At 42.7% G+C, this 230,686-nt stretch carries 242 protein-coding genes and 4 pseudogenes (2 of these 246 running past the window's edge); 57 read left to right on the top strand and 189 right to left on the bottom strand.

Translation table 11 applies throughout. The annotated features are described in order from the left end of the window. The 9 genes from AC0VXY_RS04390 to AC0VXY_RS04350 form a co-directional block, all read right to left on the bottom strand. On the bottom strand, positions 1-2,004 hold the 5' portion of the coding sequence (locus tag AC0VXY_RS04390; protein ID WP_475527036.1) for a DEAD/DEAH box helicase family protein. 147 nt of this gene lie to the left of the window's left edge; 2,004 of the gene's 2,151 nt are visible here — the first part of the coding sequence; its start codon is at positions 2,002-2,004; its stop codon lies beyond the left edge, outside the window. Positions 2,005-2,132: 128 nt separating this feature from the next. Next, complete coding sequence (locus AC0VXY_RS04385; RefSeq protein WP_475527035.1) at positions 2,133-2,933, bottom strand: hypothetical protein; 801 nt, start codon at positions 2,931-2,933, stop codon at positions 2,133-2,135. Positions 2,934-2,945: 12 nt separating this feature from the next. Further along, entirely contained in the window at positions 2,946-6,374 is a 3,429-nt protein-coding gene (locus AC0VXY_RS04380) for a hypothetical protein (RefSeq protein WP_475527034.1), read from the bottom strand. Continuing rightward, the gene (locus tag AC0VXY_RS04375) at positions 6,371-7,249 is read right to left on the bottom strand and encodes a DUF4007 family protein (protein WP_475527033.1); all 879 of its coding nucleotides are present in this window, start codon (positions 7,247-7,249) and stop codon (positions 6,371-6,373) included. Before AC0VXY_RS04375 ends, AC0VXY_RS04380 begins: the two co-directional genes overlap by 4 nt. Positions 7,250-7,360: 111 nt before the next feature. Then, positions 7,361-12,469: an FtsK/SpoIIIE domain-containing protein gene (locus AC0VXY_RS04370; protein ID WP_475527032.1), complete on the bottom strand. Its 5,109-nt coding sequence runs from the start codon at positions 12,467-12,469 to the stop codon at positions 7,361-7,363. Further along, positions 12,466-14,052 (bottom strand): hypothetical protein, encoded by a 1,587-nt coding sequence (locus tag AC0VXY_RS04365; protein ID WP_475527031.1) that lies wholly within the window; start codon positions 14,050-14,052, stop codon positions 12,466-12,468. The genes AC0VXY_RS04370 and AC0VXY_RS04365 overlap by 4 nt, the downstream gene beginning before the upstream one ends. Before the next feature lie 13 nt (positions 14,053-14,065). Further along, positions 14,066-15,757: a hypothetical protein gene (locus tag AC0VXY_RS04360; RefSeq protein WP_475527030.1), complete on the bottom strand. Its 1,692-nt coding sequence runs from the start codon at positions 15,755-15,757 to the stop codon at positions 14,066-14,068. A 288-nt stretch (positions 15,758-16,045) separates the two neighbouring features. Then, on the bottom strand, positions 16,046-16,375 hold the full coding sequence (locus AC0VXY_RS04355) for a nucleoside triphosphate pyrophosphohydrolase (RefSeq protein WP_475527029.1): 330 nt from the start codon (positions 16,373-16,375) through the stop codon (positions 16,046-16,048). Between the two features lie 37 nt (positions 16,376-16,412). Then, positions 16,413-18,353, bottom strand: coding sequence for a DNA/RNA helicase domain-containing protein (locus AC0VXY_RS04350; protein WP_475527028.1), 1,941 nt, complete (start codon positions 18,351-18,353; stop codon positions 16,413-16,415). Between the two features lie 205 nt (positions 18,354-18,558). Here AC0VXY_RS04350 and AC0VXY_RS04345 point away from each other — a divergent pair, with 205 nt between their 5' ends. Together AC0VXY_RS04345 and AC0VXY_RS04340 are read left to right on the top strand one after the other, a co-directional pair. Further along, a complete protein-coding gene (locus AC0VXY_RS04345; protein ID WP_475527027.1) occupies positions 18,559-18,873 on the top strand; it encodes a helix-turn-helix domain-containing protein in 315 nt (104 codons plus the stop codon). Between the two features lies 1 nt (position 18,874). Further along, a complete protein-coding gene (locus AC0VXY_RS04340) occupies positions 18,875-19,072 on the top strand; it encodes a hypothetical protein (protein WP_475527026.1) in 198 nt (65 codons plus the stop codon). A 178-nt stretch (positions 19,073-19,250) separates the two neighbouring features. Here AC0VXY_RS04340 and tatC read toward each other — a convergent pair whose 3' ends face one another. From tatC to AC0VXY_RS04270, 14 genes are all read right to left on the bottom strand, one after another. Further along, a complete protein-coding gene (tatC, locus tag AC0VXY_RS04335; protein ID WP_475527025.1) occupies positions 19,251-19,970 on the bottom strand; it encodes a twin-arginine translocase subunit TatC in 720 nt (239 codons plus the stop codon). Between the two features lie 69 nt (positions 19,971-20,039). Beyond that, positions 20,040-20,246 carry a twin-arginine translocase TatA/TatE family subunit gene (tatA, locus tag AC0VXY_RS04330; protein ID WP_475527024.1) on the bottom strand — a complete coding sequence of 69 codons (207 nt, stop codon included), beginning with the start codon at positions 20,244-20,246 and terminating at the stop codon, positions 20,040-20,042. A gap of 41 nt (positions 20,247-20,287) precedes the next feature. After that, positions 20,288-21,265 carry a Gfo/Idh/MocA family protein gene (locus AC0VXY_RS04325; protein WP_475527023.1) on the bottom strand — a complete coding sequence of 326 codons (978 nt, stop codon included), beginning with the start codon at positions 21,263-21,265 and terminating at the stop codon, positions 20,288-20,290. Beyond that, positions 21,262-21,960: a hypothetical protein gene (locus AC0VXY_RS04320; RefSeq protein ID WP_475527022.1), complete on the bottom strand. Its 699-nt coding sequence runs from the start codon at positions 21,958-21,960 to the stop codon at positions 21,262-21,264. Before AC0VXY_RS04320 ends, AC0VXY_RS04325 begins: the two co-directional genes overlap by 4 nt. Further along, entirely contained in the window at positions 21,957-22,784 is an 828-nt protein-coding gene (locus tag AC0VXY_RS04315; protein ID WP_475527021.1) for a sugar phosphate isomerase/epimerase family protein, read from the bottom strand. Before AC0VXY_RS04315 ends, AC0VXY_RS04320 begins: the two co-directional genes overlap by 4 nt. Before the next feature lie 128 nt (positions 22,785-22,912). Further along, a complete protein-coding gene (locus AC0VXY_RS04310; RefSeq protein ID WP_475527020.1) occupies positions 22,913-24,001 on the bottom strand; it encodes a Gfo/Idh/MocA family protein in 1,089 nt (362 codons plus the stop codon). 106 nt (positions 24,002-24,107) lie between these two features. Further along, on the bottom strand, positions 24,108-24,893 hold the full coding sequence (locus AC0VXY_RS04305) for a Cof-type HAD-IIB family hydrolase (RefSeq protein WP_475527019.1): 786 nt from the start codon (positions 24,891-24,893) through the stop codon (positions 24,108-24,110). Between the two features lie 50 nt (positions 24,894-24,943). Then, the gene (locus AC0VXY_RS04300) at positions 24,944-25,576 is read right to left on the bottom strand and encodes a YesL family protein (RefSeq protein WP_475527018.1); all 633 of its coding nucleotides are present in this window, start codon (positions 25,574-25,576) and stop codon (positions 24,944-24,946) included. 34 nt (positions 25,577-25,610) lie between these two features. Continuing rightward, entirely contained in the window at positions 25,611-26,501 is an 891-nt protein-coding gene (locus AC0VXY_RS04295; protein ID WP_475527017.1) for a carbohydrate ABC transporter permease, read from the bottom strand. A 13-nt stretch (positions 26,502-26,514) separates the two neighbouring features. Next, positions 26,515-27,426, bottom strand: a complete 912-nt coding sequence (locus AC0VXY_RS04290; RefSeq protein WP_475527807.1) for an ABC transporter permease — start codon at positions 27,424-27,426, stop codon at positions 26,515-26,517. Between the two features lie 132 nt (positions 27,427-27,558). Beyond that, positions 27,559-29,178: an extracellular solute-binding protein gene (locus AC0VXY_RS04285; protein ID WP_475527016.1), complete on the bottom strand. Its 1,620-nt coding sequence runs from the start codon at positions 29,176-29,178 to the stop codon at positions 27,559-27,561. A gap of 108 nt (positions 29,179-29,286) precedes the next feature. Then, positions 29,287-30,279: a Gfo/Idh/MocA family protein gene (locus AC0VXY_RS04280; RefSeq protein ID WP_475527015.1), complete on the bottom strand. Its 993-nt coding sequence runs from the start codon at positions 30,277-30,279 to the stop codon at positions 29,287-29,289. Positions 30,280-30,451: 172 nt separating this feature from the next. Then, a complete protein-coding gene (locus AC0VXY_RS04275; RefSeq protein ID WP_475527014.1) occupies positions 30,452-31,219 on the bottom strand; it encodes an alpha/beta hydrolase in 768 nt (255 codons plus the stop codon). 154 nt (positions 31,220-31,373) lie between these two features. Beyond that, a complete protein-coding gene (locus AC0VXY_RS04270; RefSeq protein ID WP_475527013.1) occupies positions 31,374-33,656 on the bottom strand; it encodes a helix-turn-helix domain-containing protein in 2,283 nt (760 codons plus the stop codon). A 335-nt stretch (positions 33,657-33,991) separates the two neighbouring features. On the opposite strand from AC0VXY_RS04270, the gene AC0VXY_RS04265 reads away from it, so the two are divergent. From AC0VXY_RS04265 to AC0VXY_RS04255, 3 genes are all read left to right on the top strand, one after another. Beyond that, positions 33,992-35,683 carry a right-handed parallel beta-helix repeat-containing protein gene (locus tag AC0VXY_RS04265; RefSeq protein WP_475527012.1) on the top strand — a complete coding sequence of 564 codons (1,692 nt, stop codon included), beginning with the start codon at positions 33,992-33,994 and terminating at the stop codon, positions 35,681-35,683. Between the two features lie 212 nt (positions 35,684-35,895). Further along, positions 35,896-36,048: a hypothetical protein gene (locus AC0VXY_RS04260; protein WP_475527011.1), complete on the top strand. Its 153-nt coding sequence runs from the start codon at positions 35,896-35,898 to the stop codon at positions 36,046-36,048. Between the two features lie 190 nt (positions 36,049-36,238). Beyond that, positions 36,239-37,066, top strand: a complete 828-nt coding sequence (locus AC0VXY_RS04255) for a nuclease-related domain-containing protein (RefSeq protein WP_475527010.1) — start codon at positions 36,239-36,241, stop codon at positions 37,064-37,066. Between the two features lie 74 nt (positions 37,067-37,140). Here AC0VXY_RS04255 and AC0VXY_RS04250 read toward each other — a convergent pair whose 3' ends face one another. The 23 genes and pseudogenes from AC0VXY_RS04250 to AC0VXY_RS04140 form a co-directional block, all read right to left on the bottom strand. Next, on the bottom strand, positions 37,141-37,932 hold the full coding sequence (locus AC0VXY_RS04250; protein ID WP_475527009.1) for an STAS domain-containing protein: 792 nt from the start codon (positions 37,930-37,932) through the stop codon (positions 37,141-37,143). Positions 37,933-38,444: 512 nt separating this feature from the next. After that, a complete protein-coding gene (locus AC0VXY_RS04245) occupies positions 38,445-39,341 on the bottom strand; it encodes a glycerol kinase (protein ID WP_475527008.1) in 897 nt (298 codons plus the stop codon). 764 nt (positions 39,342-40,105) lie between these two features. Then, on the bottom strand, positions 40,106-40,537 hold the full coding sequence (locus AC0VXY_RS04240; protein WP_435993023.1) for a type II toxin-antitoxin system death-on-curing family toxin: 432 nt from the start codon (positions 40,535-40,537) through the stop codon (positions 40,106-40,108). Next, complete coding sequence (locus AC0VXY_RS04235) at positions 40,538-40,738, bottom strand: hypothetical protein (RefSeq protein ID WP_435993025.1); 201 nt, start codon at positions 40,736-40,738, stop codon at positions 40,538-40,540. A 146-nt stretch (positions 40,739-40,884) separates the two neighbouring features. Next, a pseudogene (locus AC0VXY_RS04230) lies at positions 40,885-41,136 on the bottom strand (immunity protein YezG family protein); the annotation flags it as partial. Positions 41,137-41,286: 150 nt separating this feature from the next. Then, entirely contained in the window at positions 41,287-41,724 is a 438-nt protein-coding gene (locus AC0VXY_RS04225) for an SMI1/KNR4 family protein (protein WP_435993027.1), read from the bottom strand. Positions 41,725-41,820: 96 nt separating this feature from the next. Continuing rightward, positions 41,821-42,276: an immunity protein YezG family protein gene (locus AC0VXY_RS04220; RefSeq protein WP_475527007.1), complete on the bottom strand. Its 456-nt coding sequence runs from the start codon at positions 42,274-42,276 to the stop codon at positions 41,821-41,823. A gap of 19 nt (positions 42,277-42,295) precedes the next feature. After that, entirely contained in the window at positions 42,296-44,173 is a 1,878-nt protein-coding gene (locus AC0VXY_RS04215; protein WP_475527006.1) for a T7SS effector LXG polymorphic toxin, read from the bottom strand. A gap of 12 nt (positions 44,174-44,185) precedes the next feature. Continuing rightward, positions 44,186-44,467: a YwqI/YxiC family protein gene (locus AC0VXY_RS04210; protein WP_435993035.1), complete on the bottom strand. Its 282-nt coding sequence runs from the start codon at positions 44,465-44,467 to the stop codon at positions 44,186-44,188. Positions 44,468-44,685: 218 nt separating this feature from the next. Continuing rightward, positions 44,686-45,567, bottom strand: a complete 882-nt coding sequence (locus tag AC0VXY_RS04205; RefSeq protein ID WP_435993037.1) for an aminoglycoside phosphotransferase family protein — start codon at positions 45,565-45,567, stop codon at positions 44,686-44,688. Between the two features lie 23 nt (positions 45,568-45,590). After that, positions 45,591-47,486, bottom strand: a complete 1,896-nt coding sequence (abc-f, locus tag AC0VXY_RS04200; RefSeq protein WP_435993039.1) for a ribosomal protection-like ABC-F family protein — start codon at positions 47,484-47,486, stop codon at positions 45,591-45,593. A 216-nt stretch (positions 47,487-47,702) separates the two neighbouring features. Next, a complete protein-coding gene (locus AC0VXY_RS04195) occupies positions 47,703-48,896 on the bottom strand; it encodes an aminotransferase-like domain-containing protein (protein ID WP_435993041.1) in 1,194 nt (397 codons plus the stop codon). A gap of 62 nt (positions 48,897-48,958) precedes the next feature. Next, on the bottom strand, positions 48,959-49,396 hold the full coding sequence (locus tag AC0VXY_RS04190; RefSeq protein WP_475527005.1) for a 4'-phosphopantetheinyl transferase family protein: 438 nt from the start codon (positions 49,394-49,396) through the stop codon (positions 48,959-48,961). A 163-nt stretch (positions 49,397-49,559) separates the two neighbouring features. Further along, positions 49,560-50,435: a hypothetical protein gene (locus AC0VXY_RS04185; protein ID WP_475527004.1), complete on the bottom strand. Its 876-nt coding sequence runs from the start codon at positions 50,433-50,435 to the stop codon at positions 49,560-49,562. Continuing rightward, positions 50,436-51,077, bottom strand: a complete 642-nt coding sequence (locus tag AC0VXY_RS04180) for a hypothetical protein (protein ID WP_435993047.1) — start codon at positions 51,075-51,077, stop codon at positions 50,436-50,438. Further along, positions 51,064-51,504, bottom strand: a complete 441-nt coding sequence (locus AC0VXY_RS04175) for an acyl carrier protein (RefSeq protein WP_435993049.1) — start codon at positions 51,502-51,504, stop codon at positions 51,064-51,066. The genes AC0VXY_RS04180 and AC0VXY_RS04175 overlap by 14 nt, the downstream gene beginning before the upstream one ends. Before the next feature lie 94 nt (positions 51,505-51,598). After that, positions 51,599-52,813: a DegT/DnrJ/EryC1/StrS family aminotransferase gene (locus tag AC0VXY_RS04170; protein ID WP_435993051.1), complete on the bottom strand. Its 1,215-nt coding sequence runs from the start codon at positions 52,811-52,813 to the stop codon at positions 51,599-51,601. Then, complete coding sequence (locus tag AC0VXY_RS04165; RefSeq protein WP_435993053.1) at positions 52,797-54,014, bottom strand: MFS transporter; 1,218 nt, start codon at positions 54,012-54,014, stop codon at positions 52,797-52,799. The genes AC0VXY_RS04170 and AC0VXY_RS04165 overlap by 17 nt, the downstream gene beginning before the upstream one ends. Next, a complete protein-coding gene (locus AC0VXY_RS04160) occupies positions 54,011-55,864 on the bottom strand; it encodes a hypothetical protein (RefSeq protein ID WP_435993055.1) in 1,854 nt (617 codons plus the stop codon). The genes AC0VXY_RS04165 and AC0VXY_RS04160 overlap by 4 nt, the downstream gene beginning before the upstream one ends. 84 nt (positions 55,865-55,948) lie before the next feature. Then, complete coding sequence (locus AC0VXY_RS04155) at positions 55,949-56,929, bottom strand: radical SAM protein (protein ID WP_435993057.1); 981 nt, start codon at positions 56,927-56,929, stop codon at positions 55,949-55,951. Beyond that, on the bottom strand, positions 56,919-58,019 hold the full coding sequence (locus AC0VXY_RS04150; protein ID WP_475527003.1) for a hypothetical protein: 1,101 nt from the start codon (positions 58,017-58,019) through the stop codon (positions 56,919-56,921). Before AC0VXY_RS04150 ends, AC0VXY_RS04155 begins: the two co-directional genes overlap by 11 nt. Beyond that, positions 58,016-58,504, bottom strand: coding sequence for a hypothetical protein (locus AC0VXY_RS04145; protein ID WP_034761703.1), 489 nt, complete (start codon positions 58,502-58,504; stop codon positions 58,016-58,018). The genes AC0VXY_RS04150 and AC0VXY_RS04145 overlap by 4 nt, the downstream gene beginning before the upstream one ends. A gap of 77 nt (positions 58,505-58,581) precedes the next feature. Beyond that, on the bottom strand, positions 58,582-58,719 hold the full coding sequence (locus tag AC0VXY_RS04140; protein WP_435993062.1) for a hypothetical protein: 138 nt from the start codon (positions 58,717-58,719) through the stop codon (positions 58,582-58,584). Between the two features lie 169 nt (positions 58,720-58,888). Between AC0VXY_RS04140 and AC0VXY_RS04135 the strand changes: the two genes are divergently transcribed. Further along, a complete protein-coding gene (locus tag AC0VXY_RS04135; RefSeq protein WP_475527002.1) occupies positions 58,889-59,776 on the top strand; it encodes a helix-turn-helix domain-containing protein in 888 nt (295 codons plus the stop codon). A 103-nt stretch (positions 59,777-59,879) separates the two neighbouring features. On the opposite strand, the gene AC0VXY_RS04130 is transcribed toward AC0VXY_RS04135, so the two are convergent. The 18 genes and pseudogenes from AC0VXY_RS04130 to AC0VXY_RS04045 all read right to left on the bottom strand — a co-directional run bounded on the left by AC0VXY_RS04130 (position 59,880) and on the right by AC0VXY_RS04045 (position 79,308). Then, on the bottom strand, positions 59,880-60,596 hold the full coding sequence (locus tag AC0VXY_RS04130) for a ThuA domain-containing protein (protein WP_475527001.1): 717 nt from the start codon (positions 60,594-60,596) through the stop codon (positions 59,880-59,882). Positions 60,597-60,598: 2 nt separating this feature from the next. Beyond that, a complete protein-coding gene (locus AC0VXY_RS04125; RefSeq protein WP_475527000.1) occupies positions 60,599-61,723 on the bottom strand; it encodes a Gfo/Idh/MocA family protein in 1,125 nt (374 codons plus the stop codon). 13 nt (positions 61,724-61,736) lie between these two features. Next, positions 61,737-62,804 carry a Gfo/Idh/MocA family protein gene (locus tag AC0VXY_RS04120; RefSeq protein WP_475526999.1) on the bottom strand — a complete coding sequence of 356 codons (1,068 nt, stop codon included), beginning with the start codon at positions 62,802-62,804 and terminating at the stop codon, positions 61,737-61,739. Between the two features lie 155 nt (positions 62,805-62,959). Continuing rightward, positions 62,960-64,636, bottom strand: coding sequence for a glycoside hydrolase family 13 protein (locus AC0VXY_RS04115; protein WP_475526998.1), 1,677 nt, complete (start codon positions 64,634-64,636; stop codon positions 62,960-62,962). Between the two features lie 14 nt (positions 64,637-64,650). After that, positions 64,651-65,913 carry an extracellular solute-binding protein gene (locus AC0VXY_RS04110; protein WP_435993073.1) on the bottom strand — a complete coding sequence of 421 codons (1,263 nt, stop codon included), beginning with the start codon at positions 65,911-65,913 and terminating at the stop codon, positions 64,651-64,653. A gap of 21 nt (positions 65,914-65,934) precedes the next feature. Next, entirely contained in the window at positions 65,935-67,467 is a 1,533-nt protein-coding gene (locus tag AC0VXY_RS04105; RefSeq protein WP_475526997.1) for a response regulator transcription factor, read from the bottom strand. Further along, complete coding sequence (locus AC0VXY_RS04100; protein ID WP_475526996.1) at positions 67,460-69,238, bottom strand: cache domain-containing sensor histidine kinase; 1,779 nt, start codon at positions 69,236-69,238, stop codon at positions 67,460-67,462. The genes AC0VXY_RS04105 and AC0VXY_RS04100 overlap by 8 nt, the downstream gene beginning before the upstream one ends. 69 nt (positions 69,239-69,307) lie before the next feature. Beyond that, positions 69,308-71,095: a glycoside hydrolase family 66 protein gene (locus AC0VXY_RS04095; RefSeq protein ID WP_475526995.1), complete on the bottom strand. Its 1,788-nt coding sequence runs from the start codon at positions 71,093-71,095 to the stop codon at positions 69,308-69,310. 28 nt (positions 71,096-71,123) lie between these two features. After that, complete coding sequence (locus tag AC0VXY_RS04090; RefSeq protein ID WP_034761677.1) at positions 71,124-71,957, bottom strand: carbohydrate ABC transporter permease; 834 nt, start codon at positions 71,955-71,957, stop codon at positions 71,124-71,126. A 21-nt stretch (positions 71,958-71,978) separates the two neighbouring features. Next, complete coding sequence (locus tag AC0VXY_RS04085; protein WP_435993081.1) at positions 71,979-72,938, bottom strand: carbohydrate ABC transporter permease; 960 nt, start codon at positions 72,936-72,938, stop codon at positions 71,979-71,981. Between the two features lie 75 nt (positions 72,939-73,013). Further along, positions 73,014-74,291, bottom strand: coding sequence for an extracellular solute-binding protein (locus AC0VXY_RS04080; RefSeq protein WP_475526994.1), 1,278 nt, complete (start codon positions 74,289-74,291; stop codon positions 73,014-73,016). Between the two features lie 318 nt (positions 74,292-74,609). Continuing rightward, a pseudogene (locus AC0VXY_RS04075) lies at positions 74,610-75,156 on the bottom strand (T6SS immunity protein Tdi1 domain-containing protein). A 277-nt stretch (positions 75,157-75,433) separates the two neighbouring features. Beyond that, positions 75,434-75,793 carry an SMI1/KNR4 family protein gene (locus tag AC0VXY_RS04070; protein WP_475527806.1) on the bottom strand — a complete coding sequence of 120 codons (360 nt, stop codon included), beginning with the start codon at positions 75,791-75,793 and terminating at the stop codon, positions 75,434-75,436. A 104-nt stretch (positions 75,794-75,897) separates the two neighbouring features. Further along, the gene (locus tag AC0VXY_RS04065) at positions 75,898-76,017 is read right to left on the bottom strand and encodes an HNH/ENDO VII family nuclease (RefSeq protein WP_475527805.1); all 120 of its coding nucleotides are present in this window, start codon (positions 76,015-76,017) and stop codon (positions 75,898-75,900) included. Between the two features lie 228 nt (positions 76,018-76,245). After that, a complete protein-coding gene (locus tag AC0VXY_RS04060; RefSeq protein ID WP_324746981.1) occupies positions 76,246-76,719 on the bottom strand; it encodes an SMI1/KNR4 family protein in 474 nt (157 codons plus the stop codon). Between the two features lie 23 nt (positions 76,720-76,742). Next, entirely contained in the window at positions 76,743-78,644 is a 1,902-nt protein-coding gene (locus AC0VXY_RS04055; RefSeq protein WP_475526993.1) for a T7SS effector LXG polymorphic toxin, read from the bottom strand. A 12-nt stretch (positions 78,645-78,656) separates the two neighbouring features. Next, complete coding sequence (locus tag AC0VXY_RS04050; protein ID WP_475526992.1) at positions 78,657-78,938, bottom strand: YwqI/YxiC family protein; 282 nt, start codon at positions 78,936-78,938, stop codon at positions 78,657-78,659. Between the two features lie 199 nt (positions 78,939-79,137). Then, positions 79,138-79,308 (bottom strand): hypothetical protein, encoded by a 171-nt coding sequence (locus AC0VXY_RS04045; RefSeq protein ID WP_475526991.1) that lies wholly within the window; start codon positions 79,306-79,308, stop codon positions 79,138-79,140. 167 nt (positions 79,309-79,475) lie between these two features. On the opposite strand from AC0VXY_RS04045, the gene AC0VXY_RS04040 reads away from it, so the two are divergent. Next, entirely contained in the window at positions 79,476-80,345 is an 870-nt protein-coding gene (locus tag AC0VXY_RS04040) for a helix-turn-helix domain-containing protein (RefSeq protein ID WP_475526990.1), read from the top strand. 36 nt (positions 80,346-80,381) lie between these two features. On the opposite strand, the gene AC0VXY_RS04035 is transcribed toward AC0VXY_RS04040, so the two are convergent. From AC0VXY_RS04035 to AC0VXY_RS03960, 16 genes are all read right to left on the bottom strand, one after another. Then, positions 80,382-80,825: a hypothetical protein gene (locus AC0VXY_RS04035; protein WP_475526989.1), complete on the bottom strand. Its 444-nt coding sequence runs from the start codon at positions 80,823-80,825 to the stop codon at positions 80,382-80,384. A gap of 16 nt (positions 80,826-80,841) precedes the next feature. Next, positions 80,842-81,402 (bottom strand): thioredoxin domain-containing protein, encoded by a 561-nt coding sequence (locus AC0VXY_RS04030; protein WP_475526988.1) that lies wholly within the window; start codon positions 81,400-81,402, stop codon positions 80,842-80,844. 13 nt (positions 81,403-81,415) lie between these two features. Beyond that, on the bottom strand, positions 81,416-81,922 hold the full coding sequence (locus AC0VXY_RS04025; protein ID WP_475526987.1) for a MauE/DoxX family redox-associated membrane protein: 507 nt from the start codon (positions 81,920-81,922) through the stop codon (positions 81,416-81,418). A gap of 11 nt (positions 81,923-81,933) precedes the next feature. Beyond that, entirely contained in the window at positions 81,934-83,655 is a 1,722-nt protein-coding gene (locus tag AC0VXY_RS04020; RefSeq protein WP_475526986.1) for an ABC transporter ATP-binding protein, read from the bottom strand. A gap of 493 nt (positions 83,656-84,148) precedes the next feature. Continuing rightward, positions 84,149-84,643, bottom strand: coding sequence for an LURP-one-related/scramblase family protein (locus AC0VXY_RS04015; protein WP_475526985.1), 495 nt, complete (start codon positions 84,641-84,643; stop codon positions 84,149-84,151). A gap of 125 nt (positions 84,644-84,768) precedes the next feature. Then, positions 84,769-85,809 carry a thermonuclease family protein gene (locus tag AC0VXY_RS04010; RefSeq protein WP_475526984.1) on the bottom strand — a complete coding sequence of 347 codons (1,041 nt, stop codon included), beginning with the start codon at positions 85,807-85,809 and terminating at the stop codon, positions 84,769-84,771. Between the two features lie 253 nt (positions 85,810-86,062). Next, positions 86,063-86,671, bottom strand: coding sequence for a hypothetical protein (locus tag AC0VXY_RS04005; RefSeq protein WP_475526983.1), 609 nt, complete (start codon positions 86,669-86,671; stop codon positions 86,063-86,065). Positions 86,672-86,771: 100 nt separating this feature from the next. Beyond that, positions 86,772-87,059 (bottom strand): hypothetical protein, encoded by a 288-nt coding sequence (locus AC0VXY_RS04000; protein ID WP_475526982.1) that lies wholly within the window; start codon positions 87,057-87,059, stop codon positions 86,772-86,774. A gap of 207 nt (positions 87,060-87,266) precedes the next feature. Next, the gene (locus tag AC0VXY_RS03995; RefSeq protein WP_475526981.1) at positions 87,267-87,521 is read right to left on the bottom strand and encodes a hypothetical protein; all 255 of its coding nucleotides are present in this window, start codon (positions 87,519-87,521) and stop codon (positions 87,267-87,269) included. 74 nt (positions 87,522-87,595) lie between these two features. Then, complete coding sequence (locus AC0VXY_RS03990) at positions 87,596-87,826, bottom strand: hypothetical protein (RefSeq protein WP_475526980.1); 231 nt, start codon at positions 87,824-87,826, stop codon at positions 87,596-87,598. 78 nt (positions 87,827-87,904) lie between these two features. After that, on the bottom strand, positions 87,905-88,243 hold the full coding sequence (locus tag AC0VXY_RS03985) for a hypothetical protein (protein ID WP_475526979.1): 339 nt from the start codon (positions 88,241-88,243) through the stop codon (positions 87,905-87,907). Positions 88,244-88,555: 312 nt separating this feature from the next. Continuing rightward, the gene (locus AC0VXY_RS03980) at positions 88,556-88,813 is read right to left on the bottom strand and encodes an Imm59 family immunity protein (protein ID WP_475526978.1); all 258 of its coding nucleotides are present in this window, start codon (positions 88,811-88,813) and stop codon (positions 88,556-88,558) included. Positions 88,814-88,829: 16 nt separating this feature from the next. Continuing rightward, entirely contained in the window at positions 88,830-90,746 is a 1,917-nt protein-coding gene (locus tag AC0VXY_RS03975; protein WP_475526977.1) for a T7SS effector LXG polymorphic toxin, read from the bottom strand. 20 nt (positions 90,747-90,766) lie between these two features. Further along, on the bottom strand, positions 90,767-91,066 hold the full coding sequence (locus AC0VXY_RS03970; RefSeq protein WP_475526976.1) for a DUF5344 family protein: 300 nt from the start codon (positions 91,064-91,066) through the stop codon (positions 90,767-90,769). Further along, a complete protein-coding gene (locus AC0VXY_RS03965) occupies positions 91,067-91,495 on the bottom strand; it encodes a YwqH-like family protein (RefSeq protein ID WP_475526975.1) in 429 nt (142 codons plus the stop codon). It lies immediately after the preceding gene. A 202-nt stretch (positions 91,496-91,697) separates the two neighbouring features. Continuing rightward, complete coding sequence (locus AC0VXY_RS03960; RefSeq protein ID WP_475526974.1) at positions 91,698-91,967, bottom strand: DUF3949 domain-containing protein; 270 nt, start codon at positions 91,965-91,967, stop codon at positions 91,698-91,700. 149 nt (positions 91,968-92,116) lie between these two features. Between AC0VXY_RS03960 and AC0VXY_RS03955 the strand changes: the two genes are divergently transcribed. From AC0VXY_RS03955 to AC0VXY_RS03945, 3 genes are all read left to right on the top strand, one after another. Then, a complete protein-coding gene (locus tag AC0VXY_RS03955; RefSeq protein ID WP_475526973.1) occupies positions 92,117-92,470 on the top strand; it encodes a hypothetical protein in 354 nt (117 codons plus the stop codon). Positions 92,471-92,556: 86 nt separating this feature from the next. Further along, on the top strand, positions 92,557-92,901 hold the full coding sequence (locus AC0VXY_RS03950) for a hypothetical protein (protein ID WP_475526972.1): 345 nt from the start codon (positions 92,557-92,559) through the stop codon (positions 92,899-92,901). 71 nt (positions 92,902-92,972) lie between these two features. Next, on the top strand, positions 92,973-93,275 hold the full coding sequence (locus AC0VXY_RS03945; protein ID WP_475526971.1) for a hypothetical protein: 303 nt from the start codon (positions 92,973-92,975) through the stop codon (positions 93,273-93,275). Positions 93,276-93,354: 79 nt separating this feature from the next. Here the strand turns inward: AC0VXY_RS03945 and dhaK are convergent, their stop codons facing one another. Further along, positions 93,355-95,112, bottom strand: a complete 1,758-nt coding sequence (gene dhaK, locus AC0VXY_RS03940; protein WP_475526970.1) for a dihydroxyacetone kinase subunit DhaK — start codon at positions 95,110-95,112, stop codon at positions 93,355-93,357. A 244-nt stretch (positions 95,113-95,356) separates the two neighbouring features. Here dhaK and AC0VXY_RS03935 point away from each other — a divergent pair, with 244 nt between their 5' ends. From AC0VXY_RS03935 to AC0VXY_RS03920, 4 genes are all read left to right on the top strand, one after another. Continuing rightward, positions 95,357-96,610, top strand: a complete 1,254-nt coding sequence (locus AC0VXY_RS03935) for an RNA polymerase sigma factor (RefSeq protein WP_475526969.1) — start codon at positions 95,357-95,359, stop codon at positions 96,608-96,610. Positions 96,611-96,700: 90 nt separating this feature from the next. Further along, positions 96,701-97,075 (top strand): YciI family protein, encoded by a 375-nt coding sequence (locus tag AC0VXY_RS03930; protein WP_435993112.1) that lies wholly within the window; start codon positions 96,701-96,703, stop codon positions 97,073-97,075. Between the two features lie 44 nt (positions 97,076-97,119). Beyond that, a complete protein-coding gene (locus AC0VXY_RS03925) occupies positions 97,120-97,560 on the top strand; it encodes a YybH family protein (protein WP_475526968.1) in 441 nt (146 codons plus the stop codon). 84 nt (positions 97,561-97,644) lie between these two features. Continuing rightward, positions 97,645-98,148, top strand: coding sequence for a DinB family protein (locus tag AC0VXY_RS03920; RefSeq protein WP_475526967.1), 504 nt, complete (start codon positions 97,645-97,647; stop codon positions 98,146-98,148). Positions 98,149-98,209: 61 nt separating this feature from the next. Here the strand turns inward: AC0VXY_RS03920 and AC0VXY_RS03915 are convergent, their stop codons facing one another. The 17 genes from AC0VXY_RS03915 to AC0VXY_RS03835 all read right to left on the bottom strand — a co-directional run bounded on the left by AC0VXY_RS03915 (position 98,210) and on the right by AC0VXY_RS03835 (position 115,424). Further along, positions 98,210-99,016: a lysostaphin resistance A-like protein gene (locus AC0VXY_RS03915; RefSeq protein WP_475526966.1), complete on the bottom strand. Its 807-nt coding sequence runs from the start codon at positions 99,014-99,016 to the stop codon at positions 98,210-98,212. Between the two features lie 11 nt (positions 99,017-99,027). After that, the gene (locus AC0VXY_RS03910) at positions 99,028-100,527 is read right to left on the bottom strand and encodes a class I adenylate-forming enzyme family protein (protein WP_475526965.1); all 1,500 of its coding nucleotides are present in this window, start codon (positions 100,525-100,527) and stop codon (positions 99,028-99,030) included. 3 nt (positions 100,528-100,530) lie between these two features. Beyond that, positions 100,531-101,757 (bottom strand): amino acid racemase, encoded by a 1,227-nt coding sequence (locus AC0VXY_RS03905; RefSeq protein ID WP_475527804.1) that lies wholly within the window; start codon positions 101,755-101,757, stop codon positions 100,531-100,533. An 81-nt stretch (positions 101,758-101,838) separates the two neighbouring features. Further along, on the bottom strand, positions 101,839-102,405 hold the full coding sequence (locus AC0VXY_RS03900; RefSeq protein ID WP_475526964.1) for a hypothetical protein: 567 nt from the start codon (positions 102,403-102,405) through the stop codon (positions 101,839-101,841). Positions 102,406-102,430: 25 nt separating this feature from the next. Next, complete coding sequence (locus AC0VXY_RS03895; RefSeq protein WP_435993124.1) at positions 102,431-103,789, bottom strand: ABC transporter permease; 1,359 nt, start codon at positions 103,787-103,789, stop codon at positions 102,431-102,433. A gap of 31 nt (positions 103,790-103,820) precedes the next feature. Continuing rightward, positions 103,821-104,759: an ABC transporter ATP-binding protein gene (locus AC0VXY_RS03890; RefSeq protein ID WP_435993126.1), complete on the bottom strand. Its 939-nt coding sequence runs from the start codon at positions 104,757-104,759 to the stop codon at positions 103,821-103,823. Next, positions 104,746-105,264, bottom strand: coding sequence for a tetratricopeptide repeat protein (locus tag AC0VXY_RS03885; RefSeq protein WP_475526963.1), 519 nt, complete (start codon positions 105,262-105,264; stop codon positions 104,746-104,748). Before AC0VXY_RS03885 ends, AC0VXY_RS03890 begins: the two co-directional genes overlap by 14 nt. Positions 105,265-105,289: 25 nt before the next feature. Next, a complete protein-coding gene (locus AC0VXY_RS03880; protein WP_435993130.1) occupies positions 105,290-106,645 on the bottom strand; it encodes a phenylacetate--CoA ligase family protein in 1,356 nt (451 codons plus the stop codon). Continuing rightward, positions 106,626-107,480: a class I fructose-bisphosphate aldolase gene (locus AC0VXY_RS03875; RefSeq protein ID WP_435993132.1), complete on the bottom strand. Its 855-nt coding sequence runs from the start codon at positions 107,478-107,480 to the stop codon at positions 106,626-106,628. The genes AC0VXY_RS03880 and AC0VXY_RS03875 overlap by 20 nt, the downstream gene beginning before the upstream one ends. A 21-nt stretch (positions 107,481-107,501) precedes the next feature. Beyond that, positions 107,502-108,623 carry a 3-dehydroquinate synthase II domain-containing protein gene (locus AC0VXY_RS03870; RefSeq protein ID WP_475526962.1) on the bottom strand — a complete coding sequence of 374 codons (1,122 nt, stop codon included), beginning with the start codon at positions 108,621-108,623 and terminating at the stop codon, positions 107,502-107,504. Between the two features lie 10 nt (positions 108,624-108,633). After that, positions 108,634-109,980: a phenylacetate--CoA ligase family protein gene (locus AC0VXY_RS03865; protein ID WP_475526961.1), complete on the bottom strand. Its 1,347-nt coding sequence runs from the start codon at positions 109,978-109,980 to the stop codon at positions 108,634-108,636. Then, a complete protein-coding gene (locus AC0VXY_RS03860; protein WP_475526960.1) occupies positions 109,977-110,753 on the bottom strand; it encodes an amidohydrolase family protein in 777 nt (258 codons plus the stop codon). The genes AC0VXY_RS03865 and AC0VXY_RS03860 overlap by 4 nt, the downstream gene beginning before the upstream one ends. After that, positions 110,750-113,176, bottom strand: a complete 2,427-nt coding sequence (locus AC0VXY_RS03855; protein WP_475526959.1) for a phenylacetate--CoA ligase family protein — start codon at positions 113,174-113,176, stop codon at positions 110,750-110,752. Before AC0VXY_RS03855 ends, AC0VXY_RS03860 begins: the two co-directional genes overlap by 4 nt. A 424-nt stretch (positions 113,177-113,600) precedes the next feature. Continuing rightward, entirely contained in the window at positions 113,601-114,086 is a 486-nt protein-coding gene (locus tag AC0VXY_RS03850; protein ID WP_475526958.1) for a hypothetical protein, read from the bottom strand. Positions 114,087-114,104: 18 nt separating this feature from the next. Continuing rightward, positions 114,105-114,611, bottom strand: a complete 507-nt coding sequence (locus AC0VXY_RS03845) for a permease (protein ID WP_435993145.1) — start codon at positions 114,609-114,611, stop codon at positions 114,105-114,107. Beyond that, positions 114,608-115,090, bottom strand: a complete 483-nt coding sequence (locus AC0VXY_RS03840) for a hypothetical protein (protein WP_475526957.1) — start codon at positions 115,088-115,090, stop codon at positions 114,608-114,610. Before AC0VXY_RS03840 ends, AC0VXY_RS03845 begins: the two co-directional genes overlap by 4 nt. Continuing rightward, positions 115,083-115,424, bottom strand: a complete 342-nt coding sequence (locus AC0VXY_RS03835; RefSeq protein ID WP_435993149.1) for a PadR family transcriptional regulator — start codon at positions 115,422-115,424, stop codon at positions 115,083-115,085. The genes AC0VXY_RS03840 and AC0VXY_RS03835 overlap by 8 nt, the downstream gene beginning before the upstream one ends. A gap of 157 nt (positions 115,425-115,581) precedes the next feature. On the opposite strand from AC0VXY_RS03835, the gene AC0VXY_RS03830 reads away from it, so the two are divergent. Next, on the top strand, positions 115,582-116,070 hold the full coding sequence (locus AC0VXY_RS03830) for a DinB family protein (RefSeq protein WP_435993151.1): 489 nt from the start codon (positions 115,582-115,584) through the stop codon (positions 116,068-116,070). 51 nt (positions 116,071-116,121) lie between these two features. Here the strand turns inward: AC0VXY_RS03830 and AC0VXY_RS03825 are convergent, their stop codons facing one another. Next, positions 116,122-116,883 carry a hypothetical protein gene (locus AC0VXY_RS03825; protein ID WP_475526956.1) on the bottom strand — a complete coding sequence of 254 codons (762 nt, stop codon included), beginning with the start codon at positions 116,881-116,883 and terminating at the stop codon, positions 116,122-116,124. 423 nt (positions 116,884-117,306) lie between these two features. Further along, positions 117,307-117,915 (bottom strand): FMN-binding negative transcriptional regulator, encoded by a 609-nt coding sequence (locus tag AC0VXY_RS03820; RefSeq protein WP_475526955.1) that lies wholly within the window; start codon positions 117,913-117,915, stop codon positions 117,307-117,309. A 179-nt stretch (positions 117,916-118,094) separates the two neighbouring features. On the opposite strand from AC0VXY_RS03820, the gene AC0VXY_RS03815 reads away from it, so the two are divergent. Beyond that, the gene (locus tag AC0VXY_RS03815; RefSeq protein ID WP_435993157.1) at positions 118,095-118,928 is read left to right on the top strand and encodes a YitT family protein; all 834 of its coding nucleotides are present in this window, start codon (positions 118,095-118,097) and stop codon (positions 118,926-118,928) included. A gap of 123 nt (positions 118,929-119,051) precedes the next feature. On the opposite strand, the gene AC0VXY_RS03810 is transcribed toward AC0VXY_RS03815, so the two are convergent. From AC0VXY_RS03810 to AC0VXY_RS03785, 6 genes are all read right to left on the bottom strand, one after another. Then, the gene (locus AC0VXY_RS03810) at positions 119,052-120,080 is read right to left on the bottom strand and encodes a phosphotransferase (protein ID WP_475526954.1); all 1,029 of its coding nucleotides are present in this window, start codon (positions 120,078-120,080) and stop codon (positions 119,052-119,054) included. Between the two features lie 88 nt (positions 120,081-120,168). After that, complete coding sequence (locus AC0VXY_RS03805; RefSeq protein WP_475526953.1) at positions 120,169-120,576, bottom strand: RidA family protein; 408 nt, start codon at positions 120,574-120,576, stop codon at positions 120,169-120,171. 163 nt (positions 120,577-120,739) lie between these two features. Further along, positions 120,740-121,447 (bottom strand): DNA alkylation repair protein, encoded by a 708-nt coding sequence (locus AC0VXY_RS03800; protein WP_475526952.1) that lies wholly within the window; start codon positions 121,445-121,447, stop codon positions 120,740-120,742. Between the two features lie 42 nt (positions 121,448-121,489). Further along, positions 121,490-122,599, bottom strand: coding sequence for a GerAB/ArcD/ProY family transporter (locus tag AC0VXY_RS03795; RefSeq protein ID WP_475526951.1), 1,110 nt, complete (start codon positions 122,597-122,599; stop codon positions 121,490-121,492). 20 nt (positions 122,600-122,619) lie between these two features. After that, positions 122,620-123,843, bottom strand: coding sequence for a Ger(x)C family spore germination protein (locus tag AC0VXY_RS03790; protein ID WP_475526950.1), 1,224 nt, complete (start codon positions 123,841-123,843; stop codon positions 122,620-122,622). After that, entirely contained in the window at positions 123,833-125,449 is a 1,617-nt protein-coding gene (locus AC0VXY_RS03785) for a spore germination protein (RefSeq protein ID WP_475526949.1), read from the bottom strand. The genes AC0VXY_RS03790 and AC0VXY_RS03785 overlap by 11 nt, the downstream gene beginning before the upstream one ends. 132 nt (positions 125,450-125,581) lie before the next feature. Between AC0VXY_RS03785 and AC0VXY_RS03780 the strand changes: the two genes are divergently transcribed. From AC0VXY_RS03780 to AC0VXY_RS03765, 4 genes are all read left to right on the top strand, one after another. Continuing rightward, positions 125,582-125,815: a YczF family membrane protein gene (locus AC0VXY_RS03780; protein ID WP_435994649.1), complete on the top strand. Its 234-nt coding sequence runs from the start codon at positions 125,582-125,584 to the stop codon at positions 125,813-125,815. A 206-nt stretch (positions 125,816-126,021) separates the two neighbouring features. Further along, positions 126,022-128,238, top strand: coding sequence for a catalase/peroxidase HPI (gene katG / locus AC0VXY_RS03775; protein WP_475526948.1), 2,217 nt, complete (start codon positions 126,022-126,024; stop codon positions 128,236-128,238). 136 nt (positions 128,239-128,374) lie between these two features. After that, positions 128,375-128,917 carry a helix-turn-helix domain-containing protein gene (locus AC0VXY_RS03770; protein WP_475526947.1) on the top strand — a complete coding sequence of 181 codons (543 nt, stop codon included), beginning with the start codon at positions 128,375-128,377 and terminating at the stop codon, positions 128,915-128,917. After that, positions 128,914-129,690 (top strand): phosphatidylserine decarboxylase, encoded by a 777-nt coding sequence (locus AC0VXY_RS03765; protein ID WP_475526946.1) that lies wholly within the window; start codon positions 128,914-128,916, stop codon positions 129,688-129,690. Before AC0VXY_RS03770 ends, AC0VXY_RS03765 begins: the two co-directional genes overlap by 4 nt. A gap of 883 nt (positions 129,691-130,573) precedes the next feature. Here the strand turns inward: AC0VXY_RS03765 and AC0VXY_RS03760 are convergent. From AC0VXY_RS03760 to AC0VXY_RS03735, 6 genes are all read right to left on the bottom strand, one after another. After that, positions 130,574-131,050, bottom strand: coding sequence for a DMT family transporter (locus tag AC0VXY_RS03760; protein WP_475526945.1), 477 nt, complete (start codon positions 131,048-131,050; stop codon positions 130,574-130,576). A gap of 12 nt (positions 131,051-131,062) precedes the next feature. Then, positions 131,063-131,761, bottom strand: a complete 699-nt coding sequence (locus AC0VXY_RS03755) for a Crp/Fnr family transcriptional regulator (RefSeq protein ID WP_475526944.1) — start codon at positions 131,759-131,761, stop codon at positions 131,063-131,065. A 12-nt stretch (positions 131,762-131,773) separates the two neighbouring features. Continuing rightward, a complete protein-coding gene (locus AC0VXY_RS03750; protein WP_435993189.1) occupies positions 131,774-132,199 on the bottom strand; it encodes a DMT family transporter in 426 nt (141 codons plus the stop codon). A 297-nt stretch (positions 132,200-132,496) separates the two neighbouring features. Next, positions 132,497-133,042, bottom strand: a complete 546-nt coding sequence (locus AC0VXY_RS03745; RefSeq protein WP_435993191.1) for a DUF3231 family protein — start codon at positions 133,040-133,042, stop codon at positions 132,497-132,499. A gap of 178 nt (positions 133,043-133,220) precedes the next feature. Then, complete coding sequence (locus AC0VXY_RS03740) at positions 133,221-133,838, bottom strand: TetR/AcrR family transcriptional regulator (RefSeq protein ID WP_435993193.1); 618 nt, start codon at positions 133,836-133,838, stop codon at positions 133,221-133,223. Next, positions 133,792-135,057, bottom strand: coding sequence for an MFS transporter (locus AC0VXY_RS03735; protein WP_475526943.1), 1,266 nt, complete (start codon positions 135,055-135,057; stop codon positions 133,792-133,794). The genes AC0VXY_RS03740 and AC0VXY_RS03735 overlap by 47 nt, the downstream gene beginning before the upstream one ends. Positions 135,058-135,199: 142 nt before the next feature. Here AC0VXY_RS03735 and AC0VXY_RS03730 point away from each other — a divergent pair, with 142 nt between their 5' ends. From AC0VXY_RS03730 to ahpF, 3 genes are all read left to right on the top strand, one after another. Then, positions 135,200-135,664 carry a UPF0158 family protein gene (locus tag AC0VXY_RS03730; RefSeq protein ID WP_475526942.1) on the top strand — a complete coding sequence of 155 codons (465 nt, stop codon included), beginning with the start codon at positions 135,200-135,202 and terminating at the stop codon, positions 135,662-135,664. 313 nt (positions 135,665-135,977) lie between these two features. Next, positions 135,978-136,541, top strand: coding sequence for an alkyl hydroperoxide reductase subunit C (gene ahpC / locus AC0VXY_RS03725; protein WP_034761584.1), 564 nt, complete (start codon positions 135,978-135,980; stop codon positions 136,539-136,541). 13 nt (positions 136,542-136,554) lie between these two features. After that, positions 136,555-138,081 carry an alkyl hydroperoxide reductase subunit F gene (gene ahpF, locus AC0VXY_RS03720; protein ID WP_475526941.1) on the top strand — a complete coding sequence of 509 codons (1,527 nt, stop codon included), beginning with the start codon at positions 136,555-136,557 and terminating at the stop codon, positions 138,079-138,081. A gap of 198 nt (positions 138,082-138,279) precedes the next feature. Here the strand turns inward: ahpF and AC0VXY_RS03715 are convergent, their stop codons facing one another. From AC0VXY_RS03715 to AC0VXY_RS03695, 5 genes are all read right to left on the bottom strand, one after another. Beyond that, on the bottom strand, positions 138,280-138,960 hold the full coding sequence (locus AC0VXY_RS03715) for a Dph6-related ATP pyrophosphatase (RefSeq protein WP_475526940.1): 681 nt from the start codon (positions 138,958-138,960) through the stop codon (positions 138,280-138,282). 287 nt (positions 138,961-139,247) lie between these two features. Beyond that, positions 139,248-139,640, bottom strand: coding sequence for a DUF5412 domain-containing protein (locus AC0VXY_RS03710; protein WP_475526939.1), 393 nt, complete (start codon positions 139,638-139,640; stop codon positions 139,248-139,250). 85 nt (positions 139,641-139,725) lie between these two features. Next, positions 139,726-140,124: a nuclear transport factor 2 family protein gene (locus tag AC0VXY_RS03705; RefSeq protein WP_475526938.1), complete on the bottom strand. Its 399-nt coding sequence runs from the start codon at positions 140,122-140,124 to the stop codon at positions 139,726-139,728. 80 nt (positions 140,125-140,204) lie between these two features. After that, positions 140,205-141,098, bottom strand: a complete 894-nt coding sequence (locus AC0VXY_RS03700; RefSeq protein ID WP_475526937.1) for a DUF6843 domain-containing protein — start codon at positions 141,096-141,098, stop codon at positions 140,205-140,207. An 80-nt stretch (positions 141,099-141,178) separates the two neighbouring features. Further along, on the bottom strand, positions 141,179-141,556 hold the full coding sequence (locus AC0VXY_RS03695; protein ID WP_475526936.1) for a hypothetical protein: 378 nt from the start codon (positions 141,554-141,556) through the stop codon (positions 141,179-141,181). A gap of 195 nt (positions 141,557-141,751) precedes the next feature. Between AC0VXY_RS03695 and AC0VXY_RS03690 the strand changes: the two genes are divergently transcribed. Then, entirely contained in the window at positions 141,752-142,021 is a 270-nt protein-coding gene (locus AC0VXY_RS03690) for a DUF3243 domain-containing protein (protein WP_061809084.1), read from the top strand. Positions 142,022-142,075: 54 nt separating this feature from the next. On the opposite strand, the gene AC0VXY_RS03685 is transcribed toward AC0VXY_RS03690, so the two are convergent. Together AC0VXY_RS03685 and AC0VXY_RS03680 are read right to left on the bottom strand one after the other, a co-directional pair. Then, complete coding sequence (locus tag AC0VXY_RS03685) at positions 142,076-142,843, bottom strand: STAS domain-containing protein (RefSeq protein WP_475526935.1); 768 nt, start codon at positions 142,841-142,843, stop codon at positions 142,076-142,078. Positions 142,844-142,972: 129 nt separating this feature from the next. Beyond that, on the bottom strand, positions 142,973-143,524 hold the full coding sequence (locus AC0VXY_RS03680; protein WP_475526934.1) for a CBO0543 family protein: 552 nt from the start codon (positions 143,522-143,524) through the stop codon (positions 142,973-142,975). Between the two features lie 254 nt (positions 143,525-143,778). Between AC0VXY_RS03680 and coxB the strand changes: the two genes are divergently transcribed. The 5 genes from coxB (at position 143,779) to AC0VXY_RS03655 (ending at position 148,003) form a co-directional block, all read left to right on the top strand. Beyond that, positions 143,779-144,768, top strand: coding sequence for a cytochrome c oxidase subunit II (gene coxB, locus AC0VXY_RS03675; protein WP_475526933.1), 990 nt, complete (start codon positions 143,779-143,781; stop codon positions 144,766-144,768). A gap of 12 nt (positions 144,769-144,780) precedes the next feature. Next, positions 144,781-146,739 (top strand): cytochrome c oxidase subunit I, encoded by a 1,959-nt coding sequence (locus tag AC0VXY_RS03670; protein WP_475526932.1) that lies wholly within the window; start codon positions 144,781-144,783, stop codon positions 146,737-146,739. Then, complete coding sequence (locus AC0VXY_RS03665) at positions 146,736-147,320, top strand: cytochrome c oxidase subunit 3 (RefSeq protein ID WP_475526931.1); 585 nt, start codon at positions 146,736-146,738, stop codon at positions 147,318-147,320. Before AC0VXY_RS03670 ends, AC0VXY_RS03665 begins: the two co-directional genes overlap by 4 nt. A gap of 2 nt (positions 147,321-147,322) precedes the next feature. Then, positions 147,323-147,589 carry a hypothetical protein gene (locus tag AC0VXY_RS03660; protein WP_435993221.1) on the top strand — a complete coding sequence of 89 codons (267 nt, stop codon included), beginning with the start codon at positions 147,323-147,325 and terminating at the stop codon, positions 147,587-147,589. A gap of 177 nt (positions 147,590-147,766) precedes the next feature. After that, positions 147,767-148,003, top strand: coding sequence for a hypothetical protein (locus AC0VXY_RS03655; RefSeq protein WP_435993223.1), 237 nt, complete (start codon positions 147,767-147,769; stop codon positions 148,001-148,003). A 169-nt stretch (positions 148,004-148,172) separates the two neighbouring features. Here AC0VXY_RS03655 and AC0VXY_RS03650 read toward each other — a convergent pair. Further along, positions 148,173-148,343 (bottom strand): annotated as a pseudogene (locus tag AC0VXY_RS03650) (KGG domain-containing protein); the annotation flags it as partial. On the opposite strand from AC0VXY_RS03650, the gene AC0VXY_RS03645 reads away from it, so the two are divergent. Both AC0VXY_RS03645 and AC0VXY_RS03640 read left to right on the top strand, forming a co-directional pair. Next, positions 148,305-148,676, top strand: a complete 372-nt coding sequence (locus tag AC0VXY_RS03645) for a hypothetical protein (protein ID WP_475526930.1) — start codon at positions 148,305-148,307, stop codon at positions 148,674-148,676. The pseudogene AC0VXY_RS03650 and the gene AC0VXY_RS03645 sit on opposite strands and share 39 nt — an antisense overlap. 213 nt (positions 148,677-148,889) lie before the next feature. Next, complete coding sequence (locus AC0VXY_RS03640) at positions 148,890-150,083, top strand: MFS transporter (protein WP_475526929.1); 1,194 nt, start codon at positions 148,890-148,892, stop codon at positions 150,081-150,083. A gap of 119 nt (positions 150,084-150,202) precedes the next feature. Here AC0VXY_RS03640 and AC0VXY_RS03635 read toward each other — a convergent pair whose 3' ends face one another. Together AC0VXY_RS03635 and blaOXA are read right to left on the bottom strand one after the other, a co-directional pair. After that, positions 150,203-150,649, bottom strand: coding sequence for an N-acetyltransferase family protein (locus AC0VXY_RS03635; protein ID WP_475526928.1), 447 nt, complete (start codon positions 150,647-150,649; stop codon positions 150,203-150,205). A 166-nt stretch (positions 150,650-150,815) separates the two neighbouring features. Beyond that, complete coding sequence (gene blaOXA / locus AC0VXY_RS03630; RefSeq protein WP_435993233.1) at positions 150,816-151,598, bottom strand: class D beta-lactamase; 783 nt, start codon at positions 151,596-151,598, stop codon at positions 150,816-150,818. 131 nt (positions 151,599-151,729) lie between these two features. On the opposite strand from blaOXA, the gene AC0VXY_RS03625 reads away from it, so the two are divergent. After that, positions 151,730-153,100: an aminotransferase-like domain-containing protein gene (locus tag AC0VXY_RS03625; protein ID WP_475526927.1), complete on the top strand. Its 1,371-nt coding sequence runs from the start codon at positions 151,730-151,732 to the stop codon at positions 153,098-153,100. Positions 153,101-153,208: 108 nt separating this feature from the next. Here AC0VXY_RS03625 and AC0VXY_RS03620 read toward each other — a convergent pair whose 3' ends face one another. From AC0VXY_RS03620 to AC0VXY_RS03595, 6 genes are all read right to left on the bottom strand, one after another. After that, positions 153,209-153,583 carry a hypothetical protein gene (locus AC0VXY_RS03620; protein ID WP_475526926.1) on the bottom strand — a complete coding sequence of 125 codons (375 nt, stop codon included), beginning with the start codon at positions 153,581-153,583 and terminating at the stop codon, positions 153,209-153,211. Continuing rightward, positions 153,580-154,116 carry an acyl-CoA thioesterase gene (locus tag AC0VXY_RS03615; RefSeq protein WP_034761531.1) on the bottom strand — a complete coding sequence of 179 codons (537 nt, stop codon included), beginning with the start codon at positions 154,114-154,116 and terminating at the stop codon, positions 153,580-153,582. The genes AC0VXY_RS03620 and AC0VXY_RS03615 overlap by 4 nt, the downstream gene beginning before the upstream one ends. Before the next feature lie 191 nt (positions 154,117-154,307). After that, the gene (cidR, locus tag AC0VXY_RS03610) at positions 154,308-155,201 is read right to left on the bottom strand and encodes a cidABC operon transcriptional activator CidR (protein ID WP_475526925.1); all 894 of its coding nucleotides are present in this window, start codon (positions 155,199-155,201) and stop codon (positions 154,308-154,310) included. Positions 155,202-155,638: 437 nt separating this feature from the next. Next, the gene (locus AC0VXY_RS03605; RefSeq protein WP_475526924.1) at positions 155,639-156,526 is read right to left on the bottom strand and encodes a GNAT family N-acetyltransferase; all 888 of its coding nucleotides are present in this window, start codon (positions 156,524-156,526) and stop codon (positions 155,639-155,641) included. A 6-nt stretch (positions 156,527-156,532) separates the two neighbouring features. Beyond that, positions 156,533-156,829 (bottom strand): RNA polymerase alpha subunit C-terminal domain-containing protein, encoded by a 297-nt coding sequence (locus tag AC0VXY_RS03600; RefSeq protein WP_435993241.1) that lies wholly within the window; start codon positions 156,827-156,829, stop codon positions 156,533-156,535. Continuing rightward, complete coding sequence (locus tag AC0VXY_RS03595; protein WP_475526923.1) at positions 156,826-157,023, bottom strand: hypothetical protein; 198 nt, start codon at positions 157,021-157,023, stop codon at positions 156,826-156,828. The genes AC0VXY_RS03600 and AC0VXY_RS03595 overlap by 4 nt, the downstream gene beginning before the upstream one ends. 98 nt (positions 157,024-157,121) lie before the next feature. On the opposite strand from AC0VXY_RS03595, the gene AC0VXY_RS03590 reads away from it, so the two are divergent. Together AC0VXY_RS03590 and AC0VXY_RS03585 are read left to right on the top strand one after the other, a co-directional pair. Next, on the top strand, positions 157,122-158,030 hold the full coding sequence (locus AC0VXY_RS03590; RefSeq protein WP_435993245.1) for a WD40/YVTN/BNR-like repeat-containing protein: 909 nt from the start codon (positions 157,122-157,124) through the stop codon (positions 158,028-158,030). Continuing rightward, on the top strand, positions 158,017-158,862 hold the full coding sequence (locus AC0VXY_RS03585) for a hypothetical protein (protein WP_475526922.1): 846 nt from the start codon (positions 158,017-158,019) through the stop codon (positions 158,860-158,862). Before AC0VXY_RS03590 ends, AC0VXY_RS03585 begins: the two co-directional genes overlap by 14 nt. Before the next feature lie 89 nt (positions 158,863-158,951). On the opposite strand, the gene AC0VXY_RS03580 is transcribed toward AC0VXY_RS03585, so the two are convergent. Beyond that, positions 158,952-159,926 carry a class F sortase gene (locus AC0VXY_RS03580; protein ID WP_475526921.1) on the bottom strand — a complete coding sequence of 325 codons (975 nt, stop codon included), beginning with the start codon at positions 159,924-159,926 and terminating at the stop codon, positions 158,952-158,954. Between the two features lie 63 nt (positions 159,927-159,989). Then, positions 159,990-161,333: a copper amine oxidase gene (locus AC0VXY_RS03575; RefSeq protein ID WP_475526920.1), complete on the bottom strand. Its 1,344-nt coding sequence runs from the start codon at positions 161,331-161,333 to the stop codon at positions 159,990-159,992. 379 nt (positions 161,334-161,712) lie between these two features. Here AC0VXY_RS03575 and AC0VXY_RS03570 point away from each other — a divergent pair, with 379 nt between their 5' ends. Together AC0VXY_RS03570 and AC0VXY_RS03565 are read left to right on the top strand one after the other, a co-directional pair. After that, entirely contained in the window at positions 161,713-162,849 is a 1,137-nt protein-coding gene (locus tag AC0VXY_RS03570) for an ATP-grasp domain-containing protein (RefSeq protein ID WP_475526919.1), read from the top strand. Further along, positions 162,846-164,549, top strand: coding sequence for a methyl-accepting chemotaxis protein (locus AC0VXY_RS03565; protein ID WP_475526918.1), 1,704 nt, complete (start codon positions 162,846-162,848; stop codon positions 164,547-164,549). Before AC0VXY_RS03570 ends, AC0VXY_RS03565 begins: the two co-directional genes overlap by 4 nt. Here AC0VXY_RS03565 and AC0VXY_RS03560 read toward each other — a convergent pair. The 9 genes and pseudogenes from AC0VXY_RS03560 to AC0VXY_RS03520 all read right to left on the bottom strand — a co-directional run bounded on the left by AC0VXY_RS03560 (position 164,544) and on the right by AC0VXY_RS03520 (position 170,300). Next, positions 164,544-164,702, bottom strand: coding sequence for a hypothetical protein (locus AC0VXY_RS03560; protein ID WP_475526917.1), 159 nt, complete (start codon positions 164,700-164,702; stop codon positions 164,544-164,546). The genes AC0VXY_RS03565 and AC0VXY_RS03560 overlap by 6 nt on opposite strands. After that, a complete protein-coding gene (locus AC0VXY_RS03555) occupies positions 164,699-165,010 on the bottom strand; it encodes a hypothetical protein (RefSeq protein WP_475526916.1) in 312 nt (103 codons plus the stop codon). Before AC0VXY_RS03555 ends, AC0VXY_RS03560 begins: the two co-directional genes overlap by 4 nt. 31 nt (positions 165,011-165,041) lie before the next feature. Continuing rightward, a complete protein-coding gene (locus tag AC0VXY_RS03550; protein ID WP_475526915.1) occupies positions 165,042-166,979 on the bottom strand; it encodes a DUF2207 domain-containing protein in 1,938 nt (645 codons plus the stop codon). Positions 166,980-167,041: 62 nt separating this feature from the next. Continuing rightward, positions 167,042-167,356, bottom strand: coding sequence for a hypothetical protein (locus AC0VXY_RS03545; protein WP_430338804.1), 315 nt, complete (start codon positions 167,354-167,356; stop codon positions 167,042-167,044). An 89-nt stretch (positions 167,357-167,445) separates the two neighbouring features. Continuing rightward, positions 167,446-168,363, bottom strand: a complete 918-nt coding sequence (locus AC0VXY_RS03540; RefSeq protein ID WP_475526914.1) for an aminoglycoside phosphotransferase family protein — start codon at positions 168,361-168,363, stop codon at positions 167,446-167,448. A gap of 84 nt (positions 168,364-168,447) precedes the next feature. Further along, on the bottom strand, positions 168,448-168,870 hold the full coding sequence (locus AC0VXY_RS03535) for an NUDIX hydrolase (RefSeq protein ID WP_475526913.1): 423 nt from the start codon (positions 168,868-168,870) through the stop codon (positions 168,448-168,450). Between the two features lie 71 nt (positions 168,871-168,941). Next, entirely contained in the window at positions 168,942-169,337 is a 396-nt protein-coding gene (locus AC0VXY_RS03530; RefSeq protein ID WP_475526912.1) for a hypothetical protein, read from the bottom strand. 77 nt (positions 169,338-169,414) lie between these two features. After that, positions 169,415-170,058, bottom strand: a pseudogene (locus tag AC0VXY_RS03525) (uridine kinase family protein). A 23-nt stretch (positions 170,059-170,081) separates the two neighbouring features. Then, entirely contained in the window at positions 170,082-170,300 is a 219-nt protein-coding gene (locus AC0VXY_RS03520; protein ID WP_475526911.1) for a hypothetical protein, read from the bottom strand. A 232-nt stretch (positions 170,301-170,532) separates the two neighbouring features. On the opposite strand from AC0VXY_RS03520, the gene AC0VXY_RS03515 reads away from it, so the two are divergent. Beyond that, positions 170,533-171,009 (top strand): GNAT family N-acetyltransferase, encoded by a 477-nt coding sequence (locus tag AC0VXY_RS03515; protein ID WP_475526910.1) that lies wholly within the window; start codon positions 170,533-170,535, stop codon positions 171,007-171,009. 38 nt (positions 171,010-171,047) lie between these two features. Here the strand turns inward: AC0VXY_RS03515 and AC0VXY_RS03510 are convergent, their stop codons facing one another. Genes AC0VXY_RS03510 through AC0VXY_RS03500 form a run of 3 tightly spaced genes read right to left on the bottom strand, consistent with a single transcriptional unit; the run spans position 171,048 to position 172,373 of the window. Further along, positions 171,048-171,422, bottom strand: a complete 375-nt coding sequence (locus tag AC0VXY_RS03510; protein ID WP_475526909.1) for a VOC family protein — start codon at positions 171,420-171,422, stop codon at positions 171,048-171,050. Between the two features lie 32 nt (positions 171,423-171,454). Then, positions 171,455-171,703 (bottom strand): hypothetical protein, encoded by a 249-nt coding sequence (locus AC0VXY_RS03505; RefSeq protein ID WP_475526908.1) that lies wholly within the window; start codon positions 171,701-171,703, stop codon positions 171,455-171,457. Continuing rightward, a complete protein-coding gene (locus tag AC0VXY_RS03500) occupies positions 171,642-172,373 on the bottom strand; it encodes an ABC transporter permease subunit (protein WP_475526907.1) in 732 nt (243 codons plus the stop codon). The genes AC0VXY_RS03505 and AC0VXY_RS03500 overlap by 62 nt, the downstream gene beginning before the upstream one ends. Positions 172,374-172,528: 155 nt before the next feature. Here AC0VXY_RS03500 and AC0VXY_RS03495 point away from each other — a divergent pair, with 155 nt between their 5' ends. Further along, positions 172,529-172,954 carry a YybH family protein gene (locus AC0VXY_RS03495; protein ID WP_475526906.1) on the top strand — a complete coding sequence of 142 codons (426 nt, stop codon included), beginning with the start codon at positions 172,529-172,531 and terminating at the stop codon, positions 172,952-172,954. 28 nt (positions 172,955-172,982) lie between these two features. After that, complete coding sequence (locus AC0VXY_RS03490; RefSeq protein WP_475526905.1) at positions 172,983-173,540, top strand: GNAT family N-acetyltransferase; 558 nt, start codon at positions 172,983-172,985, stop codon at positions 173,538-173,540. A gap of 262 nt (positions 173,541-173,802) precedes the next feature. On the opposite strand, the gene AC0VXY_RS03485 is transcribed toward AC0VXY_RS03490, so the two are convergent. From AC0VXY_RS03485 to AC0VXY_RS03420, 14 genes are all read right to left on the bottom strand, one after another. After that, positions 173,803-174,339: a GNAT family N-acetyltransferase gene (locus tag AC0VXY_RS03485; protein WP_475526904.1), complete on the bottom strand. Its 537-nt coding sequence runs from the start codon at positions 174,337-174,339 to the stop codon at positions 173,803-173,805. Between the two features lie 15 nt (positions 174,340-174,354). Then, positions 174,355-174,960 (bottom strand): hypothetical protein, encoded by a 606-nt coding sequence (locus tag AC0VXY_RS03480; protein WP_475526903.1) that lies wholly within the window; start codon positions 174,958-174,960, stop codon positions 174,355-174,357. A gap of 241 nt (positions 174,961-175,201) precedes the next feature. Next, the gene (locus AC0VXY_RS03475; RefSeq protein ID WP_475526902.1) at positions 175,202-175,357 is read right to left on the bottom strand and encodes a hypothetical protein; all 156 of its coding nucleotides are present in this window, start codon (positions 175,355-175,357) and stop codon (positions 175,202-175,204) included. A 414-nt stretch (positions 175,358-175,771) separates the two neighbouring features. Then, the gene (locus AC0VXY_RS03470; RefSeq protein WP_475526901.1) at positions 175,772-176,389 is read right to left on the bottom strand and encodes an NUDIX hydrolase; all 618 of its coding nucleotides are present in this window, start codon (positions 176,387-176,389) and stop codon (positions 175,772-175,774) included. A gap of 73 nt (positions 176,390-176,462) precedes the next feature. Continuing rightward, positions 176,463-176,906, bottom strand: a complete 444-nt coding sequence (locus AC0VXY_RS03465; protein ID WP_475526900.1) for a GNAT family N-acetyltransferase — start codon at positions 176,904-176,906, stop codon at positions 176,463-176,465. Positions 176,907-176,908: 2 nt separating this feature from the next. Further along, a complete protein-coding gene (locus AC0VXY_RS03460) occupies positions 176,909-177,697 on the bottom strand; it encodes a class I SAM-dependent methyltransferase (RefSeq protein WP_475526899.1) in 789 nt (262 codons plus the stop codon). Between the two features lie 120 nt (positions 177,698-177,817). Beyond that, on the bottom strand, positions 177,818-178,372 hold the full coding sequence (locus tag AC0VXY_RS03455; protein WP_475526898.1) for a hypothetical protein: 555 nt from the start codon (positions 178,370-178,372) through the stop codon (positions 177,818-177,820). A gap of 109 nt (positions 178,373-178,481) precedes the next feature. Beyond that, complete coding sequence (locus AC0VXY_RS03450) at positions 178,482-180,254, bottom strand: M3 family oligoendopeptidase (RefSeq protein ID WP_475526897.1); 1,773 nt, start codon at positions 180,252-180,254, stop codon at positions 178,482-178,484. 174 nt (positions 180,255-180,428) lie between these two features. Beyond that, positions 180,429-180,872 carry a cell wall hydrolase gene (locus tag AC0VXY_RS03445; protein ID WP_435993312.1) on the bottom strand — a complete coding sequence of 148 codons (444 nt, stop codon included), beginning with the start codon at positions 180,870-180,872 and terminating at the stop codon, positions 180,429-180,431. Between the two features lie 96 nt (positions 180,873-180,968). Beyond that, positions 180,969-182,060: an aminoglycoside phosphotransferase family protein gene (locus AC0VXY_RS03440; protein WP_475526896.1), complete on the bottom strand. Its 1,092-nt coding sequence runs from the start codon at positions 182,058-182,060 to the stop codon at positions 180,969-180,971. Between the two features lie 21 nt (positions 182,061-182,081). Beyond that, positions 182,082-182,576: an NUDIX hydrolase gene (locus tag AC0VXY_RS03435; protein ID WP_475526895.1), complete on the bottom strand. Its 495-nt coding sequence runs from the start codon at positions 182,574-182,576 to the stop codon at positions 182,082-182,084. After that, the gene (locus AC0VXY_RS03430; RefSeq protein ID WP_475526894.1) at positions 182,576-183,034 is read right to left on the bottom strand and encodes a hypothetical protein; all 459 of its coding nucleotides are present in this window, start codon (positions 183,032-183,034) and stop codon (positions 182,576-182,578) included. The genes AC0VXY_RS03435 and AC0VXY_RS03430 overlap by 1 nt, the downstream gene beginning before the upstream one ends. 198 nt (positions 183,035-183,232) lie before the next feature. Then, positions 183,233-183,874, bottom strand: coding sequence for an SDR family oxidoreductase (locus tag AC0VXY_RS03425; protein ID WP_435993319.1), 642 nt, complete (start codon positions 183,872-183,874; stop codon positions 183,233-183,235). 371 nt (positions 183,875-184,245) lie between these two features. Further along, the gene (locus AC0VXY_RS03420) at positions 184,246-184,875 is read right to left on the bottom strand and encodes an HAD-IA family hydrolase (protein WP_475526893.1); all 630 of its coding nucleotides are present in this window, start codon (positions 184,873-184,875) and stop codon (positions 184,246-184,248) included. Positions 184,876-184,992: 117 nt separating this feature from the next. On the opposite strand from AC0VXY_RS03420, the gene AC0VXY_RS03415 reads away from it, so the two are divergent. The 5 genes from AC0VXY_RS03415 (at position 184,993) to AC0VXY_RS03395 (ending at position 187,503) form a co-directional block, all read left to right on the top strand. Further along, positions 184,993-185,775: a lysostaphin resistance A-like protein gene (locus tag AC0VXY_RS03415; protein WP_475526892.1), complete on the top strand. Its 783-nt coding sequence runs from the start codon at positions 184,993-184,995 to the stop codon at positions 185,773-185,775. Positions 185,776-185,809: 34 nt separating this feature from the next. Continuing rightward, the gene (locus AC0VXY_RS03410) at positions 185,810-186,265 is read left to right on the top strand and encodes a hypothetical protein (RefSeq protein ID WP_435993325.1); all 456 of its coding nucleotides are present in this window, start codon (positions 185,810-185,812) and stop codon (positions 186,263-186,265) included. A gap of 14 nt (positions 186,266-186,279) precedes the next feature. Beyond that, complete coding sequence (locus AC0VXY_RS03405; RefSeq protein WP_475526891.1) at positions 186,280-186,897, top strand: class I SAM-dependent methyltransferase; 618 nt, start codon at positions 186,280-186,282, stop codon at positions 186,895-186,897. A 5-nt stretch (positions 186,898-186,902) separates the two neighbouring features. Further along, positions 186,903-187,097: a hypothetical protein gene (locus AC0VXY_RS03400; protein ID WP_060673635.1), complete on the top strand. Its 195-nt coding sequence runs from the start codon at positions 186,903-186,905 to the stop codon at positions 187,095-187,097. Between the two features lie 82 nt (positions 187,098-187,179). Next, on the top strand, positions 187,180-187,503 hold the full coding sequence (locus AC0VXY_RS03395) for a DUF3221 domain-containing protein (protein WP_475526890.1): 324 nt from the start codon (positions 187,180-187,182) through the stop codon (positions 187,501-187,503). Between the two features lie 179 nt (positions 187,504-187,682). Here AC0VXY_RS03395 and AC0VXY_RS03390 read toward each other — a convergent pair whose 3' ends face one another. Continuing rightward, positions 187,683-188,051: a YkvA family protein gene (locus AC0VXY_RS03390; protein WP_475526889.1), complete on the bottom strand. Its 369-nt coding sequence runs from the start codon at positions 188,049-188,051 to the stop codon at positions 187,683-187,685. A gap of 142 nt (positions 188,052-188,193) precedes the next feature. Between AC0VXY_RS03390 and AC0VXY_RS03385 the strand changes: the two genes are divergently transcribed. Together AC0VXY_RS03385 and AC0VXY_RS03380 are read left to right on the top strand one after the other, a co-directional pair. Next, positions 188,194-188,520 carry a YnfA family protein gene (locus AC0VXY_RS03385; protein WP_435993335.1) on the top strand — a complete coding sequence of 109 codons (327 nt, stop codon included), beginning with the start codon at positions 188,194-188,196 and terminating at the stop codon, positions 188,518-188,520. A gap of 60 nt (positions 188,521-188,580) precedes the next feature. Beyond that, the gene (locus AC0VXY_RS03380; RefSeq protein ID WP_475526888.1) at positions 188,581-189,153 is read left to right on the top strand and encodes a DUF6434 domain-containing protein; all 573 of its coding nucleotides are present in this window, start codon (positions 188,581-188,583) and stop codon (positions 189,151-189,153) included. Between the two features lie 91 nt (positions 189,154-189,244). Here AC0VXY_RS03380 and AC0VXY_RS03375 read toward each other — a convergent pair whose 3' ends face one another. Next, positions 189,245-189,979 (bottom strand): hypothetical protein, encoded by a 735-nt coding sequence (locus AC0VXY_RS03375; protein WP_475526887.1) that lies wholly within the window; start codon positions 189,977-189,979, stop codon positions 189,245-189,247. A gap of 653 nt (positions 189,980-190,632) precedes the next feature. On the opposite strand from AC0VXY_RS03375, the gene AC0VXY_RS03370 reads away from it, so the two are divergent. Both AC0VXY_RS03370 and AC0VXY_RS03365 read left to right on the top strand, forming a co-directional pair. Further along, a complete protein-coding gene (locus tag AC0VXY_RS03370) occupies positions 190,633-192,375 on the top strand; it encodes an ABC transporter ATP-binding protein (protein ID WP_475526886.1) in 1,743 nt (580 codons plus the stop codon). A 154-nt stretch (positions 192,376-192,529) separates the two neighbouring features. Next, positions 192,530-192,991 carry an N-acetyltransferase family protein gene (locus AC0VXY_RS03365; RefSeq protein WP_475526885.1) on the top strand — a complete coding sequence of 154 codons (462 nt, stop codon included), beginning with the start codon at positions 192,530-192,532 and terminating at the stop codon, positions 192,989-192,991. A gap of 39 nt (positions 192,992-193,030) precedes the next feature. Here the strand turns inward: AC0VXY_RS03365 and AC0VXY_RS03360 are convergent, their stop codons facing one another. From AC0VXY_RS03360 to AC0VXY_RS03350, 3 genes are all read right to left on the bottom strand, one after another. Further along, a complete protein-coding gene (locus AC0VXY_RS03360; protein ID WP_475526884.1) occupies positions 193,031-193,471 on the bottom strand; it encodes a hypothetical protein in 441 nt (146 codons plus the stop codon). 46 nt (positions 193,472-193,517) lie between these two features. Further along, the gene (locus AC0VXY_RS03355; protein ID WP_475526883.1) at positions 193,518-194,228 is read right to left on the bottom strand and encodes a YwaF family protein; all 711 of its coding nucleotides are present in this window, start codon (positions 194,226-194,228) and stop codon (positions 193,518-193,520) included. Between the two features lie 115 nt (positions 194,229-194,343). Next, entirely contained in the window at positions 194,344-195,177 is an 834-nt protein-coding gene (locus AC0VXY_RS03350) for an SDR family NAD(P)-dependent oxidoreductase (RefSeq protein ID WP_475527803.1), read from the bottom strand. 109 nt (positions 195,178-195,286) lie between these two features. Between AC0VXY_RS03350 and AC0VXY_RS03345 the strand changes: the two genes are divergently transcribed. Then, positions 195,287-196,255, top strand: coding sequence for a helix-turn-helix transcriptional regulator (locus AC0VXY_RS03345; protein WP_475526882.1), 969 nt, complete (start codon positions 195,287-195,289; stop codon positions 196,253-196,255). Positions 196,256-196,306: 51 nt separating this feature from the next. Then, entirely contained in the window at positions 196,307-197,239 is a 933-nt protein-coding gene (locus AC0VXY_RS03340) for a nucleoside hydrolase (RefSeq protein WP_475526881.1), read from the top strand. Positions 197,240-197,294: 55 nt separating this feature from the next. On the opposite strand, the gene AC0VXY_RS03335 is transcribed toward AC0VXY_RS03340, so the two are convergent. Both AC0VXY_RS03335 and AC0VXY_RS03330 read right to left on the bottom strand, forming a co-directional pair. Then, a complete protein-coding gene (locus AC0VXY_RS03335; protein WP_475526880.1) occupies positions 197,295-198,038 on the bottom strand; it encodes an MBL fold metallo-hydrolase in 744 nt (247 codons plus the stop codon). A gap of 87 nt (positions 198,039-198,125) precedes the next feature. Further along, positions 198,126-198,521 carry a VOC family protein gene (locus AC0VXY_RS03330; RefSeq protein WP_475526879.1) on the bottom strand — a complete coding sequence of 132 codons (396 nt, stop codon included), beginning with the start codon at positions 198,519-198,521 and terminating at the stop codon, positions 198,126-198,128. 233 nt (positions 198,522-198,754) lie between these two features. Between AC0VXY_RS03330 and AC0VXY_RS03325 the strand changes: the two genes are divergently transcribed. Continuing rightward, positions 198,755-199,516 carry a DUF3891 family protein gene (locus tag AC0VXY_RS03325; protein WP_475526878.1) on the top strand — a complete coding sequence of 254 codons (762 nt, stop codon included), beginning with the start codon at positions 198,755-198,757 and terminating at the stop codon, positions 199,514-199,516. A gap of 33 nt (positions 199,517-199,549) precedes the next feature. On the opposite strand, the gene AC0VXY_RS03320 is transcribed toward AC0VXY_RS03325, so the two are convergent. From AC0VXY_RS03320 to AC0VXY_RS03310, 3 genes are all read right to left on the bottom strand, one after another. Next, positions 199,550-200,824 carry an MFS transporter gene (locus AC0VXY_RS03320; RefSeq protein ID WP_475526877.1) on the bottom strand — a complete coding sequence of 425 codons (1,275 nt, stop codon included), beginning with the start codon at positions 200,822-200,824 and terminating at the stop codon, positions 199,550-199,552. Beyond that, positions 200,824-201,429 (bottom strand): TetR/AcrR family transcriptional regulator, encoded by a 606-nt coding sequence (locus AC0VXY_RS03315; RefSeq protein ID WP_475526876.1) that lies wholly within the window; start codon positions 201,427-201,429, stop codon positions 200,824-200,826. Before AC0VXY_RS03315 ends, AC0VXY_RS03320 begins: the two co-directional genes overlap by 1 nt. Before the next feature lie 135 nt (positions 201,430-201,564). Then, complete coding sequence (locus AC0VXY_RS03310) at positions 201,565-201,996, bottom strand: MarR family winged helix-turn-helix transcriptional regulator (RefSeq protein ID WP_475526875.1); 432 nt, start codon at positions 201,994-201,996, stop codon at positions 201,565-201,567. Positions 201,997-202,163: 167 nt separating this feature from the next. Between AC0VXY_RS03310 and AC0VXY_RS03305 the strand changes: the two genes are divergently transcribed. The 3 genes from AC0VXY_RS03305 to nagZ all read left to right on the top strand — a co-directional run bounded on the left by AC0VXY_RS03305 (position 202,164) and on the right by nagZ (position 204,653). After that, positions 202,164-202,547 (top strand): CidA/LrgA family protein, encoded by a 384-nt coding sequence (locus AC0VXY_RS03305; protein WP_435993363.1) that lies wholly within the window; start codon positions 202,164-202,166, stop codon positions 202,545-202,547. After that, positions 202,532-203,224, top strand: a complete 693-nt coding sequence (locus AC0VXY_RS03300) for an LrgB family protein (RefSeq protein ID WP_435993365.1) — start codon at positions 202,532-202,534, stop codon at positions 203,222-203,224. Before AC0VXY_RS03305 ends, AC0VXY_RS03300 begins: the two co-directional genes overlap by 16 nt. Positions 203,225-203,453: 229 nt before the next feature. After that, complete coding sequence (nagZ, locus tag AC0VXY_RS03295) at positions 203,454-204,653, top strand: beta-N-acetylhexosaminidase (RefSeq protein WP_475526874.1); 1,200 nt, start codon at positions 203,454-203,456, stop codon at positions 204,651-204,653. 38 nt (positions 204,654-204,691) lie between these two features. On the opposite strand, the gene AC0VXY_RS03290 is transcribed toward nagZ, so the two are convergent. From AC0VXY_RS03290 to AC0VXY_RS03250, 9 genes are all read right to left on the bottom strand, one after another. Then, positions 204,692-204,874: a DUF4177 domain-containing protein gene (locus AC0VXY_RS03290; protein WP_475526873.1), complete on the bottom strand. Its 183-nt coding sequence runs from the start codon at positions 204,872-204,874 to the stop codon at positions 204,692-204,694. Between the two features lie 28 nt (positions 204,875-204,902). After that, the gene (locus AC0VXY_RS03285; protein ID WP_475526872.1) at positions 204,903-205,667 is read right to left on the bottom strand and encodes an alpha/beta fold hydrolase; all 765 of its coding nucleotides are present in this window, start codon (positions 205,665-205,667) and stop codon (positions 204,903-204,905) included. Then, positions 205,660-206,583, bottom strand: coding sequence for an MBL fold metallo-hydrolase (locus tag AC0VXY_RS03280; RefSeq protein WP_475526871.1), 924 nt, complete (start codon positions 206,581-206,583; stop codon positions 205,660-205,662). Before AC0VXY_RS03280 ends, AC0VXY_RS03285 begins: the two co-directional genes overlap by 8 nt. Before the next feature lie 23 nt (positions 206,584-206,606). Beyond that, complete coding sequence (locus tag AC0VXY_RS03275) at positions 206,607-207,545, bottom strand: phosphotransferase family protein (protein WP_475526870.1); 939 nt, start codon at positions 207,543-207,545, stop codon at positions 206,607-206,609. A gap of 98 nt (positions 207,546-207,643) precedes the next feature. Continuing rightward, on the bottom strand, positions 207,644-207,820 hold the full coding sequence (locus AC0VXY_RS03270; protein ID WP_435993375.1) for a hypothetical protein: 177 nt from the start codon (positions 207,818-207,820) through the stop codon (positions 207,644-207,646). A gap of 14 nt (positions 207,821-207,834) precedes the next feature. Beyond that, the gene (locus tag AC0VXY_RS03265) at positions 207,835-208,653 is read right to left on the bottom strand and encodes a P-loop NTPase family protein (RefSeq protein ID WP_475526869.1); all 819 of its coding nucleotides are present in this window, start codon (positions 208,651-208,653) and stop codon (positions 207,835-207,837) included. 69 nt (positions 208,654-208,722) lie between these two features. Further along, positions 208,723-210,222 (bottom strand): malate:quinone oxidoreductase, encoded by a 1,500-nt coding sequence (locus AC0VXY_RS03260; protein WP_475526868.1) that lies wholly within the window; start codon positions 210,220-210,222, stop codon positions 208,723-208,725. 404 nt (positions 210,223-210,626) lie between these two features. Continuing rightward, positions 210,627-213,035: an MMPL family transporter gene (locus tag AC0VXY_RS03255; protein ID WP_475526867.1), complete on the bottom strand. Its 2,409-nt coding sequence runs from the start codon at positions 213,033-213,035 to the stop codon at positions 210,627-210,629. Beyond that, positions 213,032-213,484, bottom strand: a complete 453-nt coding sequence (locus AC0VXY_RS03250) for a MarR family winged helix-turn-helix transcriptional regulator (RefSeq protein ID WP_435993383.1) — start codon at positions 213,482-213,484, stop codon at positions 213,032-213,034. Before AC0VXY_RS03250 ends, AC0VXY_RS03255 begins: the two co-directional genes overlap by 4 nt. A gap of 190 nt (positions 213,485-213,674) precedes the next feature. Between AC0VXY_RS03250 and AC0VXY_RS03245 the strand changes: the two genes are divergently transcribed. Both AC0VXY_RS03245 and AC0VXY_RS03240 read left to right on the top strand, forming a co-directional pair. Then, positions 213,675-214,361: a GntR family transcriptional regulator gene (locus tag AC0VXY_RS03245; RefSeq protein WP_475526866.1), complete on the top strand. Its 687-nt coding sequence runs from the start codon at positions 213,675-213,677 to the stop codon at positions 214,359-214,361. A 2-nt stretch (positions 214,362-214,363) separates the two neighbouring features. Beyond that, positions 214,364-214,981 carry a sterol desaturase family protein gene (locus tag AC0VXY_RS03240; RefSeq protein ID WP_475527802.1) on the top strand — a complete coding sequence of 206 codons (618 nt, stop codon included), beginning with the start codon at positions 214,364-214,366 and terminating at the stop codon, positions 214,979-214,981. A gap of 91 nt (positions 214,982-215,072) precedes the next feature. Here AC0VXY_RS03240 and AC0VXY_RS03235 read toward each other — a convergent pair whose 3' ends face one another. The 14 genes from AC0VXY_RS03235 to abc-f (AC0VXY_RS03170) form a co-directional block, all read right to left on the bottom strand. Then, positions 215,073-215,609 (bottom strand): hypothetical protein, encoded by a 537-nt coding sequence (locus AC0VXY_RS03235; protein WP_475526865.1) that lies wholly within the window; start codon positions 215,607-215,609, stop codon positions 215,073-215,075. Next, positions 215,600-215,776, bottom strand: a complete 177-nt coding sequence (locus AC0VXY_RS03230; protein ID WP_435993387.1) for a hypothetical protein — start codon at positions 215,774-215,776, stop codon at positions 215,600-215,602. Before AC0VXY_RS03230 ends, AC0VXY_RS03235 begins: the two co-directional genes overlap by 10 nt. Positions 215,777-215,924: 148 nt before the next feature. After that, positions 215,925-217,016, bottom strand: coding sequence for an ABC transporter permease (locus tag AC0VXY_RS03225; RefSeq protein ID WP_475526864.1), 1,092 nt, complete (start codon positions 217,014-217,016; stop codon positions 215,925-215,927). Next, positions 217,013-217,939 (bottom strand): ABC transporter ATP-binding protein, encoded by a 927-nt coding sequence (locus AC0VXY_RS03220; RefSeq protein ID WP_475526863.1) that lies wholly within the window; start codon positions 217,937-217,939, stop codon positions 217,013-217,015. The genes AC0VXY_RS03225 and AC0VXY_RS03220 overlap by 4 nt, the downstream gene beginning before the upstream one ends. A gap of 60 nt (positions 217,940-217,999) precedes the next feature. Next, positions 218,000-218,428, bottom strand: coding sequence for a DUF6526 family protein (locus AC0VXY_RS03215; RefSeq protein WP_475526862.1), 429 nt, complete (start codon positions 218,426-218,428; stop codon positions 218,000-218,002). 343 nt (positions 218,429-218,771) lie between these two features. Next, positions 218,772-219,215 carry a hypothetical protein gene (locus AC0VXY_RS03210; protein ID WP_435993395.1) on the bottom strand — a complete coding sequence of 148 codons (444 nt, stop codon included), beginning with the start codon at positions 219,213-219,215 and terminating at the stop codon, positions 218,772-218,774. Between the two features lie 174 nt (positions 219,216-219,389). Next, a complete protein-coding gene (gene xylF, locus AC0VXY_RS03205) occupies positions 219,390-220,442 on the bottom strand; it encodes a D-xylose ABC transporter substrate-binding protein (RefSeq protein ID WP_475526861.1) in 1,053 nt (350 codons plus the stop codon). Between the two features lie 15 nt (positions 220,443-220,457). Continuing rightward, the gene (locus tag AC0VXY_RS03200; protein WP_475526860.1) at positions 220,458-221,984 is read right to left on the bottom strand and encodes a response regulator; all 1,527 of its coding nucleotides are present in this window, start codon (positions 221,982-221,984) and stop codon (positions 220,458-220,460) included. Next, the gene (locus tag AC0VXY_RS03195; RefSeq protein ID WP_475526859.1) at positions 221,959-223,419 is read right to left on the bottom strand and encodes a sensor histidine kinase; all 1,461 of its coding nucleotides are present in this window, start codon (positions 223,417-223,419) and stop codon (positions 221,959-221,961) included. The genes AC0VXY_RS03200 and AC0VXY_RS03195 overlap by 26 nt, the downstream gene beginning before the upstream one ends. Next, entirely contained in the window at positions 223,416-224,396 is a 981-nt protein-coding gene (locus AC0VXY_RS03190) for a sugar ABC transporter substrate-binding protein (RefSeq protein WP_475526858.1), read from the bottom strand. Before AC0VXY_RS03190 ends, AC0VXY_RS03195 begins: the two co-directional genes overlap by 4 nt. A gap of 165 nt (positions 224,397-224,561) precedes the next feature. Beyond that, positions 224,562-225,734 (bottom strand): sugar ABC transporter permease, encoded by a 1,173-nt coding sequence (locus tag AC0VXY_RS03185; protein ID WP_475526857.1) that lies wholly within the window; start codon positions 225,732-225,734, stop codon positions 224,562-224,564. A gap of 14 nt (positions 225,735-225,748) precedes the next feature. Next, complete coding sequence (locus tag AC0VXY_RS03180; RefSeq protein WP_475526856.1) at positions 225,749-227,269, bottom strand: ATP-binding cassette domain-containing protein; 1,521 nt, start codon at positions 227,267-227,269, stop codon at positions 225,749-225,751. A 76-nt stretch (positions 227,270-227,345) separates the two neighbouring features. After that, complete coding sequence (locus tag AC0VXY_RS03175; RefSeq protein WP_475527801.1) at positions 227,346-228,437, bottom strand: sugar ABC transporter substrate-binding protein; 1,092 nt, start codon at positions 228,435-228,437, stop codon at positions 227,346-227,348. 188 nt (positions 228,438-228,625) lie between these two features. Next, positions 228,626-230,254, bottom strand: a complete 1,629-nt coding sequence (gene abc-f, locus AC0VXY_RS03170; RefSeq protein ID WP_475526855.1) for a ribosomal protection-like ABC-F family protein — start codon at positions 230,252-230,254, stop codon at positions 228,626-228,628. Positions 230,255-230,624: 370 nt separating this feature from the next. Between abc-f (AC0VXY_RS03170) and AC0VXY_RS03165 the strand changes: the two genes are divergently transcribed. Beyond that, positions 230,625-230,686 carry the 5' end (the start) of a TerC family protein gene (locus AC0VXY_RS03165; protein ID WP_435993411.1) on the top strand. The gene runs 712 nt beyond the window's last position, so the window shows 62 of its 774 coding nt (coding positions 1-62); it begins with the start codon at positions 230,625-230,627; its stop codon lies beyond the right edge, outside the window.

The raw sequence follows: 230,686 nt of genomic DNA, 5'->3' as shown, positions 1-230,686 counted from the left end.
TAAATTTTTTATTGTTTTTAAGTCTCTAGGAAGAGTTACAAAATCATAAATTGTAGAATACTCCTTACCTTTAGCAAGTCTCAACACTCTACCTCGCCTTTGAATATACTCTTTAGGATTAGTACTACTTGCTAGAATAAACGCATTTTTGATTTCTGGAATATTTACACCTTCGTCTAAACACTTTATTGCAACAAGTGCTTGAATATTATTTCCTTTTGAAAATTCTTGCTTTAGTTTAATTCTCTCTTCTCTATTTTCTTCTGAAGTAAACTTTGCTACTTTTAGATTTAATTCATTACCTAATATATCTAAGACGTGACTTATCTGTTTCGTTTCTTCTAAATTCATAACTCCGTCTAAATAATCTGGATCTTTTATTGTGGTAGCCCCACAGTATACTAATGTGTGCTTATCAAATTGATCAGGTTTCTTTAAAATTTCTTTTTTTAACTTAACTAGTTTATCTACTGCTCCTGCAACTAGTCTTGCCCGTTTAATTGCAATTTTCTTTCCTTTTTCGCTGAGTTTTTGTGCTCCATCCTCATTGAACATATAGCATTTTGCTAATTCTCTCGATAACTCTCTATACTGTTGTAATTCCGTTTCTGACAAATAAGTGGGAATAGGATAGTAATAGTAAGGTGTCAACTTACCTTCACGAATAGCAACTTCTAACGAATAGTTAATACATTCAGGTCCAAAATACTCTCTTAATGACTGTGTGCCCTCCGGATCGCCGTGTCTATCAATGGTTGCAGATAATGCAAGTCGATAAGGGGCATTATCTAATTGATAATTCCTCATATTTAGAGCGCCGAAATTATGAGCTTCATCCACTACAATAAGGACGTTTCTTTTTAATTTGCTTATTTGTTCTTGTACATAACTAGAAGAATAGGTGGCATTAGTAGTGACAAATAAACAACTTTTATTAAATTGAATATTTAATTTCATGTCAAAATCAATAACTGCTCTTTTAAGTCTTCTTTTCCAATCTTTTTGACCAGAACTCGAATACCCAATTATTGGATTTACATTAAATTTAATTATGTCCTCTACCCACTGCTCGACCAAATGTTGATAAGGGCAAACAATGATAATAAATAAATCATGTTGAACATACTTAGACAGTTCAACAATAGCTGATAAACCAGTTATCGTTTTTCCCGTCCCAGTTGCCATGTTAAATATCCCTTTAAAATTGTTGGATTTCCAGTTGTTAATAGCCTCTAATTGGTAATCATATAAGGTCATTCCTTTTGGAATAGCCGGGAATGTATCCATCTTCTTATTAACAGTATAATTTTCATTATTTTCGAAGACTAAATCACTTTTTTTATAACTCAACATTTTTTCTTCTACTGCCTTTGGGAATTGTATTACTTTAACTCCAGAAGTATTATCATTCCACAACTCATCAAAATCGTTCTCTTTAGTCGCAACTCTTTTGTCGTCACCATTTACCCATGAAAAAAACACATCAATTGATTCAAAGTTAGATGAAAACGCATTTTGAGTCTCATTTAGAGATCCATTAAATGCTAATTTATTCTCATTTTCATCATACATAATGCCAATCTTCTCATGGTACATCCCTAGTTTATTTTTGGTTTCTAAAAATGCAATCTTTATATCTAAGTAACCGTGACATATGAGGTTAGAGATAAAATTTAATCTCTCCTCTTCAAACTCATTATTAGGTGCATTGAGACTTCTTAGAAGTGAATTCTCGATTGCTTTATCTCTATCTAAGTAACCTTTAGATATAGCTTCAAGATCTTTTTCGTCTAGTCTAGGAGAAGATATTAGTTTAATTCGTCCACTATTATTAATTAACCCCTCAATGCCCATTGACAATTCGATCAATGAAGAAGAAGAAAAGAAGCCTACAGCTCTTTTGTATAAAATAGAGTTGCTCAAAACAGGGTTATAAAATGATTTAACAACATCATCATTAGAAGAACGGTAATCAGTCTTAATATTTAATTGTGTAAAATTCATAATTTATCATCTCAAATTTAGTAGAATAGTATCATTCAGTAATATTATAACAATAATATTACAAATATAATACAATTGTTGACAAAAAATACCCACCAGATTTTAGAAAATCTAGTGGGTATTTCTTATTATGAAAATGAACAAACACAAGGCACAGTTTCATCTTTAATATTTATAAAGTTGTCTACGCCTTCGCGCTCCATTTGTTCTCGATATTCTTTTAGTGTGTATGGGCCACCGTTTTTCTTAAGAATTGAAACATCTTTCTCAAAATGCTCACGGAAGTTTTCTTCCATTTCTTCTTGCTCTTGATAACGATCAGGCCATACTTTATATAATAGGGCGTAGTGACCAAATCCTCCACGTACACAACGCCCACCACAGTTTGCATGAGAGAAGCCCATCTCGTACATTCTTGGTAGTTTAATTCCCCATTCATTCTCAATAATAGATCTAGCGTCAACATCTGCTCTAAACGTCTCAATCATCGGGAATCTAGTTTCAATAGGTTCTAAAGGATAATGCTTATAAAATTCTCTTAAATTATCTGCACGATGTGACTCGTGAGGTCCAATCCCAAAATATAAGATAGGTTCAAGATTATGCTTGTCCCGGAGTTCCTCTAGGAATACAATCGTTTGATATACCTTTAACTCTTCAGAACATTTAGCTAATCGTGAGTTCCCTAGGAACCGGTAATCATAGAATACTTCTTCTGGTGTTCTACCATCGATTCTTTCGGTAATTTCTATTCCGATATAGTCAGCAACTTCATCCATGAAGCGGTAATTATCATCGTCTTCCCATAATGTATTGGTAAAGAATAATATACTATTTTCTTTCCCATGAGCTTGTACCATTTTGTATGCAACATATGAACTAGCTGCTCCCCCACTGAACATGGCTACATGGACTGGCTTTCTTTCCATTATATCTCTCCTCTATTTTACAAACTCTTTTACTAGGTTGTAGATCATGTACTCAACTTCTTCTTTCGGAACGTTTCTTCCAGCATTTTTAATCATACGATGAACGTTCTTGTAGATAGTCTGAGTTTTTGTAGAAAGATCTACTTTAGTAATAGATTTGTCGTCTCCATTTAAACTAATGGTTAAATAGTCTCCTTCTGGTAAGGCTTCATTAGTAGAATTATAGTCTTTAAGAAGTAATTGTTCAAACATCTGATCCGTAGTATCCGACCATTCGTTTAAAGGAACTCCAACAACGTTGAGGATCAATCCTTCAATCCAGTTATCTTCTTGCGATTTCATAATTCCGTTTACCAAAGAGTTATTCTTTTTAACTATCGCGTCTTTAGTCTCTGCCCATTCGTACATTTCAGCAAAGTTATTTACATTCAACAAGGACAGTACCCTAGTTTCTAATTTATTTTTATATTCTCCTAAGAAAAGCTCTAATTCCCCTTTATGTTTAAGAAGAAGATTAAGGTCATTTTGGTACAATTGATACAGCTTTTCTAGAGTAGATCTAGGATCTATTTCACTTCTTTTAACAGTGTCTCTGAATTCCTCGAGGTCTTTTCCTACATTTGTTGAAATTTGTGAAAACCTAGGTAAGTTCCTTAACCAATTAAGAAGACCGCTGCTTAGCATGACAGGGGTTGAACTGTTCATTGCATTCTCAGATACGTACTCTCCGAAGATAGTCTTGATTTCTGTAAAAAGAGGCTTATACTTTTCATCAAAATCATAATAGACAAACGTATACTCAGCAGCTTCTTCTAACATTGAATAAAGTTTTTCTCCAGTCAATCCAGGCACATACATTCCATTTCTATAGAACATAATCTGCTCCCATTTGTCGCGGATTAAGCTTACAAGGAGGATTGGAATTAAAGGTGCTCTGATACCAAACGGTTTATTTTCTAAAATACTCGAAAGATCACTTAACTTCCCTTCAGTATTTTGCTCTAATAATTCTAGTAGCTTTCTTCTAATTTCATGTAAATCAGTAGATTCTATGTTTTCTAAATCGGTTATGTCTAGCTTGTTGTTCTTAAAAATGGTTGCATATATTAAATAGTCAGGACCATTCCCTTCGATTTGTATCGAACTCGGATAATCTGATAGAACATGATCCACTACATTATATGCAGCTTTCTTTTGTACAGAGTTTATTTTTCTCCTTACAAAAGAATCGTTTCGAACTTCCGGTGTATGAGGATAAAGGGTGTACATTAAGTTGGAAAGCACTTTTTCAAGCACAATATCATTTTTAATTTGTAGATTTTTCCCTTTACGAATCCACTTCAACTCTGAACTAAAGCTAGTGTATGTGCTCATGAATTTTTGAATGGAGTGGTAAAGATCCTCTAACTTCAAAGATAATTCTTTCAACAAATCTTTATCATTCTTTATAAAACTTATATCTGACTTCAAATCAGTTAAGATATGATAATCCATCACTTGATTTATTATTTCTTCAATACTTTTGTTAGCTATTGCAAAGTACGAATGTTCGTCATAGGCTTGATTACTGATTATTTCAGTAACACGTTGGTAGTCTCTAATATTTTCTAAAATAACGTAATGAACGACAGCATCTGCATTCATTTCTTCACGAACCTTGGCTGCATCGAAGGTTTCTTCAATAATTTCTGAGCTTAGACAAATATTAACTGTTGCGAATCTTGTCATACTCTTATTGTCGTTATAATCATTGGCCAAGAAGAATTTTTTGCTGATCGTGTTTTCAAGAAGCAACTTCTTTTGATTTAAGGTTAAGTTAATAGTTTCTCTCCTAGACTGCACTTCCATATCTAAGTCAATCGAACTTCCTTCAAACAGCTCCCATTGTTCGAGTATTCGATTAAAACGTATCACCTTTAAACTTGTTAACCCATTTAATAACTCTTTAGTTTTTTTCATATTATCATTAAAAGAAAATGCCAAAAACTCTGTTGTCAACTTCTGGGAAGTGTTGAGATTACTCATCGTCCATAAAGTTATAAATTTAAATAAATGGTTTAAGTCCGTTCTATTATCGGGAATCCTTTCAGATAGCCTCATATAAATTTGAAGATTTTTATCTTCTATATGCTCTTCAAATTCCAATTCAGGAAAAAAGAAATCAAATAACTTACTAGATAGGTAATAGCGATCACTATTTCTTTCAATGTGTTGCTGTAATCCTCCAGCATCGTTGCTTTGAAGGAATGTAAATAACGTTCTTTCGTTTTGAGCAAACTTGTTAGACAAGTGTGGTAGAACAAATAGCGTAACAGGATGAATAGGATAAGCTCCTTTAATGACTAATCGTTCAATCTCAACTTGGTTCAGGTTTGAGAATAACGGGTATTTTCTAAGCTCACTTTTCGTTGTTGCTGCCTCTTCAGAAGAAATTTCATTTCTATCTGACTCCGAAAGAATAGATTCTGTTATGCGTATGAATGTAGAGCGATCACTATCTATGTGATACAACTTATACCGCTTTTCAATTCTTTGAAATTCATTTTGGTATTCTTCACTAAACTTAAAAAAGTAATGTCTTAAATTCTTGTGAGTAATGAACAAAAGGTGTAAATGTGTTGCATGGTTATCTGCAAGTTCAGCTAGATCTTGAAGGTCTTGCATTGTCTCGTGAATCATTGTTGTATTGATACTTTGTAAAAAACGTCCAAATTCATCGTAAACAATAAATAAGCCTATATGTTGTTTATCCAATTCATCCATAACATACTTTAATTGTTCAATAAAATCTTCTTTATAATCAATGGAAAACTCAGCACCAGAAGACAATACAGGAAAGATTTCTTTAAACCACTGTATTTCTTCGCGGTCATAACTTTGAATTTTAATTCTCCATAATTCAAGGTCCCGTCCTGATTCCTTCAATAACTTCTTAAATGATCGATAGGTCTTAGGAAAATCCTCTTTCCAAGTATCGACCATACTAAAAATTTTGGATATGACCCCAGGAACAACAATATCCAGGTTATTTTCATCAAGTGTCCTCATGATTGCTGATATGATTGACTGTCTAAAGCTTCCTTCGTTTCCGTTTAGTATTACTGGTAGATAACGCTTCTGGTTGCCTTGAAATTTAGTCAATTCGTTAAAGACTTTATCATCCACATTATTGAATTTCTTAATTAAATGGTTCATGGCAGATTCGTTTACACTTTTCGATGCCATACCCCCAATTAACGTCCCTAATAATGATTTCCCCGTTCCGTAAGGTCCAACAATTATATGCGCACGTTTACTCTCTTCGTTGTTAAAGCCTTCTAAGATATTTTGTAATGAATCTGCGTGTGAAGGTGTTGGTAAGTAGTCTCTGAAAAACTCTTTTTTACCTAAGTCAAATTTAATATTCACACTAGATTTAAAATTTCTTTTTACCTTATTCATACTAGTGTCTCAGCCTTTCGTTTATATTCAAACTCTAATAATTCTAGAGATGAAATATCTGGAAGTCGTACGGTGTCTAGGTTGTTTGTTCTTGTAAATTGCAGAGGGTACTTAGGATGATACGTCAATCCTTCTAACGCCTTTACAATTGATGGACGACTTAAATTAAACACCTTACCCCATAATCCTTTATTTGTAGCGATTTCTTCTACACTCACATTATCAATTTCATGTAGCTCAGCATATTTAATCAATGTATAATACAGCGCACTTTCGCCGATGTCTTCAATGACCGGAGTTTTCTTTATAATCATGCCTTTGTTTTCTTTAATTAAACCAGTTTTATTTATCGGACTTTGAATCACTTCTTCAGGATCAACTACACTTTGTCCTGCAGTGTAAAGTTTAATCATGCAATCAATATCCCTCTTTAACGATCGTTCCGAAAACTTTTTATCTTCATTCGTATTCACCCAGTCAACTAACGAGACGTGTAAGTCTTCTTTGCTTATTACGCCATTAGAAAAAATGTTAAAGAACCAATACCATGTGGTCGCAGGCTCCATTTGATGTACAAGATGAAAATGAAGGATTGAGGCAGTATCGTTAAATTGAATAAACTTGTCATAGTTATATAACACTTGTCCTAACGGAGTAAGAAGATGAATTTTCTTTCTTTCTTCATTAAACTTCTCTTCCACTACTCCTGTAGCTACCACCCAAAACCTTAAAGATTTAACCATATTCTTTCCTAGTCCCATCTTTTCAAAAGCTTCGTCATCATAGAAGAATCTTTCATCTTGTTTCAAGTGCTTAATTGCTTTATTTAGCCATCTATCTCTTAAATAGAAACTCTGATGTTGTCCATATGCCATAATTAAATCAGCCTTCCAAATTCTATAGTAACACTTCTGGAGATACGTCTCCAGAAGTCGTTTTCGCCGATAATAATGCACCTAGATATCTCATCTAGATGCATTATCAATTCATTGAGTAGCTTTAAAGTACTTCAATAATGCTCTTTTCACCTGAGGTGTAAGGAAAGGGCTTTTTCCTCTAGTCACTTTCTGACTAGCTGTCTTAGCCAAGAAGTCACCTTTCCCTCCTAAATTTTCTGCTCCGCTTTCTCCTAAAATAACTGAAGAAGCAGTTGAATCTGTTGCTCTCAGTGCGAGTCTTGCACCTAAGTTATTTCGAATGTTTGTATTAATGATGTCAGATTTTGGATTTTGCGTACAGATGATTAGGTGAATACCTGCCGCCCTCGCCTTTTGACCAAGTCGTAATATCGCATTTTCTACTTGGCTAGCAACGTCTTTTTCTTGACTCATGAAGTCCGCAAATTCATCAAATACACAAACGATTCTTGGTAACCTATTTTGTGTAGCATCAATGTATTCATCTAAATTACTAGCAAACTCATCCTTAAACAACCCATATCTTCTTTCCATTTCTTCAACCAGCATATTCAGCTTAACGACTGCGTTATCAATACTAGTCACTACATCTTGCGTATGAGGTAAGTCTTCATAGATAGAGAACTCTACTTGTTTTGGATCTATAAACACATACTGTAGTTGTGATGGGTCATAGAAACACATTGTTCCTAAAATTATGGAGTTGAGCGTGACACTTTTACCACTTCCCGTAGTTCCACCAGTTAGAAGATGTGGAGTTGAAGGGTCGGATAAATCAATATTTATCACATTGTTTAATGGGTCAAAGCCTAGAGGAGCAACTAAATTTGAGCGTTTAATTGTATCATTAAGTTGCTTCCTTGCAATGGCCATAAACTCTTCGAAATAAATAGTATCCGGATCTTCCCTTACAATATCAATATTCAATCCATGCTTATCAATGAATAGGTTTGGCTCTTGATCTAAACCTAACCAAATTTGAATATCTTTCTTTCTTCTTAATATTTTGTCACTGTTTAATGAAGAAGGGAGTGATAAAGTTAAACGAACAACGCTAGATCCCACAACCACATCTTGAACCTTTACGTTTAATCCGTTTCGATTAAAATGTGTTTCAAGAGTAGATACATATTTTCTCTTTAATTCAGAATGATCATTAGATTTACTTTCGTGTTCAATCTCAAGATCCTTTAGTGCTAGTACTTCAGGATACTCATTGGATAGAGTAATATCAGGCATAGGTGGATCTACCACCACTTGATCATCCTGGTTATCATCAGGAACTCCATATGGATCAGCATCTTCTACTCCTCCATAATGTTGTTCATCACCAGAATTACCTAGTTCTTCAGAATCTTCATCTGGCCCATTTTGAGGATCCTCTTTATTAATTTCATCATCTTTCTTACCATTAACTTCTTCATCATCAGTCAGTTCATACTTTTCATCCTTAAGTATAAGGCTCTCAGAGAACGTATCTGTACTGTTCTCTAATTCTTCATACTCTGGTTCATTAATGTTGTTCGCCCCGAGAGACTTTAAGATATATGCACGATTGAATATATAGTTTTTAAACTCACCTTCAATCATGTCTACATAAACGTCCTCTTCAATCGATTCAAAACTATTTTGGTACAGGTTGGACGTGTAGCAATAGGCATCAATAGATGTATGAATATTGACTTGGATTTCATCCACTTTTGCATTTTGAAGTTTCTTTAGTAAATATGCCCCTTCAGGTGCATATGTCCCCTTCTCGATAAAGTAATGAACTAACTCATTTCTCCAATATTCTCCATCCGCTTGATTCTGATTAAAGTCGAATAAGTTTTCATATAACGTTTTACCTGACTGAATTTGTTTGATGGCATCGTATCTTTCTCTTTCGAAAATAGCTTGATTAACAAACTTCAGTTCAAGTAGCTCAAAGTCTAATGAAATTTTCCCATCATTCTCTTTAACGGTCGTAATGACTAAATCTGGTCGTCTATTATTTTTTTTGAACCAAGGTAACTCATCACATACTGACCACACTTGAAGATCATGTTCTAACTGAGAACGACGATTCATGCTTAGATAAGTAGCCACTAACTCGTGAGAATATTTTCCTGGGCCAATCGCCTTTAAGACTAGGGCACCAGAGATAGACTTAACTTGATTAACAGCTTCTTTCACATTTTCTTTACTAATGTTGTCATTTTTCAAGATGAGAGAAAGTTTCTTAGTCAATCGATCATAATACTCATAATCGTGTTTATTTGAATTCAGCTTCTTAATATACTCCGATGAAGATACAATCAATTTAAAATTCTTGTTTGCTCCAGCTTTAGACTTATATTGAATGATTTGAGCTTTTGATGAAGCTTTTTCTAGTAAGGACTTATCCAGGTACCGATCCATGAACATTATCCAGTTGAAATTCTCATGCATGTAGTCAATCAGAGCATTATCAGAAAAATTCGATAATGAAATTTTGTTCTTCAGAACATATAATTCGTCTTCTCCAAGTATTTCCTTTTTCTGGAAAATATATTGCAACTGATAAAAGGACTTAAGGGTGCCAGGTAAATGCTCACTCACATATGAAATCCTTTTTAAGCTTTCCGTTTCGAGAAGTGGCTCCTTATACACCAAATTAAACCAGTCTCTCGACTCTTTCACATCAACCTTATCAAATTCATATTTCACCTGATTGCTTTGACCAAAGTAATCAGCTAATACTACTAGATCTGCATCAATCATATGGGCATTAATTTGATTTGAAATTTCATTAATGGTATTCCCTGAGATAACCTTCACTTCAACAGTTGGGAACTTGCTAAACCTATCTGGATTGGTGTATTCCTCTTTCTGCTTAATCCACTGGTTGATCTTCTGATGAATGCTTGCAGCTTGTGTGGAATGTACGGTAATTTTTAACTTATTTAAGATTTTATGTTTGTTAAACAAAGCATCAATAGATTTAGTAATAATATCTGCACTTTGACAATAAAGGAAAAGGATATCTAAACCATCTTTAGCATAAGGGTATACCTCAAAGTAGTTTTTGACACTCTTAACTAATTCCTCAGATAACTCGTTCGATAAATAATCCATATTCTCTGAGCGTTTTGTATTTAGGATAAATTGCCCTTCACCTAATACCTCACTGACTTCAATTAGGAAAGAATCGTCTCCATCACTAGAGAAATATCTTGGCGCCAGGTTAAGAGTTTTTTCAGTAACATATTCAAGGTAGTCTTCTAAATTTGTAACCTCTAAATCATCATTGACACTTCTATCTATCCAATCGATAATTTGAGATTCGAGTTTTTCATATCTCGACACATAACTTACTAATCGAATAGGATTCAAAATTGTCACTAATCGTTCGTCACAGAAACCAGACTGACCTAATTTAACATCTAAAGTATCTATAGAACCAATATAGTTTATAAATCGGTATATATGACTTGCAATATCTACAGAAGATGACACACCAGATAGAACATTTTCTAAATTTCTTTTAAAATTGTCAATATCAATGCTAAAAATACCCGAATGTATGATTTTTCTTAGAATCGTAGAATATTCTTCTAAGAAACCAGAGAATTGTCTATAGTGCTCTTCAAATCCTGCTTGATTAATTGATAGGTATCCATCAACTCTTTCATAAACCATTTCTCTAACATCGAGCAATTCAACTTCATCTTCTTGATAATTCTTAATATGAGGAATTTTATTTTCCTCAATTAAATCTCTGAATGAAAGAAGTTGTAAATCATCAAACCCTCTTACCTTAAACGATTCAGAGCCTAAAAATTCTCCTTCATTTAGTAAGCGAAGTTTAAAGGTTAGCTCATCACTTGCTGTCTCATCGATATTGATCGACTTTAAAGACGTTTCCTTAAATGTAATGTGACGAACAACATTTGATATCTTAGATAAATAAACCGTTAAGATTTCTACCATTTGATTCGTAATTTTAGATGCATGTACAGTTAATTCAAACTTAGCATTTTCACTAATCTTGGCTGAATATTCTTCGATTAACGAAAATGATTCGTATTGAAGTGCATTGATCAGGTCATGGTAGTCTTTAGGATGACGAAGCTTTTCAATTCTTCGCGAAATAACTTTATCCAGTTTCCCACTTTGAGAAAGTTGTTCTTCAAATTCTTCTAAAAAATCTTGAATGGCATCTGGATTTTGATTTTTTTCTACTTCATTAATACCTTCTTCAATTTTTTCGATTTCTTCTTTTGAAGGAATTCCATTGTGAATTAGTGCGTCTCTTAGTTTATCCGGTAAGGTCGTCTTGGTTTTGAAATTTAAGACCGTTTCTACCAAATGAAAATCATAAGCTAATAAATCAAGGTTCTTCTGATTTAAAAAATCAATTACCTTTTCTTCAAATTCTGAAGGATTAATTCCGTTCCATAATTCATCAGAAAAATTGTTTTTCTCTTCTGCTTCAATAAAATTGTAAAGATTATTTTGTAACTTTTCAGTATCTAAGTCACCATTGGGCTTTTGAAGATTCGCTAATAAAAAGTTAGCACGCAATCTTTTTCTTCCCTTTGCTCCAATCACTAAGCTCTTATCTCTAAATAAGTTCAATTCCGGGAGATTCGTTTGAATCTTCTCAATGATAGAGGGTGAGTCTTGATTCACGATTTTTTCTATAAATCTTAGTATAAACCGAAGTTGTGGTTCGGTAAGGCTACTATACATATTGAAAAAGTCTTTTAATGTATCAATTTCAGCCGCGGCTAGTTGGAATTCTTCAGATAATAAAGCAAAAAGGCTTTCAAGTCCAAAATCAGATAGCAAATACGCCTCATCTATGGCAAATAGATTCTCTAAACTCTGGGCTTCGGGAGTCATTTCATTAATAATGATCACCAAAGCATTGCCAGAGAACGTATAGTTTCTTAACCATGTACTTGTTTCAATTTCTTTCAATTTGTACTGATTGAAACCTTCAACAGCTTTAATAGTACGTACATTAGGAGTGTAATACTTTTCAAGTTTGGATCCCTTATCATCTATTTCATATAGCAACGAACCAACATTATCGTCAGTTAAGCCGTTTACTTTAATAAAAAGTTTATTGGTACCATCTTCGCTCTGTTCTTTAAAATGTTCTAGTAGGATGTGAAAAACCCATTTTCCTAGAATTTCATTATACGTAATCATTTTGTCACCTGCCTTGCTTGTTCATATGGATTTCTAATCATTGCAGTTGCATCTGAATACTCAATTAGAAGTCCATTATGTCTTAATTTCTCTCTTAAGGCATACTCATTTCGTTGAAAGTAACTAACATTCAATTTTGATTTTTCATAGATTCCATTTTCTTTTGCCTGCAACTCACCAACGATGAATCCATATTTTTCATAGACTTTTTGTAAGAAAGCATGGAATTCCATCTGTTGACCGGGTTCTAAATTGCCATAAACTAGAGCCTGAATAAACGTGTCAGACATAAAGTATCTATACTTACTTCCACGTCTGAAGCCTCCATAACCACCATCTCTTGTAAGTCCCCTCACAATGCTTAATTGATGCTTTTTCAATTGATCTGAAACTATATCTTTTACAACATTAAATAAGTTAATCATGACTTTATCATAAGAGTCGCATTTTTGAATGACTTTAACGACCTTATTCTTTCTAACCTTCGAAAGACGACTAAGCCCAAGTAGCTCAATCAACAATGCTGGATCAGCATGCCAACTTTGTAAATTTTCGTCTACAAATTCTTTTGTTGGGATCTTATCATCAAATGTTTGCTTAAAGAAGTCTTCAAACTTATTTTTAATAAGCAATTCATTATCACTAAATGATCTAGCTGAAAGCTTTTGAATTGGCCCTACTTGAGCATCTAAGCAATCAAAGAAAAAGGTTACCTTGTCCAATTCGGTTAATTGTGCCCTTTTCAACATATATCTACCTAATTGGAAGGTAATGAGACTAGTCATCAATTCAAACAACTCATAGATATCAATGTTTAAACTAATGAGATTATAGAATTCTTCTGCGAACTCGGAATAAATGGCATCATCCGTAACGGGTAGCATAGGGTATTCTCTATTGTTTCCTGCATCTTTCTTTAAAGGATAAAGGTCCGAACTACCACTATTGTCATCATTTAGACGAGATGAGATTTTTGATACAATATTTTCGATTGCTTTGTTCTTACCTAGTAAAGACTTAAGACGATCTTGAATTTTCTCTCGCAAGACTAAGTTGTTCTTTGTACCATAAGACAACATTAGAAAATATAGTTCTCCACCTCGAGCAAAGAAATTCCGTTCAAAACTATAGGACTTTTGATTACCTTTGCTATGAGTTCTAAGCTCAAAAAATAACAGTGATTCATGCAATGGATATAAAGTCTTTGCATACCAAGAGCGGTTTGCTGATTTTCCTGTCCCATCTGTCAGAGGAATTTCTAAGTTTCGAAAGAAGTCCCTTATGACATTTAATTCATCTTTGTTATCTACCAACTCATATAATGATTCTTTTTGTTCAGTCGTTAAACTGACAACACCTGTTTTTGCTCCTTCTTTATCTCCTTCAAAGATAAATTGTCTTAGTCCTGTTGAGCGCACTCGGGAATAATTATTCGCGCCAAAGTCATACTCCGTACCTTTTAATACATTCAGAAACTCCAGAACATATTCAGCACCTTTTTGTCCATCTTTAAATCGATGCCCCCATATTTGCGCAGATAGCTGCGTTGAGAACTCTTCTACACTTTGTTTCTTTGTAGTCATTTAAGTATCTCCTTTATAACAAACTTATTTCGTCATCTATAAAGAGTCCAGTTTTGTTATCGTATCTTAAGATGTTTAATTCATATTCTTCCGGTTCACTTATTCTTATCAACTCATTCTTAAACGTATCAATCAGGATCTCAGCTTCTTGTTGAAGAACATTATGGGTGCCTCCACCACTAGCTCTCATAAGGTATTCAAAAACGGCTAAGTTCATATTTAAGGAAACTTCATCCTTTACCGATATTTTGAAACTAGAAGGTAGTCGATCTAAATCAGTTCGTTCTTCCTCTTCTTCAATATCTACATCTTTCGACCTGAACTGCTCATATATCATTAAGTTCTTATTAGTGGCAAATAAGTGTTTATTGTTCATTTCAGTCAGTCGACCTGAAAAAATTCGATTTAGCCCATTTATCAAGTCCCGTTTTATTAATGCTTGAGCTTTAGAGTTATCAAATAATCTTACATATTCGTCGACATATTCAAATGGCAATAGTTGATTTCCATTTACGCTGTCTTCGCTTACTGTTTCGTAAAAGTATTTTCTTCTTAATTTTGGAATCCACTCGTTGACAATAGAGTGATCCTTATCAACATCATAGTCACGATACAAGGTTAATTTTTTCTTGAAGTAACCAAGTTGTAGGTCTAATGAATCTCCAATTAGCTCGTTATGTGCTTTCTCAGATTCCTCGTCTCCATTAATATCACCGTTAATGATGAAATCGTCTATTGAAGAGTGGGAATAAACTCCCGGATCTAAAGCTTTGAATATTTTCAATGCATTCATTTCTGAAAAGGCATTCTCATCTAATTCATGACCATAGAAATTCTGATAGTAAGGTTTCTTTGTTTGATTTTCAATTTCTTTATAATTGGCATTTAGTACATCATCACATGTATATCCACCTGTTAACATGTAACTAATGTGAATTAACATTTCCCTCATAGTAATATGAGTATCTAAATAGTCGAGCAACTTGTACTGTTCTACGATTTTATCTTGTATATGATTTTGAGAGGTCCTCTGGTGATTCATATGTATGATGCATCGTTCTTGCTTTGGGCACCCTTGGCATGCTTCCCAGTTTCCAGGTTTATTCCACTCCGATAGAACTTTCTCTACATAAACAGAAGAAGTTACATCTAATAAATTAAAGATGCTAAATTGATCAGAATTATTCTCATGTGATTTAAAGCGAGAAGTTACTTGTTGTTGTAATTTGTTTAAGTGTTCATACTGCGACAAAAACTTCGTCAGTTTTCCTTCATTCGCTGCAACAAGGTAATATACTTTTTCTTCATTTCCAGAAGTTATTATTTGTTGCAGTTGCGCTAGTTCATTTTCAATAATGTCTTCTTTTAGCTCCGACAAATCTTTAACGATTCTTATTTTCCCATTACTAAAAGGGAACTCAACAATTCCATTTTCCGGCCAGTTTTCTAAATTATCCTTATTAAAATAATCATGTACGATCCTACAGAGCCTTGTTTTACCATCACCCGCATTACCTGTAAGAATGATACTTTGAGGATTAGTTTCAAATAAATTTATAAGTGTCTTTTCAATCTTCGTTTCAATAGTAAATGAATAAGATTTTCCATTGTTTGAATCAATGGTATATTCATCGTAAATTTTGGAATGGTTAGGAGACAATACGTTGTATTGATCTAAATAGTAAACAAAAGAGTTTCCTTTCAAAATTTTTCCTCCTTCGAAAAAATTTATATAATTTATAAGAAATTCATTTTTAATATGTTTGTATTTATATTGTAATATAAATACCATAAAATTTCAGTTGATTCGGCAATTTTTAACAAATCCAAAAGATTGATATATTACCATTTTACTACAGTTACCAGATTCCCTAAAGGAAGATCATATTAAATTCATATGCTTACAATAACTATTACCCTAGCGTAAAATTCGGAAGGGTGAAAATTTTTGCGAAATAAAGTAAAAAAAGCCCTCTAAGTTAAGAGAACTTTTTCAAAGTACTTCCTCTACATCTACTAAAAAAATCTTGTTATTAAATGAACCTCTCTCATTGGCCTTTTCACGCCGTATAGCTTCTATTTCATCTATAGATGTATCATGAGACTTGGCAAACGCATGAACAATCTCCATAAGATCAGCCAATTCTTCTATTGCCTCTTCCCTGGTTTCTGCAACATGGTATTCCTCTAATTCTTCAAAGCTCTTTTTCTTCAATTCAATTAGATACTCCTCTTTGGAAAGAATTCTTGTTGTAAAAGTCTTTCCAGTTGATTCAATGATTTCTGGTATTCTATCCCGAACTAGTTTGTTATATGTAGGCATTAAACATTCCTCCAATAGATGTAGTTATCAAACTTAATTAATAATCCGCTTTCCCCTCTGCAACCATACTTCCACCTCTAAAAAACTCATTCTCACCATAGTCATGATTACTCTCTTCAAACCGTTCCCTAAAGTACTGTCCAAGCTCAGAGTCCGTACAATACACATAACAACCCTTCTGGCCACGAGTCATCAACGTCCGGTATGTATTGCGTATAATCTCATCCGCTACCTTCTCAGCTCTCTCTGGATCTTCATTCAGCATTTTCTTTATACCCTTCAATGAAGAATCGGTCTTAGCTCTTTCGGTATGATCTGTGATCACCTGTCCGCCTTCATATCTCATGTCATCCCCTATGATCACCCCTACGTATTCAAACTCCAGACCTTGGCAGGTATGAATACAGCCGGCTTCTTTGACAGAATCGGTATCAATGGCCCAGGTGGCTGAATTATCGAGGTTCCAGCTCATCTTGAAGTCATATTCATCAAGAACAATGTCATGATAGTCCGTATTGCTCTTCCCCTCTTTGTCCCAGTTCCAGCAGTAGCCTGCAACCATGCGGGATTTGTTATTGGCATTTTTTCTCTCAATTTCGTTTCTCAGTGCATTCGGATCGTTGAAAACCCTGAAATCATACTGACTGCCGATATAATTGGCATTTGCTGTTGTTCTAATCTGAAGAACATCATCTAGCCAAGCTAAGTAACCATCGGAGCCATTGCAGCGAAATTGAGATTCGAGGTTCATGATCGTGAGCGGCGCATTGTTTTCTTGAGCAAATCGTTCAATTTCTTTGATACTTCCATGATCTTTTAACGTGACCCGCTGCCTTTCATCAATGAAGAAGATGGAGAGCTTTGATGCTTCGATGATTTCCTTTGTTTGATTTTCACCGAGGTGCTGAAACATCCCAGACTTCAGATTCAGTCGGTGGGCTTCATCCACAATTAGCGCATCAAACTCATCCCGAGGAGCATCGAAATAGCTTCCCGATCCTTTAAACAAATTATCAATATGTCCCTTTTTGAATTCTTTCTTCAGTTTGGTAGAGTAAATGTTTCGAGGTGCCGCGTTCTTCGTAACATACTGACAGACCATGCTGAGATTGGTTAGGTGGACCAATAGATTGATAGCGAGAACCGATTTCCCAGTTCCTGGCCCACCCTGGACGACCAGGACCTGCTTTGTATTTGTCCGAAGTGCTTCTTTTGCCAAATGAATGGCTTCCTCATACACCACTTTCTGATCATCAATCATCACAAATTCTGCGTTCCCCTTCAGCATTTGATTTAACGAATCCTGAAGTGACTTTGATGGCCGGATTCGACCATTCTCTATCTTATAAAGGTTCTCCTTATTATCCCCAACCTGAATATAACGCTTAATGAAGTCCCGGAGCTTCTTGGCCTGACCCTTCACAAAGACTGGAGCCTGTTCTATATAATAATCGTAGACCGGATCCGTCAGAGGATCCTCTTCCCCCTGATTTAAGTAATTATGTAAATACGCACAAGGATACAGCTCCATCTCCGCGCTTTGAGCATTCTCGTTGTAGTCTTTGATGAGAGATGCATACGACCAAGCCTGATAGGACGGATGAGTCGTCTCCACCAGCCCGCGATTCATCGCCGTCTTCACGATCGCTTCCTTCCCCCTGATCACTTCAACAGACTCCCACTGCTTCAACTCCACTATCACAATGGAATTTTTTTCTCCATCCTTCCCAGAGATCAGAAAATCCACCCGTCTCGACGTATGCGGAATCTTAAACTCAATCGCCACCCCAGCGTCACTAGGAATCTCTTGATCACTAAGCACACGAAACATGTACTGCATCGAATTATCCCACGATCGAACCTCTCGTTCATTGATCTTCCCAATCTTCGACGTGTAATTGCTGCATATATTATTGACCAATTCATCATGAAAAACGTCTTCCAAGAATTCTTGTTTTGTAGCTTCATATACGATCATTATCGTCAGCCTTTCGTCTAACAGTATATTCCTATTATTTAGTTAAATTTGGGATTTAGCAAGCTTCTCCCTAATTTTCACCTTTACGTAAAGAGCATATAGAGAAACACTTTAATAATATTCCATTTATTTCAATAAGTTGACGACCTGTCCGTTCCAAGCCATTTTTCACCATTTGATAATGGTTGTAAAAGGGGTCAAAGTATTGGATAAGCCATTGACAGAACGAGAAATATACGGGTTATACTTAGGACGTTTATTAAGAAAAAGACGAGACGAAATGGGCTACACTCAGGCCGAATTGGAAGAAAAAGCACAACTAGCACGAACCACTATAAGTAAGATTGAGCGTAATGATCGCATACCCGAATCCTATACCTTATCGAAAATTGCAATAGCACTGGGGATTAGCGTGGACCGCTTAAATAAAGAAGTATGGGAGAACATAGAGAAACATAAAAACAATAAATCTTCTGCATTAAAACATCAATACTCCGATCTAGACTATAGAGGTGATTGAAATGAAAAAGCAGGAATTTATTTTGATGAAGGATAAGCAAGTTTACCGTTTTAAAATTGTTGGGTTTGATGAAAAGAATGCTTATGGGGAGATCTATTTTACGGAGAATGAAAGAACTACTTCTATATTTAGGGGTTCGGATGTGAAGGAAGTAATTAGATTGGTGAAGAAAGAAAGCTGTGGCTTACGGGGGAGGTAAGCCACAGCTTTCTATTATTTTTATCTAATAGATTCTTTCTGCTCCCGTGAGCACCAGCCTGCTTAATCTTTTCTTAATTGACTTTATCGATCTCTTTCACTCAAGACGAAGAAGTATACAGTGATCATTCGGATGTGAAGAAAGGTCCCCTTGTTACCGTAGCGTTAATAAAATGTCTTCACGCTGAAAATAAGACCTTTTGTTTCCTTCTATACATTATTTTCGATAGCAGTAGACTGCATTCATATAAGAATACCAAAGGAATAGTCACCAATATATCTGATATAAAATCAGGCGGGGTAATGAGAACAGCCGTCAAGATTAGTAGAAAGTACGCATATTTTCTAGCTTTTTGTAACTTGTAAGGATTCAATACGCCCAAACTTGTTAAGAACATTACAACCACAGGAAGTTCAAATAAAAAGCCAAACGGAAGCGTCATGCGGAATAAGAATGCAAAGTATTTTTCGGTGGTGAAAAAAGTGGTAAACATGTCTTGGGACAAAGAAAGTAGGAATTGAAAAACAACTGGAAAGATGACAAAATATCCAAAAGAGATACCTGCGATGAATAAGATAAATAGAGCTGGAATGTAAACTAATGTTATACTTTTCTCTTTTTCACTAAGTGCAGGTAGGATAAATAGCCACAGCTGATGCGCAGCTATGGGTATGGTTGCAGCAAGGGCGATGATACTGGCCAATACTAAATACACCCATAAGATATCGCTCGGACCCAATACTGCTAATTTCATTGGTAGGTCTTTAATCAACCAGTAATATATATCTTGCACAAACACGAAGGATATAATCAACAGCACCAAGAATGACCCTGTTGCAACCATGATCCTTTTCCTGAATTCATCCAGATGAGCAGTAAACTCTATATTTCCTCCCATTATTATCACCTCATTCCATGAAGGAAGCAGGGGTGGAAATCCCTTCCACCTCCAAGGTTTTGCACTATACTACAAAGATTCCTCCCTTTTTTTATTGATGGCAGACTCTCTGTTTCGATTGTCCTCTTCTGATACTAGTTCCCTTGTTGATTTCTTGAATTCTTTTAACGTTGAACCCAATGCCCGGCCTATTTCAGGTAATTTGGATGGGCCAAAAATAATCAAAGCAATAACAAGCAGCAGAATTAACCCGGGAATTCCTATATTTTGCAACATATGCGGACAACTCCATTTCAATTTTTTTCACATCTTATAATCTATAATCCCACCGGCTGATGCTTCAAAGCAGATTGGTAGGCTGCTAAAGCAACTTCTAATGATTGAAGGCCATCAATTCCAGAGACAGAGGGATTGCGATCTTCTTTAATACATTGAATAAATTCATGGACCAATCCTGAATCCATATCTTTGCCGAGTAAAATATGACGAAACGATTTGCCTTGAAGAGAATAATAATCCAAATGCTCTCCAAATGCGTCTGCGTAGATTCTTCCTTTGGTTCCGATTACTTCTATCGTCGCATCCCCCCATGTTGGGTAAGCATTATTACGTGACCAACTAGGGTCATGAGAGGCGATGACTCCACTTTCAAAAGATAATGAAAGTATACCCGCATCATCAACAGGTAACTCGGTAAATAACGTATCAACTTCAGCAAAGACATCTTTTACTTCTTCTTCCAGTATCCAACGCATAATATCGATCATATGGACGGTATGATCCAGTACAGCCCCACCACCCGAAAGAGCTTCGTCTACAAACCATCCACCAGGATTTTGTCCCCTGTTCGTGGTCCTCATCGATAAGATATCACCAATTTTCCCTTCATTGACCCATTCTTTCAATTTCAACATGGGGGTACTAAAACGCACTGGAAAAGCAGTCATGAGTTTAACTCCATGTTCTTCACAAGTCTGAATCATATCCCACCCATCCTCAACACTGGTAGCCAAGGGTTTTTCACATAATACATGTTTTTTTGCCTTTGCAGCTTTTAATGTCAACTCTTTGTGATGGATGTTTTCACTACAGATAATTACGGCATCTAACCTCTTCATGCCCACTAACTTATCATAATCCTCATAATACGGAACTTTAAATTGTTCTGCTGCTTCCCTCCCGCGGTCCCCGTTCTCATCCCCTATCCCTATTAATTCAACACCCTCAATCCTCTGAAGACTTTTCGCATAACTATATGCATGCATATGGGCAAAACTCATTATGGCTATTTTCATTTCGTGACCTCCGAATAGCTTAATACGCTTTTTCCAACTTCTAATGCTGAGAAGATTTTTGTGGATAATTGGATAGCATTTTTTAATTCTGCATAGGAGTATACAGCCTCCCTTTCTATAGTACTTTCCAGGAAAGTTGAATGATGAGATTCATACATATAGGAGGGGAGGGTTTCGTTTCGATAGTATATAATCGCACCATCTCCTGCATATTCCACTTCACAGCTTTCAGTCAACCCTTTACCTTTTGCAACTTCTATCATTGCCAATTTCTTTCCGGCACAACGGAGGGTTACCATCAGGTGGTCATAGTCATTTCTCCTTATTCTTCTTACGTGCAGCCTCATGATTTCTGTAAAGTGTTCAGATATAAATCCCAGTTCTTTTATGAGTTCATAATAGAGAAGGGGCGATTTCAGTTTCAGACCCCTTTCATTTATTCTTCTAAGAAGCCGGATCACTCCTCGATCGCCAACATCATCGCTTCGAATGATGTCACCGAATTTTGCATTTTCTACTTTACTTTTCCATCCATTCGATAACTTAAATGTTACGTGTTCTATATCATATAGTGGGTGATCATCTATAAAATCAACGGCATCTTCGAAAGTACCAACCAAAGTTTGATGTTGATTTGCTGCTTCCGGAACGTCTTCATACGACAATTTAGATACAGGGACAACCTTTTTCATCATGAAGTCCTTCCTCCCTTACTGTTCAAAAAACGCTCAATATTTGATAGGGCTCGTTTCACGGACTCTCTTGAATCATCATCTCCTTCGTATTCAATGGAATACCACCCATCATACCCGACTTCCATTAATTCAACGATGACAGCTTCCAAGTCAACCAATCCATCACCCGCTACAACTCCAACATACTTTTCACCATTTAATGAAGTGAATGCCTTTCCTGGATATTCCGGATTCTTCTTGATGAAATCTTTAAAATGTACGTGTACGACGTGTTTTTTTAATAATCTTGCCGACTCTACTGGTTGATCTCCTACCAAAAGGAAATTCCCCGTATCTAATGTGCTATTCACGTAAGGGGAATTGATTTCTTCTATCAATTCTTTTACCTGGGTAGCCTTTCCCGCGAAAAGTCCATGGTTTTCAATAGCTAGATGTACTTTCTTTTTTTCTGCTTCTTGAAGACATCTTCTAAATCCCTCGATGATCCATGCTTTACCTTGTTCATACTCAATTCCCTCTTTTATATTTCCACAGAACACTCGTACTACATCAGTCTTAAGGACCTTAGCCGTTTTAATGGCTTCAATTACTCGGTTGGCTTCTGCCTCTCTTTCTTCTGCACTGCTTTTAATAAAATCATTTGATACATCGTACGCAGAAACAGACAGTCCCTTCTTTTCTAAATATTCAACAACACTGTGAATTTCATTTCCCTTGTCATTCCAATAAATGTCTAATAACTCAATTCCTTTAACACCTATTGCTTTGGCATAGTCAATGAAATCGAAAATGCTCCATGCCTCTTTCTTAACATATTGGTTCATACTATACATACTGACACTCGTTTTCATGCCATCCCCCCACATAATGATTTTGTGAAGCAAGTATTTCAGCCATCTCTACACAGTTCTGCGAACCTACTACATTGAATTCCTCGTTAGATTATAAAGAATTACACTCCATTACCCGTGCCAGTAGAAATGGGGTCAGAAAAAACAATTTCTTTACCTTTTTCGGCAGACTCATAAATGCCTCTCAGTATCTTCATCATTTCCACTCCATCTTCGACTGGACTGAGAGAATCTTCAAGCCCATTACAACTTCGAACAAAATGATCGATTTGACTAAAGAATGCGTTCGTGAAATCAAACGTCAGGTCATCTATTTGAGGAGTCATATTTAAAATGGTATTGTGCTTTTCTGTAACCATGGAAAGCGAAGGTTCCAGTTCAGCTCCTCCCTTTGTCCCATATAATTTCGCGTTCAGATCATCACCCTTGGCATGGAGCGTGTAACTGACATCCACCATTAAAGTAGCACCGTTATCAAATCGAATCAAAGCGTTTGCCATATCTTCCACTGAGTTTATTTCATGATGATAATCAGACGCTTTATAGTAATGTAAATTCTCAACATTAGATCGATTTCCCAACAAATTGTATGTGTTTCCTACAACTGATTTCACTTTTGGCTTACCCATCATATACCAACATAAATCAATCATATGAACACCAAGATCAATTAACGGCCCTCCCCCCGACCGGTTGACGTCCGCAAACCATCCACCAGGATTCCCAAGTCTGCGAATACATGAGGTTTTAGCATAATAAATCTCACCAAGTTCATTGTTATCAATAAATTGCTTTAATAATTTCGCATTTTTTCCATGCCTGCGTACAAACCCTACCTGCAACACCTGTTGGTTACGGTCGACTGCTTCCTGTACTTTTTGAGCTTCTTCCACGGTCATGCATAATGGCTTTTCTACTAGAACATGCTTTCCTGCATCCAACGCGGCAACAGCAATTGCTGCATGGGACTCATTCCATGTACAAATACTTACGGCATCAACTTCTTCATTTTCTAAAAGTTCTGAATATTTAACGTATAACTGGTCAACTTTATAAAGTTTGCCTTTTTCCATCAGACGTTGTTCATTTACATCAGAAAATGCTACCACTTCTACACCTTCATGTTTCATATATGATTCAATATGATGTTTCGATATGGTTCCAACACCTATTACGCCTACTTTTAACATGGAAATTCCTCCAATTAATCTATTTGGACTCTGAAATTCACGACAATGAATAGACATCGTATTCCTCGACACATTCATGACTTGCTTCAACGGTTAATCCTACCGATTATTTACAGGTTCTCTCTTCTACTGAATGATCTATTTGTTGCACCGATTCCCCAAAGATATATTTTTTTATAGTATGGGCTACACCATCCTCTTCATTGCTCATTGTGACTACATCAGATAGAGCTTTTAATTCATCGTGAGCATTACCCATAGCAACACCCAACCCGGCAGACTTGATTAACTTCGCATCATTCAAACTGTCTCCTATGGCAATGACTTCCTCCATCCTTACATTACATAATCTACAAATCTGCCTTACGCCTGTTTCCTTTGTTATTCCTTTGTAAGTAATTTCTATGTTTGTTGGACTTGAACTGGTGACTTCTATATTCTCATAATCATTCAATCTTTCTCTCATCTGTCTTAAAACAATTTGATCATCTATTCGAATTCCAAATTTCATCCATTTTTCTTGAAATTGTTCTGATGTCCACTCATGGGAAACTACTAATCTATTTTCTTTGTATCCCCAAAATTCAGCTCCTTCTGTGACTGCCAATCGATGAAGAGAGAATATATCCTCGTTATTCAGGTAATGTCTTTCCATAAGATGTCCCGGCTTTTTCCATACTTCTGCTCCATTAACCAGGACCATGGGGGAATCCAATGACAGTTCTTCTAGTATATAATCAACTCGTTGTAATCCGCGCCCTGTCGCCATCATCACAATTATTCCTTTTTTCATTGCTTGAGTAATCCAATATTTAGTTTGACTTGAAATGCCTTTATTATTTGTTAACAGTGTTTCATCTAAATCTAAAGCCAATAAACGGTATTGGGCCATGTATACACTAACTCCTTTATTCATACTTATAACGGAAAAGTCATGCATGATTAATTAGTGAACGCTTCCTCTTTTGTTTCTAGTTTAGGAAACACTTTCAAAGCTCCCCACATTAAAATGAATGCCGAAGAGCTCATGCCAAACACTAAAAACAATGCTGGCAGCTTAGAAAAGATAATGAAATGAATGATCCCCAAACCACCTGCCAGGGTAATTGTCAAAATGGGATGAGTAGCACCGATGATAAAAGCCCACTTTATATACTGAAACGTTCGTAATTGAAAGTGAACGAATATCGGAAATAAATAGATGGCCATGATAAAGTACATAAGAAATAACCCCAATACGCCAAAGCTCACAATAGAATAAAACAAACTTTCTTGAGCTCTTAATATCTGCAGTTCCATAAATAGTCCATAACCAATAAGGAGAACTGTGTAGCCTACTAGATTTGATTTGAGGAATTCTAGGCGGTAAATCTTCCAAAATACTCTATAAACTCTTATTTCCTTCTCACCGCTGGCCCACTTTCTTACCACCGCAAACATAGCTGCAGTTGCCGGCATCATCCCGAATATTCCTAAGCCTAAGAAAGTAAATAGGAACCACAAGATGTTTAAATACGCAAGCTTTGTAATCCAAAGACAAAGATCATAGTACCTCTCTATAAAAATCCTATTCACTGTCAAATCTCCTTTAACCGTGATTATGCCTTATTTATTCCTTAACTGAACCGATCAATACTCCTTTTACGAAAAATCGCTGCAGAAATGGATAGATAATGAGCAGTGGAAAAGAAGATATGATAATCACTGCGTATTTAACAAGAGAAGCCGTTTTCACTTGATCCACAAAAGCAGCAGCTTCCCCGGTGCCTCCTCCCTCCGCACTCATCTCAGTAACAATAAGAATTTCCCGAAGAATAAGTTGTAAAGGATACAACTCTTCATTCGATAGGTAAATCAACGCATTAAAATATTGATTCCACAGGCTAACGCCGTGAAACAGGGCCATTACTGCGATAATCGGTGCTGATAATGGTAAAACCACTTTAAAGAAAATGTGAAAATCTGTTGCCCCATCTATCTTAGACGCTTCTACTAATTGATCTGGAATACTGTGTTGGAAGAAGGTCCGTGCGACAAGGATGGACCAAGCTCCAACCACATTTGGAATAACGATGGACCACATAGTATCCAGCATCCCCAGTGACTTGATAACTAAATACGTCGGGATGAGACCTCCATTGAATAACATTGTAAAAAGAATGAACCAGAGGATGAGCTTTTTTCCCATCAATTCCTTTCTGGACAACGCATAGGCGCAGGGTAAGAGAATAAACAGGTGGATTGCTGTACCGACCAGTGTATAGATGATTGTATTTTTGTATCCAGTCCATATGGCATCGTTTTGAAATACCTTTTCATACCCATTGAAGGTAACGTCAACGGGCCATAGCCACATATCCCCTGAACTTACTGACGCAGGATCGCTTATGGAAGCACTTAATACAAATATCAATGGATAGACAATCAATAAAACAATGATCGTTAAGAAAATTTTATTGAATACATCAAAAGATTTATCCGAAAGGCTATATTTATTCATGACTCTCCCTCCTTTACCATAAGCTGTTCTCTGTTGTCTTTTTAGCAACAATGTTTAATGTCACTAGTAATACGATGTTGATTATAGAATCAAACAAACCAATTGCAGCAGCAAAACTGTGTTGTCCCTCTAACAATCCACTCTGATACACAAACGTCTGAATAACGTCCGAAGTCGAGGAGTTCAAAGAATTTTGCATCAATAAGACTTTCTCAAACCCAACAGCCATAAAACTACCGATATTTAAAATTAACAACACAACAATAGTTGGAAAAATCCCTGGGATGTTGATATACAAAATTCGCTGCATGCGAGTGGCGCCATCCATTTTAGCAGCTTCATGATATTCAGGATTCACTCCTGCTAATGTAGCTAGATAGATGATTGAACTCCACCCTAACGTCTGCCACACTCCCGACCAGACAAAAATATGTCTGAACCAGTCAGCTGATGTTAAAAAACCAATAGGATCTCCACCCAAGGCAACAATAAGATTATTTACCAGACCAGTAACCGGATCCAAGAATGCTACTAACATTCCGACAACAACCACCACAGAAATGAAGTGCGGGGCATATGTAATGGTTTGAGCCCACTTTTTAAATACTCCATTCTTTAGTTCATTTAAAGAAAGAGCTAATATGATGGGCAGTGGAAATAGAAGCAGCTGATATAAACTTAAGAGGAGTGTGTTTTTTAGCAATCTCCAAAAGTAATAAGAATCAAAGAAACGAATAAAATGATCAAACCCTACCCAAGGACTGCCCCAGATCCCTAAAGTGGCAAAGTAGTTTTTAAAGGCTATTTGAACTCCGTACATCGGAAAATAATGAAAGATGATAAAATACATGACAGCAGGCAAAAGGAACACGTACAACTGCCAGTTTTTCGCTAAATTCTTCCTTACTTCTTTCATCCTGTTCATTTCTTTCAAGTGTGTACGAGTCGGGATTGATGTTTTGATACTTGCATTACCCATTTGTTTCACAACCCCTCAACAAATTATTAAAATAGAAATGGAGAATGAACATTCCCCATTTCATTAAAGAGCTACGCATTATTCACCTTTATATCTTTCATATGCACTCTGATAAATTTCCATGTAATCTTCTAATCCCATGTCCTCTATCGTTTTCACATAATTATCCCATTCTGAAAAAGGAGTCTCTCCAGTGATAAACTTTGCCTGCATTTCGCTTGCGTATTTTTCAATATCAGAAGACAAAGCTACTAATCTTTGATTTTCTTCAACCGTGTACGTAAAAGATGGCCAAACTTCATCAATAAAATACGGCTCCATTTTTTCAGTGGCTTCTAAGGAAGAAGGAGAGGTCTCACTTCCTAAAAAGTATTCTTGTTTGATAATTCCGGGATACCCGCCGCCAGGAAACGCTAAATATTTGACTATTGCTTGATCCTGTGTTAATCCTTCTTTGTTGTCTGTGATATCCTCTACGTATTCATACTTCCCATCCTTTTCGTTGAATGTTTTGCCTTCCACTCCCATAAAGAACAGTTTTGCACCTTCATCACTGTAGAAATGATCCATCCATCTGACAGTAGCCGCAGGGTTTTCATTAGCGCTTGTGATTACAAAACCACCTATGTTTGCTAATGTCGGTGTGATATTTACATATTCTTGATCACCATGAGGACCTTTTAACGCCAGTCCCCCGACAAATGCTTTACCTTTTTCACCGAACAGATCTTCCGGACTGTAAAAAACTGTACTGCCATAAACGCCGTTGGATGCATTAGCTAAAAATTGATTCCCTTCAATGGTGTAAATATTTTGTTGGATCAGGCCTTCTTTATAAAGTTTATTGACGTATTCCAACATTTCTTTATATCTCTCTGAATATGCATAGAATCGCAGCTCATTGGTTTCAGGATCCACATCAACATAACGGTGGTTTGTACCTTTATTCCCAATACCATACGAGCCTTTTAACCACCCGATGAGATGAGCCATATTGGTTCCTCCATACGGAATTTCGTCGGCTTTCCCATTTCCATTCGGATCTTTCTCTTTTACAGCTTTAAGATACTGATAATATTCCTCAGTCGTGTCAGGCATCTCCATACCCAATTTATCTAACCAAACCTGATTGACCCAGGGCCTGCTTCCAAATCGGACAGAAGGAAAATCAGGTGAATAAATGGTCGGTAAAGAATATATATTCCCATCTGGGAAGGTCAAACCTTTTTTAACCTCAGGATAATTTTCGAAAACCTTTTTTAAGTTAGGGGCATATTTATCGATTAAATCATTTAAAGGAAGGAAAGTGCCCTGCTGCCCGTATTTAAGTAAGTCCAGCGGAGGCATATCAGCACTGTGAAATGCATCTGGAAGGTCACCGCTGGCCAGTGCCAGGTTCCTTTTTTCAACCAGGCCGGAAGTAGGGACTTGCTCCCACTCAATATCAATATTTGTCATTTCCTCATACGTATTCCATATTAATAAATCATTCCAGTTATCAGCGGTATGAGGGGATTTGTCCGCAAAGAATTCCAATTTGATTTTTTCATCTACCACAGGCATGCCTTTTTCATTCAGGTTCTTAAGCTGCTCTTTATCCAACTCTACATTTTTAGATACCTCATCATTTTGACAAGCCGATAGTACAAGTAGAGAAGCCGTTGTTAAGACAGCCGCAAAAGATTTTATTTTTCTCACAAATAACACTCCTTCACTTTTTAATAAAAACAATTAAACAGATCAAAATCTTTTTATAAAAAGATCATTTTTGAGCCTGATTGATTCACTGAGCCAGTTCTCTCCAATTCAATTCTGTTCATAGAATGTTTTAAGGAGAATAGGTTTTTTAGTTTTGAGTGATTCGATGGCTGCCAAGGATATTCTAACTGCTTCATACGCATCATTTGGTGTCACTAATGGAACGCGGTCTTGTTCTATACAATCTAAAAAGTGCTCCAATTGACAATAATACGGAGATGGGGTCTGTTCCTCTGAAAGTATATTGATAACGTTTTCATTTTTGTTTATATTTTTCAGATCCATTTTTTTAGTCTCGCTGTCCAGCTCGATAATCCCTTGATCACCCATAACCTCCAGCTTGGTATGAAAACTTTCATGAGACCAGCTACCCTCAACATAAGCTACTACTTTATTATCAAACTGTAATTTCACAAGTGCATGGGTATTTTCCAATACCTCGCTATCCCTTGGCTTGATGAAAGTTACCTCCTCTACCTCCCCAAAACACCACCTAAGGTAGTCAAAGTCATGGATCATTAAATCTAAAATCATCCCTCCACTATTCACTGCGTCAAAATACCAATTGTTCCAAGAAGTTGGATAAGAGCTATTACGGGTTGATTTTACTCTGGCCGTTTTACCGATGCCCCCTGAGTCTATTATTGTTTTTGCTTTTTGATATTCTGGAAAAAAACGTACAACATGTCCAACATATAAGTTCACTTTATACCTTTTGCATAGTTGTATAATTTCTTTTGCGTCTTTTAAGGTGTTGGCTAAAGGCTTTTCACAAATAATGTGTTTGCACACCGCAGCGGATTTCTCTACAAAACTTTTGTGTAAATAGGTTGGAAGGCAAATATCAACAACCTCAAACGAATCCTTTTCTAAAGCTTCCTCAAAGGATGAGAAATATGTTATCTCCTGATCTTCTTTATCTAACCAAACAGGATAACGTATATCCACGACGCCAATTTGATAGACATTTTTCATTTTCTGATATTCCCTTACATGAGTTTCCCCCATGTTTCCAGCTCCGAGAACAAGCACCGATTTCATTGCTTCACCACCTTCCCATCATGGTTTCGTTTTGTGAATACTTTTTGTGTTGAATTTAAGTTAGCATTTTGATGGGAATTCAGTATATATGTCACTTTTGTGCTTACTGTGTATAACATGACAAATGCTTATATAAAGCCTATGATATCGAGGGTATCGATTTACATTCAATTTATTTCTTTTCTTTTTGGGGTATCGGTAACCAGGAAAGGACTCTCTGGATTTTTTTGTCCCAATACACCCAATCATGGGTCCCCGAATCAAATTCTTTTGTTACATCAAAACTTGTTTCATTAATGGTTTTATAAAATCTTAGATTGTCCTGGTACAAAAAGTCTTCCCTGCCACAACATTGATAAAGGAACGGTTTACTTTTTTCAATGGCTACTTGATTAACCAGCCATAATAGATCATGATCAGAATCAGCTAAACATTGTCCCTTTCTAAATATAGGACGAAAACGATCGGGTTTTTTCTTCCTATAAGATTGAATATCCAATACCCCTGACAAGCTGGCAGCCGCTGCAAATTGTTCGGGATGATGGAGTGCCCATTTAAATGCTCCATAACCTCCCATTGAAATTCCAGCTACAAAATTCTCTTCTCGCTTATCAGACAAAGGAAATAAAGAACGAACTACAAAGGGAAGTTCCTTCGTCAAGTAAGTCCAATACTTTTTCCCCATGTGCATATCTGTATAAAAACTATGGTCAACTTGAGGCATTACGACAGCCAGATTATAAGGTTCCACATAACGTTCAATGGAAGTTCTTCGTAACCATGCAGAATCGTCATCGCTGTAACCATGTAACAGGAAAAGGGTCGGAAATTTACTATTCATACCCTCCGGATTAGAAAATTCAGATTCAGGAATAAGAACGGATATTGATGTGTTAATGTTTAATACTTCAGAGAAAAATTGACATTTGATTAAAGCCATTGTCTGCCCCCTTGTAAGTTCTTGATTAAAAATCATGATAAGCAAAAAGAAAAAGCCCCTAATTAGGAACTTTTTCTAAAGTTATCAAGTTGAACAATCAACATAAATATGTCATCCATGCACAAGTATGTGATTGTTTACATATTGGAATGATTTAAGGATTAGGTGCTTGAAATTCTTTTTTATCCTTTTTATAGCTGTATTGTCTTCTATATTGACCAGGGGTTAACCCTTCTTCCTTTTTAAATTTACGTGTAAAATTAGCGACATCTATATATCCGATATCCAATACAATTTCTTTAATAGGGCAATTCGTTCCTGTTAACTGACGTTTAAACTCCTTATTCCGCAAATCCCACACATACTGTGTAAAAGTAGTACCTGTCTGTTCCTTAATAAATCTGCTTAGATAAGATACAGAGAGATTGAATTTCTCAGCAGTGCCTTCCAGGCTTAATTCATGTGATTTATAGCGGATAGAAATAAAATTCAATATACTATCTCTTAATGTGTTGTTTTGACTTTCTTTTCGCTTATTTATTTCTTCACAAATTAAGGATAATAATTCTTTAACTCTGATCTCAAGTTCATTTATAGAATGAAACTCCACAAGTTCTTTGATATTGGTCACATTTAATCCAAGTTCAGAGATGCTTTTTAACACAGTATTGACCACATCAAAGCACATGCACCGTAAAAGGTATACGGAAGTATTCTCTGACCGGATCTCCTTGAAAATTGTTGACAAAGTGTGCTGAGCAACCACTAAATCCCCTTGCTTCAAACTCTGTGTAAATCTTACCTGCTGGTCCATAGGGTACCAAAAAGTAGAAGGGGACTCTTCTTCTTGAATAAACTCTTCGAAATATACAGATGTATTCAGAAGGTTATAGGTTAAAGAAGCATTTGCTTCAATATAAGAGTGGTTAATTCGTTCAATCCCCTCATATACTCTTCCTACACCAATTCTTGGGGAAGGGCTGCACTTTTCCTGTAGACGGTGAATCATTTTATTGACAAAAGATTTCTTCATTAAATGTTCGTCTTCTTTGTCAGCAGATATATTTACGATCAATGCAATGGCATTATCATATACCAATTCGACCCCATACCCTTTTCCATGTTCAAACGAGAATTCAGAAAGCCATAGTAATAATGCTTCCCTCTCTATAAGGGTTCTTTTTTTATTTAGTTTGGCGTTAAAAGCAATCACTACTGTAAAATAGTGTCCGCCCAATGCCATGTCTAGATCTTTTAAAAGGAAAGCGTTTTCTGTAACATTTCTTGTATCACCATTCAATAACTTAATTAACAATTGATCTCTGACAAAAGGTTTCTGAACTTTCATTTTATCTAGTAAGATTTCATTATCGTTATACATGTATTCTATCGTTTCAACAATATTTTCTAACTCATTTTTCACTTGAACGTCCTTGTCAGGCTGTATATGCTTTGCTTTTAACTTTTCCGTAATCTTATAGATTGGTTTGTATTGCTTAAATGTAAACAGTATGGCTATACTGGCACCAAGAAGAATGATCAAAGAAAGCATGATGATGATGGATGTTTTCAAAGATTCCATCTTGCTGTAGAATTGTCCTGCAGGAACAGCCGATACAAATGTCCAATTACTTTTGTCCGAACGAATTCTCACTAATGAGTACTGCTTATCACCGAGTTTCTTTTCTTCTATACCTGGCTGTCCTTTGGTAAATGCAAGGAAGTCCTTCGAGTCCAGGGCTTTCCCATTGGTACTAGAAGCTATCTTTTTCCCCTTTTCGTTAAATATATAAATACTTCCGTCAAATTCTCCTAACAAATCTTTAATTAAATTTGTGTAAGTTTTTTCTTTCACTATAAAAAGTAAAGTACCATAGCTCGCAGAGTTGACTGGTATTGGATAAGCATATGTAATAGCGTTTAATTCCTTGTTATTACTATTCTTAATAGAAATCGACCTGTTAATCGGAACTTTAGCCGATTTCAAATCCTTCACCAAATTCTCTTTGTCTTGTTCTGTCAGATGATATATTTCCTTTGCAAACGTGTTAATGCTCCCGCTTCCGCCAGTAGAATGCAATTGTCCTTCATCATGATAATATAAATATAATTCCTCTATAAACGAACTATTCATTTTGTATGTATTTAATTCCCTGATAGCTTCAATACTCTCATAAGGCTGTTTAAACATATAAGGGGTTAACCGGGGGTCATATGATATTCGATTAGCTATGTTTTGAAGCTCTTTTTGCCTTTCGTCTACTAAATCTTTTACTTGCTCCAGTTTTTGAGTATTGGACTGAACAATTTCCTCTCGAAGATCCGTAACCGACATATAATATAAAATCACACTCGTAATGAGGAATGGAATTAAAAAAATTGTCATGTAAGAAAATAAGTACTTGTAGAACAATTTCGACTTTTTCTTCATTAACATAAATCTCCCCCCCTTTTTATCAAAACCTCCAAAAATTGTAATCTTACCACTTTATTTTACAACAAAAATTGATGAAATGTTTCAATTTTTTGAAAATTTTCCATCAAATTAAATATTCCATTTTGAAGAACCTTTAATCTATACCGCTTGACGTTCCTACCCTAGTACATAATTGCAAAAATGACATATTGTACAATTTTACAATTAGTGAAAATATTAATCTGAATATTAAGAATCCATAAATTTTTAGGAGGTGTCTAATTTCTTTGTCTGATTTAATGCAGCTTCGCTCGTTCCATGAATGTATGGAAAATTAAAATAGAAAGGATCAAAATATGACAAATTCACCTGAAAAACAAAAAAATGAGAGACGCCAAGTCCTTAAAGTTGCCGGACTTTCGCTTGGTTCTTTAATTGCTATGGGAATCTCACCCGGAAACGTATTAACATATGCCAACGAGACTAGCAATTCAAAGCCACGCGCTGAAGAAAACAAGCCACGATTTTTAAGTGAAACACCAAACTTTGTTATAGCCACTGATGTACCTGATGTATTAGGAGACGGTTCTAATGATGATACAGCAGGTATTCAAACCCTGCTTAACTTAGCAGACTCCCATGAAGGAGTAACGATTTACTTCCCTGCGGGCACATACAGGCTTACGGATATACTTCTGATTAAAGAAGGAACAAAGATTATCGCGAATCCGAAAGCCATATTTAGTAAAGAGCATAATGCAGGGCTTCTAAAAAACATCGCCCCTGATAGTACAGCAACAAAATATAATGGCAATGGGAACATAACCATTATAGGTGGTATATGGAATAATAATGCTCCCTCTTATACTGGAGGAACTTCTTTTATATTTGCACACGCTGAGAATCTACTATTTAAAGATTTAACTATTCTAGATGTGGATCCCGGTCATGGCATGGAAATAAACTCTTCAAAAAATGTCCTTATTGAAAACTGCAAATTCAAAGGAATGAAACAAGTTTCTCAATACAATGAAGCCATACAAATTGATTTAATGAAATCTATCAATACCTTCCCGTGGAAATCCGGAAACTTCGATAATACACCATGTTCCAATGTAACTGTGCGGAATAATTACTTTGGTCCAAGTGAAAACCTGGGTAGTTGGGCAACCGGTGTAGGCTCCCATGGAGGGACGATAGGGGTGTATCATGAAAATATCACCATTGTAGATAACGTCTTCGAAGATACCATTCGTTATGGAGTGAGGGCCTATAGCTGGAATTATCTAAATGTATCTAATAACCAATTCATGAACTGCGGCGCCCCTGTCATGGTTGAGACCAATGCGATCGGTGGAGAAAACTCCGTAGATGCCAATGGACAGCAAACTAATGCTTCCCAACCCTGCAATTCCATTGTATTTGCTAATAATATCATTGTGGGTGGAGGTGCATACTACAGTTCCGTTACCGTAAGAGGCAAAAATGAAAACGGTGAAGTATCTAATGTTGTGATAGAGGGAAATTCGTTTGAAAGTGAAAATGAATCAGCTAAACATGCAACTATACAAATCCATACCAATGTAAAACATTTAAATATTTCGGACAATACTATTTCAGATTCTAACCAAAATGCACTTTATATTCATAGTGGGGTTTGGTTTGTGACCGTGGGAAATAATTCTTGTGAGAATATTGGTTCAACTGGGGTATACCTTAAAGATGTTCACAGTCTAACTATTACAGGCAATGTTATTCAAGGAACTGGCTATGACGGACTATGGCTGCAAGAAACTCAAAATGCTTCGATAACAGGCAATGTAGTTAAAGAGATTGCTAGTGGGCGTTACCACTATCGATTAAGCGGGGGGAATAATAACTTTACAATAAATAGCAATACCGCCTCAAATGCGGATAGTGATGCAGCTAAAGCGTTATATATTGGTTCAACGAATGCAAGTGGCGTCATAACTGGAAACAACTTTTCAGGTATCGGAGTAAGTTTAAATTCCTCAAACAATATATTAGAAGCCAACAATTTATTATAATATATCCCTTGCGTTTTTCACTTTTGGAAACAATTTTTTTGACTCTAAGATAAAGATAGAAAGAGCGTGTTTAGAAATGAGATTTATCAAAACACGCTTATAAAGTATAGATCATCTTAAAGGATACGGTTCAACGTACCATTCAAACCTAATTTTCAACTTAAACCGGCTCTCCAGAAGAAGCAACTGACTGACCATTCTTCACACAATCAATGAAAACAAAGAGTGCCATAATTATGGTATCCAATTCTTCATCTAGAATTTTCACCTTGATGGAGTATGGGGACGGCTCTGATACTTCCACTGATGAGGATGGGACGTTGACGTATTGGGTGAAGGATCATTATTCGAGGAGTTTGGAGTAGGATGACCAAAAAAGGTCCGTCTTTAAGCAAATGATCCTGCTAAGGGACGGACCTTCGTCAATAATATGAATTCATTTGCAAAGCCCATGGCCGTTGTAAAAAGTATGAGCTCTCTTATCTTTACCCCTGGCACTCAAATCTTCGCAAATAAGTACGATAATAACCATATCAAACCACCAAGGAGAAACTCATGCTATTATTCCTAAACTTCCTAAAAAAGAAAACAACTGAACCTAAACCAAAACAATCTGCTACTCCACCACCATCAAAACCTAAAAGAACCAATGAACAAATCGCTACTAGAAAAGGAGAATTAGGAGAATACAAAATTGATATCCAACTGGATCAGCTCCCAAAGGACTATCGCCATCTAAGCGATCTCCTCATCCCCAACTCGAAAGCGAAGTCCGGCTATTCACAAATCGACCATGTGGTGATTACTCCATACGCAATCTTTGTTATTGAGACAAAAAACTATCAGGGTACCATCTATGGCGGGAAAGATCGGAACACATGGCTGGTCAATGGGAAGTTCAAAATGATGAATCCTTTTGTACAAAACTATGGGCACCTGAAAGCACTGTCTTCATTGATCGATGAGAAGTACCACAACCTATTTGTTTCCATGGTTTCTTTTACAAAACGCTCTACATTTAAAGTAGATCCGGATTACCGTAAGATCGCTTCTACTGAACTGATTGTGTATGACATCGAGCTATCGGAGTTTATCCATCGGAAAGAATCGGTGTTAAAGATCCAACATAAAGAACCTCTTATAAATGAGAGTGATATCCTGGCCATTCATCAAGCCATCGTTAATGCCAATATCCCTGACCTGACCGTTAGAGAAGGGCATAAACGAGCGTTGAATAGCACTGAAAAAAAGACCAGTTTTCCCTCTAAATGTGAGATTTGCGATAAATCTGTTTCTGATAAGGTTAGGGCTTATTGTTTATCGAATACTACTTTTAAAGGGAAGGTTTATTGTTATGAACATCAGAGAAGCGTTGGTAAGTAATTTAGATAGTCGCCTCTCTCATGGGGTTTTGAACTGTAAAGGCCAGAGGGACAGATGCCCTGGCCCGTCATTTTTTATAAAGAGCCAAGGTCTCCATGGCTCCTGTTGGCATTACCTTGAAGCTTCATAATATACTTTAATCCCGCGTTCGCACTGCGGAAAGTTCGGACGTTGAAGATATCTTTAATCGTCAATGCCAGTTCTGGTGTTATCCCTACAAGAATGAGTTCTACCCCTATTAATCGTAAGCAATCATGCAACGATTGAATCGTGCAGGTGAATTGATTAACAACCTGTTTCACTCCACCTAATGATAATAAGACAAATTCTATCTGTTTGGATGTACACTCTTCTAGCACCATTGAAATCAAGTGATCTCCTCGATCTATATCCATATCTCCTAAAAGAGGCAGGGCAATGGTGTTCTCCCAAATATGAATAATCGGAACCTGCAGTTCTTTTATCATCTGGTCTTTTCTTTTCTGTTCCTCCGCTTGTGACGTTACATCCATCAACATAACCATATATCCTTCTATTTCGGCAGTATCTTCTAGTGGGTGAATGGGCGTAATGACAATATCCGCAGCAATTTTATCCGCAATCATAATTCTTGCTCTGTGCCCCTCTCCTAGCTCCTTCATCATACCCCTTTGATAGTCAGGAGAACGATGAAAGTGGTCCATATTTAACCCAATCATATCTTCCGCTCTTGATAATCCATAATAAGGAGCAATGGTCTGCAATGACTGGATCGCTTTGCGATTCATCCAAGTGATCTTGAAATCTGTGTCGGCAATAAGAATATTTTCTCCAATACTATTTAACGTATTTGTAGCTGTAATATCCATAGGAAGCTGATTACTCATGATCCTCCACCTCGTAATGAAATTTATTTCTTTCTCTATATTATAGTGCAAACTTTATGAACGTAAAAACATTAATGAAGAATATAGAGTCACTGTGTCTCACTCTGTGTATAGGAGGGTTCTACCCTAACCGGGGGCATGGGAATAACGGGGAGGTTTCTGATGCTTACTTTTATTATAAAAAAAGCACGAGAACTGCCCCCCTCCGTGCTTCTATCTTCATATCCCGAAATGGGGTCAGTCCGCTAATCCGTTAGTGTGTCGGGGGACTGACCCAAAATCTGTGATAATAATTTTAGGTTTTATAATGAACGGAGGTCTATAAATCCCTGCATAACCGCATCAATTTCTTCATCAGATCTTACACGACCAGTTCCAGCTTTCTGAGCGATAACTTAGAAGCAGAGTGAAGGTTCTGGTGCTTCCTGGCAACATAAAAAGAAGCACGAGATCCGTCCCCATGCTTTCCACTAGCTTTCGTTTTGCATACTTAAAAGGAGACAATCCACCTCTTAATAAGCCTTAATCCCAAACATCAAAAGCTTCTTAGGTAAAATATCATCTAAGTTCTGGATATCAGCGTCATTCAGCTCAATTAAATTAAATCCATATTTATGATAGATTCGTAATTTCTCTTGTTTCCTTGTTGCATACTTCGGATCATTTTCCAATCCCCAATATTCTATGTATACTTTACCAACGGGCAGATAGAAATCGGTATATACATCTTCTTCAACTGGTAACTTTCTTTCATAAGCATGTGCAATTTCGGACATGTACAGCCAATTATCAATTAACATCTCTGCTCTTGACCGGACATAATGTCCATCGGTTGCTCTGTGTTTGGCTTCGAACTTCTCTCTGAACTCTAATGGGTTGTGTTGGACAGACTCTGCTTTCTCTTCCGTCCCATTCCCCTCTAGCTCTTTCATTGTTTCGACTAATCTTCTATTCTGCAGTATACTGTTTGGCCAGTTTACATATGGGACACCCGTTTTATCGTATTCAAGCTGTTTTCCACCCAAACTTAATCCGAGTTTTGTTACGGTCCAACCTTTTAGACCCTTTTGAACAAACCCAAGTTCCGACAGGATTGGATTCATTTTAAGCTTCGATACCCCAAAATGTTTACTTAATGCAGTAGCATTTATAAGGATTTCATTACTATCCGTTTTAAACATGCTATGATCTTTTATGTCTTCCTTCCAGGCAATGTACTCTCCCACTCTTGGAAGTTTTTTTATGGTGCCCCCTATCTGCTTTCCCTTTTCAGTTAGCATCCAATTATCATCTACCCTGTTAATGAACCCATTTGCAAGGAATATATTAAACATTTCTTTAACATTTATTTTTAATTCCTTTGAAAGTGCAGTTGTGGAAACGTATCTCACTTTATCCGTTGTACTCATGCCATCCCTCTTTTTCAATAATCTGCTAATTATATAGTACTTCTTAATTATTGAGAGAACAATAGATATGGGGAGATTCCTTTTTTCAGTAGAAGCAAGTGGCACATTAACATTAAACCGTTTTACCGCTAAACACAGCAACAACATCCAGTTAATGGTAAAATAAGGGGTGTGAGTGAGCTGGCTCCACATAAGCATTTGAATCTTTGTTTATTCCCTCCCATGAATGCCAATCTTCCTCTATGCAGGTAGAATAAACAATTCAAAATAAAGGACGGATCCATAAATGAACTTCTACTCTGGATAACACTTGGTTTTTTTCTTATGGGAATGATTACACTCGTTTTTATAAAAAGTCAACAATCTGGTTTATAGTAGGAACGACAGCATGGGGTGCAGCAAGCATCATGGTTTTTGTTCGGTGGTTTAATACGATTTAGAAAGGTGAGAACACGATGAAATACATATTCAGCATGTATGCCGTGATGGCGTTGATTATAGTGGTTAATTTGATAAGTGAGTATCTACTAAACGGAGCATATTCGGCTATTGCGAGTTGGGTGGTTACCGTTTTATTTTTCTTCGGTACTTTGTTTTTATTAATGCTAGATACGTATTTTCAAAGAAGAGGGATGAGAGGTAAATCATATGATGAGAGGTAAATCATATAATGAAAGAAAAGGCTATTCACAATAGGGGGGGGCAGAATAGCCCTCGTTAACCCATAAAATAAAAACTCCCCATGACCATCTGACTACAATTACCTACGTCAGGTCGGAGAGTTTTTCAATATCTAAAATATAAGGTTGTGTGTGAAGTTCTATCCAAGCTTCAATTTCCTCCAAATTTGGTCTGGTTTCATGATTAGCGATCATCAAACAGAAATCGTACAATTCATTTTGATCGACTTTAAATTCATATCCATTAAACTTCAAGAACAAGTCCGTTGATAGAAAGGCAGCCCGTTTATTCCCATCAGCAAAACAATGTGAAATGGTGATCCGTAGCATGTAAACGGCAGCTTTCTTGAACAAGCCTGGGTATTGTTCTTCGCCCCAATACTGAGTTTGCGGTTCGACTGTTCGTTTCTCTACACAATCTTCATCCATTCCATAAGTCTTTCCGCCATATGTTTCCCATCCAAGTAAATGGGCTTCCCGGATATCTTCTACTAATAAATAATAGATTTCGCTCAATTACGTGCGAGAAAGACGCTGCAAAGCTTCATTATTGTTATGAATACTTTCTTTAATCAAGGCTTTCTTCAAATCCTTCATAGTCATATCCTTATCTTTTTGCTTCTGCATGTCTTTCAACTCCTTATCCATTACGTTCATATTATCCCCTGCCTTTTGTTCTGATCGCTTGCCCAACTCTTTATCCTCTTGGTCGCTCATATAACCACCCCTTGGTGAGAAATGTATTCTCATTATGGGTAGAGTAGACCTTAAATTATACCTATTTTACCATAAAAATGGTATGTCAGTGTAAAACTTTTTATTCGTATACTTGGCGGTTGTTTGCTTCTCTTATACCTTAGTTATCACTTAATCAGCACTCTTGCAGTGCAGATAGAGGATCTATTTTCATCAGTAGGTACCTTATCTAAATATTTGCTTTTCCAAATAATCATTTGGTCACTAAAACTATACTCTGTATCAAACCAATTTGTATAATCATAATGCAACTTAAATTTACCACTACTGTTTAAAGACATTGTAAAAGAATACCAAGCTTCTTGATCATTATCTTTAAAAACTTTCCTAAGTTCCTTACTTAATTTATATAAGTGATCTACATTTTTATAAATCCATCGAATCTACAATATCTTCAAAGGATTGCTTCAGGTCCTTCCATATGTACTTCGCCGTGTCGATAACAAAACGGGGTCAGTCCCTCGGCACAATAACTCATTATTATGCAGGGGGACTGACCCCAAAATTCATTATTCAACCATATTAATAAAATATTCGGCATCATCGTCAATTTTTCTTAAAAATCCCTCCAACGATGCAGCTATTTGTGTATCAAAAAAATATACTGGTGATTGTTTAGAAGTATCTAAAGCAAGCGTTAAATATACACCCTCGTTCACTTCAAAAAATACTAATTTATCTTCTTCCTCATAAATTCCGTCTAAATCTGGGTCATACTCGTAAATACCTTCTCTCAATGTAATATCAACTATAGTATCAGGGTCCATTAATCTATTTATTGCATCCTCATTGCTACCTTTAATAAAGCCATAACCTACTTCTAGATAAAATTCTCTAAGTTCATCAGGTAATCCAAATCCAAGTCGCTTTTCTGCATCTAACAGTTCTTTATTTTGTAGTTTAATAAATTTATGCTTCCCATGTTTAATAAAATCAAATGTAGCCATTAAAAGCTACCTCCTCGGAAACAAAAAGCACTTGTTTCCTAATCGGCAATCAAGTGCTTTATAGTTTCAATAATAAACCGGCTTGACAATCAAACCTTAAAGTTTATTATTTTGTATTTCATCAAACCACTCATCAGCAATCTGACGGGCCGTTTTAGTTTCATGATTAGTATAAACTAAATTATACTTGTATTCAGATTTGAATTTGCCACTCTTAACATCATATATTAACTTCATTTCAGTAGGCATGTCTTTTTCATAATCCAAACATAATTTTTTAATTTTTTCAATATCTTCATTTAAGATATCTAATACCATAAACTGGCGTTCCGAAGATACATTGTATCTTTCATCCCCATTCGCCAATGCATCATTCACTTTATGAGGCTTCACATACTTATTATTAATTAAATAAAAAAACTTGCTCGAAATAATACTTTCCTCACATGAAGCGTAAACATATACTTTATCCGCTCTCTCTTCAATATACTCCATACATATAGATATCATATCAGCTTGCAATTCACTAAATCTATCTTCAAAAGTCTTCATCTAGTTTTCACTCCTTAGATTAGTTTAAAAGGACTTCAGAGAACGACTCACCATCAATTGTGTATTTTACTAGGAATTTTTCCGGCCTCACATTATTCCCAGAGTATATTACTTCTAGATTAATTGTTACTTCTTTTGGAGGGGTTTCCTTTAAAGCTGCAGCCCATTCATCTTCAATTTTCTTATATTGCTTCAAATTAACATCAGACAATTGCGAAACCAAATTATCTATTTTAGGTGAGCCTCCAAACCTATCACCTGCCAAATGTCCCGCGTGGTCCTGACCTTTTACTTTACCTGGTGTATTTTTACTGTGTGACAATCTATCTTTTCTCGTTGTTAATTGTAAATTTTCTGTTTCGAATTTTACAATCCTACCTTCACTATCTGTTTGATAGAAGTAGTTATACTCTCCAGTTTTATACCTAATATTAGGCTTTAATCGATTTTTCCTTCCGTTTGTGTACTGTTCGCCTTTTCCCACAAATATTTTAACATCTCTTGCACCAGCCAAACGATTACCCGTTCCCTTAGTCGCACTCTTCCCAGAAACCACCACACGCCCATCCTCATTCAACAACACCTTCCCCATCCTGGAGAAAGCCTCGGACTGAGCTACCCTCGAAACCGGACCGGCCACTACCTTTTGATAGGTCTTCTCCATCACCGATTTCACTTTCCCCGGATTCAAGACATGTTTGGTCTTCCGGAATAGCTCTTGAAGATGTCCGGAGAGGGAATTTAGTCCCAGTGCCCTTCTTCCTGTTCGAGAAGAAAGCAGCTGATGCGCGGTGTCTTCCACTTTTCCAAAGGTGCTTTTGACTCCGTTGTGGATGAAGGATTTGATTTTGGCTGTCGTCATGACGTTGTAGGGAACGTCGATCTTGGAGCTCATTTTGCCGGTTTTACCCATCTTACCGACTTTGTCTACGCCTTTTGCTCCGAAAATAGATGCGGCGATATAGGTTCCCGCATAGGAAAAGTATCTCGCCCTGCTTCGCACGTCTCCGTTGACGACTTCTTCTTCAAAGGATTGTTTCAGGTCCTTCCATATGTACTTCGCCGTGTCGATGGGGTGAAGGACGGTATGAATGATGCCTTTGAAGAATCCGATGGGATCGGTGAACAGGGCGATGAGCGTGTCGACGAGATCGCTGACGATATCCACGATCGCAAACAGGGCTCCTTCCACGGTCCCAAGAAACTCGGATTCTTTATTTTTGGCCATGACCGATGTAAACTCGGATAGTTTGGATAGAAACGATGAGTCTTCCTGGTGAGCCTTCTTCTCTATTATACCAAGCTTTCCTTTTTGAAAAACAGTTTGGAGCCGAGCGATTTGCTGCGTCATCGTGTGGACCTGTTCTTCAAGGGAAGAAAGCGAAGCCGTTTGAGTATGGTCGAACTCATTCAGCTTTCGGAGGCTACGTTCTTTTTCCTCCTGGGCATGGGTTACCTGCTGTAAAAACGACCAGTCCTGGATTCTTGGCACCGATACAATATCTGATACACTTCTAATGGTGGAATTGGCTTCCCCCGTTAGTTCCACGGTTATCTGCCTTGCACGGTGAAGACCTTCCTCCACTTCGTTGTCCAGGAAGCTCTGCCTTATGAACCCGTCAGGTGAAGGCTCCACGTGATCAAGCGCCTCCTTCATTTGACTGATCACGGATTGATAGTCGGATAAAAACAACTGGTATTGTTCCAGCATGGGAAGGTGCTGACTCCGGTAGAAATCGCGGATCGCATTCCCGCCCTCCCCCTTAAACGCCTCATCCAGATGGACCACGTCCTGAACGGCTCTTTCAATCTGCTCTACCTGATCTTTCTGGGAAGACAGGGTTTCCTCTATTTCCTTTATTCCATGTTGAAAGCCGTCAACATCCAGTATTTTCATAGAGTGCCTCCCTTACCGGCTCAAGGTCATGGTAGAAGAAAGAGTACGATCGGTTTCTTCCATGCCCTCTACGGAAAGTTGTGTCGCCGACTGGTTTTCCATCAGAAGCTGTTGATAGCTCTCAAGCATCTTCTGGCACTGCTCATTGAGTTCATTGAGCTTATTGATGACCTCAAGTTCATTCGCCCCGCCAATCTGCCTTGGGTACGCTGTATTCCAAGCGTCAATCGTCTGACGAAGCTTGGAGAGCGCCCTCTCCGTCTCTGAGTACTTAATCTGGATTTCAGTGTGCATGTGATCGATCCTTTCTCTATAAATCTATTTATTTTTAATATCCTATAAAATTCCAATTCACAGAATATCGTACCATCGTTTCTTTGGTCATTCTATTGTGAACCTGGGTTTAACTAAAAATAGGAGATAATGCTCATTTCTTAAGTAACAACATGAACATGAGAGCCCTTTAATCGTAAAAGAAGCACGGGAACCGTCCCCATGCTTCTTTGATTCTTTCATGACATCGTCCGTATAGAATCCTCAACCACAATCTCATACCAATAAGTCCAGGCGTTCAGGTAGATGGGTAAGTCTCGTGGGTGATGTTTGATACACCTGGCTATTCGGAAGTATAATCCTATGAGTACCTCCTCGTATAACGTTTGTTTACTCATTTCTCTTCCAACCTTCAGTAATTCGGCTGCCGCTTCAAAGGTTTCTCTATTCAAACTATCCGGGGTAGAACAGAATGCGTATACCAAATCATAAATCGGATACCCCACCACCGGCATAGGATCTATGATTCCTTCCAGGTTATCATTCATGACTACGCAATTATGGAACCCGCAATCTCCATGTAATAGATAGGGCGTTTTACTTGATTGATTTCTAACTGGAGCGTCAATCAATCGATAAATCACTTCTTTTTCATTATGGGGTAAATAGCCGGCTATCCACTCATCAGCCTCCATGGTCCAGTCTTTTAGAAAGCTGGTCCATGAATCCGTACTTGTTTGAACCCATCCCCAACCATTGTCTGTATCTATCGGTTCATAGCGGTTGATTAGTGTCTGAACGACCATCTTAAGAAGAGTTTCTTTCCTTATCATGGAAGGGTTTATTTCACCTGGCACGTAGGAATACACCATATATTTATTGTTCGCCTCTGTGTACAGAAGGTTTGCCAGAATGGGAAGATGCTTATACGTTTGTAAGAAAAAGGATTCAGCTTTAAGTACTGGAGGATCATTTATTTTGATGACTTTTTTTGAAAGAGTCGACTCTGTAATAAGAAAGATGTGACTTAGTGTTCCACCCTTTAACTTTTCAACATTCAGTATATCCGGATCGATCACCTTTTTTTTAATTAATTCATCTACAATGGCATCAATATTCATGTCTATTACACCAACCTGCGATATTATCCAACATTCATCATCGACTCTAACTTTTGATAAATTTGATCTTTCGCGTGTTCATATTCGACTTTTTCATTGAATAATCGCTCGAGCATCGTTACATCTTTCTCATGAAACATCCTTTCATCGATGTCATCCATCTGGCGTTCCAGCTCTATCAATTCCTGTTCCAATTGATCCAAACCAACTACTGGATGATGGTCTTTCTTTTTCTCATCAGTATGGATATTCTTTTTTTCCACTTTTTCCAACGGTTGTTTTGCATCCATTTCCTTCGCTAAGATCTTATCCTTTACGGAATCATAGTTACCCTCAAAGAATGTTAGTCTACCATTCTGAATCCAATACACTTTATCAAATAACTTGTTTATGAAATAGCGATCATGAGATACCGCCAATATGGTCCCGTTAAACTCACTCAGAGCTTCTTCCAGCACTTCCCTTGACTCTATATCCAGGTGATTGGTCGGCTCATCCATCACCAGGAAATTTAGATCTTGATGCATCAATTGGGCCAGCCTAAGCCTCATTCGTTCACCGCCGCTTAGTTGTGAAACTTTTTTAAACACGGCATGACCATAGAATAAGAATTTGGCTAGAATATTCCTGGCTTCTCCTTCTGTAACGGATACATTTTCCCTGAAGGATTCCAATACCTTGTTTCCTGAATCAGGGAATAATTCTCCTTGAGAAAGATACCCAATCTTGACATTACTTCCAATCGCAACCTTTCCTTTATCAGGGGGAATCTCGCCCATTATCATTTTAAGGATCGTGGATTTCCCCACTCCATTGTTCCCCAGCAATACCATTTTGTCTTGATAACGTAAACTCATGTTTCCGTCGTTTACTATGACCTTGTCGTCGTATTTCTTTGAAACATTCTCCATCACCATCACGTCAGTCCCGCTTCTGTCACTATGGTCTAATGTAAGCTCCATTTTCCTCCTGTTCAACTGGGGCCGATCGATTTTCTCCATTCTTTCTAGAGCCTTTTCCATACTTTTCGCTCTTCTATGCATATTGGCATTGGGAGGATTGGCTCTGTTTGCCCATTCTTTAAGGGTTTTAATCGTTTGTTTCATTTTCTTTATCTTCTGTTGCTGCAATTTATAGCTTTCAAACTCTTTCAGTAGCCTTTGTTCCTTCTCTATGACAAATCGTGAATAATTGGAGTGATAGACGGTTAGTTCCCCACCCTCCATATCAAATATTTTAGTATTGATTTCATCTAGGAAATACCGGTCATGCGAAATGACAATTATGGTGCCTTCATAACTCTTCAAATAAGTACTTAACCATTCTACTGATCCAATATCAAGGTGATTGGTGGGCTCATCCAATAGAAAGATATCCGGATTCTGTAATAGGGAAAGACCTAAACAAACCTTGGTCTTTTCACCTCCACTTAGATCATGGAAATTCTTATTCAATAAATTTTGTATGTTAAGTCCGTTTGATATGTACTCAATCTTGGCTTCCATTTCATATCCGTCTTTCAACGCGAATTCGTCCTGGATCGTGCCGTATCTCTTCATGATTATGTTCAATGCCTGGGCATCCGCCTCATCCTTCATTTTCGTTTCTAATACTTTCATCTCCGCCTGGATTTCAATCAAATCCTTGAAAGCTAGTTCCAAAACCCCTCTGCCGGTTATAATCGAGGAGAAATTCGGGATTTGTTCAAGATAGCCTACTTTAATGTTTTTCTTCCAATGTATTTCTCCACTATCTTGTTTATCATGCCCTGACAGAAGTTTGAATAAGGTTGTTTTTCCTGACCCATTACTTCCAACAACCCCAATACGGTCTCCGGAATAAATATCAAAGGCTAAATCATTTAGAACGATTGAGCCTCCATACATCTTACTGACTTCTCTTCCACTGCATATAATCATTCTTTTACCCCCAGCATTGAGGAGAATGTTTCATTCCTGCCTCATTATTTCTTGGTCTTGTTGGACATACTTTCTTAATGGCTGTGTAAGTAGCATCGTCTCGTAGCCAGTTGCATTGTCATCCATCCATTCACTTCTGTCACTTTGATTCACTCATTCTCCATTTTATAACGAAATATTCTGTTTATTACTCCAATACCAGTACCTACAACCACTCTATATGGTGACGATGGAATCTTGCATATTCTTTATACATTCCCCAACCCGTTCAATCCCTGTCTTTATCTGGGCATGATCCGGGTTTGTAAAATTCAACCTTATATAATTTCCTGAGCCCTCATTATATTCTGGACAAAAGACGGACCCCGGAATAAAGGTGACGCCTCTTTTCAGAGTGAAATTCAAAAGCTCTGTTACATTGATTTCCTCTTTCAATAATACCCAAAGAAACATACCACCCTTTGGGGACCGATACTCAACATTCGTATGTAAATATAAATCTAAATAATGCTGCATGGTCTCTCTTTTGGCTTTATATTGTCTCCTCAATGTATCTAAATACGTTTCAAAATGATCTTTTACTATTTCCCGGACCACAAATTGCGATAAATTACTCGTGTGAACATCTTTATTCTCTTTTAATTTCATGACTTTCCGGATTATGTCCTCATGTGCAATGATATAGCCTACCCTCAGTCCAGGGGAGATGATTTTTGAAAAACTTGAAAGATAGATGACATTCGGATGACCGGATGATTTAATCGGCTTGATAAATGGGGCATCATAGTTTAATTCGATATAAGGGTCGTCCTCAATGATGGTGATATCGAATTCATTCATGATATCTACCATCTTCCTGCGTCTGTCCTTACTTAAAGAATAGCCTGTAGGATTATTATAATTCGTCACAATATAGAGAAACTTTGGGTGGTATTTCTTTAGTTTCTCTTCTAAACATTCTATGATGATCCCATCTTCATCTGATTCTACTGGAATGACTTCCGCTTTATAGCTTTTAAATATCTCGAGGGCTGACACAAAGGAGTATTGATCCACAAATATATAATCACCTGGATCAATGAAGAATTCAGTCATTAGTTCAATCGCCTGTGTGCCACCGGAAGTAATCATGACCTCCGAATCGCTCGTGTTGATCCCATACCGTTCAACCCATTCGCTTATTAATTCCCTAAGCTCCCTGTCTCCTTCAATTTGACCGTATTGGAAGATGGATTGGTTCACATCGAGACAGGCACGATTCAAGATTTCTACATAGTTATGATGATTCACTAATTCTGAGGATGGCAATCCTCCAGCGAAAGAAATTACCCCCTCGGTAACATTAAGAAGCTCATTAACGGGATTGACTTGTTTCAACGTCTGTTCTGCCTTATTGGAAATCTTCACCATCCTTTATGTCCTCCGTCCCTTTCTAACCATTGTTCTATTCCTCTCCCACATCACAACTTCTTCTAGAAACATACACTGATAGCATACTCTCCTCCTAATTCAAAAGAGAGCAACCGTGGCTTTATGTCCTCACACCCTGTATCAACATAGCCTAAGCCTGGTTCTGTTGGAATGGAAAAAGAATAAAGCGGCATCTTCAGGCCCGCACCCATATATTTCACAAAGCTTTCCTTACCTGTCCAGATCCTGAAAAACTCTCTTTCTGCTACACTTTGATTGATACCATGAATGTAGTGCTGCTCACATAAACTAAAGTGCCTGGAAATATTCCTATAGTCTATGGTTCGTATTCTTTCTATGTCTACTCCAATTGGGGAACGTGACATCCCAATCAACATCCAATCACCCGAGTAGGAAATGTTGAAGTGAAGCCCTACTTTTTCGTCAACGAATTTTTTCCCGTATTTATCTTCTTCTATCTTTATTTCCCTTGGATTCATATTCACTTTTCGGGAGATGAGGAATCGAATTATATCATTCGATAAAACAGATAAGGTTGACCGCTTGCTTAGGCTTAGGCAAGTGCTTGTTATATAGCTTTCGAATGTGGAGGTATTAAATATGTAAAGCTCAATCATCAGCTGCCCCTCGTTTATTGTTCGGTTATAATGATTGGACAAATTTCACTATCTCTTCAAAGCGGAACCCTAAATTTTCTTCAATCAATGAATTCCATTCCTCGACGTTTTCAAAGGAAACGTCATCATACATAGTCGGTACATTCTTACTGTCGACCATGAAGCAGTTTTCGTTTGCCTCAAGAGAAAGGATAGGTAATGTAGGGATATATGCAGCCTGTTTTTCAATGCCTAATATGACCGATTGCGATAAATGCACGCCGTCTACAATAAGATCTTCTTTCCCGACATCTCCCGCTGGATATCTATATCGTAAACAATAGCTTTCATATCCCTTCAAGATTTGGTCTTCGTTAGAAGCCCCCATAGGGTATAGCTTTAACTTAGGGTTATCGGTATATGGTTGAAACAACCCGTATAATTTCCTTTTACTGATTTCTCCACCGAAGAGATGATTCGCATGCGTTGCAGAAAGGTGGACTCCCAGGAACTCAGAAAGCTGATCAACTAAACGACTGATTTTTGATGATAACGTTTGATAATGAGCTTCATAAGATGGATAGTTATGGGACTCCTCCATGATTGGAACTAGTATTAAGCCTTCCACCTTGAATTTCTTGGCAAACATGGCCACCACCAGTATTTCCCATAGGAACGATAATGGTAGTTGGTCATACTCTCCATTACTTTTGTAGATACATACCCCACCTATGACGCGTTTAACAGGTGCTTGGGGCAGATTATACCCCCCAACAGCGATTTGGGTCAGGGATTCCAGCTTCTCTTCCCACTCCCTGGACAAAGGAAGGATCCCCTGTTCCTGCCAGGCACTTGGGTTCCCCTCTTTTAGTTCCATGGCTTTCCTAGCACCAGGTGGATATTCTCTTGTTAATGGACTCATTCAACCTTCACCTCTATTAATCGATTCATACAATCGCTCTATTCCTATACCAAAGCAGCAAGAGACTCCTTCTACCTTCTTCTTCGCAGAAAAGTGCTCTCCGTGTTTGTTTGCTGAAGCAATGGATACTTTGTTGCCTCCACTTCCTACTATCCATTCTTCTTTTTCATATTTTTGAATAAAGGAATCATCCGCTTTGGTCCATTCCCCTTCTGTATATCTACTTAAAAAGGTGGTTAGAAGCTCTTTCACCTCTATGTATTTAGTGGCTGTATATTCCTTAGAACCCGTGATGATCACTTCAGCCACTTCGAATGATTCCATTCTTGTTTGCTTATTCAAGTTTCGCAAGGGCTCCAACCGATGTACGCGATTAAAGCCAAAATAAATATTGTCTGTATAATTTTCCACCTCATCAAAAAATGGAAGACATGCAGCATGGACGAGAGTCCCTTCTTTATGTCCAGAATCGACATTTTGCGGATGAAAAAATGAATCCTGCACCAGTGAAGGCAGCCACAAACTTGTATAGTCTAATTGGCTAAGAGTATCTTCTATTTCTTTTTTCAGGCTTGCCAGTTGTTTTGCTCCTTCTCCACAAACAAAGAGAGCGCCAGATTTGGTTGATTTAATATCTATCAATATAGTCGACCTCTTTTTCTATTTTTGTCATTACTTGACTGTAATTCTGAATGTTTGCCGGAATTCCTAATAAAATTTCATTTTCAGTTAGTTTAAATGCAATGTTTCGATCAAACTGAAATTCTATCCACATCCTAAATTCGATTAAATCTTTGTCGGTTCTGACTACATACCAGTGTCTTACCAAATCTTGTTGAGTAGATTCATTTACTGTAGAAAGTAAATCCCTGACCGTTCTAAAGGATGAAGGTGGTAAATGTGTCAGCTGAATATGGACCCCTTGATCCATTTCAATAAATGTTATCAGTTCTAACAGTTGAAGAGAATTGATCAATTCGCCATATAGAATATCGTCATGGCTCACTTTTTTGTGACTTTTCTCTTCCAACCATTCCAATACAGCCTCTGATAAGCTTTTCGTTTTCAAGAAGTCACCCCATTTAAGGACTACATAAGAAAAAGCAGAGCTCCATATAGAATCTCTATCATTCTATTCAGTTACCCTGCTTATATTTAGTCGTTTATTTTGTTAGAAGTTCACACACTTTTACTGCACAACGTGCCGAGTCTTCTTCACTCATTTGAGTTCCGACTACAAACACTCTGTCCCAAAGTTCTTTTTCAGACTTTAATAACGCTTCTTCTTCCTCTCCCCACCAATTCTCTTTCTCCATCCATGTCTTAACCCAAGGGGTTTCGATCAGGGACGGATAAACCCATGCTGGAACACCTTCCATATTAAGGGCTTCCACTAACCAATCTCTGTCATCCTTCGTCCAATTCTCAGGCAATATCACCGCTGTATCGAACCATACCACTTCACAATCCAAGTGTTTGTGAGGCTCTGCCACTTCAATTCCTGCTTCTTTCAATATACTTGAGAAGCGATTGGCCGATTTATTTCGCAGAATGATCTTTTCTTGCATGACATCCAACGACGCATGCCCCAGAACCGCTTCCATTTCTCCACCTCTGAAGTTATAACCTGGTGTAACGGACCAAACATTATCACTTTTCCCATGGTGGCCGATGGTTCGCATTCTCGTTCCGATTTCAGGATCATCGTAAACATTCATTCCGCCTTGTCCCGCTCCGAACAGCTTCCTATTTGATCCTGCAAAGGTTGACACATCTCCCCTGAATCCCACATAGGTACCGTCCAGTTTACTTCCTAATGCCTGGCTTGCATCTTCTAGTAAATATTTTGCCTGTGTCTTTTCCATAATATGGTCAATATCAACTACATTCCCAAAGAAATGAGTGATAAGGGCAACTTTGATGTCTTCTGGGATTGTATAGCCTTCCGGATAATGACTCATCAGGGTTTTTCTGTCTGTAGGAATGAATACCGGCCGCGTCTTGGAATGATATACGGCATTAAGGGAAGAGATGAAGCCTGAAGAACTTATTGCCACTTTATCCCCTTCATTCAAATCCAATGCTCTTAATCCGGTCACTAATGCCGCACTGCCGGAGTTATGAAAAAACGCACCGTTCTTTCCAATTACATTAGCAAAACGTTCTTCTAATTTCTTGGCTACTGGTCCTCCCCCCCAATAAGACGTTCTACCACTTCTTACGATATCGGCTACTTTGTCTGCAGCATCGGTGCATATCCCTGTATCTTCATAGGGTAATGGAATAGGATCCTTCCCACTATTGATAACTAGATCCATGTTTTCTTTTACTTCATTTGGCTGCTTTATATCTTTTACTTCATTAAGCTGCTTTATCATTTATCTGTCCCCAATCCATACGTTTAGTTTTATTAATATATAACAGTGCTGTTGCTAGATTTATCAATCCTATAGTCGCAGTGGTGATATTTAATGAAGTCACATCCAATAAAAATCCGATCATCAGATAGGACAACCCCAGACTAACACTTCCAATCATGGAACCAACGGACATGATGCTTGCCCTTGTAAGTGACGGTATTTTACTATGAATAAAATTCACGTTCAGAACATTTGAAATATACGGGAATATCACAATAGCTACAAACGAGATATAATAGTAGAAACTAAGGTCAAAAATATTTAATATAAGCACGAAAGACGTACCTAACATGGTAGACACAATGACTTTTCTGGAAGAGAATTTATTGGCCAATTTCGGAGCGATAAAATAACTGAACCCTGAAAAGAGTCTCCCTCCCATAAAGACAAGTGAAATCACAAACACATTCAGCCCTAACATATGGAAGAATTGCTGTGAAAACATGAAATACGACATACAAGTTGCTTCGAATGCCCCAAGAAGGATGAATACCAGAAGAATTTTACGCCCCTCATAACTTTTAAAATATTGAGAGGTTTCGCTAATAATATTCTTCTTCTGAGAAATCACTTTCTTAGTTAGCGTGTCTATACTTTCAGTTTCATTAACTGATAGCTCTTTGATGGATAAGAAGAATACGATAGATCCCAGGATCGCGATTGAACTCAAGCCATAAACAAGATTCCAGGATACCCCCTGAATGGCACCTCCAACAATGGAAGCAATCGCCAACGAAATATAGGACAGGGCTAAAGAGTTGCTCATCGTTTTCAGAAACTGCTCTTCTTCATCCATCTTCTTCAGATTATCGTAGAGAAGTGATTGATCTGACCCGGAAATAAAAGACATCCCCAACCCTTCCAAGAAGAAAAGAATCGCCAAGACCCAAAAATGTTCAAACATTATAAATCCTAAGGATGAAAGTGTTAATAAGGTTAGTCCGGTCACAACACTGAATTTCCGACCAAACCGATCACCTAAGATCCCTGTAGGAACTTCACTTAAAAACATCCCGCCCAGGAGACTCATTTGTAAAATAGCGATCTCGGAATTATCCAACCCTCTTTGGGTGGTTAGGAATAACATGAAAATCCCTTTTTGGAACACTAGATTAGATAAGAAGTAATATGAATTGTATTTAAATACTAACGATTTCATATAACCTTCCCTTCTAATGTAAAGAAGTGACGATTGATGGTTATGCCTAAGTTTTGTACAGTGAAGACCGTGAAATAGTATCCTTGAGCAGGAATATCATTTCTAAATTCAAACTCTAATTCCACTTCAAACGCTTCTTTACTCTTATTCTTAAATCTCTTCAAGGTCGGCTCACCAATCAGATGCTCTTTAATATAATTGGGTACGAACCACCCAACCATGATTTCTCCCTCTTCTTCCGGAGTAATGGTGCATACCCCTTTGATCCGCTCCCCTACTTTAAAGTCTGGAGTTACATCGACGGCGATTTTTGGCCCACCAGCCATTCCAATGCTTTTATCCCCACATCGGAAGCAGAATTCCATTTTCAGATCAAAGGTTTGGGAACTATGTCCTTTGTAGAAATATGACAATCCTTCCTGTCCACAATTACATAGATGGGGATGGATCGTTTCAACATCTACCTTTGAACGATATACGTTGTATCCATCGAATTCCATGATAGGGTCATCTGGATCTTCCATAATCGTATTGGCGATAATATCATTAAGAGCTTGAATTTTCTGTTTCCAATTATTTTCTATTTGACGCTTCTCTTTGGCATCGAGACCATACTGCCCCCTCAATACATACTGATTACCTTTATTAATGAAATTAGGCAATAATTTCTTCAATGAATGATTTTCATCTATGAAATCGTTCGTATAATATTTTTGGGCTCTTTCTAACGTTCTGATAATCCGATTACTGGGCTCAATGATGTCAATATCGATTGTGTCTTTCGTAACCGGTAATCCAACTTCAATCATACTTGGGAACGGCTGCATATAATCCAGGGAATCGTTTATGATTCTGGCAGGGTTCCAATTAGGATTGGTGAAATCGACTAACCTTTTCAACTCCAATAAATCGGAGTCCTGAATCGTTACCGCAGCTGTAATATTCTGGGCAGGGCTGTCTATCGCATTCAACAATAAATTGAACTTATCATCGTACAGCGCCATATCGGCGAATGGTCCATTATTACAAGAGGCCATGATCACATTCGCTGCCTTTACTCTGTTTAGTGGGATCAGTTTCTGATCATCTTTAAAGCACGATTGCTCACAATACCCGCATCTTGGAAAGATATTGTGTTTGTTTACTACCTCATCATTTCTCCCACAGATGGTATAATCCTCAAAGTTGATATTGTCCTCTTTCCCGTGTCCGTGAAGAATCAGCTTACTCCAATTGTTTTCCAAAAGCTCTAATTGCATATCGTGCTTCTTGACTATAGCTTTGTCGTAAATCAATAACTCTTCAGCAATATTGATCATTTCGGTTTTTAAGCTTTGATTGATTTTCCTGTGAGTTAAAAGGCCATTATCCATGCCCTTTGATTCTTTCAGAAATTGCTTGGCACACAACCAGGATAGGGAACTTGTATCTCTTCCAATGAGGTAAGAAACCTGTATTTTTTCCTGATAACATTTAAATATGAATCTTTTAAGATTGTCGTATTTAAAATCCTTATACAATCCCATAACCACAACGGATTTTTTTTCGAGGTCTAAATCAATCAGGTCTTTAAGTTCATACCAGTTATCAGCGAAGCTGCTTTCGAGTGATGAAAACATCTCGATATCTTCATGAGGAGATAATCGAATTCCCACATCTACTTTGTTAGGGTTTTTTCTTTCATCATATAGGGATCGGGATAAACGAATGCTTTCCTCAAGATCATTCCGACCCTTTACGAATACTGGAATAACCGTTGGATCGGCCTCCCCTACAAACTCTTCCATTGCTTGCATATATGTCTGTTCGTCTGTATATGTTTCCAGTAGTTCTGATTTCAGTAATTCCACAGCAATACCCCTTTTCTATAACTTTCTCATTTCTGTGCCCATAGAGTATCCGCATTTTCTCTCTCTTTCTTCTACAACAGGAGATCAATACATAAATTCAAATTCTTTTTTACCTTCGGATAGCATGTCACTGCACCCGGAAGCCGTGGACGAACAGCCGTGACATATCGATGGTCCATTATGATAAAAATAGTTCGCTACTTCTTGTGTCTTATCATCCGTTAAGCTAAATTCTTCCATTGAATCAAACGAGCGATAATATTTTTTGGACAACCCTCTATGAGGTAATAGACTACACACGTATAAGTTCCTATTTTTTGCATCATAATACCTAACCAAATTCACCATGTGGCACTTACCTGTGGCCCGCGGAGGTAGCGAATGTTCAAAGTAATTCGTCTGCTCTTCCTCCGTATTACCACACCAATATTTACCGAATGGGACGAGTCTCCCCTCACTTTCCCCGTTTACATACACTTTTTCGAGGATATCATTTACTTCATCAATCCCATCTTCATAGATGATTCTCTCGTCTAGTTTCAGGGCGGATAGCTCCCAATAATTAACCCCTGCTTCTGTGAAAATGGACTGTAATTCAGGCATGGATTTATAGTTATGGGGACCACAAACCGTGTTAACGCGTGTCTGCACACCAAGTTTCTTTGCCTTTTCCAATCCTTTTAATGCCCTCTCGAACAGCCTAGGTAAAAGTCTGATATCATTGTGCTTTTGATCCACTTCATCTAAGCTTACAATCACTTGATTTAGACCATTCTTACTTAATTCATCAATTTTTTTCTCAAGGAGAAATCCATTGGTTATAAGAGAGGTTTTCAAACCATTTTCATTAGCAATCCTTACAAAATCCACAAGATTGTTGTGGAGAAGGGTTTCTCCCCCTGTAAATCTCACATATTCCACGCCAGCTTTTTTGGCCTCTTCTATGATCTTCTGATACTCTTCCAGACTCAGTCTGTATGAGTCACCCGACTTGGCAAAACCACAAAACCAGCATCCGGCATTACATGATTCCAGTATCCGAATGAATAAATACTTAATGTTCATATTGATATCCCCTTTCCTTTTTGAGCAGTATATTCACCATTTGCTCTTGTCCAAGAGGCTCGATCGATTGTTTTTCATATGGGACTGCTGTATCGGCTACGTATTTAACCATCTTTCTTAATTCTTGATCATATTCTTCAAGAATTTTCGCTATCCGTTCATTGACCATTGGAACAGCGATTGACTCAGGCAATTCTTTAGATATAGCAAATGAATCATTAAAGTCTTCGAGCTTCATCGTCTTACTATCAGGATTGAGGGCAGAGTATTTTTCACTTAGTAACACCTGACTATAATTCGATGGTAGTAAGTATCCCATCCTCTTCCCCAGGATCCTTCCTTCCAATGTCGCTGTAATCCCTGGAGTCGTTAACACAAGTCTAGATTTACTCATCAACTCAATAAATTCATCATGAGGAAGGCACTCGAAATAAATATTCGAATATTCACTAAATTCAACCTGCAACTCTGCTGCTAAATAAGTGTTCGTTGTGAACACGATTCTTTCGAATTTATCATGATACTCTTCCAAAATGATCTTAGTAAGGGATTTAGAGTACCGGCTGAAAAAATCAGGACTTGTAAAGGGGTTGCACATTCCCGAATAGTTCACTAGCATCCAGTCTTCTTCTTCGCAATGTGTAGCATTTATGATCGTTATTGGATTTATTATGTATGTGTCTACTATTTCTTTGTTTATATTCTTTTGGTCCAACAAGAAGTCTTGAATATAATATTCACTCACATTCTCAACCCCTTTTGGAAGCTCATCCCACATCCAATTCAGACTATCCACCAAAATCATGCGGGGAAATTCCTTTTTCCAATGTGGTAAAACATCCATTTCCATTACATTCACTACATAATCGTACTCTTTGATTGCCTCAGCAAGTGTAGCGATTCCATCTTGGGACTCCCATTCATACACATGATCTACAGGGCTATTATTTAGTATGAAATCCCTGGACACTCCTGAACCGAAGAAATCTATAGTGGACTGTGGAGATTTCTTCCTCAACGCTTTGATAATGTAGTTGGTTTTTGAAACAGGGCCAAATCCAAAATTGGTCGTAATGAATGCTAATTTCATGCTTCCACCAGTTGAACTTGATCGGAAATCTCAATTTCCTTTTTCAATTGTGGATATATCACTTCTTCCCAAATGTCCTTACTTGGGAAATCCTCTTCACACCTGTACTTTATTGTTTTCACATTCGTTAACTTATCCAGCCCTTCTAACAGAGGAGACTTAATGCCAAATTTCTCATTAATGAGTAGCACGATGTTTTTATTTAGTGCACTTGCCCATCCAACTTCAACATATACTCCGTAACTTTGGTTAGGAATGGCAATAAAGACATCCGTATCAAGCATCTCTTTATGGTCTAACCAAGTACATTCCTCGCCTGAAAGTAATTCCTCTCCCCATTTCTCCCTTTCTATTGCACAGAATACATTCGTATCATCCTTTCGCAAGAAATCAATGATGTACTGTAAATTACTTTTATTTTGGTTAGTGAACGCATTATTCTGATCTAACAAGCAAGTGATGGGTGTGCCAAGAAAAATTTTCAATGTATTTCCCCCTATAAATATGTAGATTAGTTCAAAACAAATGAATTATTACTTTATGCTTATCGAAATGGATTAAATTAACTTTTCAATTCAATTGAATGCATAGCACCAGGATCATCTTCAGACGCCACCTCAACATGTTGATTGAGATTTTTCAACTCATAACCAGATACAGTTGTCAAAATTACCATTAAACACAGTAGTGCTTTTTTCAATTTAATTCCCCCTAAACTTAGTATAGTTGTATGTTAGCAAAGTTTAATTTGGAAAGTATTCCTCATTTAATCTGTTATAATATAATTAACCAGCAAAAAATGCTCATAATCTTCTTAATTTTCCGACCTGTATAAATATAGTTATATGTGTAAATAGGAGTGGGTACATTTGGTCAACTATTTAGGTGATAGAATCAAAGAATTGAGGGAAAAATACGCATTATCTCAGAAGGACATATCAAAAAACATATGTTCTCAAGCTTTTATTAGCAAGATTGAAAAAGGGAATGTTTTTCCCTCAGCAGACATCTTAATAAAATTAGCAGATCGATTATGTATCGATATATCATTTTTACTAGATACATCAAACACACCTAGACATGAATATACTGTAGAAACCTTTTCACAGATCAGGGAAGCTGTAAGCAAGAGGGATTATAAGTTGGTACGGGAAATAATAAAGTCAGAAAAAGACAATAAACTTTTTTCAGATAATAAGTTACAACAGTTCTTCGTATGGCACGAAGCTATCTGTAGTTATTATGAGGACAAAAATTTTTCGAGATCCCTTACATACTTAGATCAGGCATTAAATTTAACCTCGCTTGATCGAAAAATCCATTCCGAGAGAGAAATTGAAATTTTAATAAGTAAAGGGAATATTTTAACTGATAATAAAAAAATCAGTGAAGCTTTGATCGTTTATAAAGACGCATTAGAATATCTTGCCTACCTTTCGAATATCCAGAATAAATTTGTCCCCATCCGTCTTTATTATAATTACTCTAGAGCATTAAGAGATAATGAAGACTTTCTGGAGTCAATCAAGGCTTGCCAAAAGGGGATTCGCTTAACTGAAAAACACAGTCTTCTTTATCTAAAGGGGGACTTATATTTCCAAATGGGCTTAAATTATAAACTTCTAAATGATTACCAAAATTCTTCAGAAAATTTTAATCGTTCTCGTATGATATATCAGTTGGAATCAAATGAAAGGTTGTTAAACCTGGTCGATTTACACTTAAAAGAACTAGAGGCTTCGTCTAAAATGAAGTGATTTATATTTTCGAGCCCACCGTATTATCCTTTAATGGATTAATTAAGCATCACCCATTAAAAAATTGAGAGAGCCAAGGTCCCCCTTGGCTCTCTCATCAATATTACCTGCTCTCCAGTGGCTCCACATTCCCCAACCTAAGAACCGGAGAACCCTGCTCAGGACACGCCCACAACACAGCATTCCTGATCACCTGCTGTATATCCTTGTTATAATACGTCGGATACGTCTCATGCCCCGGTCTAAAGTAAAAGATCTTCCCTCTTCCGCGCCGGTATGTACAGCCGCTTCTGAACACTTCTCCTCCCGAGAACCAGCTGATGAAGATGAGTTCGTCAGGCTTCGGGATGCCAAACCGTTCGCCGTACATTTCTTCTTTCTCGAGTTCGATGACTTCTGGTATGCCGTTCACGATGGGATGACCTTCCTGCACGACCCACAGTCTTTCTGTGTCATCGGCTTCCCTCCACTTGAGTTCTCCCGTCCTGGTACCCATCAGTACCTTGAAGACCTTCGAATTATGGGCTGAATGCAGTGGAATGAATCCCATTCCATCAAGGATGCGTTCTTTTACTTTCTCTACAATGTGGTCGCTTACTTCATCATGGGCGATATGTCCCCACCAGATCAGTACATCGGTTTCGTTGAGGATTTCGTCTGTCAATCCGTGCTCTGCTTCATCAAGCGTGGCCGTCTTCACCCTGAACTCTTCCTGCAGGAAACCAGCAAGAGCCTGATGGATGCCGGCAGGATAGATCTCCTGTACAGCCGGATTCGTTTGTTCGTGTCGATATTCATTCCAAATTGTCACGTTGATCATTGTCATTCCTCCATTTTTTCAAGTTCTTTTACGACTACTTCTTTTCGTAATGTATTGGATAAGAGAACGGAATCAATCACCCGCTGGACGACATAGCCGTCTCTGAATGTCGGCCTGTCCCTACCTTTTTTATCGAGAATGGCGTCCACCCATTTCCATATTTCGTTTCTATTCGTTAGACGCCATGGGCGAAAACGTTCTTCAGAAGGCTCGGCCGCATCGTTCCACAGCACACTGTTTTCCACTTTAATTTCCTGCCAAGGACCTTTTAATGGTGCATACCTGAGTCTTATCCCTAGTTCACTTGATAGAAGCTGCAACGCTCCTTTCTCTCCTTTGAACGTCAGCTCGATTGTCTGGTTCCGATTTCCCTGGGTTGAAACCCAGCTTGTATAAAAGGATCCCTGGACTCCTGACGGAAACGAAGCATGGAAGAAGGCAGAATCAGCAGCGCGATCCTTATCTACTGATTCACTGAACCTTTCCAGCCTGCCGTCCTCCAGACATGATAGGGAAGCGGAAACGTGCTCTATTTCTTCTCCAAGGATATAGTGGACTGCATCGATGAGATGGGAACCCAGGTCAGCGAGCACACCGCCCCTTCCTCCCGATGAATGCGTGCTGCGCCAACCCGGTGGACCTGATAACCCGTAATCACCCGAATACTCGAACTTTCCTTCATACACCTTACCTATTAATCCATCCTCTATCAGTTCTTTTAACCGGAGGACGGCAGGGTTCTCCCGATACGTGAAATTCACTCCATGGGTGATGCTGTTTCGTTCTGCCGTTTCCCACATCGCTTTTGCCTCTCTGGTATCCATAGCTAATGGTTTTTCACACATAACATGAATACGTTTTTCTGCAGCCAGTAAGGCAAGATCATGATGACTGGAGTTGGGGGTCACGATGCAAACGCCGTCGATGTCTTCTTCCAGCATTTCCTCGTAGGACCGGTAGCTGGATGGGATGCCGTATTTGGCAGCAAGCCTTTCTGCATTTGTTCCATTTTGACTGCAGATCGCTTCCAGGATGACGGAGGGATGACGCTTTAGAATTGGGAGATACCACAAATCCGCAAATGAACCGGAACCGGCGACGCCAATCTTTACTTTTTGATTACTCATAAACGTCTCCTTTCTATTCGTCTATGTTTACGGACTGACCTTTTTCGGCTGATTCGATAATTCGCTCCAGCACTTTTTGATTCTGATAGCCATCATGGAAGTCAGGGATTTCTTTGTGCCCCTGGCCGGTCACTATAGCGATGAAATCTTCGAGCTGCTGACGCCTGTAGCCCGGAGGAATCTCCATGGTCTCTTTCGTTGTTTGAAGGTCATTACCATCAACCAAACTGAGCAGGACTTCATCCGGTTTTTCACAATTGACGTGTATCGTCCCAATATCCCCGTACAATGTCACTTCATGCTGATTCCCGGAACCAATTGCGTTCCTGGTCGTCAGGAACGCCCCTACCACATCATGCTCCAGCACAGCATGGAAGCTTAAATAATCGTCCACTTTCACTTTGTGCATATTACAGCTTGCCGGGTTCCTGCGTTCCGGGACAAAGGTTCTCATTAACGCAGATACTGATTTGAATTCCCCGACAAGGAACCTGGCGCTGTCGATCATGTGTGCACCGAGATCACCCAATGCTCCCGTCCCGGTAATCGCCTTATTGAACCTCCATAAATATGGGACATCAAAGATCGGTGAGCCGAACGATTGAAGATAGCGGACTTCCAAATGACGGAGGGTACCGATTTTGTTTTCCTCCAGCAGCTTCTTAGCATATCTGAAGGCCGGTATATAACGGTAAGAAAACCCGACCATGCACGGAATCGGTGTCTTCTCATACAGTTCCGCCAGAAATTCCGCTTCCTTGAAATTCAAGGTGAATGGCTTTTCTGCCATGATGGGTTTCTGATGACGGATGCACAACTCCAATACTTTCGCATGCAAATCATTCGGCACAATCGAAATCACGGCATCCACAGTCGGATCCTGGATGAGCGCTTCCATCTTGTTGAATCGCTTCTCTTCTCCAATCCCCTCTTCCTCTCCCACTTTATTTAGGAGTTCATCGTTCACATCGCACAACGCGCTTAATTGGAGTTGATCCAACTCGGAAATCATCCTCCGGTGGGCATCCGCCATCCCTCCGAGTCCGATCAGTCCTACCTTGATCACTTTATTGACTGTCATATCTGTTCCCCCTTTGCTTCTACTTCCTATTTTATAGACACCAGCTCTTCAGAAGAATAGGTAGAATGAAAGCGCTTAATTTATGACACTCATTCATGTATATAAAACACTTTCTCACAGAAAAAAGCAGCACGCCGGCTGCTTTTTCTGAGTTGTTAGTTTAATTTATACACTCTCGCTTCATAAGGCTTTAATTTCCCATTTTCCACGAGATGATTATCATCATTTTCATAATTACCAATCAGCAAAGATGAAGATTCAAAGTGAAGATCTTCAGGCAAGGTAAAGGCTGCTTCTTCCCACGTAAAGTTACACAGGATGATCAGCTTATTTTCCCCGAGCGTCCGGGTATAGGCATAAATTTGCTCATGGTCATCAAGGATAAGGTCATACGTGCCATAAACGATGATGTCATGTTCCTTACGAAGGATGTTCAATTCCTTGTAGTAATAATAAATGGATGAGGAATCTTTCAACGCGTTTTCTGCATTGATTTCCTTATAGTTCGGATTGACCTTCAGCCACGGCGTACCGGTTGTAAACCCGGCATGTTCACTGTCATCCCATTGCATTGGCGTCCTTGCATTATCCCTCCCTTTTCGATAGATGGCTTCCATGATCGTGTTGTGGTCTTCTCCGCCCTCCGTCACTTTTTCACGGTACATATTGTGAATCTCAATATCGTTGTACTCTTCAAGGGAGTCGAATGCAACGTTCGTCATCCCAAGCTCTTCCCCTTGATAGATGTAAGGAGTTCCCTGCAGCATATGAAGGAACGTAGCAAGCATCTTGGCAGATTCAACGCGGTATTCCTTATCGTCCCCGAACCTCGAGACCATCCTTGGCTGATCATGATTATTGAGATAAAGACTGTTCCAGCCCCTGCCTTCAAGGTCTTTCTGCCATTTGCTCATCACCTGCTTCAGATCGGCCAGTGACCAGTCCTTCACATCCCATTTACCGCCCGGACCGGAATCCAGGTCCATGTGTTCGAATGTGAAGATCATGTTAAGCTCCGTACCCTCTTCATTGGCATATCGAGCGGCATCCTCAGGGGACGCCCCTGGACATTCGCCGACTGTCATCATGTCATATTTCGAGAGTACTTCCCTGTTCATTTCTTGCAGATACTCATGTACACGGGGGCCGTTCATGAAGTAATCTCCGCCCCAGTCGTATTTCTTTCCGCCTGGTGTACTCGGGAGGCCGTCCTCTTTGGAGATGAGGTTGATGACATCCATCCGGAATCCGTCGACCCCTTTATCCAGCCACCATTTCATCATGTCATAGATTTCAGTTCTCAGTACAGGGTTTTCCCAGTTGAGGTCCGGCTGTTTTTTACTGAAAAGGTGGAGAAAATATTCATCCGTGGCCTCATCATACTCCCAGGCCGATCCACTAAAGAAAGACGTCCAGTTGTTTGGTTCATTTCCGTCCTGGCCGGGACGCCAGATGTAATAATCCCTGTAACGGTTGTCTTTCGATTTCCGGGATTCGAAGAACCATGCATGTTCATCAGATGAATGGTTGACCACAAGATCCATCATCAGCTTCATTCCTCTGCTGTGAAGACCCCCCAATAACTCTTCCCAGTCTTCCATCGTCCCGAACTCGTCCATGATCGCTTTGTAATCGCTGATATCATAGCCATTATCATCATTGGGAGATTCATAGACGGGGGACAGCCAGATGACACCGACTCCCAGTTCTTTTAAGTAATCCAGCTTGCTTATGATTCCTTGTAAATCACCAATCCCGTCTCCGTTACTGTCTTTGAAGCTTCTCGGATAAATTTGATAGACGACGCTTTCTTTCCACCATTTTTTCTCCATTTCCCTCTTCCTTTCTATGATGAGAGCTGACGGTCTATATCAGCTGCCGCTTTCTTTAGTCCTTCTTCTACACTTATTTCACCAATGAAAATGTTCCTGAAGGTATTTGTCAGGATCGTGTTGATTTCTTCCCATTGTGGCACCGGCGGCCTTAAGAAGGCTTCATCGATGCTTTCGATATAACTTTTATAGTAAGGATACTCTTCTGCAATATTGGATATTTCCACCCGTTTATTCGTTGGGAGCAGGCCTGCTTTTAACAGAAGGCTTTGAGGCTCTTCGGTTGTCATCCATTTGACGAACCTCCAGGATGCCTCCAGATGTTTCGTTCCTTTCGTGATGACCGCATTTTCTCCTCCGAGGATGGAACGCTCTTCTCCATTACTCGGAAACACGCCTGAAACCGTTTCTTGATTGACAAGAGCCAAGTCATTTTCTGACCTTACACTGTAGAACCATGGCCCTTCATCAATCATGAAATAATCCCCTGAACTGACATTCTGCCACGTCTCCGCATATCCACTGAGTACCTCGGGGGGAATAAATCCGTTTTGGTACAGCCCCACCAACTCTTTAAGGGCTGAAATGCTCTCGTGGCTATCCAGATAACCGCTTGCCTTCGTATAATCCCCGTTCATCACCTTCCCCCCCAATCCGTAAAAATAGGGGAGGCTGTTCCAGGGAGAAACGTCACTGATTCCGATTTTCAGATTGTTTTCCTTTACGATCCCAATCAATTCATCCATCGTTTCAGGAAGATGATCCAGGCCGAGTTTTTCCACTGCTTCTTTGTTGTAAATAGCAGCTTTCACATTCGTGTTCAGGGGTAAACCGTAATAATTCTTTCCGAACCGATTCGACTCAAGGGGATTCTGAAGGAATCTTGTCTTGACCAAATCAAAGTCATCAAATTCACTTATTGGATAGAGTAAGTCCAGGTGGACAAACTTGGGAATCCATGTAATATCCATTCTGACGACATCGGGGGTCCGATTGACAGATGCCCGTGAAATAAGCGCTGACATCAGCTGCTTGCTATGAGGCTGCCTGACGGATTTGACATCGATTTGCGGATATTTCTCTTCAAATAGTGGAATGATCTCATTCTCAAAGATTCTGGTTTCTTCGTCGCTGTAAGTGTGCCAGATCTCTATTTCTTCTACACTGTTATCATCAGATAATTTCACTTTTTTCGAATGGTCGATGATATGTTGATTTCCGCAAGCGTTCAATACAAGCAATAGGATAAGTATGATGGTTGTCCGGAATCGAATCATGTGAGCATTCCCTTTCCCTATCTATTTATGATGCTCTGACCTGTAATCCCCCGGGGAGAAGCCGGTGACTTTCTTGAATAATTTACTGAAGTATTTCACATCATTAAAGCCTGATTCACCGGCTACTTCATACACCTTTAATGAAGTGTGGCTAAGAAGTTCTTTTGCTTTGTTGATTCTGAGCCTTATAACGTAATCGATGAAATTGATATCCATGAATCGTTTGAATAAAATGCTAAAATAATTCCGGCTGATATGGATATGATCTGCGACGTGCTGAAGAGTCATCTCTTGTGTAAAGTGGTCATGGATATACGAGAGGGCCTTATCCAACAGCTCATTATCCGTATGCGGATGCTTACTTTCCGATTCAAGAAAGAGGTCACATTCTCTCTTGGCATCATGGAAAAGTGTGATCAATTCCTCCAATGTCTCAGAAGATTCCAAGTTCGACATATAGTCCATTAATACACTTACTTCTACCTTGTTCCAATAAAGTGCCTTCAGAATATCCCCAGCTTCTTTCTTGACATTGCCGGGGTGCATGCCCTCTTCCTTCCAGTGTGTAAACCTTGCTTCAAAGAACTTCTCCAGTGATTCTTTCTTAAGAATTTGAGCTTTAATTTCCTCAAGACTCAGGGGCTCCTGAATCATTTTTTCTCCTTTTTCATATGGAAAGATCTCGGTCTCACTTTGGAAGAAGTACTGCTCACCTGCCAAAGAGGCATCGTGGTATCCATCGACTAGTTTCCTTGGATCTGAAACGGTTGCATAGCTAAACACCAGTTTCAGCGAAGACTCCTTTTCAATCCTTTGCTTTAACTTTTTAACGACTTCCCGCGGTTCTTCCTTATTTCCCATGAAGAAAATCAGTTCATTTTCACCTATCGGAAAGCAATAACCGGATTCAGTCTCTCTATAAAATCGCTCTTGAATTTCATCGACAATCAAATTTTTATAAAGGAAACCAAATTCATCTTCGAGTCGATCGAGTTCCTTTATGCTCCCAAGCAGTAGAAGCTGGGGCATGTGAAGAGATTCAATCCTTTGTTCACAATCCTGGTATGGCATTTTTCGCAGAAGGATCCTCTTGATCGATTGTTCCGTCCTCCGCCTGTCGTTGATCTTATTAGTCTGTTCCGCCTGATCAAGCTTCTCTGTCACTTTTTCCTCCTCGAGGATTTTGTCGATACATTTATGGATGGTCCTTGAGAATTGATCGGGTTCAAGTGTCTGTTTCAATATATAATCGACCGCCCCGTGTGTAAGGCCTTCCCTGACATATTCGAATTCGTTGTAGCTGCTGACCAGGACCACCTTTAGTTTCGGGTTCATTTGAAGGGCTTTCTTCATCAACGTAATGCCATCCATAACAGGCATCTTAATATCGGTTATGAGAATATCCACATGGTCGGTTCTTTCCATTGCGTCTAACGCTTGTTTTCCATTTGAAAAGTCACCGATCAAGTGAAGATTCTTACCCTCCCAGTCGATGGAGGATTTCAGGCCAAAGCGGATGATCGGTTCATCATCCACAATCATCACGTTATACATCTTGATCACCCCCGGTTTTCGTCATCAATACAAGTTTCACAACGGTCCCGTCCCCGCTGCTGATTTCAAACTTCGAATCCGGACCGAAATAAAGTCTGATGGAATCGGCCACATGACTTAATCCGATGCCTACGTATGAGTTGTCGCCAACTGAAGACCTTTGAACTCGTTGTAACATATCCTGCTCAACACCCACTCCGTCATCCCTGATTTCAATTTGAATTCCTCCGGGGATATTCTTACCCGTGATCCACACTGTCCCTTCCGTTCCTGTTGGTACGATCCCGTGAAAGATTGAATTCTCCACGATCGGCTGCAGAAGCATCCGCGGAATCTCCCAGTCTTCCACGCCCTCTTCAAAGTCCGTCACCAAGTGGAACTTCTGCTCATACCTGATTTGCAGGATGACCATGAATTGTTCAACCAATTCCACTTCTTCCTTTATCGAGATAAAGGTCCCGGTCTTCCCCATATTTCCTTCCAGGAGTTTCGATAATGCAGTAAGAGCAGTGTTTGCTCTCTCCGTTTCTTTGAACTGGACGAGCCAGCGTATCGTGCTCAATGTGTTAAAAAGGAAGTGAGGATTGATTCTGTGCTTGATGGCCCGAAGGACGGCTTCCTGCTTCTGATGCTGTTCTTCCTTCACTTGCTCGAGTAAATCTTCCACCCGATTGATCATATGGTTGAATTCGGAGCTCATCCTTCCGATTTCATCCTTCGAATCCACACTCGTACGCACCTTTAAGTTCCCCTCGCCGACAAGCTTCATTTGCTCCGTCAAGATCTTAACCGGATCGGTCACTTTCTTCGCGATGAAACTCCCGACGAGAATCGCCAATATTCCGAAAATGATGGATGCACCAATGATGATTTTCTGAATCGAAATGAGTTCGCCTGTGATTTCAGAAGTTGGCACCCTTCCAACAATCAACCAGCCGTTTCCGATTGGTTCCGTTACACCATAATAAGGGATATCATCCTCTTCGAATTCGAATTCCCGTTTATCAGAAAGGATATACTTCCGCATTTCCTTATTTTGGACCGGTTTATGCAAAGTCTCTAAATCGTTATCGATCACCACTTCAGCTTGCTTATTCACAACAAAGAAGTGGCCGGTCTTCCCAAGCTTGATTTGACTAATTTTATCCAATACAGCCTTTCCGTCCAGGCTTATCTGGATATAGGCAATGTTCTCCATCGTATCAAAGTCTTTCAACACCCTTGTGATGGGCAGGACAAGATCCGTGTTTTCCCCGGCCCCGCTAAACCGGTCATACTGAAGTCCGCCCCACACCAGCTCCCCATCTCTTCGAACTGCTTCCTCGGCCCAGTCCATTCCATCAATATTCACTTTTGACAGCTTATAAGGGGAAAATGTCCCGCTCCCCCAGCTCATCCCGTCTTCCTTCAATACGTAAATGATCCTCACGAATGAGCTCGTATAAATATTTGAATTCAAATAAGATGTCATATATTCTTGATTTTCTTCGGTGGCCGAGGAGCGATTGTCCAAGTCATCCTTCACGATCTCCTGTATTCTTTCATTACTGTAGATGAGATCTGACATATCACTTCCATTGGAGAAGATAAAAGACAGGGATTCCGCTGCCTGTCTCGCAATCTGTCTTGACGATTCCCTTACATTTTCTTTTACGACGTCAGAGGCAGATTGGTAGAAGAACACGCTATTAAAGACCGTAGGGATTAAGCAAACGACTAATATGGTGAGAATGACCTTGGCAGCCAGCCGTTTCTGTAGAAGCTGTCTCATTTGCTAATCCCTCTTTCACTTATTCTTGTTATCTATCATATCTCTCCTTCTTAACCGGAGCAATAGGTCCTATTTATAGTCGATCACGACCATGTCCCAATACTTTAGGGAAGGGACGGTGAACGTAATCGAGTCCCCTTTTTGCTTAAAATCAATCTCCAGAGGGGAACCCTGGTAGGCATCAGGTGTTGCCACCCAGATCTTATCTACCTTCCCCCCAGCCTTCACTTCCACTTCGATATTCTTTTCCCCCTCAGGTTCAGGCTGTGACCCTTGATTATCCCGCCATTCCAGCGAAGAAGCATCAGTGAAATTAATCAGATGAATAAGCTCTTTATCCTCTTTCTTTTTGGCAAATGACCAGATGGAGCCGAGCTTCGGCTGATCGGAGATGGTAAGATCCCCTTCTATCTTCACTTCTTTTTCCGCTTCCACTCCGCCATCACGAAGAAGATTCTGATAGGCTACTTGGAAGTCATAGTATCTTGTCAATTCGGTTTTCAGTTCATCACTCATGCTTAATTTCTTATGAGGGAAATATTCTTTCGAAAGCATATTTTCTCCAAGTTCCAAGTGAGACCCTCCAGAAGCGAAAATGACCGCATTCGTAATCAAAACACCGGGCGTATTGAATTCTCCCATGGAGTCAGAAAAATCATAGTTCATGTAGGCAGCCAGAACAGTATTCAGCTTTCCTTTACTGTACTTACTATTCTGATCAATGACACCTTTAAGACTTGAATACGTATTATGGGCATCCCAAAGCTCCGAATAGAGGAAGCTCACCGGTGCCTGGGAAGCGATATACCCTTGTGCATACTGGGAAACGGCATTCATGACCAGGTCGACGCCCAGTTCCTTTTTCGCTTCATTCAAAAATGGCACATACGTAGTCGAAAGGTCTACCGTCTTTCCTTCACCATTCCAAAGTACGCCCCGATCACCGAGCTGATCGACGTGCCATCCGTCAAAATCCAAATGATTAAACACTTGTTTTTCTTCCTTTATGATGAAATCCTGCCACCCATTATTGGAAGGATCCATCAGGTAAATATCACTCGCCCAATTATCGGGAAGGGGATGGTGATCCTGCTCTTCGGCATCCGGATCCTTGAATAGTCCCCACTCTTTTTTTACTCCCTCACTCTCAGCATTTTCATAGCTGCCGAAAAGGAGATTATAATTCATCGCCTTCATATTTTTTTCATGGGCAAGGGCAATGTAGCGTTCGATTGTATCCCGTGATACTTCCCTGTTGGCAATATCCGGCCAGGTTTCCGCAAGTTCACCATCTTGCATCTTCAGGGGCTTCTCATGTTTGTACTGCCAGTCGTAAAATTGAAGCCCATTGATGTGGAATCGATTTAAATTGTCGATCAATTCTTCCTGCTGATCAGCTTCCATGTCGTAAAAATCGGCAAGGTACCCGTACCTCGGAAACTTGGCCCAATCGGAGGATACATCAACACCTATGTTCTGGTGATCAATGACCTCATCTCCTTGTTTTACATACACTTCTACCATATACCCTTTAAAATCATCTTCTTCGGGTTTCCATGACCACGATATGTCTTGATCTTTCAGATCGAATTCTTCCTCTTTCACTGTTTTTGCCAAGTGTTTATACTGAACCTGTATTTTTCCTTCTTTTACTTTTTTGTTCAGTGATAACGAAAGCTTCACAGATTCCCCCGGTGCATAGGCGGCTTGATCTGTGCTCAGTTCATCCACCCATTTCCCCTGTTGAATCGTCTCCGCTTGAAAAACAGGTTCAGAATTTGAATTCACACAACCGAAAAGCATCGCTGCTGTAAGTGACATGCTTGCCAGAACGGCCAGGCTTCTCTTTTTCCCCATTACTCTCACCCTATTCCTCTTATATGAGTTATCCTTTGACCGCTCCTTCTGAATGTCCGCTCTGTACAAACTTCTTCTGGAAGATGATATAAATAATGATCACTGGCAGAATCGCAATCAAGGAAGCCGCAAATATCCAAGACCAGTTACTCGCATATTTGCCCTGGAACATCATAAGCGCAATCGGCAATGTTCTCATCGCTTCATCCTTGATGATCGTCAACGCAACGAAATATTCATCCCATGTCCCCGAGAATGAGAAAATGGCCATTGTACCGAGGGCAGGCTTTGAAAGAGGCAGATAGATCCTTCTGAAAATGGTCCAGTTTCCCCCTCCATCCATCAAAATGGATTCTTCCAATTCCTTCGGTACGGTCTCAAAAAACCCTCTCAGGAAGAAAGTAGAACCGACCACACCACCGCCAATATACAATAACCACAAGCCCCAGTAAGTGTTAACAAGTCCAAGGTTCTTAATGACGGTAAATTGAGGAACGATGGCAAGCACAAGAGGAATCATCATCGTGAATAAAAAGATCCTGAATAACAGTTCTTTGCCTGGAAACGTAAACCGGACAAAGGCATAAGCTGTCAACGCTCCAAGAAAAACACTTCCCACCGTGGCCACACCTGCTACCAGCAAGCTGTTTAAGAAATAACGAAAGAAGTTATTCTTGTTCCAGACAATTTCATAGTTTTCAAAATTAGGGACTGCCGTGAACACTTCCTGTGGCTTCGGAAGTGAGTATGCCCCGTTAATGAATGTCGTCATCACCATATAGATGAAAGGTGTGATAAAGACGACGACCCCCAAAATGAGAAACAGATAAACTACCAATTTACTAAAAAAGTTCCCATTCATACGTTTACCCTCCTCTTCTATCTACATGAATTTCTGATTGCTCAATTTCTTCTGTTGCGTGAATGTAATCAGGAAGATCGTCAGACCCATCATCACACCCAGCGCTGAAGAATACCCAAAGTTAAAGTTACTGAACGCCTGTTTGTAAATCATGCTTTGGAGCACTTCTGTCTGCCCCATCGGTCCGCCGTTCGTGATGAAATACACCTGCGGGAAAAAGTTAAAGGCACCCATGATTAAATTAATGATGACAAATGCCGTAATCGGACGAAGCATCGGTATCGTGACAAACCTGAAAGCCTTTATTCCGCTTGCCCCGTCGATTGCTGCCGCTTCATAAAGATTCTTCGGAATTCCTTGGAGGGCTGCTAAATAGATGACCACTGTCCACCCCACTGTTTTCCAGATGTGGAATAGCCAGATGACGATCATCGCTGTCCACTGATTCTGCAGCCAGCTGATCGGCTCATCCACGATTCCGAGATGGACGAGGGCAAAGTTGATCAACCCGTTATCCCCATCTGCAAACAAATAACGGAAAAGGAATGCAACGACAATCCATGACGTGATAATCGGAAGATAATACAACGTCCTGAACGTAATCTTGTACTTAACAAATTGAATATTGATCAACACAGCAAAAAGCAGTCCTAAAAACCAGTTGATCGGCACCGTCACGACTGTATTGAGAAATGTATTCCTGACGGCGTACGCAAAAGCCGGGTCCGAAAAAGCCTTTTTATAATTCTCCAACCCGACAAAAGGACTTTCCGCACCTGGAATGATGTTATAGTCTTGAAAGCTCATGACAATCCCCTTTATCAGAGGATAAATGACAAATATAGTTGCCCCTGCAAGCCCAATGAGCAGAAACGGCGAGACTTCCAACCACTGCTTTGCCCCTTTTCTGAACCGCTCGGAAAATGGTTTTTTTGTAGAAAGAATAATATCACTGTCATTATTATTAAGTTTCGGTTCCACCTTGCTCCCTCCTTATGTCCTTATTAATGAAAGAAGATACTGCACCAGATCGGTGAGTATCTTCTCTTGTCGAAATTACTGTTGAAGAATAGCGTCCGCTTTCTTCGCTGCATCATCCATTGCTTCTTTCGCTTTCATTTCTCCGCGCATCACTTTCTCGAAGTCCAAGTTAATGACCGCTTCAATTTCAGACCATTCAGCAATCGGAGTACGTGGCAGCGCTGTTTCAAGCTGCTTTACGTATTTCTCGACAATCGGATTCTCAATCACGCTTGGATCATTCGCAGCGCTCTTATTCGTAGGAATCAACCCCGCTTCTGCCATCAGTTTCTGAGGCTCTTCCGTCAACATCCATTTCGCAAACGCCCATGCTTCTTTAGGATGCTCGGAACCTGCAAATGTAACAAGGTTCTCACCGCCGATAACAGAACGGCTTCCACCAGGACCTTCAGGAATCAAACCACTCACAGTCTCTTCTTCCGGATTGAACTTACTTCCTTCTTCATTCCCAAGAATACTGTAGAACCAAGGGCCGTCATCCAGCATGAGATATTGATCTTCTTTCATACCATCCCAAGCGCCCGGTTCTCCGCCTAGAATCGTAGGTGAAAGAAGCCCGTCCTTCTGCCAATTTGCCATTTCTTCAACCGCAGCAATGCTTTCTTTACTATTTAAATAGCCATCGAACTTTGTATAATCATCATTGGTCATCTTACCGCCAAGACTCCAGAAATACGGAAGGAATCCCCAAGCGTTACTGCCTCCGATGCCAATTCCGCCTTTAGCGCCTGCATCGACCGCTTTCTTCGCTGCATCCTTCAACTCATCCATCGTTTTCGGAGCATCTTTGTAGCCTGCTTTTTCAAGTAAGTCTTTATTATAGATTGCTATTTTCGTATTCGTATTTACCGGTACTCCATAGTACTTACCGTCATAGATATTCGTAGCCATTGGAGCTTCAAAGACACTGTTCTTTACTTCCTCGAACCCGTCCATACCGCTTACTTCCTGAAGGGCGCCCATCTTGGCAAACTCAGAAACCCACACAATATCCATACGCATCAAATCAGGTGCTTCCCCACCGGAAACCCCGGCAATCACCTGCTGTTTCAATCCTTCATAAGGCATCCTCGTAAGCTTCAACTCAATATCAGGATGTTCTTTTTCAAACAATGGTTTGATCTTCTCATTAAGAATGACTTCTTCCTGATCACTATACGTATGCCAATAATCCAACACGACCTTATCACCACTGCTCTCAGATCCAGTCTCACTCGATCCCCCACTGCAGCCTCCAGCAAATAACATCGTGGATATAGCTGCACCTGTCATAAACTTCTTCCAAGCCTTCATATCCTTAACCCCTCCCTTTTCTATAACTACATTTTCCATGAAAGCGCTTCATCATAAAACCGCTTACATTTTTGTGATGGTGTTATATATTTGATTGTTTTAGGAGGTGGGATCGTTGTGGAAATAAAAAAAGTGTCATATGTCTCTGATTTAGAGAGATATGACACTTTTTTTGGAAGCATGGGGACAGTTCTGTTGCTTCGTCTACGACATTGGATTTTCTACCTGTAAGGATTACTTAAGTCTTTCAAAGTGAAAACCACCTGCTGCCTAAAGCAAGTGGTTTAGTAGTTCGACCAGTAAATGAATTTCGGACTTTTACTGAACTGGTCCCATAAACTCAGTAATAACCAGAATATGTTCCTTCAATTTCACTTTGCTTAAGTTTTCTACTTTTTCATTTCCACCTAACCCTAATAAAGGAGTGTATCCAAAACACTCATCATAGTCAGGGGCCACTGTAGGTTCTAAGCGCATCGGGATAAGGCTGCCACATTAATTCATCATTCATAAAGTCTGAATCTTTTAAGTCATCAAAAAAGAATTCAAACCCGGATGAAACAACATTAACATATCCTTTTCGATAGTTTATTAAATTTACATACTTACCCTTTTCCCATACTATAATATCACCCATCGCTGTTGCAAAAATGGGAATCGCCTGCTCATACCTTAAATAGCTTCTCTCTAAAATATCCAAATAATCGTCTGGATTAATAACTTTTATAAAGCCATTTAGAAAAGTACCATAACCATACCTTTCCCAAGTTTCTATTAATTCTCCAGGAAGTTTAGCCTTGTATTTTAAAATAACATCTTCATCAATTTTTTCATTTTTTATAAAATCGCTAAATATAGTTCTCAATAAATACCCCCTTAGACTATTTAGTTAATTTCTCATTTACATGATTATTCTTTAAGAGCAGACATCATTGGCGGTTTAGGAGATAAAAGAGTAAATTCCTAAATGGTCACAAATGGATATATAGAATTGATGTTTTTGATGAAGAAATTTACTTTGTCAATTCCTTATGACAGATGAAAACCAAGATCACTCACGTAAAACAAAACACCTGTTACCTAGTAGGCAATCAAGTGCTTTATAATAAGCTACATAAGATATTTTGTTTCTATTTTCAATCTCAAAGATCTTCTTCCCATGCTTCTTTTGCGCTCAGTAACCTTTGTGATAAAAACTCATAAAAATTCTTTGCCGTACTGAAATCATCAAGCCCCCCTGTCCTATTCCACACTATTACCGGGCACTCATTATTTTCCATTTCACTCGTATTAAGACAATAAACATATTCTCCAGCATCTTCAATAACTACTAGTTCCTTTTCCATTCCTAACTCTCTATATCTCTTAGTACTCACAACCACAGGAGTTCTATTTGACTTAGCCACTCCTAAAATATCAACACCAAATAGCCCACCAGAACCATAAGTAGTTAAAAACCACTTGAAACTTTTTGGTAATTCCACCCCTAGCTCATTTTCAATTGAATGAATTTAAATTTCATCTACTCCGCCTGTAAAGTCATCTGATTCCTTATGCTCATTAACAAGGTTTGATAATTCCTCTTTATTCATTCCAGGTTCCTCCTTTACAATTCAATTTTATCTATCTGATTAGCTCTCCATCTCCAATATTTACTTCTAAAATTATCGTATTGCTTTCCTAATATGGGGTCGTTTTTAAAACTCCCACCAAGGTGGCACCATATTCTCCCTATTCATTTTAACAAGCACGAAATATATGGCCGTGCCTCCACTCTTCTATGTTTTTCACATATCTATAAGACTTCAATATCTCCACATCATACACCAAGTCTAATATCTTCTGCCTATTTTTTTACAAAAAAGCACCTGTTGCCTATTAAGGACAATCAAGTGCTTTAGATAATTCTGATTTAAGAGTATTCTATTCAAGTTTATATTTATAAAACTTGAATCTATTCTGTTAACATATTTAGAAATCCTTCGAAGCTACTATTGATCATATATGTTACGGGATTCAAATCTGAAGACTCTTCATGATTCCACACGCAAACTGTAGGCTCTTCACCATTTTTACTGTAGTCTAAGCATACAAAGTCACCTGCAAATAATACAGCTATCGGTAAGAGTTCAGTACCTACTAAATCTTCATCAAACACAATTCTTTCTTCCAATTGTGTTCGAACTACTCCTATGTCGTAATACTCATCTTCTCTTTCCCCAGTTACTTGCAAAGTACATAAAAACCTATCAATCGCATACATGTGGTTATTACACTTAAAACTATCCTTTATAGGAATACCACCATTGTATTTTTTTATAAATTCTTTATATGAATCTGGTAATTTTATTCTCCACTTGCTTTCTTTTTCAAATAATAATGTATCATCCGGCAAGGGATATATAATTGATCCATCCTTGAATTCCATATTTCAATACCTCCTCAAAGTTGTTACCTAGGAGCGTCTGCCCACATTCCTTTTGTTCTTCCTCCATTATGAGGTGTAATATTGTGAATACCAAAGGGAACTAACTCCATTCTACTAGGAACTTCTGTATGATGCCATGTCATTCCTTTTCTTGTACCGCCTATTTGTTCATCCAACCACTTAAACTGTTCTTTGTCCGATAACTTCCAAAACACTTCTGGTAGTTGTACAGTTTCTTCTACAACACCTGCTCTTGCGAAGTCAGCAAATCCGTATCTCATTCCAGCTACTTTTGTAACCTTTATTTCAGGAATGTGCCCTTTTTCTATAGCCATTTCTTTAATCTTTCGTTTTTGAGCAGAAGATAAACTATCTCCACCGGGAATGGTGTCGTCCCATGACCAAGGTTTGTTTAAGTCTACATGTTTTTTATATACTTTTGCGTAGTCTTCAATTACTTCATCAAATTTCTTATTACCACTAATAAAATCATCAATATTTCTTAAATTTGTTTCATTGACTTCCTTACTTTTAACTATACCCTCATTTCCAACCCTTCGACCCTTCTCCTTCCCAAAAACCACCACATGCCCATCCTCATTCAACAACACCTTCCCCATCCTGGAGAAAGCATCGGACTGAGCAACCCTCGAAACCGGACCGGCCACTACCTTTTGATACGTCTTCTCCATCACCGATTTCACTTTTCCTGGATTCAGGACATTTTTGGTCTTCCGGAATAGCTCTTGAAGATGTCCAGAAAAAGCGTTCAGTCCCAGTACCCTTTTCCCAGTTCGGGAAGAAAGCAGCTGATGAGCAGTGTCCTCCACTTTTCCAAAGGTGCTTTTGACTCCGTCGTGGATGAAGGTTTTGATTTTGGCTGTGGACATGACGTTGTAGGGAACGTCTGTCTTTGAGCTCATTTTGCCGGCTTTACCCATCTTGCCGGCTTTGTCTATGCCTTTCGCACCGAAAATGGACGCGGCGATGTAGGTTCCCGCGTAGGAAAAGTATCTCGCCCTGCTTCGCACGTCTCCGTTGACGACTTCTTCTTCAAAGGATTGTTTCAGGTCTCTCCATATGTACTTCGCCGTGTCGATGGGGTGAAGGACGGTATGAATAATGCCTTTGAAGAATCCAATGGGATCGGTGAACAGGGCGATGAGCGTGTCGACGAGATCGCTGACGATATCGACGATCGCAAACAGAGCTCCTTCCACGGTTCCAAGAAACTCGGATACTTTATTTTTGGCCATGACCGATGTAAATTCGGATAGTTTGGATAAAAACGATGAGTCTTCCTGATGAGCCTTCTTCTCTATTATACCAAGCTTTCCTTTTTGAAAAACAGTTTGGAGCCGAGCGATTTGCTGCGTCATCGTATGGACCTGTTCTTCAAGGGAAGATAGAGAAGCCGTTTGAGTATGGTCGAACTCATGCAGCTTTCGGAGGCTCCGTTCTTTTTCCTCCTGGGCATGGGTCACCTGCTGTAAAAACGACCACTCCTGGATTCTTGGCACCGATACGATGTCTGATACACTTCTGATGGTGGCATTGGCTTCCTCTGTCAGTTCCACCGTTATCTGCCGTGCATGGTGAAGATCTTCCTCCACTTCGTTGTCCAAGAAGCTCTGCCTCATGAACCCGTCAGGCGATGGCTCCACGTGACCGAGGGCCTCCTTCATCTGTCTGATGACGGATTGATAGTCGGATAAAAACAACTGGTATTGTTCCAGCATGGGTAGATGCTGATTCCGGTAGAAATCCCGAATTGCATTCCCGCCCTCCCCCTTAAACGCATCATCCAGATGGACGACTTCCTTAACGGCTCTTTCAATCTGTTGTGCCTGATCTTTCTGAGAGGACAGGGTTTCTTCTATTTCCTTCATTCCAAGTTGAAAACCGTCAACATCCAATATTTTCATAGAGTGCCTCCCTTACCGGCTCAAGGTCATGGTAGAAGAAAGAGTACGATCGGTTTCTTCCATGCCTTCTACGGAAAGTTGCGTGGCTGTCTGATTTTCCATCAAAAGCTGCTGATAGCTTTCAAGCATCTTCTGGCATTGCTCATTGAGTTCATTGAGCTTATTGATGACCTCAAGTTCATTCGCCCCGCCAATATGCCTTGGGTACGCTGTATTCCAAGCGTCAATCGTCTGACGAAGCTTCGAGAGCGCCCTCTCCGTCTCTGAATACTTAATCTGGATTTCAGTGTGCATATGGATCGGTCCTTTCTATTTAACATTTAATATCCTATAAAATTCCAATTCATAGACTATCGTACCATCGTTTCTGTGGTCATTCTATTCTGAAGCTAGGTTTTTCTAGAAATAGGAAATAAGTAACGGAAGCACGGGGACGGTTCTGCTGCTTCCATTGACAGAAAAAAGAAGCACGGGAACCGTCCCCGTGCTTCTTTTAACTTAATGTCCCAGGATCTTCTTCATCACTGTCTGGAGTGATGACATCTATAGAGCTATAGGCCTTATACGAAGAATCCTTGGGAGTTTGGCTTGCTGTGTGAGACAGGTTACCTGCATTGACAAATAGTAATAATGACAATAATAGTAGTTTTGCCGAGTTTTTCATGTTTCATATCCCCTTTGTGATCATGTAACTACATAATAACTTATTATGGATTTTTGTGAATCTTTAGTCTTATTTGATATACTATCTTTATACTAATAAATAGGTGCTCTTTAATCGTTATTTGACTAACGATATGAGTTTACGAATATTTTACGTAGGGGATAGTTATGAACATTGGAGAGAGAATCAAAGAGTTGCGTCAGAAGATCAACATGACACAGGGTGAGCTGGCTAAAGATATTTGCACTCAATCTTTCATCAGCCGATTGGAAGGGGGAAGTGTGTCTCCCTCCGCTGAAACCGTTTATAGACTATCTGAAAGACTGGGAGTTCCCATCTCTGCACTAATCAATCCTGCTTATAATGAGCGATATGACTACTTCAGCGAGGTTTATAAACAATTACGAAATGCCAGGGCGGCAAGAGACTACGATCAGGTACGCAAGTTAATCCATTCCCAAAAGAACAATCCTTTATTTAAAGACATTCGTTATCAAAAGATCTTCACATGGCATGAGAGCCTTTGTGCTTTTTTTATAAAAAATGACCTTGATCAAGCACTAGCCCTGATTAATTCTGCACTGGAAATGTCCTACAGCACCAAAAAGAATCTATCGGAAGAAGACTTAGAAATTCTCATTACCAAATGCAACCTACTAATAGAAGCGAAACGATACAATGAGGCGCAGAAAGAATACCAAACCGTGTTCAGCCACCTTAATCAGAACCTGCCACTATTAAATGATAAAATCGTCATTCGATCCTATTACAACTATGCCTATGTTTTATATCACACAGAAAAGTTTAATGAATCCATCATGTATTGCAATAAGGGAATTACCTATTGTACTGAACATCACTACTTATATGCACTGGGTGATCTCTATTTCATGCTGGGACGAAACTTCATCAAGCTGCATAATAAGGAGTCAGCCATCACTCATCTCCAGTATGCCAAAATGGCTTATCACTTACTGAAAAGCGAAAAGAATATCAATATGACTCAAAGCCTCATCACACAAATGAAAGACGCGTGAGACTCACATGAAAAAAGCATCCTAAGCGGGATGCTTTTACTCGTTCATAGATGCTTTGGTTTTATTTATTTGGTACTCAGATACTTGCACGAGGCCGATTACTGGTGAATCACCTTCGCATTCTTGTAAAGAGATGGATCCAGTTCTTTCCTCAATGCTCTTGCAGCTCGTGTTCACCCGTTCTTCCCCTTTACCATCTGTTAGTTCATACGTCAACGATTCTCCATCGAACTTCATTTTATTTAGCGTCACTTGACGATTCGAGAAATTCGAGAGGATCAGTTCCGATTCCTTATCAGCCTTAACATCCTCTATAAAGGATAATAGTTTATCCAGATTTTCTACTTTTCCCTCTTCATTTACAATCGTGTCCCCATTATCAGTCGCTTCAGCGATGGTGTATTGCTTTTCTTGAGGGGCACTGGAACATCCTGATAGTAAGAGTCCTGTTAGGGTCAACCCCGTTAGTAGTTTCTTCATTCTATTGCCTCCCTTATTATGATACGGTTTCTTCTCTTAAAGAGATAGCAATCATTTCTTGTATATCTTTCAGACTGCCTGCCTCTCCGTATTGAATAATGTTTCGCTTGGCGTCAATGGCGATACCATAGGGCAGACTCGGAATGCCCAATTTGAAAAATAGATCATTATCCAGAACCATGGGGATATTCTTTTCCTTTAAGATATGGAAGTATTTCAAGTGTGATTGCTTCTCATCCTTCATGGAAACCACGGCAATTTCTTGGTGTTGGGGTAATTGAATTCGGTGGAGATTGGTTAGAACATCTTCACACGCCATACAAGTGGGTGATACAAATAATAAGAATTGATACTTTTTTCCGCTCATTGTATCGACTTTTCCAGATGTAGAAATGGATTCTGCCTGATATTCAGGAAAATGGGTATTAAATGATAATCCCCCTTTGCCATGCCTCTCCATCTTCTCTACCTTGCGAATATATTCCCCTACTAATTTAAGGGTTTGATAGAACAGTATGAGTAAAACGGCAATGACTGCCCATTGTATAATATATGCGATCATCCATGGTAGCTCCACACGGATCCCTCCTTTATATTTTTTTCAATTCGACTAACTTAGATAAACTGAAGACGACTAACACCGCCGTTATTGAAGTCAACACTGCCGGCAGGAGAGAATCAAGATGATATTGATTCACTCCAGAGAAAAGATAGACCATCAGCAAGCAACAAATCAATGCACCATTCCTCCATACAGATTTCTTGGTAATGGCTTGACTACCAATCAGCCCCCCGCATCCACAATCTATCTTTCTTCCCGTCCTTAATGGTTGAATCATCGCCCACGAATAGGATGTTAAAAGGAAGAACCCGCAACCAAGGGCGAGATTTAAGTGAAACCCACTCATCAAACCAGCAGCAATGAACAACTCCAAAACACCAAGAAAAACGACTGCTGGTTGGACGAGAATGTTCGGAAGCAGATCATAACTCTTCACAGAGAAAAGATGCTTTTTGAAATGAATGAACTTATCAAAGCCCGTCGAAAGAAATAGAATGGACAAAATGACAGAAGAGTATAATGCTAAATATTCCATAGGTCTCCTTTCTATGCATACCATCTTGCCTGCATATTAAATAATCGGGCGTATTCTGAATCGTGAGTGATTAATTCATCATGATGACCCATCTCCACTAACTCTCCATTTTTCATGACAAGGATCCTGTCTGCTATTCTTGCTGAAGCCATTCTATGAGAGATGTAAATCGTGGTCTTTTGTTTCGTTAAGACTTCGAATTGCTTGAACACCTCAAGCTCTGCTTTCGGATCGAGAGAAGCCGTTGGTTCATCAAGAACGAAGATTTGGCCACTTTTAAAAAGGGACCTGGCGAGCGCCACCTTCTGCCATTGACCTCCCGATAAATCCTCCCCTTCAAACAAAATTTTCCCTAGAATTGTTTCATATTTCGCACTATATCGGGATACAAAAGAATCGACGCCTGTTTGTTTTGCAACATCCATCATTTTGATTTCATTGCTTTCATCTTCATGTAGACTAATTGTAATATTTTCCTTAACGCTCATATTGTACTTTACAAAATCCTGGAATATCACTGTGAGGTTCTTATATAATTCCTCTTGCTTAATGTCTTCTAGGAGAATTTGATCAAAATAGATCCCACCATGTGTCACCGGATAAAGTCCCATCAGACATTTCACTAAAGTTGTCTTACCAGATCCGTTCTCACCCACTATGGCAATTTTTTCTCCGGGACGTAGGATAAACGAAATGTTTTTCAGTACTTCCCTATCACTATGGGGATACTTAAAGGATACAGAATCAAATTCAATTCCTTGGTCCAGGGTCTCCGGAAAGTTGTTCTTCCCTTTCACGATGTTCAATGACTGATCCTCGAACTCCAGGAATAAGAATAGATCTTGAATGTATAGAAACTCACTGAACACGTTGGCCATTCCAATCGACAGATCATTGATTGTATTCTGAGTTCCCTGAACTGCTTGCATAACCCCAACAAAGTCACCTATTTTCAAAGTTGTTGTTTTCAATAATCGAATTAAAAAGAAGGCATTAAACACATAGATGAGTGCCGTGAACATTTGTAATCCTAAATGTGCCATTTCCCGCCTCTTCGATAAATTGAAGAGTAATGTATTATTCTCCTGAAATAGGTGACTCCATTTATTCAATAGATAGTCCTTCAAATTAAATAACCGGATTTCCTTGGCCATATCCCGATCATTCAACAAGGCAGATAAATAATGGGCTTTCCTGATCGAAGGTGTTTGATAACGTAACAATCGAAACTGCTTATTTCCAAACTTCCCTTGAACTATCAACACAGGGATGGCCATCAGTGCACTTGTTACCGCCAGCAGCCAGTGAATATGAATGAGAAAGACGAAAAATGAAGTTAACGTAACAATGTTCTGACCTATATCCAATACAGCTTTAATGGGGCTCAATAACCGTTCGCCAGAACTCCCCATAATCCTGTCGTGATGATGATGAAACTCCGTATTATCGAAATAAGACAGAGGTACAGACGCAGCCTTCTCCGATATTTTTTTCTCTAATTTATAGTCAAGCTTCTGCTCAATTCGCAGGTCGAATATCTTCATCAAATTGATGGCAGCCGATTGAAAGAATAACATGGCAAACTGTAAGACCAACAACCACACAACTGAACCCAAGCCCTCATTTTCATTATTAAAGTACAGGGTAATTTCATTAATAATATTCTGAATCAATAATACAGACACAAGGGGTATAAATCCTAATACAATCCGCATGAGTAATGAAATGATCATCCAGACTTTACCTGATTCCCAGATCAAGGACAATGCTTTTTTTATAAAATGAAACGGTCTCATCTAATCACCAATATTCTCAATTTCTTTAAATGATGCACGATGCCGACCTATAAGGCCGGCATCATTTTAACCAATTAGAATACACGTACACATTTACACGTTTTTGTTCCATCTGAGAAAGTTAAACATTCATAAGCATATCCACAAGAACATCTTTCATCGTAGCAAGGAACCTTGCTCGGTCCCCCACTTAGTTTAGTAGCCAGTTTCTTCAGCATGACAGCACCTCCTCATTATTAATTGAACTTACTTGTTGAGTATATAACATTATTTATTATTAAGAATTTTCAGTATTCAATGATTTACGATCGTTTTATTATTTATTATGACAACTAGTGACCACTTCCTTAGTTGAATATGAAGATAGTAATATTATCGGGTTTCATTTCTCAACAGAAAAAAGCACGGGAACCGTCCCCATGCTTCTCTTCTAGTTAGCTGACGATGCAGCCGCTGATTCATCCGCTTTCACACAATCTATCGCAATGACAAGTGCAATCATAATCGTTTCCATCTCTTCATTTATGACGTTCACCCTGTAGCTGTCGCCCCAACTGAACCACTCCTTACCCACTTCACCAACCACTTTGCCATACTGTAACACTTGGAAATTCATATCCCACCAGTTACCCTGCACTTCAATGCCTCCCGCATCAATTGAATAGCGCGCTTTTAAAAAGGATAACTCCTTCTTAATCGTCAACACCTCTTGACCATTTACCTCCACAAAAAACTTCGGTAAGAAGCTGAACGTCTTCTTCGTAATCAGCGCTACTTCTTCCCTGCTTGCATCCATAATGGAGAAAGTCTTCGGAACCTTCATAAAGCTTCCTTCCACATAATATCGATCCTTCTCCTCATGATCCTTCACCGTGAATTTCCCGCTCAGACTGAATACCTTTTGTTTGATATAAAGCTGTTTCATGATTTCCCTCCCCAACTTAAGTCCTTATATTATCTACGATTGAGTTGGGATCATGTTCCAATATTTTTACTATTACCCCAAAACAAAAGCCATTCCCTTACAAAAGGAATGGCCCGTACTCTCTCTTATCTCTCACACGCCCAGTCGTCCTTATCCCGGTCATGCTTCCGTGCATAAGCAGGATGATCGGATGGGACTCCATCCGGATAGACTTTTCTCAGTTCCGTACAGTTTTGATAATACTCTTGTCCTTGAGCAGCTGCCGGTTCTTCCGTTGTGGCACTGGAGCCGGATTTAGGTGTGGCGGCTGTCGTTGTTTTCTTTTCTTCCTTTAGATCCAGATCCCCTTTGGTGGTGCCATCTTCATCATAAGCCCAGAGGCCCGTTTCCTTCTCCCTTGCTTCCCTGGCAAATTTCGCGAAGTACTCGCTGTACTTCACATCCGGATTATAGGTCGACGGCTCTGCATATCCGTTTAATACTAGGTCCGCATTGAACATCTTAGTCCGGATTTCTTCTTCGTCCAAGTCATCCTTAGGAATCTCAAGCCAGATAAGACGCAGGAAACGATTGTACCGATCCGTTTCGGACACATCTTTTTGAAGCCAGACCGTCTTGCCTTCTAACTTTTCGGTCGTATAGTTACTTGCTTCTTTTCCATATTCTTCTGTTCTCGTTGTGGACTCAGGGGTGTTGACGCCTATGAACCGGACTTTTCTTCCATCCTTCAATTCGACTGTATCGCCATCTACCACTCGGGAAACCAGCACTTCTTCCAATCCGAATGAGTCGGCCAGCTCCTGCTGCTCTTTCTCAGCTTCCGCTTTTTCCTTTGCTACTTGCTCTTCTTCTTCCTTGGCTTTCTTCTCTTCCACCGCCTTCTTATCTTCCTCTGCTTTTGGCTGTTGGTCGGCTTCATTCTCAGCATTCTCAGTTGCTACTTGATCCACTTCATCTGATGGAGATGCACAGCCCCCGGTGATGACTACTAGAATTCCGATTATCATCAACCAGCCTGGCTTCCTGAAGAACATCCTCTTTTGAGAAGTTTGGTATAAACCAAATCCCACAATCAATAATCCAACCCATGCTACCGGCGTTATCATCGCCATGAGCAAGGGGAAAATGATGACCACGGCAGCCATGGTGACACGTAATCCGTTCATTTCAGCACCTCATTACAATATTTCGTTAAAATCGTTCTCGATTCTCTTTGGATAACTCCGTAATTTAAATCGGGTTTGTATTTTAATTGTATTACAAAATCTCTTATTTATCTGACAATCTCACAATTTAGTAAAGATTTTTCTGTATATGGCTGAAAAAAGGAAGCATGGGGACGGTTCTCCTGCTTCCCCCTCATAAAAAAGACGCACGAGAACCGTGTCCCCGTGCATCCTTTGTCATTTTTCTCAAACGCTACCCCAACAGATATAATTCTTTTAACGTTTCAATAAAGTCACTATCATCTTTCACTTCAGTCTTATCAATAAGCCCATAAAATTGTCTAAGTTTAGAAGTAAAATTGCATAGAACAATAGCTGCACGATTCAAGTTTCTAGATTTAATTATGTACGTCTTAGAATCACGCTTTCCTAAGAATAGAACATTGTACTTATCATTCGTACTTTTCTCTAATATTATTTTATCCGGCACCATTTTTAATAGTGAATAATAGTTGTCGTCTGAAAACGTTTTTAACATCCTTTGAAGATCATTAAATGATGCTGCATTTTCAACCGCAACGTGACTATCTGTATTATATTTTCTTTCTTCCAATTTACTCTTTGCAAAGAAATATAAAGCTATGATGGATTTATATTTATCTTTAAATACATCTACTTTGTATGCTTTTCCTTCGTTAACCTCAAAAAGCTCATAAAGATCCATTCCTTCATTTAAAGTTAATTTAACAGTGGTTTCAGGATAATCCCCTCCACTTATTGGTGCGACGCAAATAAAGTCTTTTTCACTTTTAATTACTTTAAACTCAGTCTCAATGAAATGATATATACCATCGATGTTCAAATTTCACACTCCCATATTTTTAATGTAAAAGAAGCATGAGAACCAGAACCGTCCCTGTGCTTACACACCTAAGTTTATTTATTGTTTTTTTCAGAGGTAGTTATCTTAGCTTCTTATACTCCTCATATAAATCTAATAATTGTTTTCCAAGTTCACTATTAAAATCCCAGGAGTCAGCAATAGCTTTTGAATATGTTGGGACATGACTATTGCTTTCAATCATTGATTCGATATCTTTATAGAAATTTTCAAGTTGACTTATTGTCCCATCTTTACCTTGACCAAATTTGTGAGCTTTAATTTCACACTCTAGCTTCGCTTTCGCTTTTTCAGCTTCTTTAATAAAATTAAGTGTTTTATTAAGCTGTCCAGGTTCATAATATACCATTATTCTACACCTTAATATTTTGATTTCCTAGTTGAAACTTCAGACTACCTGCTTTTTCTATTTTGGGCTTAGCCCCCGACACCGTTTCTCCATCCCGGTCCAGAAATCCTGGCAAATTTCTGTGAAAGAGGGTTGGATTCCCTTCCATTTAACCAAACGCTCACATTAAAAAAGAATCACAAATGTTAAACACCGTGACTCTCTCTGTTAAGAAATATCTTTACTACGTTTCACTCTGCTTTTAGTTATGCTACTCATGACACTAAATATTTCCTCTTCTGTCCCTTCTTGAACAATATCAAAGTCCTGTGGTTCCCCTACCATATAAATTTTCCATACACCATCTTCTTCGAAACAACCTGTGACATAAGGAATTATCTTCTTTTCTCCAATAACTATATTTAATTTATTTGTGTCTATGTTTTGTATTGCTATAAATTTTTCAAACTCTTTTTTAGTCAAAGTATTATTTCTCCCTTTTTTTCACCAATTGGAATGTTTATCCATTATGTATAGAGAATAAAGTAGAAACCTTGTCACAAGTCAAAATTCTCACGAATAATATTATATAGATCCTTACACGCTTCATCCTCAGAATCAAACTTCTTTAGTTGAGATTTACTTCCCCGTTCACTGTAATATACTTCCCAAAAATCCTTTTCTTCATTTAAACAGTAAGATTCGTTTGGTAATCCACCAGTTAAACTATAAGCATCATTGGATACATTCGCTTCTCTTAATAAATGTAATAATTCACCTTTTTTCATTTTTCTTATTTCACAATCTTTCTGATCAATTTTATTTTTTATAAAATTGACTTCTAACGCTTTAAATAGATCATTAGATTAATTGTATCTTAGAATAATAGAACTTACGCAACCTTTTTTATCAAATACAGATTCTACATACCCCCAAGAATAATGGTAAGTTTCGTTCCCTAAAACACTTAATAACCAATGGTCATGACTATTTTTCTTAGAAATCTCAACATCTTCTGTCCGGCTGTTCCAAGATAACCCTTTCACTACCTCTGATAAGTGTATCTCTTTAAGCTTTCCATCATTAAAAAATAAGGTTATAAAGAAGTCCTTTCCATTAATTTCTTGTGCCTCTTCTATTGAATATCGATTATCAGCAGTTCCTCCCTTGGATAAAGGAGTAGCCATAAATGTCTCAGCAGACATTTATGAATTTAAAACTATTTTTCCATCATCCAATATTAATGAACCAGTAGCTTTATCTATCATTTTTATATCTCCCTACCATTACTTGAAATTTTTTAGACGTTGAGAGTAGATTGGTTTTATAATCCCTTTCTCAATCAATACATTTGTGGAAGGTTTCCAGGACCGTAAACGGAGTCAAACTTCTCTCTTCATTTCGTTTCTACATTCAGGCCCCAGAGATCCTGTCTTGAAGCATAGGGAAGGTTCTATTACTTTCCAGAAATAAAAAAAGCACGAGATTCGTTCCCGCGCTTACTTTCGCTTACATAGCTATAATAAATTTTTTAAATATTTCCGCATTGCTTTGTCTCCCCTTAGCCTCTCAATAAAATCTGTTAATGCATCACTTTCAGCTTTATATTTTTTTTCTCCTGTTTTCGTTGCCCTTTCATTATTTGTATATACTATCCACTCATTAGCATCTTTCTCAATAACCACCACCCCTTCATTGGTGGTATCGTCGCAGAAAAAACAATAGTTTTCTAACTGTTCAGTTTGAATTATTTTTTTTGCTTTCTCTATGTTCATTGTGAGCCCTCCTTGTTTAGAATAAAATTTTTATAACACCTAAATCTTCTAAAAGTTTTGCTGGTAGTGGTAATTGATATTGAATGCCTCCTCCAATTGATCCAAAACCTGGAGCAATTTCTCCTTTTTGAACGACTAAATCCTCAAAAGTCAGAGAATATTTTTTCATATAACCTTCAATTGCAGCTTTTAAATCTTTGTTAGGAGTCCTCTTAATATAGGATTCAATATCGTTAAAATCCCCAACAATTTCATATTGATGATATTTTGTTGTATCTTCAAGATATGGTAAAGAACGTTGGTCGTAAGAATAGGGTTCGCCATCAATAACTGGAGAAGTAAACCTCCCTTCTTTAGGTCCAAATCTATCAATCACCTCACCAACTTCTGGAAAATATAGTTCCTTTATTGGGGCACCTGATGAATCCAGTTTAAATCCATCATTAGGAACCTGTGACCAATCTATTCTACCATCACGCTTTAAAACACTTGGCTCTTTAGGAATTTGAATTTCCTCTGGCCATTTTCCTGAAGTAGAAAATTGGTTGGCATAACTAGTTCCATTATATCCATCTAAATTTTTTAAATATATTATTAATTCTTCTACCTTACACTTTGAATTTCCCAACAAAAGTTTAGGATTCACACCTTCAACCTTATCCCTGTAAGAAAACCTACTCCACCCAGGCTCACCACCAACCAACATCCCATTATCAGCAGCTACCATCGGTCGGTTATAAAGATCATCAATCCCCAACCGTATCTGATCCCATCTATGCGACAATGAAACCTTCGGAACAGCTCTCGGTGCAGGGGTTGATATATTCGTGCCACCTTTCACTTTCAACCCGGGTTTGGCACCTCCGACAAGAAGTGCAGCCAGGCCAAAGCTATTCATCCAGTGTTCTTTCGAATAGGCGTCTTCTGGATTGACTGCCCCGTTGAAAAGGTCCATCCCGCCCATTGTCAGGTAGTTGATAAAGTCAGAGCCGGAGTCGGTTGCTACCTCCGCTCTTTCATTCAGACCACTCATGAATCCCTTGCCTAAATCAAGGCCGCCTGCCGTAATATAGTTTCCAAAATCATAGACGGAGTCAAACTTCTCTTCATTCCGTTTCTCCATCCCGGCCCAGAGATCCTGTCCGATTTCTTTAAAGCTGTTAAGGGATTCCATGAACGGATTTTCATTGACTTCTTCTTCCGGGAGTGGCTTGGGCTCTCTTTCCTGTTGCTGTGCTTCCTTGAATTTCAAATAAGAGTCTGTCTCGGCTGTAATGTCATCCGTCAGCTGATAGGCGTCACTGGAGTAATAGGCTGCCGCATTGAAATAAAGCGGTGATATGTGGCTGCCCTGCGTGGACGATTCCATTAACTCCTTCATGAGACCTGTGAGTACCTGTTCACTGGATTCTAAATGAAGATATTCCCGTTTTAATTCTTCATCAAATTGATTAACGGCGTCAAGTGTATCTTCTCGTTTCCTCCTCGCGTCTTCCATATGGGCATCGAACCGTTCTCTCGAAAAGACGTTCAATGGATGGAAATCGCTTATACGATTGAGGATTCCTTGAAGTCCCTGCTGTTGTGCAGCGACCATTTCATCTGATCGTCGCTCACTTTGACGGAGGTCTTCCTCCAGGAATGGAAGTTCCACCGATTCCCTGCCAAGGTTTCGCCCATCGGCGTCACCATGAATGCCGTCGAAGAAAGCGATGTTCCTTTCAGCAAGTTGAATCCAAACCTCAACGACATCGATTTGAGCGCCGTAGAAACCTTTAATGGCATCGGCACCCTTTCCCTGAAATTCATCGTCAAGGTCCACAATGGCTTGAAAAGAGTGGTTAAGTGTTATCAGTTGATCTCTTAATGTTTCGTATTCATGTCGGCGTGATGACATTGCGTCTAGTAAAGTAGGGGCTTCATATACTTTCAATGGTCGCGTCTGCCTTTCTTTCAGGATTTGGTTACGGCTTCATCCTGTTCTTTTAAAACCTCTACATTCGCTTTTGTATCTTGTATATTTTTTTCAACAACGGCGATGTATTCCTTCAATATCTGGTGAATGTTCTGTTCACGTTGGATCCATGCATCTGTATAATGCAGCTTGTTCCGTCCCAACTGCTCTTGTGCAGGTGGATTCAACTGTAGCCGTTCCAGGTTGTGCATCACTTCATTCAGTTTCGCCATGACCGCATGATGGTTAAGCTTTATTTGCTGAGCTGATCCTCCTCCAGATACCGGGCTCACATTCATCTAAAACAACCTCCCTTTCAAGTCACTGATTTTATGAGAAACCTGCTCATAAAAATCTTCCCCTTTTGAAAGTAAATGTTCTGCGTCATTAGCCAAATGACCATAGAAGCTGATAACACCCTGCTGAGCTTCCAATAAATGAATCTTTGATTCTATTGAGCTGACATATTCGTCATAGTTTTCATGTCCGATCTGCCTCATGGCATGGAGGGCAGAATCCCGGTCCGTTTGATATTCTTCAGACCTTGGGCCCACCCAACTTTTATGTAATTCCGGCTGCTGTATTTGCTTAATTTCACTAAGTAGTTGACTTTGCTCATGCAAAATGGCGTTCTTCGCTTCCCTCAACCGCGAAATCTTTTCCTGAATATCGCTCGATTGGGAATGGATCACACTCTGAATGTAATTTAACTCATTGTAGAGTCCCATTTCGGCATCTCCCTTACCAATTAATCCGCTAAAATACCTATAAAATTCCAATCACCTTTGATATCGTACCACCCTTTTGTTCATCATTCTACTCAGTAACGAGAACATAACAAAAAAAGGAAATTATTCATGATTCTTTTGTACCACCATTTTTATGAACCCAAACCTTTTAAACATTAAAAACCCCCTATATGTCGATGACTCACTTCCCACCCCCACCATGCCTCACTCTATACAAAATCGAAGCAAAAAGATTAGCCAGAAAAAACAACGGGTTCCCCTGCATATTCCCATGAAGGCTCAGTTCACCAGCGTTCATGGCATCATACATATCCCCCTGTTTCTTTCCTTTTAACCGGTTCTTCTCCTCTTCAGCTTTTAAAGCGATCAAGAAGCGATATTGCATAGGTAAGATCAACAGGGAAATCAACACATATATCCCGATAACAGCTAGAAAGATATACCATTTCATTTTGACTGCCTCCTTAAGTACATCACTGTTTTTACTCCTTATATATGTATACGTTTAACTGAATTGGAAAGTTTCGTTAATGGAAGTCTTTTGTCAGGTGGATAATTTGAGTATGATAGATAGAGAGTTGCTTAGAAAAGGAGATTCATATGTATGTGTATGTAGATTACATAACTGATATCATCAAACTATTCATCATCGTGGTCCTCTCCACCCAATTTGCATATGGATGCACCATTCTTTTATTGGAAAGAACCATGTTGGATTACTACGATTTGGCCGTTTACCGCCCTGCAACCACGATCTTTCAAAAAATCACGAACGCCTTCCAAAAGGGCATGTTCGGTTCCGGATACTACATTTATACGAAGATCGGAAAGTACAATTGGTTTGTGCGAAAGATTCTATATTTGCTATCGCTGATTGTGCAAGGCGTTCTTTCCATTATCATCTATTACCTATTGGCCTGGCTGGTTGATTTAATCTTTGGTTTGATTATTTAATGGGGAGCATGGGGACGGTTCTCCCCCTTCCAACTCATATAAATGAAGCGAAGCAACCTTCCCATGCTTCTAAAAAGGAGACACACATGCTATTGATTCTCCCAACAATCATTGAATTCATAAAGTATCTATTGATTGCCATCTTACTCACACAATTCGGTTTCGGTTGTCTGATTTTATTATTTGGAAGAACCATGGTGGATTTCTACACAATCTCCATTTACGAAAAGCCTGAAAATCCATTTCAAAGAATGAGTAACGTTTTTCAGAAGACCACCATTGGATTTGGGTATCTTCTTTACACCAAAGTGTCAAGATTGAATTGGGTGCTGGGTAAGGTCTTATTACTGGGATGTTTACTAATACAAGCCATCCTATCGGTTATTCTGTATGAAATCATTTTGGAATTGCTACATTGGCGATCATTCTAAACTATTCCTAAGGGAAAAAGAAAGGAAAACGTTATGTTCTTACGCCTGATGATATTGGTGAATTTATTTTATTGGCCATTGCTGCCGTACTAGCCATCCAGTTCGCATACGGCTGCACAATCCTGCTCTTAGAGAGGACCATGCTGAACTTCTACGACCTGTCCATTTATCGTCCCGCTACCACCGTCTTTCAAAAAATACAGAACACCTTCCAAAAGGGACTGCTTGGATCTGGGTACTATATTTACACGAAAATCGGAAAGTACAACTGGTTTGTCCGAAAGATCCTATTTATCCTTGCGCTGTTTGTTCAAGGAGTTCTCTCGATTATCGTCTACACTTTCCTTTCCTTGATAAAAGAACTTATTGTTTAAGGAGCACAGGGACGGTTCTCCCGCTTCCAACCGACAAAAAAAAGAAGCGAGAGAACCGTCCCCTTGCTTCCATCAACCTTTACTTCAAACTCTCCGCAAGCTCCGTAAATATTACCCCAAGCGCATAAGCACCTGCATCCGGATGTCCAAGGCTTCGTTCCCCAACCGTACCGGCACGCCCCATCCGGGCAACGATATCCTTGGTTTTCTCGGCTCCTTCTACAGCGGCCGCTGCTCCTTTTTCAAACGCGGTCTTGAAGTCAGCTCCGTTTGACGCACTTTCCGACCAGGAGTCCGCGCAAGGAACGAGTGCATCCACGAGGGTTTTGTCCCCGACTTCTGCTCCTCTGCCGAAGGATCGTTCGCCTGTATCCTGGATTCCCTTCACGGCCGCTTGCAGCATGTCCGCAAATTCTCCCACGGTCAGTTCCTTTCGATCCTCTGCCGCTTTCCCTGCCGCACGGAACGCAGATCCCCATATTGGACCGGAAGCACCTCCGCAGTATTCCATGATGACCATGGAACTTGCATCCAGGAAGCTTCCTATGGTGAGATTCTCCTGACTAAGGATGTCTTTCCACTCCCGCTTCAATTGCTTGAAGCCTTTGGAAACGCTCATTCCAAAATCCCCGTCTCCGGCATGTGAATCCAATTCACAGAATGGTACTTCATTCTTGATGATGATGTCGCTCATTTTGTCCACAAGATATATCATGTTTTCGAGTGTCGCTCTATCATTTTTAATCACAGCATGTTCTTCCGGCGTTTCTACTTCGAAGGAGACTGGTTTCGTTTCCTCATCTTCCTCGAGATCGATGTACTCCACACCCGGGACCGGCCCGTCCACTCTGAACGCAGGCGCAGTGCTTTCACTTGAGAGCAATGTTTTCAACTCTTCATCAAGCTTCATCACGGTCAGGGAAACGCCTGCCATGTCAATGCTTGTCATGTAATTGCCGACAAAGGTACGATTAATCTGGATTTTTTTATCGGCCAAAATCCGGGTAACGGAATTGTTGAAAAGGTAGAGTTCCTGTAGCGGAGTCCCTCCAAAGCCGTTTACAAGGACCGCAATCTCGGAAGAATCCCCATCTTCCATCTTCAAATCCTTCAGAAGGTCATTTACCATACGATCTGCCAGTTCGTCAGCGGACGCGGTTTTTTCCCGTCTTGTCCCCGGCTCTCCGTGAATTCCGACACCATATTCGATTTCGTCGTCAGCCAATTTGAACGTCGGAGATCCACTGGCTGGGACCGTACAGGATGTCAGGGCGAATCCGATGCTGCGGACATTCTCGGCGGCTTTCTCCGCCACGGCTTTCACTTCCAGCAAGTCCCTTCCTTCTTCAGCAGCCGCTCCGGCCACTTTATGTACCAACACGGTTCCCGCGACACCACGGCGTCCCACTGTATAAAGGCTGTCTTCCACGGCAATATCATCATCCACTTTGACGTATTCCACAGGGATGCCATCCTTTGAAGCCATGTGAGCCGCATTTTTAAAATTCATGATATCCCCGCTGTAATTCTTAATGACCAAGAGGGCTCCCTTTTTACCGGCCGTCGCCTTGATCGCCTGATAGACCTGAATTTGAGAAGGCGATGCAAACACGTCACCGCACACAGCAGCATCGAGCATCCCTTTCCCAACTAATCCCGCATGCGCAGGCTCATGTCCGCTTCCTCCGCCGCTGATCAGCGTTACCTTCTCTTCATTCAAATCCTTTTTCTTCATCACCTTATACTTCTTCATAAACTCAAGCTCCGGATGAGCCATGGCCATCCCATTGCACATCTCCACGACCAAATCTTCAGGTTCATTCATGACTTTCTTCATTCATAACTCCTCCTTCAGTTTTGTGATTGCTCAAATTATCTCACTCACCTCGTTAAAACGAAAGTAAGAAGCATGGGGACGGTTCTGATGCTTCTTCTTGATGTGAAAATGAGCACTGTCACTATTGATCTTATGATAAAATGACATTATCAGAATTTTACAATTAATATTAGGGTGTGATTCCCATATTGGTTTCATTTTGATTTAGAATGCGTAATGCATTGGGGAAAGGAGGAACAAACACATGAAAGAGACTTCAATCCACCAAAGAATTGAGTCGATTTGGAGAGCGGAATCAGCTAAAGTAGTCGCATCACTTACTCGGATCGTGAAGGATATAAGCATTGCTGAAGATCTTGCTCAAGACACACTGATCATAGCACTTGAGCGTTGGCCAGTCTCTGATATTCCGGAAAACCCTGGTGCATGGCTGATGACTGTGGCTAAACGAAAAGCCATAGACATGCTTCGCAGAAAAAAACGGCTGGATCAAAAATATGAACAAATGGCTTACTCGATGAATACTCAGTACGATTATGACTTGGCTGATGAAATGGATGAAGAAATTAAGGACGATGTACTGAAGCTGATTTTTATGACATGTCATCCGGTGTTATCAAAAAACGCACGTGTAGCCCTTACCCTAAGACTGGTTGGGGGACTGACAACAGAAGAAATCGCAAACGCGTTTCTTGTACCTGAACCGACGATTGCCCAGCGAGTGGTGAGGGCAAAACGAAAACTTGTAGAAGCCAATGTTTCTTTCGAGGTTCCTAAGAAGGCTGAGTATGCAGAAAGGATTTCTTCCGTTTTGGAAGTGATCTATCTTATGTTCAACGAGGGATATTCGGCTTCTACAGGTAAACATTTGATTCGAATGAATCTATGTAACGAAGCATTAAGAATGGGAAGAGCTTTAGCAGAACTCATTCGTCTGGAACCGGAAGTTCATGGTCTTGTTGCGCTAATGGAAATACAAGCATCTCGTTTTAAAGCCCGAACAAATACGGAAGGTGAAATGATTTTGCTATTGGATCAAAACCGCTCGTTGTGGAGTCAGGAACACATCAACCGGGGTTTTGCTTCACTAAGAAAAGTAGAAGACCTGGGAGGCACAATTGGATTGTATGCATTGCAAGCTGCTATAGCTGCTTGTCATGCAGAAGCCGACTCACCAGAAAAAACCAATTGGGAGCGAATTTCAACTCTTTATCGTGCGCTTTCACATATTGCTCCTTCTCCCATCGTTGAACTGAATCGGGCGGTTGCTATTTCAATGGCCTATGGACCAATTGCAGGCTTGGAAATTGTCGATTCTTTACTTAAGGAACCAGCGTTGAAGAATTATCATTTACTTCCAAGCACCAAGGGGAATTTCCTCCTAAAGCTAGGAAGAAAAAAAGAAGCATATAAAGAATTCCAGCGTGCTGCTTCGTTAACCCAAAATGTACAAGAACAGAAATTTCTATTAAAACAGGCTGAAGATTGTATGAAATAAAAAATTAATTATTCGTTATGTCGATTTTCCGACTTGCTGATCGTTGTATGAATAGATACAAAAAATTCGAGTGACCTAGGAGAGATGACGATGATATTTTTATGTATGGGCTATTTCAACTCTGAAAAAATGGATGCACGTCCAAGTGCGGAAATAGAGGCTGTGATGGAGGAATGCCAGCCGCACACGGAGAAATTTTACGAAAGTGGGAAGGTGCTGCTTGATGCAGGTCTGGAGTCAGAAATCAAGAACTTGCGCCGTGTGGATGGAAAGGTCATGGTTACAGATGGGCCGTTTACAGAATCGAAAGAGCTGATTGGCAGCATATTCATTTTTGAAGCAGAAAACATGGATGAGGCGATCCAACTTGCTTCTATTCATCCGACCACGCAATTGAATATAGGAGAAGAATTTGGGTGGCGAATCGAGATCCGTCCAGTTCATTTTTTTAAGAATGATAAGTGAGTTAGCCATAATGTTTTTCACACTATTTTTAAGGAGTGGATGATATGACAAATAGAGCGGGATTGGTTCAGGACGTTCTTGAAACGTACAAACGCGCCGTCTACGAAAGCGATGTTGAAAAATTCCTATCTATCTATTCGGCAGACGTACATATTTATGACTGCTGGGGAAACTGGGAGTGTAAGGGTCTTTCTTTATGGAAAGATAGTGTTACAGAGTGGTTTAATGGTTTGAAGGAAGACCACTATGTACTACAAGTGGATATCAATGATTTAGTTATTGAGGAAAATACGAATATAGCATACGTGCACTGTGCAGTAACTTACTCTGCTTTCAGGGGGAATTCCGAAGAGAAACATCGTCAAATGACCAACCGTTTCACATTTTGCTTAAAAAAAGAGAACGAAGCTTGGCTAATCACACACGAACATTCTTCATTGCCAATCGATATGCAAACGGGAAAAGGTATCTTCAACCCAAAATAATAGAATTGGTAGAGAAAAATAGTGCATTTCTTCAAGAAGGAGAAGTGCTTTTTTTATTAAATGTATGAAAGAGGAGAAATGAACATGAATGACCTTAAATTGATCGAAACATACAAAAGCTTCCTACAAACCTATTCGTTGGAGCAACTCAGGTATGTACCTGAGCAAGGGGTCTGGTCCATCGGTCAAATGTATGACCATCTACTTGTCGTGGCACATGAGTATCTGGACAGTGTTGAAGCTTGTGCGCTGGCTGCTGGAGAGCAAACACAGGGGAAAACAGAGTTTGGAGAATACTTATTTAACATTGGTGGATTCCCGCCAATTAAAATCCAGTTACCGCCCGAACTTAATGCTGCCCCGGACAATACAAAAACGAAAGAGGATATTATACGAGAGCTCGATCAACTAATAAAACGAATGACAGAATTGAAAGTGAAAGCAGATGAAATCCACCCAAACTACAAACAGAAGCATGGAGGCTTTGGATGGTTGAATGCCCAGGAATGGTTTGACCTCGTTGGAATGCATTTTCGTCACCATCTGCGGCAGAAGTATGAGTTAGATGAAGCATGGGGACGGTTCTGATGCTTCTTCTGAATAAAAAAGGAAGCAAGAGAACCGTCCCCTTGCTTCCTGCGGGTATGGATCAATGAATGATGAATCCACTAAAGACCATAAAGAGGTTAATGATGAAATGCCATAGAATCGATGGGATGACACTTTCACTTCTATTCCTCACAACCGCAAAGAAAAAGCCTCCTATAGAAAAACTGATGGCAGCAGCAAATGGAATGCCTATGGCAATATGATGAAGGCCAAACGCAAGACTTGTCAGGATAAGGGCATAAAGCATTGATACTTGTTCCGAGAGTATCTGAAAGAACGCTCCCCTCCAGAGTAACTCTTCCAGGAAAGCATTCACCACGGAAAAAGCCAACGCAAAAACAAGTAAGTCCTTCATTCTTTCCCAGTCACCAAATATGAATAGAAGGATGGTGAATACCACCATATTTCCAAGTACTGAAAGCTGAAAGAATCGTTTGATCTTAATGGAGTGGAAACCATGTGTGATAAAAGGGAAATAGATGGGATTATCCCACTTGGGCTTTTTCAGGTTCAGCGAGAACGGCTTTCTACATACGATGGCTGTTACGACAATACTGATAATGATGAGGCTTAATAAGAGACGATCCATTAACACAATCAGCATAAGATCATCCGTATGGTGACGAAAAAGACCGCTTAAGAGAACGTAAACATAAAAGCTTACTAGAAAGGCAGACAAAATCATCATAAGATATCGCAGTTCCTTTTGTAAAAAAGCGAGAACACAGAAAATGACCGTTATGATCAATACCCATTGTGCACTAATACCATATGAAACTAATACGATTCCAAGTAAGTAAAGAACCCCGATGATAATATGGATCATACACATATTCGTGTTTTTCATGTTATCTCCTATCAATGAGTGGCTACATTTGTCATAAGACCGTAAAGTTTTGGTTTGTCGATTTTCCCCCCGAGATTAAACGGCATCTCTTTCAAGAATGTAACGTATTCGGGAATCTTGTGCGCCGGAAGTGTGAGCAATAGCTTTGTTTTTAAATACTCTTTCATTTCCAGCTCGTCAAATGGTTGATGACTTTCTTTTAAAACGACAAATGCTGCGGGGACCTGGCCCCATTTATCATCTTGAACGGGAAGGACGGCCACTTCTTGAACCCCTTTGATTTCCAGCATGCTATTTTCCAGCTCAGAAGGGTAGAAATAAAATCCGCCCCGATTGATGACCTCATTTTTCCTGCCTACAATAAATAGATATCCGTCTTCATCTAAATAGCCCACATCTCCAGTACGGATGTATCCATCGACAAAGGAATCCGCTGTTACATCCTTTTCAAATTTGTATTCTTTCATGGCATACTTGGACTTTACACAGATTTCTCCAGGAACCAATGGTGCTGCCTTTCCCTTTGTTTCATCCATTATGATTACATCGACGAAAAATTCCGGTTTTCCGGAAGATCGATTTTTCATTTTCCATTCTGATTTACTGATGGATGATATCGCACCTATTTCACTTGTTCCATAAAAATCAATGATGTCACATCTTGGAAAGTGGGATGCCATGCGCTCTTTTAAACCATCTGGCAAAGCTCTGCCGGTTGTCATCACTTCTTTCAAAGAATGCGGTGCTTCTTTAGACTCTGACTCCATATAGTTTACCAATTCATATAAATCCGTCGGCCCGGAAGTCATCTGCTTTACCAGATTTGCAGTTAGTAATTGATAGATGGTGCCTGGATCGTCTGAACGGCTGACCACCAGTGTATCTCCCTGAAGAATCGTGTTATAGGCCAAAGTCAAGTGAGAACGGAAGAACATGGGACGCACCAGTAAATGAACTGAAAATTTCTTCTTTAAAAAATCAGGAAGTACCGTGGGATTCAACGATTTCTTTAAGAGTGAAATTCCTTTCGGTTTCCCTGTTGATCCTGATGTAAAAAAGATCATTTCACTTTCATCATCATAGTGCTCGAATAAATGTGAGGCCGTAGTAACATTTCTATCCATGAAACCGATCGTGAGGTTTTCAACAAAGTGGGTCTTATCTTCCAAACCAGTGAAAGTACTTTGGAAATACAACTCTGTTATGACATATTTGACGTTATATTTACCACAAATGTCCTTAACATCTTTTTGAAAGAGCTGATAGTTCATCGGCATGATCGTGGCATCCAATTTCTCCAATGCCACTATGACGGCAAGGAACCGGCTGCTGTTTTTCATACAAACCATCACTCGATCATTCTTTTGAATCCCCATCTGGAGAAATGTCAATGCCCAATTCGTGCTGAGGATTTCAAGTTCTCCATAAGTCAGAGAAATATCATCATCTACTAATGCCAACCGATCCGGATGAAATCTGGCGAACGTTTTGATGCTTTTTATAATCGTCATTTTTTATCCCCTACTTAATTCATATATCTGGTCTTCGGCCAGCTTAAATGCCTGTTCACTCTTCTTTAAATCTCCCAGTTGTAAATAGGTATAGCTGATGAGTCTATAAATATCAGGATCTTTTAATCCATGATTCACGCAGTACTCAAGTTCTGCCACTCCTTTTTCTAAACTCCCTCCGAATTCTTGAGGGATTTTAATCAAGCGGGTACCGGTCAATCTCTTCACAATGAGGGACTCGGCTTCGAGTTCCACACATCTCTGTACAGCCATTTCAAATTTAGGGAGCAGTTTTACTTTGAGCAAAGCATTGCTTTCTTCCATCTTGGATCCCAATGTAATCGCAATCCACGCGTGTGCCTCGGGATCATCCGGATCCAGGCAGGTCGCATCCTCGAAGTGCTCCAATGCCTCATCCAGATGATCCAGATTGAGTTCGTCGATCCCTTTTTTCAGAATCCCCGAAACGTCTGTCTGTTGATGATACTTGAAAAATCCCGACATACTTTTGAAATTCCCTTTGTCCTTTTGCACCTCTTCGTCGTGTGTTCCCTCTTTTATTTCTTCATCAAGACAGTTCCGGATGATTTCATCAATCAGTAATTCGTTCGGATTCACGAACCGGATGGACGGATGTTCAAATGAGATGAGTGGTAATTCTGTACAGGCAAGGACAATGGCTTCTGTATCACAATCTAATACTCTTTTACAAACAGTATTAATATACTCTTTCGACGATTCCTTCGCGATACCTTCTTGTAATTCCTCTGAGATGATCCGATCTATTTCTTCCTGTTCTTGAAGCGTCGGCTGGACCAGCTCTATTCCGTATTGACTCAATTTCTTCTCATATAATCCAAACTGCATGGTTACAAAGGTTCCGAGTACAGTCACCTTTTTAAACTGCTCATCCCGGCATTGATTAACGGTCAAGTCCACAATATCCAATAGAGGCAGAGGGAGTCGGTCCCTGATACTTTCTACGGCATAATGAGTCGTATTGGCCGTTAGTGCAGCGACGGAAGCACCTGCATTTTTTAAAGAGGTAAGGGAAGTCATGAGTACCTCTCCTGTTTTGCTCAGGTCTGAGTTGCTGAATTGATTAATGGGCATGGTGTGGAGGGTTACTTCCGGGTGTGTTCCGAACTTTTTCAAGCATTTAATGATCAAGTCTTGATAACAAAGGGCAGCTCCAACTGCTGAAACCCCTACTAATCCGACGTGCTTCATTTTTATCAATTTAGGTTCCTCCTCTTATGGTTGCATAGGATCCGGGGAGATTTCCAAACGTTCACCGGAAAGGCTGCCCCATCATTTTACAAACAATTCCACCTTCTGCTCAGAAGGTAAGGCTATGTTATTCAGGATGGCAGGATTGAAATATTCCAATAAATGAATACCTGGCCGCCCGTTCTGCTCAAAGCTGATTTCATACTCTTTAAAAGGGACTTTGTCGTTCACCTCAAAAATCAAGTGAGACGTGTTACCGTGAAGATCAACAATTTCCGGACAATACTTCCAACCATATTCCAGAATTCTCCTGGTCGAAATGATATCCATATTCTTTATGCTTTTTCCTATCCCTTCCGTTTTTCCGCTGACTTTGTTACCCAGCTCGTTCGGAATGAATTCCGGATAGATTTTTGCAAAGTTATGAGAGAGAATGAACTTGGAATCTTTGGTGATGATATGGGATTCACGGTATATGTACGGCGTCAACCTGCCGTTGTCTCCATTCACCTGTCCCGCTGTTTGATTCTCCACTTTCAACTCAAGATCTTCGCCAGCCAACACTTCCAGGATATCGGTGGTTCTTCCATTAGACGTTAAAAGAAGTTTATAGATTACGTCTTTATACACATCAGCTAAATGATTCATGGTCTCCTCCTTTTTCATCCTATTTCTAATCATCAAATCGTAAACGCCAAACCGCTATGAGGATAAACGCGATTCCAAATAGGAACAAAACAAGCATATTTAACCATACATCAGTGAATCCCATCCCCCTCACTAGAAGGCTTTGGTATCCAGTCAATGCCCATGCATGTGGGGTGAATAAAGCTATTTTCTGCATAATGTCAGGCATGATGAATAACGGGACCATCGTCCCCCCTAATGCCGCCAATGTTAATACAATCATCATGGAAACACCGACAATCTGCGTCTCAGACCTGACCAAAGAGGCAATTAACATTCCGACCGCAGTGCTTGCCCATGCCAAACATATTGAAATTCCAATTAGTCCAAGGATGGAATTTCCAAGTGACATACCAAACACGAAATGCCCAATGGCAAACATGACAAAGCATTGCATGAGACTGATAAGGAAGTTGGGAATCATTTTCCCAATGAATAAATTCCATTTGCCTATGGGGGCAGATAGAATCCTTCTGAACGTTCCTTCTTTTCTTTCAGTCAAAAAAGAACGTCCTGCAAACATGACAATAAAGAAAACAAACATCACTGTATAACCTGGAACGTTCTGCTGAAATGAGTCAGGCTTATCGGCATTCTGTCTAACGCCCAGATTCTCATCTACCGTAATTAATGGTTCTCCCACAGAGTCATTTGCCTGTTCCAGTAATGATGCCCTCATGGATTCTACATTCGTATTCTGGTCTTCCACTTCAACGGGCTCGATCTCGATCGGTTGACTGGCAGGAACACTCTGTACAAGTGTATTGAGCTCTGTCGTCAATTCATCGATTTTCCCTTCGTATACTTCCGTTAACTCTGTAATTCGATCATCCACTACTTCATTTACTTCCGTAATTTGATTGTCAACCATCTTCTCAATGGTAAACTGAGCGGAGTATGTACTTGAAACACCATCTAACGCTTTGACCAAGACTGAACTTGTATTATATTGAGCAGGATCGATGTAGCTTTCCAGGATTACTTTCTCGTTTTCTTTCACTTTCTTTCCGAATTGGTCCGGGATGACAACCGCCATCGGATAGGAATCTCCTAGTATTAATTCCTCGGCGTCCTCTTCACGGAATTTTTTTCCATCTTTTTTCATTTCGACGGTCAATCCATCAACATCTTGGAGGCTTTCTATAAACCCCTTCGACTCTGCCGTTTTATCTAGGTCGATGAGAGCGATGGATATAGTGGAATCAGACCCTCCATTATAAACAGGCATTAATGCAAAGCTCATCACACTGATGAACATAATAGGTAGAAGGAACAGGACGACGATGGCTGCCTTGTCCTTAAAAATCAGTTTTAAGTCTTTTTTTACAATCGGTAGAAACTTCACGTTCTCCTCCTCCAGTTAATCTGAAATTTTACTATTCTCTTAACTCTTTTCCGGTTAAATGGAGAAAAAGTGTCTCTAGGGTAGGTGGCATTGTATTGACGGAACTGACCTTTATACCCTTTGAATTCAGAGAGCCCATTATGACTTCAAGAGCTTCCTGTGCGTCTGTCACCAGGAAAGACAGCTTATCCTTCGTCTGAATACATTCAATGACACAGTCATCCTGTACTACCAGGGACTGTACCTCTTCCCTTACCATATCCCCGTCTATATGAAGCTCCAATATCCCCCCGTGAAGCTGCTTTAACAATTCTTCTGTGGTACCATGCTCAATTATTTGACCATCATCCAGAATGGCAATCGTATCGCAAAGGACGGCTGCTTCCTCCATATAGTGGGTGGTATATATGATGGTTTTCTTCTCTTGTTTCAGTAACTCGATCAACTCATAGATCTTATTTCTTGATTGGGGGTCGATCCCTACAGTAGGCTCATCCATAAAGACGATCCGTGGATCATGGAGAAGAGCTGCCGCAATGTTGATCCTTCGCTTCATGCCTCCTGAATAATTCTTGACCGGTTCTGACGCACGATCCTCCAACCCAACCATCTGCAGTATCCAATTGACTCTCTCTTTCAATTCCTTCCGTTTCAAACCATATAAAGCACCGAAAAATGTAAGGTTGTCAACGGCATTCAATTCCGGGTAGAGGGCAATGTCCTGGGGGACAATCCCGATCAGCTTTTTGATTTCCTTTACATTTTTATCCAGGTTCATTCCGGCGATCATCACATTCCCTGAAGTCACCGGCAATTGAGCACTCAACATTGAAATCAACGTTGTTTTCCCGGCTCCATTTGGTCCTAGTAAACCGAATACCTTTCCCTCATCGATGGACACATCTATTCCCTTTATGACCTGATGATTTCCATAGTTCTTCTCAATATCCGCTACTTCAATGATGGCCATTGCCCACTCTCCTACTAACGAATTCCAGTTCTTTCTGAATCAATACATCCCCCGGTTTTATCTCGATCCCTCTTTCAAATGCTTCTCTTGCATTTACGTAATCTTTTACTTGTATATAGGTAAGTCCGAGACCATAGTAAAGATCAGAGTCCGTAACACCTCTTTCTATACAAAAGAGGAATTCACCGATCGCTTTCTTGGGGTTCCCCCCGAATTCTTTCGGGGTCTTCAACAGCCTGAACGCATTGACTCTTCTTGCAACAGTGGATTCGGGATCCAATTTGAGAGCCGTGGAGATGGTCTTCTCAAATTGTGGGAGATATTTGACTTTATCCATGAATCCCCCTTTTTCCATCAGTTTTCCATAGACTGCAGCTAAAAAGGCGTACGCTTCCCCATTATCAGGTTCTTCTTGTATTGCAGATTGAAAATACTTTTTGGATGCTGCCATATCTTCTGCAAGGAAACTTTTCTTCCCTTTGGTTATCCAATCGGCTGCTTTCATGTTTCTTCACCACCTATGATTGATATTATTTTCGAATAATCATTCTATTCGCTTTACCGAATGTTCTGGGGATTTCTGTAATGACAACTTTAAAAGAGGTGGAAAAAAGAGCGTTCATCTCCGCTTCTATGCGATCTTTCAGATTCTCATCCGTACAGTCCATGCTTCTTTCAACTTCTATCGTAATGCTTTGATCTTCTTCAATGACGAAGTGATACCATAGCCCGACACCTTCTATCTTTAAAAGGCAATTCTCCAATAAGAATGGTGAGTATTGTTCACCGCCGATATTCAATTGGTTCTCCAATCTACCTCTCAACTGTAAGAGATCCATCTGGGAGCCGCATGAACATTCGGATTTCATTAAATATCCAATGTCCCCGGTCCGGTACCGGATCATCGGCATCCCCTCACGAAGCAGAGTCGTCACGACGAGTTCCCCGATTTCCCCGTGATCCAATACCTGTTCTCCCTCAGCTTCTACAATCTCTACTTTCACATGACCCTCAGCGATATGATAGCCATTGTGCTCTTTGCACTCAATGCCGATCACACCACACTCTGTGGAACCATAGAAGAAGGAGACCTCACACCCCCAAAGCACTTCCAATCTATTTCGAAACTCATAAGAGCACCCTTCACCCGTTAAGATCATTCTCTTTAATCCAATGTCCCGCTGAATGTCAATCCCCTGCTTCACGCTTTCTTCGGCTAAAAGGGCAGCATATGAAGGGGTAGTGGCTAAAACGGTGACTCCAAATTCCCTCATCAACTCCAGGGACTTGTCGACCGGGGCCATGTATCCACCTTTTCCTAATGACAGGACCGTCGAGCCAAAGGAAAACTGAAAGAGCCTTTGAAAGCCTAAACCAGGCAAGGCAAATTCATAGGGCAAAGCAACCGCAGCTACATCCTGGTCGCTTTCTGGAAAAAGGATTGTATATTTAGGCAATAACTCATAAATATATTGATCTGCCAATGTAAAAGAGGTATATATCGGCTTCCCGGTAGTACCCGACGTTACGTGGACTTGACCGATTTCCTTGGGATCCATACATAAAAGCTTGCTCTTATCACCCCGGATCGACTCTTTGTGCAAGAACGGCAATCTCGCTATGTCCTCGAGGGAATTCAATGCAGGATTTGAAATCCCGTTCATATGAAAGGTCTCTTGAAAGTACCGGTTGTTATTGACCGCATGTTCTAGAAGAGCATTTACGGCTTCTAATTGATAAGAAAGGATTTCTTCCTTTGGAAGGGCATCAAACGATCGCCCTTCCGCCTCTACTTGATCGAAAAAGGGAAGGAGCCCTTCATAAGTAAGGTCCGAATCAATATCGACCACCATTTTTCGTGAATACTTATGAGCTTGTAACTCCATGGTTTTCACTCCCTAAATAAGAATTTTCCAGTTGAGCGGAATGATCCAGATAGATGTCCACCGCTTCTTCCGGTTGGACAAAATCATGAACAAGACTTGACAGCGCTTTGGACATTGCAGCAGGATACCTATCTTCAAAAATATTCCTTCCTATTGATACACCTCTTGCTCCAGCTTTCATTGAAACATGAATTTCTTTAAATAATGCGATAAGATCATTAGACTTTTCTCCGCCGGATATTAATACAGGGATGGGGAATGCTTGAATGGCTTCTTCCATCTTTTCTATCGTTCCCGGGTATTTCACCTTGACGATATCCGCTCCCACTTCACCTGCTACACGAACCGCATGAGCAATACTATTCTTATTGGGATTGAGGGCCTGTTCTCCAAATACGTTCATCATTGCCAATACCGGAAGTCCCCATTTATAGGCTTCATCACAGACAAGTCCTAAATCCTTCAACATGGCAGGCTCTTCTTGGACCCCGAGATTCACATGGACGGAAATACCGGATACCCCGATCCTGAGTCCATGTTCAATGGTAGAAACCAATTGTTTAAATTCCCCGTTCAATACAAAATTGGTGGAAGCAGAAAGGTGGAGAAGATAATTCATGTTCCGGGTTTCACCACCTCTTTCGATTGCCCAGTGAATGGTGCCTTTGTGTGCTACTATGGATTGAAAATTGTTTTCTTCAGCCATCTTAGACAGTGCAGGAATGTCCGTTAACTTCCCCAGTGGCCCTAATGTTGTTCCGTGGTCTACAGGAAAAAAGATTGCATTGCGTGAAACTGGATGAAACAATCGATTCATTCTAAGAGACTTACTCATCTTAAACCACCCTTTTCAAGTTTAATTTTCAGTAATCTTTTCTAGTATTTTGACTCCTACATGCCTTCCCGGTTCACATTCATATGCCAGTATCTCGTCACCCTTTTTGAAAGCCGTCGCATTTTTAGGATTGCCATCTCCATCAAATATTCGAATATGCCAGTCATCCTGGACAATGGCATTAATCTTCTTTCCTTCATACTCAGCCTCTATCAACAGGAGTGGCCTTACCTCTATCTTTATTCTGCCAATATTCACTTCCCTGAGGTTCCCCTTCGTATCGATGACCGAGACTTTCCCCCCTACCTTCAAATCTGTAATATATTCAGTTGTATCGTTTGGACACCATACATAACTGTGGACGGCTCCCGCATTGACACGAAATGGCCTGGTATTCATATACGGTAAATAATGCGTCTCACTGCAAACAAGGAGACCTCCACCAGAAGTAGATCCCACAATCATCGCTTCTTCTGTGGTGAGGAGACTCGTTGTATCAATACATGCCCGTTCGCCTGGACCAAGGTGAACGACATCCGTTACGATTGCTCTGACGACCTGGAGAGAAGTCGTCTTTGCCTTTTCCAACACAGTATTCAATTGAGAAATGACCTCCGCCTTGTTAGTGTCTATCAGGAAGCCATCACAACCCACTTCCATCACTTCTTTTGAGACCACGGCATCGCTTACAGACTGGACGTACTTAATAATTTCCGTGTCGCTCTGTTGAAGCTTTGCAATCACCAACTCTAGCGGTATATTCGTCTCATCCTTAAATTCCACCAGAAGATAATGGTGGTCACTACCCTCTTCACAGGCTCTTAACATAGACGATTCATCCTCTATATACACATAGAGACCAGTCTTCAAATCTACTAATCTTGCTTTGTCTAAAACGCCTTGACAGGAAGATACAATAACGACGTCTGCCCGTTCATTGCTTGCCTGATCCAGGTAACGCTCCAGGTCTTGCAATGAATTGACATGAATGGCAATCGTCAAACGATCAGAGTGTGCCCACTCTCCCATTTGATCGACATGATAAAGGATGCCATTAAAATTATAGGATTGATTGACCAATGCCAACAGTTCTTGCTCTATATAATCGTTTCGCGCATCGTACCAGATCGTTCGCTTTTCCATGGAATTCCTCCTAGTCCTCTAACCAGACTCGTTTCATTTTCCCAGCATTCCGGTGGACCTTATCCACCACTTGCACATCACAATATGTGTTGATATGAAATTCCAGACTGGAACTGATTTGTTCTGAAAGTAATTCACGATCAACCGTTTCATCTAATGGCTCTACTTCTACCTTCAGCTGCTTCTCTTTTACAATGAACCGATACCAGTTCCCCACTCCATCCACCTGCATAAGAATATTTTCAAGGTAAAAAGGGGAATATTCGCCCGTTTCAATGATGATTTGTTCAATATTCCGCCCACGGAGGAATAGTTTCGGAAGGTTCACTCCACAATCACAACCACTCTCATCAATGAAGCCTATATCGCCAGTCCGGAATCGGACCAGCGGCATGCCCTCACGGAGTAAAGTGGTAACGACAATTTCTCCTTGTTGCCCGGCCTCCAGAGGCTCCAGGGTTTCCTGGTCGACGATTTCTATATAAAGGTGCCCATCTGCCAAATGGAATCCGTCCTGCACCTCACACTCTAGGCCGATAAGCATGGCTTCAAGCGAACCAAACAAGATGGTAGACTTACACCCCCAAATGGTTTCGATTCTCTTTCTGAAGTAATGGGACGTTCCCTCACCGGTCAGAAAAATATGGTTGATAGTAAAGTCTTCCTTCACGTCCATCCCGAGTGCTTTGGCATGCTCATATAAGACAATCGCATAAGACGGCGTTGTGACGAGTATTTCAGCTTCCCAGTCTTTCATGAATTGAAGGGCAATTTCCGGTTCAGAATAGGCCCCGCCTTTTCCGATGGGAAGAATGGTGCAGTGAAGTAAATGTTGAAATTCATGGTGGAATGTGAGTGCAGATGAACTCATTTCATAAGGAAGGGCATTGGCCACCACCTGGTTTTTCACCTTTTCCATCAACGTCGGGTATTTTGGAGCAAAATAATAAGAATACAATTCATCCATCGTATGTCCAATGTAACTTGGTTTAGTCCCCGTAGTGCCCGTCGATTTACATATATGGGCAAGTTTCTGCTTGGTTAAGATGTCTTTATACCTTTCCCTCAAGTCATCTTTCGTCAGAAACGGGATTGTTTTATAATCCTCTAAGCAAAATGGCTGATCCGGTTCAAATCCTGCTGATTGTAATCTGTCACGATAAAATGAATTGTTTTCCCATACATAATGAAGGAGGTGCTTTAAGGTTAACCTGTGATATTCCTTCACATCATCCCTCGACATCGTTTCAAGCGAATCCCCTGAAGCTTCCAGACCATCAAACCAGCGTTTGATACTGGTAAGATGAAATTCTCCTTTCGGGATGGAAAGTGATTGGGTCAGTAATGGCATACTCATCCTACCCCCACTTCTGCTTTCATCAACCGAAGTATATTTTTACTGAAGATGTGGTCTTTCTCATCATCTGTAATCGGCAATCGCTCAATTTTCACCTTCTCGACATAAGGGTCGGAAAGTGGAAATTCCGATCCATAAATGAGCTTTTCGTGCCCGCACTTCTTCACAGCTGTTTCGATAGCCAAGTAATTGGAGGAGGAGGTTTCTAAATATACATTATCTAACGTAGCGGACAATTCGATCGCTTCAATATCAAGCGGTCCGAAGCCCATATGTCCGATGATGAATGTCGTGTTCTTGAATTCACTTGCCAATTTGCCCACTGCTGCCGTGCTTGCACTTGCATGGAAGATCGTATGGGTATAAAAAGGGATATCCAATTGTCCGCAAAGATCGGCAAGTGCTTTTGAAGTTTTCCCCAATAAGGAAAACTGATGTACCATCGGAGCCATCTTAAGACCATGCAGTCCCTGCTTAATATAATAGTCCAACTGTTCAAGGACCTTTTCCGACTTATTATTTACATTCACATTACAGAACCCAAAAAATAACTCCGGATATTTCTTTACCAACCTTAAAACATACTCATTATTCGCTTCAGGTTTCTCCGGTTTATCTTTTCCTATGACATAATTGGTCATCTTCCTGACATCGACCATTCCTCCGGGGAACAGCACCGTTTTATCAATCTTGGCTTCCAACATGGTTGTCATTAATTTTTCAACGCTGATATAAGGCATTTCCGCAATGTGAGCATGGGCATCAATAATCATTGATTCGTTTCCTCCTTATAATGCACTCGATTTACTTTTGAGTATTCTCGCTTAATCTTCTCTACAATAGATACGTTGCAAACGACCCCTCCTGCAGCATACATATGCCTTTTCACTTGTTCTGTCAGCTCATCTTCATCAACTCCATTGGGATTCTCTATTTCAATGGTCAATTCTTCATCATGAATTACAAAACGAAACCATAGTCCTACATCTGGATTCATCAGAAGAAAATGTTCCAGCAATATAGGTGAATATTCGATTCCTTCTATTAAGAACGTACTTCCAATCCTTCCTCGGAGGTGCAATCGTTTCAGCTCATTGGGCGACCCTTCAGCCGGTTCTTTAAGAAATCCTATATCACCCGTTTTATAACGGATAAATGGCATGGCTTCTCTTAAAAGAGTTGTAATCACAATTTCTCCGAGTTCCCCATTTTCCAATGGGCTCCCTTTTTCATCCACTATTTCAACCAGTACATTGCCGTCTAAGACCTGGTAACCGTCCTCTACATTGTCCTGTATTCCAACCAGACCACATTCGGTCGAACCATAAATCTGGTGAATCTCACAATTCCAAATTTCTTTTAACCTGGTAATGAATTGCGGAGAACACCCTTCCCCGGTCAACATCAATTTCCGTACATTGACCTCTTTCCCAATAGAAAGCCCCATGGACTCAATTTGTTCTGCTAATAAGGTTGCATAAGAAGGCGTGGTAATAAGGATGGATACGTTGAATTGGTTTAATGCCTCCACCGTTTTATCCAATGGAGCCATATAGCCCCCTTTTCCAAGGGATACGACTGCTGCTCCGAAAATAAATTGATAAAGTCTGTGAAATCCTAAAGCTGGCTGGGCAAATTCATAGGGCAGGGCGATTCCAACAACATCATTGGATGAATCGCCTTCATAAAGTGTAGGATAGGATGGTATTGCATCATGGAAGTATTGGTCATTCAGTGTAAGTGCATTATAAATGGGCTTACCTGTAGTACCTGATGTGAGGTGATATTGGGTAATTCTTGAGCGGTCTACGGATAATAGAAGATCACGATTTCCTTTCAATTGGTCTTTCTCAAGAAAAGGGATCTTGTCTATATCAGCAAGGTGGTTGATCGTTGGAGTAGTAAATCCACTTTCTATTAATCTCTTTCGATAATATTCATTATGTTCCCAAACATATTCTAATAATAGATTAAGTGCCTGCATGTAGTAGGCTTCTTTATCCTCCCGACTTAAGGATTCAATGGTCTGACCCCGCTTATGTACACTCTCGAAGAAGAGCTTCAGTGGAGTGAAAATGGACGTTTCCAAATCCTCCTCAAATACATTCGGCCTAATTTCGGATGAGTGAATCAAATCCCCGTTCCTCCTTTGAAGCTGTTTTTTTTCAATATAAACAGGCTTTCTGCTTATTTCCTTATCTAGTAACGCGGATGTATCGAATAGAATTTCACCAATTCTCAGATTGATGCCATCCGGTAGGTTGCAATTCAATAAATGTTCTTTAATCTCATCGTTTGATAGGGAAAGGGGTTCTGTAAATTGCAATGCAATATCCATTCCGCTGTCTGTCTCTCTTACTTTCCAAGCTATCGGAACATGCTCCAAAGAATAAATCGCTTCCTGCAGTTCGTACAGCCCAATGGTTTTACCCGCAATGGTCAAACAATCATTCGCCCGGCCATAGTGTCGTATTTCCACATGATTTGAACCGCATCTACATTTGGAATCGTGTATAGAAACTAAATCCCCGGTTGCATACCTTATGAGTGGTGACCCTTGATTTGTAAGAGTCGTAACCACTCCTACTCCGATCTCTCCAAGGCTTTTTTCAGATTCCAATGACTCCTCAAACACTTCTACATAATAGTTTTCCTCAGATAAGTGAAGGAGCCCGAATTCACACATTTTAGCGATATTACCGGTTTCTGTTGATCCATATAAGTTATATATGGGCCTTCCCCAGACCTTTTCAAGATACGCCTTTCGCCTTGGCGACAACAACTCTCCAGCAACCAGGATACCTCTCAAATGTGGAAAAGCATCTTGGGGGTCGATAGACATTTGCAAAGCAGTTTCAGCAAGCAGTTCCAGTTCTCTCGGAAGTCCGGCAAATACAGTCACTTCAAGCTCTCTCATTAATTCCAGCACTTTCGGGTAAGGTGTAACCGTGTTCCTGCTACTTGCCGGAACCACCCCTGCACCGGTTTGGTACGCTGCATGAAGGACTAAATAAGCTGGGACGAACAGGGAAAATGGGAATCTGATCAACACTAAATCATTGTCATTCAGTTTTATTCCTGATTCTGCTATCTCTTGTCCGCCCGTTTCTAAATCCTCTTTGGTATACCATGAGACGGAAGGAATGCCGGTTGTACCGGAAGATTCATGAAAATGACTGATACGTCTTTTTTTCACTGCCAACAAATCGAATTTGGATGTCTCTCTCAACTCTTCCTTTGTCGTAAAAGGAACATCTTTTATAGACGAAAAGGAATCCTTAGACTTTAATTTATTCGCATAGAAGGGCGAACCAAGTACTTTTTCGAGTAAACTCCCAAGATCGATTTCAATTCGACTTTTTACATATGTATTTATGTCTCTCCCTCCAATCAAAACTAGTTAACTACCAAATTATTGGTTTACTAGTAATTTATTCTAAATTATAGACAGGTAGTTCATTATAATCAATACAAATAGTACAAATTTTGACTATATTCTGATTAATTTGAGTCTTTAGCCTCATTTTTATCCGTCAATTTTCTACAGGGGGAGCACAGGGACGGTTCTGTTGCTTCCTATTGGCACAAAAAAGAAGCACGAGAACCGTCCCCGTGCTTCTTCAACCCGCCAATACTCTCCCAACCATCAACCTCATAAATGAAACAACTTCTCCCTCACCAAGCTCTTCCCGGATCCATTCAAACTCACTTTCTAACAGACCAGCAATCTTCCGCACCGCTTCCCCATGATGAGAAGGTGTCATCGCCTCATAAATCTCCACCATACGATCTTGTCGTTCTTTTGGGAGGTCCCTGTGAATCGTCTTCAACCCAAGTACCGCCCGCTCCTTCGCGTATCGCGACAGCAGGATGATCGTCACGTTTCTCATAGAGTGCCGCAGCATTTCCACGGCCCACGTATCATTCCCTCTCGCCGCTGCTTTCTGGTGCTGAAACAAAAACCAGGCTGCGTCGAGTACGTTATCTTCGAACTGCTCTTTTGAAACTGTGAGGTTCTGGGTAGATTCATATTTTCCCATCAGATTGTCAGGGTCGTGTGCAAGGGGACGGTTCTGCTGCTTCCATTTGGTACGAAAAAGAAGCAAGAGAACCGTTCCCTCGCTTCACTTCAACAATTCCCCCGGCTGATAGAATTTCTCAAACAGCACACCGAGGATATAGGCAAACAGTAGACCGAATCCGATGTGGATCATGGTGAATTTCATCCCAAAGGAGGCCAGCTCGTAAATCACGACCGGCAGTTTCGACGTTGACCAGACTCCGAGGAAGAAGACGATGTAGCGGACACTTGCCCCTTTTTTCAAAAACAGGACAGCCATGGGAAAGGCCACATATAAGGGCCCCGCTGCGATGGTTCCGAGTAACAGGGAGAAGAGGATGCCATAGAATCCTGAGTCTTTCCCCATATAGCGGATCATCGTTTCCTTTTCCACCCATTTGTCCAATAATCCCACTAACACGAGGACCGGGGGCAGAAGGAACAGCATATCCAGCATGCTGGTTCCCGTCACCTGAGCCGCCTCCCATCCTGCTGATCTGTTTACACTAGTCAGAACGATAAGGCCGACAAGGAGAATAAGAAAGAATCGATATCTCTTTACCTGTTTCATGCCATCACCACCCAAATTAGAACGGCGAATAGAACAGACATGACAACGGCTGCCCCATTTCGCGCTATCGCAAAACTACGTCCAAACACCTTTTGTTCCATAGGTAACGTGACGATCCCGACGGCCATGAACGAAGCCATCAAGGCTGCCACCTGGGGAAGACCCGCCCCGTTTTCCACCAGTGTCGCACCAAGTGGAAAGACCACAAAGCTCGGGATGAGGGAAACAGAACCAATGATCGTGGAGTAAACGAGGCCCAAGACGCCGGATTCCTTCCCGACGATGGAAGAAATGAGTTCTGGAGTGAGAATGGATAAAGATAATCCGACAAACAGCATAATCGCCAGCACATCAGGCATAATATTGCTGAACATTTTCCACACCTTACTCATGGCTCCTCTCGTCTTTTCCCTGTCTTTCCAGAACGAAATTCCGGTTAAGATAAGAGCTATTCCGTAAAGAATCAGACCGTTAATCATGGTTGGGTCCCTTCTTCCATTCCTTATACTTACCTAAGAAAAAGGATAAGTTCTTGATCTTACTTTCAATATCTTCATGAAAGTCCTCCAATGTTCTTTTTCCCGTTTCGGTGATCCGGTACATTTTTATCGGCTTCTCTCCTGATGTACCAATATAAGACTCAACGGCCCCTTCCGTCTCCAACTTTTTCAGGGTGCGGTAAATGATCGCACTGTCAATTGGGTTGACCGGAATTTCATCCTGACACTTCTGAAGAAGCTGACCACCGTAGCAATCCCCCTCCGTTAAAAACATCAAAAGAAATGCGCCTGTATGTCTTCCTGTATGTTTCATCTATGATGACCTCCTACATTATGATTTAAACTGTTAAAAACAGTATACTGCTAATAACATTATACTGTCAATAACAGTTTGCAAAATGGAAGTATCAACGAGTTCAACGTGATACAATAAAAAGGAAAGTATCATTTAAAATTCAGGAGGGAATACCATGTTCACATCCAAAAATGATTTCCTACAAGAATGGAAACAAGAAGCCGCAGTCACCCAAAAGGTAATGGACGCACTGACGGATGAGTCGCTGAAACAAGTTGTCGCACCCGACCTGTACAGCATCGGAAGCGTTGCCTGGCACATCACGGGAGCTACATACTACTTCCCGGCTCAAGTTGGCATCACATTCGAAGTGCCGGATCTTCGCAAAGAAGCACCGACGTCGGCTACAGAAATCAGTGAAACATATAAGCTCGTCAGCGACCGCCTCGTAGAAGCCGTTTCTGAGCAAGTGTCAGATGAAAAGATGAACGAAATGGTCAATCTCTTTGGAATGGAAATGCCGGTTCAAGCCGTATTCCGCTTACTGATTCAGCATCAGGCTCATCACCGTGGTCAATTGACGGTTCTCATGCGTCAGGCTGATTTGAAAGTGCCTGGGGTGTATGGACCGAGTAAGGAAGAAATGGAAGCGATGAAGGGTTAAGTAGCAATGACAGCCGGCGGGAGCCGGCTGTTTTTATTATGTAGTGACAGTTTATTTTATGTTTGTTGCCCGCATTTCCTTGTCGACTGCAGATACACTTTGGATTTTCGCACGAAGATCTTGAATAAACGGCTCCGCATCCTCCATATAAATCAACGCCTTCTTCACCACTTTCCTCTGCCCGAAATACCCTCTCGCCTCAATCGGTTCCTTGAAGATGATTTCATACCTCAACTCATCGATCATCCCGAAGACACGGGTGAACACCCTTGGCAGCATGGCGACATGAAACACATATTTCTCATGGATGATGCCCCCGCTTTTAGCATACAGGGTTCTTGCCGGCTGAATGGCCGAAACATCCTCTATGTTAAAACGAAGGGACCTCCGCACGCCGATTTTCATGGTGACCTGATTTCCCTTGAACGTAATCGGTGAGTTCCGGACAAGATTATAGTCCCCGAGCATATAAAGGATGCTGTAGACATGTAGCACGACAAGGATATCCGCCCGGAGTGGATCCACGTCTTTTAAATAGTAATGAAACGCGAACGCTTCGATCACCTGTTCATGAAGAAGCGCGATGAACAGCCAGAAATAGTTGGAGCCCTTATGATAGGCATAGGTTGCTTCAGTCGGCCTCACTTTCCATTTGAACAGGGCATAGTAGAAGACAATCGCTTCTTTCTTTAGAATCGTGATGAAGGGATTCTTCTCCATGTGGCCTCTTCTATATTTTATAAAAAGAATGATGGCGCCGACATCCGCCAGTACAATCAGGATGACGAGTGAGATGATCAGTTGAGTGTCCACGGTCTTCCTCCTTTATCCAAGAAAATGAGGGATAGCCAACGAGTGCCTGATACCGGTAAGCCAAATCCTGTTGAGTTACCAAAAACCATATATATCCTTTTATGGAATTATCATCTTAAATGTAAGGTATCCTGTGTAGGATGTATAGGATTATTTATCGTATTTTCTTAATAGACAAGGGATTGTGACGAAATGGTTAATAAATGGAAATCACGGTTGACTGGGGAGGAATTTTTAAAAAAAGAGAAAATTAGCTTGCTTTAAATGTAAAAGCCAGGTGGACAGTCTATCATGTTCACCTGGCTTTTGTTATGATCCATGCTCTTTTTCTTCGGAATATGGATGATGGGTCTATGAAACAGTCAAAAACCAGACTGAGAGAGGTCTTAATAGAAGGTCACAGCTACGTGTATAAACCTCCCTCTACTTCATATTCCCCTTCATCCAAGCAGCAATCTGCTGCTCATCGGTAGTTGGTTTCTGCTCAAGCTTCTGGATGACCCGCTCCTGCCTCTCACGTGAATGATTTTGACTCAGCTTCGCTTTTCCTTCAACCTGATTGATCTTGATTTTGAACCCTTGAACTCCCTTGCTCATGCCGGCGAGCAGCTCAGGGTCTAGATCCCCCAGGCTATAGGAACTGTCCGGGGCTTCGAACGTTGATACGAGTTCATGTAGCGATTCGATGAGCTCATGGTCATCCTCGACAAGCTCGACTTCCCCGGACACATGAACGGATACATAGTTCCAGGTCGGGACGGTTTGATTCGTCTCGTACCATGATGGGGAGATATAACAATGAGGACCGTGGAAAACGGCCAGCACCGTTTGTTGTTCGATCTCTTTCCACTGGGGATTCGGACGGGCAAAGTGTCCGTATAAATGCGTTTTCTCCTTGTTTAACAGCAGCGGTAAGTGCGTCGCAACCGGCCTCCCCTCGTGCTGGGAAAAAAGCGTCGCAAAGCTGTGTTCATTAATGACACCAAACGCCACCGTTTCATCGGTGATCTTAAAGTCTTTGGGAATATACATTGTGATCCGCCTTTCTACATTTTTGTGGCTACCTTTTTAAGAAAAAAGAAGCAAGAGAACCGTCCCCTTGCTTCCCGAACAGCCCATAATCTACATTTCATAAAACAACCAAGGGACCTGTCCTCGCGGCTCCCCGTGTGCTATAGTATCCTAGTATCAATTGAGAACGGAGTGAGCACATGAATTCAACAACGAAAGAGATCACACTGATCATCATCGGATCCTTATTCTTCGCCCTCGGGGTCAACTTGTTTGCCATTCCGAATGAGCTTGGGGAAGGCGGCGTGACGGGGATTTCCATGACCCTCTATTATGTATTGGATTGGTCGCCGGGTATCACCAACTTCATCATGAACGGCATCCTCCTCGCGATCGGTTATAAGGTATTAAATAAACGGGTGACATGGTACACCATGCTCGCCATTTTCTTTACGTCCCTCTTCATTCAATTGACAGAAGGAATGGGAAATTCCGTCGACATCATGCTCGGCACCGTGTTTGCCGGAGTGTTCATCGGGATCGGACTCGGGCTTGTACTGCGCTCAGGGGGTACCACGGGTGGCTCCACGATCATTGCCCGTATGCTCAACCAGCAATTCGGCTGGGCAGTCAGCACGACCATGTTCGTGTTCGACATTCTTGTCGTCCTTGGTTCCTCGTTCGTCATCGGAATTGAAAATACGATGTACACCGGGATCTCCATCTACATCAGTACGAAGATCCTCGATTACCTGATCGACGGATTCGATACACGAAAGGCCGTCACCATCATTTCACAGGATACCGACGCCATTGCGGAAAAAGTAAGCGCCGAAATGGACCGTGGTGTCACCATCATCAACGCAAGAGGGCACTATTCAAAAGCGTCGAAAGATATCTTATACGTCGTGATTAACAAACAGGAGCTCTTCCTCCTGAAGAAAATGATCCAGCAGATCGATGATAAAGCATTTGTCGTTGTCCACGATGTGAGAGATGTATTCGGGGAAGGATTTACGTTTCCGAAGACGTAAGCATGGGGACGGTTCTCGTGCTTCCTTTTTTCCAGAGGGACAGGTTTCTTGGCTCAATTAGGCTGGGGAACATGTCTTTCTTTTCACCTATGTAAAACATTTGTTTAGATGATACCAGCCACCTTACCTTCTCCCATCCATCTCCTCATAAGTCCACCCCGCAACCTCCACCTCATACCCCGCTTCAAACTGCCCCATCAACAACCGCAATCCATTTTCCCGATCTTCAACATTCCCTTGTTCATCCATTAACTGCATGCCATATGAAGCGATATCCGCCACAACCCGCTCATTCCGGTAATAAGCGAGAAGGACCGGATCCACTTCCACTTCTCCATAACCCTTGTAGAAAAGGTCGATGTGCTCACGGCCCTCATCCTTGAAGCACAACCCCAAACCCACTCCCGGGAACATCAAATCCCTTTCAACAGGGGCCATGACGGGATCGTCCCAATCGACGATGAATAGCTTTGAATCCCCATCGATCATCACATTCCCGGGATGGATATCCCCGTGGCATAAAACAAATCCACTTTTATCACGATCCTGCAGCCTCTGTGAAAGTTCTTCCGTCCGCTCCACAAGGATCAGGATGTCTTCGCGCTTTCTTTTCCAAAAATCAATGAGTTTCTCTGCCGCTTTGTCACGGGGAAGATCTGAATACACCTCCCTGTCAAGCTCCCTGACTTTCTCACACCAGGGTCCGGAGAAATCTTCTTGACGCAGTTGCACTTGAAGATCATGAGGGACCCCTGCAGAATGAATGGACTTCAGGATCTGTCCAAACCGAATCGACTGCTGCCCGCTTAACGGCGATTCGAAACCCGTTCGCCCGTCTACGAATAACGAAAGGATCCAGTGGTACCCTTCATGATGGACCGCCAACTTATGACCAGTCGTCGGTATGGGCGGTATGACCGCGTCGATTCCTTGAGTAAAGAGGAAATGAATGATTCTGATTCCCGTGTCATCAAAGGAACCTTGGATCATTTTCAGAAAAAGGACCTCGCCTCTCGACCCTATTACACGATAGACTGCCGCTTTCGGATCATGTCCTATGGGCAGGAACGTCACTTCTTTCGCTGCAAAGTTAAAGTGTTCTTTTAATCCGTCTATGATTTTTTCATGGTTGAGCTCAGGTTGTGTTAACATATATCCGTTTCCCCTTTCAGATGCAACAGAGGGAGAGGTCCCATGGCACGGAGTCTCAAAATGAGCCGCGGGACCTGTCCCTCTGGTTTTATACGGTCCTGATTGCCGCAACCGCTTCGATTTCAACCAATTGATGTGTGTATCCAAGCACCGTCACTCCTGATAATGTACTGGGAACGTCATGATCCCCAAACTCTTTTCTAATCGCCTCCCAAGCCGTCACTAAATCGGTCTGTTGATGAGAGGCTACAAGGACCCGGGTATAAACGACGTCCTTCAAGGAAGCACCACTCTCTTTCAGTACTTCCTTCATATTTTCCACACACAGCTTGGCTTGAAGTGCGTAATCCTGTACATGAGGCACTTCCCCTTCTTTATTCAGAGGACAGGCTCCGGCTAAAAAAAGGAGGTCCATGTCTGAAGGTACTCTTGATGCATAGGCATAGTCAACATGGGCTAAGTGCGTTGATCGGATAAAGGATATATTACTAGTCATATTGTTCCTCCCATTTGTACTGTCCATTCCGGACCTGTTCCGCCTTCCCGGTATGACAACCGATGCATAGAAGTTGTGAAAAGGGACAGGCACCGTATCACGGAATCTCAAGATGAGCCGCGGGACCTGTCCCTCTGGTTTCTTTTAATCTATCAAAATAAACCTAACACCTCACATACTTCCGCTTAAACCCGATCCGTCCCTTCTCCACCTGCTTCTGAATATCATCGGCAGACTTCAGGACACTGTTCTTCTTCCCCTCCCGCACCATCTCGACAGGCCCGATTTCCTTTGCCGTCTCGAGAGCCTCTTCATGAAGAGGAACATAGGAAACACCGACTGTCGTGACGAAATTACTCATTGACGATTTCGTCCTTTCGGGTGCCTCGTGGATGGTCTCTTTCACCCTCTCCAGCATCCCGGCGATCTTCTCTTTGGAAAACTCTTCGTCCTTCCGGTTCCCGAGGAGCCAGCAGTAGCAGCTCCATCCCGCCGACATTGTCAATTCTTCCCCGCTCTCAATCCACTTATCGGCGACAACTTGCGCGATATCGGCTTCTGCCAAGGTGACCGCCACCACGTAATCGGACAGCATATAGAAGTATGCCCCCTCGATCCAGCGGTCAAAGTCCGCTTCGGTCATCATGATCGGGTCTGCGATGACGCCGGCAAAGTACATGGCATCATAATTTCCGGTAGCGTATAATTCCTCTGCCAGGTCCTGGTCCTTCTTGATTTCCTTCGCCATCGGCTTCATGGCACCCGTCGCAACACCGAACACAGGCTCACGGGCACCGTTCGATACGTACATTTTCTTCATTCGTTCCTTGCCGAGGGCTTCTAGTTCCTGCATCACCGTTTCCAGATCCATTCCATCCACTTCCTTTATTTGTCCATCTTATATGTATTCTTCTTACATCGCCCTGTCCCTTTTATTTTTTCTATTTTTCACGAAGGCAATGAGAAGGAGGAGAATCGGAATGACGACAAGCAGAGGCAAATGCAGCACATACATGGCCACCTTCAGCCCTTCATGGATATGTTCCTGAAAATTGCTCGCAATCCACATCGACATGAATAGGACGATCAGGCCGAGCGGATAAGCGAGTCTCGAAGGCGATTGAACCTTGAATAAGCTCGCCGTTCCGATGACGGCCGCATAAAAAAAGATGCTGATCTTCAAAAAAATCCCGATCACCAGACCAAGCATAAAGAAGACATCCAGGCGTTCCAGAAAGTCGGCTACTTGTATCGACTGAACCGTACTAAGAAGGGGGAACTGTGAACGGGCCGTCAGATCCACCCCAAGAACACTGATATTGATGAGCATCGTCAGGATCAGGTTGATTCCGCTAAGTCCTACGGCACAAAATATGGTTAACTTCGCCTTCTTTGGATTATTCAAATACGGCAGGATCATTGTAAAGACAAAGACTTCTGCAAACGGAAAATATAAGGTTTGTGTAAAAGTCACTTTCAGGACCGGCTTCAGCCCTTTTTCCAATACAGGCTGCAAGTTGGTGAAATCGATCAAACCGGAAACAACGATCAAGATGAATCCAACAACCGACAGGAGGAACATGAGCATGAATAGCAGTTCGCCTGATCGGGCGATGACCTCGATTCCTTTCCGAACCGTATAGATAATGACAAGCATCAACAGGGCATTGGCAATGAATAACGGGGTTTCCGGATAAGCAAAGGTCAGCAGCATTTCACCGAAATCCCGGAGGACCCTGGACGCATCATACATAAAATAAAAAAGATAAAGGAAGGCAAGGACCGTTCCAGCTACTTTACCAAGAATCTTCTGCATGTATTCGGTCGGCAGATGGTCTGGATAATACGAGTACAGCTTATGATAGACGAGCAACAGAACGAAACTCGCGATCATCCCAAATGTGATTGCAAGCCACGCGTCCTTTTTCGCATCGATGGCAAGAGGGACCAGTAAAGCACTTCCCATTTCAAACAGAACCATTAAGACAAAGAGCTGAATACTGCTGATTTTCGCCTTTTCCACTGTACGGTCCCTCCTTTTCCTCACTCTTCTTCCAGACTTGAAAGAAACGATTTATTTCTCAGACCGGCGCGACGGATGTAGGCTTCCACTGTGATATCAACCTTTAATTCAGGGAAATACACATCTCCCCACATCGCTTCAAGTTTATTCCAATCTGCTGGTCTCGACCGGCGAATCACTTCGTCAAACCCAAAGATGTCGGTTTTATTGCTTTGAGCCTGTTCAATCGCTTTTTTTATTTCTCCTTTAATCTCTTCCTCCACCTTTTGTTCCATCTGAGAAATCATCTTTCCATCCGTGATATCGACCGGCACCTCCATTTCACCTATGCTTCCTTCCACACGGGTATGAATCGAGATATGAGGCTGACCATTCTTCACTTCCCCGGACACGTTCGTCTTTTGCCGGTCCGTTTGATAGGCAATGACTTCTTTCTTTCCTTTCCAATCGATGTTGATGTCTGTGCCTTGGATCTCATCCCTGATCCATACAGTCCCCCTTGCCGTTTTCCCGTAAGACCAATCCACTAATTTTCCATCTTTTATAATGGCGATCCCACTCGCTTGGAGTGTGGATTCAGGTTCACTTTCCTGAATGTTCTCAAGCTGGCTGGCATGCTTGGGATTGCCTACAATGCGGAATCCGGATACCACGGTTGCCCTATCAGATGACTGCAATCCTTTCATAACGTCCTGAATCGACGTCTTCACGTTCTGCCCCCATTTTTTCTGTGAAAATTCCAATGTTTTCAGTACTTTATTTGCTGGTATTTTATCAACCGGAGTTAAGGTTCTGAGCAAATCTTCTGCCGTTGAATGATTCGCAATCACCATGGTGGTCGTGATCCGGAATTCATGATCCCGGTCGATGGCATCAATTAACATCGTTACCCCTTCTTCTCTTGCAAAATCCTCCCCGACGACCACCAGATTGGTGTGAGCATAATATAATCTTCGGGAAATCTTGCTTGAGGCACGCCTGCTTGCTTCTACTAAATTATCCCCGGTAGACGAATAGATTGTAACAGGAGGGCTCTGTGTCCCTCCTCCACCTCCACGCATGCCCCCGGCCACGTTCCCGGGATTGATGATTTGCAGTGTCATGGTATATTTTCCATCCTCGGTCTTATCTACGCCCAAGGCTGCCACAATGGCAAGATCCGTTAGCTCTTTCTTACTCCAACACCCGGAAAGGAAAAGGGTCAAGCTCATCATTAAGATAATAAAAGTCACTTTACGATTCACGGTTGCCACCTTCTTTCCCCTCTGCAGTGACCATTGCCCTGGATGAAGGCGTCACGGGACCTTGGTTCGTCCCTTCCCGTACCGTATTCGCGCTTATGAGGCGTGGTCTTTGTCTGAGTGTCCACCATGGCAGCCGTACAAATGTATCCTTATTATTCACCAGTATAAACGGAGCAAACGGAGCCATATAAGGCACGCCAAATGAACGCAGACTGCATAAATGGACGACCATCATCAGGAAGATCAAAATGATTCCGTAAAATCCAAAGGTAGCTGCACCGATCATGAATAAGAATCGGATGAGACGGGCAGAAATCGCCATATCAAACGAGGGCGTGGCAAAACTCGCGATCGCCGTGATCGATACGATGATGACCATCGCCGGTGACACGATGCTCGCCTGAACGGCTGCCTGCCCAATGACAAGGGCCCCGACGATCGATACGGCAGAACCGATCGCTTTCGGCAGTCGTATCCCCGCTTCCCGCAAAATTTCAAACGTGATTTCCATCAGGAGGGCTTCCACAAATGCCGGAAAGGGGACCGCTTCCCTCTGTGCTGCAATCGCGACGATGAGCGTCGTCGGCACCATCTCCTGGTGAAAGGTGGTGACCGCCACAAAGGTTGCAGGGGCAATCAGCGAAATCGTGAACATCAATATTCTTAAAAGCCGGATCGATGTCGCAATATCGAATCGGGCGTAATAATCCTCTGCCGACTGGAAAAATTGAATGAACAGAGCAGGGGCAATCAAGACAAAGGGAGTTCCATCGACAAAGATGGCGATCCGCCCCTCAAACAGATTCCCTGCGACCACATCAGGTCGTTCGGTGTTAAAAATCGTCGGAAACGGCGTCATCGTTTGATCTTCTATCAGCTGTTCGATATACCCCGATTCCAAAATGCTGTCGATGTCAATCTTCTTTAACCGCTGGCGTATTTCCTCGATCACTTCTTCATTGGCAATGCCATGTATGTACATAAGGGTCACATCGGTCTTCGTTACCCGGCCGATCTTCGTGGTCTCCATCCATAAATCAGGCGTCTTGATGATACGTCGGATCATCGACGTATTGGTTTCAATCGACTCTGTGAACGCCCCTTTTGGACCTCGGACCACCATTTGCGTCGTCGATTCTGAGATGGCACGCTTTTCCCCGCCTTTCGTGCAAGCACTCAAAGCCTTCCCGACCCCATCCACGAGGATAATGGTATCCCCTTCCATCAAGGATGAAAACAGCTCCTCCCATTTATCGAAAGAGGACACATTCCCAACCGTCATCATGTCATCCGAAATCAGATTCAACGCATCGTGCTTATTCAACTCTTCTTTATGATCATCCTTCATCATCGACTGCAGCAGGAACTCCTGAATCGATTGATTATCCACAATCCCTTCCACATAGACTATTGCCGTTTCAATGTCGGCATTCTTCCCCATTTTCAACCGGCGGACAACGACGTCAGAACTGTTCCCTGTTTTCTGGCGGATGATAGCAAGGTTGCCTGATAATGAATTCTGTATATGTTCTTTCGAAGTATCAGAAGCTTGTGATTCCGACTGTTGATCCTTCTTTGGTTTTCGACCTTTAAAGAACGAAGGCATAAATTCTGGCACCCTTCTCTTATTTTTTATTACTTTAACCATATGAGGGTTTTTTATGTAATTTTTAACAAAGGGAAGTGCTGCATGAACCAACACCTAAGAGAAGAACCTAAGAGGAGGAGCGTGATCAGCATGAAAATCATGGGTATTACCTTTTTAATGATGGGATGTTTAATGGCCTTTTCTTTAGGTCTCGATATTCTCCAGGGTTACGACCTATCAGATGCCTGGCAAAATGCCATCAGCCCCTTCCGCGTATTGGAAGTGGCAGAATTGGTTGTGCTCTTCTTTCTTCTCTTTCTCTTTTTTGGTGAAACGGCCTATAATTTTTTCAAAAAAAGAAAGAAAGGATCTACAAAACAATAAGCCCTCCCACGCAACTTCCCCTCCTTTCCCCTCTTCACAACCACGTATTATTCACTTCTTGTTAAAATTCACCATTCAAAGAAGATTCACGCTTTCAATAACCATTCCAATCTTTTATAATGATAATTAAGAATTATTATAATTATCACACTATTTATGTGGTAGTTGCTTTCCCCTAATTTTTTAGAACAGGAAGGTGAATCGTAATGGAAAAAGAGAATCGCCCTGATCAAAAGGATCACTCTGCAGCATCTGGAGAATGCCCCTTCACTCATCACAAGGATAGCGCCATCACGACAACGACGGCTCCTGGAGGTATGACGAACAAAGAATGGTGGCCGAATATGCTGAACCTGAGCATCCTTCGCCAGCACGACCGGAAAGCGAATCCCATGGGAGAAGACTTCCACTATAAGGAAGAGTTCTCGAAGCTCGATTACGACGCCCTGAAGCAGGATCTTCACAATCTGATGACAGACAGTCAGGATTGGTGGCCCGCCGACTACGGTCACTACGGCCCCTTCTTCATCCGTATGTCTTGGCACGCAGCAGGTACATACCGCGAAACGGACGGTCGCGGAGGCGGTTCATCAGGCTCACAGCGCTTTGCGCCACTGAACAGCTGGCCGGATAACGTCAACCTCGATAAAGCCCGCCGCCTGTTATGGCCGATCAAGCAAAAGTACGGCAACATGATTTCGTGGGCTGACCTGCTCGTCCTGACGGGTAACGTCGCCCTTGAATCCATGGGCTTGAAGACCTTCGGATTCGGTGCCGGCCGCGAAGACATCTGGCATCCTGAAGAAGACGTCTATTGGGGAAATGAGAAAGAATGGCTGGCCGACAACCGTTACTCCGGTGACCGGGAGCTTGAGAATCCACTCGCTGCCGTGCAGATGGGTCTCATCTACGTGAACCCGGAAGGCCCGAACGGCGAACCGGATCCACTGGGAAGTGCCCGTGACATCCGCGACACATTCGGACGCATGGGGATGAACGACTACGAAACCGTCGCCCTGATCGCAGGCGGTCACACATTCGGGAAAGCCCACGGAGCGGGAGACGCTTCCCTTGTCGGAGATGATCCGGAAGCTGCCGACATTGAAAACCAGGGACTCGGCTGGCTCAGCTCATACGGCAGCGGAAAAGGACGTGACACGATTTCAAGCGGTGTCGATGGTGCCTGGACGTCGAATCCGACGAAGTGGGATAACGGCTACTTCGACCTGCTATTCGGCTACGATTGGGAGAAAACGAAGAGTGCAGCCGGAGCTTCCCAATGGACACCGGTCGGCATGACCGAAGAACATATGGCACCTGATGCCGAGGATCCGTCCATCAAGGTGAAGACGATGATGACGACCGCCGATATGGCACTCCGCATGGATCCTGATTACGAAAAGATTTCCCGTCATTTCCATGAAAATCCGGAAGAATTCGCCGATGCCTTCTCCCGTGCCTGGTTCAAGCTTCTTCACCGCGATATGGGGCCGAAAGCACGCTACTGGGGTCCAGAGGTTCCGGACGAAGAATTGATCTGGCAGGACCCGGTTCCGACAGTGGACTATGATCTAACTGACGGTGAAGTTGCTTCTCTAAAGGAAAAAATTCTGGACACCGGCTTAACCGTAAGTGAGCTCGTGAAAACCGCCTGGGCATCCGCCAGCACATACCGCGGTTCCGACATGCGCGGGGGCGCGAACGGTGCACGAATTCGTCTCGCTCCTCAGAAGGACTGGGAAGTGAACGAGCCCGCTCAGCTTGAGAAAGTCCTTGGTGTCTACGAAGATCTACAAAGCAAGCTCGATAAAAAAGTCAGCCTTGCGGATCTGATCGTATTAGGCGGAAACGCAGGCGTTGAAAAAGCCGCCCGTGACTCAGGCTTCGACGTAACCGTTCCATTCTCACCTGGACGCGGCGACGCAACGGGCGAGCAGACTGACCCCGACAGCTTCGGCGTATTGGAGCCGGTATCAGACGGATTCCGCAACTACCAGAAGCAGGAATATGCCGTCAGCCCTGAAGAAATGCTTGTAGACAAATCACAGCTCTTAGGATTGACCGCTCCTGAAATGACCGTCTTGATCGGCGGCATGCGTTCATTAGGCGCCAACCACGGCGGAACGGAGCATGGCGTCTTTTCAGACCGCGTCGGTACCCTGAACAACGACTTCTTCGTCAACCTGTTGGACATGGGCATCGAATGGAAGCCGGCCGGATTCAATCAGTATGAAGGCCGCGACCGCAAGACCGGTGAAGTCGTCAGAACGGCTACCCGCTTTGACCTTGTGTTCGGTTCCAATTCCGTGCTGCGTGCACTAGCTGAAGTATACGCACAGAATGATAATCAGGAAAAATTCGTCCGTGACTTTGTTACCGCGTGGGCGAAAGTGATGGATGCAGATCGGTTTGATTTAAGATAATGTGTAACAGGCCTCTTCCTTGTTGGAAGGGGCTTTTTTTGAATAGACCCCATCATCCCTCCTATAAATCCATTGACAAATCTCCCTACCTCCATTATTATCAATATCGATAACAATCACAAAAGGATGTAATTGAATGACCGAAATAGATACAGATTTGATCCTGCACCCAGTCCGGATGCGCATCATACAGCATCTCTCCAAGGGGGCGGCGACGGTCCATGAGCTGAAAGAATGGATGGCAGATGTCCCACAGGCCACCCTTTACCGGCATTTGAATCGACTGACCCAAAACAAGATCATTCATATCGTCGATGAACGGAAAATTCGGGGGGCCGTCGAGAAAACCTATGCCATGCAGGAAGACAGTCCTTATATGACCGTTGAAGAATTGGAGCAGCTGTCAGGGGAAGAACATCTTAAACTGTTCATGACCTTCCTATCCTCTGTGACAGGTCAGGCAAGGAACTATCTTCTGAACGACCCGGATCTTGCCCCGGATTTCTTCGGATATAACCAGCTGGACCTTTACCTGACACCCGTCGAGCTTAAGGAATTGACTGAAGGCATGAATGAGCTTCTGAGTAAATTCAAATCGAACCGACCGACGGATGAAAACGAAAAGATTTCATTCATCCAAATGCTTATCCCAGAACCCAAAGGACGTGACCACATATGATCAGATCAAAATTTTACCGAAAAGTATTCGAACTGAACGGCCATCCCATCATCGCCAAAGGATTGCGCTCATTCGCCCAATCCAAGGTGAGCAAACCGTTTATCGCTTCTTTTGCCAAAGTCTATAAGTTGAACATGGAAGAAGCCACGCGCGGACTCCGTGACTACGGCACCCTTCATGACATTTTCACAAGGGAGCTGAAAGCCGATGCACGCCCGGTCTCAGGTTCTGAAGGTGCATTCGTCAGCCCGTGCGACGGCTATTTATCCGTCGTCGACGACTTGACTATGGAAAGCACGTTCACGGTCAAAGGTCAGGATTATACGGTGGAAGAACTGCTAGGGTCCCCGGTTAAGGCAGAAGCATATGCCGGCGGGAAGGTTCTCATCTTTTACTTAAGTCCGACCGATTACCACCGGGTACACGTGCCGATCGACGCCACCGTCGAGGAAGTCTACACACTCGGTAAACATGCCGATCCCGTGAATGAACTCGGACTGACGCACGGTGTCCGTCCCCTTACCCGGAATTACCGACTCGTCTCCCGCTTTGATGTGGCAGGATCCCCTCTTGCCCACGTCATGGTCGGGGCGCTGAATGTGAACTCGATTGTGAGGACGAATACAGCTGACACGGTTCGCCGGGGAGATCCGTACGGGTACTTTTCATTCGGATCGACGGTCGTGGTTTGTGTGCCGGAAGGAAAGTTCAGCTTCACACGGGAAAAAGGACCAGTGAAAATGGGTGAAGAAATTGGGAAGTGGCATTCTTAAAAAAGGTGACTGCTCCCCATTATGGTGGGTCGCACATATTTGTGGAGAGATCAGGTTAAGGCACCAGAGCGGATAAATAAACGGAATATCGAGACTGTCGATTAATTAAAATGTGAAACTTTTACTTGACCTCACTGAATCTCAACTGCTATTTTAATGCACTAGAGAGTCACGATCGTTTACAAAAATCCCCTTGAGACGCATTTAAATCGATTTTCAGACAGTTAAGGCTAAAAAAGGGGTCAAGATACTCTGGGTAATACTAAATTGATCATTGAAACCTAACGAAATTTTAAATTTTTATTTGTCTAAAATATGGAGCATTTATTAAAAGTAGTTAATCGACGGTCTCAAAATTCCGCCTATTTTGTCAAAAAATACAATTAGGGGTGGCTTTTCTTGATGTAAGTGGAATATTTCCGCTTATTCACCCCAAAAACCACTTCCATTCTAAATGTAACCGGAAAATCGAGACTGTCGATTAATTAAAATGTGAAACTTTTACTTGACCTCACTGAATCTCAACTGCTATTTTAATGCACTAGAGAGTCACGATCGTTTACAAAAATCCCCTTGAGACGCATTTAAATCGATTTTCAGACAGTTAAGGCTAAAAAAGGGGTCAAGATACTCTGGGTAATACTAAATTGATCATTGAAACCTAACGAAATTTTAAAACTTTTTTGTCTAAAATATGGAGCATTTATTAAAAGTAGTTAATCGACGGTCTCAAATCTCCGCTTATTTTTCTTTTGCCGGTTCCTCTATATAGGGGGCTTAGAAGATTATTCCTATTAATCAAATGTACAATCCTACTACAACCGTCATTTAAAAAGCGCCCGCTCCCCACAAGAGACAGGCGCTTTTCCTATGTGACCGGGCATCACGCCCCGAGACTCTCCCGTACTTCTTCCTCTTTCTCTTCCGTCCGCTTCTCCAACTTATACACAAGCACCCCACCAATCAACAACGCTATCCCAAGGAGCTTTTCCCAGGACAATGAGGACGGTTCAAACCCGAACCAGCCTCCCGTGTTGACGATGAACGCGATCGTGATTTGCGAAATAAGTGCGATGGAAATCGCATAGGCCGGTCCGATCAACGTGACTCCCCTCATGAGGAAGAATACGATGCCGACGCCGAACACTCCGCTGAAAAGGAACACGGGATTGACGCCGCTGAAGTCGAGTAGACTCTTATCTTCCATTGTATAAAAAACCGGCAGTGAACAGATGAGACCGAGTCCGAGTACCAGGCTCGTCGTGGCCCATGGTCCAGTCTTTTCGCTGACCCGTGCATTGAATACGTTTTGTAAACTGATCAAAATACCTGCGATGATGGCTAATCCGATTCCGAACATGTGAGACCCTCCTTATTCATAGATGTTACCTTTAGCAAGGGTGCTGAGCTTCTCCAGATCTTTAATCGTGATGGAGCCGTTGACCCGCTCGATAAGGTCATCCGTCGCCATCTTTTTCAGTACCCGGTTCAGGTGGCGGTAGCTCGTACCGATCCACTCGGCGAGCTCCATGAGGTTCGAGGTATGCATCTCCTGATGAAACATGGTCCCTTCCCCCGCTTCCGAAATCGACAGCAAGTAGCTTGCCAGGCGCACTTCAACGGGATACAGCATGTGCATGCTTGTGATATGGGATTCCGTGTAAAACTTATGGGCCACCGTATCAAACAGAAAGCGCATGATCGCGGGATTCTCCTTCTCAAGAGCAGCCAAATCCTCGAAACACACCGAGAGGAACACCCCGTCCGTGACGGCTTCCACCGAATTGAGAACCGCTGTGCCCTTCGAATATTCCACATCCCCGATCAGGGCCAGGGGCCGCTTGAACCGGTTGATCAACAGCTTCCCTTCCGGCGTATGGGTGAAAATCTTGATTTTTCCTTCCATAAGGAAATACAGTTCGTCGAGCTCTTCCCCCGTTGAAAAAAGCACATCCCCTTTTTCAAAGGAATAGATTTTGATAGGTTTTCTGAATTCAGCCGGAAATAAATCATCCAGCTCGAATTGATTAATATAACGGTCTGGATTTGCACCTTGCATTTCTTTCATCATCCGACTCCTTTTCTACAGTTGAAACAAAATGACCCCTGCAAGCATCATCGTAAGTCCGACAACCTGTCGCGTTGTGACCGGGATTTTCTTTTCCCCGAACCACCCCTTCGATTCAATGAGGAAAGCCGTTCCGATCTGGGCCACAAGCAGGATGGCAATCGCCGCTGCCGGCCCGATGCTGTGGATCGCCGTCAGTTCCGAGAAGACGACAATCACGCCGAACGTACCTCCAATCAAGTACAGAAACGGCACCTCTCTGAAGCTTTTCCCTTTTCCATCCCTGGTTTTCATATATATCGTCATCGAAATCGCAAACGCCACCAGGTGGACCATCGACGTCGTATGCCACCCGCCGATCGTGTCACTCATCCGTGCATTGAATATTCCCTGCATCGTAATGCAAAGACCTCCAAACAGAGCAAATAAAGCACCTTTCATCGTTCATCCTCCTATTCTTTGTTCTATTAAATAGGAGGTTGTGGTTTTGCGAAAGGACATATGTCCTAAGGTTGTGCTGATGGGGGATTGGGTATGCGTTTTCATGTATGATTCCTGGCGCGCAGGGATCATTTATCGGCGAAATGTTGATTTTATCATAAGCGTAAAAAGATCCACACCTTCAAATGAAGATGCGGATCTTTTTACGCCATACGCGAAATTCTAGATATATCAGCGACTCTCACTTTATCAGCGATTGCCCATATAACGGTCACAGCCAATAAGCGCACCTGCCGTTCACGGAGAACCCGGAGGATTATACTTCGGCGGAACCCGCAGCCAGCCCCTTGATATCATCACGTTCTTTAATGGTGCGGCGATTTTCATCAGGTTGATCTGGATGGAAAAGAACATCAGTCCGACATCGGTCCGGACGGTCTTGGACATGGCCTGAGCGCAATAAGTGATGGATGCTGCCACCTTAACTGAGATGAGATTTGCAATCTCATCATCCGACAGCCTGACCCCTTCCGGCACGGCGCTTTGTTCCGACTGTGGTTTCTTTGGATTGACCAAGGGCAATGGGACCCCTTCTTTTAAAAGGAACTTCTCTATTTTTTTCGTATCCAGCATGCTTCCTTCCAATGCGCTTTCCAGTACATTTTGTAAATCCTTGTCCGTCGTGGTGTTCAGTCCCACCTGATAGAGGGCGTGGGCTTCGTGAAATGCCGTGAAGGCCGTCCAAAGGTCCATCACTTCACCGACATGGAGCGGGGGCTTGGGGGCTTCATCTGTGAAATTTTTTATGATAGCGGAAATCGCTTCGAATACATTGGTCATCATGTAACCTCCTGATGCTTGTTGCTATTATTATTCGCTATACATTCAGATTGGATACATGTTTAAAGGGCATAAAAAAAAACAGACCGTTGACCGGCCTGCTGAAGGGGATGAAACTTTGCTTCCAATGGGCTCTGGATTCCTCTCAACGGAAAATGAAACACACGCATACTTCCCCTACTCATCCAACACCCAATCCCCACTTCACATACCCCATCAACCACTCCGTCTGTTCCTTCAACTGAATCGTCTCAGAGTCCAGAATCGCATGGTCCATCGCCATCCCATCGATATGGGAGATGATCCCCTTGGCAATGACTTCAGGTTCAAACCGGGGTGAGAATTCCCCTGCCTTAACGCCTTCTTCGATGATGTTGACGGTCATTTGGTAGGCCTGTAGGAATCGTTTCCTCGCGTGCTTCTTCCTGCTTTCATCATTGCGACCAGTGATGAAGTATTCCAGCTTGGAAGGGGCCAGGGCGTCCATGTCATTGGTTGCATGCTTGCTTTCCCCGAGGAAGCTCATGAGCAGGACATCCCAATAAGAACCCTGCTGCTTCCTCATCTCCTGAATGGATCCTTCTACAACCTCCATCAGCTCATCTTCAATCAAGGCTTCAAAGAGATCCTCTTTATTTTCAAAGTACTGATACAATCCTCCCCTGCTTACGCCGGCCCGTTCCATGACGTGCTTCATGGTGGTGTTTTCATAGCCGTGCTCGCAGAAGACTTCCCGTGCGGCTTTCAATAAGTTAGAGCGGCGTTGCTCCTTGTGCTCCTGACTGACTTTCGGTGACATCCGTCTCCTCCTCTACTTTATGTCTTACTGCAATGGATACGAAGAATAATAGGATCAATAATGAACCGGTGATGATGAAGGACGGGATGATCCCGATCACGGTTGCAAGGGCTCCCCCTGCGAGCGGTCCGATGATCGTGGCCGTCGTCGTGGTGCTGTTGACGACACCGAATACCCTGCCCGTCATATGAACCGGCGTTTTCTCCTGGGTCGCTGCCTGGAACGGGATGAAGACGAGGCCGGCAGATGCCCCGGCCATCAATCCAAGAGCGGGGACCCACAGCATGGATAGACTCAGATCATAATGCGTCAGGACCCCCATCAAACCGAATCCCAACCCGATTCCGAATACCCCGACACACATATAGACGAATGCGTTATAATCGGTCTTTTTCGAAAGATAGATGCCTGTGATCAGCATTCCGACACCTGCACTTGCCACCAGATACCCCAGAAGATTGGGTGAGACATCCGTCAACTGGCGCAACAGTACGATGAACTGAGAATCCGATAGTTGGAGGATCAGTAAGCTAATCCCCAGCAAGAATAATCCATATAATAAGAAACGGCTTTTCTTAATGAATGAGAATCCGACTTTGATCTCTTCCTTGAAGGAAGGTCCGTCCCTCTTCTCCACTTCGACTTTCACTTCTTTCACGGCTTTTGGCAAAAGGAAGATGAAGATCGCCGACAGGAAGAAGGTGGCGGAGTCTAAATAGAAGACGTTGTACGTTCCAATCAGGGAAACGAGGATCCCGCTCACGAGGGGCCCGATGACCTTCGTGCCCGAATCGATGGTGGACGAAAGCGACATGGCTCCCTTGATGTTCTCATCTGCCACAAGTTCCTTCAACTTCCCATTCTTCGCCGGAATGAACACAGAAGAGAAGATCCCCGTCAGGAACAAACAGCCGTACACCATCCACACATTCGTGGCCAGCGTCAGGAGCAGAATCAGCACACCCCTCACCACATCGGAAAACACCATCAGCGTCTTCCTCTCCATCCGGTCCGCAATCGTTCCCGTGATTGGTCCGAATAAAGCCATCGGCAGCGCAAGACTCAAGATGATCAACGACATCTGCATTGGTGTTGCTTCCCATTTTAACCCAACCAGCGTAATGATCGCCACAATACTCAACCAATCCCCAAGCCCCGAAATCGCCTGCGCCGTCATCAACGTGATGAACGGTTTGTTTTTCCGTAAAGAAGATCCCATTTCCCATCGCCCCTTTATTTAAAATGACATTAGTGTCGTTTTCTTACTCTTAGTATATCGACACGAGTGTCATTTTACAACCGGCTTTTTAAATTTTTTAAAAAATAGGTATACTTATCTTATAAGAAAAGGGGGTCTACATATGCCTAAACCGGTAAAACTTGAAGTATTGATCGACGAAATGGAATCACAATTTGAGGGATATTTCTATTATTTAAATCGGGATACGGGAGAAATCGTCATGGTTGGTGGGGAGATCTTCGCCAAAGCGGAAGAGGAAGATCCCATCGACGGGCTTGAAGACTGGCAACAGTTTGAATATACCCAGGCAACGGATATTCTAGAGCATCCCTCCCACTATCTTGAACTCCCCGACAAAGAGGAAATCAATGAATACCGCATGATGGAAAACTTCTGCTATTCCCTGGATGACGCCCCCGCCAAAGAACGGCTCATCTCGGCCATTCAAGGACGGGGAGCGTTTAGAAGATTCAAAGACCAGGTGGGTCAGTTAGGTTTCAGGGAAGAATGGTTTGCGTTCAGGAAGGACTGTTACAGAGAAGAAGCTTTGGATTGGTGTGAGTTTCATGGGTTAGAATATGAGTAATAGTGGTACTCCATTTAAGTAAAAAAGGTCCGTCCCTCGGTTACTAAAACTTAGTGAAGGATGGACCTTTTAAATGAACGTTGAGCTGATACCTACCCGCTTCCCCTTTTTAGATAAAAGATTTTCACGTTGCACGAACAAGAAGTGAAATTAATGACACTCGTTTTTTCACCATACAATCCTCCCCCTCCGAAAACTCGATCTTTTCCCTTGACAAAAAAACGCATTTATATAATAATGAATATCGAATTAGAATTATTACAATCTGTTAATGATTCTCAATCACATACCACTACTAGGAGGAATTTACACTATGTCATTAATCGGTTCACAAGTCGTACCATTTAAAGCAGAAGCATTCAAAGACGGTGAGTTCATCACTGTTACAGACGAAAGCCTGAAAGGTCAATGGAGCATTTTCTGCTTCTACCCTGCGGACTTCACATTTGTATGCCCGACAGAGCTTGAAGACCTTCAGAATAACTATGAAACTCTTAAAGAGCTTGGCGTAGAAGTGTACTCAGTTTCTACGGACACTCACTTTACACATAAAGGCTGGCACGACAGCTCAGAAAAAATCGGTAAAATTAAATACGCAATGATCGGTGATCCGTCACAACGCATCACTCGCGGTTTCGATGTATTAAATGAAGAAGATGGTCTTGCTGACCGCGGAACATTCATCATCGACCCGGATGGCGTCATCCAAGCAGTTGAAATCAACGCTGGCGGAATCGGCCGTGATGCAGATATTCTAGTAAGCAAAATCAAGGCGGCACAATATGTGCGCAACAACCCAGGCGAAGTTTGCCCGGCTAAATGGCAGGAAGGTTCTGAAACACTTAAGCCAAGCCTTGATCTAGTTGGTAAATTATAAGGAGTGCTAAAACATGCTCGAAGCAGATATTAAAGCACAATTAGAACAGTACCTGCAGATGATGGAAGGCGATATCGTCCTGAAAGTCAGTGCAGGTGACGATGACACGTCGAAGGAAATGCTCGCTCTTGTAGAGGAGCTCTCTTCCATGTCATCCCGCATCTCAGTGGAAAAAGCAGAACTGACAAGAACACCTAGCTTCAGCGTGAATCGTCCTGGTGAGGAGACCGGCATCACTTTTGCCGGGATTCCTCTTGGACATGAATTCACTTCCCTGGTCCTTGCCCTCCTGCAAGTGAGCGGCAGAGCGCCGAAAGTGGATCAAAGCGTCATTGACCAGATCAAGAGTGTCAAAGGCGAACACCACTTCGAAACGTATGTCAGCCTAAGCTGTCATAACTGTCCGGACGTGGTGCAGGCACTGAACATTATGAGTGTCCTGAACCCGAACATCACACATACGATGATCGACGGAGCTGCGTTCAAGGAAGAAGTGGAACGCAAGAACGTCATGGCCGTTCCTGCTGTCTACCTGAATGCAGAATTCTTCAACGGAGGACGTACGACGTTAGAAGAAATCCTATCTAAAATCGTGGAAGGTCCCGGTGCGGATGAGCTATCGGATAAAGATCCGTATGACGTCCTTGTCGTCGGTGGCGGACCAGCGGGAGCAAGTGCCGCGATCTACGCTGCACGTAAAGGAATCCGTACAGGAATCGTTGCAGAACGCTTCGGTGGTCAGGTCCTTGACACGATGAGCATCGAGAACTTCATCAGCGTGAAGCAGACGGAAGGTCCGAAACTTGTGGCGAGTCTTGAAGAGCATGTGAAGGATTACGGCATCGATGTCATGAACCTTCAGCGTGCAAAACGCCTCGAGAAGCAAGATCTTGTGGAGCTTGAGCTTGAAAACGGTGCAGTCCTGAAGAGTAAGAGTCTGATCATCTCGACAGGTGCTCGCTGGCGCAACATCAACGTTCCTGGTGAACAGGAGTTCAAGAACAAAGGAGTGGCATACTGCCCTCACTGTGACGGACCACTGTTCGAAGGCAAAGATGTCGCTGTCATCGGCGGAGGAAACTCCGGAATCGAAGCAGCCATCGACCTTGCAGGAATCGTCAAGCACGTAACGGTACTTGAGTTCAATTCTGAACTGAAAGCCGACGACGTACTGCAGAAACGCCTTTTCAGCCTGCCGAACGTGACCGTGATCACGAACGCACAAACACAAGAGATCACAGGTACGGATAAGGTGAACGGCATTACTTACACCGACCGTGATACTCATGAAGAGAAACACATCGAACTGCAAGGCGTATTCGTCCAAATCGGTCTCGTTCCAAACACAGACTGGCTCGGCGACCTTGTCGAACGCACGAAATTCGGTGAAATCATCGTGGACAAACACGGTGCTACCAACGTCCCTGGCGTCTTCGCCGCAGGAGACTGCACAGACAACGCCTACAACCAAATCATCATCTCCATGGGATCAGGAGCCACCGCCTCACTCGGCGCATTCGACTACCTGATTCGTAACTAAAGAGATTGAGAGGTTCGCCCCTTTTATGAGGGACGGACCTCTTATTATTTTGTGTTGGGATTTTATTTGGAGGTCCGTCCCTCTTGATGGTGATATGGTGCAGCTTCATCTGAACACTTACTTACTAGAAACATACTATTCAGCGATATTTTCAATATATCAGCGAATCTAAGAATACTAGAGATTCCCATGTCCGACTCACTTCGGAACCACATCCCGAAACAAAAAGCGGTCCCGCCCCGTCACCACGTCCGGCGTCACTCTCTCCTCCCCGAGCTCGTACCGGATTGGAAACTCAAAGTTCGGACCGTCAAACACAAATGTATGAAACTCTCCGTTCTCTCCACATATATCACAGTTCTCAGGATAATCACTTAGAAAATCCGCGTTGTATACTCTCCCTGCAAACGACCGATCCAGCTGCTCCATATCGATACAGGTGAGCACGGTCTTGAATCCACGTTCGATAAATTCACGACCCAGTTCTCCAACGTCCCGACCCCACAACGGAAAAATCGTCGTAATACCTGTCCCTTCAAGCATCTTCTCACGATATGCCCGTACATCCGCAAGATGAATATCCCCGAAGACCATATGGGTGACCCCGTCCTCCAGCGTCCCGGAAACTGCTTTCCCCATCCGATCCTGATACACTTCATTCGGACAGTCCTGGGGTATCCATACCTCACGCAGCGGAATCCCAAGTGACTTCGACTGCTGCTTCAACATCTCATACCGGACTCCGTGGATCGAAACGCGGTCGAATCCTTCCGTCAGCGTCACGAGGAGCGAATCCACCTCGTATTCAGGATTTTGCTGTATGTTATATAATGCCAGAGTGGAATCCTTTCCACCGCTATAAGCTATGACTGTTTTCATGTTGACCTCCCTGTTTTCCAATAAGTATTCTCACTATTCATTATTCCAAACCTCGACGGGGAACTCAAACTTCTTGGTATGAAAAAAAAAGAAGCTATGAAGCCCCTTTTAGTTGATGATTTTATTCTTAATATAAATCTCCCCTACTCCTCTTTAAATTTGTCCTTCACCACGCCAAGAACGGGATCGTTTCCACACCCGCAACCCCACGTTGACATAGGGACCCCCCTGTTTTATCAAAGGTTTTGATATCATTCATTCCCAGAAAAAAGTGGCCCAGGTCACCTTCATTGATGACGGAAATCAAACTCCTCACCGGGTACATTCAGCGTTACCCCATTGATCACGACAGTATCATCATCCGTCCACGAGATTTCCGCCTTCTCTTTCCGGTAGTCCCAATAAATATTTTTCGTCTTGATCTCTTTTTCGTTATCAACCAATTCGCCTCTGACCGCATAGGAAGTCGTCGCTCCCCCATTCGTGACATATGCTCGTAGCGTGTATTTCCCATCAGGAGACGACTCTTCTGTCAGAAACTCCCCTTCCGGCAGCCTGTTCATATCATAAAATGCCCAATAGACTGCATAGATCCCAAATCCAATCACACAAACAGCAAAGAGACCCAATACAGTAAAGACCACTTTCTTTTCCGTTTCAACCCCACGATTTGATCCCATCTTATGTACTCCTTTTAAGAATCCTTCTATTATTTCCCCACCTTGCACTGAGGGACGGACCTCCAATTCCCAAACACCCCCACTCTCAAATCCCCATTTCAGGAACCCCAGTCTCAATATAACTCCTCACCAGCTTCCAACCTTCTTCCCGTTTCTTAAAGGTGTCGAAAAACATGCTTCCGGTTTCCATCGGTTTTCCGTCCAGTACGATGGTGGCTGTTAGGATGGCCATCGTTTCATCCTCTTTCAGTGGAATGACCGACATTTCGCGGATGTCCCATTCTGCTTGTTCGCCTTTCACGTAGGCAAATCCCTGCTTCCATCCTTCTATCGACTCCTCATATCCGAATGCCTCGATGTCTCCATCCCTGACTTCCCTCGCTTGATAGTCAGCGGAAATGAATGTCTCCAATTCTATGAGTGATGAATTCTCCCATGCTCGTAAAAACGCGTTCAAATCGGCTCTAAAAGTTTGATTGTCCATTGTAACCTCCTATACTTCGCCTCTACCAATTATTTCAAATTACAGTCATAATCTCAATCCCCATAAAAAAGAAGCGCGACTCATTGTTCACGCTCCCCATACTCTTCATAATATTTTTCAATTTCCCTTCCCTGTGCTGAGTATCGTTCATTTCCGTTTAGATGGAAGTCTTCCCCGCATGCAGAATTCGTCACTTGAAATTCATCGTACGTCATCTCACCCTCGTCGGATTGAGTCACCCTGCCGCCTCCGCTACGATAAATGCACTCATCCTCTATCAGAACCCGGTTCCCTTCTTCATCCACATAGAAATATTGATTTTCACTCACATGGTGGACTTGATCTTTTGTCGAAGTCAGATAGACTCCGTATCGTTCAATATCCGTTCTCATGAGGGTAGGCAAACTTTCAATCCCGACTGGAACGATGGAAAACCCATCCTCTTTTTTAAGTGGTGGCTGATCCGCAACGCCATAGAAAACAACGATTGTCCCCTCATGTCCTTCTGGGATGAGGTACTGAGACTTGATCCCTTCTTCCTTCTCCTTACCAGGTATCCAATTTACAGCCACAATCACGGCAGATAAAACAAAAACAACGCTTCCTAATTTCAGGTAAAACCTCTTGTTATCCGGATCAACATTAGACCCATGCTTCTTTTTCAACCATTCATCTATGAAGAAAAATATCACCGCACAGATAACGGCGAACCAGGCAAACCAGTCGATCACAAAGTATGTAAGACCGCCAAATAAAGCATGGATAAATCCTGCGGTCATCAATCGCCATTTCCCCATCTTTTTCGTCAGCCAATCAGACAGCAGGGACACAGGAATTCCATACGCAACGTTTCCGGCCAAAGCATAGATCAGAACAATCGGAAAAATCCAGAGCCCTCCGTCCATTATGCTTATGACCATCATGAACGTTGAAAGGATCAGGCTCGTATAAAGTGAAGCTTTGATTTTAATCAAGGGGTAAACCTCCACAAAGATATTGTGAACTATTTCGCAATAAAACTTTACCATTTAATTTGATTTCTCTCATTCGCCAACTACAGTAGCTTTTTATTCCATTTCACCATCAACAACAGTACGCATCCATGCACGAGGGAAACCAGTACAAGCGTCACGTAGGGAGACATTCCATCCCAGGCATCCATGATATACGGTTTGTCAGAGACTGTGATGATTCGAAAACCAATCACGACCATAAAGATGACCTGATAGAGGGCACTAGGATACATTCCGCCTTTTAAAAAAACTCCTTTAAGGCGCCAGACCCTGATGAAAAGACCGTTTACAATTAAGGATAAGAAACCGGCCATTAGGAAGGTTTCCCACGAAATTGTATTGCTCAGGATGTCAGTAAAATTGAATATACAAATGCACATAAGCAATGCCCCCACCAAAGAATAAAGAACCTTCTTCAATTCGACTCACCTACTTCACACTATTTATCTAGTGTAATTTTACACCAAAAGAAGAATCATTCCAATATTTTCTTAAAATAAGGCTTCAATATGCTCTCCCCTGTTTAATCTACATCTAAAAGGGAAACAAACAACTACAACCAACAAAAGGAGGAATTCATTATCGCACACGTTCCTAAACAAGCAGCGGCAAAAATGAATGAAGACAAAAAGGAAGATATTCTGCAACACTTCGATTCGTTCAAGGATTATTTGGGTAATCAGGTTCAGAAGGGTGAAAAGCTGGGTCTCGGGGAGGAAGCTCTATCTAAAGGAGCTAAGCGCGTGGCCGATTATTTAGCCGAGCATGAGGAACCGCGTAACCGGGAGCAGAAGGTGCTGAATGAAATGTGGCATGTAGCCAATAAGGAAGAGCGTGAGCATATGGCTCATGTGTTAGTGAAACTTGCGGATCAAACCAATTAAAGAACACAGTTCCGAGCCCCCAACTAGAGTGATCTTTGGGGGCTTTTCCTATGATTAATTTTGTTCTTGTAAGGTCATCCCGATTTGCGCCAGGGCCTCTTTAACAGTAGCCACCGTTGGAATCGCGGATAAATCGACACCCACCTCGATCGCTTCAACGGCCAAATCCGGTCTTATTCCTGTTATGATGGAATGCACACCTAGAAGGGATAATACGTTCGTAATCTTGAAGAGATAATCGATGACCATGCGATCAAGCGTATAAACACCGGAGAAATCTATGATTAAGCGATTAACGTTTCGATCCTTTACTTTGCACGGAATTAAATCCAGGAGGGTCATGGCTTTCTCTTGATCTATTTTCCCTCTAAGCGGAAGAACGGCCACATCATCGGTCAACGGTACGATGGTCGCAGATAATTCATTAATTTCATCATTCATGTCATGTTGATTCTTTTCTGTTTCTTTCCGCTTGGTGATATCCCAGACGTACGTTTGAATGGCGTTCGTGTCCCCCACTTTCACAGGGTGGCAATACAACTCTACCTCCACTTTCGTTCCATCCATCCGGTAGACTGTTTCTTCAATGATATCTGCCGGCTTTCCATACGCCGACTGAATTCTCCGACTGATGGCGGCCTTTGAGCTTTCCTGAAAAATATCGAGGGGACTCGCACCGATCATGCTCTCTTTGTTGCTCCTGAAGAACTCTTCCGCTGCATGATTTATATACAGAACCTTATAGTCCGTGTGGATGATGAGTGGGTCCCGTGAATATTCCATCACTTCTATATAATCTACTTCTTCAATTGAAACATTCACATTGTCACTCCCTTTCCTTCTACGATACAGATTGTTTTACTATATAGCAAGAATGTTGACAGTACTTGCCAATTTATTGAAAACGAGAAAAAAGCCAACGCTGCACGTTAGCCTTTCTACCCATTATGTTCACGACTCTGGATCCTTTTTTCTGAAAATATACTCCACCAATCCTCTGATCAAATAGGAAAGGACAAAATAGATCACAAATGACCACCACATTTTCCAGTGATAGGTCTCGTAAATATGCAACCATTCAAACAGCGTTTCTGCAATAAACGATGCTCCTCCCGAAACAATGAGGGTGGCATAAAAGAACGGCTTACCCTTTGGAAAGTATGTATATAGCAACATGAAGGTGACCGGTATCAAGGCATAATCGAATAAGTATGCTTTCGGAAGAATCGGAATCAGTTGTGCAGGGTATCCCCACATTCCGAGATCAAACCCAAAACCGTCTAAATTTGCTGCGACAATGATCCATACAAGGCCAAGGAATAGAAGTTTAGGCTTATTCGTTTCGTTTCTCGTTAAACGGACAAACACCACCCAGCTCAGTATAAAAAGGATGAGAATAAACCACCAGCGCGGAGAAAGGAAACAATACTCCAGCCAATAGTTGATATTCTCCCGGGTCACTTCCAAAGACTTTTCTCTTATTTGATCATATCGTTCTTGCATACAATACACTATCCCCTTTTTAAAAAAAGCCCTCATAGGTGGTCTAGGAGGACTCTTTAGTGCAGGTTATATTCCGGTTATAGTATTTGCCAATCAAGAGAGATTATTCTCTGTCATAATACAAATTCCCTATTCTCCACTATTTTCTAAATTTTTCGTTTAAACGATGAGAATTAGAGGTAGGGTATGTATGGAAAGGCTTACCGTCCTATTTTCGAGGGACGGACCTTGCGAAATGAAGAAAGGGGGATTCCATGAAGCGTCTTTGTTTCGGTATAATGCTTGCCGTATTGTTCCTCACCGGCTGCAGTTCCTTAAAGGTACTCGACCCGAAAGGAACGGTGGCCGAACTTCAATTGAACTTATTCCAAATTTCCATTGCGATTATGTTGTTCGTCTTTTTCGTCGTGTTTTCCATGTTCGTGTACTTCACATGGAAGTACCGAGAAACACCGGAGCGCCGACACCTCACCCCTTCATATATCAAAGGGAATAAGAAGCTTGAAGTGACGTGGACCGTCATTCCCATTCTCTTATTGGTGATCCTCGCCGTCCCTACCGTGAAAGGAACCTTTTCCCTCGCCGAATCGGATGAAAACAGTGATAACCCACTGAAGATTGTGGTGACGGGACACCAGTATTGGTGGGAAGTCCATTATCCCGATCAGGGCATTACCCTGACCAATGAAGCATACATACCAGTGGATCGTCCTGTCGTATTCAAGTTGAAATCCGACGATGTCATTCACTCCTTTTGGATGCCAAGGCTTGGTGGAAAAAAAGATCTGATACCAGGGAAGACGAATACGTTGACGTTGAATGCCTCAGAGGAAGGCGTCTACAAAGGACAATGTGCGGAGCTCTGCGGGGCTTCCCATTCCTATATGAGATTCCAGGTTCACGCAGTCGGGAAACAAAAGTTCAGTCAGTGGGTCGATCAAATGTCTCAGAAAAAGGAACCTGAAACCCTCGATCCGACAGCTGAAAAAGGAAAGAAACTATTTATCTCCAAATGCTTAACCTGTCATGCTGTATCACCTGCAGAAAGAAGCAAGGGACCGAATCTTTCCGGATTTGCAGGTAAAGAGCGGGTCGGGAATGTACTTTTGAACACAGACGAAAATGTACAGAAATGGATCAGGGACCCGTCCTCATTCAAACCGGATGTCAATATGCCTCCGTTTCCTGATCTGACAGAAGAAGACCTTAACGCATTAAGCTCGTATCTTTCACAATTAGAATAGGAGGTGGAGAATATGGATATCAAGTACACCCTTTTCGGACGGGAATTCGTATTCCCCTCTGATATCATTGCGGCAGACATCTCGATATTCCTCATGGCAGTGGCTGCCCTGTTCTTGTTGACACGTTATAAAAAGTGGAAGTGGGCATGGGAATGGGCTACCTCCACTCACCATCATAAAGTCGGCATCTTATATCTTGCGGCAGGAGGAGCCTTCTTCCTTCGCGGCGGTCTTGACGCCCTGATCATACGGCTTCAGCTAGCACTTCCGGAGAATCAGTTCTGGGTCTTCCAGGGTGAAAAATATAACCAAATGATGACCACCCATGGGACGACGATGATATTCTTCGTCGCAATGCCATTATTGATCGGCCTCATGAATGTCGCCGTCCCCCTTCAAATCGGGGCAAGGGACTTGGCATTCCCCCACCTCAACTTGTTGAGCTTTTGGCTGTTTCTCGTCGGAGGGGCATTGGTCAATATCAGCTTCGTGCTCGGTGGATCCCCTTCTGCAGGTTGGACGGGCTATGCTCCCTTAAGCCTGGATGTGTATACTCCTGGCCCCGGTCTCAATTATTATGCCATCGGAATCCAGATCGCCGGTGCCGGGACGATCATGTCCGCCATTAATTTCCTGGTGACCATCATACGGAAACGGGCTCCAGGGCTCACTTTTATGAGAATGCCGTTATTCACGTGGTCTGCATTTGTTACATCGATCTTGATATTATTCGCTTTTCCTGCCTTGACCGTCGCCCTGTTACTCATGACGATGGACCGGGTCTATGGGACGGCTTTTCTGACGGGGACAGAGGGAAACCCCATCATATGGCAGCATTTATTCTGGATCTTCGGTCATCCGGAAGTATATATTTTGATTTTGCCGGCGTTCGGCATTTTTTCTGATGTGATCACCACCTTCTCAAGAAGAAATCTGTTTGCCTATCCTGCCATGGTCTTTGCCCTGGTCCTGATTGGGTTTCTCGGATTCATGGTGTGGATCCATCACATGTTCACCGTGGGACTCGGGCCGATCTCCAACGCCATATTCGCCCTCTCGACCATGTCGATTGCGGTTCCGACGGGCATAAAAATTTTCAACTGGCTCTTCACACTCCGGGGAGGGGTCATCCGCTTTAAGACCGCCATGCTATTTTCACTGGCGTTCATCCCTACCTTTCTCATCGGCGGAGCCACCGGTGTCATGCTTTCATCGGCACCTGCCGACTATCAGTACCACGACAGTTATTTCGTCGTCGGACACTTTCACTATGTGATCGTCGGTGGGACTGTCCTCGGAATCTTTGCAGGAGTGTATTATTGGTGGCCGAAAATGTTCGGCTTCCTACTCAATGAAGCTTTGGGAAAATGGCATTTCTGGCTGTTCACCATCGGCTTTCATGTCACTTTTTTCCCGATGCATCTCATGGGATTGAACGGGATGCCCCGCCGTGTGTTTACGTATTTAAAAAGCGACGGATTAGGGACCTTGAATCTCATCAGTACAATCGGAGCCTTCCTCATGGCGCTGGCCGTGATGATCTTTCTTTGGAACATTTTCTGGAGTTACCGAAACGAAAAGCGTGACCTCACCGGTGACCCCTGGGAGGGACGGACACTTGAATGGTCGATTCCATCACCGCCTCCCCTGGGCAATTTCATCAAGCGCCCTCTCGTCACCACCATTGATCAGCTTTGGTATGAAAAGCAGGAAGGGAATGGAACCATTCGAACGGCAGAGGAAGAAGAAGAGATCATTTACGTATCGAATCCTACGGCACAGCCACTGATGCTCGCAGGAGCCCTTTTCCTCTCTTCCTTTGGATTCATCTTTGGTTTTCCACCCCTGCAATGGTTCGGTTTTGCCAGTGTAATTGCAATGCTGACGGTGCGCTCCTTCACCGCCGGACGCACATGGACGCCTTATACGCCTGATGAACTGCGGGCAGAAAGGAGGAAAGGGTCAAAATGAATCAACATGCTTTCGAAATCGAACAACAGCAGGACAAGAAGCTTGCCATGTGGTTCTTTATTGCGGCGGAGGTTGTCATCTTCGCCTCCCTGTTCGGGGTGTATTTAACCCTCAAATCCCATCTATCCGACGGTCCATCCAGTAAAGAAATGCTGGAGCTGAAGAGTGTCATGATCTCGACGGTCCTTCTTCTATCAAGCAGCTTCACCATCTATGCCTGTGTCAGCTCGAGTGAAAAGGGAAAAACGAGGCAGACGCTCCTCTTATTACTACTGACCCTTCTCCTGGGAGGCGTCTTTTTGATAATGGAATCAAGGGAGTTCATCCACTACTATGAAAAAGGATTTGAACTGGACACCAGTCCATTCCTATCCTCCTTCTATCTATTAGTCGGGACCCACGGAATGCATGTCCTGGCAGGTGTCATCTGGATGGGAATCCTACTCATACACTTTGGGGTGAAAGGAGTTTGCCGGGAAACATCCTCAAGACTTTCGGTGTTCTCCCTTTATTGGCACTTCGTGGACCTCGTATGGGTCTTGATCTTCACCCTTGTCTATCTGTTTGGAAAGGTGGGATAAGCGTGAAAAAAGCTGCGTTCTTCTTCCTTTATATCATTGTGATCGGTTCCGCCATCGGTGGATATGTACTCGTAGAATACAGCAGGGAACAATTTAATCGTTCAACCCTTCTCCTCCTGCTCTTATCCCTTGCCATTTTATCCATCAGCCTGCAGCTGACAGTATTGATGAAAACGAAAGCACCCCTGACAAAGTGGAAGTGGCTTTCTTTATCGAGCGGGCTGCTTATCGGGGGCCTGACTTTTGTTTATTTATTTCTTCTAAAATAAGTTAAAAAGGGAGCTGGCATGCTCCCTTTTCCATTTCACCCCTAACATTTCTTTCCCTTCCGCTATTAACATGTATGTAAAACATGACTTTTCGCCCTTCCCTACCTCTATCACTCATGTTAAAATAATCCAAAATCAGACAAATATTTTTCCCTTTATTGAAAGGAGATGTAGATAATGTCAGAAAATAATGAGCTGTACACCATTTTAAGGACACTTGAAACCTATTCCCAATGTGACATTACCCATTCATTTTCTGAACATGATACTGACCTCTTGAAGGTTTCTTATTCCCATGAATCAAAAGTGTTTGTCATCACCCAACACGACTCAGTGGAAACCTATCAGGATATACCTTCCGCTTTAGCCAGGTTAGAATCACTAATAGATGTTTTAAAAAGCCTTGCCCGTTAAAAAAGCATGCAATTCCACAAAAAAAGAAGACCCGTCGCTATCAATCGACAGGTCTTCTTTCGTTTACGGAAACCACCTGGTGCTAGTTATTGTTGTTTGAATTGTTTGAGCGGCTTGAATTGCTTGAATTACTTGAATTGCTTGAGTTGCTTGAGTTACCCGAGTTGCTTGAGTTACTGGACTGACTTCCGCCCTTCGCTCCGATTTCCTGATAAAATTTCTTATCGTGATTATCCGACGTGGCTTCTCCGCCTTTTTCACCAATCTCCTGGTAGAATTCCTTGTCATGATTCTTCGCTGTTTGTTCCCCGCCTTTACGGCCGGCTTCTTCGTAGCTCATTTTGTTGCTGTTGCTGCTGTTGCTACTGTTGCTACTGCTACTGTTGCTGTTGCTGCTGTTGCTGTTGTTGCTGTTGCTGCTGCTGTTGTTGTTGTTGCTGTTGCTGTTGCTGTTGTTGCTGTTGTTGTTGTTGTTGCTGCTGTTGTTGTTGTTGCTGTTGTTGTTGCTGTTGCTGTTGTTGCTGCTGTTGTTGTTGTTGTTGCTGTTGTTGCTGCTGTTGTTGTTGCTGTTGCTGTTGTTGCTGTTGTTGTTGTTGCTGTTCCTGCTGTTGCTATTATTGTTGTTGCTGTTATTGTTACCACTATTGTTATTGTTGTTGTTTGCCATAAATAAAATCCTCCTTAGTGTTAGTTGGTGGTGTTTTATGCTTGTACAGTGGTTATATACCTCGTTAGATGAGCGGTAAACGCTAATGGGTGTTTTTAACATTTCTGTAATTTAATTTATACCAGTGAGAATCCGGGAGAAGTGATGCCTCCCAATAGAAGTGCTTTGTAAAGAGGTGTATCATGGAGGGAGAATGATTACAAAAAGGAGTCTTGTGACATGGAATACATCATGCGGGGAACCCAGGCGTTCAAGAATGCCAACCTGGCATTGTTTGCAGGAGGCTTCAGTACGTTCGCGATTCTGTGGGGAACGCAGCCTCTGCTTCCGGAAATCGCCAGTGAGTTCAATGTCTCCCCGGCCACATCGAGTCTCAGCCAATCATCCACCACCATCGCCCTGGCAATCAGTCTGCTGATTGCGGGGTCGTTATCGGATGTGTACGGCCGGAAATCCGTGATGACCTTCTCGTTACTGGCTTCTTCCATCCTTGCCATCTGTACGGGATTTGCATCAGGCTTTCATATGCTCGTCATTGGCCGGATCCTCCAGGGGATTACGCTTGCAGGTCTTCCCGCCGTCGCCATGGCTTATCTGGGTGAAGAAATCGAAGCGAAGAGCCTCGGAATGGCCATGGGATTGTACATCAGCGGGAACTCCATCGGAGGCATGTCTGGCCGGATCATCAGCGGCGTCCTCACCGATTATTTCAGCTGGCATATTGCCTTGATGGGAATCGGGGTCATCAGCCTGTTTTCAAGCATCATCTTTATCATTCTGCTTCCGAGACCTGCCCATTTCGAACCCCAGAACTTTAAGCTCACGTCCCTGGCAGGTTCCCTGTTCAGTCAGTTCAAGGTCCCGGGACTCACGTATCTTTTCTCCATCGGATTTCTCTTGATGGGCGGATTCGTCTCACTCTACAATTACATCGGATTCGAGCTGATCGCACCACCCTACTCACTCAGCCAAACCGTCGTCGGCTTCATCTTCATCGTCTACATTGTCGGCACCTTCAGCTCGACGTGGATGGGAATGCTCGCAGATCAATATGGAAAAAAGAAAATTCTGCCTTTGTCGCTCGTTATCATGTTAACAGGCGTCGTAACGACACTGCACCCGAATCTATGGGTGAAAATCATCGGAATCGCCGTCTTCACATACGGATTCTTCGCCGGACATTCGATTGCCAGCAGCTGGGTCGGACGATTAGCCTTGCATGACAAAGCACAGGCATCTGCACTCTATTTATCTGCTTATTATGCCGGATCAAGTGTCGGTGGTACCGTTAGTGGAAGTTTCTATCATCAGTGGGACTGGCCAGGTGTCGTGTGGATGATTGTTGCCCTTTCTGTGATTTCGATTGGGATATCGTTTAAGTTGAGGAGGCGGGACCCAGTGCGATCAATATAAAAGAGGACTTGCGATGAAGTCCTCTTTTTTGGGGTTAGATAGGTTTTAAACGGATAAATGAGTAAACTAATGTTAGGAGTTTTGCATTCACAAAAGGCTTTTCTTCGAGTCCACTCTCTTTATTCTAGCTTTTTTCTCCATTCATACCGAATATCCGGCAAATTCTCCTCGTTTTCATGACCTCTGCCGATCACGACAAACCCGTTCTTTTCATAAAACATCTGCGCATTTCGATTCACTTCAAAGGTGTATAGAGTCAAGCGCCCACCGGACTTCGCCTTTGCTTTTTCCAGTAACATCCGGCCGATTCCTCGTCCTTGATACTCTACGTGAATGTAAAGCTGACTGATTTCCGTTTCATTATATGCGCTCATCCCGACGACCTTTCCATCAAGTAGTGCCAAATCGATTTCAAACTCTTCATGCAGGATTTGGCTTAAAAAGTAGAGATGACTTTCCACGCTGTGCTTTTCTTTTTGGCCAATGGCACGTTCTTTGCTTTCCCGCCACATAGCCACCGTTTCTTCGGCATACTGCGGGTCGAAGGAAATGATGTCTGCTTTCATTCAAGCACCTCCAATGAGCCTTCCACCAATCGTTTCATCGTAGTCCACCTCAACCCTTCTTTTTCTCTTTTAAAATGTTTTTCTAATTATTTCAAATAATGGAATCTTTATCAATCTTTTTTTGAAGCAGAAAAAGAGCTTACCCTCCAAAGGTAAGCTCTCACATTTATTCTTTCCGTATGATCTTAAGCTTCTCCAACACATCGACCGTCACATTCTTTGCTTCTGTTCCGCTTCCAGCAAGATTGACGGCAAATACCCAGTCTCCCTTGTCCGTTTCCACATAGCCCGTGTACCAGCCGAGCCCATAATCCGTTAGCCGGGTGCCGGTTTTGCCATGAATGGTATAATGATTCTGTTCGTCATTGATCATCATGCGCTTCACCGTTCTCATCTGCTGTTTATCATAGGGAAGGCTTTCTTCTACAAGATCTTCGAAAAAGTCGGTCTGTTCCCGGGCGGATATTTTCAAACTACTGTCGAGCCAGAAGGTGTCGATACCTCCTGAGATGTCTTCATTTCCGTAATCCATCAGCTTCAGATTTTCCTGCATTCTCTCTTCTCCGATGTCCCGCGCCATTGATTGATAGTACCAGATGACGGAGTATCTCATGCCGGATGCGAGACTATGGTCCCGGTTCCAGTCCGGAAACTCCCTCACCGTTCCGTCCCATCTTTTCACCTCATATTCATCCCTGACGGCTCCCGTCGACAATCCAATCAGTGCGTGAGGCACTTTATACGTCGACTCCGGGGTGAATCGCTGCTCACTCCGTTGCTTGTTATAGATGAACTCTTTATCCGTTTTCACATTACGGATGATGATCGTTGCGTCTTTTCCGTTCAGCATGTCGGTAATCTCTGTTTGAATATTTGTCTTAGCCTCGGCGTAATTTCCTCCCATGATGATCAGGGCAAAACTCAGTACTAGTGCAGCGATTCGTTTCATTGCAATCCACTCCTTATGGTTTACTAGAATGACAGGCCTATCGTTCTTGATTTTTAGTATACTGACAGAAACGAGATCGCCCAACGCCGTTTTTCATAGACTGTACCCTTACAGATAGGAGGAAACAATTAATGCCACCTGCTAAATTTGAAGAAATCATCCATTACATTGAGAAGCTGGCCGAAACCGGTCACCTCAAACCCGGCAGCCGCCTGCCATCGATCCGATCCCTTGCGAACGAGTTCTCCTGCAGCTTGAATACCGTTATCAAAGCGTACAAAGAATTGGAATTCAGCCATAAGATTTATGCGGTGAGTAAAAGCGGCTATTATCTGGTTGAAGATTTCCCTTATAAAAAACAACGTGATTCCGAGGCACCTGTCTATGACTTCCTATCCGCAGGTCCCGATAAACATGCAATGCCCTACCTCGATTACAAACACTGCATGAACCAGGCCATCGACCGGTATAAAGAAGATATGTTCACCTACTCGGAACTTCTCGGGCTATGCTCCCTGCGCGCAGAACTCGCCCGGCATCTGCGTGATCTCCAAGTGTTTACCACGCCGGAACGAATTGCAGTGACGACCGGATCCCAACAGGCTCTCCATCTATTGATCCGCCTACCATTTCCGAATGGAAAGCAGGTAATCCTGACCGAGCAGCCCGCCCATCCCAGTTTCATAGAGTCGGTGAAGGACCAGCCAAGTTTAGGTATCGAAATCGGGAGGGACGGACCTGACTTCCAGCGGCTCGAAACGCTTTTTAAATATGAAAATATAAAGTTCTTCTACATGGTATCGAGGTTCCATAATCCTACCGGGCACAGTTACACGAATGAAGAAAGAAGGAAAATCGTCGAACTGGCTGAACGGTATGATGTGTATATCGTAGAGGACGACTATATGGGCGATCTGGATCCCGATTTGAAGCAAGACCCCATGTTTGCTTATCAACCGAACGGGAGGGTCATTTATACAAAGAGCTTTTCTAAAACCCTATTGCCGGGTTTACGTCTCGGGCTTGCTGTTCTTCCTCCAGAGCTGATCGAAGGATTCACACGTGCCAAGTTTGCCGCAGACGTCCATACACCGGTCATCACTCAGGGGGCCTTGGAAATCTATTTAAAAAACGGGATGTTCGCTGCCCATATTGAAAAAATCCGGAAGCTATACCGACAAAAAGGTGAGGTGCTTCATGAGGCGTATCGAACGTTCATGCCGGAGGGGACGGTTTATACTTGCCCAGCCTCGGGGTTCTACTCTACGGTGAGGCTGCCTTCTCCATTAAAAGCAGGTGAGTTCATCCACCGGTTAAAGGAGAAAAATGTATTGGCTCAGAGTACGGAATCGATGTACCTTGACGATTTCATGAGACATGACGAGCTCCGGCTCAGTGTTTCCCACGTGGAAGATTACATGATTGGCGAAGGAATCGAGCGGATCGCAGAAACCATTCAGGAAATGATGAATGAGCGAAAAAAAGGGCTGATTTGGAGATGATCGGGGCTAGTTTTAATAGGGGTGGTCCCAAACTTGTGCCAATTCCTAAAAAACGATTCTTCTAAAATCAAAAGCCGGAAGACTCCCCTCTTCCGGCTTCACTCTCCATTATTTTATAATCGTGGATCCTTGCAACAGTTCCGGCTTCGCGCCAAGGATCAATAAGAACAATTTCGAGTCACTGATTTGTCTGTGCTTTTTCATGATGTCTTTCAGCTGAACGATATTCGGGTGTTCTTTCAGCTTCCGTACCTCATCCTGATAGAGTGAGATGATGGAGTCCCGGACAAACTGTGGTTCGTAATCCGGCAACTCTTTGTCCCGTAACAAGGACCCCATATAGCCGTACTTCAGCTGCAGCTGTCGCGTCAGGCTGGTCACATGGACGAGCTGATCATTCAGTTCAGGGTAATCCTGTTTCAGGGCCTCTACATCTTTTTTTGCTTCATGAAGTTCGTTCATTCCTTCTACCATCATGCTCATGATGCCTCCCCTCCCATGTTCCAAGGTTTTTCGAGTCCGATGATGTCATTCAGGATCTTACTCTGTTTGCGGCGGACCCTTCTTCTTTCCGCACGTTCTTTTCCTGATTCGAACAAGAATCTCTCTTCTTCCGTTTCCGGTACGATTTCCGGTACCTTGACGGGGTTTTTATTTTCATCAAGCGCGACAAAGGTTAGGAAAGCTGTCGCTGCCATTCGTCTTTCTCCTGTGATCATATCTTCTGCGATCACTTTGCAGAAGATTTCCATCGATTTATTCCCTACATAGGAGACGAAAGATTCGACACATACAGAATCACTTTGATGGATCGGATACAGGAAGTCGATGGAATCGGTTGACGCCGTTACACATTCCTTCACCCGTGCATGACGTCTAGCAGATAGCGTCGCATTATTATCAAGCTTCTTCATCAAAACCCCGCCGAACAGGGTGTTGTAGTTGTTTAAATCATTGATCATGACCTGGTCCGTACTGACGACCAGACTCTCTTTCGGATGCTTCTTGTTTGGCATGAAGAACAAGTCCCTTCTGTTTGTGTATTGGTATTTCAAACGTTTGATACCCAAAGTGTACGCCCCGAATCAGGATAAGTGAAATGAATGTTCCTTATCATCAGCATAGATACTGTCTATGAAACGGCTTACAATTGAATGGTATCAATACCCATTTTTCCTAAATCGGGGCAAAAAAAAAAGAGCATCCCTCAGTCAGAAATGCTCCCCATTAATCGTTCCTGGGTAAAGGTGAGCCACTCTTTCGTGGCATACGATAAGTATTGATTTTTCCTCCAAATGATGGCGAGGTCCCATTCGATGACAGGTTTGACGACACGGATGGATATCAAATCCTCCTTCAGCTGTTCATAGACGCTATAAGGCAGGATCGAAATCCCAAGTTTAGCCTCGATCATCTTCCCGATGAAGTCCCACTGAGAGCTTTCAGATACTACTTTCGGAAGAAAACCTGCTTCTTTGCATGCCTCACGGATTCGGTCATTCAACGCGAAGTCCTTGTTAAAAAGAATAAGTTGTTCATCTTCTAGCTCCATTAATTTCACTTGCTTCCTGCCCGCTAACCGGTGCGTCCTCGGCACTACAACCCGGAGTTCTTCCCTCATAAATGAAAAATGATGAAAATCCTCCTCAGCGGCAGGCAGCACCCCGACTCCGACATCCAATTGATCGGCAAGGATATCCTCTTCAATCCGCTTCGTCCCGTTCTCGATCAGCTGGAACGTGATGCCCGGATAGAGCGCATGGAACTCCCCGAGAACCTTGATGAACTGACCCGCATCCATGATGGGCGGCAGTCCAATTCGGATATGTCCCCGCTGGAGGCCGATCAGGTCATCTAGCTCATGTTGAACATTCTCGAACGCCTTATCGATCGTCTGTGCCTGTGTCAAAATCGCCCGCCCCGCATCCGTCAGAACAAGCTGTTTCCGGGAACGGTCGAACAGCTCCACTCCGAGCTCATCCTCTAAGTTCCGGATCATCTTGCTGATCGTCGGCTGCGTGACAAACAAATGATCCGCCGCACGGGTGAAACTTTTGAATCTCGTTACTTCTATAAAATATTTTAAGTGTCTAATGTCCACTTGAGCACCTTCTTTTCCGATATCCATTCCTTTATAATAATAACAAATTCATTATAAATGTTAAGGACGGCGAATTGATTGACGACCAAACTTTGACGAGTTACTTTCATATCTGTGATACTTTTCATCCTAATCTATTAAATAGATGAACCACCCAAAGGAAAATAAGCGGAGTTTTTCCGCTTACTTTCAGAATGGACCTTGTTTTTGGGGTGAATAAGCGGAATTTTTCCGCTTACGCACAGAAAAATCACCTATTTTTGACTACTTTGAATCTTAATAGGCGGAATCTTTCCGTCTATTTCAGCCTTTTTCATCTAGTAATGACTAATTAAGCGGAATTATTCCGTCTATTTATCGGCTCTGGTGCTTAACCTGATCCCCCAACCGATAAGTGCTCGCCCTCTTTTTAACTAACTTTTTCCCCTTAAGGAATCTCAATGTTTCCCTACTCTTTCTTTCTTCCAAACATACTTCTTCCCGACCAGTTCAAAACCCGCGGATTCATATAGTCGATTCGGGGCAGGGAATTTTCCCGGCATGCCTGTATACACCGTCGCTTGAGTGGCACCCAATCCTTTTGCGGCAAGAAGTGATTCGCGTAACAGAGCTTTACTTATCCCTCTCCCCCTATATTCATGAAAACAGGATACAGCTTCGATCGTCACCAATCGATTCCGTTCATCGTATCTCCCACTACATAACGCGACGACCTTGTCATCAGGACCCGTCACGACCAAATCCAACTCTTTTCGATAGGTGGAAGTTTCATAGAAATGATCAAACATCGTCTGATTGAATAATAGACCGTAACACAGTTTATAAGCCTGAAAGACTTCTTCTTGCTCCTGAAGATCAGGGACGGACCTGACCTCATAGCCCTTAGCCAGCCCGCTTCCATCGACCGGTCGGCTAAGATCGCAATCCCTTCTTACCCAGTATTCCTCTGACCTGAGGAATCCCCTGTTTGACAGAATTTTTTCAAAATCTGAGTCACCGTCATAAACCTCCCATTCCATCTCAGGAAAGCTGTTTTCTCCCACCTCCACCATTTCTTCAAAAATGAATCGGTTATCGGTAGCTACATAGAACGCCCCTTCTTCAAGAAATCCGACTAATCGATCTCCATTAAACCAAAGGTGTACATTCTCCAATACTTCATCAATCGTCTTAACGTGCTCTCCCAATCCACATGAAAGGGCAGTTTGAAATTCAAATAGTGTGAGATTATGATCAAATCTCGTATTCCAGTACTCTTTTTCCAGAAACATTCGAATTCGATCATAGTCTTGTATACCTTCGTACTGCCTATGTATGATCGACATATTTCCTCACCCCTCCCCTCTAAACCCCAACCCCTTCTCTCCAAGCACCTTCCGAAGCTTCGGTATCGAAGATGGTCCCATCCCGTGAAAAGCAAGAATCTCCTTCTCACTTAATCCAGCCAGTTCTTCAAGCGTCGTGATCCCGTTATTCTCCAACGCTCTTCTTGCCGGGCTTGAGAGAATCGATAGAAATCCTGTGTCAGGTTTCCGTTCTTTTTCGCAAACGGGACAAGTCGGGCAATCCCTTTTTTTCACATAGGTATGCCCGTTGTCGCATATCTTCACTTTTTCCTTAGAAGTCAAATCACTTCCCCCTCTTTTACCTTGTTCCTTGATCTCCACAGCCATGAAGTGAAAAGAAGAACCACCCCAACACATGTTGCAATCAGATGGTACACAAGTAGATCTCCCGTTTTTATATAAACAATCGCAAGCGTACCGCCAAAGATGATCATGATGGAAAACGACAGGCGTATAAGATACGCATTTATTTTCACACTTTCCCCTCCTCACTTTCATTATTCCAAAATATGTTATCCTGTTCAATCCTTTCCTCATGGTAAAATAGAAAATATAACCAAAGGAGTCTGGTAATGTGAAATACATCATGATCGGGACGGCTTGTCTGATGGTCATCGGGATTATCGCAGGCACGTACTTTTTTGAAAAAGAGCCTAATGTAAGCAAACCGGAGACACCGGAAATAAGTGATCCCGGCCCCCCTCCACTTCAATCGGTGGATGAAACAGCACCTGTCGGATATTCGCTTCAACAGGATCAGCTGCAGATCACCTACAACAATGGAGCAAAGTGGATTCAAGTACCTGTGGAAAAAGATAATTTATTTCAAGGGGAGTATTCCGGGAGTGAAGATGAGCTGATAGAGGATAGTTATATTCTGACAGAAGATCTTGCTGCCTTCTTATATGCCGGTGATTATTCCGTCGATAAAAGCGTCCAATTACTTTTTTCAAAGGACAAAGGGGCGACATGGGAAGAGGCCAAGGTCACAGCTTCTTCTCCTCCACTCCGTTTCAGGAAAGTCGGCTTTCTCAATGAATCCTTCGGCTATGTGATCCTCTCTGCCGACCGGACGATGTCACAGGAAATGATCACCGTCTACTTATCGAAAGATGGCGGGAAGACCTGGAAGGAGATGCCCCGACCGGACATCACCCGGCTCATTTACGACGGGGGCTTTATAGAAGAAGATACCGGCTTCCTCTCATTCGGCATCCTTAACCCGGAAGAACCGGACCTTCATGTCACACAAGACGGGGGAAAATCGTGGAGCAAGGCAACGATTGAGATTCCGGATCAGTATAAAAGGACCTTTGTCATAGCGGAAGTACCATTCAAAGAAGAAGATCACCTGGCCGTCTACGTCAATCAAGGTCCGAACGGTGATTATGAAGGCGGAAAGGTTAAAGGGAAATTCATCTCAGAAGATCAGGGACGGACCTGGTCATTCCAGAAGGAGGTTCGGCCTGATGAAACCAACTAAGAAGATAACCGGGCGTATGCTTTTCGTCTTATCCATCGCCTTATTCATTTTCCAGATGGGATACCTTTTCCTCCACGCGACATATGAATTGGAATATATCGATAATCGTCTATTCTATGCAATAAATATCCTAATCGTGGCGGGCATGGCTGCTTCTATCTTACTTCTCTTTTCCATTCCGAAAACGTGGAAGATCATCTCATACGTGATAGTGGGTATTCTTATCCTCCTTCAAGGGGGACTCATCCTGAACCATAGTCAGCAAACAAAGCAGATTGTAAGCTTTTCACCAGACATGAAAAATCAGTTCGTCTTAAAAGAAAACAGAAAAACGGGTGAAGCCGTCTATTACAGAACCTATTACCGGCTCTTCGCCCGACCGAAAGAAGTCCTTCCCTACGAAACACAAGGGAAATTCAAGCTGAAGTGGCTTGAAAATGACATTGCGGCGTTGACCTATCAAGCCTCTGACAAAAGCATTCACCAGTACATCGGCACATACGGCGCAAGAGATTCAGGCATTTCCTACACGTATGTCGGTCCGACGATTCAGGGTCAATGGGAAGGAAACGGTGCAAGAATCGAAAGCAGACCAGACGGAATCTCCGTCAACTACAATGGAAAATCCGGAGAGTATAGCTGGGACAATGTCGTCCAATTCGGAACCATTGCCATCGTTCTGATGCATAATGGGGAAGCGGAATGGACCATTGGATTAAATGAAAATTTCCAAAGTCATTCAAATGATCCGAAGCCTCCAGCAGGTGATATAACTCTATATCAAGTAACTATGAAATCTGTAAGGCCCGTCAGACTTACGTATGTGGAATGAAAAAGGCAGTCGTGATCGTGTAGACGATTACGACTGCCTTATATCTTGGTTTACACCTCTGCCTTGGCAGAAACTCTCCTCGCAAGACCTTAATCCACCTCTACTTTTTCAGAAGGATCGGATTCCTTATCCTCAATGTTCACCGTAGTGATGTAATATGAATCTCCCTTTTCGGCTTCTTCATCAAAGAAGCTCTTTCGTTCATGTGCAGAAATACTTGCAATATGTTTGTACTCTTTCGCATCCACAGCCTTTTTATAGACTCTATATCCCATGACGGTATCACTTTTTACCGAATGCCATGAAACCGACCCTGTATCTACCTGAACAGTCGTTGGAGGTTCTGGCGCTTTCACTTCATTGACGTTTGTTTCAGAGATGAGTTCTGTATACACGACCAGCCGATCCGGATAGAGATGCTTGTCATGATTGAACGTACCTGTGCATGTAATGACATTCAGGTTCCGTTTATCCGATGGACCGAAGATTTTCTCGATTGGCGCTTCGTCACTCGGATAGCTTTCCTTTGATTTCACCTCAAACGTTCGCTTCATTCCTTCTTCATCTGTGACGATGACCTTTTCCCCTATCTCGATGTTCTTTAGATAAAAGAAGATTGCCGGTCCTTCTTTACTATCGACATGACCAGCAAGGACAGCATTCCCCTTGGCTCCGACCTTTACACCACGATCATACCAGCCAACGACATCCGTTTCTTCCGGAACTTCCATTTCCCCGTTCTCAAGTAGTCCGACTGGGATGACGTTCGTATCGATGTCCATGCTCGGGATCTGGACATGGGAAGGCGTAATTCCTTCTTCTTGAACCTTTACCTGCTCTTCAAGCTCTGTCTTCTTCTTCTTTAAAGAGTCAAGAAGAACAAATTCTTCTTCCTTGTGGGCGGTACCCACCCCGCTTTTGGTTTTTTCTTTGTTCACTGTCGGTTTCTCGACGGATTGAGCAGTGCTGGTATCTTTCTCTGGTCCATTTTTGGCGATTGCCTGAAAACCCACTGCACCAATCATCAAGACTGCAATCAGTATGATAAGCATTCGTTTCTTCATCGTGTTCCCTCCACTTAAGAGAAGAGAGAAGAGCGTGATCCCGCTCTCCTCATGGCTCTATGATTATTGTTGATCCGCAAACTTCTTCTTGATGATGATTCCTCCAGCCATCATTGCTACCGCTACAAATGTGATCCATGCGGCCATCGGCATTCCTTCATCGGCTGCTCCACCCATTCCGGTGTTTGGCATTTGTTCCGGCATGTCACTTGAAGCGAACTTCTCAGGATTCTGCTTCACAATCGCGTCCCCAAGAGCTTTCCCTACACCGAACATGAATGCATAACCTTCACGGAATGTATCGGTGCTTGCTTTATAATCTTCCGCTACATACGAGTCGAACGCTTTCACGACTTGATCTTCATGTGTTTTCAAAGAAGAGATGGCCGCGTCTTTCGGAAGATTTCCTTCTGTTGCCGTTGCAAGGAACGTACCGAATTCTTCTGTAAACATACCGAGGCTGTCTTTCGCTGCCTTCACGCCTTCATCGTCACCTGCCAGTGTCGCGCTCACAAGATCTGCCTGTGCATTGATGTGCTCACTTGTCCATAATTTCTTGAATTGTGCCGCACCTTCTTCACCATAAATGGATCCGATTGCTTTCGTCCAAGCTTCTGTGTTCATATCTTCTGCCCAAGTCGCTGTATCATAATCAGGCGCTTCGTTGACACCTTTTTGCATGCTCATCGCTGCCAGTGCAAAGTGTTCTGCAGCCAGATTATTGAGTGTAGAGCGTAATTCCGCTGCCGGTGCATCTACTTTCGTGTTGTTGAATTTATCCGGCATCTGCGTCACGATCGCTCCGGATAATGCTTTCGAGATATCGAACATTCTGTCGTACCCTTCTTTGAAGTTCGTTTGATATCCTTTGTAGTCTTCTTCTACATAGCTATCAAATGCTTCGATGACATCCATTTCATGTGCTGTTAATACTTCTTTCGCTGCCGCTTCAGGAAGATTTCCTTCTGTTGCTGTGGAAAGAAAGCTTGAGAATTCGTTGACGAAATCTTTCACTTCGGCTTCAGCCGCTTTTCTCATATCTGCGTCCTCTGATTTTGCTGCTTCAACGAAATCCGGTGAGTATTCATTATGCCCTGCAAAGATTTCTTCGAATTTCTGAGCACCTTCTTTACCATAAATCGACTCAATCGCCGGTGTCATATCCAGTGCATTTTGATTAAGTGCTTCATATGCCTCTTTCTCATCCGGTGCATCCTTGTAATCCTTCACCATAGCGTTGACCGCTAATACATAGTGTTCAGATAGTAATTGATCCAGTGTGGAACGAAGATCGGAAGCCGGCGTCACCGCTGTCGGTGTTTCTGCCGCGAAACTTGCCGTTGGAGCGAGTAGAGATAATCCTAACATCGGTGCTGCGATTTTCTTAAGTAGTTTTGTTTTTTTCATTTTTTAAACTCTCCTTTTTCGTTTTGTTTTTTTATTCTGGTAAGATAACGCAGCGTATTTTGATATGGATCACTTTTTTACAAAAAAATTTTATACTGAATAGGAGAGTTTACTTTTTTAAAAAAGAACCTCGAATTACAGACAATTCACAAAAACCCAAGAACGCAATTAAGAACAAATACCCTCTTATTCCCAATATAATGGGTTGTTACACCCACCTACCTCTTGAGCCACCTACCCCATGAATAAAGAACTTTCCAGGTACAGAACCCCTCAGCACGTTCTCAATAACACGTCTTCATTACTGGAATTTTCGGAATACGGTAATCGTTATTAACATACCAACCTTAAGACCGATAACTACTATATAAAATAGGAGGTGTTTTTTATTATTATTTTAGAAAACCAAATTGTTTCACCTTTATTACTAAAGACCGCAATTGATTTAAAACTGCCGATCTACTACGATACGGACGGGCGACATCCGGCGATCCGTGAAGAGGATAAGGTGCTGACCAATTCTGAAAGCTGCTTGACCGTTTTGGAAAAAGAGGCTCCTTCCCATCCTTTCACAACCGCATCCAAGTTGGTGAAGAACAAGGCCCGCTTCCGTCAATTCTTATCAAGTGTGTACCCCGACTATTACTTTCGCCTCGTCTCACTTGAAGAGTTACTTCAGTTGAACAAGGAAGAAATCCCTTTCCCGGTCGTCATTAAACCGAATAAGGGATACTCGAGTATCGGTGTTTATATAATCGAAACGGAACAAGAGTGGGACCAGGCAGTGGAAGGCTTATATGCAGACCTGCTACTCACGAAAAATACATATTCCAATACGGTTGTTAACGGAGAAGAAATCATCATAGAAGAATGGATCGATGGAGACGAGTATGCCGTGGATTGTTATGTCACTCCTTCAGGTAAACCAGTGGTCCTGAACATTCTCAAAAGGACTTTCATAAATAACCGGGACACATCAGACAGGATATACTTTACGTCGAAACAAGTGATCAACGAGATCAAGGAAGAAATCGAGAACTTCCTCCATATGCTAAGTGAACGAATGGACGTAAAGAACTTCCCCTTCCACCTTGAGGTGAGAAAAAGCCGGAAAGGGATCAGAGCCATCGAACTGAATCCACTCCGGTTTGCAGGAGCTGGAACGACTGACTTGAGTCATCACGCATTCGGAATCAATGGCGCGGAACATTATTTTCAAAATAAAGAACCCGATTGGGAAGACCTTTTATCTCAAAAGGGAACTGAGGTTTACGGGTTCTTCTGTGCAGAGATCCCTTTGGAAATCAGTAAGCATTTTGTTGAATCGATTGACCATGAAGGGCTTATGGACAAATTCAGCCAAGTCCTTGAATACCGGGCGATTCAGGCGTCAAATGATCGGACTTTTGCCGTGATTTTTTTCCAAACGTCCGATATGGATGAATTGCAAGCGTTACTGCATCTGGATTTATCCACATTCATCAGGTTAAAACAAACAGAGGAGACCGCCGTATGATGAAGAATTTATTCAATCCGAAAAAATCGATTCAAGCGCAATTATTTTTAAGCTTCATTATCCCATTTTTTATTTTAGGCGCACTTATCTTTTTATTTATCCGTTTCTTGACTGGGTACATTTTTGAAGAGCACGTATTGCCTCAATTTGATCAGCTGTTGACGATAAATGGAGAAAATTTGGCTAGGTCAATCGATGAAACAGTCGTGAATGACATCATCCAAAATGAGGATAAAAGCAACGGAGCCATTGGAAATGAGTTAGACCAGTTTATTGAAGGAAAAGAAGGGATCGAGTATGTGTATGTCCTCACACAAAAAAACGGGAAAGATTTCATCGTAGGACTGAACGACAGCCCTGACACAATGGTCGAATCCCCCTTCACCGACGATCAGGCAAAGGCATTCTCCAACCGGGAGCCTGTCCTTTCATCGATTTATTCCGATGAGTGGGGAACGCATAAATCCTATTTCGTCCCACTTGAAGGAACGAATGCCATTGTCGGCATCGACATGAGTGCTCAATTTATATCAGACTTAAAAAGGAATATTACAATATTCCAATCCATCTTCATCGGAATCGCCCTTCTCCTCGGTGCAATCTTATCGTATATCATCGGCAGAAGAATGAAGAAGAACTTTGAACAGCTTTTGTCTTCCATGAGTAAGGTCACCAATGGCGACCTGACGGAAAGCATCACCACTGACCGGGCAGACGAAATCGGTACCCTGGCCGCCCGGTACGAAGAAATGAGAACGAGCTTGAAACAGGTGATTCACCATGTACAGGGCAACGCCAACCAGATCAATGACACAAGTGCCGTCCTATTGACAGCCTTTGATGAGTTAGCCGACGGTTCCAATCAAATTGCCATCGGAACAAGCGAAGAAGCCAATGCTACCGAAAGCCGTTCCGCCCATATTGATAAAATATCTAATGGTACGACTCTCATGTCCAACAAAATTACCAGCGTCGCCAATCAAACAAAACAAATTGACCAATTCACACGAAACACCGGTCAAATCGCCAAAGAAGGAACCGGAAAAATCAAGAAAATCCAAGACCAGATGAACAAAATCAGATCCAACGGGGAAATCAATTCCACTAAATTGACTCAACTTGATGGAAAGATTTCTCAAATCAACCGGGACATCGATCTCATTAAAGACGTCGCAGATCAAACAAATCTGCTTTCCCTCAATGCTTCCATAGAGGCTGCTCGTGCAGGAGAAGCTGGAAAAGGATTCTCCATCGTCGCCCAAGAAGTGCAGAAATTGGCGAGCCTTACCGACGAAAACGTCAAAACCATCAATGCTGTACTGAAAGACATCACGGACCAGACAAATGAAATGTTGCACGCTAATAAAGAAATCAACACAGATATCAAAGATGGTGCCGACCTTGTTTCAACAAGCGGAGAATTGTTCCAACAGATTTTCCAAGCCGTAGATTCCCTGACTGACCAGGTAGCTACCATGGTAGAAGATGTGGCGGACATACAAGACACCTCCCAAAGGACAGTCGAATCCATCCATGAAGTAGCCGCCATTTCCGAAGAAGGTGTCGCCACCATCCAGGAAATCTCAGCTGCCTCTCAACAACAACATTCCACCGTCAGCATGTTACGAAATCAAAATCAGGACCTTAAAGAATTGGCAGATTCCTTAAAGAAACTTGTCCAGAACTACAAGCTGTCATAATGAAAATAGAAAGCTCCCGGCAGACTCGGTGTTGCCGGGAGCTTTACTCTCAAAGAATCTGTTTGCTAACTCCTTTTGGGCAGAAGCAATTTTCCCTTTGTTGGTGGTGACTAAGATGATTTCTTTCATGGTTTTCTCTTTCGTTGTTATCACATTTCCTCCTCCCGATCCTGAATGCTTTCATCCAGCTGTGAGTCGCTGACTTTTTTCAATTGAAGCTGATGATACCCTAAGACAATAGCTAACGCGCCCATCACAAATAAGATGCTTCCTCCCACCAAATAGGTATTGATATAGCCTTTTAAAATAACGTTATAATTTAGAGCGTCGCTTCCATTATTGAATAACTGTGCCTTCGCAGTGGCAGTCCCAAAATAAACATTAAAGAAAAGCATGATAAATCCCGCTAATGTTGACAAAATACCCAGAGTGATGACAGTAGTCAAGTTATCCTTTGACATGGGCGTTTCCCCTTTCGTAATCCTCTATTGATCAATCCGCACCGGCACCTCCACCGCCTCCGCCATCAAAGCCGCCTCCATCACTGGAATATCCACCATCAGACGAACCCGATGATGCGCTCGGAGGAGGACCGCTCCACTTCCATGAATTCGTCAGAAACTCGTGAGGATTCTGGCCCGATAGGATAAGGGCTGTAAGGGGTGCTGCTGAAAACAATGTACTGTCTTCCATGCCTGCACCCGACATTCTTTTCAGTTTCCTCTTTCGTTCAAACAAAAGAGTCCGGATCATCCACACATCTATTTCCTCGCTAGTCCCCTTAGGGTACCCTTCTCTCTTCACATGTTTTCGGAATCGGCGGATGCCCTCTTTTACATCAAGTGCCGGTCCTGATAACGTATGGCGTGGGACGAAGAATAAGAGAAATAAAGTTATGAAAAGGCATAAAAGCAGGAGAAAAATGGCGGTTTCATCCTTGAGTTGAGCAACCGCAAAAAATGAAATAACACCAAAAACGAGTACCGGCCACTTCTTTTCATTCTTCCACCATAATAAAACAATGGACCCACAACCAATAATTCCATAAAACCACATGGCAAACATCGATTGTATGTCAAAATAATATGCACATAAAGTTCCGACTACAACGGATAGAGGGGTAAGTTTCGTAATGAAGTGGAACCAGCGATCATGGAGGAGTCCCGCTTCCTTCGCTTCTTTCAACACTTCTGCAAACCACTCTCTTTCCTGTTCCTTCAGTGTCTTGACCTTCGTATGATACTTTTTCACATGGCGGCTGAGATCTTTCTCACTCTTTGTCGCCCCAGCAAGATCGGTCATAGCAAAGGATGCGGAACCGTTCTTTCCTCTTCTTTTAAAAATCCAGGACACCAGCTTTTCTTCCATCGTCGATAAGTGACTTTCAGAGGTTAAGGTAAAGAACAAGGTTTCATCCGGTGACCGGGCATCGCTGAGAAAACGGGTCGTCGTTTTCTGTCTGTGGACCGTTGCCTTCCCTCTTTCCACAAGGGAGTATAATCCTGCCATCAATGCTCCATGGGTGAACTTCCCCCGCCTATGGACCATATATAAAAGAAGGGGATCCGACTCCTGTACATCCCTCGTTCGCCCACTGCCTCTTATTCGGCCAAGCATGAATCCAAGCATCATGATGAATAAAACGGCACCTAGGGTGAGTGCGAGCCCACCCAGCACTTTATTGTATGTTTTCATTTGAGCTTCCCTGTGAGCGACAAGGGCCGCACGGTCTTCTTCTTCCTGGATGGCAGCTTCCAACGATTTTGGAGCCGCGATCTTTTCCTGCTCACTCATAACTGAAGAAGGGAAAAGCACACGGGTTTCCGTTAAGGAATACATATCGGAAACAGGGGTGGTAAAGCGCACCACCTCTGGCCCCTCCTCTTCCACCTTTCCCTTTGGACCGTGAAAGAAAGCGTGATACTCTGCCGGGTCGAGTTTTTCAGGAAAAACAAAATCAATCGTTACATTATGTAAATCAATATCATGATTGCTATCCGTTCCGAAAAAAGGAACCGTCACATCGCTGTATGAATCATACGTTTTCACGGCATCCTTCAACTCATACGCAAATAAAATGGTCTTCGTGGCGTCTTCCACGGGGAATGGTGAACGATACGTACCATCCTCCCGTTTCACATCAAGCTGACGAAGATCCCGATCCTCGATGAAGCCAAGCTCCGCCTCATCATTGATCAGTTCAGAGGCTTTAAACCACTGCACTCCCTTATGGTTGTCCTCATGAATGGCCCTTCTGACACTCTTGTACTTTCCATCGAACGTGTACGTGAACAATTCATTGACCAGGAGATTCCCATTCGGCTGGATCCACGCACGGATCTGTACTTCATCAATACTATAGGACTTTGCATAAGAGGTCTGACTTAAGGAGAAGAAGAGAATGATGAAAACGAGAAGTTTTTTGAACATACGAAACTCCCCTTCCATATTCGTATTTAATAAGTTCTCTATAATATATCAATCTTTGTTTCTTAAAAATAAGTCACCATCATCACAACAAAACTAATAACCGTAAACAATAGGACACCATAAAACACGGAACCTACATTGGATTTCAGCTCATTATCCTTCTGAATCTTCCACCCTGCCTGACTTGCTCCAAGCGTAGCGTTTTTGGATAACGCACCGCCACTGCTATTAAAAAAGAAAAGTCCCACTGTTAATCCAAGACCGATGAAAAAGCTCCATTCGCCGAAAGAAAATGAGAACAGAAGACTTCCGATCCAAATCGCAACGGCAAGGATCACGGCCGTCACTAAAGATGTTCTTGTGAAGAATTTTTTCATGTCAATTCCCCCTTGTATTATTTATACTTACGTTCGGGGATTGTAAAAAGTTTCAAATTCCAGTCAAAACGAAGTCACTGACGAGTGGATTAGATAACTTCCCAATACTCTTCACGATTCAAATTCTCCACACACCACTGATAATGACCATCCTCACACGTTGGAGAATAAAGATTCGCGGTCATCAAACTGTAGAGTAAGACATAGAAATATAACTCTCTCCGTATCCCTTCTCCCAAGGTGGAAACAATGATTTCCAGATATCTTTCGCGAAGATTGGCATTCAGCTGATTATACATGTCCAGGCACACCCATCCGATCGCCACATCAAACAAATAATCCCCATACATGGTCAGCATTCCAAAATCAATCAGCCCTGTTACCTTATTTTTTTCATTGATTAAGATATTCCCAGGGTAAAAGTCTCCATGGATGATGGAATAATCCCCTTCATATCCCGCTGCCAGTCTTTCCATAATGAGAGTAAGCTTTCCCTCATAATCCCGGACATCCCTCTCAAAATAAGGTTTTAACTCAGACTGCTTCAGCTTTATCGTTTCACTTAATAGATCATACCAATTATCCATCCTGCCTAATGACAAACGGTGGTCATGAAATAGTTGGAATCCTTCCATCGTTGAGCTTCCTTGAAGGGATTGCAGTTCCACACTTGCCTGAAGATACGTTTTCATCATGTTTGTCTGCTCGTCATGGGTCATCCCCGCAAGCCTGTTTTGCATATCGCTTCCCTGTATCCTCTTTTCAATCGTCACTAACGTTCCATTCTCTACTAAGATTTCGTGAATATAGGGAAGCTCATAGCTCAGGTGATCCGCCTTTAGTCCGGAATAGAAATCTCTTAGCCTCTTTTGCTTCGCTGCATCGGACAAATCATTATATACTTTCAACACTTTTTCATCATTTAAAGCATATACTTCCGCTTCCATACCGGAACCCAGAAAATCGTTATCGGAAATTCGGAAACTATCCAGGAGATACGATTTCATGTTGTCTTCATTCATTTTTGTCACCTCTCTAGTATGAACGATTTCTTACCTTTTTTATCATCCATAAACCACTTAACCACATTCTTAAAACTCCACAAAAAACGGATGCTGTTCCTCATCCAAACAGTACTCAATCCGCTCTCTGAAATTTGAATGCGTTACTATTTTGAGCGCCTCATCGATCGGGAAAAATGCTACCTCCAGACTCTCAGGTGAAGTAGTTGGCACTCCTCCAACGGGCTTTGCGAGAAATAGGGTATTACAGATGGACCGTTTCACATTCTGAAATACCCCGCAAAAACCCAACACCTCTATATCAATGCCTGTCTCCTCTTTCGTCTCCCTGATCGCCGCATCCTTTAACGACTCTCCTTCTTCCACCTGACCGCCAGGCATTTCCCAACCACGTCTTGGTCCCTTTATTAATAAGATCTCCCGGTTTTCATTAATAACAATCGTAGCCGCTGAAACGATATGTTTTGGCGGTGTATATGTTTGTTGTGTCATAATGCTTCCCCCTTCATATTAAAAGGAGCTTACCTTTCACGATAAACCCCCGATACTTAACACCCTTTGTTTTATATAGCCTGACCTCTTTCAACAGTCGTGAAAAATGCCCCTTTCACATAAATCGTATAGATCAAGACAATCACCGAAAAAACAACATTTCCTATGAAAGGTTGCTGAGGTTGGTTCGTTGCAACAACCGAACTGATCAGACCAAACAGCACTGAGTACGAGACGAATAACCAGAATCCCCATCTTTTCAACCTCATGTACCCATACACCATCAACAGAGAAAACAGTGCCAATACTATTCTCATCAACCTTTCAGGCAGGATCGATACACCAAATCGTTCCGAAATGCTGATGGTGTCAGCATCAGCCTGATAAAAAATGGCGGTGAATAATAACACCACTGCTCCAAAAATATAGAAATATCCTATAAGGGATACACCTAAAGGTCTCTTCAACTCTTCCGCCACCCCATCGTTCAATCGTATATTTCTCTACTACCAATTATGTCAAAATAAACCATTATACTCAATTACTATTTCATTTTTAAAGAATTCTTCTCCACACAACACCCCTCATCCAAATTCCTCACCACCACATTAAAATACTCACTCTTCGGATGCATGAAGACTTCATATTGAACTCTTCGCTCGTCATGGGTTTTCCGTAGATATTCTACTTCCATCCTCTTTCGTTTATGTCGCGGATGCCCCTTCTATTGAGTTCTGTATCGCCATCTGTATAGAAATAGATTTTCAAATCATATAAGTCCGGTTTGCTGAACGCGACAGACATCCCTTCTACAATCGTCAGGTTGTTTTGAGAAGAGATGAGCCGGCTTGGATCATAAGGTACGTCCAAGGTGTAAAAATCCATTCCCTCCCTCACCATCTGTATGTCCCGGTCAAGGGCGAATATATGATGGGCGTCTGGATGACATGCGGTCATTTTGGACTGATGGTTTTCGTTCTTATATTCATACTTTATGAAGGAATGCTTCCTGACAGCCGAACTCACGATATACGGATCGGTGTTGATATAATTGACTTCTCCTAGCAGCGTCAGCAGTTTCTTCGCAAATGTCGTTTTACCCGAAGCACCGTGACCTGAAATGCCGATGACCATTTTCCCTTCCTGCTTCGTAAATCGATCGGCAATGGTATGTAAGATTTTATTCATGGATTTACTCCTTCTCTCAACTATTAGTCTTCTCCGCTGACATCGATTTCTGTATCATCTTCGTCCACACCGTCTGGATGTCTCATTTCGTACATCTGCCCACGTTTTCTAAATTGCTTGATCATCATGGCCAGTAAGACCCCGACTAAAGATAGATAGAAGAGGAAATCGATGTGAAAAAACAAAGCCACACTTAATAACAAAATTGAGGGAATAGCGATCATCATTTGAAGCTTTTTCATCGAAAACCTGCCAACCTGACAAACTCCGCGCTAATCTTTCCGCCATCAAAATACCATCAATATTCCGTACTGGTTTATAGTCTGTTTTCATCATGCGCTCCTCCTATCCCATTCCTAACAAAACGTATGTTCTTATTTTATCTCACCTAGAACTATTTTCCAACTTTTATTTGTCCTAAAATTCAAAATAAACTATAATTTGTTCATACAACTGAATCGGAGGATCCTATACATGAAAGCCATCTCTTTAGCACTATACAACCAATCATTCGAACACCACTTGAGCGACTTCCATCTCCCGGAAGACCAGCTCCAATTCACGAGCCTGCCCCTAGATAAAATCCAAAATCCCACCATCTCACCAGACACCTGTCACATAGTGATCCTGAGTAATGATGCACCTGTCGGTTATTTTGCGCTTGAGAATGGGGAAAAGCTTCGTAAATATTCAAGTAATCCACAAGCAAGACTCTTAACCTCTTTTTCTATCGATGCAAGACACCAGGGACAAGGCATCGCCAAGGAAGGGCTGAACCAGCTGCCAAACTTCATCAGGGAACATCTTCCCGATACGGATGAAGTGGTCCTCGGCGTCAACAAACGGAACCAGGCAGCCATCAGTCTCTACCTGAAGACTGGCTTCACTGACGATGACGAAGTATATGTGGGGCCTAAAGGACCTCAGCATGTTCTTCATTTGAAAATATAAAAACAGGAATGCCCTTTAGCCTGGGCATTCCTGTTTCATTATCCCGTACAGATCATCACCCGATTCCCATCGGGATCCTGAATGACGAAAAAGGAAAAATCATCAAATCTTGTGATCTCCGAGACAACCTCATACTTCAACCGTTCCACGTACGAATAGGCTTCTTCAATATTTTCAGTGTGAAAATTAAAAAGAGGATGTTTACTCTGATTAGCCTCTTTCGTGACACCCGCTGGCCCTGCATCCAGGGTCAATCCGGTAAAATGATTGATGGCCAGGTTATAGACGGGCTCTTCCACCTGCTCGAGATTATACACCTGACCCAGTAACTCGGAGTACCACCGGACGGATTCCTTCAGATTGCTAACATGGACGAACACCGTATTGATTTGACTTAAAATCGGACTTTTCATTGAACTCACTCTCCTTTAGTGTTTTTGTAGAATTAATAAGAAATGCCTTTAGACGAATTCCTTTGCACACCTCTACCACCTGAAAGAATCGTAGATCTTCTTCTTAGGTAATCCCCATCCATAAGGGAACGAATGCCGTTTGTCACCAGGGTCAGTGACACAATCAGAAGGGTCAGCATGAGAACCGGGAAGAAAACAATCCATGGAGACAGCATCAATTCATAGTAGTTGCTTCCGATGAATGCCGTCCATCCAGGAATAAAGCACGTTGGGGAAAACATGTCGGATCAAGATGTACAGCTTCCCCATCCCTTTTGCCACCCCAAGCTCGACATAAGGTTTACCGAGTTCATTCTCATACATCAAAATCGTATTTTTATAGAGATAAATCATGGGAATCAAGGATAGCGTGAGTATCGGCAGAAAATAGATCTTTTGTCCGGATAATGAATAGGGCTCTGTCACAAGTAGATTCGTATGTTTAAATACCCAAATGGCCCCCAACTGCAAGGAGAAAATCACAAATACATCGGGTAGCGCCTCTAGAACCGTAAGGATGGTTTTTACTGCTTCCTGCATCTTTCGGGGTAAATAAAACGTACCCGTCGTAAAAATAACAGCGAATACTAAGGCAATGAAGAGTGAGACAAAAAGCAGAAGAAGTGAATAGGCATAGGATTCCAGTATGTATGGAAAAATCGTCCTCTCAACGTTGGTCCCCTGTGCCACATAGCTTATCTCCTTAAAGTGCAACAGCTCACTAAACGTCTTCTTTAATTCAATGAAGTAGTGCCCAGGAAAAAAACCTAATTCTTTTGTTACCATCTCAAAAGGTTGATCAGCCGGTGGCGGAATGTCTTTAAACAGAAGTGCTGGAATATGGCAAATACAGATGACGCTTAATGTAATGGCTACTAAAACAATCAAAAAACGAGCGAATTTATGCCCCATTCAATCCCCCCTGACACTTATGGAAAACAAATCCAATTTATTATCATGTTAATACAAAGGTTAGAGTGATGACAACCTCTTTCAAATAAATCAAAGGAGGGAAATCACCTCAGTGTCTTGAAATAGTTAAAGAAGAGATCAAAGGAGATGAGACAATGAATGTCCAAGACGTGCTCGAACAATACAAGGATGCGATTCATGAGCGAGACATCGAAAGATTCCTCTCCATCTATGATCCCGCTGTCCATATCTATGACTGCTGGGGGAAATGGGAGTGTATCGGACTCGCTTCATGGCAGGAGAATGTGACGGAATGGTTCATCGGGTTAAAGGCTGATGGAGAAATTCTGAAAGTCGACTTTCAAGACGTGGTGATGGAGGAAAATACCAGTCTCGCTTTTGCCCACTGCGCCGTAACATTCGCTGCCCACAAAGAAGGATCCGGGGAGAAACTTCGCCAGATGACGAACCGCTTTACATTCTGTATGGAAAAAGTAAAGGATACATGGCTGATCACTCACGAACATTCTTCATTGCCGATCAGTATGGAGGATGGGAAAGGGATGTTTGGGCTCAGGTAGGAATCATCAGACAGACTTGGAGGACAACATGCACATTCAACAAATTGACCGTTCAAAGCTTTCCCAGTACGCAACCATTTCAATTGCATACGAAGTGACAACCGAGCTACACGTGTATCCCATTCACAACGGGATGGGAGGGCTTCGGTTGGTCGAAAAACCGTGCTCACCCTATGTGAAGGACTATGATCTCTTGCCGGATTGTCATCCACTCTGTTGGACAAAACAGTTTAACTTAGACAAATGGGGATTGTTCCTAGCTATCGAAAACGGCATGTACGTTGGGGCTGCTGCGGTGGCTCCAGAAACGGAAGGCACCGCGACCTTATGGGACTTACGCGTTCAGCCCGATACCAGGGGGAAAGGCATTGGCGGGAAACTGCTTGAAACAGTCATCTATTGGGCGAAGGAATGTGAATACAAAACATTGATAGTCGAAACCCAGAACGTGAATGCCCCTGCCTGTACGTTTTATTCCAGCAAGGGATTTATTTTAGAGACGATTGATCAACATGGATACCGTGATTCTTTAGTAGAGAATGAAGTGAAATTAATATGGTCTATGGATCTAAGTTCAAAGGGGTAAGCTAAGTGAAAGTTCTCTACCAAGAGCATCCGGTCTTTTAAGTTCCATGAATGTTCGCTCCTTTTCAGCCGTCGAATCATATTTCAATTCCACATTTCCTTAAAACAAATGCCGATGAAAAATAAACAGCCGGCAGCGCCACTAACCAGTAAAATATATTTTTCGGCATGATAATATTAAAATAGTAAAAAAACAACGTGATCCAAGTAAGCATCAATACTATCCCAAGTGCTTTTTTCATCGGTTTATGTAAACCCCTTCGTTAAAATCTTTTCACCAGCTCCATATCGGCAAAGCGACCTTCTCCATACCCAGTATCTCCATAGATCCCATTAATCGTATCAAGCCCAAGCTTTGTCCAGAAATGAATGGCTCCCCAGTTCTTTAACGCGACATTCGCCCGCACTTCCTTGAATTCGTGCTGTTTCACGACCTCCAATAGTCCCTCCACTATTTCCTGACCCAACCCTTGTTTATGATAGTCAGGATCAATCGAAAGGTAGTTAATGTAAAAGGAGTCTGGAACAGGGTGACCATGATAAATGACAAGCAGACCGACTAATTCTTGGAACTCCTTCATCCGCATCACCTGAATCCTAAAGTTTTCTTTCGTTCCCCCAGGCGGCAGGTCCCCCTCAAAGAAACAACGCTTAACAAACCCTTCTTCCAACGATCCGCCGTCCCATTGATGGATATAGCTGCCTTTTTCATAGAGAGCCTGAACGTGGTGAATCTCCTCTTTTCTTAGATCCCCCACTATTAATCTCTTTGTTTTCCATTTAGTTGGAATTTGTTCCATGATTCGTTCCACCCTTCATTTCATTGTAAAGATAACCTCCACATCCGTCGGCTTCTTTTTAAAAGGAGTCCCATATTCTTTGAACGTCAAAGTCAAGCCGGATAGGTCTTCAGGTAAACTGGGAGTCACAATAAAGTCAAAACTCGTATGTTCCTGCGATTCTCCTCCACCCGTTACCCGGCAATCATAGCTGTCCCCTATCTCCAAGTGCCAAAAGCTGTTTCGGTGAAACCTTTCCCGCTCCAGATTCTCATCGTACTCACGGTCGATGTTCAAGTGGACCACACTGGCATTCGCATATTGCTTAATAAACGGGACGGTATACAAACAATCATCTTGTTCAGCTGATTGGAGGACTTTTATGTATGTTTGAAAATCCTCAGGTTCAATTTGTGGCTTGAAAGCCTCTTCATTTTCCAGCACACCAAAGATAGACCTTAAAAGGTCCTCATACAGATCATACTTTTCTGCCCATTTTGCAATATCTTCGAGTTTTGGATAACCAGGATTGTTATGGGATACTTGTTTTCTTTGTTGTAGCAATGAGCATAGTTCCTCATCGATTGGTAAAAGTTTTTCATCATAATATTCCGTTGGTCTTTCGAACGGCACCCGTCTCATTTAATCAACCTCCTCTTTCACGAAATCCATACCCTTATATTACCAGAAACGCAACTGAAGTTCCTCTCCAACTACAAAAAGGATAGTGCCTCAAATAGCACTATCCTTTCTCTATATATTCATCCAAACTTACAAGCATTTATTACTGCTTACTTAGTCTTTCTATTTCAGATACAACATTATAAACTCTCTAATTTAATGCCTGTGTTTTATCATCAAGGTGGTCAACTATCTTTTCGGTTTAAGATCCAAGACTATCAATCAGGTTTTTTTGTAACTTATTCTGTCCTACCTCAAGTCTAGCTTGTCCATCCTTCAAATCACGAATATCTGTCTTAATTTCTTTTAACTCATTAAGAATCAGTTTCAAGGTCTCTTCCACAACGTTCAACCTCATTTCTACAATTTCTCTCTTACATTAAAGCAAAAAATAAAGAAAAATAATATCCCCTTTTCCATCTCCCTTATTCTAATACCACGGATCATCCTTTTCGGTTAGAGTCACAAACAGTGGCATCATTAACAAACACCCCATTACCAACACTATGAACAATGAGATGTAGTCAAATAGGAATGAAGGAACAAAAAGCACAGGTATCAGCATGGTCATACTCATCAAAATCCTCTTGGAACGTGATGTGAAATAGAGCTTCTGAGCGCAGTGAGAGCACTCCAATTCAGGTCTTTTCACGATCATTAATCTCTTGAAAATATAAAACCAAGACATGTTTGTTTTACAAATGGATACAGCGTGCCATCTGTCAGCCCCCTCATGGTTATCTACACCCTTTTCTGTATGATATAAACCGGTTCAATCATACACCGCATCCTTCCCACCATCCCTCAAAAATTCAAACATCATCTTAATCTGTGATTCTGTATTTCTTCCAATGGACAACTCCGGCAAATGGTCCTCTTCAAAAAATCCGATTCCCTTCGTTTCGACGCCACTTCTGGCTTCTCCGCCGGTCAACCTGCATTGGATGAATATTTTGTAGTAATGGTGTGACTGCGGGGGATGGGGGTGTTTGTTCAAGTCGAGCAGTGCGAGTAATTTTACAGGGATGACATCATATCCTGATTCTTCCCTTATTTCCTTTATGACGTTTTCACTAGGAGACAGGCCGATGTCACAGAATCCGCCTGGCAACGCCCATTTGTCATCGATTTTTTCTTTGACCATCAGTATTTTATCGTCCTTGAAGACGACACCCCTCACGTCTACTTTCGGTGTCTGATAGCCCGATTCGTTCGCGAACAAATCCTTTATCTTCGTCATCTCCAAGCCGGTATGTTTCTGCATGATTTCCGTGCTGATCTCCCTTAATTCTTCATACCTTTCCCTATCATAAACGTTCTTGGAAAAGGCCAGCCCCGATTGAGATAAAGCCTGTATCCGCTTCGCCCATTCCAACCATTTATCGCTCATCGCTTTGCACTCCTTTCGTATTCCGATTTGAAAAACGACAGTGAATTGTGTAGATGGTTCGATTGTTTGTGATTTATGGTTTCTCCCATCTCATTCTCTGATTTCTAAATAATTTCGTAAAACCGAATGATGTATAGAAATGATCCGCTTTCTCTGTATCTGTATTGAGGACCAAAACACTGAAAGAACGTTTGGCATCAAGAATGATTTGCTTTAATAGAAGAGTACCTATCCCTTCATGCCTGCATTCTTTTTTCACATATAACCTTCTTACTCTGCCTGTTTCAGACGAGGATGGATCGACATTCAGCCCACCCACCGCTACGAGCTCATTCTCCTCATTATAAATACTGTATAAAGCTTCACCTTGTTTGTTGAAACAATTGGTTCCTTCTCGATAATCGTTCAGGAGTCTTTCAACAAAGCGGAAACCTTCTTCTTTACTTTCTTGTACTAATGGATGTAAGTCGTGGTTAAGTAGATTTGTAATAGTAGTAACCCTGTATTTTTGCAACATAATTATTCTTTCCTCCCCATTTTCACCGACAACCTTGACTCCTCTTTAAACACTCCCGATTCACTCATCCCATGCATCTCCTCCCTCACATCCCGTTCAAATAAAGGTATATCCGAACCAAGGAAACGCTTCGAACCATATGAAGTCGAGTAAAGATTCCCGAGCATCGACTCAATGGTCCAGGTGATCTCGTATGTGGGTAGCGTGTGCACTTCAAGATTGAATTTGGATTGTGAAATGATGTCTTCGTGGGGGTTGACGGGATGGGTATAGGTGGAGTTCCCGGCTTTCCGCTCGCTTCCATACCATTTATGGATCAGTTCATTAAACCTTACTTGCCAGGGTTGCAATGTCTTATGGGGCTCGTAGTTGTCTATGATGGCTACCCCGCCACCTGGTGTCACGATATCAAATAATTCATCCAACACTTTTGCCCGGTCCATCCAGTGAAAGGCTTTGGCAATGGTTACGAGATGGTAGTGATGGTAATGGTTGTATTCATCCAGCGTACCATTGAACCATTGAATCTCTCCTACCCTCATTTCATCGTGCAGCCGTTCCGCTTCTTCAATCATTTCCGGTTCCATATCGATCCCGACGATCCTTTTACACCAATCTGAAAATCGAATGGTCAGTTGTCCCGTGCCGCAGCCAAGATCCAGGAGGTTCTGTTCTCCGTTTAATGAGAACTCTTTTACTAGGAATCTGATTAAAGTGGAAGGGTAGATGGGCCTGTACTTCGAATAATAGGGTGCTGACCCCTTAAATAATTCTGTGCCGTATGTATTCATTTTGTAAACCTCCGTCATAAGCTTCCTACCAATTATTTCAAATCGACAGGATGAACTCAATCATTTTGTATAAAAAAAGAAACTTATCATTATTAAAATAAGTTTCCTTTCATTAGCAGATCAGCAGCCAAGAAACCGTATGAACAACCCGCCACGCACCGTCACAATCTGTCGTCCGCAGGCATCGGTGATCACTTGAGGAGCAAAGGCAAATGCACCGATCGTATCAATACAATCCTCTTGGCACATGTCCGTTTTGCAAATCGTCTGGATCACTTGATTGACCGGTACGGAAACATCGCTTGCAAGGGTACATGGAATATCGCCAATTTTAAGTCCCCCTTCAATCGGCTTCAAGTCCCCCACATTGATATGAAATCTGGCAGTTCCGATCAAACGGACGGCATCCACTTCAATAGGACAGGTCAACGTACCGCCGCATGGGTTCTCAACGGTCCCTTCTGCCTCCTGCTTTTCAAGAGTACAAACCAATGCACTCAAATCAGAGCAGGCTGTGAAGCTGTCGAATGTCGTGAACCGGAACGTAAATCCATCTGGTACAACAGCGGTTGCACAATAAGTTATGGTACGGATGCAGCTTTCCTGCTCAATATCCAATTTGTCTACCATTTTTCCTTCTGAATCATAATATATAACATTGTCTTTTAACATCATTATCCCCCCCTTCTATACTATGTATATGCATGTTTAGTAGATTCGAAAGGGACAGGTTCCTCATAAGCCAAAAAAAAGCAATCCCCTGTTTCAGAGATTGCCTTCAGACTTAAATATAGTGTTCTGTCTCTTCCAAATACATCTCAACCGCTTCCTTCAACGGGCCTACAGCTTTCTCCCAGAAGTCCGTCCCTAATTCTTCCTGCAGAAATTCGACGCTCAGTTCGTCCATGGAATGGTTCCCCGATCGTGTAAGCAGCTGGTCGTACCGGTCCGGGAATGTTTCCTTGTCCTCCTGATAGAGTGAATAGACTCCGTTGCTGAATAGATAGCCGATCGTGTACGGCAGATTGTAAAAGGCTTTCTCCGTACTGAAGAAGTGGGGGATGGTCATCCAGTTATGGGCAAACACTTCATCCACGGAGTCATGGAACCAGTCCCTTTCTGTTTCTTCCATCAGTTGAACAATCTCTCCAGCTGAAAGCTTCCCGTTCAGCCGTTTTTTGTAAAAGGCCGCTTCGAACTCGAACTTGGCCGGGATAAATGTGGTGTATTTCAGTCCGCTGGTGATTTTCATCTCTAATAGAGATAGACGGTCTTCTTCAGTTTCAGCCATATCAATCGCTGCATCGAGGACGAGATTTTCCGCGAACGTCGATGCTGTTTCGGCTAGTCCGGTTCCTACCTTGTGGGAAAAACCGGGCTGATCATGAAGCAGGGAATTGTGATAAGCATGCCCCAGTTCGTGAGCGATGGTGACGACATCGTTGTAGTTGCCGGTGAACGAGAGCATGACACGGCTTTCCTTCGCATTCGGGAATGAGGCACAAAATGCACCGTGCTGCTTGGAGTCTCCAGGTTCAGCGTCAATCCACCCTTCTTCAAAGGCCGTTTGGGCAAATTGGCCGAGCTTCTCACTGAAGCCACGGAACTGTTCGATCACGATATCTGCCGCTTCTTCATACGTCAAGGTCGTCTTGGACGTGAAGGTCGGGGCATAGATGTCATACCAGCTCAGTTTTTCCATTTGAATCAGTTTGGCTTTTCGTTCAAAAAAACGATGAAGCAAGGATTTGTGTTGATGGAGCGTCTCCATCATGGTGTTCACGGACCTTTCACTGATCCGATTTTGTTCGAACATTTCCTTCAGAGGATTCGTCCATCCCCTCAGCCGGTACAGTTCATTTCGGAAACCGGCAAAATGGTTGAAAATCGACCCAAACCGGTCTTCGTTCTCACGGCAAACCTTGGAGATGGCTTCACCCATTCCCATCCTCGTCTCCCGGTCATTTGAGAGCATCCCGCGAATATAAGCCATATCAAAAGAAATATATTCCGTCTTTCCATTATCCGTTACCGGCACTTTCAGTCGGGCGTATTCCTGATCATAATGATCTTCCCAACCGGCAAATCCGTCAACGGAAAGGGCATGAATCAGCTTCTCCATCTCGGGATCCAGCTGGTCCTTCACCTTTCGTCTCTGTTGCTTCAAGAACCGCTCACTGCCTGCCATTTCACACCGTCCGAGGAAAGCATTCCATTCCTCCTCGGGCATATGGGCAAGATATTGACTATACGCAAGGAGCAAGGTGGCCATTTTCGCCTGTAGCTGAGTACTCCTGTCGTTTAGATCCTGCGCTTCCCCGTCCAGGACATTTACCGATAGCAGGCAGATGATATACTCATCCATGTGAAAGGCTTCCGTATAAAGATCCTGCACGCGTTTTGTGATGCTAACTGCTTCATCGGGACTCACCCCATCCGCCAATGCAGATTGCATCTCTTCAATATGTAGAAGAATCTCCTGAATTTGATCTTTCACCGGCCCGCTTCCCGGTCGTACACTTCCCAGATTCCATTGCTTGTCACGTACTTGGTTCACACTAATCCCCTCCTATTACTCTATTATGATGGTATAGAAAAATAGAAAATTTTACATCATCCTGAAGTCTGAGTTCGTCTCATTCATAGGCCGTGATTTTTTCAAAGTCGTTTTCAAATGAAGGAGAACAAAAAAAAGAACCACCCGATTTCAACCAGGAAGTTCTCATGATCCTCACCCACCGGTATACACACTTGCACACGTCCCTGCCGCCGGTTCATAATAGCAATGATTTTTGAATTGTCCCGTAAAGGGCTGGTCGTACCATGTAGGGGGACAAGGGGCGTAAGGATTGAAGTACCAAAGGGCAAATTTAGCCGGGTGCTGGGCCCAATAATCCAGATTCTTTTTAGCCAGTCTTTTCTCGACCGACCTTGCCCGGTTATAGAAAAGATTCCCTTTTTGGACGGCTTCAAATGAATAGTTCCCACCCTGGACCTGGAAGATGACCTGACGGATGGTTCTTACTTTCTTGAAGTCCAAACATTCCGCCTTCGCACGATTCACGATGACATTGCCCACGTACAGCATCCCCTGTTTCCCTTCGCCTTCCGCTTCCGCTCTCATCATCCTCGCCATCAAGGCCACATCGGCATCGGTGTATTTGACTCTTGGCATTTTACTCACCTCAGAATAGTTTATGAGGAATACCTGGTTTCATGTCAGGAATTATTCGAGAATATGCAGTCGGATATGCTTTCAACGCCATCCTTCTTAAAATCGTTCAAGCTCCTTTAAAAAGTTACCGATTCGCTCTTGTATCTGCTCCTTCGTCCCGTACCGGATCACTTGCTCACGGCTCAAAGTTTCCTGCTTCAGAAGCTGATCATGTTCATAGGTCATGGTGACGAGCTTCAAGTACACTTCCACGTTCAGGTCATTCCATTTCTGCTTTGAACCGTTCACATACCCCTCCACAAAACCTTCTGCACTGGCTTTCAATTGTGGGATCAATAGGTGGTATTGGTTCTTGCCATGCCGCTTTGTATTATGCAGGGAGTGAAAAAGCGTCTGATAATTGAAGACGTAATTGGCAGCGAGGGAAGTGCCCGTATAGAGAATCGGGAACGGGTCGATCATCCAGACGCCGCTACGAGTGAAAATCATATTCTCAGGCGACGTATCCTGATTCGTAAGGACGAGCTTTTCCCTTTCGACGGACCGGGCGGCAATCAGTTCTTCCCCGGTCCTTCTCACTTTTTCCTTATCAAAAGAATAAGAGCTTTCAAGAAGGGACCCCCATTCTTCCCGGTATTCTCCCGTTTCTTCCCGGATGAACGCACTTAGGTCTCCCTCGTATAGTCCTTTTATCTCTCCGTGTTCCCCAACCGTTATGTATCCGATGCCTGGAATGGGTGAATCCAGCTCTTCAAGGGCCAGGAAGAACTCACCTAGTTCCCTTCCATAACGTTTCGATTGATCCGGGGTCTGTCCGGCAAGCCCGATTGATTTTCCTACATACGTTTCGAGCGTATAAGTTAATTCCTCAGAGATGCAGTATTCGTAATGTGCAGGACACATCCCCTTTCCCGTCCTGTTGGCATGCTCATAAAAGGCCTTGGTCCCGGCATAATCCGCTTTAAGCTCATTTCTGTTGAAGACGACCTCTTTCTCATAGGCGATTCTTTTCGGGATGCGGAGGACGAGCTGTTCTGCCTCAATCAAGTAGGCATAGTGCCAGGCACCTTCTCCTAATCTGGTGATCTCGGAATCACTTGAGATTTGTTTTAATCCTTCGTTTTTAAGAGCTTTATTGATGAGTTCTTTTTCTGTTAGTGTTGTGGTTGTTAAAAATGGCTTTAACATTTTTTCTCCTTTTTCACTTCATTATTTTTCTATGTTGGTGCTATGTTCATGATTTTTGAAGTTGTCTTGTATACCGATTTCCTCATTCAGCTTCCACGCTTCCTCTATTGCCCAATAATGATGCGCATGTACCAGGAGCCTTTTCGCATCCTTTCGATCCATCCAAACTGGAACATGGTCATCTTCCATTGGTTTCTGCGTCTTTTCATTCAGCTCAACCAGATAAAAGTGTCCTTCCCCAAGGAGCGGATCTCCCTTTTTTGAAACAAAGTAGCACATGGCATTTCCGATATAAGAACCAATCGATACACTGTAACCTGTTTCCTCCATCAGTTCTCTTTGCAGACACTCTACATGACTTTCATTTCTTTCTATGCCGCCACCCGGCAGAAAGTAGTGCCCCGTCTCGTTTCGAACCGTCAGGATTTTGTCTTTTTCATGATGAAAGATGACGGCATAGACACCTTTTCTCTTTTGAAAATCCATTCCAGGAACTTTTTCACCGAATACATTCATTACCTCTCCACTCTCCATCTCCCAACATGGATGTCCTCATTTTGGTGATCTTCCGTATCTAAACTCAAAAAATTCAACACCAACACATAAAAAGGAAAAGCAACCAATGCCCCGATCAACACTAAACCTGTCGCAGGGTTAGGAGCGTCTCCCCCATATGTCGTTGGAAAGAAAGTGGCGATGACGTACGTAAATAGCAGAAAGTATGGAAACCAAAGAACCGACGTCCAATAGCTTGCCCTCCGCCCCTCCATCCACTTCCACGTTAATAAGTAGAGGAAGACCGTTCCCATCAGAAAAATCGCGACAATCAGGAATCCACTGACATCCATCACCACTCCCATTTCCCAGCTCGTCAGTCTCGTCAACCTGTATACATTCACCATCAGCTCCACGGGAACGAGAATCATCAGGGCATAAATCATGCTGACCACATTTAATTTGACAAAATAATTCAATTCGAATCACCTGTATCCTTATGCCAATTATTCCAAATCAACACAATATTCTCAACCCCATAAAAGAATGACCTTGATATGGGGCACTCTGGCTGAGATTCCTATATTATTTGAATCATACGTCAATCCATATGTCGTCTACCCGTTTTTACATAAAAAAAGAATGACCATCCAACGATGATCATTCCTTTCTCTTATTTATACGTTTTTAACGGCTTCTTCTATTCCAGTACTTCCTGAAATAAGATCGAATCCTTTATTAAACGTGCTCGCTTCCGTTAACGATGCCACGATGGTTCTCGCCACATCTTCACGCGGAATGGATCCTCTTTCAAGATTCTCACCCGCCGATACCTTACCAGTACCTTCTTCGTTCAGCAATCCTCCCGGACGAATGATCGTATAGGTAAGTCCACTGTCCTCAAGTGCTCGATCCGCAAAGTGCTTCGCCACATAATACGGCTTCAGGGAGTCATTCCAGTTCTCACGGTGATGAGCCTGCAGGGCACTCACGATGATGAAACGTTCTATTCCTGCCTCTTTTGCAGCCTCCATCGTTTTCACCGCTCCGTCAAGATCTATGAGAAGGGTTTTGTCTGAACCAGTGCTGCCACCTGATCCTGCAGAGAATACGACGGCATCGGCTCCCTTCAATCCGTTTGAAATTTGATCCACCGTGCCTTCCAAATCAACCAGTGCAGCTTCTACACCGTCCTGCTCGAAAGACTGTACCTGCTCTTCTTTTCTCACGATCGCTCTCGGAGTATGTCCCACTTCCTTCAAGAATCCGACCACTTGCTTCCCGATCTGTCCATTTGCTCCAACAACTGCTACGTTCATAACCTCATCTCCTTATTCCGATAATTTTGGTATGAATTTATCATCACATGTTTGGCGGGGTGATGACAAATCATCTGTTTGGTCTGTGCTCATATAATGTATCCGAAATGGGGAGTTTCAAAACAAAGAAGAGCACATGCAGTCGTAAATGGAGAACGATTTTGAAAAGAAGCAGGAAATTGGTAGTGTCATAGACTCCTGAGAAGTGGATTATATTCATAAGGGGGCGTCGGTGGACCATGATTGCGTCATTTTCAGATTTATTGCGTCATTTTTCAATTAATTGCGTCGTTTTCACGATAATTGCGTCATTATTTTGTTTTATGCGTTTTTCCCAAAATTACCCACAAAAGACCATCGAGGTCCGTCCCTCAATGGTCTCCATCCTCAATAACCTTATACAACTCTTCCACACTCGTCACTACGTAATCTGCGTGAGGATTTTCTACCCGCTCATCTGCAAAGTAGCAGGAACTGATTCCGGCATTTTTCCCCGATTCGAGATCCAAATCCCGGTCACCGATCATGATTGCTTCTGATGGCTCAATATCATGTGTGCGGATCAGATGCTTAATGGCATTCGGACTGGGCTTTCTCTCAAATCCGTGCTCGGAAGTGATGAAATCAGAGAAGTAACCCGTCAACCCGTAGCTCTCCAGCATCGTGATGGATGACTCACCTCTATGGGTGTACAGATAATTCCTGCGCCCCGATTCATGAATATACTTACATATTTCTGCGATTCCTTCAAAGGGCTTGGACAAATCGTACTCGACTTCTTTTCTGCGGGTATTGTAGGCTGTGATAAACTCGTCACCAATCCCATACTTTTTACCATAATGATTAAAAGCGTGAGTCATCGATACCTTCATTTGTTTCATGATGTCCTCTAACGGTTCCTCGATTCCCCGGCTGTCCAGCGTGTCTTTGAAGGCTCCCGCCATCACGGGATATGTATCAAAAAGAGTGCCGTCAAAGTCCCAAATGATATGCTTGTACATGTCCTAACCCCTCTCTCTTATGTAAACTATCTTCATGGTACCACAATGAAAAATGAACAGATACAAAACAGGAAAATTATGCTAAACTATTTTCAACGATTGCCCTAGGAGGACTATATGACCCGTTCACCCCATACCCTTTTCCTTATAAGCTCTGCCGGCCTGTTTTTCTCAGGCATCATCCTTCTTTCGTATCGCGCATACGGATGGGAACTTCTGCCGATGCTAGGGCTTCTCATCCTCTATTTATCTACTAAAAACAACCGATCCGTCGTTTCCTTGTTCTTATTCTTTCTTATAGGGTTCCTGATCTTTCAATGTGCAACAGGCTGGATCAACGGCTGGGAGATCTTAAAAGAAACGAAGATCCTTTTGAACAGAAGTTTTCTTCTATTCATCCTGTTTGCCTTAGCCGTCTCACAATGGATTGCGAAGAGAAAGGTCCGTCTCTACATGACATTACCGGATTGGAGCAAGCGCATCTCCATGCCTTCACAAACTATTTCACTGCCGCTTTTTTTATTAATCGGGCTTGCGGGATCAAGCACCATCTTCATTCCACTCATCTGGTCGGAGGGAATCAGTGAGTTGAAATCATTATTCCTTTTCGCAATAGGATTCACCATCCTGAACGCTACGCTGGAAGAACTCATCTGGAGAGGCGTCATGCTGTCGTCATTGATCCAAAACACCTCAGTCGTTTATGCCATCACCGTGACAAGTATCGGATTCGGACTCCTGCATCTCTCCATCGGTATCCCGCTCCTCCTCAGTCTTCTATTCTCTTTCGGAGGACTTTTTTACAGCATCGTAGTCTTGAAGACAGATAGCATCTATCCTTCGATCGCCTTTCATATGGTGATGAATATGGGGATGGTGTTGAATGGGTGGATAAACTAGACTTACAACCTCAGAAAAGAAAGGATTTGTATGTATGAAACATTTTTTAAGGGCTCTAATCTGTTTATTCCTTATTTTCTCCCTGACAGGTTGCATCGCTGAAGACTATGACTTCACTCCCCCCACTGTTACCCTTATGGAAACGGACAGCGTCGACTCCGTAGAATTAACCGAAACCAATATAGAGTGGCGGGGTGAAAACGGCAAACCATTGGAGAAAGAAACGAAAGAAGTAGTAGACTTCGCTCGGGAACAGAAGGAACTGACATTTCCATCCGGGCAGCAGGTAGACGTCCTTTTTGACAGTGAAGACTTTGCAGTGGAGGAATTACGTGCATTCTTATGGATCGGCAATGAAAAGTTGCAGCTGAAAATGGATGAGAACCGTTCCTTCACATTCCCTAAAGGAAAAGGGTCTTACGTTTTGGAGGTCGACCTTCAAACGGATAGAGGCAGTGCACAGTATGTTGGGAATATTGTTATACAGTAAATAGGGAGGGAAAAATGAACAACCGATGGAACGAAATCATTTATAAACTCTGGTCCCCTGTATACGACAGGATTTTTAATACAGGAAAATTCCTTGAAGCCCGTCAAAAGCTCTTTCTTCACCCACCATTCCATCCGCACCAACGAATCCTGGTCGTCGGCGTTGGCACAGGGGCTGACCTGGAGCTCTTGAGTCACACTCAATTCCAGATTACAGCCATTGACTATTCCGGTGACATGCTTCGAAAGGCTAAAGATAAATTCAAGGATACCAAGATCGAATTCATTCAAATGGACGCCCAACAGATGAGTTTCACAGAGAACAGCTTTGATGCAGTGGTAGGCAGTCTCATCTTATCCGTCGTCCCTGACCCGGAGCTTTGCATGAAGGAAATGATCCGGGTGTTAAAACCTCAAGGATCCATGATCATTTTTGACAAGTTTTCACCCTCTCAAATGTCTCTAATCAAAAAAATGGTCCGACCCTTTGTAAAGATATTGGGTACAGACATCGGAGTGAACTTTGAGAATTTATATGAACAGAACCATGAAGCGATCATTCTTAAAGAAGATGAACCTCTTCTTTTCAATGGAATGTACAGAAAGATCATACTTACCAAAACAGGGAGGTGAACAGCATGGAACTTTTTATTATTTTCATAAGTGTCATTATCCTGATCGTGTTTTTATTTATCTTCTATATCATAGTGGAACGGGCCGTTCGGGAAGGCATTAATAACTCAGTAATCGGAAGATACCTTGAAGAAAAGCATGGAATCAAAGAGCCACAAGGGGATGAAGATTTATATGACGATAGGTTCAAGGGGGAATGATGGTTGTTTGGGATGACAGTGGAAGAAATATGGATGTAACGTCCCTCCCCCTTCTCCCGACTAATTCACTGAGGTGAATTCAATGAAAATGCAATTCTTATGGATTCTACTAGTATCGACCCTACTTCTAGGCTGTGAAGACCAAGACTTGGCTTATGACAAAATATCCGACAATAAAACACTCCATGGGAAGGTTCTTGAAAAACGCAGCAAGGGAATAACTCTCGCTTTAGCCGGGGAATCAAGGGATAGATACTCTGAAACGATTCGTGTATCTGTTCAGGATGAAAATATGATCAAGCTTATAGAGGAAGGACAGGATTTATTTGTATGGTATGACTTCGTTCGGGAATCCGACCCTCCCCAGACTACTGCACTTAATATAGAGATTATAAGGAATAGATAAAAACCATCTCTAATTTAAATTCCCCTTCTAATCTCCCTGCAAATTCGTTGAGAATCTATCTGGCTTTTATTCTTGAATTGTTTGGCAAACTTCATTAAATTCTTTCTATCTGATTCTGCTATTGACTTTTCACCTGAGGATAAAGACATGTCCGTTCACCTCCCCCTTAGAGAAAAAAATCACAACTTCCCATCAACCTCAGACGTATCCACATCATCACCGAACCAGTCACTCAACTTCGCCTTGGCCTTCCCTTTCACTTTATCATCGATATACATGGATACCTGCAATAACGCGAGACCCAGGGCCCCAAGGTCATCTGTAAACCCTACCCCCACTGCCATGTCCGGAATGAAATCCGTTGGAAGGATGAAATATCCGAGTGCCCCGATAATGACCATTTTCGACTTCTTTGGAACATCCGGCTTTTGCAGGACAAAATAAAGAAGCAGTGCCGTATACACGACGGAATGTCCCGCCTTCACACCATACCTTTTTAACTTATCCCAGAACTTTTCTTCTGAAAAATGTTTTTCCGTGTTGTCCATATCAGTTCCACCTCCGTATTGAGACAAGTGACGATCTCTTATTCTTTTCATTGTAGAAGGTTTGGGGAAAATAGACAAATGTTTGCTAACCCGGATGTGCGTTATAATTCAATTACGCAAAACAAATTGAAGGAGTGATCACATGGTAAATGCCATCATCTTATTCATCCTTGCCGGAATCGCGGAAATCGGCGGAGGCTACCTTATCTGGCTATGGCTCAGGGAAGGGAAACCCGCCTATTGGGGAGTCGCCGGCGGGATAGCCCTGGCCCTTTATGGCGTCATCGCCACCTTCCAGTCCTTCCCGTCATTCGGCCGTGTCTACGCTGCTTACGGCGGGGTCTTCATTGTCCTGTCCGTCCTATGGGGATGGGGAATCGATAAGAAGACACCTGATCTGTATGATTGGGTCGGTGCCGGGATATGTATCGTTGGGGTTGGTGTGATGCTGCTTGGACCAAGACAGTAGACAAACAGGAACGCTTGTTCTATAATAGGTGAAAATGGAAAATCCAAGGAGATGGCAGCATTGAGACCAACCTTAAACAGGGACACCCCAATTGAAATGTTTAAAAAGTACTATTGGTTGAAAGAAGAACTGCGATCATTCTGCCGCGCTAACGGAATCAACACTTCCGGTTCAAAGATAGAGCTATCGAATCGAATTTGCACTTTCTTGGAAACAGGCGAAATCAAAAAGCCCGTCAGAAAATCAAAAGGGATTCGAAACACAAATCATAATGAAGTGTTAAGTCTAGATACCGTCATTACTGCCCATCATCGTTGCAGTCAAAACGTCAGAACCTTCTTTAAGTCTGTCATTCCCGGTTTTCATTTCTCTACTTATATCCAAAACTATTTTAAAAATAACGTAGGAAAGACGTATCGTGACGCAATCGAAGCTTGGTACGAAGAAGAAAATCGAAAGAAAGACCTGGCATATGAAAAGAAAATCGCACCTCAATTCGAATACAATCAATTCACACGTGACTTCTTTGCCGATCCGGCCAATAAAGGGAAAAAGAGAGAAGATGTCATTGAAGCCTGGAATGAAATCAAGAAGCTTCCGGGGAGTAATAAGTATGTTGGGGATATTTTATGATTTAATCATGGGTTTTAAAGAGCCTCTATCTACAAATAAAAGCTTGCCCATGGTACGGGAAATCTTTAATGTACCATGGGCAGGTTCTAAGTTACGCTTTTTCCACCGGTATACGGTAATCAGGGTTACTCTGCCTCCAGCCCCCGCCCTGTTCAACGGTTCGATCTACACTTGTATCGCCATCACCATCTCTCCAGTACCCCTCTACAAACGTACCGTCTGCTCGATAATAGCCGTCCACCCAATGAGGAGCGACTCCGTGATTGTTCGGATTATCATCCACTATATAGTCCTGATTAATTGTTCCTTCAGTCGCAGAAACAGGGGCATTTGATTGACCTTCCATTGCCAAGGTTCCTGAATCATTGCCACCTCCGTCAATGCCTCCCTCATTCCCATTTACATCCACTACATCTGCAATGTCCAAAATCGATACGCCAAGAGCTCCAACAGCAACGGTTTTCCCAACATCTCTTAGACCCTTTTTCCAGCGATCTTCGTCTCCATCCATCACTCCGCCTGCTACATTCCCCACACTTTTGACAGTAGAACTGATACCTTGTCCTACGGCTTTCGCTGTGCTTCCGACGCCTTCTCCAATATCAGAAATTCCCTTGTCGATTTTAGAATCATCCTTGCTTACCATACCACTTCCTACATTCCAAGCTCCTTCTGCCACGTTCCCCAATTGTTTTCCGGCAAATTCAGTGGATTGCTTTACTCCATCCCCTACTTCCTTAATGAAATCCGATCCAGTCAGTTCACCGACTCCTTTAATGAGTCCTCCTGTCACACCTCCAACCAGTTCTCCTGCACCCTTACCCAAACTCTTTAAAAATCCCATAACCAGACCAACTCTCTCAAAATAATTTATATGTACAATTTACAAAGTAACAACTCTAGTACTTATGCACTATCAATCATATCATCAAATGTAATATACTAGTAGATTCATTTTCACTAAATCACAAATTTATGCTAAAAAGGGATAAAAATCATCTATCATTATTTTCCTAGTTTAGGAAACGTCGTCAATCCCCTACGCGCGCCCGCTACACGCACGTTGTTGGTGTTGTTTTCTCTCTTCTTTCTCTAAAGATCTACAGTCTGTTTTCGCTTGGGTTCCATGGGTGATTCACATCGTTTTTGGCAAGGGGAATAGGGGGTCGCGAGGTTAAGACAAGACCCTTGAATCATGTTATTTTTCTATCTTACATATGTATTGCCCCCCATTCACCCTCACCCTTTATATACTGACTCCAATCAAAACTGGATACCTTTGAAATTACTATCAGAAAATTAACTTTATTTTTCATCAACCCCATCATACAATAAAGGTATCGAAATTAAAGGAGGCTGTTTTCATGAGAAACAAAGCAATGGTAACCGTACATTCATATAAGGGTGGGATACCTTTTTAAAGATGACGGTCTTCCCCCTTATATGTGTTTTGTGAACTAACGCATAAAGGGGTATGTTATGACTTTTCCTTTGAAAAAATTTCTTTCGTATTACAAACCGTACCGTTCAATTTTTTTGATTGTGTTGTTCAGTGCATTGGTCACGTCTTCCCTGACTCTCGTTTTTCCGCTGCTTGTCCGCTATGTGACGAAGGATGTTCTGGCCGGGAGTCTTTCTACAGCTTTTGAGGATGTCCTTTGGGTCGGCGGTGTGATGGTAGTTCTTGTCGTTGCTCAAAACGTTGGGAATTACATTGTGGATTACAAGGGGCATGAGATCGGGGCACGAATGGAAACCGATATGAGAGGTGAATTATTCGCTCATCTCCAGAAGCTGTCTTACAGTTTTTATGATAAAGAGAAGACGGGCCGATTGATGAGCCGGGTGACGAATGATCTGTTGATGGTATCGGAGCTTTATCATCACGGTCCTGAAGATTATGTGAAATATCTGGTCCGTTTTCTTGGGGCGTTTGTGATTCTGTTCTGGATCAATGCTCCTCTTACCCTGACCGTTTTTTGTTTCTTTCCGGTCCTCGGGTTCTTCTCCCTGTACTTCAATAAAAAGTTGAACCGGGCGCTGACGGATAATAAAGAGCGGATAGGAGACATCAATGCTCAGGTGGAGGATTCCTTATCCGGCATTCGGGTCGTTCAGTCGTTTGCCAATGAATCTCTTGAAATCAGGAAATTTAACGTGGAGAATGAAAGTTTTCTGAAAAGCCGGAAAGGAACCTATCGTGCTGAGGCGTACTTCTATAATGGGACGGAAGCATTCATTCAGCTGATTACGATCACCATTGTCATCTTCGGGTCCATTCAGATTGTGAATGCGTCCCTTGACCTGGCCGACTTGATTACATTTCTTCTGTATATCGGCTTTATGATCGAGCCCATTCAGCGGCTCACTCATATGAGTACTCAATTTCAAGAAGGTGTGACAGGGTTTCAGCGATTCATGGAGATCATGAATATCAAGCCTGACATCGACAATGCCCCTGATGCAAAAACTCTTTCAACCGTTCGGGGACATGTTTCATTGAAGAACATATCATTTCATTATGATTCTGCCTTAGGGCCTGTATTTAAGGATTTAACTCTTGAAGTCCTCCCAGGGGAATACGTCGCCATCGTCGGACCATCGGGAGTGGGAAAAACGACTCTCAGCTCCCTGATTTCCCGCTTTTATGACGTTTCTGAAGGTGGGATTTTTGTAGATGGGGAAAATGTGAAAAGCCTGGACTTGCATTTCCTCAGAAGCAATATCGGGATCGTACAGCAGGATGTGTACCTTTTTTCCGGAACCGTCATGGAGAATATCCGCTATGGTCATCCCGAAGCGACAGACGAAGAGGTGATGAAGGCTGCAAAGCAAGCGAACGCCGATGCATTCATTACCCGGTTGCCACAAGGGTATCATTCCGAAATCGGTCAGCGTGGCGTCCGGTTATCAGGTGGTCAGAAGCAGAGGCTCAGCATCGCCCGTGTCTTCTTGAAAAATCCGCCGATTCTCATTCTTGATGAGGCGACGAGCGCCCTTGATAATGAAAGCGAAAGCATCGTCAAGGAATCCCTGGAGTTACTGGCAAGGGGCCGGACGACGCTCGTCATCGCCCATCGTTTATCGACGATCCGGAACGCAGGAAGAATCGTGGTGTTGTCAGATGGAAGGATAGTCGAAGAAGGGACACATGAAGCGCTACTCGAGCAGAATGGTCATTATTCCAGACTATATTCGAAGCAGTTTGAGGTTCAGGTGTAAAGGAGAAGGCTCTCATACCGTTTTGGTGTGAGAGCCTTTTGATTTTCCATAAGGTACACTTATTGATTTTCATAAAATAATAATCATTACCTTATTAGATGAATTCAGTTAGCATAGAACTTATCAAAAGGCTTTTACGATTAGGAGGATTCACTTGGAGAGAGAATTGCACTTTAGAGAAGCTACTGAAAATGACGTAGATCGTATCGTGGAAATGCTTGCTGATGACGTACTCGGAAGTAAACGGGAACGTTACGAGCATCCCCTTCCTGAAAGCTACAACCAAGCATTTAACGCCATTGATACTGACCCCAATAATGAATTGGTCGTTGCTTGTGACGGAGATGAAGTAGTCGGTGTGCAGCAAATCACGTTCACTCCATACCTCACTCATCAAGGTGGATGGAGAGCGACGATTGAAGGTGTCAGGACCTCTGCTTCTGTAAGAGGGGAAGGCGTGGGCACGAAACTGATTCAGTGGGCCATAGCTCGTGCAGAGGAAAGGGGATGTCACCTCATTCAATTGTCGACGGATAAGCAAAGACCGGATGCATTGAGATTTTATGAGAGATTGGGTTTTATACCCACCCATGAAGGGTTGAAGCTTAAGCTGTGAGATATGACAAAACGCTTGGGGATCCAAGCGTTTTTTGTTTCACCTCACTTCCACCGAAAACACATAACTCCCGTCCCCCTGCTTCCAATGGGCCACTAGATGATAGATATAGACCCCTTTCTGGTCAGGAACCACGATCGTATGATTTTTCATGCTCACGCTTTCCACCTGCTCTTTTCCACCCCACTTCTCTGCACCGATCTGTTGAGGTTTCTTTTTAAATGTCACTGTGATTTCCTCACCTGGGGACACAGGGGTTGGTTGATCTTCCCCTGCCATCGCCACTACACTTGAATAAGCTTTATCCACACATCCCCCTGAAAGGAGTCCGTCCCAGCAATAGGAACCTTTCGTTGTCGGGATACTGACTTCTCCTGCTGTTACATTTGGAGTCGGAGGCGCTGTACGGAAAGGTTGAATAATAAATAGAATAATCGCGATCACTGCAATGATATTGCTCATTGCCAATGCCTTTTTCATGTCCATCTCCCCTTTTAAACGTTAGACGTATCCCATAGGAAAAGGGTTACCCTTTAACCCTCTCCCTCCTCACGAGCATCCCCATCGGTACATACGTCATGAAAAACACGACAAGTGCCGCAATTTCGAGATTGATATAATAGATGATCCCCGATCCGAAAAAGGACAAGATTGTTTTCGATTCTGTGGGATTGGCCAGATAAAAGAAGTTCGTATCAAGAAGGATGTTCAGGAAAAAGATCGGCAAAGCGAGAAGGTTGACCATGAGGAAGCCGGTCCATATGGCTTTCTTTGGGACCCGGTAGCCCTCATATACAATGAAATAAAGGACGGACCACGCAATGGCTGCATGATGAAGGAAGTATTTCAGAAAGCGGTAATGGGGAAATTGATAAGTCATTTCAGGTGTCACCATGCTTAATATTGGGGGGAGGAATCCGATAAAGAACAAGAGATAAAAGGCCTTCTGATTCTGTTTCAAGAATAAATAAATGGCGATGAACGTACTGACGGAACAGAGCTGCAGAGGCAGGTCCCCCATCTCCCACTGTCCCGTTGACACCAGCCACATATGCCAGGACACTTCACTCAGCACGAGCATCCAGAATATCGTCCATTTCAAAACCGATTGATACCTCTTTAGGAAATGCCTGAAGTACACAAGCCAAAATGATAGTGCCACAAACATCAAAAGCACCGAGATATGGGGAACAGAAAACAACTCGAACGTCTGCATCTCTGTCACGGAAAACATCATGCCACCCCTATTCGTTTTGAAAAGTGGTTATCATGGATAGTTTATTCGGCACACAGGATGGTTAAGAACGGATTTCAGAAATTGAAAAAGCCCCCTTCGAGAGGGGACATCCATTCTATAACGTAAACGGCGGAACATACCGTCCATCCACATCCGTAAACTCATATTCTTTCGCAAGGTCACCCGCTTTCAACACCTGTCCCGTCTTTCGCATCACTTCAGGATCCTTCGCCAGGGCCGTGATGGCGCGTCCCACATAATAAGGGGTTTCAGATACCTTCAAATCTTCTGATTCCTTCCAGTTTTCCTCGTCCACACCCATATGTTTGAGCACAAGCTCTGTTCTCATAAATCCTGGGGATACAGCCATGACCGCAATCCCGTCTTTTTTTAACTCCTCCGAGAGACCATACGCCATGCGGATGAGTGCATTTTTTGCCAGGTCATAATAGAATTGTCCGGTGTACTTGCCTTCATCCCAGAACGTCGTATGAACAATAAGGGCTTCTTTATTTTCCCGAAGCAGAGGAATGGCAAAGTGATTGGTGGCTAACTGCGCCCTCACACCTGCCGTGAACATCGTATCCCAGTTTTCAAGGGATTGTTCCCAGAATGCTCCCGGATTCACACCGATATCATGTGCGCCCCATACGTTATTAATAAGAATATCAAGCTTTCCCTGTTCCTCCCTGACTTGTTCAATGACCTCTTTCGTTTCGGCATCAATCATATGATCACAGCGTACCGCGATTCCTGTACCACCGGCTTCATCAATCTGGGCAGCCGTGTCATCGATGGTACCCGGAAAGTTCTGCGTGACATTTCCTTTCGTACTGCGCCCGGTGACATACACCGTCGCGCCTGCTTTACCAAGTTCAATGGCGATTGCACGCCCTGCTCCCCGGCTTCCCCCTGTTACGAGTGCTACTTTTCCTGCGAGTGATTTCATCCAACCATTCCTTTCAACATCGAAGATAACCCTATTATACGATTCCATTCTTGACATCCTTTGTCATATTTCATTAAATAAAAGAAAATCCAAGAAAAAGGTGACCAATATGAGAGGCGACCGATTAGTATCCATTCTGTTACTACTACAAACACACGGCCGAATGACGGCGAAGGAACTGGCGGAGAAATTGGAGGTGTCTGAAAGGACCATTCACCGTGACATGGATGCACTTAGCAGCACCGGGATTCCCGTTGTGGCGGAGCGAGGGCAAAACGGGGGCTGGTCGCTCCTTGAAGACTACCGGACGGATTTGACCGGGTTGAAGGAATCGGAAATCCAGGCACTGTTCGTGTCTCCTTCCGTTCACCTCCTGGACGATCTCGGCCTGACCCGCACCACCGAAGAAGCACGGAACAAGCTCATCGCCTCCCTCCCGTCCACGTACCGGGAAAATGCGAAGGACGTGTGGAACCGGATCCATATCGACACGAGTTCCTGGCGAAAGCAGAAAGACAAGACAGCCTCCCTTGAAATGATCAAAGTGGCAATCTTCCAGGAAATCAAACTGGTCATCACCTACGAACGAGCTGACGCCGAAATCGATGACCGGGTGGTGGAACCACTCGGGCTCGTGGCGAAAGGGGATCTCTGGTATCTCGTCGCAGCGAAAGAAAACGGGGATATTCGTAACTACCGGGTCTCCCGGATTCATCATACCGAAAAAGTGGACGAGACGTTTCAAAGACCCGAGGGCTTCGACCTGGCACAGTACTGGTCATCTTCCACACAATCTTTTATCAAGAGGCTTCCCTCTTTTGAAGTGAAAGTCGAGGTGGCGCCACAAATGTTATCCAGGCTAACCTTCACGGGCCGTTTCGCCCGGGTCCTTGAAGTCGGGGAAAGGAGAGGTGCGGAATGGATACCTGTGACGCTTTCTTTTGATACTGAAGAAGAGGCAAAAGGCTATCTGATCGGGTTCGCCGATCAAGTCAACATCGTTGAACCGGCTTTTCTCAAGGAGAAAGTCCTGAAAATGGCTGAGGCTACAGTTTCATTTTATCGACGAATGGAATAATTCTTCCCGTTCTCCGATATGTTTTAAAAAACGGTTGCCGAGGTGAATCCCATGAAAAACATTCTTTTATTTGCCGATCCAGGTATTGATGATTCTGTGGCCATCATGTATGCCCTCATGAATCCGGACATTAACATACTCGGCATCGTATCCAGTTACGGAAATGTCGAAAAGAAGCAGGCCACCGATAACATCGCCTATCTGCTCAAGCTTGCCGGAAGGACGGATATTCCGATCATCGGTGGTTCAAACAGCCCATCTTCGGGGGAAGTTCCCACCTATTATCCCGAGATCCATGGAAAGGATGGGCTGGGTCCGATTCGTCCGCCCGAAAACTTCTCCGGTGAAATCACCAATTTCTCTAAACTTTACACTATCATAAAAGAAAATAAAGACGTCACCATCGTGGATGTCGGGAGGAATACGTCACTCGCTTCCCTTTACCTGTTAGGCGAAGACATAGCTGAAAAAGTAAAGGAATTTTATATCATGGGAGGGGCTTTTTTCGTACCTGGTAATGTGACTCCATCAGCCGAAGCAAACTTCTACGGAGATCCGACTGCATCAGAACTCGTGGTCAAGAATCTCGACAATCTATACATCGCTCCTTTAAACGTCACGAACAAAGCCATCGTCACCCTCGAACACATCAAAGCCATCCAGGAGATGAACGGCAACCCCCTCGTTCAGATCTTGGATGACGTCATGACCTACTATATCGATGCCTATAAGAAACTCATCCCCGGCATAAACGGCGCCCCGCTCCACGATGTCGTCACCCTCTCCCTTATGGTGAATCCGGACATGGGGAAAACGATCAGAAGGGACGTCGAAGTACTGACCACAGGCCTCGGCCAAGGCACATCCATCGCTGATTTCAGGGTCAGTTCCAAACCGGCTGAAAAGAATATTAACATCTATCTGGAGATCGACTACCAATTGTTCGTGGAAGATTTCATAGAAGTCATGACAAGAAAAAGTTAATTTAATGAAAATAAGAAGGGATTGGCCTGTTAACTCCTGCCAATCCCTTCTTATCCTACTGACTCTTTTCCCCAATTGCGATCAGCTCCTGGAGAAACACGTCAATCTCCCCCACCAACACGCCTCCATGACCTGTACACAGTACATCCGCATCATATTCCTTCATGATTCGGAGGCCGTCCAGGAATACAGGCAGATCCTTGACCCCGCCACCCTGAAGATACTCAATCCAGGCTTGTCTCAGGTCATCCCCTTTTGAAACAAGCCCTCCATCTGACAAAGGATCGCCAAAGAAACAGAGGAAATCCCCTGTGAACAGTGTCCTGGTCGGTCGATGAAAGAAAAGGACAGAACCTGGAGAATGATACCCGACTCTCGTGTAGTCGTAATCCCCAATCGTTCCCCTGTCAAGGAGCTCTCCTCTTATGGAAGACTCAGCCGGCAACGTCTCATCAGCATGAATGACCTTCCTTGCCTTCGTAAATAATGTCGCCCCTCCCACATGGTCCTCATGACCATGGGTGATGAGCATGAGCTTTACATCGTCTGCCGTTATCCCGATTTTGTTTAAAGCGTGCTGGAGGAACACCAAGTGACCTTCTTTACACGAATCGACCACTGTCAATCCAGCTTCTCCCTCGATCAAGTACGCATTTGAATAGGTATTCCACTCAGCATCCCATATCGCCAGCACATATATTTGATTATTCACCTGTTCCAATTGATACTCCACTTTCACTTCCCCCTCCTGATTTCCACTTGAATCAATTCCACAAACAGGGGGCATTCTCCTTTTCATGATCGTAAAATTAGTAGATAACGCCTTTGATGGAGACGAGGATTAAAAAAAGGGCCTGACCCCCGATTCAGGTCAGACACCCCAACACTACTTCGCGTCCTTATCCGGCTGATGAATCCCGAACACATTTCCTTCAGTATCCACATAATACCCCTGCCACGCCATTCCCGGAAGAGCATACTTCGGCATGGCCACCTTGCCGCCTTGCTCAAGGATGAGTTTCTCGGTTTCATCATAATTCCCGACGCCCATCGTGCAGGAATATCCGTTCATCGGCTGATTCGGTTGAGGTGGAGGACTTTGACGCTGCATCAGTGCACCATTGATCCCCATCTCATTCTCATCCCCTGTCACAGCCCCCACATAAGGCATTCCAGCGTATTCGCTCCAGTCCTCGAACTTCCAGCCGAATACCTCTCCGTAAAACATTTTTGCCCGTTCCATATCATCCACATGCACTTCGAAATGTACCATTCTCCCCATTGTTCATACCTCCCATATACTGTCTTTCATTATAATGATTTCGATGTTCAGAGGAGAAAACCTTTTTTTATATTTTTAAACATACGGTTCATTCTAGTGGACTTGCTTTCTGACATATGAAATCACAGAAGGCTAATCCCAGGATCGAAAGCCCATGCCGTTTTCTATCTTTTTGTCTGATAGCGCCATTCAAGTTTTGCTATAATTAATAATAAAAAGGGGATGTTGATTCTATGATAATCCGAGAGACCGACGATTCTTTCATCATGACCAAACAGCATGACCACGCCTATTTATCCGGCGAAACGATCAAACACATCAATCGCAATCTATTAAAATCCGATCAGTTTTTCGATGACTTCGTTTACGCATCCCATCAGCACGACCGGAGCTGGATCGGACTCGACGACACGCCGATTTGGAACGACGGGAAGCAGATTCCCTTCACCTTCTCAGACTATCCCCTCCACCCAAAACTTGCATTCTATCAAATCGGTCTGAATGAAATCGAGGAGGTCAACCTCTATGCGGCGCTCCTATGCAGCCTTCATTTCTGCTCTTTCTTTGCCAAATCGAAGGATCCTCACTGCCTGACATTTTTACAAGATGAAGCAAGAAGGCAACAGAACATCCGAAAGCAGCTGCCAAAGTTCGATGAAACACTGCTCACCCAGCACTTTCAGCTTCTTCAACTTTCAGACAATCTATCACTCTACTTTTGCTTGAACGAGCCGGGGGTTGTGAAAGAAAACGAGCATCCGTGGTTCAAGGACGGATTTAAGAATACGGAAGGGTTCCATTCTGGGAATCAAAAGCTTAAAGCCAGGTGGGTGAATGAGCATGAGGTGACGTTGGATAATTATCCTTTTGAAAGTGATTTTCATGTGACGCTGCCTTATAAAAAAGTGAACAGGAGGGCGATCCGGAAGATGGGCATCGCAGAGGCTTATGGAGAGAGTCAGTTGGAGAAACATACGATACTCATTAGAAAGTAAAGAAGACCCTGCAATCAGGGTCTTCACACTTTATTAAGAAGAAACCGATGCCTTCACTTCGACTTCCGGCACCGCTTTTGATTCCAGCGTTTTCATGATGACATGATACATGACAGTCCCGGCCATCCCAAGAATCAACAGGATTCCGCCCATCATCAGCGGACTCACCCATTCCCCTACAATGATGAGAAGGGATGCGATGATCATGGCGCCATAGAAGGTCAGGCTGTAGAAGGCCATATACGTACTGCGGGCGTTGGACGGCGCCAGGTCCCCGATCATCGCCTGCTTGATCGGCACATACATGAGCTCCCCAAACGTTCCGACAAAGCCCAGGATAAAAAGGAATAAAATATTATTCGTAAAAGCAAAGGCGCTGAAACAAAGGGTAAAGATGAACATCCCCGCAACAAGCGTCCAGCGGTCACTCCACTTTTTAAACAGAAATAGTACGACGGCGGATAAGAGCACGACAATAATGGTATTTTCCGTCCGCAGGAATCCAAGCATCCGTGTCCCATCAAGCGTGAAGTCGAATCCAAACAGAGAAGCCTGCTGCTCGGGGATATCCCTCTCAAGGCGGATCCCGACGTAATTGGTCAACGATTGCTCCAGGGTAAAAATGAAGACGGCCCCGATGATATACATCATGAATAATTTATCTTTCAATACGGTTGAATAGCTTTGAACCATCTTGTTGGATGAAGAAGTGGTTTCAGTGGTGGCAGGTTCCGGTGTGTAGGTTTCTGAGATGAAGAAAATCGTGATCAGGACGGACAGGAGTGTGATCCCTGAGATCCCGAGGAATAATTCAAACAGGTACGTTTTAAATAGAAAAGCGCCGATGATCCCTCCGATCGCGGTGGCAAGATTCCCAAGCCAGTAGCTGACGGTGAAAACAAGCTTCCGTGAATCGGAATCCGTCACATCGATGATCATCGCCTGAGCTGCAGGCTGGAACATCCCGCCGGCAAACATATTGAGAACGAAGAAAGCCGCCGTGACATACGGAAGGTCGAACCACGCTGAATTGCACAGGGCAATGAAGAAGAACGTCACCATGATGCCGAGTTCCGCCAGAATCATGATTTTACGGCGTCCGATCTTGTCGGAAATATGCCCGCCGATAAAACCACCGATGATTCCACTGATGACAATCAGGATCAGGATGATCCCCGTTTGGGTGGCTCCGATCTTCTGGGCGAAATAGATCGCCATGAACGGGATGACTGCCATGGTGACAAGTCCTCCGAGGAACTGCATGGCAAGCCGCAGTTTCAGGTTCGGATGAATATCACTTATTCGCATCACACATCCCACCCTTCCGTCACAGGACCGAATAACCGCAGGGCCTGTATTTTCATGTTGCTCCAGATCAGATTCGTATGGTCATCAATGAAAGTCAGACGCAACCCATTCAATAAGGAAATATACGATTGAGCCATCAGCACCGGCGACCCTTCATAGAAGCATCCCTCCTTCTGCCCTCTTTCAATGACAGGATAAATGCGTTCTGCAAACACATCGACAAAGGTACTCAATTCTGCGAACAAGACGGGATACCGGTCCGGCCTCGCCAGTACCTGTTGGGAGAGTCGCAGGAAATCCTTCTTTCTCGCAAACACATCCAGCTGACAGTCGATCATATTTCGTACCATCTCCATCGGACTCCCACTGTACCGTTCCTCTATTTCACTAAAATAAGGCTTGATCTCCTCCAATGGCTCAAGGATCGCCGCTTCAAAGAGGACCTCTTTTGTGGCAAAGTATGTGAACACGGATCCGAAGCTGACCCCTGCCTCCTTGGCAATGGCCGAGATGGTCGTTTCAGCAAATCCGTTTTCGCTGTATGTTTTGACGGCCGCCCCTAGGATCGCCGCTCTCTTTTTTATCATTTTTTCCTCTCGTGACATGTTTTTCTCCCTCCTTTTTCAAAATTGATTGATTAATCAATTTTTATTTTACTGTTAGATATTTCCAAAGTCAACGATTATTTTTCGACAAAAAAATCCGCTTCCTGGTGTGCAACAACAGAAAGCGGATCTATTTTATTCGTCAAACGCCCCGTTCATCCTGACCAGCAGTTCCCCGAACATGTTCTTCTCCTCACCCGTCCAACCTTCAAGCAGGCCCTCATACCATTCGAGCCTCATGCGGCTGTCGAGAGCAAGCTTTTCCCTCCCCAACTCAGTGAGGTCAAATAAACTTACACGTCCGTCACTTGGGTCTGAAAACCGCTGGATGAGTCCCTTCGATTCAAGGGCAGCCGCCTGTCTAGACAAAGTCGAAATATCAAGTTGGAACGCTTCGGCCAATTCCTTCAGCCGGGACGGTCCGTGTTCATCCAGCTGCCTCATCAACAGGTATGCCGACCTCTCCAATATCCCGATTTTCCGTTCGGATTGATCACGGAAGACCGCTTTCCGGATCAAGCTGGTCAACTCATACTCAATCCGTTCGACTGCGTTCTCTTTGGACATAGGTATCCCTCCTTTTTACGTCAATCAACCTGACAGATTCATTGACAACGATTCAAGTACTTGTATAATACAAGTATATAGTTGTATCGTACAAGTAATCCCAGGAAAAGTAAAGCGTTTTCATTGAAAGGTGGGAAAAAGGGCTTCCTGTCGGGAGGTCCTGTGTTATGAAAATCATTCGAATTATCATCCAAATCGGCATTCTTTATGCTTTTTCATTTATAGGCGGAGCCCTCGAGGAGCTCCTCCACCTTCCGATACCCGGAAGCATCATCGGCCTGATCCTGCTCCTCGCATGCCTGTCGTTGAAAATTGTTCCCGTGATCATCGTAGAGGATGGCGCAAGCTTTTTACTCGCGATCCTTCCCTTATTATTCATCCCGGCCATGACAGGGGTCATGAACTACCCCGCTCTTTTATCAGGGACCGGTGCCATGCTCTTTCTCATTGTCGTCGTGAGCACCGTCGTGACCATGGCCGTATCCGGTTTTGCCAGTCAGCACTTAGAAAAACGATCTGAAAGAAGGGAACAAGCATGCAGCAAGCACTGATCGCAATCCTGATCATTACCCTCACCGCCGTCCTTTATTTTGCCATGGTGAAGGTGTATCAACGGTTCTCGTATCCCGTATTAATTCCGGTCCTGACGACCACGTTCGTGATCGTCGGACTGCTGATCTCTATGCATATTCCGTATGAGGAGTACATGATCGGCGGGAAATGGATTCACTCTCTGCTTGGTCCTGCCGTCGTCGCCCTTGCGTACCCCCTGTATAAGCAGCGGAAGATCCTGATGAAGTATCGCTTCCCGATCATCGGAGGCGTCTTCGCTGGACTCTTGACCGGAATGGTGAGCGGACTCCTATTTGCACGGATTCTCGGCATCGACCATGAGTTGATCCTGTCCATCGTTCCGAAATCCATCACGACACCCGTCGCCATCCAGATTGCATCAGGTCTCGGCGGCGTCCCGGCCATGACCGTCGTCTTTGTCATGATCGCCGGATTCTCAGGCGTCATACTCGGGCCGGTGATCCTGAAAATGGGCCGCATCCATAGCTCACTCGGACGCGGGATTGCCTTAGGCAGCGCGTCCCACGCCCTCGGTACGTCGAAAGCGATGGAATACGGGGAATTGACCGTCTCGATGAGTTCCGTATCCATGACGTTAAGCGCCCTGTTAGGTTCGGTGTTTGGCCCGATTGTGGTGTGGGTGTTTCAGGTGTGATGGTGTTTTGGCCACAGAGATTTTCAAAAAATCGGATTGAATATCCTGATTATATAGAAATAAAATCAGCTCATATTAGAGGAACAGCATGTATCCAATAGCAGAGAAACCGGAATAAATCGTACAAAAGGACCCGTACCCACCGGGTCTTTTTCTATTTTTCCGTTTACGGCACACGAGATACGAACAGAATGATACCAAGTATCCAACATTGAAAGGAACATATGATATGTCGAAAAATAAGATTGGCTATTCCCTTTTAATCGTCATGATCCTTGTATTCATTCTGTCCTATTTGGCCATTAACCCAATCGGGGGTAAGGATCGAGAAGGTGACGCCGGTTCCCTGATCTCCGACATGACCCTTGATGAAAAAATCGGCCAGATGCTCGTAGCCGGCGTCAACGGAACGCAAATGGATGAGCCGACGAAGAATTTGATTCAGAAGCACAAGGTCGGCGGATTCATCTTCTTCTCGGACCATTTGAAGAGCCCTGAACAATCTGTTCAATTTGTGAACCAACTGAAAGAAGCAAACGCCGATAACCCCCTTCCCCTCCTATTAAGCGTCGACCAGGAAGGCGGGAATGTGACGCGACTCCCTGGAGGACTCGCGGACTTCCCTACCAATCAAAAAATCGGGGACGCGAACAATCCCGACATTTCCTATGAAGTGGGGACCCTTCTCGGCAAAGAGCTGAAAGAGTTCGGGTTCAATTTGAACTTCGCTCCCGTCCTTGACGTGAACAGCAATCCGGATAATCCGATCATCGGCGACCGCTCCTTCAGCCCGGACCCTGATATCGTCAGTGAATTAGGGATCCAGACGATGAAAGGGATTCAATCCCAGAATACCCTGTCATCAATCAAACACTTCCCTGGTCACGGCGACACATCCGTCGATTCACATCTAGCGCTTCCCGTAATCAACAAGAGCCTGCAAGAACTCGAGTCCCTGGAACTGATTCCATTCAAGCGTGCCATCGCTGACGGAGCCGATCTTATCATGGTCGCACACATCCTGCTTCCCAAACTCGATGACACCTATCCGTCATCACTCTCTGCGGCCATCGTGACGGATCTTTTACGAAAGAAACTGAACTACAAGGGTGTCGTCATCACCGATGATATGACCATGAAAGCCGTGGCCGACAACTACGGAATGGGAGAAGCTGCGGTGCAATCCGTCAAAGCCGGCAGTGACCTGATCCTCATCGCCCATGATGCTCGTAAAGCCGTAGCAGGGATTGAAGCACTAAAATCAGCCGTTAAAAATGGAGAAATTTCAGAGAAGCGAATTGATGAAAGCGTAAAAAGAATCATCAATCTTAAACAAAAGTACCATTTGAAAGATACCCAAACAGGAGAAGTCGACCTGACGGAACTAAATCAAGCGATTCAATCAGTGAATTCGAAAATTTCACCCTAATAAAAAGCGGATCTCTCTTAATGAGAAATCCGCTTTAATTAAGATAACGGTCTTTCAAATATGATCTCATAATCAGTCGGTTTTCCGTTTCCGTTGTACCTAAGTGGAAGCACCTGGACCAGCCGCCATCCGTCAGCGGCATATTCCTCAATGATTTCCCTGTGCTTCGGCTCGGTAAAAAAGCCGCCCAGACTTGTTTGGACGTATGCGTATTCGTACATGGTTGCACCTCCGTGGGGTTTTCTTACTTTACGTATTCATGTCAGAGATGGTTTCAACTTTTTCATCGGAATGTAGTTCAATCAGCTTTTCAACCGCCTTTATTATCACCAGTGGTTCATCCTTTTGAATATAATGAGCGCTATTCTTGGCAAGTACACATTCACCCTTAGAAGAAATCAGTGCCAATTCCCTCTGCATGATATTCCACAATTCCTGGGCTGATTCTGAATAATGATCCTTTTTACCAGCGGAAAGTACTAAGACCGGCATACTTAAAGTCTCCTTATATTCTTTTAACTGCCCCAAGCTTTCCATAAATTCTTCGTAATTGCCCTCTCGTACAAATTGCTTGCGATATGCTTCCTGGAAATCACGCGGCATCGTCGGAAGGAAGCGTTCCCTATAATCCACTGGTGTCGAGTCCACCAATACCAAACCTGCGACTTCTTCAGGGTATTCATGCGCATATACACTCACATTCACTCCTCCGAAAGAGTGCCCGACAAATAGGTATGGAGGTTTGATGTCCAGGCTGCTTAGCAGTTCCTTCAGCTCTTTTACCATCTCACGGCTCGTCCTCCGATGTGGACTCTTCTCGCTCTTCCCAAGCCCGGCACGGTCGTAAACCAGTACTTCTGTTATTTCCGATAGCTCCCCAATCACTGAATCCCAGGCTTTTGAATAATCCCCGTAACCGGCATCCATCACCACCGTCGGTTTATTGTTTTTCTTACCTGTTAGTTTGGCGTATAGTTTAAAGTTTTTAATCGGTACCAGCATTTCTCTATTCATGTCTGGAAGTCCCCTTTTTGCTCTTCACACGTTTAATATTCTGAAAGTATACCTCTGGAGACGCCCAATTTTTATAAAGAGGAGGGATTTCAGTACTTTCTTTATGTTGAACAGATAAGAGGTGTGTCAAATTAAGAATCATTGTATCAATATCCTCTTTCGTCCCAATATCGCCATGTCCTGGAATGACTGTTTCAATATCCAGCTTCTTTACTTCTCGTAAAATATCGATCCACTTTCTTGGATCGGTTTCATCAAAGAATGTCGGGTGACATTGAACAAATACCAAGTCCCCCATAAAGATCACTTTCTCTTCCGGAAGGTACAGCATGCTATCACAAAAGGAGTGCCCCCCTCCCAATGTAAATAGTTTTGCGCTTCTCGTTGTTCCCTGTAATGTCTTTTCTTTCTTGAAAATTTCATTGGGCAAAGTCAACTCCAGGTCAGGTAACGACCGTTTCATTTCATGTAAAAAGCTCACTTGATCTTGAAGGGTTGCTTCCCCGGATTCATCAAGCTGCTTTTCGAGAGATTCTATATATTGAGTGAGTCCATCGATGTCCGCTTTCTGTTTCTCTATTCTGGAAGGCTGGATTTCTTTCATTTTTGCTAAAGTGGTCTCGCTTGAAAGAATAGAAGTGTCCTTGAACGTTTGATTGCCGCGAATATGATCTCCGTGATAATGGCTATTTACAACCCACATGACATTCTGATTCGTGATTCTTTCAGCGGCATCTCTCAACTCTTTCGACGCCTGTTGCGTGTTAAACGTATCAAACACGATTACTCCGTCGCCTAAATCAACAAATCCGGCATTGGCAACTGCCCCGCCACCTGGTTTTGAAATTGCTGCATAGACGCCCTTTTTGACCTCTTTAAGTGTAAAGTGTATGTTATTAAACTCATCATTTTTCATCCTCTTCCCCCTTATTAGAGATGTTAATGACTAAACTTGTTTTTCCTATCCATTACTTCAGATTGCACCCGCTCAATCTCCCCAATCTTCCATTCTATGATTCCGCGAATCCTCTTTTCGGATAGATGCCCCTGAAAATACTTCTCCACTTCCCAGGCAAGCATCATCGTCAAATGGTCTATGTATAGATAGCTCAGATCACTCCAAAAATCGTCATTATCCAGAATGAACCCCCGTTCCCTCAAGCATTGCAAGTAGTATTCAGGGACATAAGAAATCAGATCATCGTCATATATATCCTGCATCAAGATCGTCACGTCCCTTAAGGGAGACCCGATGGCTGCCCATTCCCAATCGATGAGCCAAATTCTTTCATCTTTATAAAAGACATTTTCCAGATGTGGGTCCCCGTGGGTTATGACGGATGGACATTTCGATTGATAATGAGGGATATCTAGTCGATCATTCACTTCCTGGATTGTTCTCTCCCATTTTGGACTGGCCCACGATTTTCTTGAGCCTAACTTGCCCAGTTGCTCTAAGCACCAATCCTTCCATTCCGAGCTTAATTGATGAATAGGGAGATTGGTTTGAACGGCTTCCACACAATGAAGAGAAGTTAATACTTTTAAAATATCACTGATCAAAATTTTCTTTTCACCTATAGGCAATGCTTCAAATCCGGCTTTAACTGGGTACCCCAAATCCCACATCATCATCGCTTTTGGGGAAGTCTCCCATACTTTCACGACTCTACTAAATGTCGTCAGTATTTCTTCTATATTCTTATGAATCTCAACTTCCTGATCCCGTTTCTCAGCAAATTCCTTGTAGATGTAGTGCTCTCTCGTATTCTCATTTTCACTTAGAGCTTCGACTTTACAAATGTTTCCTGCATGGGCACCACCAATCTCCTTCATGCTCAGAATCTCCAGGTTCATCTCCCTCAACCTGCGTTCCATATGCCTCACGTGCATCCCCCTCTCCCAAATTCATTATATTGTAATTATTTCAAATTACTGGTACAAACACAAATAAAGACGGCATCTATTTGAGCCGCCTACTGATCTTCACTGTTTTGTTTATCTAACTTACTATTAATCTCATGCATTAGGTACAACCCTCTCACCAGACAACCCGTGATGATTCCAAACCCGATGGCAAGGCCATATACGTGTAATGGAATCAATAAGAATCCGATGATGGAGGCTGTGATGATTAGGAATAATAAGAACAAATCTTTCCCTCCACCTATTTAATCGCTTCCTTCATTTGAACATAATAAGCATCCCAGTCTTTTTCTCCATTCTCGATAAGCAGGTGCCTAACCGGCAAAACTTCAAGAATCCGCAACTCCAAATTCCTGCGCATCTCCAAAAACTCCACAAGCCCTTGATATCCCTTCAACCCATTCTCTTTTCCATACCCTTGATTCACATGATAATCCGTGAAGAACTCTCGCCATTCCTGACTGCGCTCTTCATATACATGGTTGAAGGATTGATCTAGGTTTGCTTGATAAAAATAAACCATCAGAGGATTCAATGGTGCAATCAACGAACTGATATTCTTCAGATGGTTCTCAAGCCTCCTTGGTTCTGCATTATGCATGGCGATGAACTTGGTAAACGGATTCTGCAGGAAACAACATTCAAATATGTATACGTCATCGCTAAATGCCGTTACTTCCACAAATTCCTTCCAATAGTTATAGGAGACGTCTTCAAACGTATCCAGATCCAATTCGTAGACATCATACGAAGACAAGTATTCAACAAGAAATGAATCCTTATCAAGAAAATGACGGTACGAAATAAAATAGTGATCGCCTTTCTTCTCGGCGTACTCTTTGATACTCTCCCGACGGGCTGGAAATTTTTCAAGTATAGCGTTAAACTGTCCCTCATTTAAACAAGCGGTCGATTCATAATCAGCAGGGTGGCTGGTGTCTCCTTCTTGAAAGAGCTTAGCCTTTATTCCTTCTTTCTCCAAATGCTCTTTAATAAAATTCGCCGTGGTCGACTTGCCTGACCCCGGTATCCCTTCGACGATAATTAGATTGGTGTTCACCCCAATCCCCCCCATTCTGTATACAAAAAACACCCTGCGAACATCCACAGGGCATTCCTTCTTATTCACTTAACTATACGCAACCTCTTTATCCCTCAAACCCAACGCCTTCGCAGTTGACGTATGGATCTCCCTGAAGAGTTCAGGATTTTCACTTAATGCCACTCCATAGGATGGGATCATTTCTTTGATCTTCGGCTCCCATTCTTTCATGTGCTGCGGGAAGCATTTATCCAATACTTCCAGCATGACGTGAACGGCTGTGGAAGCACCCGGAGATGCCCCAAGGAGGGCAGCGACGGAGCCATCGGCGGAACTGACCACTTCTGTACCGAACTGGAGGGTTCCTTTGCCTGCTTCTGTGTCCTTGATGACCTGCACCCGCTGGCCTGCTACGACGATATCCCAGTCTTCGCTCTTGGCGTTCGGGATGAATTCGCGTAATTCTTCCATGCGTTTTTCGTTGGACAGGAGGACCTGCTGGATCAGGTATTTGGTCAGTCCCATTTCCTTCACTCCAGCTGCAAGCATGGTGAAAAGGTTATTCGGTTTGACCGATGTGATCAAATCCATATTCGATCCCGTCTTCAGGAACTTCGGTGAGAACCCGGCAAATGGTCCGAACAGAAGAGATTTCTTGTTATCGATGTAACGGGTATCAAGATGCGGAACCGACATCGGAGGAGCTCCGACCTTGGCTTTTCCGTAGACTTTCCCGTGATGCTTTTCGATGACTTCTGGGTTATTGCACACCATGAAGAGCCCAGATACAGGGAATCCACCGATCTGCTTCGACTCAGGGATACCTGTTTTTTGCAATAACGGAAGACTTCCGCCACCGCCTCCGATAAAGACGAACTTCGCCGTATGATATTCCATCTTGATGCCGTCGATATCATGGACCTTCACTTCCCATGAACCGTCGGATTTGCGTTTGATATCTTCTACACTGTGGTTGTAGTTGATCTCGACGCCTTTATCATTCAAATGGTCGAACATTTTGCGGGTCAGTGCCCCGAAATTGACGTCCGTCCCTGAATCGATCTTCGTCGCTGCAATCGGATCATCCGATTCACGGCCATCCATGATGAGAGGGATCCATTCCTTCAATTTCTCCGGTTTATCGGAGAATTCCATGCCTTCAAATAACGGACTCGCTGACAGCGCTTCCAAACGTTTTTTCAGAAACTCCACATTTTCTTCACCTTGAACCATGCTCATATGCGGGATCGGCATGATGAAGTCCTGTGGTTTACCAATAAGATTGCGGTTGACGAGATAAGACCAGAATTGTCTTGAAAGTTGGAACTGTTCATTGACTTTGATTGCTTTCGTAATGTCTATAGATCCATCAGGCTTTTCGGATGTATAGTTCAGCTCGCATAATGCAGAATGTCCGGTTCCGGCATTATTCCATTCGTTCGAGCTTTCTTCCCCAGGCTTCGCGAGCTTTTCAAACACTGTGATTTCCCATTCCGGCGCCAATTCTTTCAGGATCACCCCTAAAGTCGCACTCATGACACCAGCACCAATTAAGATAACATCTGTTTTCTTCTGTAAGCTGCTCATTATAACCTTCCTCATCCACTATATTTGCAGGCGCTTTCGACCCAGCACCTTCATGTGTCTAAAAAAAACCATACCATCTTCTATTATAATGATTCATAGGGTAAAATATCTAGTATTATCTGATTATTATAAACTATTTTACGAAAAAACAAAAGTGAAAATAGTGGTATGAATGCTTGGTGATAAAGGTTTGGAAGTACCCTCACCTTTTCTGAACCCTTATATGTCAAAGAGAAACCCGACAACTTCAGTAGAGATTCTGATTAGTTTTTCAGAAAAATATTTTTTCCTATTAATCGAACTAAAATTCAGAGTATTTCGTTTGTTTTTCACTTCGTTTTTGTCTGAACTAGTCTTTCACTCAAAAGACAGCCCGCTCTATATTAGAACGGGCTGCTATCAATCTACTTTTCCTTCTTCGGTCGGAACGGCCACCAGACCCCATTCCCGAATGACACGGTCATGGCTGGTATCAACAGTGGCAAGACAATCAGTCCATACAGAAGCAGGCCGGTTATGACGATTGTCGCGATCTGCACGAGACTGAGCACGCCCGATGGTACCATGGCACCGAATGTACCTGCGAGGATGATAGCTGCCGTAATGATGACAGTTCCCATCTTCGCCATCGATGCTTTGATGGCGTCGGTCACCGTCATGCCTTCTGATGCCTCTTCACGGAAACGGTCCATGAGAAAGATCGAGTAGTCGACTCCAAGGGCCACAAGCATGACGAATCCGAAGAACGGAACGGCCCAGCTGATGCCGTCATATCCAAGTCCCTCCACGAAGATCCACTCGGCTACGGCGACGGACGTGAAGTACGTCAGTAGAAGGGATGCGATCATGTAAAGCGGCATGATGAATGAACGGAACAGGATCGCCAGGACGACGAACAAACTGATAAGCATGATCGTAACGGTCTGGGTGAAGTCACTCGTTGAGATATCGCTAAGGTCACGGTTGATGCTTGAGACTCCTCCGATAGCGACTTCGGTATCTTCAAGAGGCGTATCCTTGATGACGCGTTCCGTCGTTTCATTTATCCGGTCCACGGTGTCGATGGCTTCCGGTGAATACGGATTATCGGACAGGATGACTTCGAGCTTCATCCCTTTTTCTTCTCCAAAAGAATACCGGTCGATCACCTGGGCAAATTCTTTATTTTCCAATGTACCCGGTGGTAAGTATAACCCGGTATCGCGGATGGTCTCGCTGTCACTCATCCCCTGAAGCTGATCTCCGGCCTGATTCAATCCACCTGTGATCTGGTTCAGACCCTCGAGTGAATTCGGTGCTCCCGGTTGAGGTGCCTGACCTTGCCCAGCCATGGCTGACTGCTGACTGAGTCCTTTCACGGCCTGATCGAGACCATCAGCCGCCCCGTTCACACCTTCAGCAATCTTTCCAAGCTGATAGTCTACATTGAATTCTTCGATTGCATCGCCAGCAGGACGTGTGATGGACCGTACACTCTTCACCCCGTCGACTTTCGCAAGCTCACGGCTCAACTTTTCAACGTAAGGAACGGTATCCTCGGTCACAAGCTTCTCATCGCTTGAAAGCAGAACCTGGACCGGCAGGGAATCCCCTTGACCGAATCCGTCTTCAATCGCCTGCAGACCTTTGACCGAATCATAGCTGTCCCCGATTTCATCCACCGTGTTGAAGGACAGGGCATCGTCATACGTAAACAACAATGGCACCGTGATAACAGCCACTACGGCCATGGACAATAGCGGACGATTGACGGAAAGCTTGCCCATCCATGCCCATAACTTGCTGTCATTATGAGAAACGGATTTCTTCGATGGCCAGAACAATTTTTCCTTCAAGGTAGCCATGAAGAACGGCATGACCGTGCTCAAAACCAGAAGCAGAACCGCAATTCCAACTGCCACGGCCACGGCTGACTTAAAGATCGGGAAGTCGGCAAACCCGATGGCAAAGAACCCGATGAATACGGCAAGTCCGCTTATGTAAAGCGTGCGTCCCGCGGTCTTATACGTGCGGATAATCGCCTCATTGATGGGCTGACCCGCTCCAAGCTCCTCCTTGAACCGGCTCAGCAACAGGATGCAATAATCCGTCCCGATTCCGAACAGAATGGCGACCAGGAATATCTGCGTATAGTTCGAAACAGGAAACCCGAACCAATCAATGAAAAACGCGACGATCGATTGGCTGAGTAAATAAGTGATCCCGACTGCCACTAACGGAATCAATGGGGTCACAATTGAACGGAATACGGCTAGTAAAAGGGCGAAAATCAAGACGACCGTAATGATCTCCGTCCGTTTCAGTCCTTCCTGTGCGCTCAGATTCACATCGTTGTTGATGATCGCTTCCCCGGTGAGGTACACGGATGACTCGCCTTTCAGGATGTCAGACTTGATGGAATCCGCGAGCTCCACCACTTCCTCCTGTGTTCCGTCAACCGTGATCGGAACAAGGACGGTCTTTTTGTCTTCTGAGACAAGCTGATCCTCCAGTTCCTCGCTTTCAAACGGATCAAGAACCGAGCTGACTGGATCCCCAAGTTCTTTCAATTCATCTACATTTGACGCAATGTCTTTCTTTGCTGAATCCGTCAATTTTTCGTCCAGTGCATACACAAGGGATATCGTTTCTTCCCCTGCCCCGGCGTCATTCAGCATTTCCATCGCTTTCTTCGATGCTGCATCATCCGGAAGTTGGAACGTCCCAGCATCTTCTGCCTGCTTAGACAGATTGGGCGAAATCACAAACAATAAAACCGTTACTATAAGAAGACCGATCGTAACCGGCCACTTGAATTTGATGATGGATTTCATCCTTTTTCACCCTCCAATTTCAAAATCGATCTGATCTTCCGGAACATGGTCAGGAATTGATCCAGTTCCTCGTCCTTCACGTGATCGGCGAATAAGTCTTCAATATAGGCATAAACCGCTTGATCTGACTCACTTACGACCCTGCGCCCATCATCCGTGAGGCATACAAGCTTGCTTCGCTGATCTCCTTCTGCCTTCACGATTTCGATGAGACCCTTCTCTTCAAGCCTCTTCAAACGATTTGAAATCGCACTCTTATGAACCCCCTGGAGCTCGGCAATCACACCCCCTGCAAGTGGGCCGTTCTTATTCACAAGCTTCAGCACCTGGATCTGCTCAGGTGAATATTCCTGCCACACGTCAGCTTTTACATTCTTCAGCACCCGATCTGTCCCGAACACCATTACATCCTCGAAGAGCTCGACTGCTTCAATTAACCGCTTATCCAACTAGTTGACCCCCTAAACTAATGATTCTATTTTATAGTTTAGGGGGTCAACTAGTTACAGTCAAGAAATAAGGTGTTCGAAAAAGTAACCTTATAAAATTTCAGAATTTATTGACAAATACATCCACTAGAATCATATAATGGTATTACCACATTTTAAAATTGGTAATACCAACCAGGAGGTACACTCAATGAAAGAACGTTCTTCCCATCTCATTGCCCGTGACATTACCCGGTCCATACTGGGTGGGGAACTAAAGATTCAGGAACCCCTTCAATCAGAAAGAGATTTGGCTTCTCGTTACAAAGTGGGGCGCCCTACCATTCGCGAGGCACTGCAAAGATTGGAACGGGACGGCTGGACCCGGAGCCGGAAGGGAATGCCTGCAGTCGTGAATGATTACTGGAAGCAAGGGAACCTGATGACCATCGCCACGATCCTTCAGCATGAAGAAGAAATCCCGGATGAATTCATCGTATATATGCTCCAGCTGCGCGTCTCCATTACCCCCACATATTTCAGGGACGCTATGGAGAACAACAAGCTGAAGGTCATTTCCCTCTTCGCTCCGTTTGAAGATATTGATGACAAAGCTCTTACGTATGCGGAATTTGACTGGCATATCCAGCATCGGGTTGCCATGCTGGCGCCGAATCCGATTTATCTCTTGATTCTGAACAGTTTTAAGGATGTGTATATCAGGATGGCGGAAAAATATTTCAGCGATCCCACCCATCGCGCCGCTTCACGGGATTATTACGAAACACTTCTTAAATGGATGTTAGATGGGGATCTTCACCAAGCCGAACAAACCGTCCGGGACATGATGGAAACGAGCATACGTCTATGGAAACAGAAAATGAATGGAGGTAAGTAATGATGAAAAAGAATCGATTGTATCGGGATTTCTTTTTACACTTTGATATTTTAGTCATGGTGGGCATTTTTCTCGTGGTACTCGGCTTTTTGTTCACGAAGGAGCTATCCCTATTCAGCTTCTTATTTTTTGCCGTCGGGATCGTCACCTATATGTTCAGCGAATACCTCACCCACCGCTTCCTCTTTCACATCAAGTCACCGAAGAACCCTTTTTTACTGAATTTAATCAAGCGCCTGCACTATGATCATCATAAGAAGCCGAATGACCTGAAGCTGCTCTTTCTGCCGATCTGGTACAGCGCACCCAACCTCTTTCTCCTGTGTCTGTTGTTTTATTTCCTGACCGGTTCGATGTCATTCACCCTTGCCTTCACCACCGGGATTCTCTTCATGTTCTTTGTGTATGAATGGAAACACTACGTCGCTCACCGTCCCATGAAGCCGAAGACGCGGTTCGGCCGCTGGCTCAAAAAGACGCATATCCTCCACCATTATAAGAATGAGAACTATTGGTACGGGGTCTCCACCCCATTTGTCGATGTGTTGTTTGGAACCTACAAAGAAGGAAACGACGTGGAGATGAGTGAGACGGCGAAGGATTTGGAGAAGAGGGCATGAAAAAAGTCCAGTCGGGTAGATCCGATTGGACTTTTTATGTATCCTTTACAAACTCTGAAATCTTTCACCATTTAAGTAAACTGATAATCTATTACAACCTTAAATAAGATAATACTTTTTGATTACTATTAATCTGTAAAATCTTGAAGTCATTTTGCAAATAAAAGTCGTTTAGGTACGATACATCATCATATTCTACGCAAACGACAAGTAAGCCAGATAGATCAAATATCCATTCACAGTGTTCTAGTGCCAAATCCAGAATGACATTCCCTTTAACTTTACCTTTATACTGGTCGTCTCGTCCCAATTGCGCAATCAATATAGAAATGAAAACTTTTGCTTTTTTATCACCGGTTAATCTTTTTCTTGATTCATTTGAAACTTCTTCGCTTAAGTCAAATGGCTTTATCAAGAGGGTGAAATATCCTATTATTTCACCCTCTTGTTCATCATCTATAATTAGACTTGTCCGTGTAAAAGCCCTTTTTTCATTTGGAATGGCTGAAGAATGAAGAAAGGATTCGACCTCTTTATTCTTATCACATTGAAACGAACTTAGGAAGTTATAAACTTCGTCCTCGTCTCGAGCTGCCTGTAACAAACTAGTTAAACTGACTACTTGCATCTTCGTTTGTTCAGGATCCTTTCAGCGTTTTGTATTCTATCGGTTTTGTTAAGCTTTAGATCGTTAAATACACCTGTACTCTTAATCACCGTACGTGGAGAGGAAATAATTTTTCTGGAATCATCCTCATCCAATGTATATTGTTGAGAAACTGTTTCAGTAGTCATTTTACCATCCTCCTTCTCACACATACCCATCACCCTTTTCAAACAAAAGTAGTAATTAGTATATGCATCTATTAGTAAAATTATAACATTTCCCGTATCACTATTCCACTTTGGAAGACATTTTAACTTATCTGTTGAATAGCTCTCTCTATTCCCACTTAAACACATAACTAGCCAATGCAAACCCGCCAACGAGCCAAGCTCCAAGGATCAAGGTCTCCGTCCCAAGCTCCAAAAACGGTGTTCCGAGATTCATCGTTTCCCTCAGCGCGGAACTGAGGTGAGCGATCGGCAACACCTTCACGATGGGCTGGATGATGTCCGGCATATTGTTGATCGGGAAGAACACACCGCCAAGAAACAGCATCGGAAACGTCACGAAGCCCGCAATCGGCCCTGCACTTTCCGGGTTCTTCGCCATACCCGCAATGATGAAGCCGAGAGACATAAATGCCAGGGTCCCAAGGATGATGAAGAAGATCATCGCAAGCCACGAGCCTGCTACGTTAATGTCAAAAATAAGATCGGCAATCAGTACGACAAGGAGGGCCTGGGTCCCATTCAGCATCAGTCGTGCCGTGATTTGGGCTGCAATGAAGGTGGATGCCTTCAGCCTCGTTCCCTGCATGCGGCGGAGGATGCCCCGTTCACGCCAGGCAGAAATTTGACCGGCCACCCCGTTCATATTGTTGCTCATAATCATCATGGCCACGATCCCCGGTACGAGGAAATCGACATAGCGAATGTTCAATGCCTCGATCCCGACTTTCTCGACCGTGACGACAGGCTTATAATCGACGAGTTCCTTGCTGTATTGATCGATGATTCCGTTCACTACCGTCAGTCCAAGCTCCGCGGTTGTCAGGTTTTTCTCGTTATAGTAGACGGGAATCGAGAACGCTTCGTCCCTGTCCTTCACGTTTTCCCCATATCCTTTCGGGATTGTGATCAGAAGCTGGATATCACCGTTTTTCACGGCTTTTTTTCCCGTTTTGACAGTATCAAATTTCTCGGTTTCAATTCCATCATTTTTTAAGAATAAGTTCTTTAAATCCTTTGAGGCATCGGTTTGATCACTGTCGATTATCCCCACCGAGAGCGTTACCGAGTTCCCTCCGCCTGCGAATGATCCGAGGGCTACCATCAGGATGACCGGGAAGAGCAGTGTGAAGAACAATACTTGTTTGTTTCGTGCAAAAATCCGCAATTGTGCCAGTGTCAGCTGCCAATACGCTCTCATGATTCCCTCAGCCTCCTTCCTGTCATATGAATGAAGACATCCTCGAGCGTCGCCTGACGCGTCTGGAGGTCCTCGATTTCCAAATCATGCTCTGTCGATAAGGTAATCAAGGACGTCAACGCCCTTTGCAGTTCATCGGTGTAAAGCTGGACGAATGAATCCTTGATGGCGACTTCTTCCACTCCCTCCATCTTCATGAACCAAACTTGTTCAGGAGGATTGTCCAGATGAAATTCAATCGTACTTGTCGACTGCAGTGTTTTCACAAGATTTCCAGGTGTATCGAGGGCGATGAGCTCCCCTTGGTCCATGATGCCAATCCGGTCGCAGAGAACATGGGCTTCATCCATATAGTGAGTCGACAGGATCACCGTCTTCCCCCGCTCCTTGAGTCGCAGCACAATATCCCACAGCGTCCTTCTTGCCTGAGGATCCAGTCCCGTCGTCGGTTCGTCGAGAAATACAATATTCGGATCGTGGATCAGTGCCAGGGCAATTGCCAGACGCTGCTTCTGCCCGCCTGATAGTCCCTTAATCCGGTCCTTCCGCTTCTCCGTCAGCAGCATATCTTCGATCAATTGATCGATGTCCACATTTTTCGGATAAAAGCTCGCATACAAATGAAGGATTTCCTCCACCTTGAGCAATTCAAACAGTGAGGTCGACTGAAGCTGGACCCCAATCACTTCCTTCACCTTATTCACATCTTTCCGGACGTCAAAGCCTGCTAAGCTTGCCGTCCCCGCGTCCGGCTTCCGGAGTCCCACGAGCATCTCGATCGTCGTCGTCTTCCCGGCACCGTTCGGCCCGAGCAATCCGAAGATTTCCCCCTTCTCCACCTGAAAGCGGACTCCCTTCACCGCCGTAAAGGAACCATATCTTTTCACTAAATCTTTTACATCTACCATGATTTCGTTCGGCATAACGAGCCTCCTTCTAAAAAAACGTAACCGCCCATGAATGAGCGGTCCAATCCTTGTTGTTTATACGCGATGATGATCTGCACGCCAATTCTGCACAGCTTTTTTAATATCATTGGGTGTTAAGGTTTCCGCCAGTGTCCGTTCGACCAACACCGGGAATTCTTCATCCGGAGCAAACCTGAGGGCGATGATTTGCTTCAGGGATAGTCGGCTATCCAGCTCATTTCCTGTGAGACGGTAGTAACGGAAATTCTCTTCCGCACGGATCACCCGGTCCTGAATTTGAAGGGCATATGTCCGGAGCCTCACCCCGACCAGGATCAATGTAGTCACGACCAGTAGTACGATAAAGCTAAGCAATGTCTCCTTACCCACATTCTTCACGAAAAATGTAATCGTCAAAATAAGGGTGATAAGGGCTGACAGGGCAATCCCTACATGAAATACCGGATCGACCTTGCTGTGATTTTCATAGTTTTGCGGTTTCATATGTACCTCCTGAAGGTGATAGATTCATTATATACCAGATGGATAAGGGATTGTGAAAAAGGCTCACTTAGACATCATATTCGAGGCGGGGTATGCCGTATGACATTTTGTTGTAACTTAGAGAAGTTGATCCTAATGAATCAGTTGGAATTTTTTATTAAAAAATCAATGATTAAAATAATGACGTAATCACAGTGGAAAATGACGTAATCCCCTTCTACTGACGCCTCATCCACCCCATACTCAAGCTTCTCACCCCTTTTTTTTATCCCCCTAAACCTTAACGAACACCATTCTATGCCGATGCTATTTAAAAAAAGCATCCGAATATGGATGCTGCCGTTCAGTCTTTCATCGAAGCCCTTGCCTTATTTACTTTATATTCCGAAACCTGCACGATCCCAATCGCATCCTCTTCCCCGTCACACCCCTGCAAAGAGATGAATCCGGTCCTTTCTTCTATTCCGTCGCAAACCGCACTTCTCTTTTCTTCCCCGGTACCGGTCTTCAACACATAGTTGACTTTATTTCCATCGTACGTTATTTTATTCACACTTACCTGGTTGTTGAAAAAGTTGGATACCGTCACTTCAGACTCTTTCTTCTCCTGTACCCCATCTACAAAACGCAATAGTTTGTCCAGATTGGTTACTTCCCCTTCTTCATCCACGAGCGTGTCACCATTGTCAGTTGCTTCCTTCACGGTGTATGCATCTGCCTGTTCTGTATTCGAACACCCTGCAAAGAGTAAAGAACCTGTCAGGAACATAAAAGCCATTTTTCGCACGATTTCCCCATCCCCCATTCCATTCATTTATGTTGAGTATAACGGAATTGGAAAAATTATGAAAGTGCTATTTTTGCAGAGTTCTTCCCCCTTTCTTGATGAGAAGCTCGATTTTCCATCGGTTTCTATAAAAAATAATAGCACCCGATATTCGGATGCTTTTCACGCACAGAATCACTTATACACGTCCTCCCTCGAATGAAAACCATCCGCAATGATGGTGCGATCGAGGTTGTCCCGGTTTACGGCAATGGGTTCAAGGAGGACGGATGGGACTTCGATTTTACCATTGTTGATTTTTTTATCGGTGTCGATGTATTCGTCTTTGGCGAGTGCGATGGCAAGGGATGCCGCTTCACGGGCAAGGGTGTTGATCGGTTTGTAGACGGTCATTGTTTGTGTACCGCGAACGATCCTTTGAGCTGCGGCAAGCTCTGCGTCTTGTCCTGCGATGGGGACTTTCCCTTCTAGGCCTGCTTCTTCCAGTGCCTTCAATGCCATTCCGGCGGTTGCATCATTGGCTGCAATGACTGCGTCTATTTTATTGTGGTTGGCTGTCAGGGCCTCTTTCATATTGGAGTAGGCGTTTCCGGGCAGCCAGTTATCTGTCCATTGATCATAGACGATCTGGATATCCCCTTGGTCAATTAGAGAGTCCAGGACGCTGAAGACGCCTTTTTTCATCAGGTGGGCATTGTAGTCGGTATCGGCACCTCCAATGTACACATACTTCCCCTTTGGGACACGTTCTGTAAGGGCCTTTGCCTGAAGCTCCCCTACCCGTTCGTTATCAAATGAGACATACAGATCGATGTCGGCATTTTTCACAAGCCGGTCATACGAAACCACCTTGATGCCGGCGCGATGGGCTTTCTGAACGATTGCCGCCGCGGCTTCCGCGTTATAAGGAACGATGACCAGCACATCGATTCCCTGACTGATTAACGTTTCTGCCTGAAGGACTTGAAGGGCATCGTTTCCTCTTGCCTCCGTGATTTCCACTTCTGCCCCCAGGTCTTCAACGGCCTGTTTGAATAAATCACGATCCCTCACCCATCGTTCTTCCTCGAGTGTATCCATGGAGAATCCGATCTTCACGACGTCGGGAGAGGCTTTCTCTTCTTCCTTATGCGCCTGTTCGACGGGATCCCTCTGAACGCATGCAGCCAGTATCAACACAGTGATCACTATCCAACTTATATTTATCCGTTTCTTCCAATGGACCATGACGTCTTTTCCCCTTTATGCATGTTGGCCAAGCAATGTCTTTCGGTACTCTTTTGGAGAATAATGGGTCATTTTCTTAAAGACCTTGCTGAAATAATTCGGATCGTGGTATCCCACTTCGAAGGTGATTTCCTTTATGCTTTTCTCCATGTCACCGAGTAGCGTTTTCGCCTTCTCCATACGACACTCCGTCAGGAAATCGATGTAGTTGATCCCTTGTTTCTCCTTGAACATCTTACTAATATAAATAGGGCTCAGGTTCACTTTTTGTGCGAGGGAATCCAATGATATGTCTTGATGGGAGTGATCTTTGATGAATTGTTTGATCTGTTGGAACGTATCGCTCTCCATTCGGTTGAAGCGTTCTGTATACGAGTCCTTCATGCCGCTTAGGAGCCGTTCGGTTTCTTCCCGCAGCTGACGGTAATCCATCGGCTGTAACGTGAAAAGCGGCGTGGCCGTTTCGACCCCGCATTCACTCAAGGTCCGGGAAATCATCCACAGTACCTCAAGGGTCCGCTGCTGGGTGTAAACGAGGGGCGTCCGCTCTTTCTCCAATAATGTGAAAGAATTCATGATCCGGGCATGCACCTGATCCCACTTCCCCAGTCTGATTTTCTCCATTAAGTCCTTCTGATCCATCATGGCTTGTTCCCGTTTCCCGGGCTCCAGGGGGATTTCTTCGAAAAAGCGGTATTTCTTTCGCACCTGTGTATCAACCGTGGCAAGCATCGCTTCCTGATAGGAATGACGCACTTGATCCATTGAAGGATACACCTTTCCGATTCCGATGAACCATTCCTTTTCATTGCCTTTAGCAAGTGAAAGCAACTCCCTTGCCAGGGCGATTGCCTGGGACCTGTAGGTTGTCGAAGGCTGCCTGAACACAATGATGGGGAGCTGCCTGCCGTACAACGCCCCGGTCCAACCACTTTGTAACACTTTCTTCCGGATGGCGGAGTACTGTTTTTCGCCTCCTTCAGGAAGGTGCAGGACCATCACGAACATTTCCTCAGACGAAGGGATTTCGAGCATGTCCATGAGCATATCGACATGCACGTCATGGACGTGATCGAATAATAACTGGGTGACCACATCGGTTTCAACAAGCATCTGTGTCTTTTGCCATTTTTCCTTCTGATGCAGAGTTTCTACATGCCGCTCACGCTCTTGTTCAATCTGTTCGAGCACCTTTCTGATTGTATGGACGATCTCAGAAGCTTTGCTCGGCTTCAATACATAGTCCTTGACGCCCAGCTTGATGGCTGCCTTCATGTACGAAAAGGTATCATAGGCCGTCACCATGATGAATTTGATATGGGGCTGTTCCACGTTGATGATTTCCATGGCCTCGAGACCATTCATGACGGGCATTTTAATATCCATCAAGATCAGATCAGGACAATATTCCTTTACCATCTCCACAGCCATCATTCCGTTCTTCGCCTGCTGAATATCAAGCCCGGGGAAATTCTTCTGTAAAATCGTCTGCATTCCTTCACGTTCCAACTGCTCATCATCCACTATGAGAAGCTTGATCATCCGTACCTGCTCCTTCCCTTTTAATCCTCAGCGAAATTTTTGTACCCTTGCCTTCTTCACTTTCAATCCGGAAGACATCTTCAAACCCATAAAATAATTGAAGCCGCTTTACCACATTGCTAAAGCCAATCCCTGTTGAATGGCCGTCACGGGATCCTTCTTCATGGAGAATCTGCCGGATTTTCTCCTGCGACATTCCCACGCCATCATCCTGTATCTCAACAAGGATGATGCTGTCTTCTTCCCGGACGCGAAACCAGATCGTCCCCCCATCCTCTTTCGGTTCCACCGCATGTATAACAGCATTTTCAACGATGGGTTGCAGGGTCAACGCCGGTATTCGAACGTCCATGCAGGCTTCATCCACTTCCAAGTGCAGTTGCAATCGATCGGTGAAACGCGCTTTTTGAATGTGCATATATTGTTCCAGTACATGAATCTCGTCCCTTAATGTAACAGACCTGTTCTGCCGTTTCAGATTATAACGAAGGATTCCCGCCACGCTCACCAGGAGGTCGCTCGTCTCTTCTGATCCTTCTAAGTACGCTTTTTTTGAAAGGGTATTTAACGTATTAAATAAGAAATGGGGATTGATTTGACTCTGGAGGCTTCTAAACTGGCTTTCTTGTAAGAGAAGCTTACTTTCCTGAAGTTCCCGTTCCAGTGCCGCTTTCTGCTTGATTTCTGAGATTAGATTGTTGATATTGATCCTCATGCGGTCGAACGTCTTTGCCAAAAAGGCGATTTCATCGCTTCCCTCCACCTTTACCTGCCGGCTGAAATTCCCCTTTGAGAGTTCATTTGCAGCCCTCGTCAGCTGAAAGACCGGACGCGTGATCCCGAGTGAGAACCAATAGGAAGCAATCAAGAGCAGACAAGTAATGAGAAGGAGCACCCAAATCCCAAGCTTGATGACCTCCGCCGACTGCTCCATGATCCCCCTGTACATCACATTGTACGTCGTCAATTCTTTATCTATCAACGTAAGGGTCATCTCAGAGATATAGCCTGATATCCGGTTTGCCTCGGCAAACTCCTGTGCAGAAGCTTCGGCATCCCTTTCTTTCTGGAACAAGATCAATCGGTCCGTCGTTTCTACCAGACTATCAATCAAGTGAAGATAGTTGGTCAGGGTAAAGTCGTTATCCCGGTTTCGCAGGGAATAGACACCAGACTTGGCCGATACGACCCCTTCCTTGCTTTTTTCCAATTGTTTAAGGGTTTTATCATTGGTGTCGACCATATAGTTATTCAAGTCGTTGACCACCTGCTGACTTGCCCTTGATACTTCATTCATGTTCAGATAGCGCTTGAGAATCTCATTGTATTGCTCATGCGTCCTATAATTATAGTAAGTAAGGGCGAGCCAGATGGCGGACATGATGATCATGACCACCGTGGTGAGGGTGAGGATTTTTTTCTGGATGTTTGTCATGGGTCCTTCTCCACTTTCAATATCTTCAATTCGGTCAGATACCCTTCCTCATCAAGGGGAACGGTCTCGCCATTCAGCCACTCCTCCATGAGACGGACGCTCATCCCTCCCATTTTCTCAGGCTCCTGTTCGACCACACCGTCGATCATCCCCCGTGATAATAGGGTCAATGATTCCGGTCCATCGTCAAATGAATAAATGAAATACGACTCCTCTTGAGAGCGCTTACTTATTTCATCGATCATGGCCCCGAGATTACTCGCATTGACAGAGATGAACGCATCGATATCCGGAAAACGGTTCATGACCTCCCTCGTTGCCGTAATGATCTGATCACGGTCCCTTCCTGTTTCCCCAACCACAAGTTCTATGGAAGGATATCCCTTCATTACATCGCTGATGCCCCTGACCCGTTCTTTTTGATAATATTCCTGATCACGATCCACCATGAGGACAATCTTGCCCCTATCCCCCATTTTACGGACAAGCTCTTTTGCAACCAGCTTCCCTGCTTCATATTGATCAGACCCTACATATGTACGACGCAGGCTCTCCTCCATCGGAACATCATTGGCGACCGTTATCACGGGAATCCCATTAAAGGAAGCCTTCACCTTTGTGAGCTCCTTGAATTCAGGTGTATCCGTCCCCTGGATCAGGATTCCATCGACCTTCGATTGAATGGCGATTTCAATGTTTTTCAGGAACTCCTCCTGATTTTTGCCAAAGCTTCCCCATACTTCAAGGCTCACACCTTCTTCTTCTGCCTGCCACTTCGCCCCCTTCGCTACCTTGTCCCAAAACGGCGTCCGGGTATCCTGAGTAATCAGCACGAGCCTGTGCCGATCTTCACCAGAAATCCCCATCTCCCCGGGTAGATGCGCGTCGGCATCGAAAACCCTTTTTGCTGATAAAAATGTTAAATGACACAATATAAGAACGACCACTAAAAGGCCGACAATACGGATCTTACGCACCCCACAAGTCCCCTTCCCCACGGTGAAAACTCCTACTTTTATCATAGCACAGGAAAGATGTGGAAGGATCCAGTACTTTCTTATATTTTTCAAATTCCCCTTTTGATTTATTGGAGAAAAAACAACGCAACAAGGCCGGACTCCTCAGGAATCCGGCTGCTTCGATTATCTTTTCTTACGGGTCATCACATCAAAGATGACAGCTCCTGCAAGCACGCCTCCACGGATCATATATTGATAGGAGATCCCGACGCCAAGGAGGTTCATTCCACTTGTCAATGAAGCCATGACGATGGCTCCGATGATGGCACCCGTCACTTTCCCGACGCCACCTGCAGATGATACCCCTCCCACGTAAGCAGCAGCGATGGCGTCCAGTTCAAATAATGTCCCCGCAGTGGTCGTGGCGGATTGAAGACGGGATGTGAACAATATACCGGATAGGGCAGCAAGCATCCCCATAGACCCGAAGACGATATAGGTGATTTTCTTTACGTTGATCCCGCTGAGATGAGCCGCTTCGGGATTGCTTCCCACGGCGTAGATATGGCGGCCAAGGACTGTTTTGGAAGTCAGGAAGTGATAGACGACCACAACGATCAGAATGACGATGACCGTCCAGGAAAACCCGTGATACCCCGCAAGAATCCAAGTCACATATCCGATGATGGCGGAAACGAAGACGAGCTTCAAGGCAAAAATCGGTGAAGAGATGACTTCAAACTCGTACTTGATCTTATTTTGTCTTGTCGAGATTTCACTATAAATATACAGGATGATCCCTGCAAGCCCCACAAGAAGGGATAGAAGATGGAGTCCGCCTACTTCCATTAGAGATGGGATAAACCCGTTTCCGATGGCATTAAAATGATCATCCTGAATGATGATGGTGCCCGTCTTCTCCGTCACCTGAAGCAGCGCCCCGCGGAAAATAAGCATTCCGGCAAGGGTTGCTACGAAAGACGGGATCCCGATTTGGGCCACAAGCAGACCGTTGAACAACCCGACGATGGCTCCGATGATAAGAATGATTGGAATCGTAAGCCAAGTAGAGAGACCTGCCTGTGTGAGCAGGATGGCGGCAATGGCACCAAGGAATCCCGCCGCATATCCAACGGACAGATCGATATGCCGGATGACGATGACCAGGGTCATCCCGACAGCAAGCACGGCGATATAGCCTGCAGAGTCCAATAGATTACTAATGTTCCTGGACGTTATGAATAAGCCGTCCGTCATAAACGTAAATGTAAGTATGATAGCGAATAGCGCAATATACATGCCGTAATCACGGATGTTGTCGCGAATCAGCATTCTTGTTTCTTGAAAGATATTCATATGTGTTTACCCCCTTATTGCGTTGCAAGTTCCATTATTTTTTCCTGATTGGCGTCTTCCACCTGTAATTCCCCTTTGATTTCACCCTGGGCCATGACGTATACACGATCACTCATCCCGAGTACTTCCCCGAGCTCGGAAGAAATCATGATGATGCTGAGTCCCTGTTCGATCAGCTCGTTCATCACCGTATAGATTTCGAACTTCGCCCCGACATCGATTCCCCTGGTCGGTTCATCCAGGATGAGAAGCTTCGGTCCGACGAAGAGCCATTTCCCGATGGATACTTTCTGCTGATTTCCCCCGCTCAAGTTCCCGACGAGCTGTTCAAGGGAAGATGCCTTGATATGAAGAGAAGAATGATAGCGCTCAGCCACCTTGATTTCCTCATTATCATTGATGATCCCTTTGGAGGAGATCCCGCCTAAATTGGCAGCCGATATATTACTTTTTATGTCTTGCAAAAGGAAAAGCCCGTCATCTTTACGATCCTCTGTGACATAAGCGATTCCTGCTTTGATGGCATCCTTTGTATGTTTGAGTGTGGTAAGGTTGTCATTCCATACAAGGTTCCCTTCAAGCTTGTATGATTTCGCATTGCCGAATATGCTCAAGGCAAGCTCTGTTCGACCTGATCCCATGAGACCCGCAATCCCGACGATTTCCCCTTTTTTCACATGAAGGTCCACATTCTTGATCACCTGTCTGCCAAGCTGCGGGTCATAAGCAGACCAGTTTTGAAGTTCCAAAATAGGTTTACCATGGGATTTATTCGGTCGTTTCGGATAGATATCTTCAATGGAACGGCCCACCATATTCTTAATGATGATCCCTTCAGATACTTCCTCTTTAGATGCATCCAGGGTGCAAATGGTCTTACCATCCCTGATAACGGTCGCCTTATCGGCGATGTGAATGACTTCCTTTAATTTGTGGGAAATCATGATACATGTGATACCTTGTTTTTTCAGATCCTTCAGTAATTCGAGCAGATTCTCACTGTCGTCTTCATTCAATGCTGCTGTCGGTTCATCCAAAATCAATAATTTCACGTCTTTGCTCAAAGCCTTCGCTATCTCGACCAGCTGGCGTTTCCCTACACTGAGGTCCCTCACAAGAGTATCGGGATTCACATCCAGCTTCACTTTCTTCAGGAGCTTCTGCGCCTCCACGATGGTCCGATTCCAATCAATGAAGCCTCCAAGCTTTACTTCATTCCCTGCAAAAATATTTTCATAAACGGTCAGATCTGGAAAGAGAGCCAGCTCCTGATAGATGATGGCAATCCCTGTGTTGACACTGTCACTGATTTTGTTAAATTGCTGAACGGCTCCATCGAACACGATGTCGCCCGTATACGTCCCATACGGATACACCCCGCTCAGCACTTTCATTAGCGTAGATTTCCCAGCACCGTTTTCACCTATCAAGCAATGAATCTCCCCTTCTTCCACCTTGAAATTCACATCACTCAGTGCTTTGACACCCGTAAATTCCTTAGAGATATCATTCATTTCTAACAAATACTTCTTCATCACACTTAACCCCCTTTAACAAAAACAATGACAATACAGGATGGCGGCGGCTTTCCGGCCACCATCCCGCTTATGGCTATTCCTTTAATCCTGTAAATTCATCCGCTTTGTAATATCCTGAATCGATCAGTTCTTCCTTCACGTTGTCTTGATCGACCACAATGACTTCCGTTTGCTTCGCTTCTACATCTTTCTTACCGTTGTCATATGAACCTGTCGTTTCAGGTGTTTTTCCATCCAGTACGTCAACGGCAATACCCATCGCATCGGTTACGAGCGTACGTACGTCTTTGAAGACTGTCATGGACTGCTTGCCATCGACCACATATTGAACAGACGCTTTTTCAGCATCCTGACCTGTGACGACGAAGTTTGTTACTTCTTTGTCAGAAGCAAATACATCTGCAATTGAACGTGCTGTACCATCATTCGGTGCAAGAACGGCCACATTCCCCTTCATGTCAGCTCCTGCTGCTGTCAGATGGGTTTGTGCTTTGTTCTTCGCTTCGTTCGGATCCCAGTTCGTTGTCACCTGACCAAGGATTTTACTCATTTCGTCACGGCTTAACTCAGCTGTATCCTTAAGCGATTCTGCTTCGCTTGAATTCGCGATTTTAAATGTTCCATCTGCAATTTTCGGTTGAAGGACTTTCCATGCTCCTTCAAAGAACAAGAACGCATTATTATCAGAAGCTGCACCGGCATATAGATAAAGCGGTACATTTTTGCCCTCAGCATGATCGATCAAGTATTGTCCTTGTGCTTCGCCGACGGCTACGCTGTCGAATGTCACATAATAATCAACCGCATCTGTATTCGTAATCAGACGATCATATGAAATGACCGTAATGCCTTCCTTCTTCGCTGACTCCACGGCAGCTGCTGCTGCATCACCATCCTGTGGAGTGATGATCAGTACGTCGATTCCTTTATTGATCAGAGTTTCTACATTTTCTTTTTCCTTAGCAGAAGAGCCTTGGCTGAACAGAATTTCCGTTGTATACTCGGAATCCTTCAACGCATCTTTAAAGCGCTTTTCATCCTGCACCCATCTCGGTTCGTCTTTTGTCGGCAGGACGATTCCTACACTGACACCCTTCTTACCACCCGTACTGCTACTGTTGCATGCTGCAAGCATACCCATGAATAGAATGAGAACCATTAACATTGAAACAACTTTGACCGTTTTCCTCATCTCTTACTCCCCCTTTGTTATCAAGCTCAAGGTTAATTATATTGAGAATTCGGAATGTTTGTAATCGCTTTCACTAGCACTCTTTTGGTATTGTCTGGACTTTTTTGGTATAGGAGATAAAAAAAGGAACGTTCCAATGTCGAATCGGAACGTCCCTTTTTTTACTTCAACTCATTAATCCGTCTAGTCAATTCAATAAATTTCCTGTCGAGTTCTCTATATCCCTCATCCTCATGTCTCATAAAACTAAGACGCCCCAGCACTTCCTGTCTCTCCGTCTCAAGTGTCATCCGTTGTTCTTCATTGTAATCCCTCTCGGATGCCGGCTCAGCCACCTCCTTCTTGATGGTCTCGTTTTCGACCACAAGCTTGATGTCCGTCGTTTTCTCAAGAAAATAGCGGTCATGGGAAACGATGACCAGCGTTCCATTGTACTCGGAAAGGGTTTCCTCCAGCTGTTCACGTGAAGCGAGATCCAAGTGATTCGTCGGTTCATCCAGTATTAAGACATCCCTTTCCTCCAGGATATATTTCATCAGCTTGATCTTCACCCGTTCCCCCATACTCATATTCCGAATCGGTTCCTTCCAATGAGATGTCTGAAACCCAAGATGCTTCATCAACGTCTGGACTTTCCCTCTTTCCGAGAAGGTTTCTTTATAAAAAAGCTCTCCCGGGGTCTGGTCTAGGGGCAAATCGAACACTTCCTGAGTAAGGTAACCGATACTCGCTGACGGCGACATCCATACATCCCCTTCTGCCGCTTCCGCTCCCAGGATGATCTTCAGCAGGGTCGTCTTTCCGCTTCCATTCGGTCCTGTGACCGCAATCTTTTCACCATGCTGGATGGTAAAATGGACGTTCTTGAACAAGGTCCGTCCCTCAAAGGATTTTTTCAGATTCTTCACTTCAAGGACCCGTTTCCCTGTTTTGTGTGTGGATTGGATGCTGAAACGGACGTTATGGTCTTCTTCGACCTCTGTCACTTTTGTTCTCTCCAGTTCCTTCTCCAGGCGCTTTTGTTTGGATTTGACCTGGGTGTCCATGCGTTTTGCCTTGACGCGGTAATGCTCTTTATACCCTTCCTGTTTCGTGGACTCGGCGTGGGCTTTTTTCGACCAGGAGGTGAGTTCCTTCATCTGGCTCTCGATCCGCTCCACCATTTTCTGCTGCTTTTCATGCTCCCGCTGCTGCGTCAACCTCCGCAGCTTTCGTGCCTCCATATAACTGGAGTAATTCCCGTTATGCTCAATGAGCTTCTTTCCTTCGATGGACCAGATCTTCGTCACAGCCTCATCCAGGAAATAGCGGTCATGGGAAACGAAAAGAATGGTCCCTTTGTAGTCCCTGATATGTTTGGTCAACGATTTCAGGCTTTCTTGATCAAGATGATTCGTCGGCTCATCCAATAACAGCAGATCAGCCTGTTGAGAGAACCCTTTAGCGAGTCTCGCTTTCAGCTTTTCTCCCCCGCTCAACTCCCCGTATTCATGCTTCGGCACCTGCCATTTCTCCCGTAGCTTACTTTCAGAAGGGGTCAGTCCTTCCGAAGAATGGGTTTCCGTTTCCTGCTCCACCATGGTGATCGTTACATCACGAAGCCATTGAATCTGCCCATCCGTTGCCGTCCGTTCACCTGCGATCAGTTGTAGCAGTGTCGACTTTCCTGCACCATTATTTCCGATGATCCCGATGACCTCCCCTTCCTGCACGCCGGCATTCACCCCTTCAAAAATCTTCCTGTCCATCACTTCATAACTTATATTCGATAATTTCAACATTTCTCTCATACCATCTTCCCCTCTCTTTAACAAGGGAGAACAAAAAAATCCTCCCAATGGTTCTGGAAGGATTAGCACTGCGCGCACAAAGAAAGCTACGAATGAACAATAGCTAAAAACATGTATAAAAATGGGCAGACTAATCCTATTTAGGTTAATTTGAAATATGGAATTTCAAACGTCTCGAAAATAAGATTAGTTCTTCATCGTCCACCCATCACTCCTGTCATAATTAGTAAATTTACTATACCATGAAAACCTCCTATGGTGCAAAACCATTTTAGATTCGTATTAGATGGAAAATAAGTGGTAAGATAAGCTAAGAACTAATTTTTCAGTGAAAATACCCGTTTTCATCTTATAGATAGGAGAGTTGCACTTGGAATCAATTTGGTTGGAATACGGTTGGACTTTGTTAGTCCTTATCGGCCTCGAAGGTTT

This window comes from Rossellomorea sp. QJM3NY_18, from assembly GCF_056173145.1.
The sequence above is the reverse complement of the archived record's forward strand: the minus strand, read 5'-3'. Positions and strand labels throughout refer to the sequence as shown.

Bases quoted from the DNA above. Each gene is read 5' to 3' on its own strand.
- AC0VXY_RS04385 (WP_475527035.1), bottom strand. From the start codon at position 2,933: ATGGAAAGAAAGCCAGTCCATGTAGCCATGTTCAGTGGGGGAGCAGCT.
- AC0VXY_RS04380 (WP_475527034.1), bottom strand. From the start codon at position 6,374: ATGAATAAGGTAAAAAGAAATTTTAAATCTAGTGTGAATATTAAATTT.
- AC0VXY_RS04375 (WP_475527033.1), bottom strand. From the start codon at position 7,249: ATGGCATATGGACAACATCAGAGTTTCTATTTAAGAGATAGATGGCTA.
- AC0VXY_RS04370 (WP_475527032.1), bottom strand. From the start codon at position 12,469: ATGATTACGTATAATGAAATTCTAGGAAAATGGGTTTTTCACATCCTA.
- AC0VXY_RS04365 (WP_475527031.1), bottom strand. From the start codon at position 14,052: ATGACTACAAAGAAACAAAGTGTAGAAGAGTTCTCAACGCAGCTATCT.
- AC0VXY_RS04355 (WP_475527029.1), bottom strand. From the start codon at position 16,375: ATGCCTACATATAACAAACTAGTTCGGGATAGAATACCAGAAATCATT.
- AC0VXY_RS04350 (WP_475527028.1), bottom strand. From the start codon at position 18,353: ATGATCGTATATGAAGCTACAAAACAAGAATTCTTGGAAGACGTTTTT.
- AC0VXY_RS04340 (WP_475527026.1), top strand. From the start codon at position 18,875: ATGAAAAAGCAGGAATTTATTTTGATGAAGGATAAGCAAGTTTACCGT.
- tatC (WP_475527025.1), bottom strand. From the start codon at position 19,970: ATGGGAGGAAATATAGAGTTTACTGCTCATCTGGATGAATTCAGGAAA.
- tatA (WP_475527024.1), bottom strand. From the start codon at position 20,246: ATGTTGCAAAATATAGGAATTCCCGGGTTAATTCTGCTGCTTGTTATT.
- AC0VXY_RS04325 (WP_475527023.1), bottom strand. From the start codon at position 21,265: ATGAAAATAGCCATAATGAGTTTTGCCCATATGCATGCATATAGTTAT.
- AC0VXY_RS04320 (WP_475527022.1), bottom strand. From the start codon at position 21,960: ATGATGAAAAAGGTTGTCCCTGTATCTAAATTGTCGTATGAAGACGTT.
- AC0VXY_RS04315 (WP_475527021.1), bottom strand. From the start codon at position 22,784: ATGAACCAATATGTTAAGAAAGAGGCATGGAGCATTTTCGATTTCATT.
- AC0VXY_RS04310 (WP_475527020.1), bottom strand. From the start codon at position 24,001: ATGTTAAAAGTAGGCGTAATAGGTGTTGGAACCATATCGAAACATCAT.
- AC0VXY_RS04305 (WP_475527019.1), bottom strand. From the start codon at position 24,893: ATGGCCCAATACCGTTTATTGGCTTTAGATTTAGATGAAACACTGTTA.
- AC0VXY_RS04295 (WP_475527017.1), bottom strand. From the start codon at position 26,501: ATGAATAAATATAGCCTTTCGGATAAATCTTTTGATGTATTCAATAAA.
- AC0VXY_RS04290 (WP_475527807.1), bottom strand. From the start codon at position 27,426: ATGAACAGGATGAAAGAAGTAAGGAAGAATTTAGCGAAAAACTGGCAG.
- AC0VXY_RS04280 (WP_475527015.1), bottom strand. From the start codon at position 30,279: ATGAAATCGGTGCTTGTTCTCGGAGCTGGAAACATGGGGGAAACTCAT.
- AC0VXY_RS04275 (WP_475527014.1), bottom strand. From the start codon at position 31,219: ATGGCTTTAATCAAATGTCAATTTTTCTCTGAAGTATTAAACATTAAC.
- AC0VXY_RS04270 (WP_475527013.1), bottom strand. From the start codon at position 33,656: ATGTTAATGAAGAAAAAGTCGAAATTGTTCTACAAGTACTTATTTTCT.
- AC0VXY_RS04265 (WP_475527012.1), top strand. From the start codon at position 33,992: ATGACAAATTCACCTGAAAAACAAAAAAATGAGAGACGCCAAGTCCTT.
- AC0VXY_RS04260 (WP_475527011.1), top strand. From the start codon at position 35,896: ATGAAAACAAAGAGTGCCATAATTATGGTATCCAATTCTTCATCTAGA.
- AC0VXY_RS04255 (WP_475527010.1), top strand. From the start codon at position 36,239: ATGCTATTATTCCTAAACTTCCTAAAAAAGAAAACAACTGAACCTAAA.
- AC0VXY_RS04250 (WP_475527009.1), bottom strand. From the start codon at position 37,932: ATGAGTAATCAGCTTCCTATGGATATTACAGCTACAAATACGTTAAAT.
- AC0VXY_RS04245 (WP_475527008.1), bottom strand. From the start codon at position 39,341: ATGAGTACAACGGATAAAGTGAGATACGTTTCCACAACTGCACTTTCA.
- AC0VXY_RS04235 (WP_435993025.1), bottom strand. From the start codon at position 40,738: ATGAGCGACCAAGAGGATAAAGAGTTGGGCAAGCGATCAGAACAAAAG.
- AC0VXY_RS04225 (WP_435993027.1), bottom strand. From the start codon at position 41,724: ATGGCTACATTTGATTTTATTAAACATGGGAAGCATAAATTTATTAAA.
- AC0VXY_RS04220 (WP_475527007.1), bottom strand. From the start codon at position 42,276: ATGAAGACTTTTGAAGATAGATTTAGTGAATTGCAAGCTGATATGATA.
- AC0VXY_RS04215 (WP_475527006.1), bottom strand. From the start codon at position 44,173: ATGAAAATACTGGATGTTGACGGCTTTCAACATGGAATAAAGGAAATA.
- AC0VXY_RS04210 (WP_435993035.1), bottom strand. From the start codon at position 44,467: ATGCACACTGAAATCCAGATTAAGTACTCAGAGACGGAGAGGGCGCTC.
- AC0VXY_RS04205 (WP_435993037.1), bottom strand. From the start codon at position 45,567: ATGAATATTGATGCCATTGTAGATGAATTAATTAAAAAAAAGGTGATC.
- abc-f (WP_435993039.1), bottom strand. From the start codon at position 47,486: ATGATTATATGCAGTGGAAGAGAAGTCAGTAAGATGTATGGAGGCTCA.
- AC0VXY_RS04195 (WP_435993041.1), bottom strand. From the start codon at position 48,896: ATGGTGAAGATTTCCAATAAGGCAGAACAGACGTTGAAACAAGTCAAT.
- AC0VXY_RS04190 (WP_475527005.1), bottom strand. From the start codon at position 49,396: ATGAATCCAAGGGAAATAAAGATAGAAGAAGATAAATACGGGAAAAAA.
- AC0VXY_RS04185 (WP_475527004.1), bottom strand. From the start codon at position 50,435: ATGAGTCCATTAACAAGAGAATATCCACCTGGTGCTAGGAAAGCCATG.
- AC0VXY_RS04170 (WP_435993051.1), bottom strand. From the start codon at position 52,813: ATGATAAAGCAGCTTAATGAAGTAAAAGATATAAAGCAGCCAAATGAA.
- AC0VXY_RS04165 (WP_435993053.1), bottom strand. From the start codon at position 54,014: ATGAAATCGTTAGTATTTAAATACAATTCATATTACTTCTTATCTAAT.
- AC0VXY_RS04155 (WP_435993057.1), bottom strand. From the start codon at position 56,929: ATGAACATTAAGTATTTATTCATTCGGATACTGGAATCATGTAATGCC.
- AC0VXY_RS04150 (WP_475527003.1), bottom strand. From the start codon at position 58,019: ATGAAATTAGCATTCATTACGACCAATTTTGGATTTGGCCCTGTTTCA.
- AC0VXY_RS04130 (WP_475527001.1), bottom strand. From the start codon at position 60,596: ATGATCAACGTGACAATTTGGAATGAATATCGACACGAACAAACGAAT.
- AC0VXY_RS04125 (WP_475527000.1), bottom strand. From the start codon at position 61,723: ATGAGTAATCAAAAAGTAAAGATTGGCGTCGCCGGTTCCGGTTCATTT.
- AC0VXY_RS04120 (WP_475526999.1), bottom strand. From the start codon at position 62,804: ATGACAGTCAATAAAGTGATCAAGGTAGGACTGATCGGACTCGGAGGG.
- AC0VXY_RS04115 (WP_475526998.1), bottom strand. From the start codon at position 64,636: ATGGAGAAAAAATGGTGGAAAGAAAGCGTCGTCTATCAAATTTATCCG.
- AC0VXY_RS04110 (WP_435993073.1), bottom strand. From the start codon at position 65,913: ATGATTCGATTCCGGACAACCATCATACTTATCCTATTGCTTGTATTG.
- AC0VXY_RS04105 (WP_475526997.1), bottom strand. From the start codon at position 67,467: ATGTATAACGTGATGATTGTGGATGATGAACCGATCATCCGCTTTGGC.
- AC0VXY_RS04100 (WP_475526996.1), bottom strand. From the start codon at position 69,238: ATGAGACAGCTTCTACAGAAACGGCTGGCTGCCAAGGTCATTCTCACC.
- AC0VXY_RS04095 (WP_475526995.1), bottom strand. From the start codon at position 71,095: ATGGGGAAAAAGAGAAGCCTGGCCGTTCTGGCAAGCATGTCACTTACA.
- AC0VXY_RS04090 (WP_034761677.1), bottom strand. From the start codon at position 71,957: ATGAATGGGAACTTTTTTAGTAAATTGGTAGTTTATCTGTTTCTCATT.
- AC0VXY_RS04080 (WP_475526994.1), bottom strand. From the start codon at position 74,291: ATGAAGGCTTGGAAGAAGTTTATGACAGGTGCAGCTATATCCACGATG.
- AC0VXY_RS04060 (WP_324746981.1), bottom strand. From the start codon at position 76,719: ATGGAATTCAAGGATGGATCAATTATATATCCCTTGCCGGATGATACA.
- AC0VXY_RS04055 (WP_475526993.1), bottom strand. From the start codon at position 78,644: ATGAAAATATTGGATGTTGACGGTTTTCAACTTGGAATGAAGGAAATA.
- AC0VXY_RS04050 (WP_475526992.1), bottom strand. From the start codon at position 78,938: ATGCACACTGAAATCCAGATTAAGTATTCAGAGACGGAGAGGGCGCTC.
- AC0VXY_RS04045 (WP_475526991.1), bottom strand. From the start codon at position 79,308: ATGAAAAACTCGGCAAAACTACTATTATTGTCATTATTACTATTTGTC.
- AC0VXY_RS04040 (WP_475526990.1), top strand. From the start codon at position 79,476: ATGAACATTGGAGAGAGAATCAAAGAGTTGCGTCAGAAGATCAACATG.
- AC0VXY_RS04035 (WP_475526989.1), bottom strand. From the start codon at position 80,825: ATGAAGAAACTACTAACGGGGTTGACCCTAACAGGACTCTTACTATCA.
- AC0VXY_RS04025 (WP_475526987.1), bottom strand. From the start codon at position 81,922: ATGGAATATTTAGCATTATACTCTTCTGTCATTTTGTCCATTCTATTT.
- AC0VXY_RS04020 (WP_475526986.1), bottom strand. From the start codon at position 83,655: ATGATCATTTCATTACTCATGCGGATTGTATTAGGATTTATACCCCTT.
- AC0VXY_RS04015 (WP_475526985.1), bottom strand. From the start codon at position 84,643: ATGAAACAGCTTTATATCAAACAAAAGGTATTCAGTCTGAGCGGGAAA.
- AC0VXY_RS04010 (WP_475526984.1), bottom strand. From the start codon at position 85,809: ATGAACGGATTACGTGTCACCATGGCTGCCGTGGTCATCATTTTCCCC.
- AC0VXY_RS04000 (WP_475526982.1), bottom strand. From the start codon at position 87,059: ATGGTATATTATGAACCTGGACAGCTTAATAAAACACTTAATTTTATT.
- AC0VXY_RS03990 (WP_475526980.1), bottom strand. From the start codon at position 87,826: ATGAAAAAAGGTGAATTATTACATTTATTAAGAGAAGCGAATGTATCC.
- AC0VXY_RS03985 (WP_475526979.1), bottom strand. From the start codon at position 88,243: ATGTCTGCTGAGACATTTATGGCTACTCCTTTATCCAAGGGAGGAACT.
- AC0VXY_RS03980 (WP_475526978.1), bottom strand. From the start codon at position 88,813: ATGAACATAGAGAAAGCAAAAAAAATAATTCAAACTGAACAGTTAGAA.
- AC0VXY_RS03970 (WP_475526976.1), bottom strand. From the start codon at position 91,066: ATGAATGTGAGCCCGGTATCTGGAGGAGGATCAGCTCAGCAAATAAAG.
- AC0VXY_RS03965 (WP_475526975.1), bottom strand. From the start codon at position 91,495: ATGGGACTCTACAATGAGTTAAATTACATTCAGAGTGTGATCCATTCC.
- AC0VXY_RS03960 (WP_475526974.1), bottom strand. From the start codon at position 91,967: ATGAAATGGTATATCTTTCTAGCTGTTATCGGGATATATGTGTTGATT.
- AC0VXY_RS03955 (WP_475526973.1), top strand. From the start codon at position 92,117: ATGTATGTGTATGTAGATTACATAACTGATATCATCAAACTATTCATC.
- AC0VXY_RS03950 (WP_475526972.1), top strand. From the start codon at position 92,557: ATGCTATTGATTCTCCCAACAATCATTGAATTCATAAAGTATCTATTG.
- dhaK (WP_475526970.1), bottom strand. From the start codon at position 95,112: ATGAAGAAAGTCATGAATGAACCTGAAGATTTGGTCGTGGAGATGTGC.
- AC0VXY_RS03935 (WP_475526969.1), top strand. From the start codon at position 95,357: ATGAAAGAGACTTCAATCCACCAAAGAATTGAGTCGATTTGGAGAGCG.
- AC0VXY_RS03930 (WP_435993112.1), top strand. From the start codon at position 96,701: ATGATATTTTTATGTATGGGCTATTTCAACTCTGAAAAAATGGATGCA.
- AC0VXY_RS03925 (WP_475526968.1), top strand. From the start codon at position 97,120: ATGACAAATAGAGCGGGATTGGTTCAGGACGTTCTTGAAACGTACAAA.
- AC0VXY_RS03920 (WP_475526967.1), top strand. From the start codon at position 97,645: ATGAATGACCTTAAATTGATCGAAACATACAAAAGCTTCCTACAAACC.
- AC0VXY_RS03915 (WP_475526966.1), bottom strand. From the start codon at position 99,016: ATGAAAAACACGAATATGTGTATGATCCATATTATCATCGGGGTTCTT.
- AC0VXY_RS03910 (WP_475526965.1), bottom strand. From the start codon at position 100,527: ATGACGATTATAAAAAGCATCAAAACGTTCGCCAGATTTCATCCGGAT.
- AC0VXY_RS03905 (WP_475527804.1), bottom strand. From the start codon at position 101,757: ATGAAGCACGTCGGATTAGTAGGGGTTTCAGCAGTTGGAGCTGCCCTT.
- AC0VXY_RS03900 (WP_475526964.1), bottom strand. From the start codon at position 102,405: ATGAATCATTTAGCTGATGTGTATAAAGACGTAATCTATAAACTTCTT.
- AC0VXY_RS03890 (WP_435993126.1), bottom strand. From the start codon at position 104,759: ATGGCCATCATTGAAGTAGCGGATATTGAGAAGAACTATGGAAATCAT.
- AC0VXY_RS03885 (WP_475526963.1), bottom strand. From the start codon at position 105,264: ATGAAAGCAGCCGATTGGATAACCAAAGGGAAGAAAAGTTTCCTTGCA.
- AC0VXY_RS03880 (WP_435993130.1), bottom strand. From the start codon at position 106,645: ATGGAGTTACAAGCTCATAAGTATTCACGAAAAATGGTGGTCGATATT.
- AC0VXY_RS03875 (WP_435993132.1), bottom strand. From the start codon at position 107,480: ATGAGTAAGTCTCTTAGAATGAATCGATTGTTTCATCCAGTTTCACGC.
- AC0VXY_RS03870 (WP_475526962.1), bottom strand. From the start codon at position 108,623: ATGGAAAAGCGAACGATCTGGTACGATGCGCGAAACGATTATATAGAG.
- AC0VXY_RS03865 (WP_475526961.1), bottom strand. From the start codon at position 109,980: ATGAGTATGCCATTACTGACCCAATCACTTTCCATCCCGAAAGGAGAA.
- AC0VXY_RS03860 (WP_475526960.1), bottom strand. From the start codon at position 110,753: ATGATTATTGATGCCCATGCTCACATTGCGGAAATGCCTTATATCAGC.
- AC0VXY_RS03845 (WP_435993145.1), bottom strand. From the start codon at position 114,611: ATGAAACAGGTAAAGAGATATCGATTCTTTCTTATTCTCCTTGTCGGC.
- AC0VXY_RS03840 (WP_475526957.1), bottom strand. From the start codon at position 115,090: ATGATTAACGGTCTGATTCTTTACGGAATAGCTCTTATCTTAACCGGA.
- AC0VXY_RS03835 (WP_435993149.1), bottom strand. From the start codon at position 115,424: ATGAAACATACAGGAAGACATACAGGCGCATTTCTTTTGATGTTTTTA.
- AC0VXY_RS03830 (WP_435993151.1), top strand. From the start codon at position 115,582: ATGTTCACATCCAAAAATGATTTCCTACAAGAATGGAAACAAGAAGCC.
- AC0VXY_RS03820 (WP_475526955.1), bottom strand. From the start codon at position 117,915: ATGTATATTCCCAAAGACTTTAAGATCACCGATGAAACGGTGGCGTTT.
- AC0VXY_RS03815 (WP_435993157.1), top strand. From the start codon at position 118,095: ATGAATTCAACAACGAAAGAGATCACACTGATCATCATCGGATCCTTA.
- AC0VXY_RS03810 (WP_475526954.1), bottom strand. From the start codon at position 120,080: ATGTTAACACAACCTGAGCTCAACCATGAAAAAATCATAGACGGATTA.
- AC0VXY_RS03805 (WP_475526953.1), bottom strand. From the start codon at position 120,576: ATGACTAGTAATATATCCTTTATCCGATCAACGCACTTAGCCCATGTT.
- AC0VXY_RS03800 (WP_475526952.1), bottom strand. From the start codon at position 121,447: ATGGATCTGGAAACGGTGATGCAGGAACTAGAAGCCCTCGGCAAGGAA.
- AC0VXY_RS03785 (WP_475526949.1), bottom strand. From the start codon at position 125,449: ATGCCTTCGTTCTTTAAAGGTCGAAAACCAAAGAAGGATCAACAGTCG.
- AC0VXY_RS03780 (WP_435994649.1), top strand. From the start codon at position 125,582: ATGAAAATCATGGGTATTACCTTTTTAATGATGGGATGTTTAATGGCC.
- katG (WP_475526948.1), top strand. From the start codon at position 126,022: ATGGAAAAAGAGAATCGCCCTGATCAAAAGGATCACTCTGCAGCATCT.
- AC0VXY_RS03770 (WP_475526947.1), top strand. From the start codon at position 128,375: ATGACCGAAATAGATACAGATTTGATCCTGCACCCAGTCCGGATGCGC.
- AC0VXY_RS03765 (WP_475526946.1), top strand. From the start codon at position 128,914: ATGATCAGATCAAAATTTTACCGAAAAGTATTCGAACTGAACGGCCAT.
- AC0VXY_RS03760 (WP_475526945.1), bottom strand. From the start codon at position 131,050: ATGTTCGGAATCGGATTAGCCATCATCGCAGGTATTTTGATCAGTTTA.
- AC0VXY_RS03755 (WP_475526944.1), bottom strand. From the start codon at position 131,761: ATGATGAAAGAAATGCAAGGTGCAAATCCAGACCGTTATATTAATCAA.
- AC0VXY_RS03750 (WP_435993189.1), bottom strand. From the start codon at position 132,199: ATGAAAGGTGCTTTATTTGCTCTGTTTGGAGGTCTTTGCATTACGATG.
- AC0VXY_RS03745 (WP_435993191.1), bottom strand. From the start codon at position 133,042: ATGATGACCAATGTATTCGAAGCGATTTCCGCTATCATAAAAAATTTC.
- AC0VXY_RS03740 (WP_435993193.1), bottom strand. From the start codon at position 133,838: ATGTCACCGAAAGTCAGTCAGGAGCACAAGGAGCAACGCCGCTCTAAC.
- AC0VXY_RS03735 (WP_475526943.1), bottom strand. From the start codon at position 135,057: ATGGGATCTTCTTTACGGAAAAACAAACCGTTCATCACGTTGATGACG.
- AC0VXY_RS03730 (WP_475526942.1), top strand. From the start codon at position 135,200: ATGCCTAAACCGGTAAAACTTGAAGTATTGATCGACGAAATGGAATCA.
- ahpC (WP_034761584.1), top strand. From the start codon at position 135,978: ATGTCATTAATCGGTTCACAAGTCGTACCATTTAAAGCAGAAGCATTC.
- ahpF (WP_475526941.1), top strand. From the start codon at position 136,555: ATGCTCGAAGCAGATATTAAAGCACAATTAGAACAGTACCTGCAGATG.
- AC0VXY_RS03715 (WP_475526940.1), bottom strand. From the start codon at position 138,960: ATGAAAACAGTCATAGCTTATAGCGGTGGAAAGGATTCCACTCTGGCA.
- AC0VXY_RS03710 (WP_475526939.1), bottom strand. From the start codon at position 139,640: ATGGGATCAAATCGTGGGGTTGAAACGGAAAAGAAAGTGGTCTTTACT.
- AC0VXY_RS03705 (WP_475526938.1), bottom strand. From the start codon at position 140,124: ATGGACAATCAAACTTTTAGAGCCGATTTGAACGCGTTTTTACGAGCA.
- AC0VXY_RS03690 (WP_061809084.1), top strand. From the start codon at position 141,752: ATGAATGAAGACAAAAAGGAAGATATTCTGCAACACTTCGATTCGTTC.
- AC0VXY_RS03680 (WP_475526934.1), bottom strand. From the start codon at position 143,524: ATGCAAGAACGATATGATCAAATAAGAGAAAAGTCTTTGGAAGTGACC.
- coxB (WP_475526933.1), top strand. From the start codon at position 143,779: ATGAAGCGTCTTTGTTTCGGTATAATGCTTGCCGTATTGTTCCTCACC.
- AC0VXY_RS03670 (WP_475526932.1), top strand. From the start codon at position 144,781: ATGGATATCAAGTACACCCTTTTCGGACGGGAATTCGTATTCCCCTCT.
- AC0VXY_RS03665 (WP_475526931.1), top strand. From the start codon at position 146,736: ATGAATCAACATGCTTTCGAAATCGAACAACAGCAGGACAAGAAGCTT.
- AC0VXY_RS03655 (WP_435993223.1), top strand. From the start codon at position 147,767: ATGTCAGAAAATAATGAGCTGTACACCATTTTAAGGACACTTGAAACC.
- AC0VXY_RS03640 (WP_475526929.1), top strand. From the start codon at position 148,890: ATGGAATACATCATGCGGGGAACCCAGGCGTTCAAGAATGCCAACCTG.
- AC0VXY_RS03635 (WP_475526928.1), bottom strand. From the start codon at position 150,649: ATGAAAGCAGACATCATTTCCTTCGACCCGCAGTATGCCGAAGAAACG.
- blaOXA (WP_435993233.1), bottom strand. From the start codon at position 151,598: ATGAAACGAATCGCTGCACTAGTACTGAGTTTTGCCCTGATCATCATG.
- AC0VXY_RS03625 (WP_475526927.1), top strand. From the start codon at position 151,730: ATGCCACCTGCTAAATTTGAAGAAATCATCCATTACATTGAGAAGCTG.
- AC0VXY_RS03620 (WP_475526926.1), bottom strand. From the start codon at position 153,583: ATGAGCATGATGGTAGAAGGAATGAACGAACTTCATGAAGCAAAAAAA.
- AC0VXY_RS03615 (WP_034761531.1), bottom strand. From the start codon at position 154,116: ATGCCAAACAAGAAGCATCCGAAAGAGAGTCTGGTCGTCAGTACGGAC.
- AC0VXY_RS03605 (WP_475526924.1), bottom strand. From the start codon at position 156,526: ATGTCGATCATACATAGGCAGTACGAAGGTATACAAGACTATGATCGA.
- AC0VXY_RS03585 (WP_475526922.1), top strand. From the start codon at position 158,017: ATGAAACCAACTAAGAAGATAACCGGGCGTATGCTTTTCGTCTTATCC.
- AC0VXY_RS03580 (WP_475526921.1), bottom strand. From the start codon at position 159,926: ATGAAGAAACGAATGCTTATCATACTGATTGCAGTCTTGATGATTGGT.
- AC0VXY_RS03575 (WP_475526920.1), bottom strand. From the start codon at position 161,333: ATGAAAAAAACAAAACTACTTAAGAAAATCGCAGCACCGATGTTAGGA.
- AC0VXY_RS03565 (WP_475526918.1), top strand. From the start codon at position 162,846: ATGATGAAGAATTTATTCAATCCGAAAAAATCGATTCAAGCGCAATTA.
- AC0VXY_RS03555 (WP_475526916.1), bottom strand. From the start codon at position 165,010: ATGTCAAAGGATAACTTGACTACTGTCATCACTCTGGGTATTTTGTCA.
- AC0VXY_RS03550 (WP_475526915.1), bottom strand. From the start codon at position 166,979: ATGTTCAAAAAACTTCTCGTTTTCATCATTCTCTTCTTCTCCTTAAGT.
- AC0VXY_RS03545 (WP_430338804.1), bottom strand. From the start codon at position 167,356: ATGAAAAAATTCTTCACAAGAACATCTTTAGTGACGGCCGTGATCCTT.
- AC0VXY_RS03540 (WP_475526914.1), bottom strand. From the start codon at position 168,363: ATGAAATCGTATCTCCTGGATAGTTTCCGAATTTCCGATAACGATTTT.
- AC0VXY_RS03535 (WP_475526913.1), bottom strand. From the start codon at position 168,870: ATGACACAACAAACATATACACCGCCAAAACATATCGTTTCAGCGGCT.
- AC0VXY_RS03520 (WP_475526911.1), bottom strand. From the start codon at position 170,300: ATGAAAAAGCTTCAAATGATGATCGCTATTCCCTCAATTTTGTTATTA.
- AC0VXY_RS03515 (WP_475526910.1), top strand. From the start codon at position 170,533: ATGAAAGCCATCTCTTTAGCACTATACAACCAATCATTCGAACACCAC.
- AC0VXY_RS03510 (WP_475526909.1), bottom strand. From the start codon at position 171,422: ATGAAAAGTCCGATTTTAAGTCAAATCAATACGGTGTTCGTCCATGTT.
- AC0VXY_RS03505 (WP_475526908.1), bottom strand. From the start codon at position 171,703: ATGTTTTCCCCAACGTGCTTTATTCCTGGATGGACGGCATTCATCGGA.
- AC0VXY_RS03500 (WP_475526907.1), bottom strand. From the start codon at position 172,373: ATGGGGCATAAATTCGCTCGTTTTTTGATTGTTTTAGTAGCCATTACA.
- AC0VXY_RS03495 (WP_475526906.1), top strand. From the start codon at position 172,529: ATGAATGTCCAAGACGTGCTCGAACAATACAAGGATGCGATTCATGAG.
- AC0VXY_RS03490 (WP_475526905.1), top strand. From the start codon at position 172,983: ATGCACATTCAACAAATTGACCGTTCAAAGCTTTCCCAGTACGCAACC.
- AC0VXY_RS03485 (WP_475526904.1), bottom strand. From the start codon at position 174,339: ATGGAACAAATTCCAACTAAATGGAAAACAAAGAGATTAATAGTGGGG.
- AC0VXY_RS03480 (WP_475526903.1), bottom strand. From the start codon at position 174,960: ATGAGACGGGTGCCGTTCGAAAGACCAACGGAATATTATGATGAAAAA.
- AC0VXY_RS03475 (WP_475526902.1), bottom strand. From the start codon at position 175,357: ATGAGGTTGAACGTTGTGGAAGAGACCTTGAAACTGATTCTTAATGAG.
- AC0VXY_RS03470 (WP_475526901.1), bottom strand. From the start codon at position 176,389: ATGAGCGATAAATGGTTGGAATGGGCGAAGCGGATACAGGCTTTATCT.
- AC0VXY_RS03465 (WP_475526900.1), bottom strand. From the start codon at position 176,906: ATGTTGCAAAAATACAGGGTTACTACTATTACAAATCTACTTAACCAC.
- AC0VXY_RS03460 (WP_475526899.1), bottom strand. From the start codon at position 177,697: ATGAATACATACGGCACAGAATTATTTAAGGGGTCAGCACCCTATTAT.
- AC0VXY_RS03455 (WP_475526898.1), bottom strand. From the start codon at position 178,372: ATGATGTTAAAAGACAATGTTATATATTATGATTCAGAAGGAAAAATG.
- AC0VXY_RS03445 (WP_435993312.1), bottom strand. From the start codon at position 180,872: ATGCCAAGAGTCAAATACACCGATGCCGATGTGGCCTTGATGGCGAGG.
- AC0VXY_RS03440 (WP_475526896.1), bottom strand. From the start codon at position 182,060: ATGTTAAAGCCATTTTTAACAACCACAACACTAACAGAAAAAGAACTC.
- AC0VXY_RS03435 (WP_475526895.1), bottom strand. From the start codon at position 182,576: ATGAATGTATTCGGTGAAAAAGTTCCTGGAATGGATTTTCAAAAGAGA.
- AC0VXY_RS03425 (WP_435993319.1), bottom strand. From the start codon at position 183,874: ATGAACGTAGCAGTTGTTGGAGCAAATGGACAGATCGGGAAGCAAGTG.
- AC0VXY_RS03420 (WP_475526893.1), bottom strand. From the start codon at position 184,875: ATGTACAAGCATATCATTTGGGACTTTGACGGCACTCTTTTTGATACA.
- AC0VXY_RS03415 (WP_475526892.1), top strand. From the start codon at position 184,993: ATGACCCGTTCACCCCATACCCTTTTCCTTATAAGCTCTGCCGGCCTG.
- AC0VXY_RS03410 (WP_435993325.1), top strand. From the start codon at position 185,810: ATGAAACATTTTTTAAGGGCTCTAATCTGTTTATTCCTTATTTTCTCC.
- AC0VXY_RS03405 (WP_475526891.1), top strand. From the start codon at position 186,280: ATGAACAACCGATGGAACGAAATCATTTATAAACTCTGGTCCCCTGTA.
- AC0VXY_RS03400 (WP_060673635.1), top strand. From the start codon at position 186,903: ATGGAACTTTTTATTATTTTCATAAGTGTCATTATCCTGATCGTGTTT.
- AC0VXY_RS03395 (WP_475526890.1), top strand. From the start codon at position 187,180: ATGAAAATGCAATTCTTATGGATTCTACTAGTATCGACCCTACTTCTA.
- AC0VXY_RS03390 (WP_475526889.1), bottom strand. From the start codon at position 188,051: ATGGACAACACGGAAAAACATTTTTCAGAAGAAAAGTTCTGGGATAAG.
- AC0VXY_RS03385 (WP_435993335.1), top strand. From the start codon at position 188,194: ATGGTAAATGCCATCATCTTATTCATCCTTGCCGGAATCGCGGAAATC.
- AC0VXY_RS03370 (WP_475526886.1), top strand. From the start codon at position 190,633: ATGACTTTTCCTTTGAAAAAATTTCTTTCGTATTACAAACCGTACCGT.
- AC0VXY_RS03360 (WP_475526884.1), bottom strand. From the start codon at position 193,471: ATGAAAAAGGCATTGGCAATGAGCAATATCATTGCAGTGATCGCGATT.
- AC0VXY_RS03355 (WP_475526883.1), bottom strand. From the start codon at position 194,228: ATGATGTTTTCCGTGACAGAGATGCAGACGTTCGAGTTGTTTTCTGTT.
- AC0VXY_RS03350 (WP_475527803.1), bottom strand. From the start codon at position 195,177: ATGAAATCACTCGCAGGAAAAGTAGCACTCGTAACAGGGGGAAGCCGG.
- AC0VXY_RS03345 (WP_475526882.1), top strand. From the start codon at position 195,287: ATGAGAGGCGACCGATTAGTATCCATTCTGTTACTACTACAAACACAC.
- AC0VXY_RS03340 (WP_475526881.1), top strand. From the start codon at position 196,307: ATGAAAAACATTCTTTTATTTGCCGATCCAGGTATTGATGATTCTGTG.
- AC0VXY_RS03335 (WP_475526880.1), bottom strand. From the start codon at position 198,038: ATGAAAAGGAGAATGCCCCCTGTTTGTGGAATTGATTCAAGTGGAAAT.
- AC0VXY_RS03330 (WP_475526879.1), bottom strand. From the start codon at position 198,521: ATGGGGAGAATGGTACATTTCGAAGTGCATGTGGATGATATGGAACGG.
- AC0VXY_RS03325 (WP_475526878.1), top strand. From the start codon at position 198,755: ATGATAATCCGAGAGACCGACGATTCTTTCATCATGACCAAACAGCAT.
- AC0VXY_RS03320 (WP_475526877.1), bottom strand. From the start codon at position 200,824: ATGCGAATAAGTGATATTCATCCGAACCTGAAACTGCGGCTTGCCATG.
- AC0VXY_RS03315 (WP_475526876.1), bottom strand. From the start codon at position 201,429: ATGTCACGAGAGGAAAAAATGATAAAAAAGAGAGCGGCGATCCTAGGG.
- AC0VXY_RS03310 (WP_475526875.1), bottom strand. From the start codon at position 201,996: ATGTCCAAAGAGAACGCAGTCGAACGGATTGAGTATGAGTTGACCAGC.
- AC0VXY_RS03305 (WP_435993363.1), top strand. From the start codon at position 202,164: ATGAAAATCATTCGAATTATCATCCAAATCGGCATTCTTTATGCTTTT.
- AC0VXY_RS03300 (WP_435993365.1), top strand. From the start codon at position 202,532: ATGCAGCAAGCACTGATCGCAATCCTGATCATTACCCTCACCGCCGTC.
- nagZ (WP_475526874.1), top strand. From the start codon at position 203,454: ATGTCGAAAAATAAGATTGGCTATTCCCTTTTAATCGTCATGATCCTT.
- AC0VXY_RS03290 (WP_475526873.1), bottom strand. From the start codon at position 204,874: ATGTACGAATACGCATACGTCCAAACAAGTCTGGGCGGCTTTTTTACC.
- AC0VXY_RS03285 (WP_475526872.1), bottom strand. From the start codon at position 205,667: ATGAATAGAGAAATGCTGGTACCGATTAAAAACTTTAAACTATACGCC.
- AC0VXY_RS03280 (WP_475526871.1), bottom strand. From the start codon at position 206,583: ATGAAAAATGATGAGTTTAATAACATACACTTTACACTTAAAGAGGTC.
- AC0VXY_RS03275 (WP_475526870.1), bottom strand. From the start codon at position 207,545: ATGGAACGCAGGTTGAGGGAGATGAACCTGGAGATTCTGAGCATGAAG.
- AC0VXY_RS03260 (WP_475526868.1), bottom strand. From the start codon at position 210,222: ATGAGCAGCTTACAGAAGAAAACAGATGTTATCTTAATTGGTGCTGGT.
- AC0VXY_RS03255 (WP_475526867.1), bottom strand. From the start codon at position 213,035: ATGAAATCCATCATCAAATTCAAGTGGCCGGTTACGATCGGTCTTCTT.
- AC0VXY_RS03245 (WP_475526866.1), top strand. From the start codon at position 213,675: ATGAAAGAACGTTCTTCCCATCTCATTGCCCGTGACATTACCCGGTCC.
- AC0VXY_RS03240 (WP_475527802.1), top strand. From the start codon at position 214,364: ATGAAAAAGAATCGATTGTATCGGGATTTCTTTTTACACTTTGATATT.
- AC0VXY_RS03235 (WP_475526865.1), bottom strand. From the start codon at position 215,609: ATGCAAGTAGTCAGTTTAACTAGTTTGTTACAGGCAGCTCGAGACGAG.
- AC0VXY_RS03230 (WP_435993387.1), bottom strand. From the start codon at position 215,776: ATGACTACTGAAACAGTTTCTCAACAATATACATTGGATGAGGATGAT.
- AC0VXY_RS03225 (WP_475526864.1), bottom strand. From the start codon at position 217,016: ATGAGAGCGTATTGGCAGCTGACACTGGCACAATTGCGGATTTTTGCA.
- AC0VXY_RS03220 (WP_475526863.1), bottom strand. From the start codon at position 217,939: ATGCCGAACGAAATCATGGTAGATGTAAAAGATTTAGTGAAAAGATAT.
- AC0VXY_RS03215 (WP_475526862.1), bottom strand. From the start codon at position 218,428: ATGAAACCGCAAAACTATGAAAATCACAGCAAGGTCGATCCGGTATTT.
- xylF (WP_475526861.1), bottom strand. From the start codon at position 220,442: ATGGTCCATTGGAAGAAACGGATAAATATAAGTTGGATAGTGATCACT.
- AC0VXY_RS03200 (WP_475526860.1), bottom strand. From the start codon at position 221,984: ATGATCAAGCTTCTCATAGTGGATGATGAGCAGTTGGAACGTGAAGGA.
- AC0VXY_RS03195 (WP_475526859.1), bottom strand. From the start codon at position 223,419: ATGACAAACATCCAGAAAAAAATCCTCACCCTCACCACGGTGGTCATG.
- AC0VXY_RS03185 (WP_475526857.1), bottom strand. From the start codon at position 225,734: ATGAATATCTTTCAAGAAACAAGAATGCTGATTCGCGACAACATCCGT.
- AC0VXY_RS03180 (WP_475526856.1), bottom strand. From the start codon at position 227,269: ATGAAGAAGTATTTGTTAGAAATGAATGATATCTCTAAGGAATTTACG.
- AC0VXY_RS03175 (WP_475527801.1), bottom strand. From the start codon at position 228,437: ATGTTAATGGTTCTCATTCTATTCATGGGTATGCTTGCAGCATGCAAC.
- abc-f (WP_475526855.1), bottom strand. From the start codon at position 230,254: ATGAGAGAAATGTTGAAATTATCGAATATAAGTTATGAAGTGATGGAC.